Source organism: Ferrovibrio terrae (assembly GCF_007197755.1).
In the GTDB taxonomy this organism is placed as follows: domain Bacteria; phylum Pseudomonadota; class Alphaproteobacteria; order Ferrovibrionales; family Ferrovibrionaceae; genus Ferrovibrio; species Ferrovibrio terrae.
On the sequence record NZ_CP041636.1, the window covers coordinates 2,466,319 to 2,689,191 of the forward strand.

Consider the following 222,873-nt stretch of genomic DNA (forward strand, 5'->3'; position numbering starts at 1 on the left):
TTCGATACGCACCAGCAGAGTGTCGAATTCGGTCCAGCCGCGACGCTTGGCGCGCGGGCCATCATAGAGATCGCTAAACGGAATTTTCAGCGTGACCGTATCGACGCTTTTGATGCGCATCGGAGGATTACTGCTTCTTCAGCTTCTCGAGGTCGTTATTGAACTCGGCGCTGCAGAAGGGGGTGCCGCCCTGGAAATAATCGCCGACGGGATCCTTCGGCAGCTTCTTCTGTGCTTCCAGTGCCTCGGCCGCGAAGTCTTCCGATTTGCCGCCCGGCTTGTAGCCCAGCGACAGCGCATGGCTGTTGTCCCACCAGGCACGCTTGTTGTCCGACATGCCGTAGACGACCTCGTAGACCAGATCGGGCTTTTCCAGGCCGAGGCGAATCAGCTGCACCAGATCGTCGGGCCGCAGCCAGATCGCCAGCCGGCGTTCGTCCAGCGGCTTGTCGCCGAAATTGCCGATGCGGATCGAGAGCACGCCGATATCGTGCTTGTGGGCATAGAGCGAGCCGAGGCCCTCGCCGAACAGCTTGCTGAGGCCATAGCGGGTATCCGGCATCGGCACGGCTTCGATGCCGATCTTGGTCGAGCGCGGATGGAAACCCATCACATGGTTCGAGGAGGCGAAGACGACGCGTTTGACGCCTTTTTTGCGGGCCGCCTCGAACAGGTTGTAACAGCCGATGATGTTGGCGTTCAGGATGGTTTCCCACGGGCCTTCGACCGAGAAGCCGCCGAGATGCACGATGCCGTCGATGCCCTCGCAGGCCTTCTCGATGGCGGCGGCATCGGCCAGGTCGGCCGGGATGAAGGTCTCGTCGCTGCGCAGATCAGCCGGGGCCTTCAGGTCGCTCAGGATCAGATCGGGATAGATCGGCTTGAGCAGCTGGCGCAGACGGGTCCCGACCCCGCCACTGGCACCGGTCAGCAGAACGCGCTTCATGGCATTTCCTCCTTGCGGCCCTTACTGCGGGCCCATCTTGTCGATCAGCGTCTTCAGCATTTTATGCTCTTCTTCGCTGCAGTCGACCAGCGGCGTGCGGACCGGGCCGGCGTCGTAGCCGACCAGACGGACACCCGCCTTGATGATGCTGACGGCATAACCCGGCCGGCGATTGCGAATTGCCGAATAGGGCATGAAGAAATCATCGAGAATTTTCGTCCAGGTTGCAGTGTCGTCGGCCGTAATCGCGCGGTAAAAATCCATCGCCGTCCTGGGGATGAAATTGAATACCGCCGAGGAATAGACCGGCACACCCATCGCCTTGTAGGGCGCGGCGAAGAACTCCGCCGTCGGAAGTCCGCCGAGGTAGCTGAAGCGGTCGCCCATCTTGCGCCGCACCGCCACCATCAGTTCCAGATCGCCGATACCGTCCTTGTAGCCGATCAGGTTCGGGCATTGCTCGGCCAGTCTCGCCAGATGGTCCGGACCCAGGCGGCAGACGCCGCGGTTATAGACGATCACGCCGATCTTGACGCTTTTGCAGATCGCAGCCACATGTCGGCTGATGCCCTCGGAATCGGCCTCGACCAGGTAGTGCGGCAAAACAAGAAGGCCGGCCGCACCGAGACGCTCGGCTTCCTGCGCGTATTGAATCGCCTGGCGTGTGCCGTAACCGGTGCCGGCGATGATCGGCACCTTGTCCTTGCAGGTCTCGACGGCGGTCTTGACCACGTCGCTGTATTCATCCGGTGCCAGTGAGAAAAACTCGCCGGTGCCGCCGCCGGCGAACAGTGCCGTGGCGCCATAGGGCGCCAACCATTCCAGGCGGCGGCGATAACCCTTGGGCTCGAAATTGCCGGCGGTGTCGAAATCGGTCACGGGGAAGGAGAGCAGACCGGTCGAAATCGCGGCCTTAAGAGCATTGGGTTCCATTAATCACCTCTGTCGGAAAGTAAACGGATCAGGCGCTGAGCGGCGGCTCCATGGCCTTGCGCAGCCGCTCGCGGCTGTTGCTCAGATGCAGCCGCATCGCGGAGCGGGCGGCATCGCTGTCCTGACGGGCAATCGCCTGGTAGATATCTTCATGTTCGCCGTTGACGCGGTTGAGATAGGCGGTGCGGTCATCGGCGAAGAAGCGGAAGGTCTGCACCCGGGCGCGCGGGATCATCAGCGCGCCGAGATAGCCGAACAGATGGGTGAAATGCATGTTGCCGGTGGCTTCGGCGATGGTCTGGTGGAAATCCAGATCCGGCGCGACGGCATCCTCGGAGGCCGCAATAGCCGCCGCCATGCGGTCGAGCGCACCGCGCATGGCTTCCAGATGCTCGGGCTTGCGCCGCTGCGCTGCCAATGCTGCGGCCTCGGCCTCCAGGCCGATGCGCAGTTCCAGCACATTGATCACTTCCTTGATCAGGTCGAGGCTGTTTTCGTCGATACGGAAGGGCTGGTTAGCGGCTGCGGCCAGCACAAAGGCGCCGACACCCTGCTGGGTCGCGACCAGGCCGGCGGCGCGCAGGCTGGAGATCGCCTCGCGAACCACGGTGCGGCTGACGCCATACTGCTCGATCAGCTCCTGTTCGCTCGGCAGCTTGTCGCCGGGCTTCAGGGTGCCCTTCACAATCCGCTCGGTCAGCGTCTTGGTCAGCTGCGAGGTCAGGGTTTCGCGTCGGCGCAGTGCCGTCACAGGCAAATCCTCCTAAGTCAGAGGGGAGGAATATCACTCTTCTGCTTGTATGACAACCTACAGGTATCTGATTTTGGGGCAGGTCAGCCGAGGCGGTACAGGGCGCAGAAAAAACCCGTAAACCAATGCTTACATAGAGACTTATCCACAGGTTTAGTAAAATTTGGTTTGGGGCCACGATCGCCGTTGACTTGAAATTATGGAAATGTTGTATGATGACACGACGACTAACCTGCGTCGTGAACGGGCCGGCGTAAAGCTGTCCTGATAGGGAGGAGACTAAAAATGAAGACTCGTAGCATGGCCCGCGCTCTGCTCGGGCTGGCCGTTGTGGCCGGTTTTGCCGGCGCGGCTTCGGCCAAGGAATTCCGCTCCTCGGACGTGCATCCGATGGACTATCCGACCGTGACCGCGGTCGTGCAGATGGGCAAGCTGATCAACGAGCGCACCAACGGCAAGCACAGCGTGAAGGTGTTCGGCCAGAGCGCGCTCGGCTCGGAAAAGGACACGATCGAGCAGACCAAGCTCGGCGCGCTCGACATGGTGCGGGTGAATATCTCCGCGTTCAACAACATCGCCCCGGAAACCGTCGTCCCGGCGCTGCCTTTCGTGTTCAAGTCGACCGAACACATGCGCCGCGTTCTGGATGGCCCGGTTGGCGAGGACATTCTGAAGGCGCTCGAGCCGCAGGGCTTCATCGGCCTGGCATTCTATGACAGCGGCGCGCGCAGTTTCTACACCACCAAGAAGCCGATCAAGACCGTGGCCGACATGAAGGGCATGAAAGTCCGCGTGCAGCAATCCGACATGTGGGTTGCGATGATGCAGGCGCTGGGTGCCAACGCTACACCGCTGCCTTATGCCGAAGTCTATACCGCGCTGAAGACTGGCGTGGTGGATGCGGCCGAAAACAACTGGCCGTCCTACGACAGCTCGCGGCATTACGAGGTGGCAAAGTTCTACAGCCGCACCGAACATTCGCTGGCGCCGGAGCTGCTGGTCTTCTCGAAGCGGGTCTGGGATGGCCTGCCGAAGGACGAGCAGGAGATCATCCGCAAGGCAGCGAAGGAATCGGTACCCTTCATGCGCAAGCAGTGGGATGATCGCGAAACGGCATCGCGCAAGACGGTCGAAGGCGGCGGTGCGCAGGTCATCAGTGATATCGACAAGAAGTCGTTCCAGTCTGCAATGCAGCCGGTTTACGACAAGTTCGCCGGTGATGCGAAACTGAAGGCGCTGGTCAAGCGCATCCAGGACACCAACTAAGTCGTATCAGAACGCTTAAAACAAAGCCGGGAGTATCCATGCTGCGTTGGTTAACCCCCATCAATGCCTGGATATCCCGGCTTTGCATGTATGTGGCGGTGGCGGGCCTGCTGGGCATCGTCACCGTCGTCACCTACCAGGTGTTTGGGCGCTATGTGCTGAACGACACGCCCACCTGGGCGGAAAGCCTGGCGCTTGTCTTCGTGCTCTACGTGACGATGTTCGGCGCTGCCGTCGGCGTGCGCGATGCTGGCCATATCGGCCTGGAATCCATCCTGGTGATGGTGATGCCAGAGCGACACCGCATCTGGTTTGAAATCCTGATCCATGTGCTGGTCGGCATCTTTGGCATGGTCATGGGCTGGAATGCCTGGGTGCTGGCAGAATCGGTCATGCCCTACAAGATCCCCAACCTCGGTCTCTCCGAGGGTCTCAACCATATTCCGCTCGCGATGGCCGGCGTGCTGATCACGCTATTCTCGCTCGAGCACATCCTGGCCCTGATCGCGGGCAAAGAGGTTCGTCCGTCATGGCACTAACCATTCTGGGGCTCAGCTTCTTCGGGTTCCTCGTTCTAGGCGTTCCCGTCGCTTTCGCCATCGGCCTCTCGGCCATCGCGACCATCGTTTATGAGGGCCTGCCGCTGGCCGTGGTGTTCCAGCGCATGTCGGCTGGCATGAACATCTTCTCCTTCCTGGCGATCCCGTTCTTCATCTTCGCCGGCGAACTGATGCTCTACGGCGGTGTCGCCGACCGCATCGTGAAATTCGCCAAGGACCTGGTGGGCCATATCCGCGGCGGACTTGGCATGTCGAATGTCGTGGCCTGCACGCTGTTTGGCGGCGTGTCGGGCTCGCCGGTGGCCGACGTTTCTGCCATGGGCGCCGTGATGATCCCGATGATGAAGAAGGAGGGGTATGACGCCGACTACGCGGTGAACGTCACCACGCATGCCTCGCTGGTCGGCGCGCTGATGCCCACCAGCCACAACATGATCATCTATTCACTGGCCGCCGGCGGAAAAGTATCCATCGCGGCACTGATCGCCGCTGGTCTGATCCCGGCCGCGCTGCTGACGCTCTGCATGCTGGTGGCCGCCTATCTGGTGGCGATCCGCCGCGGCTATCCGGCTGGCACCTTCCCGGGCTGGCATGTGGTGCTGCGTTCGGGTGCCGCAGCCCTGCCGGGGCTGTTCGTGGTGGTCATCATCATCACCGGCATTCTCACCGGCGTGTTTACCGCCACCGAATCCGCGGCGATTGCCGTGGTCTATTCGATCCTGTTGGCGACGCTGCTCTACAAGTCGCTGACCATGCGCCAGCTGATCAAGGCCGCCGCCAAGGCGGTGAAGACCACCGGCATCGTGCTGCTGCTGATCGGCGTGTCGAACACCTTCGGCTATCTGATCAGCCTCTACAGTGTTGCCGAACTGACCGGCAAGGCGCTGGAAAGCATCACCACCAATCCGTGGATGATGTTCTTTCTGGTCAACCTGATCCTGTTCGTGCTTGGCACCTTCCTCGACATGGCCGCGACGATCCTGATCTGCACGCCGATCTTCCTGCCGATCTGCATGCAATACGGCATGGGCCCGGTGCAATTCGGCATGCTGATGCTGATCAACTGCGCACTGGGCCTGAATACCCCGCCGGTTGGCACCACGCAGTTTGTCGGCTGCGCCATTGGCGAGGTCTCGATCGGGCATGTGATGAAAACGATCTGGCCCTTCTATGGCGCGCTGATCGCGGCGCTGTTCCTGGTCACGTATGTGCCGCAGTTCTCGCTGTTCTTGCCGAATCTCCTTCTGGGCCCCACGCATTAACACAAAAGTTTTGTGAAAGGCTTGGCGCGGATGCCCCTTCTGGCTATGGCTTAGCCCAGCCAGAAGGAACACCGCATGCTTGCCGCTTCGCCCGCTGCCAACAACCGCGCCGCTGCTACTGATCGGGATTGGGTCAATGACGCGCTCCGCCGCATTGATGCCGATTTCAACCGTTCGGCCGATACGCATCTCTTCCGTCTGGAGCTGCCGGCCTTTCCCGGCCTGACGCTCTATTTCAAGGATGAGTCGAGCCATCCGACCGGCAGCCTGAAGCATCGCCTGGCGCGATCGCTGTTCCTCTATGGTTTGTGCAACGGCTGGATCGGATCCAAGACCACCATCGTTGAAGCCTCGTCAGGCTCCACCGCCGTCTCGGAAGCCTATTTTGCCCGCCTGCTGGGCCTGCCCTTCGTGGCGGTGATGCCACGGACCACGTCGGCCGAGAAGATCGCGCAGATCGAATTCTATGGCGGCCGCTGCCATCTGGTGGAGCAGGCCAGCCATGTCTATGCCGAGGCCGAGCGACTGGCGCGCGATTGCGGTGGCCATTACATGGACCAGTTCACCTATTCCGAGCGCGCCACCGACTGGCGCGGCAACAACAACATCGCCGAAGCGGTCTTCGAGCAGATGGCGCATGAGGAATTCCCCGAACCGGTCTGGGCCGTGGTCGGCGCCGGCACCGGCGGCACGTCCGCCACCATCGGCCGCTATCTGCGCTACCACCGCATGAAGACCCGGCTCTGTGTGGTCGATGTGGAGAATTCCGTGTTCCACGATTTCTGGCACAAACGGGATCCGTCGCTGGTGCATCCGAAATCCTCGCGGATCGAAGGCATCGGCCGGCCGCGCGTCGAGGCCTCCTTCATGCCCGATGTTGTGGACCGCATGATCCGGGTACCTGACGCGGCCTCGCTGGCAGGCATGCGGTTGCTCTCCAGGCTGCTCGGCCGTCGCGTCGGCGGCTCGACCGGCACCAATTTCGTCGGCGTCCTGACCCTGCTCTGCGAGTTGAAGCAGGCGGGACAGCAGGGCAGCGTTGTCACACTGCTCTGCGACAGCGGCGACCGCTATGCCTGCAGTTACTATGACGATGCCTGGCTGGCCGGGCAGGGCATCGATATCGGCCCGGATCTGGCGCGGCTCACCGGCATCGTCAATGACGGCTGTTGGCAGGGCTGAACGGATCGCGCTAGTCTTCGGCATCTTCCCCAAGAGGTCAAAGATGCCTGAAGCCCCATTGCCTGATTCCGTCGATATGCTGATCACGCCGCGCACGCGTGATCTGGGCGAAGGTTTCACCGTGCGGCGCGTGCTGCCTTATGCCAAGCGTCGTCATGTCGGGCCTTTCGTCTTCTTCGATCATATGGGACCGGTGCAGTTCGAGCCGGGGCAGGGTCTGGATGTGCGGCCGCATCCACATATCGGCCTCGCCACGGTCACCTACCTGTTCGACGGCGAGATCATGCATCGCGACAGCCTCGGCGTGGTGCAGCCGATCCGGCCCGGCGACGTCAACTGGATGGTGGCCGGCAGCGGCATCGCCCATTCCGAACGTACGCGGCCGGAGCTGCGCCAGAGCGGGGCGCCGCTGCATGGCATCCAGTCGTGGTTTGCACTACCCAGGGCGCATGAGGAAACCGAACCGACCTTCCATCATCATCCGGCCAGCAGCCTGCCCGAGATCGAAAAGCCCGGCGTGCATCTGCGCCTGATCGCGGGCAAGGCCTTCGGCGTGGAGTCGCCGGCCCAGACCTTTGCGCCGATGTTCTATCTCGATGCGCAGATGAGCAGTGGTGCGACATTGCCGCTGCCTGAGGGTTATGAAGAACAGGCTGTCTATGTCGCCATCGGCGAAGTCGAACTTGACGGCAATGTGTATGGCGAAGGCACCATGCTGGTGCTCAAGCCCGGTGCGCGCCCGAAAATTGTCGCTCGCGGTGCGGCGCGGCTGATGCTGCTGGGTGGCGCGCCGCTGGATGGCGAACGGAATCTGTGGTGGAACTTCGTGTCGTCCTCGAAAGACCGGATCGAACAGGCCAAGGCTGACTGGCGTGCGGGCAACTGGCCGAAAGTGCCGGGCGAGACCGAATTCATCCCGCTGCCGGAGGGCATGTGAGCATCGCGCGGTCAAGCAAGAAAGAGACGACCTACCGCGCGGCTTTGCGTGGCCTGCAGATCGAACTGGTGCGGCTGCAGCGGCATCTGATCGAGACTGGCGGACGCCTGCTGATCCTGCTGGAAGGGCGTGACGGTGCCGGTAAGGATGGTGCGATCAAGGCAATCCTCGAACATATGAGCCCGCGCGAATCCCGCGCCGTGGCCCTGGGCAAGCCGTCGGATCGCGAAGCGACACAATGGTATTTCCAGCGCTATGTGCCGCATCTGCCGGCCGGCGGTGAATTCGTGCTTTTTAACAGGAGCTGGTATAACCGCGCCGGCGTCGAGCACGTTATGGGTTTCTGCAGCCAGATGGCCTATGAGGACTTCCTCACTGCGGTGCCGGTTTTCGAAGACATGCTGATCCGTGACGGTGTCCACCTGTTCAAATATTATCTCGACATCGACAAAGCTGAACAGAAGCGGCGGCTGGATGCGCGTCGCAAAGACCCCCTGAAGCAGTGGAAGATCAGCCCGATCGACGAGGCGGCGCTGAAACACTGGAAGGATTACAGCAGGGCGCGCGATACCATGTTGTCTCGCACCAGTACGCCGGCTTCGCCCTGGCTGGTGGTGCGGGCCAACGACAAGCGCGTGGCGCGGTTGAATCTGATCCGTGACCTGCTCAGCAGCGTTGAATACAAGAACAAGGGCAAGCCCGGGCTGCTCAAGCCGGATCGCGCGATTGTCTTTCCCTTCGAGACCAAGGCGCTGGCCGACGGTCGGCTGTCCAAATAGCAGTCCCGATATTCCTGAAATATCGGTTGTTCGGACTGGAAGAGGTCGGTCGGGGGCGCTAACTTTTCTCCCGCAAAAGAGGGAGCGCCTGCCATGACCCAGATCAAACACGCCGACCTGCTGCGCCGTCAGGCCTATATCGATGGCACCTGGGTGGGCGCGGATAGCGGCAAGAGCTTCAAGGTCACCAATCCCGCCGACGGCAGCCTGATCGCGGAAGTGCCCGATATGGGCAAGGCGGAGGCGACGCGCGCCATTCAGGCTGCCAATGCGGCCTGGCCGGCCTGGGCCGCGCTGACGGCCAAGCAGCGCGCCGCTATCCTGCGCAAGTGGAACGACCTGATCCTGCAGAACCAGGACGATCTGGCTGCACTGATGACGCTGGAGCAGGGCAAGCCGCTGGCGGAAGCCAAAGGCGAGGTGGTCTATGGCGCCAGCTTCGTCGAATGGTTTGCCGAGGAAGCGCGCCGGATTTATGGCGACACCATTCCGTCCCATGCCGCCGACAAGCGTATCGTGGTGGTCAAGCAGCCGATCGGCGTCGTTGCCGCGATCACGCCATGGAATTTCCCGATTGCCATGATCACCCGCAAGGTGGCGCCTGCGCTGGCGGCCGGCTGCCCGGTGGTGGTCAAGCCGGCCGAAGATACGCCGCTCTGCGCACTGGCGCTGGCCTGGCTGGCCGAGCAGGCCGGTATCCCGAAGGGCGTGTTCAACGTGATCACCTCGTCGCATGGCGCCGAGGTCGGCACCGAACTGACCACCAACCCGATCGTGCGCAAGGTGTCGTTCACCGGCTCGACCGAAGTCGGCAAGATTCTGGCCAGACAGAGCTCCAGCACCCTGAAGAAGCTGTCACTCGAGCTCGGTGGCAATGCGCCCTTCATCGTGTTTGATGATGCGGATATCGACGCTGCTGTGACCGGCGCAATCATTTCCAAGTATCGCAATACCGGCCAGACCTGTGTCTGCACCAACCGCTTCTTCGTGCAGGAGAAGGTTTACGATGCCTTCGCGGCGAAGCTGACGGAAGCCGTGAAGAAGCTGAAGACCGGTCCGGGCTTTGCTGATGGCGTGAATCAGGGGCCGCTGATCAACCAGGATGCGCTGGACAAGGTCGAGCGGCTGGTCGCCGATGCCAAGGCCAAGGGCGCCAAGGTGCTGCTCGGCGGCGAACGGCACGAACTGGGCGGGACCTTTTACCAGCCCAGCGTGATCGGCGACGCCACCACAAAGATGGATTCGGCGCAGGAAGAAATCTTCGGCCCGGTCGCGCTGCTCTATCGGTTCAAGGACGAAGCCGAGGCGATCCGGCTGGCCAACGATACGCCTTATGGGCTGGCGGCCTATTTCTACAGCCGCGATATCGGTCGGGTCTGGCGTGTCGCCGAAAAGCTGGAATACGGCATGGTCGGTATCAACGAGGGCCTGATCTCCACCGCCGAAGCGCCCTTTGGCGGCGTGAAGGAATCCGGCCATGGGCGCGAGGGCTCGAAATACGGCATCGACAGCTTCATCGAGCTGAAATACCTCTGCTTCGGCGGGGTGTGAGGCGAGGGCGTCATTACGCCATACCCTGAAGGTATTGGTCGCACCGACCTGCGATCTCTATAGTCAGGTTGCCAACGGCCCGCAGAGGTCGCGGTTGCCCAGACTGAGATGAGGATCGCATGACGGATCGTTTCGACGTGGTGATTATCGGCGGCGGCATTGCCGGCGCGGGTGCTGGTTACGAGCTGGCGCGGGCCGGCAAGAAGGTCGTGCTGCTCGAGCGTGAGAGCCAGCCGGGCTATCACACCACGGGCCGCTCGGCGGCGCTGTTCTCTGAAACCTATGGCAATGCGCCGATCCGTGCGCTCACCGTGGCCAGCCGTGATTTCCTGATGAACCCGCCAGCCGGCTTCGCATCGGTGCCGATCCTTACGCCGCGTGGTGCGCTGCATATCGGCAGCACGGCGCAGTCGGCCGAGCTCGATGCCAAATTCGCTGATATGCGCAAGCTGGTACCGACCGTGAAGCGCCTCGGTGCGGCCGAAACCCAGGCGCTGATGCCGATCCTGAAACCCGAAGCGGTCAGTGGCGGGGCATTGTCTGAACCCGATGCCATGGATATCGAGGTACATGCCCTGCATAACGGTTTTCTGCGCGGCATGACCGCTGCGGGTGGCCGCATGATCACTGATGCCGAAGTGACCGGCATCACCAGGACCGGTGCCGACTGGCAGGTGAAGAGCAGCAAGGGCGTGTTCGTTGCTCCGGTGGTGATCAATGCCGCTGGCGCCTGGAGCGATGTGGTCGCCGGCATGGCCGGGGTAAAGCCGGTCGGTCTGAAGCCGAAGCGCCGCACAGCCGTCACCTTCGATCCGCCGAACGGTGTAGATATCCACGCTTGGCCGATGGTGATCGATGCCGACGAGCAGTGGTATTTCAAACCCGATGCCGGCCGCATCCTGCTCTCGCCCTGCGACGAGACCGATTCCGATCCGACCGATGCGCAGCCCGACGAGATGGACATCGCCATTGCCGTCGATCGGCTGGAAACCGTGTCGAATCTGCAGGTGCGCCGGTTGGCGGCGAAATGGGCCGGGCTGCGCAGCTTCGTGGACGACCGTACCGTCGTATGTGGCTTTGATGCGGAAAAGCCGGGTTTCTTCTGGCTCTCGGCCCAGGGCGGTTATGGCATCCAGACTTCGGCTGCCATGGCCCGGGTTGCCGGGGCGCTGGCGCAGGGCCACGGTTTGCCGCAGGATGTGGCCGATCTCGGTGTGACCGAGACAGACCTCAGCCCCGCACGCCTCCGGTAAGATGAACGCTCCTTTCGTCCCCGCCGCCAAGCCCAAGCCGCAGACCGGCCATAGTGCCTGCCCGCATGATTGCCCGTCGACCTGCGCGCTCGAAATCGAACTGACGCCCGATGGTCGCATCGGCCGGGTGCGCGGCGCGGAGGAGAACAGCTACACGGCCGGCGTGATCTGCGCCAAGGTGGCGCGCTATGCCGAGCGCGCCAACCACAAGGAACGCGTGCTGCAGCCACTGCTGCGCACCGGCCCGAAAGGCAGCACGCAGTTCAAGCCGATCTCGTGGGAAGAGGCGCTCGACCGCACAGCCGAGGCCTTCGTCGCCGCCGAGAAGAAATACGGCAGCGAGACGGTCTGGCCTTACTACTATGCAGGCACGATGGGTCTGGTGCAGCGTGACGGCATCAACCGCCTGCGTCATGTGAAGAAATATTCCGGCCAGCATTCCACCATCTGCGTCACGCTGGCCCGCGCCGGCTATATCGCCGCCACCGGCAGCCTGCATGGCCCGGATCCGCGCGAGATGGCGAAAAGCGATCTGGTGGTGATCTGGGGCACCAATGCGGTGCACACCCAGGTCAATGTGATGACCCATGTGATCCGCGCCCGCAAGGAACGCGGCGCGAAGATCGTGGTGGTGGACGCCTATCACAATGCCACCGCCGAACAGGCCGATATGGCGCTGATCCTGCGGCCGGGCACCGATGGCGCGCTGGCCTGTGGCGTGATGCATGTCCTGTTCCGCGACGGCTATGCCGATCGCGACTATCTGGCGCGGCATACCGATGCGCCGGCTGAACTGGAAGCGCACCTGCAGGACAAGACTCCGGAATGGGCCGCGGCGATCACCGGGCTGACTGTCGCGCAGATCACCGGTTTCGCCCACCTGCTGGGCCAGACGAAAAAGCATTACATCCGGCTGGGCTACGGCTTCGCGCGCAGCCGCAACGGCGCGGTCAATATGCATGCCGCCACCTGCATTGCGAGCGTCACCGGCTCGTGGCAATACGAAGGCGGTGGTGCCTTCCACAATAACGGCGCGATCTTCCACTGGAACAAGACGCTGATCGATGGGCTGGATGCGGTCGATCCGTCGATCCGCATGCTCGACCAGTCGCAGATCGGCCCGGTGCTGACCGGCGATGCGAAGGCCCTGCGGCACGGCCCGCCGGTGACGGCCTTGCTGATCCAGAACACCAATCCGATGGAAGTGGCGCCGGAATCCGGACTGGTGAAACGCGGCTTCGCGCGCGACGATTTGTTCACCTGCGTCCATGAGCAGTTCATGACGCTGACCGCGAAGATGGCCGATATCGTGCTGCCGGCCACCATGTTCACCGAACATGACGACATCTATCAGGCCGGCGGACAGCAGCATATCCTGCTCGGACCCAAGCTGGTCGAAGCGCCGGGCGAGGCACGCGAAAATCATTATGTGATCCGCGAACTGGCGAAGCGGCTGGGTGCGAAACATCCGGGCTTCGAGATGAGCGCCATCGAAATGGTCGAGCAGACGCTGAAGGCCTCGGGCTGGCCCGATGTGGCGACCTTGCGAGCGCAACGCTGGCACGACTGCCAACCGGATTTCGACACCGCGCATTATGCTGACGGCTTCGCCTGGCCGGACCGCAAATTCCGCTTCAAGCCCGACTGGGCCGGCATGGGGCCGGATCACGAAGGCATGCCGGTGTTGCCCGATCACTGGCTCAGCATCGAGCCGGCGACGGACGAACATCCGTTCCGCATGATCACCTCGCCGGCGCGCAATTTCCTGAATACCAGCTTCACGGAAACCCCTACCTCGGTGAAGCGCGAGGGCCGCCCGACGCTGTTCATTCATCCTGAAGACGCGGCCGCATTGCAGATTGCCGATGGCGAACTGGTGCGCATCGGCAACCGCCGCGGCAACATCCGCATCCACGCCAAACATTATGGCGGCGTGGTGCGCGGCGTGACGGTGGTGGAAAGCATCTGGCCGCATGCCAGCTTCGTGGATGGCATGGGGATCAACGCGCTGACCGGCGCGGATGCGGCGAAGCCCAATGGTGGCGCCGCTTTCCACGACAATGCCATTTGGGTCCGCAAGGCCTGAACACCGATACAATCGGGACAATAAACAGCTTGGCCGCAATTGGCCGCGCTGGCAGCATCGCCCTATGCTGAAAATCCACGGTCACCCGAATTCGATCAATGTGCGCAAAGTTCTCTGGCTCTGTGCCGAACTTGATCTGCCCTATGAGCGCGAGGACTGGGGCGGCTACGGCCAGTTCCGTTCACTGGACGAACCGGCCTTCCGCGCGCTGAACCCGGTGGGCATGATCCCGGTGATCGAGGATGCAGGCACGGTGGTCTGGGAGTCCAACACCATCCTGCGTTACCTCGCCGCGAAAACGGGGCGCCACGACTTGCTGCCAACTGAGCCGGCTGGGCGCGCGCGGATCGAAAGCTGGATGGACTGGCAGGTCTCGGATTTCAACGGCAGCTGGCGCGCCTGTTTCCAGGGTCTGGTGCGGCGCAATCCTGCCTTCAGCCCGGAGGCCATCGCAGCATCGCTGCAGCAGTTCAACGGGATGGTCGGCCTGGTGGAAGCGCAGCTGGCAAAGACCGGAGGCTATATCGCCGATGCGGGGTTCACGCTGGCGGATATCCCCATCGGGTTATCGATTCATCGCTGGTATTCGGTGCCCATGAAGGGCGTGCGACCGGCTTATCCGCAGGTCGCGGCCTATTACGACCGCCTGAATGAGCGGCCCGGCTATCGCGTCCATGGCCGCAATGGCGCCCCTTAAGAATAGGGTGTGCCGTAAAGCGATCAGAAAATCGCCTTGAAGATGCCGAGCCAGACGAGAAGCCCGGTGATGAAGACGATGCCGATGGTCCAGCCGAGAATTTTGAGCATGATGCGGTCTTTCCGTGATCCGGAACAGAACGCGTAAGGACGACGTGGGTTCCCGCGCTCAGGGCTTGCGGGTTTTCAGCAGATCGACCACATCGTCGAAAACATAGGCCCCGGTGGCGATGACGGAAGGGTGGCGATACTTTTCGCTGCCATAGACCAGCGGCGCGCCATCGGCGGTGGTGACCCGACCACCCGCCTCGCGCACCAGCAGGTCGGCCGCCACCACGTCCCAGTCGCTTTTTTCGGTCAGGCTGATGGCGACGTCGAATTTGCCGGCCGCCACCAGCGCCATGCGATAGGCAATCGAGTTGCGATAGGCGAAATCCGCCTTGGCCGTGCGGGCGAGCCAGCCATGCCGCTCGAAGGTACGGCGCGAGGCGAGGAAGCGTGCTTCCATCAGGCTGGCATGGCCCGAGGCCTGGATCGGCTTGCCATTCAGCAATGCGCCGCCGCCAGCAGTAGCCTCGAACAGCTCTTCGCTGGCGGGATTGTAGATCGCCGCGATGACCGGTGCGCCGTCATGCACCAGCGCCACGCAGATGGTGAACTCCGGTTTACCTTCGATGAAGGCGCGGGTACCGTCGATGGGATCGACGATCCAGCGCGTCATGGTCTGGCCTGCCGCGCCGCTTTCCTCGCTCAGCCAGCCATAGTCCGGCCGCGCGCCGCAGAGCTTTTCCTTCAGCAGGGCATCGACCGCGAGATCGGCTTCGGAAACCGGGTCGTTCGGCTTCTTGTTCCAGGATTTGACGCCATCGCGGAAGAACGTCAGCGCGATAGCGCCGGCCTCGCGCGTCGCGGCCAGAGCAAGATCGTGATCCTGACGGAACGAGCCTGCCATCAGCGCGCGCCTTTCATCGGCCTGCGACGGTCATGCCGTCGATCCGCACGGTCGGCGCATCGGTGCCGAAACGGATGGTCAGGTCATTGGCCGGTACCAGATTGGCAAACATCTGCTTCAGGTTGCCGGCAATCGTGATCTCGGCGACCGGCTCGGCAATCTCACCGTTGCGGATCAGGAAACCGGCGGCACCGCGGCTGTAATCGCCGGTCACGCCATTGACGCCCATGCCGATCAGGTGGGTGACATACAGGCCTTCCTTGATGTCGGCCATCAGTTCGGTCGGCGTCTGCTTGCCGGGCTCGAGATGCACATTGGTCGGCGCCGGCGAGGGCGGTGAGGATGTGCCGCGCGAGGCATGGCCAGTGCTCTGCATGCCAAGCTGGCGTGCTGTGGCGCAATCCAGCAGCCAGGTGGTTAGCCGGCCATCCTCGATCAGCGCGCGGGTGGGGGCGGCGACGCCCTCCAGATCGAACCAGCGCGAGCGGAAACCGCGCCGGCGCAGCGGATCGTCAATGATGCTGATGCCCGGCGCGAACACCATTTCGCCCAGCCGGTCCTTCAGGAAGGACGTGCCGCGCGCGACGCCGGCACCGTTGATGGCACCGAGGAAATGACCGATCAGACCTGACGAGACGCGCGGGTCGAACACGATCGGCATGGCGCCGCTGTCGAGTTTGCGCGGATTGAGCCGTTTCACGGCGCGCTCGCCGGCCTTCTTGCCGACGCTTTCCGGCGACGGCATGTCGCTCAGATACGTGCGCGCCTCGTAATCGTAATCGGTTTCCATGCCGGTATCCCTGCCGGCAATCGCGGAGACAGAAACACTGTGCCAGCCGATCCAGCCCGCGCCGTTGAAACCGGCGGTATTGGCATAGGCCGACATGCTGAAAGCGCGGCCGGCGCTGCCACCCTCGGAATTGGTCACGCCCTGCACGGCGGTGGCGGCCGCTTCGGCGACCCTGGCGCGTTCAAGCAATTGCGGCATTTCCAGTTCGACACCGTCGAAGAGATCGAAGTCCTGCGGCTCCTTGGCCAGCTGTGCCGGGTCGGGCAGGCCGCAGAAGGCATCTTCCGGTGCCACACGTGCCATGCTCACGGCGCGGCCGACCAGTTCATCCAGCGTGGATTTGGCGAAGTCGGTGGTCGAGACACAGGCCTGGCGCTTGCCGAGCAGGACACGCAGGCCCAGCTCGCGGCTCTCCGAGCTTTCGACATCCTCGGGCTGACCCAGTCGTACGCCGGCGCTGAGCGAGCGCGATTCATGATACAGCGCGTCGGCATTCTCCGCGCCGGCCTTGCGAGCGGTGGCGATCAGGTCAGCGACCAGGGATTGGGCTTCAGCGGCGCGCTTGGCAGTATCGGACATGGAATAATGGCTCAGTCTGAATATGGGAAACGATCAGGCATCGATCTTATCGTCCATCCTGTAGGACATATAAGCAACGATCGCGACAAAACAACCGACGATCCAGGCGACTGGCTGCAGCGGTCCGTGCCAGTCCTGCCAATCGCCTGACCCAAGGCCGGTGACGCCGGCCAGCTTGGCCACAATCTGGGTTGCCAGATCGAGTGTAATGGCGCCGATTCCGACGCCCAGTGCCGCCGAGAAGGCGAGGTTCCAGGCGCCGCGCAGCAGGCTGGCGGGATGCCACCACGGCAGCAGGTCGCGGTCGGCCGGCTGGGGCTTGCGGAAGAGGGAGAGGGGCTGGCGGAAACGCATGGTCCTAGCAGGCAACAATGTGCCGGAGAGGTCAACTGCCTCTGCCCTTTTTCGTCATGACCGGTTCAATGAATGGTTGGCGTGGGCTCGGGCGCGTCGGCCTCGGCGGTGATGGCGGGTCGGGCCAGGATCCACAGTACCATGCGATCGCGCAGGCCCCGGATCGGTTGCGGCTTCAGCGCCACCATGTCGCGGACCGCCCCGGCATCGCCGCGGGTTTCATCAGTCAGCTTGTCGATGAAAGCCTGGCTCAGGCAGAGCTGAGCGTTCAGCGCGCGGGTCATCTGTTCCAGCCGGTGCGCCACGTTCACGGTTTCACCGATCAGGGCATATTCGATGCGGGTTTCGTCGCCGATATTGCCCAGCGTCAGTGGACCATAGTGGATGCCGACGGCTAGCTGCAGCGGCACCTGGCGCAGCAGCTTGCGCTGCCGATTGAGAAGATCCATCTCGCGCAGCATGGCGCGCGCCGCCAGCAGTGCAGCCGAGGCATCGCGCGGGCCGGGTTTGGGCGTGCCGAACGAGGCCATGATGCCGTCGCCGAGATATTTATCCAGCGTGCCGGCATTGTCGGCCACGGCGCGTGACAGGCGCTGGTGCACTTCGCGCAGGATGCCGATGGTCTGTTCAGGCGTGTGGTCGTCGGCGATCTGGGTGAAACCGACCAGGTCGGCAAACAGCACAGCGGCGTCAAGCTGCTTGACCTGGCCGAGCGCGTCGTCCATGCGCGAGAGTTCCTCGGCGATATGCGGCGAGAAATGGCGCGACAGGTTGCGCCGTGCGCGTTCGCTTTCGACCTGGCGCGCCAGCAGGGTGCGCGACCGCGCCACGGCGATGGCAAGGATCAGGCCGATCAGGCCGATCAGGATCAGGCGAGGCGCGAATTCACCGACCCGTACATTCCAGGGATTGAGGATGTAGTCGATACGCTCCTGCATCGGCACATGCAGGATATTGTCCATCCGGCTGCCGAAAGTGACGTCGGGCTGCATCACGATATACATCGTGCCGATGCTCCAGCAGATGATGGCCGCCAGCGTGGTGTTCAGCACGGTGCGTGCCGACTGGCCGAGCGCCGACAGCACGATGAAGAGTGCGACATAGAGGATGGTGTCGAAACCGAGCCGCATCGGCGGCGGCAGCTGGTTCGGGTCGAAGGGATTCGGCAGCACGATCACCGCGGTGAGCAGCGCCATGTCGATGAACGGGAATACGGCATGCATCCAGGGCCGGTCGAGCTCGGGCTTGCGCAGCAGTAGCTGCAAATAGGCCGAGAAGGCCAGGGCGCCGAGATAGGCATAATAATTTGCCGCCAGCGGCCAGCCCATCTCGATGCTCAGGATGGTGGCGACGATGATGAAGACGGCATAGCGCAGGCCGATGGTCAGCCGCAGCGCCTCATATTCCTCATGCCGGAAAGCTTCAGTCAGGCGCTCATTCTCGGCGGAGGCCTTGTTGCCGCCACCGCAAACCTGATCACACAGGCTTTGCCATAACCCGTTTCGCCGGAGCCCCATGGGCTGCGTGCCTCATCCTGTCCCTGTTGGTCGATTGTCGCCAGACCGGGCCTCCGCCGTCAATCGGCGGCCATGTGACATTGGTCATAGATGGAGGTGGTTGGGCGGGCGGGTCGGTCTATTTCCAGATCGGCTTGCCGCTGCCCGGCAGGCCGAGCCGGGGCCATTTCTCGGTCACGGTGCGGATCACGTCCTCGTCCATGCGGATTTTCTCGCCCCACTCCCTTTTCGTTTCCGGCGGCCATTTGTTGGTGGCATCGAGGCCGATCTTGCTGCCCAGGCCGGATTCCGGCGAGGCGAAATCGAGATAGTCGATCGGCGTGTGTTCGACGAAGGTGATGTCGCGCGCCGGGTCCATGCGGGTCGACATGGCCCAGATCACGTCCTTCCAGTCGCGCGCATTGATGTCGTCGTCCACCACGATGATCCACTTGGTGTACATGAATTGCCGCAGGTAAGACCACACGCCCATCATCACGCGTTTGGCATGGCCGGGATAAGCCTTCTTCATGCTGACCACGGCGACACGATACGAACAGCCTTCCGGCGGCAGCCAGAAGTCGACGATCTCGGGGAACTGTTGGCGGATCAGCGGCACGAACACATCGTTCAGCGCCTCGCCCAGCACGCTGGGCTCATCCGGCGGACGGCCGGTGAAGGTGCTGAGATAAATCGGATTGCGCCGCATGGTGATGGCGCTGACGGTGAAGACCGGGAACTGCTCGACCGAATTGTAGTAGCCGGTATGGTCGCCATAGGGGCCTTCGTCGCGGTAATCCTCCAGCGACACATGGCCTTCCAGCACGATTTCGGCCTCGGCCGGCACCTTGAGTGGAATGGTTTTGCAATCGACCAGTTCGACTTTCTTCCCACGAAGGAGTCCGGCGAACTGGTATTCCGACAATGTGTCCGGCACCGGCGTCACGGCCGCGAGAATGGTACCCGGATCGGCGCCGATCACCACAGCGGCCGGGAAAGGCTCGCGATTGCCGGCCTGCTTCCAGCGCTGATGCTGCTGCGCGCCGCCGCGATGCTTCAGCCAGCGCATCAGGGTCTGCGTCCTGTTCAGCACCTGCATGCGGTAGATGCCGAGATTGAAGCGATCGGTCTTGTCGGCCCTGTTCGGGCCCTGCGTCACCACCAGCGGCCAGGTGATCAGCGGCGATGGTTCGCCCGGCCAGCAGGTCTGGATCGGCAGCCGGCTCAGGTCGATGTCGTCGCCCTGCAGCACGATCTCATGCACCGGCGCGCCGCTGCCCACCGTTTTCGGCGTCATCGCCATCACGGTCTTGACCAGCGGCAGCAGGCCGAGTGCTTCCCTGAAACCGCCGGGCGGTTCGGGCTGGCGCAGGAAGGCCAGCGTCTCGCCGACATCCTTCAGTTCTTCCGGCTTGCGATCCATGCCGAGCGCCACGCGGTCGACCGTGCCGAACAGGTTCACCAGCACCGGAATGTCGCTCGGGCTGCCATCGGCGCGGACCGGCTTCTCGAACAGCACCGCCGGACCGCCTTCGGCGAGCAGGCGGGTCTGGATCTCGGTCATTTCCAGCACGGTGGAGACCGGCTCTTTGACGCGCACCAGCCGGCCGCTCTGCTCCAGCAGGGCCATGAAATCGCGCAATGAGGCGTAAGGCATCAGGTCCGGTCCGGTTTATGCGTGGCGAAATAGAGGCCCGGCAGCACCAGCGCCGCGCCGAGCCAATGGTAGATTGCAAATGCCTCGCCGAGAAGCAGCCAGGCCATCAGGGCGGTGTAAACCGGCGCCAGATACAGCATCAGGCCGGTGCGGTTCGGGCCCAGATGCTTGGTCATGTAGCCAAAGGTGGCATAGGCGCCGACGCCCGGCACCAGGATCAGGGTGGCGACGGCGGCGATGGTGCGCGCATCAAACGCCGGCGGCCCGATCACGGCGAGTTCATAAGCCTGGACCGGCAGCATGACCACGACGCCGGCAAAGGCGATGGCCGACAGCCGGGCGGTGACGCTCAGACTGCTGCGCCAGTGCTTCAGCAGCACGCTGTACAGCGCCCATGAAATCGCGGCGCCGAGAATGATCAGATCGCCCGGTGTGAATGTCAGATGCAGAATGGTGGTCAGGTCACCGCGCAGGATGATGGCCAGCACCCCGGCGAGCGCCAATGCGGTGCCCAGCCCCTGGCGGAAGGAAAAACTTTCGGCAAACAGCAGGCGGCTGAGCAGGATGATCATCACCGGCGAGGTGGCATAGATCAGCCCGATATTGGTGGCTGTGGTCGTGACGGCGCCGTAATAGACCGCCGCGCCGCAGATGCCCATGCCGAGGAAGCCGAGCACCACCAGATGCCGCCATTCCCGACGCAGGGCGGCACGGCTGCGCCACAACTCGCGGCCGCAGAAAGGCAGCAGCACCAGCACCACGCCAAGCCAGCGCAGTTCGGCCAGTGCCACCGGCGGGATCAGGCCGGCCGTGGCCCGTGCCATCACCATGTTGGTGGTGAACATAGCGGGGGTGACGAACAGCAGGATCTGGGCGATGCGCAGGTCGCGTGGCGATGACGAAGCTTGGGAGTCCATGGCGGGGAGATTACGGGGCAGGGAATGCCCTTACCAGAGCTTGACCCGCCCAGCCTCTGCGCCTAAGCCCATGGCATGCGCTGTTTTCCTGACCAGTTTGCCGATCTGCTGACAACCCGGGGTGAAGCCCTGCTGGCGGGCCGCCATACGCAGGCGGGCGCACTGGCCAATCCACGCACTCGGTTCCTGGCGCTGGATGGCCTGGTCGATCCGAAACAGGCGCGCGCGGTTGCCATGCTGCTGGAAAAGTACCTGCTGCCGTATTTGCGCGAGATGGCGCAGCCGATCCCGCCCGAGACGATCTGGGAGCAGACACAGAATTATGCCGAGCAGCTGCCCAAGACGATGCGGCAGCAGACCGCCCACCTCGACAATCCGCGTTCGGCTGCTTTCAAGGTGGCGCAGGAGATCGGGCTGGTCGCATGCCTGCGGTCAGACAGCTATCGCGCCTTTGCCGCAGCCCTCGCCGGGCGGACGCTGAAGAAGAAATACGGCCTGCAGGCGATTGCTTATGGCGCGGGTGACTATGCCGGGCCACATACCGATCATCACCCTGAAGAACCTGCTGCCGCGCGCGGCTATCTGGACATGCATCTCAGCTTTGCGACGACAGCCGTGCGCGACCAGTATCTGGTCTATGCGAAGACCGGCCATTTCACCGAGATGGTGGAAGTGACGCAGAAGCCCGGGCTGGTGACGGCCTACCGGCTGCCGTTCTGGCACTATACGACGCCGCTGCGGGCGAAGCCGAAACAGGACGCGAAAGCCCGCCGCTGGGTGCTGCTCGGTACGTTCCTGTTTGACGACCAGGCTTAATTACGACGCGAGATAGCCGCCCTTGGGGACCGGGCCCAGCGTGCCGCCAGCTTCCTTCACGGCCTTGATATAGGCCGCTTCCGACTTGTAGGGGCCGAATTTCTTGAAGTCATCGGGCGTGCAGGGCGTCAGCGTGCCGTCATTGCCCGGCTTGATTTTGAAATAGCCGCCATCGCGATGGATGATAGGGATGATCTTGCCCTGGCGGGTGAAGACGCGGCGCATGGTGGCCGAATGACTCTTCATCGTGTCGTATTCGTCAGGGTCGAGCTTGAAGATGCGCTCAAACGCCGCGACCATCTCGTCGACGAATTTGCGCTCGACCACCTGCATGTTGGAGATGATCCAGCAGCGGTCCTCGAAATCCCAGTAGTAGGTCAGGCCGATGAAATTGCCCTTCTTGTCCAGATACGGATAGAAGGGGAAGGAGCGGCAGGCGATGGTGCGGTTGTCGCGCTCGCAGAAGGCCGCGCCCTTGCATTCGATGGCGCAGGCATTGGAATTGAGCTCATCGACGATCCGGCGCGAGACCGCGTCGTTCGGCTTGTACTTGAACCAGAGGTCGGTGCGGCCCTTCAGCAGTTCGAACTCCGCCTTGTCCACCACCGGGATGGCATTCTCGGTGGTGCAGCAGACCGGCTGGCCGTTGTTGAGGGGCGCGCATTTGCGGCCACAATCCACGAAAGCCAGATTGGCGTTGTACTGCTTGTACAGGCTGGCGAAGTCTTTGGCGCTGATTCGGGGCTTTTTCATGCGCGCGAAGATACGCGGCGCCCCAGTTTTCGCCAAGCGATAATGGTCTTTGCCATGTCGAAAGCTAGCCCAATAAGAAGGCAGCGAAGAGGATCAGGCCCGTATCGCGATTTGCCCGGAATTTCGTCAGGCAGTCGGCGCTGTCGTCCAGTCGCAGTGTCAGCACCTGCCAGAGGAAATGTGCGGCTGCCAGGCCAAGACCGACCCAATAGGGCCAGCCGAGCCCGGCCAGCCAGCCGACCAGGGCAAGCCCGATCAGGGTGAGGTCGTAAAAGCCGGCAATCCACAGTCGCGCATGGCTGCCAAACAGCCGGGCGGTGGATTTCACCCCGATCAGGGCGTCATCTTCCTTATCCTGCAGGGCATAGATGGTGTCGTAGCCCAGCGTCCAGATGATGCCGGAGACATAGAGAATCAGCGTGATCCAGTCGAGCCGGCCGCTGACGGCGGCATAGCCCAGCACGGCGCCCCAGTTGAAGGCCAGCCCGAGGAAGAACTGCGGCCACCAGGTATAGCGCTTCATGAAGGGATAGATGGCAACCAGCCCCAGCGAGGCGACGCCCAGCCAGATCGCCAGCGCGTTCATCTGGATCAGGATGGCAAAGCCGACCAGTGCCTGCATCACCAGCCAGATCCAGGCCTGCGTCACACTCACCTGGCCCGAGGGGATCGGGCGCAGCCTGGTGCGTTCGACCTGGCCGTCGAAATCGCGATCGACAATGTCGTTGAAGGTGCAGCCGGCACCGCGCATCACCAGGGCGCCGATGCCGAACAGGACGATGAGCCAGACATCCAGTTCGGCTTCCAGCGGGCGAGCCAATGCGATGGCCCACCAGCCGGGCAGCAGCAGCAGCCAGGTGCCGATCGGGCGGTCCAGCCGGGACAGCCGGGCATAGGGTCGCCAGCCGGCCGGCAGCCAGCGTTCGACCCAGTGATTGGCCACTGCGTCGGCGGGAGCCTGATCCGTGACATCATCCCCGGGCTTTGTCATAACGCTTCGTGTAATAGGTCCTCTGTCCCAGCACAACCGGAATGGCCGAGTCTGTCAAAGCCCGCCTCCATGTGACCGACGCGTTGAGCGCGGGCGGCTCCGTCATGTTGCCCGACGATCAGGCGCATTACCTGCGGCATGTGCTGCGTCTGCAGCCTGGCGAGGCCGTGGCACTGTTCAACGGCCGCGATGGCGAATTCCGTGCCGTCATCGCCGAGGCCGGCAAGAAAGGCGTGCGGCTCGATCTCGCGGCGCAACTGCGCCCGCAGCCGGCCTCCACTGCGGATGTCTGGCTCTGCTTCGCACCGATCAAGCAGGGCCGCATCGAGATGATTGTTGAAAAAGCCACCGAGCTTGACGCCGGCCGCCTGTTGCCCGTGATCACGCGGCGCACGCAGATGCAGAAGGTCAATGCCGAGCGGCTGGCGGCGCATGCCCGCGAAGCCGCCGAGCAATGCGAGCGGCTGGACGTGCCCGAGGTGGCGCCGGCAGTCACGCTGGAGAAACTGCTGCAGGACTGGCCGCAGGACCGCCAGCTGTTTCTCTGCGCCGAACGCAGCGACGCGCCATCACTGCTGGCCGCGGCGAAAGGCAGGGGGCCATGCGCCTTGCTGGTCGGCCCCGAAGGCGGTTTCGCGCCGGAGGAACTGGATCGTCTTGCGGCCCTGTCGCAGGTGGTGACGGTATCGCTCGGGCCGCGTATCCTGCGGGCGGAAACGGCGGCGATTGCCGCCTTGGCCATTTTACAATCCGTTCGGCAGAATTAGCGTCATCGAACGGCAGCCTTACGGGGCTGGACAACAGAGCTTGGCTGCCCCATATGCGGAACGGCCGTTCGGCCCGCACCAGCAGTCCAGCGTAAACGATAATAATAAGCACTGAGGTTTTCATGTCCGGTCCCGCCCAGGCCCCAGAGACGCCGATCACGTCCAAGGCGCAGCTTGTCGAGTATCTGGCCGAGGGCAGCAAGCCGGAAGCCGACTGGCGCATTGGCACCGAACACGAGAAATTCGCCTACAACACCTCTGATTTCCGTGCGCTGCCCTATGAGGGCGCGGCGAGCATCAAGGGCCTGCTCACCGGTCTGCAGCGGTTCGGCTGGGAGCCGGTGGTCGAAGGCGGCAATGTCATCGCGCTGACCCTGGACGGCCAGTCGATCACGCTGGAGCCGGGCGGGCAGTTCGAACTTTCGGGCGCACCGCTCGAAACCATTCACCAGACCTGTATCGAGGTTTCGACGCATCTGAAGCAGGTGCGCGAAGTGGGGTCAGAGGCCGGCATTGCCATGATGGGCCTGGGCTTCAATCCGAAATGGCGCCGCGACGACATCCCGGTGATGCCCAAGGGCCGCTACAACATCATGCGTGCCTATATGCCCAAGAAGGGCAATCTCGGCCTCGACATGATGCTGCGTACCTGCACCGTGCAGGTGAATCTGGATTACGGTTCCGAAGCCGACATGGTGAAGAAATTCCGCACCAGCCTGGCGCTGCAGCCGCTGGCCGTGGCGATGTTCGCCAACTCGCCCTTCACCGAGGGCAAGCCGAACGGCTTCCTGAGCTACCGCAGCCAGATCTGGACCGACACCGATCCTGACCGTACCGGCATGCTCGGCTTCGTGTTCGATGACGGCATGAGCTTTGAGCGCTATGTCGACCATGCGCTCGATGTGCCGATGTATTTCAGCTATCGCGACGGCAAGTATATCGACGCCTCGGGCCAGAGCTTCCGTGCCTTCATGGCGGGCAAGCTGCCGGCCCTGCCGGGCGCTCTGCCCACCATGCGCGACTGGGCCGACCACATCACCACGCTGTTCCCCGAAGTGCGCATGAAGCGTTTCCTCGAGATGCGCGGCGCCGATGGCGGCCCGTGGTCGCGGCTCTGTGCCTTGCCGGCGCTCTGGGTCGGCCTGCTGTATGACAAGACCGCGCTGGATGCGGCCTGGGACCTGTGCCGCGACTGGACGCTAGCCGAGCGCGAGCAACTGCGTTTGGATGCGCCGAAATACGGTCTTCATACGCCGCTGCGTGGCCGGCCGCTGAAGCACTATGCCGAGCAGATGGTGCAGATCGCCATGAGCGGCCTGAAGAACCGCTCTCGCCTGTCGCCGGCTGGCGAGGACGAGACACATTTCCTTGAGCCGCTGGTGCGGATCGTGGAAAGCGGCGAGACGCCGGCGGAAGCGCTGCTGAAGCTCTATAACGGTCGTTGGAACAAGTCGGTCGATCCGGCTTTCACCGAACTGGCTTACTGAGCCACATTTTCAGGTGCTCCGGCTGATACAGGCTGCGCGGCAGATCGGCCGCCAGCACGGCGGGCGGCTTTGCAATCGCCTGACGCAGGTCGGCTCGCGCGGTACGCGCCTGCACCCATCGTCCCTGTTCGGCCTGCAGCGCAATCTGCGCCAACTGCCGTGACCATTCCTCCAGCAGCCCGCGGCTGCCGCGCAGGTCGTCGTCTGCGAAACGCTCGTGGATGAAGCCGATCTGGCTGCGGATCATCACCGTCATGCGTTCGGCCAGCGCGGACTCTTCCTCGGCCAGCGGCACACGCAGCGCATCGAGATAGCGCGTCAGATCGGCAAGATCCTGCCGCAGGCTGACTGGTTCGTAGACCGCCGCCGCAGGCTGCAGCTTTTCCTGATAGGCGATCAAGGCATCGAGCAGCAGGGCATCGGGCTCGGCCCCGGCGAATTCGGTCACGATCACGCGGCGGGTGAAGTCGCGTAACGAGGCCGTACGGCGGTCCTGGCCGAAACGGTCCTTGGTTTTCACGCCGCGTAGGGAGGGAATTTCCAGCGGATTGTCGATGCCGTCTTCGCCGCGCAGATTCCAGAAAGCATGGCTGACATCGATGCTCCCCGGCTTGTTAGAAAGCCCGGGGATGAAGAAGGCCGTGGTGGCAAAGCCGTTGGCGTGACAGGCCTGACAGGAAAGTCCGGCCTTGCGCGCGGTGCCGCCCAGCACATCGGGACTGCGGAAGGCGAGCCGGCCGAGGTCTACGTAGAAGCTCTGCTTCTCTCCACCCTCAAGCTGTTCTTCCGGGTGCCGGGTCAGGCTCTCGACCGACAGGCTGCCAGGCGGCAGCCATTCCAGTGCGCCAACAAGCGACTGCGCCTGCGCTGCCAGCGAGGGCAGCACAGCAACCAGCACACCGAACAGAAGCCGGCGCATAAGGAGCGCGATCAGTCGTCGCGGTGGTAGGGCAGGCCGTGATTCATCTCGCGCGACGGCTGCTCGCATTCGCAGTCGCCGACGATCTTGGCCGGCACGCCGGCCGCCGTGCAATGCGCGGGCACCGGGATCAGCACCACGCTGCCGGCACCGATCTTGGCGCCTTCACCGATCTCGATATTGCCGAGGATCTTGGCGCCGGCGCCGATCAGCACGCCGCGGCGGATCTTCGGATGGCGGTCGCCGGTTTCCTTGCCGGTGCCGCCCAGCGTCACGTTCTGCAGCATCGAGACATCGTCGTCGATCACGGCGGTTTCGCCGATCACCACGCCGGTGCCATGGTCGATCAGGATGCCGCGGCCGAACTTCGCTGCCGGATTGATATCGACGGCGAAGACTTCCGAGGTGCGGCTTTGCAGCAGGAAGGCCATGGTCTCGCGGCCTTCGCGCCACAGCCAGTTCGCCACCCGATGCGCCTGCAGCGACTGGAAGCCTTTGAAGAACAGCAAGGGCTTCAGGAAGCTGCGGCAGGCCGGATCGCGCTCGTTCACGGCAACCAGATCGGCGCGCACGGCATGACCGATATCCGGGTCGGCGGCGAAGGCGTCCTCGATCACTTCGCGCAGGCCCAGCGCCGACAGCTCGGTGCTGCCCAGCTTCTGCGCCAGGATGTAGCTCAGCGCGTCTTCCAGTCGCTCGTGATGCAGCACGGCCGAATGCGCCATGCTGCCGAGCAGAGGTTCCTGCTGGGCGGCATGGGCGGCTTCCTCGCGGATGCGCTGCCAGACCGGATCATGCTTCAGCAGGTCGACGCTGCTGTATTTCTTGCCAAGAGTCGCGGGCATGGGACTTCCCCCTCGTAAAGCGATCGGCCGGGGGCTTACGCCGCCTTGGCCGTACCGCCGACAGTCAAACCTTCGATCAGCAACGTCGGCTGGCCGACGCCAACCGGCACGCCCTGGCCGGACTTGCCGCAGGTGCCGATACCGGTGTCGAGCTGCAGGTCATTGCCGACCGCCTTCACCTGCTTCAGCACTTCGGCGCCGGCGCCGATCAGCGTGGCGCCCTTGATCGGCGCGCCGATCTTGCCGTTCTCGACCATGTAGGCTTCGGTACACGAGAACACGAACTTGCCAGAGGTGATATCGACCTGGCCGCCGCCGAAGTTCACGGCATAGATGCCCTTTTTGACACCGCCGAGGATCTCGGCCGGGTCACGGTCGCCAGCCAGCATGTAGGTGTTGGTCATGCGCGGCATCGGGTTATGGGCAAACGACTGGCGCCGGCCGTTGCCGGTCGACTTCACACCCATCAGGCGGGCGTTCATGCGGTCGTACATCAGGCCCTTGAGGACGCCGTCCTCGATCAGCATGGTGTTCTCGGTCGGCGTGCCTTCGTCGTCGATGGTGAGCGAGCCGCGGCGCTTGTCGATGGTGCCATTGTCCACGATGGTGACGCCGGGTGCGGCCACGCGCTGGCCCATCAGGCCGGAGAAGACCGAGGTCTTCTTGCGATTGAAGTCGCCTTCCAGGCCATGGCCGATCGCTTCATGCAGCAGAATGCCGGGCCAGCCCGGGCCGAGCACTACAGGCATTTCGCCGGCCGGCGCGGGTACGGAGTCGAGGTTGACCAGCGCCTGGCGCAGGGCATCGTCCACCTCGGCCTGCCAATGGGCCGGATCGAAGAACTGCTGGTAGCCGACGCGGCCGCCTGCGCCGCGGCTGCCGCTTTCCATACGGTCGCCCTGGCCGGCGACAACAGACACATTCAGGCGCACCAGCGGGCGCACATCCTGCACCAGCTTGCCGTCGGCGCGCAGGATTGCGACAGCCTGCCAGCTGCCGGCCAGTGACGCCGAGACCTGCCTGACGCGCGGATCCCTGGCGCGGGCATAGGCATCGATGGCCTGCAGCAGCTCGACCTTCTGCTCGAATGGAATCTCGTTCAGCGGATTGTCGTCGCCATAGAGGTGGCGGTTGGTGGCTACAGGGCCAAGGCTCATCTCGCCGCTATGACCGGCGCGCACGGCGCGCACGGTGGTGGCGGCGCGACGGATGGCGGCCTCGCTCAGTTCGGAGGCATGGGCATAGCCGGTCTGCTCGCCTGATACGGCGCGCAGACCGAAACCCTGTGTGGTGTCGTAGGCCGCCGCCTTCAGGCGGCCATCGTCGAAGGTCAGGCCCTCGGACTGGCTGTATTCGAGGAACAGCTCGCCATCATCGGCACCCTGCAGGGCATCGCCGACAATGCTGTCCAGCCGGGCGCGGTCGAGGCCGGCACGGGTGAAAAACAGCTCCTGGGCAGCGGATGCACCGGTCATAACGGACCCTCGAAAAACCTGAAAATCAGGAAAAACAGTAAGACAGCCTGTGGTTCAGGACTATATGGCGTTGGAGTTAAAAAAATACAGCCCCTGTAGCGGGCGGCGGCTCAATTAGCGGCGGTGGCGGTCGCCCAGTCTTTTCCGTCGCCGTAAATTAACGGCGGCGGCGATCGCTCTGGCGCAGCAATTCACCCATCTCGTCGGGTGGCACGGGCCGGCTGATCAGATAGCCCTGCAATTCGCTACAGCCCACGCCGCGCAGGAAATCGCGCTGCGCGGCGGTTTCCACACCTTCTGCCACCACAGGCAGGTCGAGACCGTTCGCCATACCGATCATGGCGCGGACCAGGGCGATGTCACGGTCGTTGCCAGGCAGGTCGGCGATGAAGGCGCGGTCGAGCTTGATCTTGCGGATCGGCAGCCGCTGGATGTAGCTCAGCGATGAATAGCCGGTGCCGAAATCGTCGAGCGCGGCATCAATGCCGATCTCGGCGAGATCGCGGATCGCCTGCACGGTGGCTTCCATATTCTGGATCGCGGCCTGTTCGGTGATCTCGATGCCGATGAAGTGCACCAGATCGGTTTCTTCCTCGGCCATTTTGCGGAAATATGCCGGCAGGTCGTCGCGGATGAACTGCTGGCCCGACACGTTCACGAAGACGCGGCGCGGCTCGATTCCGTTGCGGCGCCAGCTGCGGATCTGCTCGGCCACATTGGCGAACACCCAGCGCGTGATCTGCACGATGCTGCCGGTTTCCTCGGCCAGAGGAATGAACTCGGCCGGAGAGATCGCGCCGAGATCGGGATGTTTCCAGCGCAACAGGGCTTCGATGGCGCAGATGGCGCCGGTCGAAGTCTCCACCACGGGCTGGTAGACGACATGGAATTCGTTGTTCTCGATGGCGGCATCGAGGTTCATGGTCAGGCGCAGGCGGCGTTCGGCCGCACGCGTCATTTCCGGGCTGTAGAAGCGGGTTGAATCGCCGCCCGCGGCGCGAACCAGCTTCATCGCCAGTTCCGCCTTGGCCAGCGCGTCGCCGATCTTCTCGCTCGGATCATCGACGATTGCCGCGCCCATGCTGACCTTCAGCGGGACCACGCGACCTTCGGCGGTTACCGGCTTGGTCAGATGCGCATGCACGGTCTGCGCAAGATTGAGCGCATGGTTCAGATCGTTCACGCCGGCCAGCGCCGAGAACTGATCGGCCGCGATACGGCCGATCAGGGCCTCGCGCGGCAGCACCTCACCCAGGCGCTCTGCGATGCTTCTCAGCACCGAATCGCCGATGTGATAGCCAAAGCCTTCGTTAATATCGCGGAAGCCATCCATATCGAGGTTGAACAGCACCCAGAGGCCGCCGTCCAGGCGATGCTGCGCGCCCAGCATGCGTTCGGTCTCCGCAATGAAGCTGGCGCGGTTGAGAATGCCGGTCAGTGGATCGTTGCGGCTGGCGAATTCCGCGCGCAGTTCGACATCGCGGCGATCGGAGATGTCGCGGATCAGGCCGATGAAGGCCGGGCCGTCCTCGCCAGCATACTCGCCAACGCTGATATGGATCGGGAAAATCTCGCCGGATTTCTTCCGGCCCAGCGTGTCGCGGCCGAGCCCCAGAATCTTGGCGCGCTTGGTGGTGAGATAATTCCGCACGTAAGAGTCATGACCGGAGCGGAATGGCTCGGGCATCAGCGTCTTGACGTTCTGGCCGTTCAGTTCGCCGGCGGCATAGCCAAAGATCGTGGCGCAGGTATCGCTGGCGTTGACGATGATGCCCTGGCCATCGATGGTCAGCACGCCTTCGTTCATGGTGGCGAGCAGGGTGCGCAGCGTTTCGCCAAGCTCGGTGCTGTCGGGCTGCCGCGGCGCCGGCTGTTCCATCTTGCGCTGGGGCGCCGCCTGCATCGGTGCCGGTGCAGCCGGCTCAGGTGCAACCGGCGGCGTCCATTCCTGGTCGGCATCCGACAGCAGGCGCCAGTTCGGAAAGGTCATCTGCGCCTGCGTGCCGCTGTCCACGGTGCTGCTGAGCGACAGCGAACCGCCATGCAGTTCCATCAGGCGTTTGCTGATCGACAGGCCAAGGCCGGTGCCGCCGTGCTGGCGCGCCACCTCGGCTTTGGCGAGCTGGAAGGGTTCGAAGATATGCTCAAGTCGCTCGGGCGTGATGCCGATACCGGTATCGATCACGGTCAGCGACGGGGTGCCGTCGGGCAGCTGGCGGAACACCACATCGATCGTGCCGCTGCTGGGCGTGAACTTCACCGCGTTGCCCAGCAGATTGATCAGCACCTGCTTGACCACGCGTTCGTCGGCGCGCAGCTGCGGCAGCGTGTCGGGCGAAAGATTGCGCAGCGTGATGCCGCCCCGTTCGGCCTGCGGCCGCACCATGGTGAGCGCCGACTGAATCACCGTGGACAGGTCGACGGCCTTTTCATCCAGTGCGTAATAACCCGCCTCGATGCGCGACATGTCCAGGATGTCGCCGATCAGCGCGAGCAGATGCGTGCCCGAGCCGTTGATGTCGCGTGCGTAGTCGACGTAGCGCGGCACGCCGACCGAACCGAACATCTGGTCGCGGATGATTTCCGAGAAGCCGATGATGGCATTCAGCGGCGTGCGCAGCTCATGACTCATATTGGCCAGGAACTGGCTCTTGGCCCGGCTGGCTTCCTCGGCCTGACGCAGGGCCGACTCGATGCGGCGCTGCTGGCGGTACTGCTCGGTGATATCGCGACCGGAGCCGCGATAGCCCATGAAGCGGCCATTGGCGTCGGAGACCGGCTTGCCGTTGATCTCGATCCACAATTCGGTGTCGCCCATGATCGAGCAGTAGCGGAAGCCGCGGAACGGCTCGTGGCGGTCGAGCTGGCGGCGATGCTCTTCCCAGAACAGGGTGTCGGATTCGTTGTCGCCCTGGATGGCGACCTCCCAGCGGCAGCGGCCGAGGAACAGATTGCGCAGGGCCGTGGTCTGGCCGCCTGAAGACTCGGAAATCCAGGTGAAGCGGTGGTCCGCGTCGGTTTCCCAGAACCAGTCGGAGGCCAGTTCGGCGAAGTCGCGCAGCTTGTATTCGGCCACCTGCAGGGCGACCTGGTGCATCCGCTCCGGGGTGCTGGCCTCGGCGATCACCATCAGGCCGTTCACCCGGCCGTTATTGTCGTTCAGCGGGGCGACCGTCAGGCCCTGGCAGAGCCAGCCGTTGGCCCAGCGGATCAGGGTATTGCCGATCTGGCGCCGGCCCTCGCGACGGGTCTGGTCCAGCAAATCGCGGACCTTGGCAGCTTCACCCAGCGCAAAGCCTGCCGACAGGCCCTGGCCGGCCAGGGCCTCGGCGTTCATTTCCGTCAAAGCGGCGTAAGCGGTGTTGCAGGACACGTAACGGTAGTCATCGCCGGGGCCATATTCAACCGTGAATGCGGGCCGATCGAGCCAGTCGAGTATGTCCTGCGTCAGTTTCCGCTGGTTCGGATCGAGCATGCCTGGAGCCCCCGGGAGAGGGCAGCTTAGGGGGCTCGCCGGGATGGCGCAAGCGCAAGCCAAATCAATGCTTAAGGGGGGCAGCGAGGGGGGTGCGCAGGCGGAGCGACAAATCGTCGCAGAAAGGCCTCGGACGACGGCCCGCAGACTGGGCGCGCGACATGTGCCGGTGTATGGTCCGGCCTCGAAAGTGTTTAGACTCCCAAGTCATTAACGAGGGTATTGAACGATGGGGTGGACTTCGTTTGCGGCCGTCCGCTGGGCCGCGGGCCGTGTTTCGGCTTTGACCGCGGCTGTGGCCGTCCTGATCTCTGCTGGCGCAGCCCAGGCTGCCGATGCCGGCACGCCCGGCTTGCCGGCGCCCTGGCTGCTGGGCATGCAGCCCGCGGTGAGCCCGGTGGCTGTGGAGATGCACAATTTCCATGATCTGCTGATGTGGGTCATTACCCTGATCACGCTCTTCGTGCTGGCGCTGCTGATCTATGTGATGGTCCGCTTCCGCGCCTCGGCCAACCCGGTGCCGTCCAAGACCTCGCACAACACGCTGGTCGAAGTGCTGTGGACCGTGGTGCCGATCCTGATCCTGATCGTGATCGCGGTGCCTTCGTTCAAGCTGCTCTACTACGCCGACAAGACCGCCAAGCCGGAACTGACCATCAAGGCGATCGGCAAGCAGTGGTACTGGAGCTACGAGTATCCGGATAACGGCAACTTCACCTTCGACGCCACGATCATCCCCGAGAACGAGATCAAGCAGGGCCAGCATCGCCTGCTCGAGACCGACAACGTGGTGGTGGTTCCGGTCAACACCAACATCCGTCTGCTGATCACGGCTGCCGACGTGATCCACGCCTGGGCCATGCCGGCCTTTGGCGTGAAGAAGGATGCGGTGCCGGGTCGTACCAACGAAACCTGGTTCCGCGCCGAACGCGAAGGCACCTATTACGGCCAGTGCTCGGAAATCTGCGGCGCCTACCACGGCTATATGCCGATCAAGGTGCAGGTGGTTTCCAAGGACGCCTATGCAAAGTGGGCCGAGGAAGCCAAGCAGAAATTCGCCACTGTCGACGGTCCGTCGCCGCGTCTCGCCGACGCGCGCGCCGCCCAGTAACCGCAAGATTTAGGACCAGGGGAGCGCAATGGCTTACAATCAGGCCCACGCCCATGACGGCCATCATCATGACGATCACCACACCCCGACCGGCTTCCGCCGCTGGGTGTATTCGACCAATCACAAGGACATCGGTACGCTCTACCTGATCTTCGCCGTGATCGCCGGCCTGATCGGCGGCTTCTTCTCGGTGCTGATGCGCGCCGAACTGATGAACCCGGGCGACGGCATCCTTGCCGGCAACCATCATCTGTTCAATGTGCTGGTCACGGGCCACGGCCTGATCATGATCTTCTTCATGGTCATGCCCGCGATGATCGGCGGCTTCGGCAACTGGTTCGTGCCGCTGATGATCGGCGCGCCGGACATGGCCTTCCCGCGCATGAACAACATTTCCTTCTGGCTGCTGATCCCTGCCTTCGGCTGTCTGCTGATCTCCACCATGGTGGAAGGCCCGGCCGGCGGTCTCGGCATGGGCGGCGGCTGGACGATCTATCCGCCGCTGTCGTCGGATGTCGGTCATCCCGGTCCGGCCGTGGGCTTTGCCATCCTGAGCCTGCACATCGCCGGTGCGTCGTCGATTCTCGGCGCGATCAACTTCATCACCACCATCTTCAACATGCGCGCGCCGGGCATGACCCTGCACAAGATGCCGCTGTTCGTCTGGTCGGTGCTGATCACCGCCTTCCTGCTGCTGCTGTCGCTGCCGGTACTCGCCGGTGGCATCACCATGCTGCTGACCGACCGTTACTTCGGCACTGCCTTCTTCAAGCCTGAAGGCGGCGGCGATCCGATCCTGTTCCAGCATCTGTTCTGGTTCTTCGGCCATCCCGAAGTGTACATCCTGATCCTGCCGGGCTTCGGCATCGTCAGCCAGGTCATCTCGACCTTCTCGAAGAAGCCGGTATTCGGCTATCTCGGCATGGCCTACGCCATGGTCGCCATCGGCGTGGTCGGTTTCGTGGTCTGGGCGCACCACATGTACACCGTGGGTCTGGACGTCGACACCCGAGCCTACTTCACCGCTGCCACCATGGTGATCGCGGTGCCGACAGGCGTGAAGATATTCTCCTGGATCGCCACGATGTGGGGCGGCTCTATCCGCTTTACGGTGCCGATGCTGTTCGCCATCGGCTTCATCTTCCTGTTCACCGTGGGTGGCGTCACTGGCGTCGTGCTGGCCAATGCCGGCGTCGACACCTATCTGCATGACACCTATTACGTGGTGGCGCATTTCCACTACGTGCTCAGCCTCGGCGCCGTGTTCGCCATCTTTGCCGGCTTCTACTATTGGTTCGGCAAGATGTCGGGTTACGAGCTGAGCGAGACGGCTGGCCAGATTCATTTCTGGACCACCTTCATCGGCGTCAACCTGCTGTTCTTCCCGATGCACTTCCTCGGCCTGCAGGGCATGCCGCGCCGCATTCCGGATTATCCGGATGCCTTCGCCGGCTGGAACTACGTCGCTTCGATCGGCGCCTATATCGCCTTTGCCTCGACGCTGTTCTTCGTCGCTTCGGTGATCTGGGCCTTCATCAAGAAGAAGCAGGTAGCGGACAATCCGTGGGGCGAAGGTGCCACCACGCTGGAATGGACGCTGTCCTCGCCGCCGCCGTTCCACCAGTACGAGAAGCTTCCGGTCATCAAGTAAGACCGGAACTCCAGCCCCGGGAGTTCGAGTTTGTCCGACGCCAGTTTCATTGGACAGGTAAACGAGGCCGGCAATGCCGGCCTCGATGCCGCTTACGGCAAGACCGGCGAAGCCCGCCCGGCCGACTATTTCGCGCTGCTCAAGCCGCGCGTGATGTCGCTGGTCGTTTTCACCGGCCTCGTCGGCATGGTTCTGGCGCCTGGCTCACTTCATCCGGTGCTGGCGATCACCGCGCTGCTGTGCATCGCCATCGGGGCCGGCGCCTCGGGCGCGATCAACATGTGGTACGACGCCGATATCGACGCGGTGATGACGCGCACGCAAAGCCGTCCGATCCCGCAGGGCCGCATCAGCCGGGATGAGGCGCTCGGCTTCGGCTGCGTGCTGTCGGTCGGGTCGGTGCTGGTGATGGGGCTCGGCGTCAACTGGGTGGCGGCTGCCATCCTGGCGCTCACCATCGGCTTCTATGTCTTCATCTACACGATGTGGCTGAAGCGTCGCACGCCGCAGAATATCGTCATCGGCGGCGCCGCCGGCGCTTTCCCGCCGATGATCGGCTGGGCCGCCGTCACCGGCGACCTCAGCCTGCTGCCGCTGCTGCTGTTTGCCATCATCTTCATGTGGACGCCGCCGCATTTCTGGGCGTTGGCGCTCTATCGTTCCGACGACTACGCCCGCGCCGGCGTGCCGATGCTGCCGGTCGTGGCGGGTGAACCCGAAACGCGCCGCCAGATTCTGCTCTACAGCCTGCTGCTGGTGCCGATCACGCTCAGCCCCTGGATGCTCGGACTGGCCGGCCCGCTCTATGGTGGCGTGACTGCGCTGCTGGGCGCAATCTTCCTCGGCATCGCTTTCCGTATCTGGCGCAGCACCGATTACAAGTCGGCCAAATACATGTTCGGCTATTCGATCCTCTACCTGTTCCTGCTGTTCGCCCTGCTGCTGGCTGAGCGCGGGCTCGGCTGGGGGGCATGAGCGCGATGCCGCAGCACGACGAGCATAAGCGCCGCCGGGCGCGCAACATCGCTTTGGCGGTGGTGCTGTTTGCGCTGGTGGTGCTGTTCTACTCGATCACCATTGTCCGCATGGGAGGTGCGCATTGACCGCGCCTGACCTGCAGCGCAAGAACCGCCGCATCGCGGCCTACTGCGTCGTGACCGTGGCCTTCATGGCTGCCGGCGCGTTTGCGTCCGCACCGCTGTACGACATGTTCTGCCGTGTCACCGGATTTGCCGGCACGCCGCTGCGCGCTGCGCAGGCGCCCGGGGCCATTCCGGGTGCGGACGAGGCCGGCGAGCAGCTGGTCACCGTACGCCTGAATGCCACCGTGGCGCCGGGCATGCCATGGAAATTCCAGCCGGTGCAGCGCGAGATCAAGGTGCGCCCGGGCGAGGAAACGCTGGCCTTCTACCAGGCCACCAATCCGACCGCCCGCACCATCGTGGGTACTGCCAGCTTCAACGTCACGCCCGAGAAGGCCGGTCAGTATTTCAACAAGATCGCCTGCTTCTGCTTCACCGAGCAGGAGCTTGGCCCCGGCCAGACCGTCGATATGCCCGTGTCGTTCTTCGTCGATCCTGAACTGCTGAAGGATCCGAAGACCCGCGATGTCGTCGACATCACCTTGAGCTACACTTTCTTCCGCAAGGAAGAGCACACCCGAGTCTCGGACCGTGGCGACACCGCCCGGCCGGCCAACTAAGAGTCTGTAAGAAGGGGGTATCCATGGCCAGTAGCGCCCGCAATCACGATTACCATCTCGTCGATCCGAGCCCGTGGCCGTTCATCGGCTCGATGGGCGCCTTCGCGCTTGCCATCGGTGCGGTCTACTCTTTCCACGGCCACAGCTATCTGTGGATCCTGCCGGGCCTGGCGGTGGTGTTGTACACCATGGCTGCCTGGTGGCGCGACGTGATCAGGGAAGCCGAGCATGACGGCCACCACACCCCGGTGGTGCAGTTGCATCTGCGCTACGGCATGGTGATGTTCATCGCTTCCGAAGTGATGTTCTTCGTCGCCTGGTTCTGGGCCTATTTCGGCGCGGCGCTGTACCCGAGCGATGCGATCGGCCATGTCTGGCCGCCGGCAACGATCGAGACCTTCAATCCGTGGGAGTTGCCCTTCGTCAACACCCTGATCCTGCTGCTCTCGGGCACCACGGTGACCTGGGCGCACCATGCGCTGCTGCATGGCGACCGCAAGGGCCTGGTGCAGGGTCTGACCCTGACGGTGATCCTCGGCGTGCTGTTCACGGCCTGCCAGATCTTTGAATACAGCCATGCCGCCTTCGGCTTCACCGATGGCATCTATGCCTCGACCTTCTACATGGCGACCGGCTTCCACGGCTTCCATGTGTTCGTCGGCACGGTGTTCCTGCTGGTCTGCCTGTTCCGCGCGATGAAGGGCCACTTCAAGCCCGATCATCACTTCGGCTTCGAGGCGGCTGCCTGGTACTGGCATTTCGTCGACGTGGTCTGGCTCTTCCTGTTCGCCGCCATTTACTGGTGGGGCGCAGGTCCGGCGCATTAAGGCAAAAGCGATGGCGGCCGCCTTCTATCCGCCGCTGTCGCCAGTTTCGACGGGGCTTCGCTGCAGATGTCCACGCTGCGGCGAGGCCCCGTTGTTTGACGGGCTGCTCTCGGTCAAGCCGCGCTGCCCGTCCTGCGATCTGGATTATGCCAAGATCGATGCCGGCGACGGGCCGGCGGTTTTCGTCATCCTCATCCTTGGTTTCATCGTTGTCGGCCTGGCGCTCTGGGTCGAGCTACGCTTTTCGCCGCCGTTCTGGCTGCATATGGTGTTGTGGACGCCTTTGATCCTTGGCGGGTCGATTGGGCTGTTGCGGCCCTTCAAAGCAACGCTCGTCGCCCTACAATTCCGTCATAAGGCGTCGTCCGACATCGAATTGCTGCGTGAGTAATCCCTTGAAAATTCTCGGCATGCGGCCCGCTCTGGGCCCAACTCTCTTTACGATCCCCGCCCTGATCCTGCTGCTGGTCCTCGGCACCTGGCAGGTGCAGCGGCTGTTGTGGAAACTCGACCTGATCGAAAGCGTCGAGGAGGGGCTGAAGGCGCCGCCGGTTGCCCTGCCGACAGGCGCCGTGGATGCACAGGCCTGGCATTTCCGTCGTGTGATGGTGAAGGGCGAATTCGACCACAGCCGCGAATTCCATCTGCTGGCGCATTCCGAGCGCGGCAATTTCGGTTACCACGTCATCACGCCGCTGAAGCGCAGCGATGCGCCCGGCTCGGTTCTGGTCAGCCGCGGCTGGATTCCGGCTGACGACAAGGACCCGGCCAAGCGGGTGCCGGGACAGGTGGCGGGCGAGGTCACGATCACCGGCGTCGTGCATGCGCCCTGGGGCAAGGGCTGGTTTACGCCCGACAACGACCTGCAGCGGAACCTGTGGTATTACGGCGACGCCGCCGGGATGCTGAAGGTGGCCGGCATCAGCGATGCGCCGGTGCTGTTCGTCGATGCGGATGCGAGCGTGACGGTACCCGGCGGCTGGCCGCGATCGGGCCATACGCGGCTGACCTTCACCAACAATCATCTGGCCTATGCCTTCACCTGGTATAGCGGTGCCGTCGTGCTGGCCGTGATCTATGTGCTGTGGCATCGTCGGCGCGCACGCGAAGGCCAGAAGGCAGGGCTGGACAAGCCATGAAAACCTATAAGGCGCTGGAGAAGCAGTTCCGCCGCATCAGTGCCGTCAACGGCGCACTGGCGGTGCTGGGCTGGGACCAGTCGACCATGATGCCCGAAGGCGGTGCCAGGGCCCGCGCCGAGCAGGTGGCGACACTCAGCGTGCTGCGGCATGACTGGATCACCGACCCGAAGCTGGGCGACCAGCTCAATCTGGCGGCGTCTGACGCGAAGGCGCTGGACGACTGGCAGCGCGCCAATCTGCGCGAGATGCAGCGCCAGTGGCGCCATGCCACGGCCCTGAACCCCAGGCTGGTCGAAGCGCGCACAAAGGCGGCGATGGCCTGCGAGATGGTGTGGCGCAAGGCGCGCCGCGACGACGACTTCAAGAGTTTCGCCAAGGCCTTCAAGCCGGTGCTGGAGCTGACCCGCGAAGTGGCGGCGGCGAAGTCTGCGGCCTTCGGTCTCGGCACCTATGATGCACTGCTCGATGAATACGAGCCGGGCGGCCGCTCGGCCAGCATCGACAAGCTGTTCGCCGATCTGGCCGGCTTCCTGCCCGACTTTATCGATCGCGCCCTGGTGAAGCAGGCCAGGCGCCCGGACCCGTTGCCGCTGCTGGGGCCGTTCCCGACCGAGACGCAGCGTGAGGTCGGGCTGAAATTCATGAAGGTGCTGGGGTTTGATTTCAGTCACGGCCGGCTGGATGTCAGTGCGCATCCCTTCAGTGGCGGCGTGCCGGACGATGTGCGCATCACCACGCGCTATGCGGAAGACGATTTCACCAAGGCGCTGATGGGCATCCTGCATGAAACCGGTCATGCGCTGTACGAATTGGGCCTGCCCAGGGCCTGGCGCGACCAGCCGGTCGGCGAGGCGCGCGGTATGGTGCTGCATGAAAGCCAGAGCCTGCTGATCGAGATGCAGGTCTGCCGTGGCGCGGAATTCCTGACCTATGCCACGCCGCTGCTGCGCAAGGCCTTCAAGGGCAGCGGCGAAGCCTGGTCCGAAGCCAACATGCAGGGCATCTATGCCCGCGTGAAGCCGGACCTGATCCGCGTGGATGCCGATGAAGTGACCTATCCGGCGCATGTGATGCTGCGCTACCGTCTGGAACAGGCAATGCTGAACGATGACCTGCCGATTGCCGAGCTGCCGGCTGCCTGGAATGACGGCATGCAGACCCTGCTGGGCGTGGACGTGCCGGACGACCGCAACGGCTGCATGCAGGACATCCACTGGCCGTCGGGCGCGATCGGCTATTTCCCGACCTATACGCTCGGCGCCATGTCAGCGGCGCAGCTGTTTGCCGCCGCCAAGGCGCAGGATGCCGCCATCCTGCCCGGCATTGCCAAGGGCAATTTCAAGCCGCTGCTGAAATGGCTGCGCGCCAATGTGCATGGCAAGGGCGCACTGCTGACCACCGACGAACTGCTGCGCGAAGCCACCGGGAAACCGCTGGGCACCGCGGCTTTCAAGGCCCACCTCAAGGCCCGCTACCTGAACTGAGATAACGTCCATGCGATACGTCTCCACCCGTGGCCAGGCTCCCGCTCTCGATTTCGAGGGCGTGCTGCTGGCCGGCCTGGCAACCGATGGCGGCCTTTATGTGCCGGAAAGCTGGCCGCAGTTTTCGGCCGCCGACTGGCGTGCCATGCGCGGGCTCAGCTATGCCGAGATAGCCTTCAGGGTCATCAAGCCCTTCATTGGCGGCAGCATTCCTGACGCTGATCTCAAGCAGATGATTGCGGAAGCCTATGGCACCTTCGGCCACAGGGCGGTCGTGCCGCTACGCCAGAGCGGCGACAATGACTGGGTGCTGGAGCTGTTCCACGGCCCCACGCTGGCTTTCAAGGATGTGGCACTGCAGCTGCTTGGCCGGCTGTTCGACTGGGCACTGACCCGTTCGGGCAAACGGGCCACCATCGTCGGCGCCACCTCGGGCGATACCGGTTCGGCGGCCATCGAGGGCTGCCGCGGTCGCGCCAATCTCGACATCTTCATCATGTTCCCGGACGGCCGCGTCTCGGATGTGCAGCGCCGGCAGATGACCACTGTTGCCGACAGCAATGTGCATGCCATCGCGCTGGAAGGCACCTTCGACGATGCCCAGTCCATGGTGAAGGCGCTGTTCAACGACGCAGCCTTCCGCGATTCCGTTGGTTTAACGGCGGTGAATTCGATCAACTGGGCCCGCGTGATGGCGCAGATCGTCTATTACGTGACGGCTTCGCTCAGCCTCGGTGGTCCGGATCGTGCGCCGGCGTTTTGCGTGCCGAGCGGAAACTTCGGCGATATCTTCGCCGGCTACTGCGCCGCCAAAATGGGCCTGCCGATCTCCAAGCTGATCGTGGCGACCAATCGCAACGACATCCTGGCGCGCTTCTTTGCCAGTGGCGACTATCGCAAGAGCGGCGTCGAGCCGACCATCAGTCCGAGCATGGATATCCAGGTGGCGAGCAATTTCGAACGCCTGCTGTTCGACATGCATGGCCGCGACGGCGCGCAGATCCGCAAGCTGATGGGCGAGCTTGACCAGAGCGGCGGTTTCACCGTTTCGCCCAACGCACTGGCCGAGACGAAGCAGCTATTCGCCGCCGGCAAGGCCGACGAGGCCGCGACCAAAGCCATGCTGAAGACGGCCTTCGAGGCCGGCAATGGCCTGCTGGTCGATCCGCATACGGCGGTGGGGCTGGTTGTGTCTGCTGAACAGCGCAAATCAGGTGCCCTGCCGGTGGAAACCCCGCTGATCACGCTGGCGACGGCCGATGCCGCCAAGTTCCCTGATGCGGTGAAAGCCGCAACCGGCCGTCATCCGCCCCTGCCGCCGCGTATGGCCGACCTGTTCGAACGGCCCGAGCGCCAGACTCTCCTGAAGAACGATTATGCCACGGTGCGTAATTTCATTGAAACGCGTAGAGTAAAAGCATGACAGTCAAGATCAGTACACTTTCCAATGGGATGCGGGTGGTCTCCGAGGCCATGCCGCTGGTGAAAACCGTTTCGGTCGGCATCTGGGTCGATGCCGGGGCGCGCGACGAGACGTCGGAGATCAACGGCGTCGCGCATATGCTCGAGCATATGGCCTTCAAGGGCACCGAGCGCCGTTCGGCCCGTGCCATCGCCGAGGAAATCGAAGCGGTCGGCGGCCATCTGAATGCCTTCACCTCGCGTGAGCAGACCGCCTATTACGCGCGTGTGATGGCAGAGGATACCGGCCTTGCGCTCGATATCCTGTCCGACATCCTGCAGCATTCCGTCTTCGATGCCGAAGAGATGGAGCGCGAGCGCGGCGTCATCATCCAGGAGATCGGCCAGTCGGAAGATACGCCCGACGACATCATTTTCGATCATCTCCAGGAAACCGCATTTCCGGCGCAGTCGATGGGACGTTCGATCCTGGGCACGGTCGAGCGCGTCTCCGGGATGCAGCGCAGCGACCTGCAGGGCTTCCTGGATCGCTTCTACCATGGCCCGAGCCTGGTTCTCGTCGCCGCCGGCGCCGTCGATCACGACATGCTGATGGCCGAGGCCGAAAAACTTTTCGGCGGCTTCAACCGCTCGCCGCGTCCGTCGCAGCAGACGGCAAGCTACAGCGGTGGCGAAAAGCGCGAAGTGCGCGACCTTGAACAGGCGCATGTCGCCATCGCGCTCCCCGGGCTCGCCTTCGACGATCCCGATTATTATGCGATGAAGGTCTACGCCACGGTGCTGGGCGGCGGGATGTCGTCGCGGCTGTTCCAGGAAGTGCGCGAAAAGCGTGGCCTGGCTTATTCGGTTTATGCCTATCCGGCCTCCTACCGCGATGGCGGTCTGATGACGATCTATGCCGGCACCGGCGGCGAAAAGCTGCCGGAACTGATGCCGGTGCTGGCAGACGAACTGGGTAAGCTCTGCAGTCGGGTCGATGACGACGAGCTGCAGCGCGCACGCGCCCAGCTCAAGGTCGGCCTGGTCATGTCGCTGGAAAGCTCGGGAGCGCGCATCGAGCAGCTGGGCAGCCAGATGCTGCTGTTCGGCCGGCCGCTGAATATCGACGAAGTGCTGGCCTCGGTCGATCGCGTCGATGCCGCGGCCGTGCGCAAGGTGGCCGAGCGCGTGATGCGCACGGCGCCGCCTGCGGTGGCAGCGTTAGGGCCCGTCGAGCAGCTGGAAAGCTACAACCGCTTCGCCGCACGGTTCGGCTGAGGCGAGAGAGGCGGGGAGGGGGGACATGCTGTTCGGCCGCTTCCTTCCCCCGCTTGCGCCCATCCTGCACGGCGAGAAGCTGTATCTCCGTGCACCCGATATCAGCGATTACGACACCTGGGCGACATTGCGCGCGGTCAGTCGCGACCATCTGCAACCCTGGGAACCGACCTGGGCGGAAGACTCGCTGAGCCGCGAAGGCTATCGCCGCCGGCTGGCCTGGTTCGAGCGGCTGCGCCGGCAGGAGCATGGAGAGGCGTATTTCATCTACCTGCGCCGCAATGATGGGCTGGTCGGCGGCATCACGCTGTCAAATATCCGCCGCGGCGCTGCGCAATGCGGCGAACTGGGTTACTGGATCGGCAAGCCTTTCGCCGGACAGGGCCATATGGGCGAGGCGCTGGCGGTGATGCTGCGGCATTGCTTCGAGCTGCTGAAGCTGCACCGCATCGAGGCAGCCTGTCTGCCGGAAAACCTGCCCAGCCGGCGACTGCTGGATCATGCCGGTTTTCGCAGCGAAGGCCTGCTGCGCGAATATCTGAAGATCAACGGGGTCTGGCGCGACCATCAGCTCTATGCACGGCTGGCCAACGATCCGTTGCCCCTGCCGTCCCCGATACCTGAGCCGGGTCCGATCCGGGCCTGATCAGGCGTGTCCTGCGGTGGTCGACAGTTTGGCGACGTCGATACCGATCTTGCGCACGGCCCGATCCCACAGGCCATCCAGATGGGAATCGAACAGCAGCTCGAAGTCGGCCGGAACGGCCAGCCAGGCGTTTTCCTGGATTTCGGAATCGAGCTGGCCCGCGCCCCAGCCGGCATAACCAAGCGCAAACAGGCTGTGTTGCGGCCCGGTGCCCGTGGCAATCGCACGCAGCACATCCAGTGTCGCGGTCAGGCCGATACCGATGGCCTCGTCGATCTTCACGCTGCCCTGGCGCATGTAGTCGGTGGAATGCAGCACAAAGCCGCGACCGGTTTCGACCGGGCCGCCCAGGCGTACGACAATGTTGTTGTCCGCCGTCGATTCTATGCCGAGCTGGGTCAGCAGATTGGGAAAGGTGAGGCCTGGATAAGGCTTGTTGATCACCAGCCCCATGGCGCCTTCGGCATTGTGCGAGCACATGTAGATCACGGTACGCGCAAAGCGCGGATCCGCCATGCTCGGCATGGCGATCAGCAACTGCCGTTCCAGATAGCCGGAAATCTCGCTCGTGCTGGTCATACCCACACTCCGGTTTCACCCGAATGTTACCCCACCGGATCGACTTGTCTACATTGCCGGCTGGGAACAGGTCTTGCAATTGATGGGCCAGTAGACAGACTCGGGTCATGACCAACGCCGTCCGCAGCCTCGGCTCGCTTGCCGGGATAATTATTGCCGTAATCCTGTCGGTTTGCCCCGGCATGGCTGCGCGGGCGCAACATCTGCAGCTTCCGAATGCTCCTGTCAGGATTGCCCTGATTCAGGGCAGCGGCGATGAGGCCGGACTGCAGATTCAACTGTCGCCGGGATGGAAATTCTACTGGCGCACGCCCGGTGAGGGCGGCGTGCCGGCGCAGTTCGACTGGACGGCATCGCGCAATGTGACGCGCGTCGATGTGGCCTGGCCGGCGCCAAGGCGCATCCTGATCGGCAAGACCGAAATCTATGGCTATGGCGGCGAAGTGGTATTGCCGCTGCGCGTCGAGCGCCTGGATAGTGGCGTTCCGTATGGTCTCGATCTCATGCTGGAATATGGCGTGTGCAAGGATATCTGCATCCTGCGCAATGACCGCCTGCTGCTGCGCAGCCAGGACAGCGCGTCGACCCAGAACCAGCTCCTGATCGCGAAATGGCGCGCCCGCGTGCCGCAGCCGGCAGCACAGGCCGGGGTGCAGCTTGTCTCGCACCGCCTCAAACCCGACCGCCTGATGGTGACGCTGCAAAGCCAGACGCCCCTGCATGAACCGGAGCTGTTCGTGGAGGGGGCACCCGACAGCTGGTTTGGCCGGCCCGTGGTCAATCTGGCCGCGAACGGCCAGGAGGTGCGTTTCGATCTGCCGGCGACCTATTCGCCCGACAAGGCGAACCAGCTCCTGCGGTTGACGCTGGTCGACCGGGCCCTGCAGGCCGAACTGGTGCTGCCGCCCTGATCCCCTGTAATCCCTGTCTGTATTCTGGGGCAGACCCCTTGTTTCACCGCGCCGGGCGGATCATTTTACCCGCGCCGTATCCGCGGCGCTGTACCGGCCAATATTCAAACTGATAACGAGGAAACCATGACCATCAAGGTTGGCGACCGTATCCCCGATGCCACGCTGTACGTGATGTCCGAACAGGGCCCGCAGGCCGTGAAGGCCGCCGAATTCTTCAAGGGCAAGAAGGTTGCGCTGTTTGCCCTGCCGGGTGCTTTCACGCCGACCTGCTCGGCCAAGCACCTGCCGGGCTTCATCGAAAAGTATGACGACCTGAAGAAGAAGGGCGTGGAAACCATCGCCTGCCTCTCGGTCAATGACGCCTTCGTGATGGGCAACTGGGGCAAGGCCCAGAATGTCGGTGACAAGGTGGTGATGCTGGCTGATGGTTCGGGCGAGCTGACCAAGGCGATCGGCATGGAATTCGATCTCACCGCCCGCGGCATGGGCGTGCGCTCGCAGCGTTACTCGATGCTGGTCGATGATGGCGTCGTGAAGCAGCTGAACCTGGAAAAGCCTGGCGCCTTCGAAGTGTCGGACGCGAATACACTGTTCAGCCAGATCTGAACGATCCGCTTAATGCAAAGCCGGTCCGGGTTTACCGGGCCGGCTTTTTCTTTTTCGGCTTGAAATCTTCGCCGGCGATTTCGATGGCGGCATTGCGCGCCAGAACGTCGACGCGCTCATTCTCGACATGGCCGTCATGGCCGCGCACCCAGTGCCAGCTCACCTTGTGCGGCGCGACGGCCTCTTCAAACCGCTGCCACAGATCGACATTCTTCACCGGCTTGCGGTCGGCGGTTTTCCAGCCGCGCGCTTTCCATGAGCGCAGCCAGCCGGTGGCGCCGTCGATCACATAGCGGCTGTCGGAATAGAGTGCGACGGTGCAGGGCTTTTTCAGGGCCTCAAGGGCCATGATCGCCGCTGTCAGCTCCATGCGGTTGTTGGTGGTGTCCAGTTCGCCGCCGGCGAGTTCCTTTTCGGTCTCGCCGCGCCGCAGCAGGGCGGCCCAGCCACCCGGACCCGGATTGCCGAGGCAGGCGCCGTCGGTGAAGATTTCCACGCTCTGCGGATCAGACATTGCTAGCGTTCGATGCCGTAGGCCGAAGCGCCCAGCACCTGGCGGTGGAATTTCAGCTTCTTCCAGTATTCCAGCGGGTCCTTCGGCTTTACCAGCGCGCCGGGCACCTGGTTGAGCCAGTCATAAAGCCGCGTCAGCAGGAATCGCAGCGCCGCGCCGCGCGCGAACAGCGGCAGCGTATGCACCTCGCCATCGGTCAGCGGCCGTACGCTTTCATAGCCGCTCAGCAGCGCCCGCGCCTTGGTGACGTTGAAGGCGCCATCGGCCTCGAAGCACCAGGCATTCAGGTTGATCGCCACTTCGTAGGCGAAATAGTCGTTGCAGGCGAAATAGAAATCGATAAGCCCGCTGAAAGTTTCGCCAATGAAGAAGACATTGTCGGGGAACAGGTCGGCATGGATCACGCCATGCGGCAGCGGCCTGTCGCCGGCGCGGCCGGGCGTTTCCGGCCAGGCGGCTTTCAGCGCGTCGTATTCACGCGCGATGTCATGGGCAAGGCCGGGCATCACGCTGTCGGCCCTGGCTTCGCAATCGGCCACCAGCTTGGCCCAGCCATCCACGCTCAGGGCATTCGGCCGGTGCAGCGGGAAGTCCTTGCCGGCCAGATGCAGCCGCGCCGTGGCGGCGCCGAGTTCCTGGCATTGTTTTGCAGTCGGCTTTTTCGGCCAGACGCCGTTGAGGAAGCTGATAATGGCGCAGGGGCGGCCGGCCACTTCGTTCAGCAGGTTGCCGTCGCGATCATGGATCGGCGTCGGGCAGGCCAGTCCCTTGGCGGCGAGATGGTCCATCAGGCCGAGGAAATAGGGCAGGTCATCGCGCTTCACCCGGCGCTCGTAGAGCGTGAGGATGTAGCTGCCGGTTTCGGTGCCGAGCAGGTAGTTGGAATTCTCCACGCCTTCGGCGATGCCCTTCACCGACAGCGCGCAGCCAAGCTCGTAGCGTTGCAGCAGGGCATTGAGCTGCGTCTCGTCGATTTCGGTGTAGACGGCCATGGCGGGTGCGGTTCAGGCGGCGGAAGCGTCGAGGGCAACAGGCAGTTTGAACTGCACGGATTCAGTGGCGGTGGCGATCTCGCGCACCGTGACGTCGTAGCGTTCGCGAAAAGCGGCGATCACTTCCTCGACCAGCAGTTCGGGTGCGCTGGCGCCAGCCGTGATACCAACGGATTTGACGCCTTCAAGCGCCGTCCAGTCGATCTCGCTGGCGCGCTGCACCAGCAAGGCAATGCGGCACCCCTCGCGCTTGGCGACTTCCACCAGGCGCAGCGAGTTGGACGAATTTGGCGCGCCGATCACCAGCACGGCTTCGCTATGCGCGGCGATCGCTTTTACGGCAACCTGCCGGTTGGTGGTGGCGTAGCAGATGTCTTCCTTTTTCGGACCCTCGATCTGCGGGAAGCGCTGCTTGAGTGCTGCGATGATATGCGCGGTGTCGTCGACCGACAGCGTCGTCTGCGTGATATAGGCGAGTGGCTCGCTGGCGGGCACCTGCAGGCTGGCGACATCGGCCACGGTTTCGATCAGCAGCACGGCGCCGGGCGGCAACTGGCCCATGGTGCCGATCACTTCCGGATGACCGGCATGGCCGATCAGCACGATCAGGCGGTTTTCGCGATGGTGCCGTTCGGCTTCGCGGTGCACCTTGCTGACCAGCGGGCAGGTGGCGTCGAGGTAGGAGAGCTCGCGGGCCTCGGCGTCGGCCGGCACCGATTTGGGCACACCATGTGCCGAGAACACCACATGGGCGCCGGCGGGCACTTCATCGAGCTCGTCGACAAAGACGGCGCCCTTGGCGGCCAGGCTGTCGACCACGAAACGGTTATGGACGATCTCATGCCGGACATAGACCGGCGCACCGAAGCGCTCCAGGGCGCGTTCGACGATCTGGATGGCGCGGTCGACGCCGGCGCAGAAGCCGCGCGGCGCAGCCAGCACCAGGGAGATCGAAGGGCGGTCGGTGGAGGTCATCGGGCGGCGTGTCACTCGGGTCCGGGCATCGAATCCAGGCCTCAATCAGCCATTTCATTTCAACGGCTTGCAGACCTGTCGCTTGTTTCGGGCAGGCCCCTCTTCTATACAGGATGGGCCCGGGAAACTGTGCCGGGCAAGCTAATACACTCGCCTCGCGAAGGAAAGGCCGCCCGGATACGCCGGTGCCGTTCCGCTCGCCCCGCCGCCCTCTACCTGCCGGACCGGTAAGCGTCTCGCCATGACCCTGCATTCCTTCCGTTTCCCGCTCATTGCCCTGACCGCCGTTGTGCTGGCTGGTCTGCTGTCCGCCTGCAGCGGCAGTTATCAAACCCGCGTGCCGCCCTGCCCGCGGGTCGGCATCCTGGGCGATGCGAACAAGGCGACCCAGTATCGCGACGGTCCGGGCCGCGACCTGACCGATGTCACCTTCGAAACCGAGTTGCTCGATTTCAACGGCAGCTGCAAATACGAAGACAAGCAGGCCACGGTGGTGATCAGCTTCGTTCTGCAGGTTGGCGCCGCGCGCGGCCCGGCCGCCAGCCAGGCCGAAGCCCAGGTGCCGTATTTCGTCGCCGTGGTCGACAAGCAGCAGAATATCCTGTCCCGCAACCGGTTCGTCGCCCGCATCCCGTTCAAGGACGGGCAGCGTCGCGTCATCGTCGCCGACGAGTTCGAGCAGGTTCTGCCGTTGCAGGGTCGCCCGACCTTCGATTACGAAATCCTGGTCGGCCTGGAAATTCCGCAGGACCAGCTGAATCGCATCCGCCAGCAACGCGGTTTCTGACGCCTGTCATGGAGCGCATGCGCAACCTGCTGCCGGGACTGACGGTCGCCGCCACAGTGGCACTTGCCGTCGGCTTTATCTCCGAACATTACGGCGGTCCGCCATTCCTGCTCGCGCTGCTGCTCGGCATGGCGTTCAATTTCCTCAGCACCGACGCGCGGGTCCGGCCCGGCATCGATCTGTCGGCGCGCACCGTGCTGCGCATCGGCGTTGCCCTGCTCGGCATCCGCATCACGATGGATCGCATCACCGAACTCGGCCCGATCCCGATCTTGCTGGCGGTCTGTGGCGTGACGGTCGCCATCGGCAGCGGCCTGCTGCTGGCTCGGCTGGCTGGCCGCAGCCGCGAGGAAGGCCTGCTCTCAGGCGGTGCCGTCGGCATCTGCGGCGCGTCGGCAGCAATGGCGATCTCGGCAGCTTTGCCGCGGTCGCCGCAGGCCGAGCGCCTCACACTGCTCACCGTGATCGGCGTGACGGCGTTTTCCACCATCGCCATGATCATCTATCCGGTAATGGCCTCGATGCTGGGGCTGGATGAAACCGCGTCCGGCGTGCTGTTCGGCGCCACGATCCATGACGTGGCGCAGGTGCTGGGCGCGGGCCTCACCGTATCGCCGCATGCCGGCGATGTGGCGACCTTCGTGAAGCTGATCCGCGTGGCCTGCCTTCTGCCGGTGGTGGTCGGCATCGGCCTGATCTATCGCACCCGCGCCGCCGGCACAGGCACGCAGACCCAGCCGCTGCTGCCGCATTTCCTGCTCGGCTTCATCGCGCTCGTCGTGCTCGGCAGCGTGATCCCGCTGCCGGCCGTTGTGGTGAGCAGCGTTTCGGAAATCTCGCGCTGGTGCCTGCTGGTGGCGATCGCAGCGCTTGGCGTGAAGACGTCGTTTGCCGAACTGTTCGCGCTGGGCTGGAAACCGCTGGCGCTGATCCTGGCAGAGACGCTCGTGCTGCTCTGCTTCGTGCTCGCAGGGCTATTCCTGTTCTTCTGAACCGCCGTCCTTAGCCCAGTCCTCGGCCCAGTCATGCAGGGCCATCAGGTTCGGCTGCAGCCGACGCGCCGCCTCTGTCAGGACATAGCCCCGGCCGCCGTCATGCACCACCAGGCGGGCCGCCCGCAGTTCCTTGAGCCTCTGCTGCAGCACCGTGGGCGAAACGCCGTCGCAGGCCGCCTGCAGGGCCCGGAAGGTCAGCGGCCCTTCCTGCAACTCCCACAGCACGCGCAGGCCCCAGCGGCGCCCCAGCAGGTCCAGCAGGGCCATGATTGGGCGGCCAGTGGCCGAACCGCGGACCGGCTGACGGGGCAGGGGGGATTTGGTGGGCATTTCCAGTCCTTGTGCTACTGATTTAATAGCATTATCTTGCTACTGAAATCATAGCACAACAGGAGGACCGACACCATGGCCCGTCTCGCGCCGCTCACCCAGCCCTATCCGCCCGAAGCAGCCGCCGAACTGGCGCAGATGCCGGCCGATATCGCGCTGTTCCGCACCGTGGCGCATAACCCGCGCGTGCTGTCGCGCTGGCGCGGCGGCGGGTTGCTCGACAAGGGCTCGATCACTTTACGCCAGCGCGAAATCCTCATCCTGCGCACCACGGCGATGCTGGGTGCGGAATACGAATGGAGCGTGCATGTGGCGTTCTTCGCGGCGAAAGCCGGCTTCACCGCGGCAGACGTCCGCGCGACCGTGCGGGGAACAGCAGCCGACTGGAAGGATGATGAAGCCATGCTGATCCGGCTTGCCGGCACGCTGGTTCATGCCGCGACCATCGACGATGCGCTCTGGCAGGAGGCCGTGGCCTATTTCTCGCCGGCGCAGATGATCGAAATCATTGCGCTGGTCGGCTTCTATCACATGGTCTCGTTCACCGTGAACGCCACCGGCGTGGCGCTCGAACCCGGCGCGCCGCGCTTTCCTGCAGCTTAGTAGGCCAGAGCGCAGCCATCCTTGCGCGGATCCGAGCCGGCCTGCAGCACGCCATTCGCGCGGTCGATCAGGATGGCCTGACCGCCGCCATGCGGCATCTCGGCCTGCTTGATCTCGTGGCCCAGATTGGCCAGGCCCAGCAGCACATCCTCGCGGATGCCGCGCTCGGCCTCGAACTTGCCGGCGGTATGGAAGCCGCGCGGGCAGTCGATGGCTTCCTGCACATTCATGCCAAAATCGAGGATGTTGGTCAGCACATGGCTCTGGCCGACCGGCTGGAAGCCGCCGCCCATCACGCCGAAGGACAGCCAGGGCTGGCCGTCCTTCAGCGCCATCGCCGGGATGATGGTGTGCAGCGGCCGCTTGCACGGCTCGACGCAATTCAGATGCCCGGGTTCGACCTTGAAGCCGGCGCCGCGATTCTGCAGCAGCACGCCGGTCTTCGGGCTGGTCAGCGCCGTGCCATAGGGCCAGAACAGCGAGTTGATGAAGGAGCAGGCATTGCCCTCTTCGTCCACCACGCTGAGATACACGGTGTCGCGATAGGACTGGCCGCCGACGGGGCCCGGCGGATTCATGGCTTTCTTCAGGTCGATGCGGCCACGCAGCTCGTCGGCGAAGTCCATCGACAACAGCTTCTGCATCGGCACATCGGCAAAGGCAGGGTCGGCCACGTAAAGATCGCGCGCCTGGAAGGCGAGGCGGGTGGCCTCCGCCTCGATATGGAAACGCTCGACGCCGACCGGATCGTATTTGCTTAAGTCGAAGCCGCTCAGGATATTCAGCATCAGCAGCGTGATGATGCCGACACCATTCGGCGGGATTTCGAGGATCTCGACGTCCTTGTAGCGCGTGGCTATAGGATCGACCCAGAAAGCCTCCTGGGTGGCGAAGTCTTCCAGCGTATGCGTGGCGCCCAGACCGCGCAGATAGGTCACGATGTCGTCGGCGACCCAGCCGGTATAGAAGCCATCGCGGCCCTTGGCGGCGATCTCGCGCAGCACCTTGGCATGCTCGGGCTCGCGGAAGGTCTCGCCGAATTGCGGCGGCCGGCCGTCCTTCAGCCACATGCGCGCGGTATTGGCGTCGGCCTTCAGCTTGGCCTCGTTGCGGCGCCAGTCGGTGGACACACGCTCGGTGACCGGGAAGCCCTCCTCGGCAAACTTGATCGCCGGCTGCAGTAATTCGCCGAGCGGCATCTTGCCGAATTTCGCATTCAGCTTGGCCCAGGCATCGACGGCGCCGGGAATGGTGACGGCATGCGGCGAGGTAAGCGGGATTTCATTCAGGCCCTGCTTGATCAGCAGGTCGGCGGTCAGTCCCTTCGGCGCACGGCCCGAGCCGTTCAGACCATAGACCTTGCCGCCTTTTTTCGTATTGGTGCCGGCCGGCGCGTAGAGCACGAAGTTGTCACCGCCGATGCCGGTCGAACCGGGTTCGACCACGCCCTGCACGGCGCAGGCGGCGATGGCCGCATCCGTGGCGTTGCCGCCGCGTTTCAGAATCTCGATGGCGGTGACGGTGGCGAGGCTGTGCGAGGTGGCGGCAGCGCCATGGCGGCCCATGGCCACCGAACGGCCAGGCAGATGCAGGTCACGCATGATGATCAGAACTCCGGAAGTAAACTTGCGAGCGCGAGCCTACACCAGAGTTCTCAGACCGTCACAGGTGTTGGTCAGATTTCATCCCAACCTATATTTCATCCCTGCGTGCGCGCTGCTTTGCGAAAGAATCCGCCGCCTGCGCCTCTTCGCGTTCGCGCTTGCGCAATTGGTACAATTGGTCCCGCCCGGCGTCGTACTGTTTCGGCCAGGTCACGCCGCGCCAGTCGTAATCGGCGGCAGCGTGCAGGGTGAAATACGGATCGGCCAGATGGGGCCGCGCCAGGGCGCAGAGATCGGCGCGGCCCGACGCCACGATGGTATTGACCTGATCGGCAGATGTAATGGCGCCGACGGCAATCGTGGCGATGCCGGCCTCCTGCCGGATGGCATCGGCAAATGGCGTCTGGAACATGCGGCCGTATTGCGGCTTTGCCTCGATGGTTGTCTGGCCGGCCGACACATCGACCAGATCGCAGCCATGCGCCTTCAGCATTTTTGCAATCTGGACCGACTCTTCAAGCGACAGGCCCTCCGGTACCCAGTCGACCGCCGAGAGGCGCACCGAGATCGGGCGTTCCGCCGGCCAGGCAGCGCGTACCGCATCGAAGACTTCGAGCGGAAAGCGCATGCGGTTTTCCAGGCTGCCGCCGTAGTCGTCGATCCGCTGGTTGGTCAGCGGCGAAATGAAGGTCGAGAGCAGATAGCCATGGGCGAAATGCACTTCGATCATGTCGAAGCCGGCCGCGATCGCCAGCCTGGTCGCAGCGACGAAATCGTCGCGCACGGCCTCCATGTCGGCCCGCGTCATGGCGCGCGGCACCTGGCTGTCGGGGTAATAGGGCAGGGCCGAGGGCGCGACGATCTCCCAGTCTTCGCCCTTCGGCAGCGGGCGGTCATAGCCGCCCGACCAGGGCAGCGTGGTGGCGCCCTTGCGGCCGGCATGGCCCAGCTGCACGGCGATCTTCGCCTTGCTGTTGCCATGCACGAAATCGGTGATGCGGCGCCAGGCCTTGGCCTGCTGGTCGTTCCACAGGCCGGTGCAGCCCAGCGTGATGCGGGCCTCGGCGGCCACATCGGTCATTTCGGTGATGATAAGGCCGGCGCCGCCGACGGCGCGGCTGCCCAGATGCACCAGCGTCCAGTCATTCGGCAGGCCTTCCTCGACCGAATACTGGCACATCGGTGAGACCACCACGCGGTTCTCCACCGTCATGTCGCGCAGGCGGAAGGGCGTGAACATTGGCGGCGGCGGCGAATTACCGCCCGGCACAGCCGTGCCGAGCTGCCTGGCTGCTTTCTCGGCGAACCAGCGGTCGATCTGGCCGATGAAGGCGGGATCGCGCAGACGCAGGTTTTCGTAGGTGATGCGCTTGGAGCGCGACAGCAGGCTCAGCGCCAGCTGGATTGGCTCGAATTCGCGGTAGCGGTCGGTATGCTCGAACCATTCCAGCGACACCTGCGCCGCATGCTGCAGGATCGACACCTCGGTCTGCCGGGCCTCTTCAAATGCCTTGAGTGCAGCCGGAATGGACGGATGGCCGGCATTCAGCGCACGGCTGAGCGCGATGGAGTCTTCCATGGCGAGCTTGGTGCCGGAACCGATCGAGAAATGCGCGGTGTGCACGGCGTCGCCGATCAGCACGACATTCTCATGCACCCAGCGTTCGCATTTGATCGTCGGGAAGGTGCGCCAGAGCGACCGGTTGGTGAGCAGCTTGTGGCCCTTCAGCTGCTTCGCGAACAGGGTTTCGCAATAAGCAGTGGTGTCGGCCTCGCTCGCCTTGTCGAGGCCGGCGCGCTGCCAGGTCTCTTCCGTCGTCTCGACGATGAAGGTCGAAAGGCCGTCTTCGAAGCGATAGGCGTGGACCTGGAACAGGCCGTGCTGGTTGGCCTCGAAGATGAATGTGAAGGTGTCCAGTGGCAACGTCGTGCCTAGCCAGACGAATTTGTTGCGGCGCCAGTCCAGGCTCGGCTGGAAGGTCTGCTTCCAGGTATCGCGCACAAGGCTGTTGATGCCGTCGGCGCCGACCAGCAGGTCACAGTCGCGGCGTAAGGCTTCGAAATCCTGCTGCTCGCTGCCGAATTTCAGGATGACGCCTTCGGCAATGCAGCGCTCCTGCAGGATATGCAGCAGCTTCTTGCGGGCCAGGCCGCAGAAACCGTGACCGCCGGAACGGATGGTCTCGCTGCCGGCCACCACGTCGATTTCATGCCAGTAGGCGAAATTCTCGCGGATCGCCTGCGCGGTCGTGGCATCCTCGGCCAGGAACTGGTTCAGGGTTTCGTCGGAAAACACCACGCCGAAACCGAAAGTGTCGTCGGGCTGGTTGCGCTCGCAGATGGTGATCTGGTGGCCGGGATCGGCCTTTTTCATCAGCAGAGCCAGATACAGGCCGGCCGGACCGGCCCCGACGATGGTCATGCGCATTGGATTACCCCTGGATTTCAGGCCGGCCGGTTTCCGACGGAACCGGACACTCTCCGAATGCAATATATTTTATATTTAAAATAATTTCCGGCAAGCGGCTCTTTTGCCGCAGGGTCAGAAGAAGGTCAGCGGGCGCGGGAGGCGGTCAGGCCGAAGGCGGCCAGCGCAATGCCGAAACAGATGCGCGACAGTTCGCCCGGTGATAGCGGCACGAAACCAAGATAGCGGTAGCGGGCGAGCTCGGCGAAGGCGAGCGCCAGCACGCCGAGCAGCAGCCAGCGCGCCGGGGCAGGGCGGTGACGCAGGCCGACCAGAACCGCGAGCATCAGAATGCCGAGCAGGATCAGTGGCAGCGGCAGGTTGCCGAGCGGCAGGCGGTCGGCGGCGACTGCAATTGCCACGGCGATGGCTATACCCGTGTACAGGGTGATGCGTTTGGAACCGGGCGGAATGATCAGGCTGAATATGGCGCCGAGCGCGATGGCGACCAGGCCCAGGCTGAAGGCCAGATAGCGCAGGTCCGATTCCAGCCCTGCCAGGACCGACCAGCCTGTCAGGGCGGTTAATTCAGCCAGCGCGATCGCCGTATGCAGCGCCGCGCCGACGCCCCAGAAGAATGCAGCCGGGATCGGACTGCGGGCCACCAGAACCAGACACAGGATACCGCCAAGCAGATAAACCATTTGGGCGATCAAGGCGATGTCAGGCATGGCCGCACTATGCCGACGCGACCGGGCTGCCGCAAGCCGCCGCCGAGTGGCTGGGAAGGCGGCTGAAAATGCGGAAAAAGCCGTTGCAGATGCCCTGTTTGGCGGGGTTGACGCCTGCCGGGGGTGGGGCTATAACCCCGGCCTCGATTTGGCCGCAAGGCATCTTAGAAACTATCGGAAATTCCAAGCTATGGCTCAGCATAAGTCCGCGGAGAAGCGCGCCCGCCAGACCAAGAAGCGCACGGCCGTCAATCGTGCCCGTCGCAGCAAGGTGCGCACCGCTGTGAAGTCCCTCGAAACCGCAATCGCCTCGGGCGATAAGGCTGCCGCAACGGCCGCTCTGAAGAAGGCGCAGCCCGCCCTCGACAAGAGCGTCAGCACGTCGGTGGTCCAGAAGCGCACTGCCTCGCGCAAGCTGTCGCGTCTGAACGCCCGCGTCAAAGCTATGGCTTGATTTTGTCGGCCGCGTCAGCGGCGGACACGAGCTGTACTGCATAAGAACATCGCCCGTCTGTTTTTGCAGCGGGCGATGTTTTTTTATGCGTCTGCGAAGGACGATTTACGCGGCAGGTATGTTCGCGGACGTTTTATCAGCAAGGGGATTAGTTCGTGCGCTATACGCCCAGCGCGTAAATTCGCAGCGGCAAGTTCCAATTCTGCAACAGCTAAAAATATTTTTCGGGGAGTCTTCATCTGTCCGCTTGCGTGGCCCTGATGATTTCCCTTTAATGCCCCGGCTGCCACTTGTTAAAGAACTTTCGAGACCGCCTCGCGTAGCAGGAAATTTGTTCCGCATTCGGGGATGAGCCTCAGGGCACAGTGTTGAAAATCACTGTTTTGCAACTGACAGCACGCGTGACGAAAACATAGACTTGAAACAACAAAACGTAACGCGAGGTTGGGGATGTTGGCTTCGGTAATGGCGGGGGATAAAGACTATGCTGGCGATATCTCGACGACCGAAGCCTGGAACCAGCTGGCGAACGACCCCAACGCGCTGCTGATCGACGTCCGCACCCAACCTGAATGGAGCTTCGTCGGTTCGCCTGATCTGGGCAAACTCGACAAGCGTCCCTTATTCGTGTCCTGGCAACTATATCCCGAGATGAGTGTGAACGAGCGTTTTGCCGATGAATTGCGCAGCCAGGGTGTGAAGCCGGGCCAGGCGCTGTATTTCCTCTGCCGTTCGGGTGCCCGCTCGCGCGCCGCCGCCAAGGCCATGACGGCCGCCGGCCTCGGCCCCTGCTACAATGTTGCAGGCGGTTTTGAAGGCGATCTGGATGGCGAAAAGCATCGCGGACGATTGGGCGGCTGGAAGGCTGCCGGTCTCGCCTGGCTTCAGAGCTGAGGTCGGTCATGGTCAAGTCGTCTCAGCCGCAGCCGCACTCTGTCTCCATGTCTGACATGTCCGACAATCAGCACCCCGCTGTGCCGGGCGAACCGCTCGATGTGCAGTGGCAGCGGGTTCGTACCCGCCTGCGCGTGTCGTTCGGCGATGCCGCCTTCAATTCCTGGCTGAAGCCGCTGGCGCTGGCCGATGAAGGCCTCGCCAAGGACGGCGATGTGCATCTCGCCGTGCCGACCCGTTTCATGCGCGACTGGGTTGCCAATCATTACAGCGAGCGCCTGCGCGAAATCTGGCGTCTGGAAAATGCCGATGTGCGCCGCGTGATCATTCACGTCCGTCCGACCGCTTCGCTGCAGCCGCAGCAGGCCGGCAAGGCCATGGCGGCGACCGTGCCGGCCATCGAGCCGGGTGCCCCCTCGGGGATGACCGGCCGTCCGGGCTCTGCCTCCTCGGCCGCGCCGAGCCGTCCCGCCCTGCAGGTGCGCGACATGGACGATGTCGAGCGCGAGCTTTCCGCGCCGCTCGATCCGCGCTTCACCTTCGACAGCTTCATCACCGGCAAGTCCAACGAACTGGCCCGTGCCGCCGCGCTCCGCGTGGCCGAAAGCCCGACCGTGACCTACAATCCGCTGTTCCTTTATGGCGGAGTCGGTCTGGGCAAGACCCACCTGATGCATGCGATCGGCTGGCATATCCGCCAGCGCTTCCCCGAGCGCCGCGTGGTCTATCTCTCGGCCGAGAAGTTCATGTACCAGTTCATCCGCGCCTTGCGTTTCAAGGACACGATGGCCTTCAAGGAGCAGTTCCGCTCGGTCGACGTGCTGATGATCGACGACATCCAGTTCATCGCCGGCAAGGAAAGCACCCAGGAAGAGTTCTTCCATACCTTCAACGCGCTGTGCGACCAGAACCGCCAGATCATCGTCTCGGGCGACCGCTCGCCGTCGGACCTGGAAGGCATCGAGGAGCGCATGCGCTCGCGTCTGGGCTGGGGTCTGGTCGCCGACATCCATCCGACCGATTTCGAACTGCGCCTCTCCATCCTGCAGGCCAAGGCCGAGAAGAATGGCCTGACCAATATTCCGCAGGATGTGCTGGAATTCCTCGCCCGCCGCATCACGTCGAATGTGCGTGAGCTGGAAGGCGCACTGAACCGCATCTCGGCCTATGCCAGCCTCGTCGGCAAGCCGGTCACCGTCACCTCGGCGCAGGAAGTGCTGCAGGATCTGCTGCGCGCCAACGACCGCAAGGTGACGATCGAAGAGATCCAGAAGCGCGTGGCCGAGCATTACTCGATCCGCTTCGCCGACATGCACAGCCCGCGTCGCGCGCGCGCCGTGGCGCGTCCGCGCCAGGTGGCGATGTATCTGGCCAAGCAGCTGACTTCGCGCTCCTTGCCGGAAATCGGCCGTAAATTCGGCGGCCGCGACCACACCACGGTGATGCACGCCGTGCGCAAGATCGAGGAGCTGCGCGAGATCGATGCCGCCTTCGCGGAAGACATCGATTTGCTGCGCCGCAAACTGGAAAGCTAATTTTTCAGCAAAATCCAGTAAAATCAAATAGATAGACTTTGCAAGGGCTCGCCGGACAGGCGGGCCCTTCGCACATGCAAAAACGACGCCCGAAGGGGCAAATGCCTCGCGTACAAAAGGGGGCTTTGATATACTTAACAGACTCGGCAGCTCCTGCCGCAAACCAACAAAAACATGACCGGTTTTCCACCATGAAACTGACCATTGAGCGCGCTGTCCTGCTGACTGCCCTGAGCCATGTCCAGAGTGTGGTGGAGCGCCGCAACACGATCCCGATCCTGTCGAACGTGCTGCTGGAAGCCGAGGGCGACAAGCTGGCGCTGACCGCGACCGACCTTGATATCGCGGTGGTCGAGAAGCACCCCGCCAAGGTGTCGAAGCCCGGCGCCACCACGGTGGCCGCGCATACCTTCTACGACATCGTGCGCAAGCTGCCCGAAGGCGCCGAGGTCGAGCTGACCTTCACGGCGGCCGAACAGCGCCTCGACCTGCGCGCCGGCCGCTCCAGCTTCAAGCTGAGCTGCCTGCCGAAGGAAGACTTCCCCGTCATGGCCGCCGGCGAGCTGCCGCACGGCTTCACGCTGCCGGCCGACCAGCTGCGCCGCCTGATCGACAAGACGCGCTTCGCCATCTCCACGGAAGAAACCCGCTACTACCTCAACGGCATCTACGTGCATGCGGCCAGCAGCGCCGGCGTGCCGATGCTGCGCGCGGTCGCCACCGACGGCCATCGCCTGGCCCGCGTGGAATCGCCGCTGCCGGCCGGTGCCGCCGGCATGCCCGGCGTGATCGTGCCGCGCAAGACGGTGAACGAGCTGCGCAAGCTGCTGGAAGGCAGCGCCACCGAAGCCCGCATCGAACTGAGCGAGACCAAGATCCGCTTCGCCATCGGCGATCTGGTGCTGGTGTCGAAGCTGATCGACGGCGCCTTCCCCGAATACGAGCGCGTGATTCCGCGCGACAATGACAAGGTGATGGAAGTCGACAGCAAGGCCTTTGCCGCCGCCGTCGACCGCGTCGCCACCATCTCGACCGAGAAGAGCCGCGCGGTGAAGATGTCGCTGAAGCCGGAAGGCATCGAGCTGTCGGCCACCAGCCCGGACCAGGGCTCGGCCTCTGAACAGCTCACGGCTTCCTACAGCTCGGCGCCGATCGAGGTCGGCTACAATTCGCGCTACCTGCTCGACATTGCCGGGCAGATCGAAGGCGAGAATGCCCGCTTCCTGCTGGCTGACGCGCTGGCGCCCACCGTTGTGCGCGATCCGAGCGACGACGGTGCGCTCTATGTGCTGATGCCGATGCGAGTGTGATTTGGCACGCAGCGCGGTCCGGGTTGCGGAACAGTCGTATGAAGGTGTTACGACAGGCGGCATCGCAGTCCTGTCGCTGAAGCTGCGCGACTTCCGCAATTACCCCGAGCTGCATCTGCGCCTGAATGGCGGCCCGGTGGTGCTGACCGGACCGAATGGCGCCGGCAAGACCAATATCCTCGAGGCGCTGTCTTTCCTCAGCCCCGGCCGCGGTCTGCGCCGCGCCAGGCTTTCGGATGTCAGCCGCAGCGACTGCGGCAGCAACGTCAAATGGGTGGCGCAGGCCGATCTGGCCAGCTGCGTCGGTCCGGTCGCCATCGGCACCGGTCTGGCCGACGGCGGCGATGACGAGGGCGCCGAGCGCCGCGTCGTGCGCATCAACGGCGAGGCGGTGTCGAGCGCCAACGGCCTGGTCGAGTATCTGGACGTGGTCTGGCTGACGCCGCAGATGGACCGCCTGTTTGTCGAAGGCCTGTCCACGCGGCGGCGCTTCATGGATCGCCTGGTCTATGGCCTGGATGGCGGTCATGCCCGCCAGGTGGCGGCCTATGAAAAGGCGATGCGCGAACGCAATCGCCTTTTGAAGAACGGCGGCGCCGATCCGGCCTGGCTGGCGGCGCTGGAAAGCCAGATGGCCGAGCATGGCGTGGCGGTGGCGGCCGCAAGACGTGATGGTCTGGCCCGCATCGAGGCCGGCATGGCGCTGGCAGCCGGCGTGTTTCCCAAGGCGCGGCTCGCGGCGCAGGGCACAGTCGAAGCCTGGCTGGTCGAGATGCCGGCGCTGGCCGTGGAAGAAAGACTGCGCAAGCTGCTGGCCGAACGGCGCGGCATCGACCGCGACGCGGGTGCCGCCACCGAAGGCCCGCATCGCAGCGACATGGCGGTGTGGCATGCCGACAAGGACCAGCCGGCCGCGCAATGCTCGACCGGCGAACAGAAGGCGCTGCTGATCGCGATCACGCTGGCCAATGCGCGGCTGATCCGGGCGCGGCGCGGCATTGCGCCGCTGATGCTGCTGGACGAAGTGTCGGCGCATCTCGATGTCAGGCGCCGCACGGCGCTTTACGAGGAACTGCTCAGCGGCGGCGGGCAGGTCTGGCTGACCGGCACGGACGAGGACCTGTTCGCAGGCCTGACCGGCCATGCGGAATTTTTCACGGTGAGCGACGGCGTTGTGGCGCCGCGGACCGTTTTTAGTTGAGGTAGTGGAAACATGAGCGAACCAGTGAACCCGCAGGGCAACGAAGGCAACGGCGAGAATTACGATTCCTCGTCCATCAAGGTGCTGAAGGGCCTGGATGCGGTGCGCAAGCGCCCGGGCATGTATATCGGCGACACCGATGACGGCACCGGCCTGCACCACATGGTCTACGAAGTGGTCGACAACGCCATCGACGAGGCGCTGGCCGGCTATTGCGACGAAGCCTATGTCGGCCTCAACCCCGATGGCTCGGTGACGGTGCGCGACAACGGCCGCGGCATTCCGGTCGATATCCATCCGGAAGAAGGCGTGTCGGCGGCCGAGGTCATCATGACCCAGCTGCATGCCGGCGGTAAGTTCGACCAGAATTCCTACAAGGTGTCGGGCGGCCTGCACGGCGTCGGCGTCTCGGTGGTGAACGCGCTGTCGGTCACGCTCGACCTGCGCATCTGGCGCGGCGGCAAGGCCTATCACATGCGCTTCCGTCATGGCGAAGCCGAAGCGCCGCTGGCCGTGGTGGGCGAGGCCGAGGGCAAGCGCGGCACGGAAGTCACCTTCCTGCCGTCGTCGGAAACCTTCACGAAGACCGAATTCGATTACGCCACGCTGGAACATCGCCTGCGCGAGCTGGCCTTCCTCAACAACGGCGTGAAGATCGTGCTGGAAGACCTGCGCGGCGTCGAGCCGAAGCGCACCGAGCTGCGCTACGACGGCGGCGTCGAGGCTTTCGTGGCCTATCTCGACCGCAACAAGACACCGCTGCACAAGCCGCCGATCGCCATCCGTGGCGAGCGCGAGGGCATCAGCATCGAAGTGGCGCTGGAATGGAACGACGGCTATCACGAGACGATGCTGTGTTTCACCAACAACATCCCGCAGCGCGATGGCGGCACGCATCTGGCCGGCTTCCGTGGTGCGCTGACCCGCTGCATCAACAACTACGCCACCGAAACCGGCGTGCTGAAGAAGGAAAAGGTGGCGATCACCGGTGAAGACTCGCGCGAAGGCCTGACCTGCGTTCTGTCCGTGAAGGTCCCCGATCCGAAATTCTCGTCGCAGACCAAGGACAAGCTGGTGTCGTCGGAAGTGCGCCCGGCGGTGGAAAGCATGGTCACGGATCTGCTGTCCAACTGGCTGGAAGAGCATCCGCAGGAAGCCCGCCAGATCATCGGCAAGGTGGTGGAAGCCGCCGCCGCGCGTGAAGCGGCCCGCAAGGCGCGCGAACTGACGCGCCGCAAGGGCGCGCTGGACATTTCGTCGCTGCCCGGAAAGCTGGCGGATTGCCAGGAGCGCGATCCGGCCAAATCCGAACTCTTCCTCGTCGAGGGTGACTCGGCGGGCGGCTCGGCGAAACAGGGCCGCAACCGCGCCAACCAGGCCGTGCTGCCGTTGCGCGGCAAGATCCTCAATGTCGAGCGCGCGCGCTTTGACAAGATGCTGTCATCGCAGGAAATCGGCACGCTGATCACGGCGCTGGGCACCGGCATCGGGCATGACGATTTCGATGTGGCCAAACTGCGCTATCACAAGATCATTATCATGACCGACGCCGACGTGGACGGCGCCCATATCCGCACCCTGCTGCTCACCTTCTTCTTCCGCCAGATGAAGCCGCTGATCGATGCGGGGCATCTGTATATCGCGCAGCCGCCGCTCTACAAGATCAAGCGCGGCCAGTCGGAGCGCTACCTGAAGGACGAGGCCGCGCTGGAAGACTTCCTGATCAGCGAAGGCATTGATGGCGCCGTGCTCAACCTGCACGACGGCAACCAGCGCGCCGGCGATGACCTCAAGACGCTGCTGGATCATGCCCGCATGGCCCGCGCGCTGCTGACGGCGATCGGCAAGCGCTATAATCCCTGGGTGGTCGAACATGCCGCCATTCTCGGCATGCTGCAGGCCGATCTGGTGACCGATCCGGCCAAGGCCGAGGCGCTCGCCAGTCGCCTGAACCAGATGACGCCGGACCTGGAGCGCGGCTGGGTGGCCGAAGCCGTGGGCGATGGCACCTTGATGGTGAAGCGCGCGCTGCGCGGCTATACCGAAAGCTATGTGCTGGATGGCCAGCTGTTCCGCTCGGCCGAGGCGCGCAAGCTCAACGACATGGCGCGCGAGCTGCAGGCCACCTATCTGCAGCCGGCCGAACTGCGCCGCAAGGACGAGAAGCATGTGATCCGCGGCCCGCTCGATCTGCTCGAGCGCGTGCAGGCCACCGGCAAGCGCGGCATCACCATGCAGCGCTACAAGGGCCTGGGCGAGATGAATCCGGACCAGCTGTGGGAGACCACGCTGGACACCGAGGCGCGCAGCCTGCTGCAGGTGCGGATCGACCACGCCGAAGACGCCGACAACGTGTTCGAGACCCTGATGGGCGATGTTGTCGAGCCGCGCCGCGAATTCATCCAGGGCAATGCGCTGAATGTGGTGAACCTGGATATTTGAGGTTTTTGTTGTTCGGCGACGGAAAGCTAGCCGGACTGCAAGCAAAGGCACAGTTTTAAAACGGCAAAAATTATGGTCTGAGTTCGGGGTTTTTATTGAGAATCAATGATTGGGGGCTGGCGATCGGTGGGTTGCCAGCCCCCAATCATTTGCGGGTCGTTGGCGCATCCATGTAGCGAGACATGAATCTCGATCTTCCGGCTCAACAGCTCGCAATGGGGCAAACGCTCGCAAAGGAATTTGAATAGCGGAGGCTAGAACGGATATGCGCATTTGAAGCGCAGAAGCTTACTAGGGCAGCCAGGTCGAAAGTGTTCCGATTAACATCCGCAAGCGGATGAATAGCCACGTAGGCGTGCTTCGCTAACGTCGAGTCGACCGAGAAGGCGATGGGCGAATGTGGCAGAATACTCTGAGCGAATCGAAGCAATCGTATCTCTGGATTTGCCAACTCTAATGGCGTGGCTGGTGGCGCTACCACCGACCAATGGGGAAGTCTGAGCTGCTGTTTCGATCTCTTTAGCCCAATGTTTGATCGAGCGGCATTAGCTGAATGACGATAGACGCAGCCATCCCCACACCCGCTTTGCCTGAACCGCGGGATATTCTATTCATCAGCAAGGCGACGCCCGGCGATGATGATTTCGCGTTGTGGCTGGCGCCTCGTCTTGAGGCGGCGGGCTTCAAAGTGTTCGCAGACATTTTGAACCTGACAGGTGGAGACATCTGGCGACGAGTGGTCACCAATACGCTTCAAGCCAAATCGGTAAAAATGCTGCTGTGCTGCAGCGACGACACTTTGGGCCGCCAAGGTGTACTGGAGGAAATAGATATTGCCTGTCAGGTATCAAAGGATATCAAAGATGAGACTTTCATCATTCCGCTTCGGCTGAAGCCCTACAAGAAGATCTTCGGTATCGCAAACCTGAATTATGTGAACTTTGTCCCGAGCTGGGCGGATGGCTTGGATAGCCTTCTTGAGACTTTGAAGCGTCGCGGAATAAGGCCGAACCCCGACAGCATTCAAATCAACCCGAACTGGGAGCTTTATAGGAAGCGGCTTTCGATAAAGCTGTTGCCTGAACCAGAACGCCTCACATCAAATTGGCTTCGGGTTGCTGAGGCGCCGGACGCAATACATTATTTTGAGCCCGTCGGCTCGATCGACCGGGATCTAATGTACGAGCAGTGTGCCCAGTTGTCGTTTCCGAACGAACCATGGGCGCATGGCTTCTTTGCTTTGACCTCCCTTGAAGAAGTCAATCGGTCCTTCAGCGGGCTGGTAACCTTCAAATTGGCCGCCAGCATCGGCCTCGATGAATTTCAAAAGAATGGAAGTGAGTATCTTGGAATTCGCGGTCAGGACGCCTCGAACAAATTGATGTCTATGCTACGGCGGGCATGGATCAAGATGTGCGAGGAGAAAGGGCTGATACGTTACGAGTATTCCGGTAGTACGGGCTTTCACATTGGTGAGCAGCAAGCTGGAATTGGGAAGCAGATTTCTTGGGGGCGGCAGGGCGAACGTCACCGGTCGATGCTTCGCAATGTGGCCCGTGGGCATGTTTGGCAATACGGGGTAACGGCAACGCCCAATTTTTGGCCGTTCCCACATTTCAAACTCAAGTCTCGCGTTCTGTTCGCATCTTACGTCGACGACAAAATGGGGGACGTTCTGGGCGATCCCCAAAAGCAACACAAGCTACGTCGATCTGTTTGCAAAGGATGGCGTAACAAACAGTGGCACGGACGTCTTCGGGCGTTCCTCGAGCTGATGTGTGGTGAATCGTCTTATATCCGTATCCCTGTGGGTCATGAGACCTTCATCAAACTGGACCCTTCGCCAGTTTTGTTTACGTCTCCGGTAAGCACCTACCTCCCAGATGAAGAAGACGGCGATGCGGAGGAGGCCGATGAGACAACACTCGGTCGGCCGGACCCGGAAGAGGAGGAAGACTGATGGAATATCCAGAGAAATCTTTGCGGGTATTGCATCTGGAAGAGCCGGGGTTGGAGTTCGGCTTTAAGCAGGTCACGGCTCACCCAAAGGATGGCCTCCACCTCTATGGCCCTTATAAGCGGCCAAAGCGGACAAGGGAGATACGTCTAGGCGTAATTGGCACCAACAAAGGGCTTGATCATTTTCGCACTTGGGCGAACGCAATACGTGGTGTTGTTAGCGTTCCAGAGCCTGGCCCAAGAGAGAAGAAAGACCGCCTGCACCTCGCAACATTTCCGGGGTTAGAAGAGGCTCTTTCGATTACGTTCAACGATGACGCAACGACATTTCATTCAATCTCAGAAAGTGAACTTGAGCAGGCGACACTTATTATTAACCACCACGAGGCTGTTAGTAAGACGGCGTCCCTTTACGCAAATGTTGCCATTTCGCATCTCGCAAACGACGAGCGCACGGTTGATGTGTGGCTGCTGGTAGTACCCGAAATTGTCTATGAGCGGTGTCGGCCACTGTCGAAGCGGACCGGGCTCACATTGGTGCCCGGAGGCTTCAAAAAGAAGCAGAAGGCGCGCGTCAGCATGCCACTATTTGGTGATTCGCTTGACGAGCCGGGTGAGCATGTTTTCGACGATACGCCAGACTTTCACAGGCATATCAAGGCGAGCTTTCTAGGTATTGCGCCCACCCAGGTATTGCGAGAGACCACACTCGCACCGGAAGCGTTCCTGAACACGAAGGGCTATCCGGTTCGGAAGACACAAGACCGGGCTACCAAGGCTTGGAATGTTGCAACAGGCCTTTATTACAAAACGCAGGCGGATCCACCTTGGCGGCTTGCAAATATCCGGGAGGGTGTTTGCTACATCGGTCTTGTATTTAAGGATTTGCCCAACGACAAGAACAAGCATGCTTGCTGTGCCGCTCAGATGTTTTTGCGTGAAGGGGACGGTGTCGTCTTTCGCGGAGCCAATGGGCCTTGGAAGACCAATGATTATGAACATCATCTCACTCGAAGTGAGGCCTCGAACTTAATAAAGCAGGTTTTGGATGCCTATCGTGAGGAGCATGGAACACCGAAAGAGTTGTTTATTCACGGCCGCACGAAGTTCAATGATGAAGAATGGGCGGCCTTTGAGAATGCGGTGCCAGCAGAGACAAACATTGTTGGTGTTCGTATCACGACGGGCAAGGGTGAGAACAAGTTGTTCCGGGACGGAGACTACCCAGTCCTAAGGGGTACAGCGCTCATTCAGGACGAGAGGAACGCGCTGCTTTGGTCGACGGGATACATTCCCCAGCTTGACACCTACATTGGGCCTGAAACGCCAAATCCACTGTCTATAACTATCTTACGCAGCAAGGCTAATCGCATGCCCAAGATAGAAGATGTTTTGGAAGACATTCTGGGGCTAACGAAGATCAACTACAATTCGTGCAACTTCAATGATGGACTTCCAGTAACGGTGCGCTTCGCCAACATGGTCGGTGATATCTTGACGATGGGTTCCGCCAAGTCCGTGAAGAAGCAGCCGTTTAAGTTCTACGTTTGAAGGCCATCACAGTTAGTTCTCCTAAGGAGCGGCTATGGAGGTAGAGTGTCACAGATACCTCAGCTAAGACCTGTAGGCGAATCCTTGCGGTTGCCGAGTTTTTGTATGCGGAGTCGGCACGATCAGGACGATATCTAATGCAAGGCAACGGCTTTCTCGCCATCTGGAGCGACGTTTCATCCGCGCAGGAAACCGACTACCTGCACTGGCTGACGCGCGAGCACACCGAGGAGCGCCTCGGCGTGCAGGGCTTCATCGCCGTGCGCGTGTTCAAGGCGCTGCTCGATGGCGTCCACCGCTTCCTGATCGTCTACGAGCTTGAGAGCGAGGCCGCGCTGGCCGGCCAGCCCTATCTCGACCGGCTGAATGCGCCCACGCCCTGGTCGCAGCGCATCATGCCGATCCTGGGCAATTTCGCGCGCGGCGGCGGCCGGCGCATCGCCTCGGCGGGCAGCGGACGTGGCGGGATCGTCGCGGCACTCCGTCTCGCGGCGCAGGACCTGCCGGGCGAGGACCTGCTCCACGCGCTGGTCGCCGGCGACCGCATTGTGGCGGCCCATCTGCTGCGCACCGATCAGGCGCGCACCGGCATCAAGACCGGCGAAAAGGGCCTGCGCGCCAATGACGGCTCCTTCGATGGCCTGCTGCTGGTCGAGGGGCTGGACCAGGCGGCTGTGCGCGCCGCGCTGACGGCCGCTGGCCTCGATAGGCACGCGCCGCCGCAGCTTTATGCGCAGGTCTTCGCGCTGGGCTGATCGCCGCCACGCTTGACTTCCGCGGAGAGTTGCCATATTGTTCTCATGTTAAGTTGCTGTTCGGTCACGCATTTTCCGCCTTCACGGACGGAGGACATCAGAGCGGGATATGACGCGCTACGCCCGGATCGGCGCCGACAGGCGGAGATACATGCCGATACGCCCGGAGACGCGGCGATAAGCGCCGATAGGCCGCGATATCCGGAATAAGACGAAATAAGCACCGGATTAGACGCAATAGAGGCGCGCTCAGCCACAGTAGGGCGTGCCGCAGCAGAGCCCGCGTCACACCAGCGTCTTACACCAGCGTCTTACACGGGCGTCTTGTTGGCCACCGCCCAGTAGGCGCCGTCGCGATGCACCATGGTGCGGTAGGCGCGCGGCGCCACGCCGTATCTTTCGCGGAAGCTGCGGCTGAAATGGGTCGAGGAGTTGAAGCCCCAGGCAAAGGCGATCTCGGTGATCGACTGCTGCAGCAGGGCAGGGTTGGCCAGGTCGTGGCGGATGCGGTCGAGCCGGCAGTTCCAGATATGGGTGTTCAGCGTCTCGTCCTCGAGCGCGAACATCTTGTGCAGGTTGCGCTTGGAACAGCCCACGGCGGCGGCGACGCGGTCGAGCGACAGCAGCGGGTCCTGCAGGTTGGCATGGATGAAGGCCTTCACCCGGTCGCGCGTGGTCTCGCGGATGCCGGCGTCGCTTTGCACGCCCATCTGGTCCAGCACGGCGAGCCGCACGAGATTCGCCATGGTGTCGGCGAATTCCTCGCCGCCGCGCGGGCCGGCCAGCACCGGCAGTTCGGCGAAGGCCGACGACAGCAGGTCGTAGACCAGGCGGCCGACGCCATGCTTGCCGGAGAAACGCTGCACCGCCAGCTGTTCCATGTTGAGGCCCAGCCGCGTCAGGCGCTCGCGCGGCAGCAGCAGCGCCAGCTGGTTGATCGGCTCGGGATTGGAAACCGTGTAGGTGCGCGTGGTGTCATACATGCTCCACTCGCCCGGCGTCAGCACCAGCTTGCGGCTGGCCTGCTCGAAGCGGCCGGCGCCCTCGATCTGGGCGACGATCTTCACATAGCCGCGGTCGTCGCGCAGGATCTGGTTCGGGGTGCGCACCACGCGATGCCGGCTGGCGATGATGCGGCAGAGTTTCAGCCCGCCGATGTCGCCCAGTTCCAGCCGGCCGTCGAAATGCCGGTCGCCGAAGGTGTCGGATTGCAGATGGCCGATATGGCGGCCGACAAAGTTGCCCCACAGCGCCAGCCTGTCGGCCGGCGCGACGGCTGAGGTGGATACCACCGCAATCGCGCTCACATCTCCTCCCCGGAGGTATCGTGCCCTTGGTTGGGCATCCAACTAATCTGAGTGTAGCCGCGAAGCCCGGCCAGGTTAAGTGGAAAGCGGGGGTCTTTCGTTCGCTCACGGATAAGTTTCGGTTCCCTCTGAGGCAAGAAGCCGGCCCCGGCTGTGGCTAGGGTCAGCAGACTGCCGGGCGCGCGCGTCCGGTTCAGAGGGAGAGAAACAATGACACGCAGAACCATACTGGCGACCGCCCTGGCCGCCGGCCTTGTCGGCAGCCTGTCGCTGCTGGCCGCGCCGCTGCCGGCTTTCGCGCAGGACAAGATCAAGATCGGCTACGCCATTTCCAAGACCGGGCCCAACGCCGGCGGCGCCAACATCACGCAGATTCCGAACTACCAGCTCTGGTTCAAGGAGCTGAACGACAAGGGCGGCCTGATGATCGGCGGCAAGCGCGTCCCGATCGAAGTCGTCGAATACGACGACCGTTCGAATTCCGAAGAGGCCGTGCGCGCCGTCGAGCGCCTGATCACGCAGGACAAGGTCGATCTGCTGCTGCCGCCCTGGGGCACCGGCCTCAACCTCGCGGTTGGCCCGGTCTTCAACAAGCATGGCTATCCGCAGCTGACCTTCAGCGCCGTGACCGACCAGGCGCCGGCGCTGGTCAAGCGCTGGCCGAACAGCTTCTGGTTCCTCGGCACCAGCGTGCAGTATATCGACGCCCTGGTCGAACTGCTGTCCAAGCAGCAGAAGGCCGGCAAGATCAACGCCAATGTCGCCATGATCAGCGTGGCCGACGGCTTCGGCATTGATCTGTCCAAGGCGGCCCGCGACGGCCTGACCAAGGCCGGCTTCAAGCTGGCGATGGACAAGAGCTATCCGGTCGGCACGCAGGACATGTCGCCGCTGATCAGCGAAGCGCAGCGCTCCGGCGCCGATACCTTCATCGCCTTCAGCTATCCGCCGGATACGGTCGCGATCAACGACCAGGCCAAGGTGGCGAGCTTCGCGCCGAAGGTGATGTTCACCGGCGTCGGCACCGGCTTCCCGCTGTTCCCGCAGCGCTTCGGCGCCAATGCCGAGGGCATCATGTCGCTGGGCGGCTGGGACCCGAACAATGCCGGCACGGCGGAATACCGCAAGAAGCATGTCGCCATGCATAGCCGCGATCCGGATTACTGGGGCAGCCAGCTTGGTTATGTCTCGCTGCAGATGCTGGAACAGGCAGTGGAACGTGTCGGCAAGATCGACCGCGCGGCGATCGTGAAAGAACTCCAGACCGGCACTTTCGATACCGTGCTGGGCAAGTTCAAGCTGGTCGACAATATGCCGCCGAAGGGCACCTACGCCTATATCGGCCAGTGGCAGAACGGCTTCTTCACCGGTGTTGCGCCTGCGGGCGCCAACATGAAGGAGATGGTGATCCCGAAGCCGGCCTGGAAGTAATAGCTGGCAGACGGGCGCGGCGGACCTCCCTGGCCGCCGCGCCCGGATTTTTTTAAGTCTCGAAGGTTTTTGTCGATGTTTCTTGAACCCCTGCTGACGGGTATCACGCTCGGCGGCATGTATGCGCTGGTCGCCATGGGGCTCACGCTCCAGTATGGCGTGGCGCGCATCATGAACCTGTCTTACGGCGAAATCCTGGTCGCCGCTGCTTTCGGCGTCTTCTGGCTGTTCACCGCGGCGGGCCTCAATCCGCTGCTGGGTCTCGCCGTTGTCGTGCCGGCCGCGCTGGTCATCAGCTGGCTGATCTACCGCATTCTCTTGCTGCCGCTGGTGCGCCGCGCCAAGACGCGGGATGCACTGGAAGTCGACAGCATCCTCGCCACCTTCGGCCTGCTGTTCGTCGTGCAGGGCGTGATGCTCGTGATCTTCGGCGGCGCCTATTACAGCTATTCCTTCCTCGCCATTCCGGTGAATGTCTTCGGCGTCACCATCGCGGCCAACCGCCTGCTGGCACTGGCCTTCGCCGCCGTGATCGGCCTGGGGCTGTATCTGGGCCTGACCCGCACGCGCGCCGGCACGGCCCTGCGCGCCGTGGCCGTCGACCCTGTCTCGGCCCAGCTGGTCGCCATCGACGTGCGCTCGGCCGCCGCGATTGCCTTTGCCCTGGGTGGCGGGCTGGTCGCCTCGGGCGGTGTGCTGGTGTCGATGTTCCTGACCTTCAACGCCAATATCGGCGTCGTCTTCACCATGAAGGCGCTGATCGTGGTGATCATGGGCGGTGTCGGCAACATGCTGGGCGCACTGGTTGCCGGGCTCATTCTTGGCCTGACCGAAACCTTCGTCGCCACCTGGATCGACCCTGGCCTGACCTTGGCCGCGACCTACACGATCTTCCTGATCATCCTGCTGGTGCGTCCGCAGGGCCTGTTCGGCAGGAGCGGGCGATGAAGCTGTCACTGCCCGTGAAACTGCTGGGCGCCGCCGCGCTGGTCGCGCTGCTGGCCTGCGTGCCCATGGTGGCCGACAGCTATCGCCTGTCGCTCGCCATAAGCCTGCTGAACTACACGGTGCTGGCGACAGCCTGGGCGCTATTCTCCGGCCCCACGCGCTATGTCTCGCTGGCGACCGTCGCCTTCTTCGGCATCGGCGCCTATACGGTGGCAGTGCTGGGCGAGGTGCTGGCCTGGCCGCTGGTGCTGCTGATCGCGCTTGGCATCGGCACTGTCGTGGCGTTGATCGTCGGTCTGGCAACGCTCAGGCTCAGCGGCGTCTATTTCGTCATCTTCACTTTCGGCCTCGCCGAACTGGTGCGTCAGCTGGTCACCTGGTTCGAGGTCAACATCACCCGCACGCTCGGCCGCTATGTCTTTCTCGACATCACCACCGACCAGATCTACTGGCAGTTGCTCGGGCTGACGGTTCTGGTCTTTGTCGCCGGCATCCTGATCCGGCGCTCCCGGCTTGGCCTGGCCTTGCGCGTGATCGGTGATGACGAGATGGTGGCGCGGCATATCGGCATCAACACGACGGCAGCGAAAGTCGCGCTCTTCGTGCTCAGCGCCAGCTTCATGACCGTCTGTGGCGCCATCATGGCGCCGCGCTGGACCTATATCGATCCGGCCATTGCCTTCAATCCGGTCACGTCGTTTCAGGTACTGATCATGGCGCTGCTCGGCGGCGTGCATCGGCTGTATGGCCCGCTGCTGGGTGTGGTGCCGCTGACCTTGCTGTTCGAATTCCTGCTGGCCAATTTCCCGAACCACTTCAGCATCCTGATCGGCATCGCCTTCATGCTGATTGTCTACGCCATCCCGAACGGCGTCGCCGGCCTGGCGGAGAAGCTGCTGAAACGCCAGAAGAAGGAGAGCGCGCCATGACCGCGACGCCGCTTCTGGAGGTGCATGGCCTGACCCGCCGCTTCGGCGGTCTGGTCGCCGTTGACAATCTGGACCTCTCGGTGCAGGCCGGAGAAATTGTCGGCCTGCTCGGGCCGAACGGCTCGGGCAAGACCACGGCGCTGAACCTGATTTCCGGTGCGCTGAAACCCGACAAGGGCAGCATTGCCCTGCGCGGCGGTGCGATTGCCGGGCTGGCGCCGCACAAGATCGCCCGTCTGGGTGTGGCACGTACCTTCCAGCTCGTGCGTGTGCTGGGCTCGATGACCGTGCATGAGAATGTGCTGGCGGGCTTGGCCTTCGGCACTCGCAACGACTGGGGTTCGCGCGCCGAAGCCAGCGCAGTGGGTCTGCTGGAGCGCGTCGGTCTTGGCGGTCGTGGCGCGGTGATGACCCCGGAACTGACCTATATCGACCAGAAGCGGCTGGAACTGGCGCGCGCGCTGGCGCTGCGGCCGGAACTGCTGCTGCTTGACGAATGGCTCGCCGGCCTCAATCCCACTGAACTGCTGCAGGGCATCGAACTGGTGCGCAGTTTACGCAGCGAAGGCATCGCCGTCCTGATGGTCGAGCATGTGATGGACGCCATCCGTTCGTTGTGCGACCGCTGCGTGGTGATGAATGCCGGCAAGCGCATCGCATTGGGCACGCCTGCCGAGGTGCTGTCCGATCCGGAAGTGGTGCGTGCCTATCTGGGAGACAGCGATGCTTGAGGTCGCCAATCTCTCCGTGTCCTACGGCAAGCATTGCGCAGTCGACAATGTGGCGCTGACTGTCGCGCGCTCCGAAATCGTCGTCATCCTGGGCGCCAATGGCAGTGGCAAGACGTCGCTGCTCAAGACTATCGGCGGCATCCAGCCAGCTACCCATGGCGCAAAGATCGCGCTGAGTGGGACCGACCTCACCAAGCTGCGGGCGCACTCCATCGTTGAAGCCGGCCTGGCTTTGGTGCCGGAAGGGCGCGGCATCTTCGGTGACCTGACCGTGCGCGAGAATCTGATGCTGGGCGCCTATGCCAAACGCGCGCGCGCCGGCGAGGCGGAGAATCTGAAGCGGGTGCTCACCCTGTTCCCGCGTCTGTCCGAACGCATGACGCAGGCGGCCCGTACCATGAGCGGCGGCGAGCAGCAGATGGTCGCCATCGGCCGTGCCCTGATGTCGGCGCCGGATATCCTCCTGCTCGATGAACCATCGCTGGGCCTGTCGCCGCTGATGTGCGGCGAGCTGTTCGGCGCGCTCGGCCGTATCCGGCAGGCCGGCATCGGCGTGCTGCTGGTCGAACAGAATGCCAAGCGGAGTCTGGCTGTCGCAGACCGCGGCTACCTGCTGGAAAACGGCCGCATCGTCGGTCAGGGCACAGCACAATCGCTTCAAAACGATCCCGCCGTGCAGCGCGCCTATCTGGGCGTGGCGCAATCGGCGGTCTGAAAACCAGGAACGGGAGAATGCCATGTTCAACATTGACCTGCTGATCGACGGCAAGGCTGCGCCGGCCGCCAAGGGGCGTACCTTCGAGCGCCGCAACCCGCTGAACGACAGTGTGGCCACCAAGGCCGCCGCCGCCAGCGTGGATGACGCGCGCGCTGCTGCCGATGCCGCTGCCAGGGCTTTCCCGGCCTGGTCGGCGCTGGGGCCGAACGAGCGTCGCGCGCTGCTGAGCAAGGCTGCCGACGCCATGGCGGCAAAGACGCCGGAGTTCATTGCGCGCATGGCCGCCGAAATCGGCGCCACGGCGGGCTGGGGCGGCTTCAACGTGCATCTGGCGGCCGGCATGCTGCGCGAGGCGGCGGCGATGACCACGCAGATCGGCGGCGAGGTGATTCCGTCCGACAAGCCGGGCTGCATCGCCATGGCGGTGCGCCAGCCGGTCGGCGTCATCCTCGGCATCGCGCCGTGGAATGCGCCGGTGATTCTCGCTACCCGCGCGCTGGCCATGCCGCTGGCCTGCGGCAACACCGTGGTGCTGAAGGCGTCTGAGCTTTGCCCGGGCACGCATCGCCTGATCGCCGAATGCCTGCTGGAAGCCGGACTTCCCGCCGGCGTGGTCAATGTCGTCACCAATGCGCCGGAAGATGCCGCCGCGGTGGTGGAGGCGCTGATCGCCCATCCGGCGGTGCGGCGCATCAACTTTACCGGCTCGACCCGCGTGGGCCGCATCATCGCCGAGACGGCGGCGCGACATCTCAAGGCGGTTCTGCTCGAACTGGGCGGCAAGGCGCCGATGCTGGTGCTGGATGATGCAGATCTCGATGAAGCCGTGAAGGCGGCCGCCTTTGGCGCTTTCATGAACCAGGGTCAGATCTGCATGTCGACCGAGCGCCTGGTGGTCGACAGAAAGGTGGCTGACGATTTCGTCGGCAAGTTTGCTGCCAAGGCGAGCACATTGGTTGCGGGCGATCCGCATAAGGGCAACACGCCGCTGGGTGCCGTCGTCAGCAAGGAAGCCGTGCTGAAGGTGCAGGACCTGATCAAGGATGCCACGGGCAAGGGCGCCAAGCTGGTGGCCGGCGGCCGCGCCGAAGGCGCGATCATGGATGCTGCTGTGCTGGATCATGTCACGCCTGATATGAAAATCTATTACGAGGAATCCTTCGGGCCTGTCGTTTGCGTGGTCCGCGCCCAGGATGACGAAGACGCCATCCGCATCGCCAACGACACGGAATATGGCCTGTCGGCGGCGGTGTTCAGCCGCAACATCCCGCGCGCCATGAACGTGGCTCGCCGCATCGACAGCGGCATATGCCATGTGAACGGCCCCACCGTGCATGACGAAGCCCAGATGCCGTTTGGCGGCACCAAGGCCTCCGGGTATGGCCGCTTCGGCGGCAAGGCCGGCATCGATCAGTTCACCGAGCTGCGCTGGATCACCATCGAGACCCAGCCTGGCCGTTTCCCGATCTGAGGCGCGCGGCATGGCTCTGCTGCAAGGGAAAGTCTGTATCGTTACCGGCGGCGCCGGCAGCCTCGGCCTGGCATCAGCGGCGGAGTTCCGTCGCGAGAGTGGCCGCGTCATGCTGGTTGACCGCGACCCGGCGGTGCTGGAGGCTGCGGTTGCGAAAATCGGCGGGCCGGGCGGCGATATCGCGACATGCGCCGCCGATGTCGCCTCCACCGAGGGCACCAAGCGCTACATCGACGAAACGGTATCGCGCTGGGGCAAGATCGACGTGCTGTTCAGCAACGCCGGCATCAGCGGTGTGGTTGCCCCGGTGACGGAGTATCCGGAAGATGTGTTCGACGCCGTGATGGCGGTGAATGTGCGGGCCTCGTTCCTGGCCTGTAAATATGCCTTGCCGCAGATGAATGATGGCGGCAGCATCCTGATCACCGCCAGTGTGGTCGGCGTCACCAGCGATCCGGGCATCTGCGCCTACGCCACCTCGAAACATGCCGTGATCGGCCTGATGCGTACGGTGGCCAAGGAAGCAGCCGGCCGCAATATTCGCTGCAATGTCATCGCGCCGGGGCCGATTGACAACGGGTTCCAGCTCGAGATCGAGAAGGGTATTACCGCCGCCACCGGTCGCGACGGCACCAAGCTGCTCGACAGCATCATTCCGCTCGGCCGCCACGCCAGGGCGGAGGAAATTGCCCGCATGGTTCTGTTCCATGCGTCCGATCTCGGCAGCTTCACCACCGGCAGCGTGCTGATGGCCGATGGCGGCATGCATATCTAGTCAAACCAGCAGCAAGAGAAGGAGGGCGCCCCATGCCCGAACTTGCCACCACCGAATTCTGGAAAGACCTGAAGCCGATTGCCAAGGTGTTCCAGCCCGATGCCTTGCCCGAAGTTTACATCAACAACGCGCCGACCGAGGATGAACGGCTCTATGTGCCCTTCACCGACACGGTGTCGTCGCGCCCGCTGTGGATTTCGCCGTCGCAGAACAAGTGGTGCGACATCCTGATGGCGAAAAGCGCCGGCCTCGTGAACCGGCATTACCACCCGCATGAGGTCTTCGCCTATACCATTTCGGGCAAATGGGGCTACCTCGAGCATGATTGGACCGCCACAGCCGGCGACTTCGTCTACGAGACGCCGGGTGAAGGCCATACGCTCGTGGCCTACGAGCACAAGGACCCGATGAAGGTGTTCTTCACCGTGACCGGCCCGCTGATCTGGCTGGATGAGAATGGTCAGTCCGCCGGCCATTTTGATGTGCATGACTATATCGGCCTGTGCCGTGCCCATTATGAAAAGGTGGGAATCGGCGCGGCTTTTGTGGACACGCTGTTCCGGTAACTGGAGCAGGGCTTGCAGCCGGCAGGGTGGCTGACTAGGCTTGATCCCGGGCTTTAACCCGGAATCAGGCGGTCGATGACACAGGAAAATCAGGTCCTGCTGCCGCGCGAAAGCGCGTGATGGCCCGCCGTGTGCGTCCCGCCATCCTGCTGATCGGCCATGGCGCCATCGCGGCCGAGGTGCGCGCGGCGGCGCTCAGCACTGGTCTGTTCGATGTCGGCGCCGTGCTGGTGCGGCATGAAAAGGTCGGCAGCGTGCAGGCCGAGCTGAACGGCTACACGGTCATCGACAGTCTGGAAGAACTGGATTTCGCGCCGGTGCTGGCTGCTGAATGCGCCAGTCATTCGGCCGTGCGGCAGCATGGTCCGGGGGTGCTGCGGCTGGGCATCGATCTGGTCATTGCCTCGATCGGGGCCTTGAGCGACGAAGCCCTGCACCGCGATCTGGAGGCCGCCGCAACCATCGGCGGTGCCAAGCTGATCCTGCCGGCCGGCGCGGTGCCGGGAATCGATGCGCTGAATGCCGCCATGCTGGGCGGGCTGGAACAGGTCTCCTACACCTCGCGCAAGCCGCCCGCCGCCTGGAAGGGCACGCCGGCCGAGGGTCTGCTCGATCTCGACACTCTGGAGAGTCCGGAAACTTTTTACACCGGCACGGCGCGCGCCGCTGCCCGCGACTATCCGAAAAATGCCAATGTGGCGGCCACCGTGGCAATGGCCGGCCTGGGCTTCGATGCCACGCAAGTTCGCCTGATTGCCGACCCGATGGCGGGCGGAAACATGCATGAGATCGAAGCCGTTGGGACCTTTGGCCGGATGAGCCTCAGCATCGAAGGCAAGCCGCTGAAGAGCAATCCGAAAACCTCGTCGCTGGCGGCCTACAGCACGATCCGCGCCATTCTCAACCGCGTGCGGCTCACAGAAATCTAGGGAAGGCCAGTCGTGAAAGCGGTCTACAGCGAAGCCCATAGCAGCCACGATCCCCAGTTCTTCCTGGTGCGCGGCGTGGTGCGCAAGACCACCGAGCAGCCCGCGCGCGCCACCCGCCTGCTGGATGGTCTGAACAGCGGAAAGCACAGCATTGTGGCCGCGCAGAGCTTTGGTGCCGGGCCGCGCGCCAGGGTGCACAGTCCTGACTATCTGGCTTTCTTGGAACAGGGTTTCGAGGAATGGCGCGCACTCGGCGATTCCAGCAGCGAGATGATCCCGAACATCCACGCGCATCGTGGCGAGGGCGCCAGTTATCCGGCCAGTATTGTCGGTCGGCTCGGCTGGCATACGGCGGATACCGCCTGCCCGATTGGCGCAGGTACGTTTGCTGCCGCCTGCGCTGCTGCCGATGTTGCCACCACGGCGGCGCAGATGGTGCTGGATGGCGAGGATGCGGTTTATGCGCTTTGCCGTCCGCCCGGACATCATGCCTATCGCGACATGGCCGGCGGCTTCTGCTACCTCAACAACAGCGCGATTGCCGCAGCCCATCTGCGGCAGAAGCATGAGCGCGTCGCCATCCTCGATGTCGACGTGCATCACGGCAACGGCACGCAGGGCATCTTCTACGACCGCGCCGATGTGCTGACCGTGTCGCTCCATGCAGATCCGGCCCGCTACTATCCCTTCTTCGTCGGCTATGCGCACGAAACCGGCGCAGGCGCCGGGCAGGGCGCCAATCTGAATATTCCGCTGCCGCTGGGCACCGGCGATGCCGACTACATGCTGGCCCTGGACCAGGCTGTGCGCCGGATCAAGGCCTTTGCGCCGGGTGCGCTGGTGGTGGCGCTGGGGCTGGATGCTTCCGAACATGATCCGCTGCAGGGCCTGAAGATCACCACCGAAGGCTTCCGCCGGATCGGCGCGACCATCGCCCGCATCGGTCTGCCCACCACGTTGGTGCAGGAGGGCGGTTATCTCACAGATATTCTCGGCGCCAATCTCGCGGCCGTACTGGCCGGCTATGAGTCGAGCCGCTAGGATCGGCTGAGTATTCCAGAAGGAGCGACTGCCTCCATGAAGAAGTCCGCTAGGAAAAAGGCGAATGTCACGCCGCTGACCCCGCCAGCCAAGGCTGTCGCTGCCCTGCCACCGCCGCTGATCGCAGGTATGTTCGCCGAGATGGGCGTCCTGCTGCGTCCCGGCCGCGCCAGTGCGATTGCCGCCACGCTGGGCACCGCCTTGGCGAAATTCCGCGAGCAATCCCTGCGCCTGCCGCTCGAGCGCGAACCTGGCCTGTTTCCGGTCATGATCGCCGAGGCGAAGAAGAAGGCGAAGCGGAAATGAAGAAGACTGTTGCCAAGAAGAAAACACCCGCCGCCGATCTGGCGCTGATGGGTCTGGCCGAGGCCGTGCGTGCTGTCGCGCAGGGCAAGGTGACGTCGCAGGCGCTGACCGAAGCCTGCCTGGCGCGTATCGCCGACTGGCAGCCGCGCGTGAATGCCTTCCTGCAGATCGAAGCCGAAGCGGCACTGAAAGCAGCGAAAGCCGTCGATCGCGCCCGCAAGCGCGGCGCGGCGCTGGGGCGTCTGGCTGGTGTGCCGCTGGCGCATAAGGACATGTTCTACCGCGCCGGCAAGCAGAGCAGTTGCGGCTCGGCGATCCGCCGGCACTGGAAGGCAACCGAAACCGCTACCGCTCTGCAGCGGCTGGATGCCGAAGGCGCGCTCGATCTTGGCCGCCTCAACATGGCGGAATTCGCCTTCAACCCGACCGGCCATAACGTGCATTACGGCCATGCGCGCAATCCGTGGAACACGGACCGTATCACGGGCGGTTCGTCCAGCGGGTCGGCCGCTGCGGTGGCGGCGCGCATGGTGTTTGGTGCGCTGGGCTCCGATACCGGCGGCTCGATCCGCCAGCCGTCGCATTACTGCGCACTGGTCGGCATGAAGCCGACCTGGGGTCGCGTCAGCCGCGCCAATGCCATGCCGCTGAGCTATTCGCTGGATACGGTGGGCCCGATGACACGCCGGGTCGAAGACAACGCGCTGCTGATGGAGATTCTCGCCGGCGCCGACCCGCAGGATCCGACCACGAGCCACGAAGCGGTCGGGCAGTATGTGGCGGCCGCGAAATCCGGCTCGGTGCGCGGGCTGAAACTTGCCGTGCCGCGCCGCTATTTCTGGGACAAGCTGAACAAGCCGAGCGCCGAATGTCTTGAGGCGGCGCTGAAGACGCTGTCCAAGCTGGGCGTGAAGATCGTCGAGATCACGCCGCCCGATATGGAGATGATCACGGCCGCCGGGATGGTGATGGTCTCAGCCGAGACCGCGGCGCTGCATGCGCCCTGGATGCGCACGCGACCGCATCTTTATGGCGATCTGGCGCGGATGCGGCTGGAAAACGGCCTGGCGCTCAGCGCCGTCGATTACATCGACTCGCAGCGCTGGCGCGGCGAAGCGATTGCCGCCTTCCTGAAATCGATGGGCGATGCCGATGCGGTCTTTGCTCCGGTGGCAGACCGCCCCGCGTTAGGGATCAAGGAAACCGATGTGGCCGACCGGCCGGAAGCCGGCAAGGTCGTGGCCACGCTCACGCGCCTGAACCGGCCGATCAACTATCTGGGCCTGCCATCGCTGGCGGTGCCGGCTGGCTTCGTGCGCGGCCAACTGCCGGTCGGCTTCCAGCTGATCGGCCGGCCGTTCGCCGAGGCGATGCTGTATCGCTTTGGTGGCTCCTATGAAGCCGCGCAGCCGATCTGGCAGACAGCACCGACCTGACGGTTACGCCTGCTCCTCGAAGGGCAGGCCGACATAATTCTCGGCCAGTGAGGTCATGGCGGCGCGTGAGCTGACCACGTAATCCAGCTCGGCCAGCTGCACTTCGTTTTCAAAGGCGCTGCGTTCATCGAACTTGTGCAGCAGCGAGGTCATCCACCAGGAGAAGCGCTGCGCCTTCCAGATGCGGCGCATGCAGATGTCGGAATAGCCGGCCAGCCGGTCGCTGTCGTTCTTGCGGAAGAAGCTCTCCAGCGCCCGAGAAAGGTAGCGCACATCGGCGACGGCAAGGTTCATGCCCTTGGCGCCGGTCGGCGGCACGATATGCGCGGCATCACCGGCGAGGAACAGTCGGCCATGGCGCATCGGGCCGGCGACGAAACTGCGCATCGGCGTCACACCCTTCTGGAAGATCGGACCTTCCGGCAGGCGGAGGTTGTCTTCGCCTTCCAGGCGCTTGTGCAGCTCTTCCCAGATGCGGTCATCCGGCCAGTTGGCGATATCTTCGTCAGGATCGCACTGCAGATAAAGCCGCGTGATCTCGGGCGAGCGCATGCTGAATAAAGCGAAGCCGCGCGCATGGTTGTTGTAGATCAGCTCTTCCTGCACCGGCTTGGATTTCGCCAGGATGCCGAGCCAGCCGAAGGGATAGACGCGCTCGTAAACCTGCTGGATCGAGGCCGGGATTGCCGGGCGGCAGATGCCGTGGAAGCCGTCGCAGCCGGCGATGAAATCGCAATCCAGCTTGTGCGGCGAACCGTTCTTGTCGCGCCACAGGATGAAGGGCCGTTCGCCGTCCACGTCATGCACGCTGACATCGGCGGCCTCGAACTGGATATTGCCGCCATCCTTCAGGCGCTGCGCGATGATGTCTTTCACCACTTCATGCTGGCCATAGACCATCACGGCCTTGCCGGTCAGGTCGACGAAATCGATATGGTGGTTGCGGCCACGGAAGCGCAACGTTGTGCCATGATGCAGCAGGCCTTCGCGGTTCATGCGTTCGCCAAGGCCGGTCTGGTTCAGCACATCGACCGTGCCCTGTTCCAGCACGCCGGCGCGGATGCGACCCTCGACATAAGGACGGTCGCGCGCTTCCAGTACGACGGACTCGATCCCGGCCAGATGCAGCAGATGCGACAGCAGCAGCCCGGCGGGGCCGGCGCCAATGATACCGACTTGGGTACGCATGAATTTCCTCCCCTGTACAACAGTCCCAGAATGGCCCTTTCTGGCTGGAAGGGAAATGGACGCAGCCGACTTTGTCTTGTACTTTTGCGTTGTGGACTGGCAGCGAGCCGATATTTTGGCGATACTGCGACCGAGAGCCGGAGATTTCGGTCAAATGATTGAAAAAATTCCGAGATTTTTCCTCTATGGCGAGGCCGATCAGGATGCCGGCCTGCACTTTCTGCATGTCGAAACCATTCCCGCCCGCAGCATCTTGCACGATTGGTACATCGCGCCGCATCGCCATTCCAACCTGTTCCAGCTGCTGCTGGCCATCGGCGGCGGCGGCGAATTACGAGCCGACAGTTTGACCCAGGATTTCACGGCGCCGGCACTCGTCACCGTGCCGCCGGGCGTGGTGCATGGCTATCGCTTCCAGCCCGGCACGGAAGGCTGGGTGGTCACGCTGTCGGACAGTTTCGCCAGCGAGATTTTAGGCCCGCGCGATGCCGAGATCGGCCCGGTGATGACCGAGGCGCGGCTGATGTCGCTGGAGTCCGACGAAGCCGCAACACAGGCGCTGCGCGCGCAGTTCGCCACGATTGCCGAGGAGTTTCGCAATCCGACACTCGGCAGCCTGGCGGCGATTGCGGCCCATATCCGCCTGGTCTTCGTGGCGCAGGCACGGCTGCGCCAGGCTGACCGGCAGGCCGCACTGGCGCGCGATGCCGATGCCGTGCTGTTCGCACGCTTCCGCGCGCTGGTCGAAAACCATTACCGCGATCACCGTCCGGTCAGCGTCTATGCGCAGGATCTGGCGGTGACGGAAAAGCGGCTGACGGTCGCCTGCCGCCGCGTGGTCGAGAAGGCGCCGCTGGATGTGATCCATGCCCGCCTGCTGATCGAAGCCAAGCGCAACCTGCTCTACACCTCGATGACGATTGCCGAGGCTGGCTATGCGCTCGGTTTCCGCGATCCGGCCTATTTCACGCGTTTTTTCACCCGCCGGGCCGGGATGGCGCCCAGGCAGTTCAAGGCTGCAGCCGGTCACGAAGCGGTGCAGGCCGGTAATTGACCTTGCGTCATGCCGCGTGGGCAGCCTTGCGCTGCAACAGGTCTGTTATAATCTGGGCAAAACGCGCCGACACGGGCGTACCGGGAGTGAAGCCATGGATCTGAATTTCACCGCTGACGAACTGAAATTCCGCGACGACGTGCGCGGCTTCATCGCCGAGAAATTCGATGCGGAAATGCGGGCCGCGATGGCGCGCACGCGCACCGGCTACATCGCCAAGCATCTTCATATCCGCTGGCAGAAGGCGCTGAACGAGCGCGGCTGGGCGGCGCCGAACTGGCCCAAGGAACATGGCGGTCCGGGCTGGACGCCGACGCAGCGCTACATCTTCGAACAAGAGATGGGCACCGCAGGTGCGCCCATCGTGGTGCCGTTCGGTCCGCGCATGCTGGCGCCGGTGATCATGAAATTCGGCACCGAGGCGCAGAAGCAGAAATACCTGCCCGATATCCTCGCCGCCAATGTCTGGTGGTGCCAGGGCTATTCCGAGCCGGGCTCGGGCTCCGATCTCGCCAGCCTGCAGATGAAGGCCGAGGACAAGGGTGATCACTTCCTCTGCAACGGCAGCAAGATCTGGACCTCTGAAGCCCAGCATGCCGACCTGATTTTCTGTCTGGTGCGCACGGCGCAGACCAAGAAGCCGCAGGAAGGCATCTCCTTCCTGCTGATCGACATGAAATCGCCCGGCGTCACCGTCACGCCGATCGTGACGATCGACGAAGCCTCGCCCGGCATGCAGGAAGTCAACCAGGTGTTCTTCGACGATGTGAAGGTGCCGAAGGAGAATCTGGTCGGCGAGTTGAACCAGGGCTGGACCTGCGCGAAATACCTGCTCGAATTCGAGCGCGGCAATGCCTATTCCGGCCACCTGAAGCGCCATCTCGCGCATCTGAAAAAGATCGCCAGGGCGGAAATGGCCGGGCAGCAGCCGCTGATGCAGGATCCGGATTTCGCTACCAAGCTGGCGGAATGCGAAATGCAGATCATGGGCATGGAGATGCTGGAACTGCGCGTCCTGGGCGGTACCCGCAGCGGCCAGAATCTCGGTGCGGCATCCTCGATGCTGAAGACGCGCGGCACCGAGCTGCAGCAGATGGTCAGCGAGCTGTCGGCCGAAGCCATCGGCTATTACGCGGCGCCATACACCGCGCTGGTGGAAGGCCAGAACGAGCCCGGTGTCGGGCCCGACTATGCCGATGGTGCGGCCGCGCGCTATCTCAACATGCGCAAGGTCACGATCTATGCCGGATCGAACGAGATCCAGCGCAACATCATGTCCAAGCTGATCCTCGGCCTTTAGTCGAACCCGGGCGGCCAGCGGTCCGCCCAGGGCGCCTGCTTCTCGTAGCGCCGGCCGAGCGCCAGCAGCATCGCATCGCGGCCATAGCCGCCGATCAGCTGGAAGCCGATGGGCATGCCGTTGCCATCCAGATCGGCCGGCAGGCCAAGGCCGGGCAGGCCAGCGAGATTGACCCAGCCGGTATAGATGGCATGGGCGCGCGGACCGGCTTCGCGACCGTCGATCATTTCGGGATAGACCTTGTCCTTCGCCCAGGGCTGCGCGGCGGCGGCGGGTGTCAGGATTGCATCCCAGTCGCGGAAGAATTTCGCCATCTGTGCGCGCAGCACGACCGCATGGTTCAGTGCTGCGAGATAGGCAGCGCCGGTAATGCCCTTGCCGGTTTCATACATCGCCTGAAGGGCAGGCGTGATGCGTTCTGGCCCGCCCAGGCGATCCACGATCATCGCAAGACCGGTCGGCATCAGGGTTGCCAGTGCGGCAGTGGCTGCATCGATATCGAAGGGCAGGGCACGGGTTTCCACTACGCAGCCGGCGCGGCGTAACGTCTCTGCCACTGAATCGATGGCGGCGACAATCTCCGGTTCGACCGGGTTCCCGCCAAATCGCGGCAGATAGAGGATGCGTGGCCTTGCCGGATGGCGGTGCGTATCCTCGAGGGTGATGGCGCGGTCGTAGGACAGCGAATGCCGATCGCGCGGATCCGATGCCGACAGCGCACAGAGCGTGGTGGCGACGTCTTCGACGCTGCGGCCGAACAGGCCGACCACTTCGAGATCGTTGTAGATTTCGGGAAAGCCGCCATGGCGCGCGATCCGCCCGGTGCCGGGCTTAAGACCGACCAGGCCGGTATGGCCGGCCGGCCGGCGCGTGGAGCCGCCGCCATCGGTGCCCAGCGCAATGGGGCCAAAGCCGGCTGCCACGGCAGAGACCGCGCCACCGCTGGAGCCGCCCGGAGTGAGATCGGGATTCCACGGATTGCCGGTCGCGCCGAACAGCAGGTTGTGGGTGTAACCCTGCACGGTGAATTCCGGCACGTTGGTCTTGCCCAGCAGCACTGCGCCGGTCTGGCGCAGGCGCGCCACCGGCAGTTCATCGACGGGCGGTTTGTTGGTCTTCAGTAACAGGCTGCCCCAGGTGGCTGGCATGCCGCCCACCACGAGGCTGTCCTTGATCGTGGCGGGAACACCATCCAGCGCGCCATAAGCCGCACCGTTGCGATAACGCGCCGCGCTTTCCTCGGCTGCGCGCATCGCGCCATTGGCATCGACATGCACAACAGCATTCAGTTTCGGGTTCAGTGCGGCGATCCGGTCGAGGATCGCTCGGGTGACATCCACCGGCGACAGCTTGCCGCTGGTATAGGCTCTGTGCAGATCGGTGGCGCTCAGGCGCCAGACGGCTTCGGTCATTACGTGTCCCCTTTGCTTCCTTCATTACGAATTGCTCCGGGGCTCGGCAATGCTGTATCCCGAAATTCCATAAAGATGAGAACATATAATGAAAATTTGCCCATATTTGGTCATTCATGTATACAGTCGAGTCAATAAGCTTGGAGGAAACCCGGGATGGCCAGCAGCCAGCCTTTCATGATGGATCGCGATGCCGCGCCATGGCCATCCAATGCCTGGTACGCGGCCGCCTGGGATCATGAAGTCAAGCGCAGCCTGCTGGCGCGCACGGTCTGCGGCGAGCAACTGGTCTTCTATCGCCAACCCGATGGCCGCGTGGCGGCGCTGCAGGATGCCTGCTGGCACCGGCTGCTGCCGCTGTCGAAGGGCCATTTGCAGGAGGATGGCAGCCTGGTCTGCGGCTATCACGGACTGGTCTACGATGCGCGCGGTCGCTGCACGCATATGCCGTCGCAGGAGACGATCAATCCCTCTGCCTGCGTGCGCAGCTATCCTGTCGTTGAACGTCATCGCTTCGTCTGGATCTGGATGGGCGATCCGGCGCTGGCCGATCCCGCCAGCATTCCCGACCTGCACTGGAACCACGATCCGGCCTGGGCGGGCGACGGCGAGCTGATCGCGGTGAACTGCGACTTCCGCCTGGTGGTCGACAACCTGATGGACCTGACGCACGAGACCTTTGTGCATGGTTCCAGCATCGGCAACCGCGCGGTGGCCGAGGCACCGTTCGAGGTGACGCATGGCGAACGCTTCGCCACGGTCACACGCTGGATGCGCGACATCGAGGCGCCGCCCTTCTGGGCCAGGCAGCTCGGCAAGCCGGGCCGCGTTGACCGTTGGCAGATCATCCGCTTTGAAGCGCCCTGCACCGTCATCATCGACGTGGGCGTCGCGCCCACGGGCAGCGGCGCGCCCGAAGGGGACCGCAGCCACGGCGTCAACGGTTTCGTGCTCAACACGATCACGCCGTCGACCGCAAATACCTGCCTGTATTTCTGGGCCTTCGTGCGCAACTACCGGCTGGAAGAGCAGAGCCTGACCACCGAATTGCGCCAGGGCGTCTCCGGCATCTTCCGCGAAGACGAGATCATCCTGGAAGCGCAGCAGAAGGCGATCGAGGCGCATCCCGGCAAGCTGTTCTACAACCTGAATATCGACGCCGGTTCCATGTGGGCACGACGCAAGCTGGAACGCATGATCGCCACCGAGCGCGGCATTGCAGAGGCTGCGGAATAGATGTCGCAGTCGCTCAAGACGATCCTGTCTCTGCGCGACCTGATCCTCAGTGGCGAGCTGAAGCCGGGCGAGCGCCTCTCGGAACTCGCCATCGTCGACCGGCTTGGCGTGTCGCGCACGCCGGTGCGCACCGCGCTGGTGCGGCTGGAGGAAGAGGGCCTGCTGGAGGCGATGCCGTCCGGCGGTTATGCCGTGCGGCACTTTTCAAAGGCAGACATTTTCGATGCCATCGAAACACGCGGCACGCTGGAAGGCCTGGCGGCGCGGCTGGCCGCCGAACGTGGCCCCAGTCCGGGGCAGATCGGTGAGATCAAGGTCTGCCTTCGCAAACTGGATATACTGGTGCAGAAAGAAACCGGCGCTGACACCTTCCCGGCCTATGTCGAGCTGAACGAACGCTTTCACCAGCTGCTGGTTCAGCTGTCCGGCAGCCGCGTGGTGGCGCGCCAGATCGAGCGTGCTGCGGCGCTGCCATTTGCCTCGCCCAGCGCTTTCGTGGAAGTGCAGGCCGTGCTGCCGGAATCGCGCGCCATCCTGCTGGTGGCACAGGAGCAGCATCGCAGCGTGGTGGAGGCCATCGAACGGCGCGAAGGCGCGCGGGCCGAGGCCCTGATGCGCGAACATTCCCGTGTGGCGCATCGCAACCTGCTGATGGCGCTGGAGCACCAGAATGCGCATGACCTGGTGCCGGGCATGGCGCTGATCAGGCAGGCCTGAGATGCATGACCGCAACGACTGGATGGATGCCGACCTGGTCGCGACCCGTGATCACGGGCCGGATATCCGCCTGTTCGAGATTGCGCCGGCCGATGGTGTCATGGCCTATGAGCCGGGCAGCCACATCAATCTTGCCGTCGATATCGACGGTCAGCCGGACGTACGCTCCTATTCGCTGGTCGGCCTGCCGCGCCGCAACATCTATCGCATTGCTGTCAAACACGTGCAGCCGAGCCGTGGCGGTTCGGCCTGGCTGCACAACCTGCTGCCGGGTGCGCGCCTGCGTATCACCGCGCCGCGCAATCATTTCCCGCTGCAGCATGGCGCCGGCAGTTATCTGCTGATAGCCGGCGGCATCGGGATCACGCCGCTGCTGGGTATGGCACAGGTGCTGAAGCAGCGCGGCGCTGATATGCGGCTGCTGTATGCCGCGCGTCGCCGACGCGATCTGGCGCTGGTCTCCGAGATCGAGGCAACGCTGGGTGAGCATGCTTCCTTCTTTATTTCGGAAGATGGCAATCGCCTCGACCTGCAGGCGGCGCTGGCCGGCTTTCCTGTGGATGGCGATATCTATTTCTGCGGTCCTGCCCGCATGCTGCAGAGCCTGCGCGAGGCGATGACGGCACTGGGCCTGCCGCAAAGCAGTCTGCGATTTGAAACCTTCGGCAGCGGCGGATTGAAGCCTGAGGAATCCTTCTGGGTTCGCATTCCGCGCCTGGGCGTGGAAGTGATGGTGCCGCCGGGTCGGTCTATGCTCGATGCGCTGGATGCCGCCGGGGTCGAGGTGATGTCGGAATGCCGACGCGGCGAATGCGGTCTCTGTACGGTCGATGTCGTGGCCCTGGAGGGTGAGATCGATCACCGCGACGTTTTCCTGAGCGATCACCAGAAGCGCGAAAACAGCCGCATCTGCGCCTGCGTTTCGCGTGCGGTGCAGGGCGGACTGGTGATCGATACGTCATGGCGCGCCGGGCAGTGATTATGGGCGCTGATCAAGGTTCACTCTCAGTCAAGTCGGCGAGTTTTTCCTTGCATCTTGATGCCGTTTCGCCAAAGTCCGGGAAAAGCTGTTGGATCAGTGGACTCATGTGCGAATAACGAACCTGAGACAAGAAAACACAAGAACACAATCGGAGGAAAACAAATGAATCGCAGACATCTTCTCATCGCCGCCACCGCCGGCCTTGGCCTGCTCACCGCGACCGGTGCCTATGCCCAGCAGACCGTCAAGATCGGTCTGATCCTGCCCATGAGCGGGCCGTTCGCCTCGACCGGTCGCCAGATCGAAGGCATGGCGAAGCTCTACATGGCGCAGAACGGCAACATGGTTGCCGGCAAGAAGATCGAACTGATCGTCAAGGACGATACCGGCACTGCCGACGTCACCAAGCGCATCGCGCAAGAGCTGGTGGTGAACGAGAAGGTCAGTGTGCTGGCCGGCTTCGGTCTCACCCCGCTGGCACTCGCCACCGCGCCAATCGCGACGCAGGCCAAGGTGCCGACCATCGTGATGGCGGCCGCCACCTCGATCATCACCGAACAGTCGCCCTATATCGTGCGCACCGGCTTCACCCTGCCGCAGGTCACCGCGCCGTTGGCGGAATGGGCACCGAAGAACGGCATCAAGAAGGTGGTCACGCTGGTGTCGGATTACGGCCCGGGTCATGACGCCGAGAAGGCCTTCAAGGAAACCTTCACCAAGGGCGGTGGCCAGGTGCTGGCTGAACTGCGCGTGCCGATGGCCAATCCGGAATTCGCGCCTTTCCTGCAGCGCGCCCGCGATGCCAAGCCCGATGCGCTGTTCGTCTTCGTGCCGTCGGGCGTCGGCTCGGCCGTGATGAAGCAGTTCGCCGAACGCGAGCTGGCCAAGGACGGCATCCGGCTGATTGTCACCGGTGACGTGCTGGACGACGATATCCTGAACGGCATGGGCGATACGGCGCTCGGCGTGGTGTCATCGCACCATTATTCGGCAGCGCATAACTCGCCGGAGAACAAGGCGCTGGTCGAGGCCTTCAAGAAGTCGAACAACATGCGTCCGAACTTCCACGGCGTCGGCGGCTACGACGGCATGCACCTGATCTACCAGGCGCTGAAAAAGACCAATGGCGATGCCGACGGCACCAAGCTGCTGGAAGCCATGAAGGGCCAGAGCTGGACCAGCCCGCGCGGCCCGGTCTCGATCGATCCGGAAACCCGCGACATCGTGCAGAACGTTTTCATCCGCAAGGTCGAGAAGGTGAATGGCGAGCTGTATAACGTCGAATTCGCCACCATCGAGAAGGTGAAGGATCCGGTGAAGGCGGCCAAGAAATAGACCGCATCCTCCAGTCGTTTCGCGGCCGGCGGCATCACCGCCGGCCGTTTCTCACTCAGAGAGTCCCGTGCTGACCATCCTGTTCGACGGTTTTGCCTATGGCATGATTCTGTTCGTGCTGGCCTGCGGCCTGTCGGTCACGCTCGGCCTGATGAACTTCATCAATCTTGCCCATGGCGCCTTCGCCATGGCCGGCGGCTATCTCACCGTCGTCCTGATGAACCGCTTCGGCGTGTCCTTCTTCCTCTGCATTCCGGCCGGGTTTCTCGTCTCGGCCGCGCTCGGCATCCTGCTGGAACGCACGCTCTATGTCCGGCTTTACGCCAGGAGCCATCTTGACCAGGTGCTGTTCTCGATCGGTCTGGTTTTCATGGCGGTGTCTGGCATCGATTATTTCATGGGTGCACAGCAGCAGCTCATCACCCTGCCGCCGTCGCTGCAGGGCCGCGTCAACCTGTTCGGCATCCAGGTCGGCGTCTATCGCCTGTTCGTGATCGCGATCTGCCTGGTGCTCGCCCTCGCGCTGCAACTGGTGCTGACCCGCACGCGGTTTGGCAGCCAGCTGCGCGCCGCCGTGGATGACGCGCGCGTCGCCCGCGGCCTTGGCATCAATGTCAGCCTGATCTTTACCTTCACCTTTGCGTTTGGGTCTGGCCTGGCTGGTCTGGGCGGTGTGCTGGGCGCGGAAATCCTAGGCATGGACCCCACGTTCCCGCTCAAGTTCATGATCTATTTCCTGGTGGTGATCAGTGTCGGCGGCACCACCACGCTCACCGGACCGCTGCTCGCCTCGATCCTGCTCGGCATCGCCGACGTAGCTGGCAAGTACTATGTGCCCACCGTGGGCAGCTTCATCATCTACACCATCATGGTCGTCGTGCTGATCCTGCGTCCGCAGGGTCTGTTCGGCCGCGCCACGACGCGCTGAGGCCGACGGATGTCCTTGCTCTCGTCTTATTTCAGGCCTGACACCGCCACGGCGACCGGCACATTGCTGGCGCCAGCGCGCTGGAGGCCGCTCGAAATCCTGTTCTGGCTGGTGGCAGCCTCGCTGCTCTGGCTCGCGCCCAGCAAGGTGCTGCTGCTGAACGAGATCGCCATTCTGGCGCTGTTCGTGCTCTCGCTCGATCTCATTCTCGGCTATGCCGGTATTGTTTCTCTTGGTCATGGCGCCTTTCTCGGCCTTGGCGCCTATGTCGCCGGCCTGCTGGGCAAGCATGGCTTCACCGATCCGATTGCCGGTCTGCTGGTCGCGGGCGCTGTTTCGGGTCTGCTCGGCTTTGTCACCAGCTTCCTGCTGCTGCGCGGCTCGGATCTTACCAAGCTGATGGTGACGCTGGGCGTGGCGCTGATCCTGCGCGAACTGGCCAACAAGTTCAGCAACATCACCGGCGGCGCCGACGGCCTGACCGGCGTGGTGATCGGCCCGGTGCTCGGCCTGTTCGAATTCGACATCTTTGGCAAGACCGCCTACGCCTACAGCCTCGCCGTGCTGTTCGTGCTGTTCTATGTCGCGCGGCGTCTGGTCAATTCGCCCTATGGGCTGCTGCTGCGTGCCATCAAGGGCAACTCTTTACGCACCGGCGCGATGGGCGTGCCGACCAACCGGCGTCTGGTGCAGATCTACACGATTGCCGCGATCTATGCCGGCATTGCCGGTGCGCTGCTGGCACAGACTTCGCAGTTCGTCTCGCTCGACGTGCTGGATTTCCACCGTTCGGCCGACGCCCTGCTGATCCTGGTACTGGGCGGCAGCGGCCATCTCTGGGGCGCCGTGATCGGCTCGATCGCCTTCAAGTTCATGTACGACTATCTGGCCGCCATCACGCCGCAATACTGGCAGTTCTGGCTCGGCCTCGTGCTGGTGCTGATCGTGCTGTTCGGCAAGGGCGGCATTCTCGGCTTCGTGCAGGTGGCGCGCGACTGGCTGGCGCATCGCCTGAAGCAGGGCGGCGTGCCATGACCGCTGCCGTTCTGGAAACGCAGAATCTAAGCAAGGCCTTCGGTGGCCTCGTTGCGACCAATGATGTCAGCTTCAAACTGCCGGCCGGCGCGCGCCATGCCCTGATCGGGCCCAATGGCGCCGGCAAGACCACATTGGTCAACCTGCTGACCGGCGTGCTGCAGCCAACCTCAGGCCGCATCCTGCTCAAGGGCGAGGACATCACGAGCCTGCCGTCGCACCAGCGCGTGAAACGCGGCCTGGCGCGTACCTTCCAGATCAACCAGCTGTTCGCCGAGCTGACGCCGCTGCAGCATATCGTGCTGGCGATCTCGGAACGGGAAGGCGCCGCCACCGGCTGGTGGCGCCCGGTCGGCAGCCGCAGCGATATCGTCGATGAGGCCGAAGCCCTGCTGCGGCAGCTCACCCTGACCGATGTGCGCGACCAGCGCACCGAAACCATCGCCTATGGCAAGCAGCGCCTGCTGGAAATCGCCGTCGCGCTGGCGGCCAGACCGGCCGTGCTGCTGCTGGATGAGCCCGCCGCCGGCGTGCCGGAAACCGAGCGCCACCAGATCCTAGATGTGATCGCGGCGCTGCCTGACTCGGTCACACTGCTGCTGATCGAGCATGACATGCAGCTGGTCTTCCGCTTCGCCAAAACCATTTCCGTGCTGGTCAACGGCGGACTTTTCATGGAGGGACCTGCTGCCGAGATCGCGCGCGACGAGCGGGTGAAGAAGGTCTATCTCGGTGAGGAGGTGGTCAATGTCTGACCTTCTGACCGTGACCGATCTGCGCGCCGGCTATGGCGAGGCCATCGTGCTGGACGGCGTCAGCTTCTCGCTCGCCGCCGGCCAGTCGCTGGCGCTGCTGGGCCGCAACGGCGCCGGCAAGACCACGCTGATCAACACGCTGGTCGGCGCCACGCGCTATCGCAGCGGCAGGATCGGCCTGAATGGCGCCGATATTACCGGTTTCCGCTCTGATCGCCGTGCAGTCGCCGGCATCGGCTGGGTGCCGCAGGAGCGCAATATCTTCAAGTCTCTGACGGTCGAGGAAAACCTCACCGCCGTGGCCCGCCCCGGTCCCTGGGACGTGGCCCGCGTCTTCGAGATGTTTCCACGTCTGGCCGAGCGCCGCCGCAACATGGGCAACCAGCTGTCGGGCGGCGAGCAGCAGATGCTGGCGGTCGGCCGTGCGCTGATGCTCAACCCGCGCCTGATGCTGCTGGACGAACCGCTGGAAGGCCTGGCGCCGATCATCGTCGAGGAACTGCTGGCGGCACTCCGTCGCATCACCCGGGATGAAGGGCTGTCGGCCATCATCGTGGAACAGAATGCCCGCAAGCTGCTGCCGATCACCGATCGCGTGGTGGTGCTGGAGCGTGGCCGCATCGTGCACGCCGCCGATAGCGCCAGCCTGGTGGAAGACCCGTCGAAAATCGAAGCCTGGCTCGCCGTATCCGACGACAGCCATTGATCATCAAAGTGAGGGAGTGAAAACCATGCAACGCAAGAAGCCGCCGTTCCGCGCCGACCATGTCGGCAGCCTGCTCCGCCCGCAGGTGCTGAAAGAAGCCCGCGCCCAGAAGAAGGACGGCAAGATCGATGCAGCCCAACTGAAGGCTGTGGAAGACGAGGCGATCAAGCGCGTGATCAAGCAGCAGGAAGATGTCGGCCTGCAGAGCATCACCGACGGCGAATTCCGCCGCTCGTGGTGGCATTTCGACTTCCTCGGCTTCCTCGATGGCGTCGAGTATTACACGCATGCCGAACAGGGCATCCAGTTCTCCGGTGTGCAGACCCGCGCCGAAGGCGTGAAGGTGAAGGGCAAGATCGGCTATTCCGGTCATCCGATGGTCGACCACTTCCGGTTTCTGAAGGCGCATACCAGCCGCACGCCGAAGATGACCATCCCGTCGCCCAGTGTGCTGCATTTCCGCAGCGGCCGGAATGCGATCCCGAAGGACATCTACCCGAACCTGGATGATTTCTTTAACGATCTCGGCCAGGCCTACAAAAAGGCCGTGCAGGATTTCGCCACTGCCGGCTGCCGCTACCTGCAGCTGGACGAGACGAATCTCGCCTATCTCTGCGACCCCGAGCAGCGCGAACTGTCGCGCCAGCGCGGCGATGATCCGGACAGCCTGCCGGAGAAGTATGCGCAGATGATCAACACGGCGATCGCCGACCGGCCGGGTGACATGGTGATCTCCATGCATCTCTGCCGCGGCAATTTCCGCTCCACCTTCATTTCCAAGGGCGGCTACGAGCCGGTCGCCAAGACCTTGCTCGATACCATCAAGGTCGACGGCTACTTCATGGAATACGACAACGAGCGCTCGGGCGGCTTCGAGCCGCTGCGCCATCTGCCCAAGGGCGACAAGACTGTTATCCTTGGTCTGGTGACGTCCAAGACCGGCCAGCTGGAGTCGAAGGACAATATCAAGCGCCGGCTGGAGCAGGCTGCCAAATTCGCCGACCTCGACCAGCTCTGCCTCAGTCCGCAATGCGGCTTTGCCTCAACCGAGGAAGGCAACGTGCTGGCCGACGAGGAGCAGTGGGCCAAGCTGCGCATGATCGTGGAAGTGGCGGAAGAGGTCTGGGGGAAGAACTGACCGGCCGCCTGTCTCCTCAAGTAACAACCGTTCAAGTAACAATCGTCATCCCCGGGCTTGTCCCGGGGATCCATTTCCCTCTCGGCTTGGTCATGACCTGACCGAACCGGCGGATGGACCCTCGGGGCAAGCCCGAGGGTGACGGCTCGAGTTTGAAAATCTCGTCATTGTGACGATGCCGGCCGCCGGTTTCTGGCGTAAACTTCGCATAACCGGAGCCCGCCATGATTCGACCTACCCTGTTCCTCGCCGCTATCCTGCTTGCTGCCCCTGTGCAGGCCCAGCCGGCGCCCGCTGACGTGCTGCCGCTGATCGACGCCCACCTGCATTACAGTCACGACGCCTGGGACTATCTGCCGACCGCTGACGCCATCGCGATCCTGCGCAAGAGCAACCTGCGCAAGGTGCTGGTCTCCAGCTCGAGCGACGACGGCACCCAGAAGCTGTATGAGGCAGCGCCTGATCTCATCGTGCCCGAGCTTCGACCCTATCGCCGGCGCGGCGAGCTGAGCAGCTGGGTGCGCGACGACAGCATCATCACGCATCTGGAGGCCCGGCTGGCGAAATACCGTTATGTCGGGATCGGCGAATTCCATCTCTATGGCGCCGATGCGGATCTGCCTGTGCCCAAACGCATGGTGGCGCTGGCCAAACAGCACAAGCTGTTCCTGCATGCCCATAGCGACGCCGCCGCCGTGCAGCGCCTGTTCGTGCACGACCCCGATGCCATCGTGCTCTGGGCGCATTCCGGCTTCGACCGGCCCGATGCGGTGCGCGACATGCTGAAGCGCTATCCCAATCTCTGGGCCGATCTCGCCTTCCGCAGCGATCATGCCTCCGACGGGAGGGTCGAATCAGAATGGCGCAAGCTGTTCGAGGAATTCCCCGACCGCTTCATGGTCGGCACAGACACCTTCACGCCCGAGCGTTGGCACTATATCGAAGAGCATGCGAAATGGTCGCGCGCCTGGCTCGCCAGCCTGCCGCGTCCGCTCGCCGAAAAGATTGCCTACAGGAATGCCGAGGCGCTATTCGCGCGCACCAGCTACAAGGTGGATCGTTGAGTCTGAGGCTACGCGTCTCTTTCGCGACAGCCGCGATCTTCCTTGCGGCGGCACCTGCCATGGCCTGCACGGATCTGCCGGCCCATGCGCGGCAGGTGCAGGGTTCACATTTCCGCCTCGTCGTGATGCCTGAGCCCGCGCCGGTCCCGCTGAGCGCGCCGTTCGCCCTGGAGATCCGGCTCTGCGATGCCCGGATGGCTGAACTCTCGCGGCTCACGGCCGTCGATGCCTGGATGCCGGCGCATCGTCACGGCATGAACTACAAGGCCACCCTGACCAAACGCGACTGGGGCCATTATCGCGCCGAGGGGCTGCTGCTGCATATGTCGGGCGAGTGGGAATTCGTCTTCGACTTTGCCGGCTCCGACAAGCCCGAACGGCTGACCTTCCGCATCGACGCACAATGAAGGTGCTGGCTGCCGCCGGATTGCTGCTGCTGGCCTCCGCTGCGGCCCAATCTGATTCAGCTTGGGCGGTCGATTTTGATCAGACGCAGACCCGCCGCATTCTCCGCCATGGTCCCTGGCCGCCGGCAGAGGCGACAGATCGCACCAACCGTTTCTCCGGCAACGCAGACGCCATCCGCCTCGGCGCGATGCTGTTCGGCGAGCCGCGGCTGTCAGGCAATGCCGCGATCAGCTGCCAGACCTGCCACCGGCCGGAGCGCGGCTGGAGCGAAGCGAAATCACGCAGCGAGGGCCTGCGGCGGCAGGACCGCAATGCGCCAGGCCTGCTGAATGTCCGGCTGCAACGCTGGTTCGGCTGGGATGGCGCAAATGACAGCCTCTGGGCCGATGGCATCCGCCCGATTGTGAATGCCACAGAGATGGGGGGCTCGGCGGCGAAGACGGCGAAACTGCTAAGTGAGGATGCGCCGCTGGCCTGCCTCGCGCGCCGCGTCGAGCCGGGGTATGCCGCGATGGACGACGAGGCCGCGCTGGTGCTGGCAGCCAAGGCGCTGGCCGCTTTCCAGGAAACGCTGAGCTCGCCGCGCACAGCCTTCGATGATTTCCGTGACGCGCTGGCCGCGAATGACGGGGCAGGGATGGCGCGTTATCCGGCATCGGCACAGCGCGGCCTGGCGCTGTTCACCGGGCGCGGCCAGTGCGGCACCTGCCATACCGGCGCGAATTTCAGCAATGGCGAGTTCCACGACACCGGACTGGTTTTCTTCCTCAATGACCCGGACCGCAAGCCCGGTACGCCACGTCGCGTCGATCCCGGCCGCCATGGCGGCATCGCGCATCTCAAGGCCAATCCCTTCAACCTGCTCGGCCGCTACAACGACGACCCGGGCGGCATGGCCAGCATTCCCGTGCGTCACGTGGCGCAGCAGCATCGTAACTGGGGTGAGTTCAAGGTGCCGAGCTTGCGCAGCCTGCCGGCCACCGCGCCCTACATGCACGATGGCAGCAAGCCGGGCCTGCGCGACGTGATCCTGCATTATTCCGATCTGGATGAAGACCGCCTGCATTCCGACGGCGAGGCGATCCTGAAGCCGCTGCATCTGACAGAGGCCGAGATCGCCGATCTGCAGGCATTTCTGGAATCGCTCAGCGCCTCCGACGATACGGCGACACGCTACGACAGTCTGCGCCGCGAAGCGGCAAGCTGTCGCTAAACCCAGGCTTTAACTAAACTTGGGGCACCCGCATCGGATCGCGTAGCGGCAGGTTGATCGTCGCCACCGTGCCCTTGCCGGGCTGTGATGCCAGATCGAGCGTGCCGCCATGCAGTTCGGCCAGCGATTTCACCAGCGGCAGGCCCAGGCCGGTACCCTGATGCTCGCGGCTCAGCACGCCGCGCACCTGCCCGAATGGCGCCAGCGCCTTGGGAATATCCTGCGGCGCCATGCCCACACCGGTATCATGCACCGCGATCTTCAGGATGCGATCGGTCACCGTGGCGGCGACCCAGGCGCGCCCGCCGCGCGGCGTGAACTTCACTGCGTTGCTCAGCAGGTTCAGCAGCATCTGTCGCAGCATGCGCTCGTCGGCCTGCAGGTCCGGCAGGCTGTCGGGGATGTCGGCGCTTAAGTTTACGCCGGCGCGATCGGCCTGCATCTGCATCATTTCCAGGCTGTCGGCGATCACCAGACCCGGATGCAGCATTTCGATATGCGGTTCCATGCGGCCGGCTTCCACCTTGGCCAGATCCAGCACGTCGTTGATCAGCTGCAGCAGATGTTCGCCCGACTTGCGGATATCGTCGACATATTCCAGCTGCTTGGGCGGCATGGATCCGAAATAGCCGGCCAGCAGCGATTCCGAGAAGCCGATGATGGCATTCAGCGGTGTGCGGAATTCATGGCTCATATTGGCCAGGAAGGCGCTTTTCGAGCGATTGGCCACCTCCGCCATTTCCTTGGCGTGCAACAGCTCGCGCTCGGTTGCCTCGCGTTCAGCGATGTATTTGGTCAGCGCAACGGTACGCTCGTCCACGCGCGCTTCCAGCGTATCGGCCAGGTCGCGCAGCTGATCCTGCACGCGGCGCAATTCGGTGATGTCGGAATAAGACGTCACGAAGCCGATGCCTGGCACCGGTTCGCCGATGATCTCGATGACGCGGCCATTGGGACGGCGGCGTTGCACACGGTGCGACGTCATCTGTCGCGCCAGGCGGATGCGTTCCGCCACCAGCTCCTCGATGTCGCCCGGACCGTATTCGCCCTGCTCGGCATTGTGCCGCATGAAGGCTTCGAATGGCGTGCCGGGCCGGCTCATCTCCGGCGGCAGGTCGTACATCTGCAGGAAGCGTTCGTTGCAGACCAGCAGGTTCAGATCGATATCAAACAGTGAGATGCCATGGCCCAGATTGGCGACAATCACATCCAGCATGCGGTTCTTGTCGCGCAGTTCTGCCGTGCGGTTCTGCACGGCGATCTCAAGTTCTTCGCGCACGCGCACCAGCGCCTGTTCGTTGCGCCGCCGTTCGGTGATGTCGGTATAAACCGCAACCCAGCCACCATCCGGCAGCGGCGCACCGCGCACTTCCAGGATGGTGCCGTCCGGTCGCGCGCGCTCGAAATGATGGGGCTGGAATTTACGCACGAGCGCCAGACGCTCCCGCACAACGGTCTCGATATCGCCGGTGCCGTATTCGCCGCGCTCCGCGTTGTAGCGGAAGAAGGTTTCCACCGGCGTGCCAGGAGTGCCGAAGCTGTGGGGAAAATCCAGCAGGTCGAGGTAGCGGCGATTGCAGGCAATCAGCTGCAGTGCGCCGTCGAAGATGCTGATCCCCTGATCTAGTTGGTCCAGCCCCTGGAGGAGGTGCACATTCTGGTGCATTCCGCCGAGATCCTTGCCTGTTGCCCTCGCCACCAAGCTAAACCTTAAGCAGCCGGAAAAAAATGGCGGAACGGCGCATCAATCCGTGAACAACGCCCCGGCATGAAAAAAGCCGCCTTGCGGCGGCTTGATTCGCGAGTCGATAAACCCGAAGGCGATGATTACATCGAACCTTCGCGCTGAGCGCGCTTGCGGGCCAGCTTGCGGGCGCGACGGATGGCTTCAGCCTTCTCGCGGGCGCGGCGCTCCGAGGGCTTCTCGTAGTGGCCACGCAGCTTCATCTCGCGGAAAATGCCTTCGCGCTGCATCTTCTTCTTGAGCGCCTTCAGCGCCTGATCGACATTGTTGTCACGAACCAGAACCTGCACGTCGGTTCCATCCTTTCAGTCAAAAGAAATCCGTTTGCGGAGCCCTGCTCCGACGAGTGGCGGGTTCTAACACGCTGCCCGGGCTTTGTGAAGCGGCTTTGTGGATATCCGGTCACTATCCGGCTTTATATATAAGTCATTGGGAATAAAGTATATTCAGACGACTTGGCCGCGCCGGCACTCTGGCCTAGGCTGTGGATTATGGCAATTCTCAAGATCGCGAAGATGGGACATCCGGTTCTGGCCCGCCCGGCCGACTCGGTTGCCGATCCCACAGCCCCGGAAATCCGGCAGCTGATCGAGGATATGGTGGATACCATGATCGACGCGCCCGGCCAGGGCCTGGCAGCGCCGCAGGTGCATGTGCCGCTGCGGGTCGCGGTTTTCCTGACCCCGGATGAGGGCGACGGCCAGCGCGAACTGGTCACGCTGGTCAATCCGCGTTGGGAGCCGGTGGGGCAGGAACAGGACATGGCCTGGGAAGGCTGCCTGTCGGTGCCGGGCATGCGCGGGCTGGTGCCGCGCTACACCCGGATCCGCTATGAGGGCACGCTGCCCGATGGCGGCCGGCTGGAACGCGAGGTCGGCGGCTGGCATGCCCGCGTGGTGCAGCATGAACTGGACCATCTGGACGGCATCCTGTATCCGCAGCGTATGACCGATCTGAAGGATCTGGTGTTCGAGAGCGAGTTGCGGCATCGCGCCGCCTTGTCGCCACAGGAGCAAGAAGAATGACCCAAGAGCATTCGGGCGATCATCTCCTGGCCGACAAACGCGCCCTGCTGGACGCACTGCTGCCGCATGTGCCGTTCGACGGCTGGACCGCCAAGGCGCTCAATCTCGCCGCGCGCGATGCCGGCATCGACACCGGCGTGGTGCTGCGCGCCTTTCCCGGCGGTGCTGCCGATGTGCTGGATTTCTGGGTGAGCGAGACCGACGCTGCCATGCTGCGCGTGCTGGAAGGCCGCGACCTGGCCGCCATGAAGGTGCGCGAGCGTGTGAAGCTCGGTGTCATGACCCGGCTGGAACTGGCGGCGCCGCATCGTGAAGCCGTGCGCCGCGCGCTGGCACTGGAAGCCCTGCCGCAGCATGCGCCGCTGGCGCTGCGCCAGTTGTACCGTACCGTCGATGCGATCTGGTATGCCGCCGGCGACACCGCGACCGACTTCAACTTCTACACCAAGCGCATGCTGCTGGCCGGCGTCTATGGCGCCACGCTGCTGCACTGGCTGGACGACAAGTCGGAGAATTTCGCTGGGACGTCGGCATTCCTCGATCGCCGGCTGGCCGATGTGATGCGCATCGAGAAGGCCAAGGGCAAGCTTGCCAAGCTCGTGGACAGGCTACCCAACCCGTTCCGCAATTTGCGGCGCGCGTAATTTCAGATTTTCGAGGAAGGCCTCAGGCGACGACGCTGAGGAACTGACCGACGACGGCCGGCTTCTGCACCGGCGTCGTGCTGCCATTGCGGCCGTAGCTCAGCAGCGGGGCAGTGGCCTCGCCATTGTCCGAGGAGGACGAGCCGTAGCCCGGGCCCGAACCGCCGCCCTGCTGCGAGGACGACTGCTGATACTGCTGCGGCTCACTCTGCTCGACCGGCGTCTCAGCCAGATAACCGGTAAAGCGGCTGACCTGCGCATATTGCTGCACAGCGGCATTGTCGGTGTTGCTGATCAGGGCATTCTTCGCCGGCCGCTGCGGGGAGGTCGTCCTCGCAACGCCGGAAAGGCCAGCACTGATGTTTTCGATCGACATGGTCTAAGTCGTACCGACGATATGGTTAACAAATATTAACCGTATTATAGCGAAGGCTCGCCCGACCGCAAGCCGAGAACGGCGGTGCGGCATTATGACTTAGGGTTGTGGGCGCGCCCAGAGGGGTAAAGCCGGGTGACATGGCCCATTTTGCGCCCCGGGCGGGCTTCCGCCTTGCCGTAAAGGTGCAGTTTGGCGTTCGGCTCGGCCAGAAGGGCCGGCCAGGCCTCGATCTCGTCGCCGATCAGGTTCTCCATCACGGCATCGCAGAGCCGGTCGGCCGAGCCCAGACTCAGGCCGCAGATCGCCCGGATATGCTGCTCGAACTGCGAGGTGACGGCGGCGTCCATGGTCCAGTGGCCCGAATTGTGGACCCGCGGCGCCATCTCGTTGACCAGAATCCTGTCGCCGCAGTCGAACAGTTCGACCGCCAGCGTGCCGACATAGTCCAGCCCCGCGGCCAGGCTGGCGGCGATCTTTTCAGCCTCGGCTGCCAGCGGCGGGTCAATCACCGCCGGTGCATAGGTGCGCCACAGGATGTGGTTGCGGTGAATATTCTCGACCGGCCCCCAGGAGGCGATCCGGCCATCCAGTCCGCGCGCCAGCACGACAGACAACTCGCGCTTGAAACTGACAAAGCCCTCGGCGACGAGATGATCGGATTTCAGCGCCGCGAAAGCAGAGGCTGCGTCTTCACGCGCGGTCACCTTCACCTGGCCCTTGCCGTCATACCCCATGCGGCAGGTCTTGAGCACCAGCGGCAGGCCGAGTGCGTCGATGGCAGCGATGAGATCGGCCATCGAGCCGACTTTGCGCCACGGCGCCGTCGCGATGCCACGATCATTGCAGAACTGCTTTTCGAACAGGCGGTCCTGGCTGATGCGCAGGGCTTCCGTGCCCGGCCGTACCGGCACGAACTTGGCGATCTGCGCCACCGGATCGAAGGGAATGTTCTCGAATTCGTAGGTCACCACCGCGCAGTCGCGTGCGAATTTTTCCATCGCCGCAGAATCGGTATAGTCGGCGCGGGTGAATTTCGCGGCGACTTCGGCGGCCGGCGGATCGGCTTCCGGCGCGAAGATATGGCAGTGATAGCCGAGCCGGCTGGCAGCCATTGCCAGCATGCGGCCGAGCTGGCCGCCACCGAGAATGCCGATCATGCTTCCCGGCGCCAGGCTATTACTGCCTTGGGTGCTCACTTGCGGGTCTTCTTCTCAGAAACCGGTTTCTGCGCGATCGCCTTGGTCTGCTTGGCGCGCCAGGCCTGCAGTCGCTTCGACAGCGCCGGATCGTTCAGCGCGAGAATCGCGGCAGCAAGCAAGCCGGCATTGATCGCGCCGGCCTTGCCGACGGCGAGTGCGCCGACCGGAATCCCCCCCGGCATCTGCTGGATCGAGAGCAGCGAGTCGAGGCCCTTGAGTGCCTTGCTTTCCACCGGCACGCCCAGCACCGGCAGATGGGTCATCGCGGCCGCCATGCCCGGCAGATGCGCGGCGCCGCCGGCGCCGGCGATGATCACCTGGATGCCGCGCTCATGCGCGTCGTGGGCATAATCATACAGCCGCTGTGGCGTGCGATGCGCCGACACGATGCGATGCTCGGCCGGCACCTTCAGTTCGGCCAGCACATCGGCGGCGTGTTCCATCGTGGCCCAGTCGGACTGGCTGCCCATGATAATCCCGACCAGCGGACCTTTACGCGGCGCCATGAGTTACTCCTGCAGCGGAAAGCGGCGGATTATAGGGAGCCGACATGGGCTGTAAAGCCGAACCGTGGGTGTGGGTAAAAGGCTGGAATCGGAGGGTTTCAGCCGCTGTGGAATGCCCGGCCGATCCATGCTTTGTTAACGCTTCCTGCGGCATGAGTAACCCAGAGTGCCGCTTCAGGCGGCAGAGCCTGGAAAGCGAGGCTGCGTGAAGGTAGAGGACCGTCGACCGGTCGGGCTGGGTTCCACGACTCCTATCGGGTCGGGCGGAACGGCGCGTCCTGTTGTCGTGCCCCCCAGCCAGGGCGCCGGCGGCGTTACGGCCACCACGGTCAATCCGGCCGCCACCGCCACCGTGATGGGCATCCCCGAACCTGAACTGACGCCGCGCGTGCGCGACGCCATCGTGCGGCTGATGGGCGAGGTCGACCAGCTGCGCAACGAACTCACCCGCACGCGGCATCGCCTCGCCGAACTCGAACGCCTGGCCGACCGCGACACGCTGACGCCGCTGTATAACCGCCGCGCCTTCGTGCGCGAACTCAGCCGTTCGATGGCGCATGTCGAACGCTACGGACGCCCGTCCTGTCTGATCTATTTCGATCTCAACGGCCTGAAGGACATCAACGACAAGCACGGTCATCCCGCCGGCGATGCCGCGCTGATCCAGGTCGGCCAGATCCTGCTCGACAACACACGTGAATTCGACGTGATCGCCCGGCTGGGCGGCGACGAATATGGCGTGATCCTCAGCGAGACCGACGCCCATATCGGCCGCGAGAAGGCCGAACACCTGGCCGAGGCGATCCGCCGCCGGCCGCTGCACTGGGAAGGCAAGAGCCTGCCGCTGGATGCCGCCTACGGCGTCTATCCGCTCAAGCCCGGCGAAGATCCCGGCTCGGCTTTGGCCGCCGCCGACCAGATGATGTACAGCCACAAACTCTCCCGGCGCACGGCTCGCGGTTAATTCTGGGGCGGAGTGCCGGCAGGTTTGGTCTGAGCCGGTCGTATCGGGTCTAAACTGCGGCTTATTCATCCTTATTCGCTGCTTATTTCCGCTTAATTCCTGAAAACAAAATCTTTCCAATAGGATGGTCTGGAAGTGGGCGATCTGCCGCCGGACTTGCTTTTGGAATGAAGGGAACATATAATGAACATAAATATGGTTTCAAGGTAGTCGAGATGGCCGACGATTTTGCATCCTATGTGCTGGATTGCTTCACCGTCGCCCGGGTCGGCCCGGTGACGCGTGAGCGTCTGTTCGGCGGCAGCGGCCTGCGTATCGATGGCGAGCTGTTTGGCGTGATCCTGCGCGGCACGCTGTATTTCGTCGTCGATGATCAGACCCGGCCGCGCTTTGTCGAAGCCGGGATGGGGCCGTTCACCTACAGCCGTAAAAGCGCGCAGCGGAAGATCGAGCGCTGGTATGAAGTCCCCGAGGACGTGCTGCTCGATCCGGGTGACCTCCGCGACTGGGTGAATCAGGCGCTGGCCGCAGCGCGCCGGACCGCGAAGCCTGCAAAGAAGAAATCCGCCAATACGGCAGCGGTCGTGAAGACGGCAAAACCGCGCAACACGAAAACCGCGCCGAAAACAGCCAGCAGGAAAACAGTAGCCAAGAAAAAAGCCCGGCCGGCGCGATAACACCGCGCAGCCGGGCTCTGGTGCTGCCGCGGGTTGCCCCGCAGCGCGCCGTTCGGTGACTTAGAAACGGGCGACCGGCTGTGCGGCGCGACGCTGTAACCGCTCCTCGCGGATGCGGCGTTCGCGGGCCAGCTTGAACATGATGAAGAGGGGCAGGCCGCTCAGCATCGCGGCGAAGTTGGCGGCCAGGATCCAGTCGATATGGAACCAGGTCACCATGCCGTCAGCGACGATGAAGAACTGCATGACGGCGAGAACGAGGAAGAAGGCCGAACCGGGGAAAGCCATGATGGAGACTCCTGTTTTGCTTTTTTAAGCCTCACGACTCAATGACAGGACCCTAGCCGAGCCGGTCATGCTGCGCCGCCGATAAGGCTGTGACCCCCTGTGATCGGGTTGTGACCTGAAATTCGGGGGGATTCGGCGAATCCCGTCCCAATGCGGAACAAAACCTTTAGGTTGAGAAGCCATCGGGCGCGGTTGTAATATGGCGCGGGCGAACCGCAGGGTTCGGGGGAAGACCGGGGGACGAGCCATGCAGGGGCTCATTCGACTGAAACAGATCATTTTTGCCGTCCTGGTGGCGCTGGCATTGCCGGCAACGTCGTCGCAGGCCACCACGCAGAGGCTGGCGCTGGTGATCGGCAACAACGCCTATACCGATGGCCTCCTGAAGAACCCGATCAATGATGCGCGTACCATGGCGGCCACGTTGCGCGAACTGGGCTTCGAGGTGCGCGTGCTGGAGAATGCCGATCGCACGGCGATGCAGCGTGCGGTCGTCGAGTTCGGCCGCAAGCTGAATCAGGACACGGTCGGCCTGTTCTATTTCGCCGGCCACGGCATGCAGGTGCGCGGCGCCAATTACCTGATCCCGGTCAAGGCCAGCATTGAAAGCGAGGACGAGGTCGAGGTCGAAGGCGTCGATGTCGCCTATGTCATGGCGCGCATGGCGACGGCGAAGAATCAGTTCAACATCGTGATTCTCGATGCCTGTCGCAACAATCCGTTCCAGCGCAGCTTTCGCTCGGTCAGCAACGGGCTGGCCGCTATATCCGCGCCGACCGGCACGCTGATCGCCTATGCCACCGCGCCGGGTTCGGTGGCGAGCGATGGCGATGCGGCGAATGGCATCTATACATCCGAGCTGGTGAAAGCCATCCGCCAGCCCGGCCTGTCGATGGAAGAGGCCTTCAAGCAGGCGCGTGGCGGCGTAATCGCCCGCACCCAGGGCAAGCAGACGCCGTGGGAAAGCTCATCGGTCGTGGGCAATTTCATGTTCAAGGCAACGGCGCCGACGCAGGTGGCGTCGCTCGCCGCGCCCGTGCGCGATTCCGCCGCCGAGATCGCCTTCTGGAATACCGTGAAGGACAGCCAGGACGCGCGCGATTACCAGGCCTATGTCGACAGTTATCCCAATGGCGCCTTCGACAGGCTGGCGCGCACGCGCATTGCGTCGCTCGGCGAGGCTGCGAAGCAGCGGTCGGCCCCAGCTCCGGTTTTGGCGCCTGCCGCCGAAGCAAAGGTGGCAAGACCCGCGGCCGAGCCGAAGAAAGACACAGTGGCGGTTGCCAGCCTGAAATCCGCCCCGCTGCCGTCGAAGCCGAATTCCGCTTTCGTGGATACCGGCGATCTGGAGGCTACGCTGCGGCAGAACTGGCCCGCGGTGGAAGCCGCCCTCAAGGCGCATGTGACGGCGCAGTACAATACCTATCGCATCCTGATCCCCGCGAATAATGCGCTGGTGACCGATGTGCGACTCAATCAGGCCACCCTGGAGCGTGTGATCGATGCGGAGGCAGGACGGATCGGCGTCCTGCTGGACGGCATGCTCCAGAGCAATACCAGCTATGGCAGCAATCAGATCCTCTGGCGCCCATTCAAGGCGCAGTTCACCTATGATGTGAAATTCGGCGATGGCAGGGTTGTCATCGGTCCGTACGCTTATGTGCCGCCCGGGCAGGCGCAGGCACCGGCACCGGCGATGGTCGCCAGCTTGCAGGCGCCGGCTGCCAATCTGAATGCCGGCCCGGCTCTGGCTGGTGATTACGAGGCGCTGCTGCGACAGAACTGGCCGAAGGTTGAGGCGGCACTCAAGACGCATCTGCAGACGGATTTCGCCAAGTATCGCATCATGGTGCCGAGCACCACGCATAACACCGCCATGCCGGCTGACCTGAAGCTGGGGAAGGCGTCGCTGCAATCGGTCGACACCGCCGCGCGCAGGGCCACGATCCTGCTCACCGGACAGCGGCATGACGGCGGCTCGGTCTGGGGCAGCTTCAGCGCGTCTTTCAGCTATGCACTCGATCTCGTCGATGACCGGGTGGTCATTGGCGAGTATCATTTGACCCCCTAAAGCCGGCAAACCCGGGATGATGCCAGAGCGGGGTCACTTCTTCCCGTAGCGCTTCTCGATTGCTGCATAGAGCGCGCGCAGTCCCGTGGCCTCGGCGCCGAGCGGACGGCCAGCGCGGCTGCGCGGGTTCCAGGCGAACATGTCGAGATGCGCGTATGATTTCGTCTTCGACACGAATTCCTTCAGGAACAAAGCCGCGGTGATCGAACCGGCAAACGGTGTGTCGCCTGAATTGCTGATATCGGCGACCTTGCCCTCGATATACTCGCGATAGCCGGCATGCAGCGGCATCCGCCACAGCGGATCGCCCACGTTCAGCCCGGCATCGAGCAGCGCCTGCGCCATCGCATCGTCGGTCGCATACAGCGCCGGAAGATCAGGACCGACGGCGACGCGGGCAGCGCCCGTGAGCGTCGCGGCGTCGATAAGCCAGTCGGGTTTCTCGGTATCGGCCTCGGCCAGCGCATCGCCCAGCACCAGCCGGCCTTCGGCATCGGTATTGCCGATCTCAACGGTGAGCCCCTTGCGGCTGGTCAGCACGTCGCCGGGGCGGAAGGCATTGCCCGACACGCTGTTCTCGACGGCAGCGATCAGCAGGCGCAGGCGCACCGGCAGCTTCATCGCCATGATCGCGGCGGCCAGACCCAGCATCACGGCGGCGCCGCCCATATCTTTTTTCATCAGCAGCATGCCGGCCGAGGGCTTGAGATCGAGGCCGCCGGTATCGAAACACACGCCCTTGCCAACCAGGGTGAGCTTCGGATGTTTCGGGTTGCCCCAGCGCAGATCGATCAGGCGCGGCAGGCGCACGCTGGCCCGGCCGACGGCATGAATCATCGGGTAATTCTGCTCCAGCAGGTCGTCGCCGATGATGGTGCTGAACTCGGCATTGCCGACCAGCGCGACGCCGCGTGCGGCTTCGGCCAGTTCGGCCGGACCCATATCGCCGGCCGGGGTGTTGATCAGGTCGCGCGCCAGAACGATGCCGTCATGCAGCGCTGTCACGCGCTGCTGGCTGGCTTTGGCGGGCCAGACCAGGCGGACGAGCTTCTTGTCGATCTTCTTGTAGCGGTCGAAGCGATAGGCGTTCAGCGCCCAGCCCAGAGCGGCGGCATCGCCGGCTTTGGTATCGGTCAGCTTGTAGTCGCCGGCGGGCAGTGCACCGGCAATGGCGGCGTAAGACCACAGGTCAGGCGTGTCACTGATGCCGGCCAGCACGCGCGCCGGTTTGCCGCTTTTCGCATCCGGCAGCACCAGCACCTGGCCCGGCTTGCCCTTGAAGCCCTGCGCTTCAGCCAGACCGGCAACCAGACCTTTTTCTTTGGCGGCGCGCGCGGTCCAGGCCTTGGCGGTCACGGTTTCGACCGGGATGGCGGCGGTGGATTTGGCAATCAGAGTGGCAGGCACGGACAATCCTCGGCATTGCGATGGTTCAATATCAATATGGGCGGCAGGCGGGCCGTCGTCTATAAGGTGGCAGCGCGTTTTGATAATCCCGGGTCATCTGGCAGGAGCCTTCCGTGAGCGATCTCACTCTCGTCATCGGCAACAAGAATTATTCGAGCTGGAGCCTGCGGCCCTGGCTGGCGCTGAAAGCCGCCGGACGGGCCTTCGACGAGGTGCTGATCGTGCTGCGCCGGCCGGAAACCAAAGCCGAAATCCTGCTGCATTCCGCCGCCGGCAAGCTGCCGGTGCTCAAGCATGGCGACCTGACGATATGGGAGAGCCTGGCGATCTGCGAATATATCGCCGCCACCTGGCCCGAGGCCGGCCTGCTGCCCGAGGATGCACGCGCCTGCGCCGTAGCGCGCAGCGTGATGAGCGAGATGCATGCCGGCTTCGTCGCCTTGCGCCGCGAACTGCCGATGGACATCAACAAGCTCAGTCCCCTGGCACAGAATGGCGTGATGCCCGGCGAGGAGGCGCGTCTGGATATCGCGCGCGTGCAGCAGATCTGGCAGGACTGCCGCGGCCGTTTCGGCAGGAAAGGTGATTTCCTGTTCGGCCGCTTCGGCATCGCCGATGCGATGTATGCCCCGGTGGCGACGCGTCTGCGGAGCTACGGCGTGGCGATGGATCCGGTGAGCGAGGCTTACGTGAACGCGATCTATGCATTCCCGGCGATGCAGGAGTGGTGCGCCGCCGCCGCAAAAGAACAGCCGCTGCCGGAGAATTGACGCCAGTCAGGTGATCAGCTTCATCTCACGGTAGAAGCGTTCGGCGCCGAGATGCAGCGGCACGCTGACGCCGAGCAGTGCGGTGCCGAGTCGGATACGCTGGGACATCGGCGGGCCGGCATTCAGGATCTTGCGGTTCTGCGGATGCCACAGCGCGCGCAGCAATTCGTAGACCAGTTCGGGATCCAGGCTCTCCGGCCCGATCCACTGCATGCCGATACTGAGCGTTTCGGTTTCGGGCACGCCGCGATAGGTGTTGGCCGGAATGATGTCGCGCGTGAAGAAGGGATGCCGGCGCAGCGCACCTTCGATCTGCCGGCCGGTCAATGGCACGATGCGGGCGATCTCGCGATCGGTCAGGTCGCCTACCGTCGGCGCCGGCTGGCCCGAGATCAGGAAAAACGCATCGAGCTGGTCGCGCACCATCAGGTCGGCCGCCTCGCCGGGATCGACTTCCAGCACTTTCAGCTGGTTCAGCCGCAGGCCATGCGCCGCCAGGATGATCTCGGCATTGAAGCGCGTGCCCGAGCCGGTGCGGTCAAGCGAGACGCGCTTGCCGGCCAGGTCGCCCACGCCGTTGATGCCGGCGGTGCCGCGCACCACCAGATGAATGGTTTCGGGATACAGGCTGGCCAGCACCCGCAGGTTGCCCTGCTTGGCGCGACGGAAATAGATGCCCTCGCCCTGATAGGCGCTGGCGACCAGATCGGCCTGCGCGAAGCCGCTTTCGATGCTCTCGTTGCCGATGGCGGCCAGATTGGCCACAGAGCCCTGGCTGGTCAGCGCCACAGCAATGAGCCCGGGCACGCCGCAGGAGCCACCCTTGTCGCAGGGACGGCTGCCGGGCGGATTCGAGATGGCGGAGGCCATGGCGACGCCGACGGGGAAGGCGGTGGTATGCGCCGAGCCGGTGAGGATGCGGAAGAAGCCGCCGCTGTCTTTCGGCCGGACCGTTTCGGCCTGGACCTGCTGGGCCGCAGCGGGACGCGCGAGAAGGGCAACGCCTCCGAGTGAGACGCTGGCGGCGGAGCGAAGCAGGAAGTCGCGCCTGTTCATGGCGTTTTTTATACGCCGCGCGGACGCCGAGAGCTAGTGATCAGCTGTTGACCGTGTCGGCGGCCTGCCTGGGCGAGCCCGGCCGGTCGAATTTCAACTTGGCGACCAGCACGGCCGCGGTCAGCCCCAGCGTGACGACATTGGCGGCGATCAGCCCGGGCGAGCCGATCAGCAGGCCGTAGATCAGCCACAGCGCGATGCCACAGTTCATCAGCAGGAACATGCCCAGTGAAATGTCGCGCGCCGAGCGGCTGCGCCAGATCTTCAATACCTGCGGCACATAGGCCAGCGTGGTGAGCGCGCCGGCGATCAGGCCGATGATTTCGATGGTTTCAGACGTCATGACGCCAGTATAGGCGCTCACACGCGGGTGATGAAGGCGTTCTGCAGCCTGGCGACGGTGGCGCGCATGGCGGCATCGTCATAAGGCCTGGGCGGCAGCTTGCCCCAGACCGGGCCCGGCCAGGCGCCGTCTTCGCGGAAGCGGGCGATCACATGCACATGCAGCTGTGGCACCATGTTGCCGAGCGCGCCGACATTCAGCTTGTGCGGCTCGAACACATGCTGCAGCACGCGCTGTGCCTGCGCGATCTCGTTGATCAGCAGTTTGCGCTGCTTCTCGTTCAGATCGGCGATTTCGGTGACGGCCTCGACGGCGGGAACCAGGATGAGCCATGGGTATTGGCTGTCGTTCATCAGCTGGACCAGGCAGAGCTTCATTCGGCAGACCGCGAAAGTGTCGCGGCGCAACTGGTCGTGCAGGGTGAACATCGACTAAACTTCGCCTTCTTGTTTGTGCGGTGCCGAAGCCGGTCTGGCGCTGATACCTGCGTCCTGAGGATTTGTCCATGACTTTCAATACGTTGCCCGTTCTGCGCGTGAAACCGCGAGAAGAGCGCCGCGCAAGAGGTGGACATCCGTGGGTCTACTCCAATGAGATTGCACTGGATGCGGATGCAAAGGCGATTGCACCCGGCAGCCTTGTGCGACTCGACGATGCCCAGGGCGCCTTGCTGGGAATCGGCACATTCAACCCGCATTCGCTCATTGCCGCGCGGCTTTTGAGCAACGAAGCCGCAACGATCGACGCGGCTTTCCTCAGCCGCCGGTTGCGCGCGGCGCTGCGGTTGCGCGAACGCTGCTTCATCCAGCCCTATTACCGCCTGGTGCATGCCGAAGCCGACGGCCTGCCGGGCCTTGTGATCGACCGCTATGGCGATGTGGTCTGCGTCCAGTGCAATACAGCGGGTGCGGAGCGCCTGCTGCCCGAGCTGCTGTCCGCGCTCACTGACGTGCTGAAGCCGCGCGCCGTGGTGTTGCGCAACGACAGCCCGGTGCGGGCGCTGGAGGGCCTGCAGCCCGAGATTCGCCTTGCCGCCGGCAGCCTGGATGACGGCCCGGCCGTGGTGGAAGAGGGCGGCGTGCGCATCGCGCTCGACCTGCTGGAAGGCCAGAAGACCGGCTGGTATTTCGACCTTGCCGGGGCCCGCGCCCTGATTGCCGCCCAGGCGAAGGGCGAGGACATGCTGGACGTCTACTGCAATTCCGGCGCTTTTGCCCTCACCGCCGCGAAGGCGGGGGCAAAAAGCGTGCGCGGCATCGACCGTTCGGAACTCGCCATCGCCCAGGCGGTGCAGGGCGCGAAGGACAACGACCTCAACCGGATCGCGAAATTCGAGAAGGCCGAGGCCTTCCCGGCGCTGGAGCAGTTGCAGTCCGAGAAGGCGCGCTTCGGCATCGTCGTCACCGACCCGCCGAATTTCGTCAAAAGCCGCAAGGATCTCGGTCCGGGCGCCAAGGCCTATCGCAAACTGGCCAAGCTGGCCGCGCCGCTGGTCAGGCCGGGCGGGCTGTGGTTCGTCGCCTGCTGCGCGCATCTGCTGCCGGGCGAGGTGTTTGCCAAGGAAGTCGCCATCGGGATCAGCCAGGCCGGCCGTTCGGGACGCGTGCTGTATTCCGGCGGCGCCGGTCCTGACCATCCGGTGCATCCGCATCTGCCGGAAAGCGCCTATCTGAAATGGCAGATTTTGCAGCTCGATTAATCCGCCGCAATTTCGCCATGGGCGGGCGGCAGGATTCCGGCTCGGCAGGCTTCCGATAAAAGACCGGCATGTCCCGTGGCGGGCATGTCGCCCCAGCAAGATCGGCTGATACGGGAAGCCTGCCCCGAGGACGGTCATGTCTTCCCCCGAAACGATCCGACGCGTTGTCGCGCTGCTGGCGCTGGCGGTGTTCCTGCCAGGCTGTGCGCAATGGCATTGCGGCTCGCTGCCCAATGCCGAGCAGTGCTATGCCGCCTATGACGAATACGAAACCTGCCAGTATCAGTCGCGCCCGCTGATCCGCCATGTCGGCGAAACCTGGCGCAGCGAATGCCGCACCGAGCGGGTCGCTTGTGCTAAGCGTGACAGGCGCTGCGTCGAGCGGGTGCGCGAGGTCTGCCGCTCGTATCCGGAACCGATCTATGATTACCGCGAGTATAACAATGGCGTGTCGCAATGCATGCGCGGCAAGGGGCTCGCGGCCTATGACATGTATTTCAACAGGCCGGCGTTTTGAGGGCCAAATGGGATCTCGGCTCTTCGCTGCGCTTCGGCCGGGATGACGATTGAAATTTAGCCGTCACCCCGGGCTTGACCCGGGGGCCCATTTTTTCGCGTGGACTTTTTTTTACTGCCTGTTCAGCCGTCTGAACCACGGATCGAGCCGCGCGATGGCGTCATCGATGATGGCGGCGTCCATGCAGAAGGAAAACCGGATGTAGCGGTGGCCGTCGGCGGTGTTGAAATCGACGCCGGGCGCCGCCACCACGCCGGTCTCGTCCAGCATGCGCCTGCAGAAGGCCACGCTGTCATCCGTGAAATCGCCGACATCGATATAGAGATAAAAGGCGCCATCGGGCGGCGCGAAACGCGTGATACCCCAGCGCGGCAACGCCGCCAGCAGCTTGTCGCGGTTGCGGCGATAGGCTTCGACGCGCGGCGTCAGTTCGGCATCGGCGTTCAGGGCTGCGATGCCGGCCAGCTGCGACAGCGTCGGCGCGGAAATCTGCAGCGAGCCATGCAGCGCCTCGATGCGCGACACCAGCCGCTCGGGCAGCACCAGCCAGCCGATGCGCCAGCCGGTCATGCCCCAGTATTTCGAGAAGCCGTTGATGACGATGGCATCGTCGCCGACCGACAACACGGTCTCGGCGGCGCGATCATACGTCACGCCGTGATACAGCTCGTCGACGATCAGCCACAACCCGCGCTGCTGGCAGAGATCGTAGATCGCGCGGAGTTCTTCGGCTGACAGCATCGTGCCGGTCGGATTGGCCGGGCTGGCGATCACCACACCCTTCACCTGCGCCGGCAGCGCGGCGATCATCTCCGGCGTGACGCGATAGCCGGTCGAGGCATTGGTGGTGAGACGATACGGCACCAGGTCGATGGCCTTGAGCGTGCCGCGATAGGCCGGATAGCTCGGTTCGACCACCGCCACCGTGTCGCCGGCCGAAAATGCTGCCAGGAAGGCGAGCATGAGCCCCGAGGAAGTGCCCACCGTGACGGCGACGCGGCTGGATGAAATCTCCAGACCGTGGCGGCGCTGGTAAAACTGCGCGATGCCCTCGCGCAACGCCGGAATGCCGAGTGCTTCGGTATAGCCCAGCGGCTTGCCGCTGCTGAGCGCATCCTGCGCCGCCTTGATCGCGGCCTGCGGCGGCGGCAGGGTCGGCTCGCCGGCCAGCAGACTGACGACTTTGCCGCCGGCCTTCACCTTCGCATTCACCGCCTTGAAGATCTCCCACATCTGGTAGATCTCGACATCGCTGCGCGATGAGGCAGCGAGCGGGACGAAGACTTTGTCGATATGGTCGAGCATGGCCGCAGTATACAGCGTTCGTTTGCTTTTGGGTTTAGTCAGGCGTGTAGCACACCGCTTCGATGCGGTAACCGTCAGGGTCGATCACAAACGCCGCATAATACGTTGGGGTGTATTGCGGGCGCAGGCCGGGCGGGCCGTTATCGGTGCCGCCATTCTGTATGGCGAGCGCGTGAAAGGCATCGACGGCAGCGCGGCTGTCGGCGCGGAAGCAGATATGCAGGCAGGATTTTGGATCGGACGGCACCGGGCTGTCGGTACGGTCGATCCAGAATTGCGGATGCTTAGTGCCGTAGCCGATGCCGTATTCGCCTTCGTAGAGCCGCGTGTGGCCAAGCGGCTTCAGTGCCGCATCGTAGAAGGCGCCTGACCGCGCCATGTCGCGCACGCCGATGGAGAGATGGTCGAACATCTAAACTAACCTCTTTGATGGTTAGCTCGGTTATAGCGCGAAAACGCGCCGTTGGCCAAGGCCACGCCGAGGCTGACGGCGACAATTCCGATCCAGGTGACGGTCTCCGGCCATTCGCCGAGCAGCGGGATTGCCAGCAAGGCCGTGAGAGCGGGCGTCAGCGCCCCGAAGGCGGCGGCCGGCGCCGCACCCAACCGACGCACGGCGAAGCTGTAGGCTGCCATGCTGAGCAGGCCGGAGGCGACCGACTGCACGACCTGCACGCCGATCTCGAAGGCCGGCGCGATCAGCAGCCGGCTGTCGAACCACAGGAAATAGATCGGCGTGTAGACGACAAAAGAGGCGACATAGACCACGGCAGCCGCCTGCCAGGGGCCGATGCCGGTCTTTTTCAGGCCGATGGTGTAGCAGGCCCACATCGCGCCGGCGCAGACGAACATCAGGTCGCCGCGCCAGGTGTCGCTGGTGCCCTGCACCACCTGCCAGCCGCCGACGGCAATCGCGCCCAGCAGCATCAATGCCGTGCCGAGCTTGCGCTGCGTATTGAAGCTTTCGCCCAGTAGCAGCGCGGCAAACAAGGCGGCGAAGAGCGGCATGCTGCCCGGCATCAGCGCGCCGGCATGGGCGGCGGGCGCAAACACCATGCCGCCGCTGCCGATCAACAGGAAGGGCAGGCCGGCGCCGAGGATCATCACCACGATCCAGAACGGCCGGTTGCCAGCGGCCGCGCTGCCATCAGGCGCCGGCATGCGCATGAAGCGCAGCAGGATCGGGATCAGCAGCAGGGCGGGCAGCGCGAGCCGCAGGAAAATCACATCCCACAGCGACAGCGCGCCGGTGACGCCAAAGCGGGTCGCCACCAGTCCGGCCGCCCAGAGCAGAACCGTGGCCAGCGCGGCAGCCGCGCCGAGCCAGCGGCCGGGTTCGGCCAGGGGAAGCGGCACGGCGGGGGCGGAGGTGAGGGGGGCGGACATGAACGGGAACTCCGGGCAATAAGCAGATGAAGGATCGCCGGGAAACGGACGGCATGTCCTTGCTATTTCTGCCTGTTTTGGGATTATTTCAGCAATTTATGACAGTAAGTGACAGCAGCAGAGGCAGAAAGTGCCAAAAGAGAACCTTGACGACTTCGACCGCAAGATCCTGGCCGCCCTGCAGGCCGATGCCCGGCTAAGTAACGTCGACCTAGCCGAAAAGGTAGGCCTGTCGCCATCGCCCTGCCTGCGCCGGGTCAAGCGGCTGGAGGAGGACGGCTATATCCGCGGCTATCGCGCGGTGCTGGATCGCCGCAAGCTCGGCCTCGGCCTCACGGTCTATGTCGATATCAAGGTGGAAAAGCATTCGGCCGAGAATGCCGCCAGCCACCAGCGCATGCTGGAGGCGATTCCCGAAGTGGTGTCGGCGCACATGGTCTCGGGTGAGGCCGATTTCTTCGCCGAGGTGGTGGTACCCGATCTAGCGGCCTACGAGGAATTGCTGACCCAGCGCTTGTTGTCGCTGCCGATGGTGAAGGACATCCGCTCCAATTTCGTGATCCGGGCGATCAAGACCGACGGAGCCTTGCCATTGGCGCATCTGGCGGAGGTCTAGCGGCCGGCCCTTGCCCGGGCCTCGTCTTCAGGTGCTAACCTGCCGTGCCCTCGACTCTTTTTTTGCCCCACCGTATAGTCCGGCGTCTGCCGTAAAGCCGCCATATTACCTGCCTATTCAGACTGCCAGCCGGAAACCGGTACCGGCGGTTATGGCCGGTATGGGGTCGCCGGCGCTGCGTCGTCATCTCTGCCCCGGGGCCCAAGTGTCCAAGTCTCTTGCCATGCGCTATTCGGGACTGTTCGTCCTGCTCATTGTCGGCGTCCTCAATCTGGCCGGCTGGGCCTATATGAACCGTCCGATCGAACCGCGCCCCTGGGGCGAAGTGATCAGCGGTTTCGATTACACGCCGTTCCGCGCCGACCAGGATCCGCGCACCAACAAATTTGCCAGCGAAGCCGAGATCGAACAGGACATGCAAATCCTGGCTGGCCAGGTGCGGCAGATCCGCACCTATTCGACCATCGACGGGCAGGGCGAGATCGCCAAGATCGCCGGCCGCTATGGCCTCGAGGTGATGCAGGGCAGCTGGCTCGACGGCCGCCTCGAGCGCAACGAGGAAGAAATCAAAAACCTGATCGAAATCGCGGCGACAAATAGCAACATCCGCCGCGTGCTGGTCGGCAACGAAACGCTGCTGCGCGCCGACATGCCGATCCAGGATCTGGTCGAGTATATTCGTCGCGTCCGCACCGGCCTTGCCAATCGCGGCAAACATGTCGAAGTCTCGACGCCGGAAACCTGGGACGTCTGGCTGCGCTATCCGCAGCTCGGCCGCGAGGTTGACTTCATCGCTATCCATCTGCTGCCCTACTGGGAAGGCCAGGCGCCGGACAAGGCGGTGGAATACGCGCTCAGCCGCTATCAGCAGGTGAAGGACGCCTTTCCGACCAAAAAGGTGGTGATCACCGAAATCGGCTGGCCGTCGGAAGGTCGCACGCGCCGCGATGCCGTGCCGAGCCCGACGACGCAGGCGGCGTTCATGCGCGCCTTCCTCAACATCGCCAACCAGCGCGGCCTCGATTACTTTCTGCAGGAAGCCTTCGACCAGCCATGGAAGCGCAATATCGAAGGCTCGGTCGGCGCCTATTGGGGCATCTACAATGCCGACCGCACGCCGAAATTTCCGATGACCGGCCCGGTCAGCGACCGGCCGCACTGGCCGCAGCTGGCTGCCGCCTCGATCCTGCTGGCGCTGCCGCTGATGGCCTGGTTCCTGGCGCGCTGGGCCGATCTGCGCTTCTCGGGCCGTTTCTTCTTCATCGCGCTGATCCAGGTTGTCACCAGCGCGCTGGTGATGGTGGTCGATTCAGGATTGCGAACGTATATGAGTCCCGGCATCGCACTGATGTGGGCGATGCTGCTGCCATTGCTGCTCTTGCTGTTCATGGTGGTGCTGGTCGAAGGACTGGAGCTTTCGGAAGTGATCTGGGCGAGCCGACGGCAACGGCACTTCCTGCCGTTCCGCACCGATGTGGAGCGGTCCTGGCCCAAGGTCTCGATTCATATCCCGGCCTATAACGAACCGCCGGAAATGCTGAAGCGCACGCTCGATGCGCTCAACCGCCTTGATTATCCGAATTTCGAAGTGCTGCTGATCGACAACAACACCAAGGACGAGAAGGTCTGGCGGCCGGTCGAGGAATACTGCCGCACGCATCTCGATCCCGAGAAGTTTCGTTTCTTCCATGTCTCGCCGCTGAAAGGCTTCAAGGCCGGCGCGCTGAACTTCGCACTGCGCAACACGGCCAAGGATGTTGAGATCGTCGGCGTGATCGATGCCGATTATCTGGTCGAGCCCGACTGGCTGAAGTCGCTGGTGCCGTATTTCGATCGCGCCGATATCGGCTTCGTGCAGGCACCGCAGGATCACTACGACTGGAAGAACGACACCTTCAAGGAATTCATCAACTGGGAATATGCCGGCTTCTTCCAGATCGGCATGGTGCAGCGGAATGAACGCGACGCCATCATCCAGCACGGCACCATGACCCTTGTGCGCAAGGCCGCCATCGACCACGTCGGCATCTGGGCCGAGTGGTGCATCTGCGAGGATGCCGAGATGGGTCTGCGCCTGCTCGCCGGCGGCTGGCACTCGGTCTACACCGACAAGCGTTATGGCTATGGCCTGACACCCGACAGCTTTGCGGGCTACAAGAGCCAGCGTTTCCGTTGGGCCTATGGCGCGGTGCAGATCATCAAGCGGCACTGGCGCGACATGCTGCCGGGCGACGAGCGCAAACTCGACCCGATGCAGCGCTATCACTTCGTGACCGGCTGGCTGCCGTGGTTCGCCGATGCGCTGGGCCTGATCTTCGCCATCGCCTCGCTGGTCTGGACCGTTGGCGTGCTGATCCTGCCTAAATATTTCGAACTGCCGCTGGCGCTGTTCCTGCTGCCGGTGGTGGCGGTGTTCGGCGCCAAGCTGGCGCAGTTCCTCTGGCTCTACAAGATTCGTGTGGCCTGTTCGCTGCGGCAACGGCTGGGCGCAGGCCTTGCCGGTCTGGCGCTGACCTACACGATTGCCAAGGCGATGCTGTTCGGTCTGTTCACATCGAAACTGCCGTTCATCCGCACGCCCAAGCATGAAGACCAGGCTGCCGTTGTGCAGGCCTTCATCATGGCGCAGGAAGAAACCCTGATCGCGGTGCTGCTGCTGCTCGCCGGCATCGGCATGTGGAATTTCCAGGGTGGCGAAGACCCCGAGGCGCGGCTCTGGGCCATCGTGATGTGGGCGCAGTCCATGCCTTACTGGGCGTCGCTCATCCTCGCCTTCATCAGCACGACGCCGAAATCGCCGAGCAAGACGGCCGCCATTCCGGCACCGACATCCACGCCGACCGATGCTGCCTCGCAGGGCAGCCCGGCGCAGTAACTCCAGGACAGGCTTACAAACATGACTGCGCCGACATCCCGGCCGGCCACGCGCTTCGTGTGGCTGCTGCTGCTGGTCCTTCTTGCCGCTCTCGCCAATATCGTCGCCTGGTGGTGGCCCAACCAGCCGGTGCAGGTGGGGAATGCCCCCTACGCGGCGCAGGAGCATGTGGTCGAGAGCATGTCGTTTGCGCCATTCCGGCGCGGCCAGAGTCCGCTGACCCACGTTTATCCGACCGCCGAACAGGTGGTCGAGGACCTGGAGAGCCTGAAGGGTCTCACGCGGGGTATTCGCACCTACACGTCGCGCGAAGGCCTCGAAGTGGTGCCGCCGGCGGCGCAGAAGCTCGGTATCAACGTGATGCAGGGCGTCTGGCTCGGGCCGGAGCGCGACATCAACGACAAGGAAGTGGCCGCCGCCATTGAGTTGGCCAACAAATATCCCGACGCGATCAAGTCGCTGGTGGTCGGCAACGAGGTGCTGCTGCGCAAGGACCTGACGGTCGATGAGGTGATCGCCTATATCCGCAAGGTCAAGGCCGCCGTGAAGCAGCCGGTCACCTATGCCGATGTGTGGGAGTTCTGGCTGCGCTTCCCCCAGCTGCTGAACGAAGTCGATTTCGTCACGGTGCATTTCCTGCCCTACTGGGAAGATCTGCCGATCGCGGCGTCGCATTCGATGCCGCATATCATGGAGGTCTTCCGCGAGGTGAAGGCCAAGCTGCCGGGCAAGCCGATCACCATCGGCGAGGTCGGCTGGCCGTCGGAAGGCCGCTCTCGCCGCGACGCTGTCCCGTCGCGCACCGAAGCGGCCGGCTTCATCGCCGACTTCATGCAGACCGCCAAAAAGGAGGGCCTGTCCTACAACCTGGTCGAGGCGTTCGACCAGCCATGGAAGGTCAAGATGGAAGGCACCGTCGGCGGCGCCTGGGGTATCCTGAACGAATTGCGCCAGCCGAAATTCGAAGTTGGCGGCAAGGTGTCGAACCTGCCGGAATGGCCATTGTTCGCCGGCCTGGGTGTGCTGCTGGCGCTGATCCTGCTGGTGCTGCATGCGCAGACGATCGTGACGCTGTCGACCGCCGGCATGGCGGCGGCCGTGGGTTTCGCGCAGGTGCAGGCCGCATTGCTGTCGGCCGCGATCGAGCGTGGCCTGGAATACAATTTCTCCGTGGCGCACCAGATCGAGGCCGGGATCGCCATCCTGCTGATTGGCATCTTCGGGCTGCTGCTGTTCCGCCGCCTGCTCGTGCTGCTTGGCGGCAAAAGCGCACTCACGCATTCGCCGCGCTCATTGGGCAGCGCCTTCGGTCTGCTGCGTCCCGGTGCCGGACTGGGGGCCGGTGTGCTGTCGCTGCGCCAGCCGCGGCTGGGCGAGGCGATCTACGGCCTGCTCGGCCTGTGGGTGACCTATCATGCGGTGATGCTGGTGGCGGCGGGCCGCTACCGCGATTTCCCGATCGACTATTTCCTGCTGCCGGTCGCCGGCCTGCTGCTGCTGCGGCTGCTCGCCGGGCTGTTCGGTCGCAACGACAATGCCGGAATGGCGCGCATCGCGTTGGGCAATACCTTTGCCGATCCGCAGGCGGGCACGACGGCGCAGGGCCGTTTCGGCTGGGAGGCGGTGCTGACGTTCCTGCTGCTCTGCCTGCCGGTGCTGGTAGTCAGCCTCGAGACGCTGGACAACCGCGAGGCGCTCTACTGGTGCGCTATCACGGTCGTCTATGCCCTGCCGCTGCTGGGCAATCTGGCCCTGGCCGCGCAGCGGACGACAGCACGGACAGCTGCCGCCGTCTGATCGTCAGGCGGCGCGTTTGGCCAGTGCGGCGCGTCCGCGCTGGAAGACCGCCAGTGCGATGGTGAGCGCGATGCCGACCGATTTCATCAGGTCGAGATGCTCGCTGCCCAGCGTGGTCGAGATCGCATCGAGCAGCGAGGGGAACAGCAGCAGCGTGCCGGCCACGACCAGCGCGGCCTGCACGACGCGGCCGGTCCTGCCGAACAGCCAGCCCTGCGTGGCGCCGGCATAGGCCCAGATGCCGATGGCGGTGGTGGCGGTGACCCACGCGATCTGCGTCCAGTCGCCGCCCTTGGGCACGGTCAGCAACAGGCCGACGCCATTCGGATCGAGCACGAAGACGAACGGCACCAGGAAGGCCGGCATCGTGTATTTCCACGACTGCAGCGTGGTGCGGTACGGATCGGCGCCGGTAATGGCGGCGGCGGCGAAGGGCGACAGCGCGGTCGGCGGCGACACTTCCGACAGCACCGCGTAGTAGAAGATGAACATATGCGCGGCATAATCCGGCACGCCGAGCTTGATCAGGGCCGGGGCCGCGATCACCGCGCAGATGATGTAGGACGCCGTCACCGGCACGGCGAGGCCGACGATCCACACGATCAGCGCGGTATACACCGCCGTCAGCACCAGGCTGCCGCCGGCATAGGCGATGGCGATGGCGCTGAATTTGAGACCGAGACCGGTCAGCGTGACCACGCCGACGATGATGCCGGCCGAGGCGCAGGTGGCCGCGGTGCCCAGCACGCCGATGGAGCCGGCAGCCAGTGCATCGATCAGCTTCTTCGGGGTCAACGCGGTGTCGCGACGGAAATAGCTAACGGCGATGGCGGCGATGGTGGCCCAGAAGACCGACAGCACCGGCGAGAAGCCCATCAGCATCAGGATGACGATCGAGACCAGCGAACTGAAGTGATAGCCGTAACGCTTGGTCAGGTCCCACAGGCTGTCGCGCTTGCCAAGATCGACATTGGCGATGTTGTACTTGCCGGCATCGAACTCGACCATCGCCAGAAGGCAGAAGTAGTAGAGCACGGTGGGAATCGCCGCCATGCGGATGACGTCGAGATACGAAATCTTGAGGAATTCGGCGATCAGAAAGGCTGCGGCGCCCAGCACCGGCGGCGAGATGATCGCGCCAAGACCGCCAGCCGCCAGCAGGCCGCCGGCCGCCGAAGCGACATAGCCCGATTTCTTCAACATCGGCCAGGCGACCGAGCCGATCGTCACCGTGGTGGCGACGCCCGAACCCGACGGACCGCCGAGCAGGAAGGAGGACAGCACGATGGCGCGACCAGAGCTGGTGCTCTTGCCGCCCATGGCGGAGAACGAGAAGTCGATGAAGAATTTGCCGGCACCGGAGAACTGAAGAATGGCACCGAAGATGGTGAACAGGATGATCAGGCTGGACGAAACGTCGACAGCCGAGCCGAAGATGCCTTCCAGCGTCATGTAGAGATGGCCGATCAGGCGCTCGGCGTCGTAGCCGCGATGGGTCCAGGGCGACGGCAGATAGGGGCCGAACATCGCATAGGCGATGAAGATGATGCCGACCACCGGCATGATCGGGCCGGTGGTGCGGCGCGTGGCCTCCAGGATCAGCACGACGAAGACGGCGCCGACCATCATATCGGTCTGGTTCGGCAGGCTGGCGCGGTCGGTCAGGTCGTCGCCGCCCATCACCAGATAGGCCATGGTGGCGATGCCGATCAGGGCGGTGAGCACGTCCCACCAGCGGATGCGGTCGCGGAAGCGCAGGGCGACAGGGTAGAGCAGGAAGATCAGCAGCATGACGAAGCCGACATGGACCGGTCGCAGCGTCTGCGTCGGTACGATGTCGTAGGCGGCATACATGTGGAACAGGGTCATGATCACGGCGAGTGCGGTGATCAGGTGGCCGGCCCAGCCCGAGAGACGATTGGCCGCGCCTTCTTCCTGTTCGATATATTCCTCGACCTTGCGCTGGGTTTCCTTATCGAGCGTGCCCGGCTCAATCATCGCTTCGGTGGCGCTCTTGGTGGTGTCCTGCGTCATGTCGCTACTCCCCTTGCGTTGCCTGTCACGCAACGCCCCTGATATGGGCCCCTGTTATGGAGTGTTCTTTTAACAGTGAGCCCCGCTCCGGCCAATGCCGAAGCGGGGCTCATATTCCGGTAAAATCCGTATAAAACCGGTGGCGGATTATTTTGGGTCGATCTTGATGCCTTTTTCCGCCAGATACTTGATTGCACCCGGATGGAACGGAACCGGCGTGTTCTCGCGCTTCTGGTTTTCCAGCTTCACGTTCTTCGCCTCGGCATGCACCTGGGCCCATTCATCGCGCTTCTCGAAGATGGTCTTGGTGATGTTGTAGGCGGTGGTTTCATCCATCGTGTCGGCGACGAACAGGATGTTCCACACGCTGGACATCGCATTCGGCGCAGTCTGGCCCGGATAGGCGCCGGCCGGAATCTGGCCGGTGGCATAGAGCGGACCATACTTGTCGTTCATCTTCTTCACGACATCCGAATGGTCGATCAGCTTCAGCTTCACGCCCGGGGTCGCACCCAGATCGGTCACCGCCGAGGTCGGCACGCCGCCAACCCAGAAGTAGGCGTCGATCTTGTTGTCCTTCACCGCGTTGGTCGACTCAGCGGCGCCGAGACGTTCACGCTTGATGTCCTTGTCCTTGTCGAGGCCGGCAGCTTCCAGCACGCGAAAGGCCATCACTTCGGTGGCCGAACCCGGCGAACCGGTCGACACGCGCTTGCCCTTCAGGCCAGCCAGCGTGGTGACGCCGCTGGCTTCGGTGGTAACGACATGCATCACATTCGGATACAGCACGCCAAGGGTACGATGATTGATCGCGTTGCCCTTGAACTTGTCTTCGCCGCGGGAAGCATCCAGCGAGGCATCGGCCATGCTGAAACCGATATCGGCGCGCTTGGCACCGACGAGCTTCAGGTTGTCGACCGAACCGCCGGTCACTTCGGCAGTCGCCTGCCAGCCCGGCACATGCTTGGTCAGCAGGTTGGCGAGGCCACCACCCAGCGGGTAGTACACGCCGCCGGTGCCACCGGTGACGATGGAAAGATTCTTGCTCTGCGCCAGCGCATCTGTCGCGCCAACCGCTGCGAATACCAGGCCGGCCAGCGCCGCGCCAATCATCAGGCGTTTCATTCTCGTTTCCTCCTCGCTGTCCGCCCCAGCATTCCTGGTGACGGCCCACTCCTTGTGCGGAGGGGAGACGATAAGGAGTCTGACGACCTAATATCAACCCTCTTTTCCCGTGCCGCAGCGCACAACACCGCGAGAGGCTGTACAACCATTGTATTTCCGCTGCCCAGGGGCTAAGCCCGGGTCTCAGTTGCCCACGAAAAAAGCAAAAAAGCGTCATGTCCTCCTCCGCCTCATCGCCGCATCTGGCCCAGCGCTGGGCCCTGGCTGCCCTGATTCTCGGCGCGCTGGCAATTGCCTTCTCACCGATCTTCGTGCGTCTGTCGGAAGTCGGGCCGACTGCGACCGGTTTCTACCGCACCATGCTCGCCGTGCCGCCGCTGTGGCTGGTCTGGCATCTGCGGCCAGCGCGGAAGGCCACCGCTCCAGGTACATCGCGCATGCCGCCGCTCGGCGTGCTGCTGCTGCCCGGCTTGCTGTTCGCCGGCGATCTGTTCTTCTGGCATCTCGCGATCCAGTACACCTCGGTGGCGAATTCCACGCTGCTGTCGAATTTCGCGCCCGTCATCGTCACCCTCGGCGCCTGGCTCCTGCTGGGCGAGCGCATCACCGGTGCTTTCCTGGTTGCCCTGCTGGTGTCGATCTTCGGCGCGATGATGCTGGTCGGGTCCAGTTTCCAGCTTGGCGGCGACTACGTCTTCGGCGATCTGCTGGCGCTGACCACGGCCTGTTTTTACGGCGCCTATATGATCGCGGTGGCCAAACTGCGCGGCAGTCATGGCAGCCAGGAAATCATGCTGTGGTCCAGTCTGGTCAGCGGTATCGTACTGCTGCCGATGGCCTGGCTGATGGGCGAGACATTCCTGCCTGCCACACTGAACGGCTGGGCCGTGTTGTTCGGTCTGGCCTGGGTCAGCCATGCACTGGGGCAGAGCCTGATCGCCTATGCGCTCGGTCACCTGCCGGCGTCGTTCTCGTCACTGGTGGTGCTGGTGCAGCCGGTGGCGGCGGCCTTCTTCGGCTGGCTCTGGCTGGGCGAGAGCCTGGGGTCACTGCAGATCGCTGGCGGCGTCGTCGTGCTGGGCGGCATCCTGCTGGCGCGGCGCGCTCAGTTGAAGTAGGGGCGCAGCTGAAAACCTAGGCCGCGCGCCGCTTCGCGAACTCGACGAACCAGGCCAGACTGCCCGGGTTGGCCATGGTGCCGGGATTGGACACCTTCTCGACCGGCTGGCCGAGCAGGATTTTCTTCACCGGCACTTCCAGCTTCTTGCCTGACAGCGTGCGCGGCACGTCCGACACCTGGAAGATGTCGTTCGGCACGAAACGCGCCGACACGGCTTTGCGGATCGCCTGGTTGATGCGGTCCTTCAGTGCGGCATCCAGCGTCAGGCCCGGCCGCAGCACGACGAAGAGTGGCATGTAACTTTCGCGGCCGAGATATTCGAGGTCGACGATCAGGCTATCCAGCACTTCAGGCAGTTCTTCCACCGCGCGATAGATTTCGCTGGTGCCCAGCCGCAGGCCATGGCGGTTGATGGTGGCATCCGAGCGGCCATAAATGATGGCGCCGCCGCGCGGCGTGATGCGCAGCCAGTCGCCATGGCGCCAGACGCCGGGATACATGTCGAAATAACTGTCGTGATAGCGCTTGCCGTCCGGGTCGTTCCACAGGAACAGCGGCATGGAGGGCAGCGGCGAGGCGCAGACCAGCTCGCCCACCTCATCGGTCAGCGATTTTCCCTGGTCATCCAGCGACTGGATGTCGGCACCAAGGCAGCGCACCTGCATCTCGCCGGCATAGACCGGCAGCAAGGTGCAGCCGGCGACGAAAGCGCCGGCAAAATCGGTGCCGCCGGAGATCGAGGTCAGCCAGACCGATTTGTCGAGCTTGTCATAGATCCAGGCATAAGAGTCTTCCGACAGCGGCGAGCCGGTCGAACCGATGGTGCGCAGGGCCGAGAGATCGGCCATCTTGCGCGGCTCGATGCCGGCTTTCTGGCAATTGGCATAGAAAGCTGCGCCAGCGCCGAAGAATGTGGTTTTTGTCTCGCCGACAAACTGCCACAGCCGGTTCCAGTCCGGCCAGCTCGGACTGCCGTCGTAGATCGCGATGGTGGAGCCGACCAGCAGCCCGGCCACCTGGGCATTCCACATGATCCAGCCGGTGCTGGAATACCAGTGGAAGACGTCATCGGGGCCAAGGTCGTTGTGCAGCGCCGTCATCAGCATGATCACGATGACCACGCCGCCATGGCCATGCACAATCGGTTTCGGCAGACCCGTGGTTCCGGACGAGTAAACCACCCAGAGCGGATGATCGAAGGGCACCGGCTCGACCTTCAGGTCGGCAGGTTTTGCAATCACATCGGCCCAGCGTGCGATGGAGACACGATCGGGCAGGGCATGGGCCGTTTCGCCCGGCATCAGGATCAGGTTCTGCACCGATGGCAGTTCGGCGACCAGCTGGGCCAGCACATCACCCTTGTCGAGATGCTTGCCGTTGTAATGACTGGAGGGCACGGCAAACAGCGCCACTGGTTCGATCTGGCGAAACCGGTCGAGCACTGCGTTCAGCCCCATATCGGGTGAACAGACCGACCAGATCGCGCCGATGCTGGCCACCGCCAGGAAAGCCACGATGGTTTCCGGCGTATTGGGCGCATAGGCCACCACGCGGTCGCCGCGTTTCACACCCAGCGCACGCAGATGTGCCGCCATGGCGCCGACCTGTTCGCGCAGGCCGCTCCACGCCACCTGTTTCAGCGGCTGGGTCTCGGAGGAATACAGGATGGCCGGCCGGGCCGCGGTCTCATGCCGGAAAACCTGGTCGACGAAATTCAGCTCGGCGCCGGTGAACCACTTCGCACCGGGCATCTCGCGCTTCGCCAGCACCTTGTCATAAGGCTTGTAGGACTTGAGCTCGAAATGATCCCACACCGCGGCCCAGAAGCCTTCGAGGTCGCTGACCGACCAGCGCCACAGGCTGTCGTAGTCCTCGAAATCGCGGCCGCGTTCTTTGCGCAGCCAGGTCATGAAGCGATGCAGCTTGCTGCGCTCGATGCGCTCGGCCGTTGGGGTCCACAGCAGGGCGGGGGCTGCCGTCTCGGTCATGGTCTCTCCCGGAAGTGCTTACGTTTTTGTGATCAGCTTAGCGATCTCGGGCGAGAATGCACCATCTAGCAGGATGAAGGCCATGCGGGCGGGATTGGTTTCTGAGGGGTTTTCCCAGGCATGGTCTGTGCCACGCTGCACCACCACGTCGCCGGCCTTGAGATGCGTGCGCGAGCCGTCGTCCAGCACCAGCACGATCTCGCCATGCACGACGATGCCGTAATCGACCGATTCCGTGCGATGCATCAGCGGATGCGGCGAACCGGGCTTCCAGGTCGAGGCATGGGACGAACCGACCATGGCGAAGGCGGCCTGCGCCATTTCCTTCGTCACCGGCGGCGCGCCGGCGGCGGCAGTCTGCCTGGGGCCGAAATCGACAAAGCGGATGATGCTGCCCTGTTTGGGCGGCTCGATCTCCAGCTGGCGATCCGTGGGATCCTTGCCGTTATCCACGCTCACCGGGCTGCCGGCGGTATTCCACACCTCGAAAAAGGCGACGCCCAACTCCGGCTTTTCGATGGTCGGCGTCATCACCGTGTCGATGGCGACGACGGACTGGCCGGCCGCGTTATGTCCGGTGACGATACGGCGCGGTGCTTTCATTTTTCGCTCCAATGGACCATGGGAAGGCCGGCGACGGGGCTGCGGAACCAGGGGATATTCGTGCCGAAGAGCGTGCCGATATAGGCATTGCGCAGGTCGGGGCCGCCGAAGGTGACGCTGGCGATCCAGGGTGTGACGCTGCTGCGAGTTTCCATCATCTGCTCGGGCGCAGGCCTGCCGGTCTGGTAGCCGGCTTCAAGTGCTGCGATCTTGTCGGGCTTGCCATCATCGAACAGGGTGAGCATCTCGCCGTCCGGTGTCAGTGCTATCAGCCGCTCGGCCATCACCAGCGTGACCCAGAGGTTGCCGTAATCATCGAAGGCGCAGCCATCGGGGAAGCCGGCCGGGCCGAAATCGCGCGGTCCGAAAATCTCGCGACCGGACAGGCTGCCGTCGCCGCCGACGCGAAAGCGCGTGATGCGCCGGCCGCAGGTTTCCACGGCGTAGAGGTATTCTTCCTTGGCATCCAGCCGCACTTCATTGGTGAAATGCAGGCCATCGGCGACGATGCGCAGGCCGCGCTCGTCGGCCAGCGCGATGAAGCCGTCATCCAGGCCAGGGCGGATCGCCTCCATCCAGTTTTTGATGCGGGTGGAAACGGTGAGCCAGATACGGTCTTTGCTGTCGCGCAGCACGAAATTGACCTTGCCGATCGGCTTGCCGTCGATGCTGTCATACAGCACACGGCTGCCGCCTTCGCGGGTCATCACTTCCAGCCGGTCGGTGCCGAAATTGGAGATCAGGATGTCGCCGTTGCGGGCGAAGGCCAGCCCGTTGGGCAGCGTGCCTTCGGTGAAGCGCTTCGCCAGGTCGGTGGTGCCGGCGAAGTGGCTGTCGGCCTGCTGCGCGATCAGGCGCTGGTTGCCGTCGGGCTCGATCCGCATGACGCCGCCACGCGCATCGGCCGACCACAGCGTGCCGTCGCGTTCGGCCAGGATGCATTCCGGCCGCTGCAGGTCCTTGCCGACGAACTGCAGGTCGTCACGGCTGATTTGAAAGCCCTTGAGGGGATTGGGAGTAGCCATCTCACACCAGTGCCAGAGTGAGTTTCGGGAAGATCACCAGCAGGATCAGCGTCAGCAGCATGATGAAGGCAAAGGGCAGTGCGCCCATGAAGATGGTGCGTAGCGTGATCGTTGAATCGTTCAAACTGCTTTTGATGACAAAGACACTTAATCCAAAGGGCGGAGTAAGGAGTCCGATCTCGACGGCGACAATGGTGACGATGCCGAACCAGATCAGGTTCATGTCGAAGCCGCTGGCGATCGGCAGCATCAGCGGCAGCACGATCAGCAGGATCGAACTGGAGTCGATGAAGCAGCCGAGCAGGACGATCAGCAGGATGTAGATGGCGAGGAAGGCGAAGGGGCCGAAGCCTGCCGCACTGATCTCGCCGACCAGGAACTGCGGCACGCCGCTGAGCGCCAGCATGCGCGTGTAAAGACTGGCGCCGATGATCAGGAAGGAGACCGAGACGGTGACGTGGCCGGTCTCGACCAGCACCTGCCAGAATTTTTTGCTGTCCAGCTTGCGCTTCCACAGTGCAATCACCAGCGCGCCGGCGGCGCCGACTGCGCCGGCATCGGTGGCGGTGAAGAAACCGGCATAGATGCCGCCGAGCACGGCAGCGATCAGCAGGAGGATCGGCAACAGCTTGGCGGTCATTTCCTTGCTGCCCATCAGGGTCACTCCGGCGGCATCGCCCTCGGCATGACCGCCGACATAGGACGGCCAGAAGCGCGCCATGACCATGATGCCGACAGAGTAACTGACGGCCAGCAGCAGGCCCGGCACCACGCCGGCCATGAACATCGCGCCGACCGACACCTCAGCCAGGAAGCCGTAGAGGATCATCAGCAGGCTGGGCGGGATCAGCATGCCAAGCACGGAAGATCCCGCCACCACGCCGGTGGCGAAGCCGGGCTTGTAGCCGTAGCGCAGCATTTCCGGCACGGCGACGCGGGTGAAGACGGCGGCAGACGCGATGCTGATGCCGGTGATGGCGGCGAACACGGCATTGGCGGCCACGGTGGCGATACCGAGCCCGCCGCGCAGCCGGCGCAGGCCCTGGTTGGCGACCTCGAAGGCATCCTTGCCGATATCGGCAATCGAGACGAGGAAGCCCATCAGCACGAACAGCGGCACGACGCCAAAGATATGGCTGGCAATCGAATCCGACGCGCCCTGCGCCAGCATGCTGGTGGCGACCCCGATGTCGTCTTTTAGCAGCCAGACGCCGACGAAGGAGGTGAGGCCAAGGGCGACAGCCACATGCAGCCCGCTCCAGACCAGCAGCATCATGCCGGCCAGGGTGAGGAAGCCGATTTCGAGGCCGGTCATTTCTCACCTGCGAAAACGAAGCGGAAATCCTGCCAGGCCATGATCAGATACTGCAGTCCGGTGGCAGCGGCGCCGATCAGGATCAGCAGCCGGATCGGCCAGGTCGGGGCGGTGAAATCGCCAGCGGCGCCGACATATTCGCCGATCTCGATGGCTTCTTCGAACAACGCCAGGCTGCCCCAGAAGATGATGACCAGAAACACCACGCCCAGCAGGTTGAAAATACCCTGCAGGGCGCGGCCGGCGCGTGGCCGGGCAATCAGAAGGTTTTCGATCAGCATGTCGGAGCGGGTCATGCGCCCGCTCATCAGCGCGTGGCCGAGTTGCAGGAAGACGATCCCGACGATGGACAGGGCAAGCAGTTCAGTGGTGCCGCGCACCGGGGTGCTGAACAATTCGCGCCCCAGGATGTCGGAGTTGATCAGAACCATGAGGAGAAAAATCCACACGGTGCCGAGCGCATTCATCGCGCCAAGCAGTCGGGAAAACATCACGGCACCACCAAACTTGTGTTGGGCTTACTCTTTCGACCAGTCGCGCGGGAAGCTGGCGCCCGTCGCCTTCATCTGGGCCACGAACTCGTTCAGCACCACCGTGCCGGGCAGGCCCTTGCTGTCGAGATCCTTGGCCCAGGGCAGCGCCACATTGGGCAGCACCATTGCCCACTGCTTGCGTTCCTCGGCCGAGAGTTCGCGCACCTTGGCGCCGCCTTCCACCATCTTCTGCATCAGCGAGGCCGACGTGGCGGCCAGCAGCTGGGCGAATTTGGCGTCGTATTCCGCGCCGACCTCATTGACGATCTTCTGCGCATCCTTCGGCAGCTTGTCGTAGACGCGCTTGCTCATCACCAGCGCGCCGGCGAACTGCGCACCGTAATTCACCTTGGTGATATGCGGGGCAACTTCGGTCAGCTTGGCCGGGAAGGCACCAGTGACGAAGGTGAGTGCACCCTCGGTCACGCCGGTCTGGATGTCGTTGTAGTAGGTCTGCAGTGTGCCGGCGACGGCAACCGCGCCGGTGCCCTTCACCCAGTTGGCCGAGGGGCCGGGGGCGTTGATCTTCTTGCCGTTCAGGTCTTCCAGCTTGTTGATCGGCCCCTTGGTGAAGAGGTGATAGCTGTCGAGGCCGGTGCCGCCGAGGAAGATCATGTTGTTCTTGGTCCAGGCTTCGGCCATCGCCGGCACCTTGGCCTGCACGCCCTTGATCACTTTCGACATCACGGCGACATCGTCGGTCATGAAGGGGGCAACGTAAGACACGTTCTGCAGCGGGAATTTCGGCGCCTCGAAGATGGTCGAGACGAAGGCGAGCTCGGCCAGACCGTCCTTGATCGCGCCGGACTCGCTGCCCAGCTTCACGGCAGTGCCGCCCCAGGCCTTGGTCCATTCGAATTTGGTCTTGCTGTTGGCCGCCGCCAGCCGCTTGTCGACTTCGGGGATGAAGAATTCGTCGGCCAGCTTCACCCAGGGGAACACCACAGGATGGCCGGCCACGGCCGTCATCTTGACGGTCTGTGCCGTCGCCGGCTGGGCCAGCGCGAGCAGAAGGCCGGCGCTGATGACGCCGGAGATGGTCTTGAGTGCGGTCATGGTTTCCTCCCGAGGAATTATCCGCGTTGTTGTTCTTTTTTGTCAGGCAGTCACGGCGGCGCCGTCTGCCTGGCATTCGCTGCAGCGTCTTCGCCGTAGCAGAATTCGTAAGTGTGGCCGAGATGGTGCTGCAGGCTGGCGCAGGCGGCGTCGGCGTCGCGCGCCAGCACCATGTCCATCAGCTGCTTGTGTTCGCGCATCAGCACACCATGCCCGATCACCATGAAATTCTGCATCATGCCCTGGCGATAGCGTTCGGCCTGGTCGTAAAGCCGGCTCTGTTCATCCAGCAGGCGCGGCGAGCCGCAGGCGGCAATCAGCGCGACATGGAAGCCTTTGTGCAGGTCGCTGAACTCGGTGAAATTCTCCAGCGTCTGGCCTTCCTTGCGGGCGACATAGCGGTCAAGCCGGTGATAGGCCGCGAGAATGGCGCCTTCCCAGGCATCGTCGCCGCGCTCGATGGCGCGTTTCAGTGCGGCGGGCTCCACCACCTGGCGGGCCAGCGTGATATCGGCCAGATCCTCGGCGCTCATGGCGGCGACGCGGAAGCCGCGCTGGCTTTCGGCCGAGACGAAGCCCTGGCTGATCAGCCGGGCGAGGCCTTCGCGCAGCGGGCTGGCGCTCAGGCCGTAGCGGGATTTCAGGTCGTCGATCTGCAGCTTGGTGCCGGGTGGGAGGCGGCCCGCGATGATATCGGCGCGAATATTCCGGTATGCGGATTCCGTCAGGCTGCCGGCTTCGGCGGCCAGATCGCGGATATCGGCTTTGGTCTTTTCGTCTCCCATAGCGTCACTGTGACGACCGGACTCGGAAACTGTCAACGACAAAAAAGAAAAAAATCGACAAAATGATCCGTGATCGTTATTGTTACCCGCAACCGCCCACCAGAGCCGGCCCCTATAGATTTCCTTGGGAGGAACTATGCCCCGTCGCTTTGTCGACCTCTCCATCTTTCTCGAGAATGACGTCCAGTCCGATCCGCCGGGCTTCGGCCCGAAGATCGACTATATCCGCCACAAGGACAGCGCGTCGGACGTGGTGAAGTTCTTCCCCGGCCTGAAGGAAGAAGACCTGCCTGAAGCCGAGGGCTGGGCGGTGGAGAATGTGCAACTCAATACCCATAACGGCACGCATCTGGATGCGCCGTATCACTTCCATTCGACGATGAACCATGGCGAGCGCGCCTGGACCATCGACGAGGTGCCGCTGGAATGGTGCTTCGGTGATGGCGTGAAGCTCGACTTCACCAAGCTGCCCGACGGCTATGTCGTCACCGACAAGGATGTCGAGAACGAGCTGAAGCGCATCGGCTATACGCTGAAAGAGCACGACATCGTCGTGGTCAATACGGCGGCCGGCAAAGCCTATGGCAAGCCGAACTACGTCAGCACCGGTGCCGGCATGGGCTACAAGGCCACCATGTATCTGCTGGAACGTGGCGTGCGCGTCACCGGCACCGATGCCTGGAGCTGGGATGCGCCGTTCGTGCATACCGCCGAGAAGTTCAAGGAGAGTCAGGATGCCTCGCTGATCTGGGAAGGCCACAAGGCCGGCCGCCATATCGGCTACTGCCATCTGGAGAAGCTGCATAACCTGGAAGTGCTGCCGCCGTTCGGTTTCACCATTTCCTGCTTCCCGCACAAGATCCGCGGCGCCTCCGCCGGCTGGACCCGTGCCGTCGCCATCTTCGAGGAATAAGCACAGATGAAATTCTGCACCTATAGCCATGCGGCGCATGGCGAGAAGCGCCCTGGCGTGCTCACTGCTGATGGCGCGGCGATTGTCGATCTCGGCGGCAGCTTTGACAGCACGCTGGCCATCATCAAGGGCGGCGCCGAGGCCAAGGCGAAGGCGAAAAGCCTGCAGGATCGTGCCGAGACACGTGTGGCGCTGGGCGAGGCCAGGTTGCATGCGCCGGTGCTGGTGCCGGAGCAGATCCGCGACAGCATGCTGTTCGAAAAGCATGTGCAGCAGGCGATGGAGCGCATGACGATCATGCGCAAGCCGCTGCTCGGCCCGCTGCTGGTCAAGATGGGCAAGATCAAGGTACCGCCGACCTGGTACCAGATTCCGATCTACTACAAGTCCAACCGTTTTTCGGTGAACGGTCCCGAGGGTGATGTGATCTGGCCGCGCTACAGCCAGGTGATGGATTTCGAGCTGGAATTCGGCTTCTTCCTCGGCAAGACTGGCAAGAACATCAAGCCGTCGGAAGCCCGCAACCACATCTTCGGCTTCACCATCTTCAACGATTTCTCGGCCCGCGACGCGCAGTCGATCGAGATGCAGAGCATGCTCGGCCCCTGCAAGGGCAAGGATTTCGATACCGGCAATTCGATGGGCCCGTTCCTGGTGACGCTGGACGAGATCGGCGATCCCTATGCCCTGCGCATGCAGGCGCGCGTCAACGGCGAAACCTGGTGCGACAGCAATTCGCGCACCATCCACCACAAGTTCGAGGACCTGCTGGCGCGTGTGTCATCCGATGAAACGGTGCATCCGGGCGAGTTCTTCGGCTCGGGCACCGTGGGTGACGGCTGCGGTCTGGAACATGGCCGTTATCTGAAAGATGGCGATGTGGTCGAGCTGGAGGTCGAGAAGATCGGCATCCTGCGCAACCGGGTGGTCAGGCAGAAATAATCAGGCGCCAGACGTAAACGGCACTTCCGGCAGGCCCGGAATCTCGACCGGGATCGCGAAAATGCCGCCGGCCAGCGGTGTTTTCGCCAAGTCCTCGGGCGTATGCCGCTGGCGTGCCGTCGTAATGTAGAGCGTTTTGAAATCCGGCCCGCCGAAGCAGGGCATAGTCGTCGCATTGGCCGGCAGGCGCACATCGCGCAGGCGTTTGCCCTCGGGCGAGACCTGCACCACCCTGCCGGCGCCATAGAGCGCCACCCAGTAATTGCCGGCTGAATCCACCGTGGCGCCATCCGGGCGCTCAGCCGTTTCGCGCAGATCGAGGAACAGCCGGCGGTTCGAGATCGCCGCGGTCTTCACGTCGTAGTCGTAAGCCCAGACGCACATGGTTGGCGTGTCGGCATGATACATGGTCGCGCCATCCGGGCTCCAGGCCAGGCCATTGGAGATCGCGATGGCGCCAACCAAACCCTGCCGCAGCACGCGGCCACCTTCCAGACGATAGAGCGCGGTATCGGGCTGGCGGTCATCGGTCATGCCGCCGACCCAGAAGCGGCCCTGGCGGTCGCAGCGGCCATCGTTGAACCGCGCATCTTCCAGCGGTGAGGTGGCCAGCAGGGTTTCACTTTCGGAGACCGGATCGAACAGCCAGATGCCGTCGCGACGCGCCAGCAGCAGTTCATGGCCACGGGTCGGCGCCAGGCTGCCCAGCGCGCTCGGCATGTTCCAGGTTTCCAGTTTCTGCGTCGCCGGGTCGAAGCGATGCAGGTTCGGCGCGTGGATGTCGGCGAACCAGAGCTTCTGATCACTGGCCGACCAGACTGGCGATTCCGCCAGTGCGAATTTGCCGTCCAGAATGCAGGTCGCGTCCATCAGTTCATTCCTCTGCCATATCGGCAACCATCTCGCCGATGCTGAGTGAAGCCGTGAGGCCGGGGCTTTCGATGCCGAACAGGTTGATCAGGCCCGGCACGCCATTCTGCTCCGGTCCTTGGATGATGAAATCGTCGCCGCCTTTACCTGCTCCGCGACTGAGCTTGGGGCGGATGCCGGAATAGCCGGGCTGGATCGAGCCGTCGGGCAGGCCGGGCCAGTATTGCCGCACGGCAGCGTAGAAGCTGTCGCCGCGCGCCGGATCGACATTGTAATTGATGGCATCGATCCATTCGACATCGGGGCCGAAGCGCATCTGTCCGCCCATGTCGATGGTGACATGCGTGCCCAGTCCGCCCGGCGTCGGGATCGGATAGATCAGCCGCGAGAACGGCACCTTCACGCCGGACAGTACGAAATAGTTGCCCTTGGCGTAGTAGCAGCCGGGAATGCTCTCGGGCCGCACGCCGTGGATCTTCGCGGCGATGCCCTGGGCGGCGAAGCCGGCGGCATTCACCACGATGCGGGCTTTCAGCACCATTGGATCGGCGCCGCCGGTTTCGATGACGATGCCATCATTCACCGCTTCGCCGCGCACCACCGGCGACCCGAGCGCCAGCATGGCGCCGTGATCTTCCGCTTCGCCCTGATAGGCCAGCATCAGGCCATGGCTGTCGATGATGCCGGTGGACGGAGAAAGGAGCGCGGCAACGCAATGCAGCTGCGGTTCCAGCGCCAGTGCCTCATCGCGCGTCAGCCATTGCAGGTCATGCACGCCGTTGGCTTCGGCCTTTTTCTTCAGCATTTCCAGGTCGGCGATCTGGCTGTCGTCGGTGGCAACGATCAGCTTGCCACAGCGGTTGTGGCCGACATGCCGATCAGCGCAGTAGGCATAGAGCGCCTGCTTGCCTTCGACGCAGAGTTTGGCCTTCAGGCTGCCGGCCGGATAATAGATGCCGGCATGGATCACCTCGGAATTGCGCGAGGAGGTCTCGCTGCCGATCAGATCTGCGGCCTCGGCGATCACCACTTCATGGCCGCGCCGGGCCAGTGCCCGGGCTATGCCCAGGCCGACCACGCCAGCCCCGATTACCAGACATTCGACGCTGTCCATCGGCCTTCCAGCTCCTTGCCTCTCCCCGTTATCGGCAGCCGTCCGTGTCGGCGCAACCCCTTGAGCGGCCTGCCGATAATAGCGCCGGGAATTCTGCGGGCGGCGCTTGACTTCCAGCGGCCGGAGCCGTAAACACTCGCCTCGGTTCGGACGGCCCTTGGGTTGCCCGCATCGTTTGCCCAGGTGGCGGAATTGGTAGACGCGCTAGCTTCAGGTGCTAGTGACCGAAAGGTCGTGTAAGTTCGAGTCTTATCCTGGGCACCAATTCCTCGATTGCCGCATCGCTTGAGTACAGCGCCGGCTCGAGTGCAGCACCCGAGAGTGCATCGCAGATGACCATCACTGTCTATCAGAACGACCTGCCGGCCGGCCTCGACCTTGGCCCGGTTGTGGCAGTCGATACCGAGACCATGGGCCTGCGCACGCTGCGCGACCGCCTCTGCGTCGTTCAGCTTTCGTCGGGGGACGGCAACGCCCATCTGGTGCAGTTCCGCTCCGGCACCGGTTACAGCGCGCCGAACCTGAAGCGCCTGCTGGAAAACCCGAAAATCCTCAAGCTGTTTCACTTCGCCCGCTTCGACCTTGCGGCGCTGAAACAGTATCTCGGTGCTGAAACCACGCCGGTTTACTGCACCCGCACGGCCTCCAAGCTGGTGCGCACCTTCACCGACCGCCATGGTCTGAAGGATCTGTGCCGCGACCTGATCGGCGTGGACATCTCCAAGCAGGAGCAGTCCTCTGACTGGGGCGCCCAGGACCTGACCGAGGCGCAGCAGCGCTATGCCGCATCCGACGTGCTGAACCTGCATCAGCTCAAGACGGTGCTGGACAGCATGCTGGCCCGCGAAGGCCGCACCGCACTGGCCGAGGCCTGTTTCGGCTTCCTGCCGGCACGCGCCGCGCTCGACCTTGCCGGCTGGCCGGAAGACGACATTTTCGCCCATTGATCCCCTTTTGATTCCGGGGCTTACCCCGCGAACAGCCAGGCACCGAATTCAGCTGCAAACCGGCCATCAGGTTTGCAATTTGAGGGCCGATTCTCCATACTTGGCACGATTCTTGTTAGTGTCCCCCAAGCGGTGAAAAAGCCCATGACATCCGCACCCTCCGTCGCGCGGGTCAAGCGCGCCGGAAAGAAACGTGCGAAAGCGCAGCCCAAGGCCGGTCCGGCAAAGGTGGTGCAGGTCGCCAGCCGGCGTCCGGCAGCAAGCCCCGATATCGAAGTCGGCCGCCGCGTCCTGATGATGGAAGCCAACGGGCTGGCCGCGCTTGCCGCCAATCTGGACGGCAATTTCAGCAAGGCCGTCGATATTCTGATGGACGTCAGCCGCGAAGGTGGGCATGCGCGTGCCATCATTTCAGGCATGGGCAAGAGCGGCCATGTGGCCCGCAAGATCGCCGCCACGCTGGCATCCACCGGCACGCCGGCCAGCTTCGTGCATCCGGGCGAGGCGAGCCACGGCGACCTTGGCATGATCATGCCGGGCGATGTGGTGATCTGCCTGTCGAATTCCGGCGAGACGCAGGAACTGGCTGACGTGATCGCGCACGCCAAGCGTTTCGCCATCCCGTTGATCGCCATGACCAAGAAGGCCAAATCGGCATTGGGCGATGCGGCCGACGTGGTTCTGCTGGTGCCGCCGGTGGAAGAGGCCTGCCCGATTGCGCAGGCGCCGACCACGTCCACCACCATGATGCTGGCGCTGGGCGATGCCCTGGCCGTGGCGCTGATGGAGCGCAAGGGATTCACCAAGGACCAGTTCCACGTCTTCCATCCCGGCGGCAAGCTGGGCAAGCAGCTGGTCAAGGTGAAGGACCTGATGCATTCCGGCACCGAGATGCCGCTGGTGCCGGTTGGCACGCCGATGCGCGAGGCGCTGGTCACCATGGCAGGCCGCAGCTTTGGCTGCATCGGCATCGTCGGCAAGACCGGTCGTGACAAGGACAAGCTGCTCGGGATCATCACCGATGGCGATCTGCGCCGTCATATCGAGGGCGACCTGCTGAACCAGAAGGTCGAGGCGGTGATGACGAAAAAACCCATCACCATCCGCTCGAACCAGTTGGCGGGCGAGGCGTTGGGCGAAATGAACCGGCGCCGCATTACAGCCTTCTTCGTGATCGATAACAGCCGTCCCGTCGGTATCCTGCACATGCACGACTGCGTGCGCGCAGGCATTACCTGAAGCATGGCGCCATGATGACCGCAGATCTCAGCCAGCAAGGATCGTCCAAGCCCCGTCGCAGCGCGCATTTCAAGCCGCGCGACGCCGGCCACGTCCTGTCTGCGCTGCCGCGTCGGCGCGGCTTTGTGCGGTTCATGAAATTCATCCTGCCGATGATCGCGCTTGGCACCGTGGTGACGGTGATCGCCTGGCCGCAGATGGTGAAGCGCCGCCTGGCGATTCCGCTGACCTTCAGTGACGTGGAAACCGCCAATGCAGCACTGGTGATGAACAACCCGCGCTACCGCGGCACCGATACCAACGGCCAGCCCTATGTAGTGACCGCCGATCGCGCGATCCAGGACCCGAAAGACGACAAGCAGGTCACGCTCGATCGCGTGCAGGCGGACATGACCATGAGCAATGGTGAATGGTGGTCGCTGACATCTGATACCGGTCTTTACAATGGGACATCCCAGATGCTCGACCTGTTCGGTAACATCAACGTCTTTGGCGATCGCGGTACGGAGATGCATGGGCATTCCGCCGAGATCAACCTGCAGACCAAGGTGATTTCCAGCGACGACAAGGTCTGGGGCCATGCCGATTTCGGCACCATCAATGCCAATGGCATGCGAGTTTACGACAGGGGGCGGGTCATCGTGTTTATCAATGGCGTGAAGACGAAAGTCTTACCGCAGAAGCGGGGATGAGCGAAATGGATCGCTTCCTTCGATATCTGCCGAATTGCATGGCCGCGATGATTTTGGCCGGACTGGCTGTCGTTTCGCTTCCCGCAGCTGCGCAGATCGGTCTGGGCGCGCGACAGAACAACAACGAGCCGATCGACATCTCGTCCGATACGCTGGAGGTGCAGCAGGACAAGCAGCTTGCCATCTTCCGCGGCAAGGTCGATGTGATCCAGGGAGATACGCGCCTGCGCTCTGATGAGCTTTTCGTTTATTACCGCGACCGCAATGCGCAGGGCGCTGCTCCCGCGAGCGCCGCCGCCCCGCGTGCGCCGGCCCGCCCCGCGCCGCAGTCCACGGCCGCAGGGCCGGATTCCAATTCGATCACCAAGATCGAGGCCAAGGGCAACGTCTTCGTCTCCACACCGAAGGAGCGGGCACAGGGCGATTTCGGCGTCTACGATGTCGACAAGAAAACCGTGACGATCACCGGCAATGTACTGCTGACCAGCGATGACAGCACGCTGCGCTGCGCGCGGGCGGTGATGTATCAGGACACCGGCCGCAGCACCTGCGATCCGGCTGCAGGCCAGCGCGTGCGCGGCGTGATCATTCCGAACAATAGCAATAACGCCGCACCTGCGCCCAATGCTCCGGCTCAGCAACAGGGAGGGCAGCGCCGATGACGGCTGTCGGCGACAAGCCCGACGACAGGCAGGAGGCGGGCGAGGGCCTGCGCCTGGTTGCGGAAAATCCGTATCCGGGCCTGGCCGCGCATCGCCTGGGCAAGAGTTTCAAGAAGCGCCCGGTGCTGCGCGATGTCTCGCTCTATGTGCAGCGTGGCGAGGCGGTCGGCCTGCTCGGCCCCAACGGTGCCGGCAAGACCACGACCTTTTACATCATGACCGGACTGATCCGGCCCGATCACGGCAACATCACGCTGGACGGCCATAATATCACCGGCCTGCCGATGTATCGCCGCTCGCGGCTCGGCATGGGCTATCTGCCGCAGGAAGCCTCGATTTTCCGCGGCCTGACGGTGGAGCAGAATATCCGTTCCGTGCTGGAGCTGGTGGAGCCGGAAGCCGATCGTCGCGAGGCAATGCTGGACGATCTGCTGGCCGAATTCTCGATCACGCATCTGCGCCGCACGCCGGCGCTGGCGCTGTCGGGCGGCGAGCGCCGCCGCTGCGAAATCGCTCGCGCACTGGCCACGCAGCCGTCCTTCATGCTGCTCGACGAACCGCTGGCCGGCATCGATCCGATTGCGGTGGGCGAAATCCGCCAGCTGGTGTCGCATCTGAAGGATCGCGGCATCGGTGTGCTGATCACCGATCACAACGTTCGCGAAACTCTCGATATCATCGACCGTGCCTACATCCTGCATGACGGCAAGGTGCTGATGGAGGGCAGTCCGAGCGAAATCGTCGCCGACGAGAATGTCCGGCGGGTTTACCTCGGCGAACGGTTCAGCTGGTGACGGGCCCCTAAGCCATGGCCTTGGGTCCGCGTCTTGAGCTGAGGCAGGGTCAGGCGCTCGTTATGACGCCGCAGCTGCAGCAGGCTATCAAGCTGCTGCAGCTCTCCAATCTTGAACTGACCGCCTATGTCGAGCAGGAACTCGAGCGCAATCCCCTGCTCGAGCGTCTGGATGGCGATGGTCCCGGCGAGGACACCCGCGATTCATTCGATACCGCCGACGCTGATGGCCCGGCCGAACGCCTGGATCTGAGTTCCGATGGCATCGCCGACAAGGCGCGCGAGGCGATGGACGTTGATCCTGACGGTGACAATACCTTCAACAACGACAGCGGTTACGATGCCGCCAATGCCGATATAGGCCTGGCCAGCAATTATATCAGCGGCCGGGGCGGCGACAGCCGCTTCGACGAGGACGGCGGCGGGCTGGAGCAGACGCTGTCGGAAAATCCCAGCCTGCGCGAACATGTGCAGGATCAGTGGCTGCTGATGCCGGCCAATGTCGGCGACCGGTTGATCGGCGCGGCGCTGATCGATGCGCTGGACGAGGCCGGCTACATCACTGAGCCGCTGGACGACATCGCTGCCCGCCTTGGGATCGAAGCCGACGAGGTGGAGGCCGTGCTGGTCGATCTGCAGACCATCGAGCCGGCGGGGATTTTTGCCCGCTCGCTGAAGGAATGCCTGGGGATACAACTGCGCGCGCGCGACCGGCTCGACCCCGCCATGCAGGCGCTGCTGGACAATCTGGAGATGCTGGCCAAGCGCGATATTCCGGGTCTGATGCGCATCTGCGGCGTCGACCAGGAAGACATCGCCGACATGGTGCAGGAAATCCGCGCGCTCAATCCCAAGCCAGGCCTGCTGTTCGGCGGCGAGCCGGTGCAGACGCTGGTGCCCGACGTTTACATCCGGCGCGCCAATGATGGCAGCTGGACGGTGGAGCTGAACAGTGACACGTTGCCACGCGTGCTGGTCAACAGCCGCTATTATGCCCGCGTCACCAAACCCGAAAAGACCAACAGCGCCCAGAACAGCCAGCTCAAGCAGACCAAGACCTATATGTCGGATTGCCTGAACTCGGCGAACTGGCTGGTCAAGTCGCTCGACCAGCGGGCGCAGACCATCCTCAAGGTCGCCAGCGAGATCGTGCGGCAGCAGGACGCCTTCCTGCGTCATGGCGTGTCGCATCTCAAGCCGCTCAATCTGCGTGCCGTGGCCGAGGCCATCGAAATGCACGAAAGCACGGTCAGCCGCGTCACCTCGAACAAGACGATGGCGACACCGCGCGGGATTTTCGAGATGAAGTATTTCTTCACCGCCAGCATCGCGGCCACCGATGGCGGTGAGGCCTTCTCGGCAGAGTCGATCCGTCACCGGATCAAAACGCTGATCGATGCCGAGAGCGCCGCCGACGTGCTGTCGGACGACAAGATCGTCGAGATGCTGGCCGGCAAGGGTGTCGATATCGCCCGGCGCACGGTGGCGAAATATCGTGAAGCGATGAACATTCCGTCTTCAGTGGAACGCCGGCGCCTCAAGAAGGCCGGCCTGCTGAAGGCCGGCTGAAACGAGAGAGAGCATGGCCGATATTGCGCCGCTATTTGAAAGCAACCGTGCTTGGGCGATTTCCAAGCTGAATGCAGATCCGGGTTTCTTCGACCGGCTGACGCATCAACAGACTCCGTCCTATCTGTGGATCGGCTGTGCCGACAGCCGCGTGCCGGCCAATGAAATCGTCGGCCTCGATCCGGGCGAATTGTTCGTGCACCGCAATGTTGCCAACCTGGTGCATCCGGCCGACATGAACTGCCTGGCGGTATTGCAGTACGCCATCGAGTATCTGAAGGTGAAGCATGTGATTGTCACCGGGCATTACGGTTGCGGTGGCGTGCGTGCGGCAATGCAGCCGCAGCAACTCGGCCTGATCGACCACTGGCTGCGGCCAATCCGCGATGTCTATGCCAAGCATGAAATCGAGTTGAAGGATGTGGTGGACGAGTACAAGCGCCTGAATCTGCTCTGCGAGATGAATGTCCGCGAACAGGTTGCAAATCTCGCCAAGACCACCATCGTGCAGAACGCTTGGCATCGTGGCCAGGATCTCAGCCTGCATGGCTGGGTATACGGAATATCTAACGGCTTGATCCGCGATCTGGGCGTTACCATATCCGGGGTTGAGCCGGTCGACCGAATCTTCCGTACCGAACCGGCCCAGTCGGCACCTTAACCATTGCCGTATAGGTTAACCGCAGCGAGACGGCTGTGGATAGTTTATGAATCAATGGGTTAACGAATTTTACATTCGGTTGACAGGGAAAAGGCCCTTGTCTATGGTCCGCGCCGCATGACGGGCGAAGGCCGCCGTACTACACTCATGCTCTGACCGATCGAACTCGGATTTCGACACACATGAAAATCCTGACTTCCGGACAGCAGCTCGACCTTGGCGATTCTCTGCGCGCCTATGTCGAGGAGCATCTCACTGCCGCCGTGTCCAAGTACATGGACAATGCCATTGAAGCCAATGTCGTGTTTCGTCTCGACGGCTCGATGTACCATTGCCAGTGTACCGTCCACATCGGCGCGGGGATTTCCATGCAGGCGGCCGCCGAAGGCAACGACATCTACGTCAGCTTCGATCAGGCGCTGGACAAGCTTGCCAAGCAAGTCCGCCGCGACAAGCGCAAGCGACGCAATCATCACCAGCGGCCCACTGAGACCGGAGATGCTGCCTGAGCCTCGTTGAGGCCAGCTCGCATCGATGGTAGACGCCGCGGAGGCACTGTTCCCCATGGAAATCTTTCAGCTCTTGAGCCCGGATGGCGTAATGGCCAACCTCAAGGCCAATAGCAAGAAGCAGTCGCTGCAGGAGCTTTCCGCCCGCGCTGCAAAAATCACCGGCCAGCATGAACGCGCGATCTTCGACACACTGCTCGAGCGCGAGCGTCTTGGCACCACCGGTGTAGGCAATGGCATCGCGATCCCGCATGGCCGTCTGCCTGGCCTGGACAAGTTGTATGGCCTGTTCGCCCGCGTCGAGCGTCCGATCGATTTCGATTCGATCGACGAGATGCCGGTCGATCTCATTTTCCTGCTGTTGGCACCTGAATCGGCCGGTGCGGATCACCTGAAGGCGCTGGCCCGCGTGTCGCGCCTGCTGCGCGACAAGGGCGTGTGCGAAAAGCTGCGCGGTGCTGAAAGCGCCGACGCGATCTACGCCCTGCTCACTGACAGTCCGACCAGCCACGCCGCCTGATCAGAGACCGGGCGGGGCGTGGTTGGTTGTCCTGCTTACTGCACGCTGACGGGAAGCAGATCGTTCTGCACGGCGGCTGCAAAGGCCAGATCGCGTTCTGGTGCAAATCCCAACTGTGTGCCATTGGCGGCGTAGATGCCCCAAGCCAGTCCTTCCGGCGTCTGGACCGGACGAATATAGGCCAGATCAGGCGCGCCGAGATTGGCGAAGGATTCTTCCGTCATCAGCGGTTGGGTCTGAAGCTCATCAGACTTACGGTCTTGATTATTGGGGGTAGCCATTTGCTTTCTCCTTCCGGCCGCCTTTAGCTGCGTCCGGTTCCAGGCTTGCCGCCGACGCCTAAAGTGTCGGCGCGGCCGCCATCAGTCATATTAATAGCAATGTTGCGGACCTGAGGTTCCGGCCGGGGGCGGTGCAAATCGATATGCAGCAGCCCATTGCCAAGCTCGGCTCGCACCACTTCTATGCCATCTGCCAGGACAAAGCTGCGCTGGAACTGCCGAGCTGCGATGCCACGGTGCAGGTAAATACGTTCTTTGTCGTCGGTTTGTTTACCGCGAATGACCAGCTGATTGTCTTCCACGGTAATGGCTAGGTCGGCCGGACTGAAACCGGCAACGGCCAGCGTGATACGCAGCTCGTTCTCACCGGTCTGTTCAATATTATAGGGCGGGTAGCCTTCGGATCCAGCTTTGGTCGCGCGCTCGATCATGCGTTCGACATGGTCGAATCCGAGCAGCAGCGGGCTGGAAAAAATGGAAACGCGGCTCATTCTGCACTCCTTTGAAAGCGAGTAGCGACCCGGACCCTCAAAGGCATCCGGACAATGAAGGATGTGGGGTGTGGCGGGTTGCGGATCAAGTCCTGTCTGGGCAGGATGTTGCCGCGCAAACGGAGGTATATTGTGGCGGAAACCGGGCAAAAAATTGAAACCGTCGGCGTCATCGGCGCGGGCGCGATGGGGCGGGGCATTGCTCAGGTCGGCATGACCGGCGGTATGGCGGTATTGTTGTATGACGCGATGGCTGGCGCCGCCGCGAAGGCGCGCGATGCGATCTTTGCCCAGCTCGACCAGATGGTCAGCAAGGGCCGCCTGGAAGATGATGCCGCAGCCGTCGCCAAGACGCGGCTCACGGTGGTCGATACAATGGATGCCTTCGCGCCGGCCGATCTGGTGGTCGAAGCCATCGTCGAAAACCTGGCCATCAAGCAGGAGGTGTTCCGCAAGCTGGAAGCCATCGTGCGACCCGATTGCCTGCTCGCTTCGAACACCTCGTCGCTGCGCATCGCCAGCATTGCGGCCACCTGCCAACACCGCGCGCGCATTGCCGGCCTGCATTTCTTCAATCCGGTGCCGCTGATGAAGTTGGTCGAGGTGATCCGCGCGCCAGGCACCAGCGATGCGGCCATCGCCGCGCTGGTGGCGGTCGGCGAGCGGATGGGCCGCCTGCCGGTCGTGGTGCAGGATAGCCCGGGCTTCCTGGTCAATCTCGGTGGCCGCGCCTATACGCAGGAAGCCCTGCGCATCGTCTCCGAGGGCGTGGCGACGCCGGCCCAGGTGGATGCCGTGATGCGCGACAACTGGGGCTTCAAGATGGGGCCGTTTGAGTTGATGGACCTGACCGGCATCGACGTGAACTTCCCGGTCAGCCAGATCATTCACGAAGGCTATTTCTACGATCGCCGGCTGGCGACCGCGCCGCTGCATCAGCTGCTGAAGGAAAGTGGCCGGCTGGGGCGCAAGAGTAAGCAGGGCTTCTTCGCGTATGACGATGCAGGCAAAGGTGTGGTGCCTTCGGCCGATGCCACCAGTGCCGCGCCGGCGGCCGAGAAAGTTGTGCTGGCCGATGCCGATGACGAGGCGCTGGGCGAATTGCTGCGCAGTTTCGGTTTCGAGGTCAGCGGCTTCGACGATGGCGACAGCGCGATCCTCTGCGCGCCGCTCGGCATGGATGTTTCGACGTATGCCACCGAGCGCAAACTGGATCACCGCCGGCTGTTCGGCCTCGATATTGCCGGTAAGCTGGACAAGCGGTTGACCCTGATGCGTGCGCCAGGCGCGCGCCGCGACCTGCTGGATGCCGTGGTGGCGCGCCTGCACGGCGCTGGCCGCGCAGTGACCGCGATTACCGACAGCCCCGGCTTCATCGGGCAGCGCATTGCCGCCATGGTGGCCAATCTGGGCTGCGAGATGGCTCAGATCCGCGTCGCCACGCCCGCCGATATCGACAAGGCGATGACACTGGGCCTGAACTATCCGTTCGGTCCGCTGGCGCTGGCCGATGCGATGGGACTGGAGACCGTCCATACGGTGCTGACCCAGCTGCAGGCGATCACCGGGGACGACCGCTATCGCCCCAGCCTGTGGCTTCGCCGCCGGGCGCAGCTTGGTCTTTCTGCCTTGACGGACGACTAAGCCGTCAGCCTGACAAAAGGCACCGGTCTGTCAAACCCCTTCAGTTCGGCGCTTTCGCGGCTTGCCGCGCGATCACGCAGCAGCGGCGCGACGGCGGGGTCGGCGGCGAGCGACTCCGACAGCACGACTTCGCCGCGCCGGCCGCGGCCCTGCAGGCGTGCGGCGAGGTTTACCGTGCTGCCGAAATAATCCAGCCGCTCGTTCAGTGTCACGGCGATGCAGCGGCCGGCATGCATGCCCATCTTCAGTCCGATCGCTGTGTCAGCGCTGCCGGTTTCGCGGCTGTAGTCTGCATTGAAGGCTGCGATGCGGTCATGGATATGCAGGGCAGCCTGTACGGCATGTTCCGGTGTGGCAAACGCCGCCATCACGGCGTCGCCGATGGTCTTGATCAGGGCGCCGTCATGCTCGCGGATGGTTTCCGCCAGTACGCCGAAATGCCGCCGCACCAGGCGGTAGGCTGCCGCATCGCCCAGCCGTTCATACAGCGCGGTCGAACCCTCCAGGTCGGTGAACATCAGCGTGATGCTGTCGATGCCGACATCCTCGCCGGCGCGCAGCACCTGATCGGGCAGCAGGTCGCGGAAGGCCTGCAGCGTCGTAACCTCGTGGGCGGTGAGGGCGTCGCTGCGCCAGGCACGCGATTCGATCACAAAGGTCAGTTCGCGGCTGCTGTGGTTGCGCATCGCGATGGTGCCAGACGTGTCGCCGGTCTCCGCCCGCATGGTGAAAGCGGGTGCTTCCGCATCCTCGGCCAGCAGAGTGGGGAAGGTGTTGCCATCATGGCGGGTGATGCATTCGCCGCCGGGCTCCAGCGTGCGCAGCCGGTATTCGCCGGCCGGCAGCGTTGCGGTGACCTTGCGCTCTTCGCCGGGCGCCAGGATCTGCTGCACGAGGATATGGCGCGAGACATGCGGCCCGCCCATGCAGAACTCGCCTTCGCCTATGCTGCGGATTGCGGTCGCAGGACGGAAGCTGATTTCAATATTGCTGGTGAAGCTGCCGTCATAGGCGATGTTGCAAGAGGGACAGTGCGCCTGTTTTGGCAGGGCCTCCAGCGTATCGGCAGAAGCCTTGGCGCCGCCGCAACGCGGACAGAGCAGGTTCCAGGACAGGCCGAGCATGCCGAGCCGGGCGGCATCAAGACACAGTTCGGCGACGTGGCGGACCGGCGCCTGCCATTCGCGCGCCAGTTTGCGCGGGCGAATGCGGACCAGATCGACTTCCTGCGCCGTCGTGATATGGCGGGCGAGACGGTCGGCGAGATCATGATGATAGGCGCCGGCGGAAATCTGGCGCGTCAGGCCATCCAGCCGTGCCTGCTGCTGTGGTGTCAGGTCAGGAGGCGTGTAATCGAACGGCATTTCCGCCTGGCCGACGGCAAAACGCCCGGCCTGGTGCACCATCTCCTCCAGCCCCTTGCCGACCTTGTTGAGAAGCCCGGTGGCGAAGACCAGGTAGCCGGCGATGCCACGCGGTGCGCCGCTGATCCGGTAGGTGACACGGCTGCCGCCATCGGGGCCGGGTTCAAGCTGCAGTGTAGGGCTCAGGCTTTTCAGCGGGCCGCGCCGGAAAATCCGCGTCTGACGGAATTCACGCTCGGCCACCCATTCGTAGGGCGGATCATCCCATTCGACGGCTACGCCCTTGTAGCTGGCGGCAGCGAGGCGCCTGACCGATCCGTCGGGTTGCGGCTCTTCGGTCACGGTATAGCGCGGGGTGCCAGCCGCCTCGTTGAAACGGGCGGTATCCGACAGATAGGGCCACAGGGCTGCCGGGGAAGCCGGCAAATCCCAGGTCCAGACGCGGTCATGCTGCTTCTGCATGGAACAGAAGCTAGCACGCCGGCGTCATTGGCAAGAGGTCGGTTCGGTGACGCCGATCACATCGGCCGTGTGGCCGGATCCGGCGTGGGTTCGACAATCACGGCATTGGCCGGCAGGGCCTGCGGCTGGCTGTCCGGATAGGTCGCGGTGCTGCCCGGTGCTTCGTAGGGCATGGTGGCCAGCTGCGGTTCGGCCCGGCGCCCGGGCGGGGTCATCGGCATGCGCGGATCGGCCAGAGTGCGCGGCGGCGCCGGCAACTGGCGGCCTTCCAGCGAATAGGGGTCTGGTTCGGCATAGCAGTCGACGCCGCCCAGCGTCTTGAAACAGTACACTTCCGGGCGGTCGGTCGGCTTGTAATTGCTGACGCAGTAGCTGCCCTCGGTGATGATATTTTCGAGATTGCAGGTCATGCCGAGACGCCTCTCGACGCGCGCTTTGAAGATCTCGTAACCGACGGTGGCGATGCCGCTCTGCGCGGCGGGTGTCAGGTCGCCACGCGTGTCCGAACAGGCCGACAACAGGCCTGCGAGCATGAGCGGCAACAGCAAGCTCTGGATTGCGAAACGCATGGGGTTCTCTCCTGCACGCGGCCCGTCCTGAGGCCGCTCTGCCATTCTGGCGGCGCCATTATCGTGCCGGCAGGATTGAATATCCAGTTAAGTGATATGGTTAAAACGCGTTAGCCATATCGCTCAAACCTGCGGAATTGCGAGGCTTGGCCGTTAAAATCGGGGCCAGGATCAGGCGGGTGCCTGCGGCAGGATGATGCGGAAGGTGGTGCCCAGCGGCCCGGTGCGGATCAGTTCCAGGTCGCCGCCGTGGCCGCGGATCAGCTCGCGGGCGATGGCCAGCCCCAGACCGGTGCCGCCGCTGCGCCCGCCGCGGAACGGTTCGAACAGATGCGTGCGTGCCGCATCGCTCAGGCCCCCGCCGCTGTCGGCGACCTCGATCACCACGTCGGTATCGGTGGCGGTGGCCGCCACCCGCAGGTCGCCGCCATCGGGCATGGCCTGCACGGCATTACGCATCAGGTTGTTCATCACGCGATAGAGCTGATCGGGATCGGCATGCAGTGGCAGATGCTCGGGCACGGCATTGTGCCACCGGATAACAGCGCCGTCTGGCAGGCCGAGTGCGGCGGCCACATCGTCGATGAAATTGCGCAGGGCGATCTGGCAGGTTTCCGGTGCGCGTTCTTCCGCCTTGCCGAATTGCAGGGTCTGGGCACAGAGCGAGATCGCCCGATCAATCGAACCGACCAGCCGCGGCGCCACCTGACGCACCGTCGGATCGTCGGACGCTTCCAGGCGGTCAGACACCAGCTGGGCCGCCGCCAGCATATTGCGCAGATCGTGGCTGATCTTGCTGACTGCGATGCCGAGCTGGGCCAGGCGCGTACGCTGGGTCAGGGCATGGCGCAGGTCCTGCTGCATCATCTGCAACTCGCGCTCGGCCAGGCCGAGTTCGTCACGGCGCCGCGTGGGTCGGATGATCTGGCGCGCGTCTTCCGGCGCGGCATGGAAACCGACAATGCTGCCGATCAGGCGACGGATCGGCCGCACCAGCAGCAGCTGCAGGCTGACATAGACCAGGCTGCCGGTGATCATCGAGATCAGCAGCGCCACCCACAGCACGCGCCAGGAAAAGTCGCGCAGTGCCTCGCTCATCGGCGCGGTCGGCAGCACCACTTCGATGCGGGTGTGTGGATCGCGCGGCGACGGGCCGACCACGCGCACATACTCGGTGGGTGGTTTGATCAGCACCATCACGGCATGCATGATCTCTTCCCACCATTGCTGGTTCGCCAGGTCGACCGGTTTGCCGAGCATCGGCAGTTCCTGACGGTCGCTCAGGATCAGCGCATTCGATTCCTTGCGCCGCATGGCAACCAGCTTGCCGCCGACATTGTGCAGCAGCTCGTCTTCCAACTCGGCGCTGACCATGCCGTTCGGCGCCGCCAGCAGCGCAAGGGCGGCCTGGTCGGCGAGTTCGATGCGGGCTTCGAGGTAGCTGATGCGGAAGCGGCTCATCGCCGGCAGGTAGATCAGCACGGCCGACAGCATGGTGAAGCCGACGGTCAGCAGCAGCAGCCGGCCGGACAGGCTGGCCACCGCGGGCGGACGCGGCAGGCGCGACAGATCGGACGAGGGTCCCGGATCGGCGTTCATGGCGTCGAATACTACAGCGTCTCAGTCAAAACGGGCGAGGAACTGCACTACGCGGCGGCCGAATGGGCTGAACAGTTTCGGGCGGTAGAAATCTGTAGCGGCCTGGGCGGCGGTGTTCCCACGCGCCGGGAAGGGGGCAATCATCGCCTGCATCGCACCGATTCCGAATCCCTTTCCGATGGCCAGGGCCCAGGGCTGCAGGACTTCGGCTGCCTGCGGCCCGACAGCTGCCGCGCCGAGGATGCCGCCCAGCGGCGTGGTGACGACTTTCAGCAATCCCTCGCTGCCGCCATCGGCCAGGGCACGTTCGTTCAAAACGAACGGCCGGCGCAGAATGCGGATGCTGCGATGGCTGCGTCGCGCCTCGGTTTCGTTGAGGCCGACGAAAGCCAGTTCGGGATCGCCGGGCACCAGGCTGGCGGCGGCGTTGGTGGCGATGCGCGCCGGCAGCCGGAACAGCAGGTTCTTCAGCGCCACGCCGGCATGATGCAGCACCACCGGCGTGGTGGCCTGCAGGTCGGTGGCCGCGCCGATGGCGAAGACGCGGCGGTTCGTGGTGCGCAGCCGGCGATCGGTGACGATGCCCTGCGCGCCGGTCTCGATGCCGGCGACCATGGGATTGAGCGCGCCGTGGTCGGCCTGCCAGCCGGCGGCGAGGACCAGATGCGACGCGGCGATACGCGTGCTGCTGCCATCGGTGTGGCGCAAGGTCAGCACGATGCCTGGCACTGTATTCTCCACCTGCGCGATCTCGGTCTGCTCATGCAGGGTGACGCCATCGCGGCGCAGCGCGTCGATCGTCAGATCGCTAAGCTCCGGATCATGGCGTGACAGGAAGCGGCCTTGTTCGACCAGCGTGACTTTCACGCCGATGCGGCAGAAGCCCTGCGCCAGGGCCACGCCGGCACCACCGCCGCCAATGATCAGCAGATGCAGCGGGCGTTCGGTCACGTCGAAAGCGGTCTGCGGCGTCAGGCAGGGAATGTCGGCCAAACCCGGAATCGCCGGCAGGGCCGGGCGCGCACCGGTGGCGATGACAAAGCGCTTGGCTGTGACCACGCAGTCGCCGACGGCAAGGCTGTCGGCAGAGGCGAAACGCGCTTCGCCCTGCAACACGGTGATGCCCAGCGCGGACAGTCGTTCGACCGAATCATTGGCTGCCTGCGCGGCCGTGGTGTTTTTCGCGTGGCGCAGCACGGCGGCGAAATCGATGTCGGGTTCTTCGTAGCGGATGCCGAAGCCGGTGGCCTCGCGCCAGTTGACGGCATGACGACCCGCGGCGGACAGCACCTGCAATGGCAGTTCGCCATGCAGGCGGTAACCGCCCATGCGCTCGCGTTCGATCAGCACGGTTTTCATGCCGAACAGCGCGCTGGCAGTCGCCATCGCTATGCCGCCGGCCCCGGCGCCGATCACGGCGATCTCGCAGTCGATCCGCTCGCTCATGCTGCAAGCAAGCCAGCGGCCTCTTCCCAAGTCAAGCAATCGACTCGGGGCGAAAGTGTCGCCGTTCGCCCCGTTTTTGCCGCAAAGTCGCGCGAAAGGAAGCTTTTACGGGCCGTTTGGGCTATAGCTGGGCCAGCGCCCGCACGGACGTCAACCTGCATCTGACATAGATTCGCCATGATATTCCGACCGATCCATTTTCTGCTCTCTCTGGCCCTGCTGCTTTGCCTGCTGGTGATGCCGGCCGTGTCCGCAGGCGCCCAGCAGCCAGCCACCGGCACGTCCTCCCCGGGCGCACTGACGCCGACCGACTGGAATGCCGCCCTGTCGCCGATCACGCGCCAGCTGCGCGATCCCCGCATGGACGACGAGGGCTTTGCGGTGCTGCGCGCCGATCTCGACCGGCTGCGCGTGCATGCCACCACCGAGCGCGACCAGTTCCGCCAGGTGGCGACGGCCACGCAGTCTCAGCTCGATGCGCTCGGGCCCCCACCTGCAGCCGGCCAGCCGCGCGAGGCTGCGGCAGTGACAGAGTCGCGCCGCCAACTCGCTGTGCGGCTGCAATCGGCGCAGGACAGCACCAAGCAGGCCGAACTGGCGCTGACGCGCATCGTCGCGCTGCAGGACGAAGTGGCCGATGAAGCGCGCCGGCAGTTCACGCGGCAGCTGCTATATCGTGGCGCCTCGCCATTCAATCCCGATTTCTGGCGCGGCGGCTTTGACGATATAGGCGCGACTTCAGCCCAGGTGATGGCAATCCCGGCGCAGTGGTGGGCGGCCGACCAGGGCCGTCGTCCGGGACACAGCACGTTGCTGCAGATCGTGATCGTGGTGGCTATTGCGGGTGCCCTGCTGGTGCCTACGCAGCGCTGGCTCCGCCGCAATTACGGCATCCTTCCTGAAAACGAAGACCCGTCACCGGTTCGCCGTACCATTGCCGCCTTCACGGTCCTCATCGGGCGTACGGCCATGCCGCTCGTTGTGCTGTGGGCCGCTTACGGCGTACTGCTTGGGAACGGCTGGCTGGAGGGCCTGGTCGGCAGCATGGTGCTGATGCTGATGCAGGCGGTGTCCACTGCACTGCTGGCCTATGGTCTGGCCCATGCGACGCTGGCGCCGCACCAGCCGGCCTGGGCACTGATCCCGCTGTCCGAGCCGGAACGGGACAAACTTTTGCGCCGTACCGCCGCCGTGGCGGTTGGCATGATCCTGCTGGCTGTGCTGGTGGCGCCGTCGCGCGTGCCGGATTTCAGTTTCGCCGGGCGCAACATGGTAATCGCCGCGGTGGCGTTATTCCTGTTCATTTCCAACCTGGCTTTTTCCGATCCGCGGGTCTGGCGTTCGCTGCCGGACGAGTGGCGACCGCTGCGCCTGCTGTCAGGACTGATCTTCGGTCTCAATCTGGTCGCGCTGGTGGCGATGCTGCTGGGCTATTACGGCGCTGCCGCTTTCCTGTCCTACGGTTTGCTCGGTTCCGCGCTGAGTCTCGGCGCCTATGCACTGGTGCGCATCGCTGTCCGTGACGGCCTCGCCAATCTGGCCGAGAATCCGGACAGCCGCTTCCGCACCTGGCGGCAGTCGCTGGGCCTAAGCGGCCCGATGAGCACCACCAGCCAGCTGCTGCTTGGCCTGCTGGCCGATATCATACTGTTCCTCCTGCTGCTGGCCGGCCTTGCCGTGTCCTGGGGTGTCAGCCGCGCCACGCTGGTCAGCTACATGCTCGAGCTGTTCTACGGCGTCACCATCGGGCCGGTCACAATCTCACTCGGTAACATCCTGACCGCAGTTGTTGTGCTGGTGATTGGCATCGGCATCACGCGACTGCTGAGTGGCGGCCTCAATTCCCGGTTGGAAACGCAGGCCGGCATCGATCCTGGCGTGCGCAATTCGATGGTCACCGGCCTGACATATGTCGGTTACCTGCTCGCCATCGTCGCCGGCGTCGGCGTGGTCGGCCTCGACCTGTCGAACCTCGCGATCATCGCCGGCGCGCTTTCGGTCGGTATCGGTTTCGGCCTGCAGAACATCGTCAACAACTTCGTCTCTGGTCTGATCCTGCTGATCGAACGGCCCGTGAAAGTCGGTGACTGGGTGGTGGTCGGCACCCGCGAAGGCTATGTCCGCCGCATCAACGTGCGCTCGACCGAGATTGAGACTTTCCCGCGCGCCTCGGTGATCATTCCGAATTCCGAGCTGATCTCGCAATCGGTGATGAACTGGACGCACCGCAATCGTCTGGGGCGCATCGATATCCAGATCAACCTGTCCTACAATGCCGACCTTGAGAAGGCGCGCGAGGTGCTGCTGAAATGCCTGACCGAGCATCCAGACATCCTCAGTATGCCGGCACCTCTGGTGGTATTCCGTGAATTCGAGGCCGGCACGCTGCTGTTCGCGTTGCGCGGTCATATCTCCGATGTCGAAAAACGCCACATCATCGAAAGCGATCTGCGCTTCGCGATTCACAAGGCTTTGAAGGAAAGCGGCGTCGGACTGCCTTATGGCGGGCCCAACACGCTGCATCTTGCCGATATCGAAAGGCTGGAAAAAGCTTTGGGCGGCCTGCGTGCTGCGCAGGACCGCCCAAAGTCAGACGGTCAGGCTTAGGTCAGTTCGGGCGCTGCTGCGGACGCGGCAGGTCGAACAGCAGGAATTCCGCACCTTCGGGCGCCTTGATCTCCACCGGCGTGTCGGCAGCGATGGCCACGCCATCGCGGGTCTTCAAAGTCACACCGTCGACATCCACGCTGCCCTCGGCGACCACCAGATAAGCCATGCGATCAGGCTTCTGCTCGTAGGTCACCGACTTGCCCTTTTCGACCAGCGCGCCGAACAGGGTGGCATCCTGATGGATCAGCAGCGTGCCCGTGTTGGCCGAGAGCACCGCCTCTTCGCCAGATGCCAGCGGCACCAGACGGTTGGCGCGATCGCCCTTGGGGAACTGTGCCTGGTCCCAGCGCGGCTTCAGCTTGGCCTGACGCGGCTCGATCCAGATCTGGAACAGATGCGTCATCTCGTCTTCGGCATTGAACTCCGAATGCATGATGCCGGTGCCGGCCGACATCACCTGCACATCGCCGGCTGGGGTGCGGCCCTTGTTGCCCAGGCTGTCTTCGTGGCTGATCGCGCCCTTGGTGACATAGGTGATGATCTCCATGTCGCGATGGCCATGCATCGGGAAGCCAGACTGCGCTGCGATCTCGTCGTCATTCCACACGCGCAGCGGACCGAAGCCGAAGCCCATCGGCGCGGCAACGCCCGAGAAGTTGAAGTGGAAGCGGCTGTTCAGCCAGTCGATGTTCATCCGGCCGAGATTGTCGAAGGGGACAACATGAATCATGGAAGCCTCCATCGGCGACGGCGGATCATGTCAGCCGTCGCCACTAGGTAGAGAGTTAAGCCTTCAGCTTTGCGGCGATGCTCGCCACATGCTTGCCCTGGAAGCGGGCGGTCTTGAGTTCCTTCTCGCTCGGGCTGCGGCTGCCATCCGCACCGGCGATGGTGCCGGCGCCGAGCGGCGAACCGCCCTTCACTTCGCTGACGTCCATCGTCTCCGGGATGGCGTAAGGCAGGCCGACGATCACGAGGCCATGATGCAGCAGGGTGGTGTGGAAGCTGCTCGCCGTGGTTTCATTGCCGCCGCCGGTGCCGGTCGAGACGAAGACGCTGCCGACCTTGCCGACCAGCGCGCCCTTCACCCACAGACCGCCGGTCTGGTCGAGGAAGCTGCGCATCTGGCCGGTCATGTTGCCGAAGCGGGTGCCGGTGCCGAAGATGATGGCGTCATAATCGGCCAGTTCGGCCGGGTCTGCGATTGGCGCCGCCTGATCCCATTTGCCGCCGGCCTTCTTGAAGGCCTCTTCCGGCATGGTCTCGGGTACGCGCTTGATGGTGACCTGGGCGCCGGCTACTTCGCGGGCGCCGGCGGCAACAGCCTCGGCCATCTTTTCCACGTGGCCATACATCGAATGATAAAGAACGAGAACCTTGGTCATGGCTGCCTCCTGGGCGGTCCGGGTTGGTGTTGGTTCGCGTTGGAAGGTATGCCTTTCCTAGATTGAAACAATATCATCTATGGAATATGATTGTTTCCTATGAGAAACAATATGGACCATCTGGCTGACTTGGCCGTGTTTGCCCGCGTGGTGGAGCAGGAGAGCTTCAGCGGGGCGGCCGAGAGCCTCGGCCTGTCGAAATCGGCCGTGTCGAAACAGATTTCCCGGCTGGAGCAGCGGCTCGGTGCCCAGCTGCTGCAGCGGACGACGCGAAAACTCTCGCTGACCGAAACCGGCCGCATCGTGCTGGAACATGCCCAGCGTGTGTTGGTCGAGGCCGAAGCCGCCGAAGCCGCCGTGCAGAATCTGCAGGCGCTGCCGCGCGGCCTGCTGCGGGTGAACCTGCCGATGAGCTTCGGCCTGAACTACGTGGCGCCGCTGTTGCCTGAACTGCTGGCGCTTTGCCCGGAACTGAAGGTCGATCTCACTTTCAACGACCGCACCATCGACCTGCTGGAAGAGGAGGTCGATGTTGCCATCCGCATCGGCGCGAATCTCGCCGACTCCACGCTAACCGCGCGGCGGCTGGCCCCGGTGCGCTCGATCACTTGCGCGGCCGAATCCTACCTGCGCAAGGCCGGCGTGCCGCTGAAACCCGACGATCTGCGCCAGCATGAATGCCTGCTCTACAAATATCTGCCCGAGCCCGGCCTCTGGCGTTACGAAGGCCCAGGCGGACCTTATGCTGTGAAGGTATCGGGCCGGCTGACCACCAACAACGGCGACTCGCTGCGCGACGCCGCGATCGCGGGGCATGGTATCGCCCGGTTACCCAGTTTCATTGTCGGCCCAGATATCGCCCAGAAGCGACTCGTGTCCCTGCTCGAAACCTACGAACCGGCGCCGCTGGGAATCTACGCCGTCTATCCGGCGCAGCGTTACCTGACGCCCAAGGTGCGCGCCTTCATCGACTTCTACGCCGGCCGTTTTGGCCCGGAGCCGCCCTGGGAGTGTGTTCTGGCCGACACAGCCCGGGCACGGAATGCATCCGGAAATATGAAATCGGCGTGAAACCGGGTTTACGCCCCCGGCCGGCTATGCTATCCGACAATCGCGATCCAACAGGACCTTGTGTCATGACCCGCCAGTGGCGCCATCGACGAGCCCGTATGAGCGCACCGCCCTCGCAAATGATGCGAAAGCGGTGCGTTACGGCCGTTCGTGCCCACTGAAGCCAGGTCATCGTCGCCTACTGACTCCGACATTCCTGCTTCCCCGATGAGCACGACCCGGCCAACCGGACGGAAGGCTAAGGCCGAACGTCCGCCTCTGGTGTCCGACATCGTTGCTGGAAGCAAACTCATGTACCCCATTCTGCCCGAGCGGCTCGCTGATGCCGCCCAGATCGACAGCCTGCTGGATCTCGCCTTCGGCTCGGATCGCACACGCAAGACCGTCTACCGGCTGCGCGAGGGCGTCCCGCATATCAAGTCGCTCGCCTTCGTGGTGCGTGACGAGGACGGCGTCGTGCTGGGCTCGATCCGTTACTGGCCGGTGACGATAGGTGAGGCGGCGACGCCGGCGGTGATGCTGGGGCCCGTCGCCGTACATCCGGATTACCAGGGCCAGGGCATTGGCCGGGCGCTGATCCGGCACAGCCTTTATGCCGCCACGCGGCTGAATCATGGCCTGTGCATCCTGGTCGGGGACAAGCCCTATTACGAACCCTTCGGCTTCGTGAATGCGGCTGATCGCGGCCTTGAGATGCCGGGTTGGGTGGAGCGTGAGCGGTTCCAGGCCATGGAGCTTGCGGCCGGTGCGCTGCAGGGTGTCGGCGGCCTGGTGGGCAAGCCCGTGAAAACCGGACGAAAGAAGGCCGCGGCTTAGCGGCTTTCGCGTCGCCACATCAGCAGCATGCCGAGCAGCAGCGCCGTCAGCATTGCCAGCGGGAGCACCAGCGGCGTGAGCGTCAGGCCCGTCACCACATAGTCGTTCTGGCGATACAGCCCGATCCAGTTGCGGCCGGCCTGTTCGCGCACGGCTGAGCGCGTCGGCTTGTCGACCATGCGGATATCGGGCATGCCGTCGCGCAGCCAGCGCACGCTGCCATGGCTGGCATCGGCCAGCGGCTTCAGCACCGCAGGCGTGGCGCGCGGATCGGAGAATTCGCGAGGATTGACCGCGCCCATCGTCGCCACCGTCTCGCGCTCGCCGTCGCGAACACGGTAGATGCCGGGTAACTCGACAGGCAGCCGTCCGCTGGCGATGCCGTTGCCCTGTTCTTCCAGCATCAGCTTCGTTTCACTGCCGTCGGGACGGATCACCGTCACGGCTTCCTTGCGCTCGGTCAGGCTGCGGCGCTCGACTTCCAGCCGGCCGCCCTTGGCTTCGGCGCGCAGTGCCTCTTCCTCGAGATCCGGTTCCTTCATCAGCCAGTGCGCCAGCCGGCGCAGGAGTTCGCCCTGCGGGCCGCCACCTTCATAACCGCGCGACCACAGCCAGATATGGTCGGAATAGAATTGCGCCACACGGCCTTTTTCGATGCGGTCGAGTACGAGCAGCGGCTCGCGGTTCGGGCTTTCCAGCACCGAGTTGCCACGCGTGAGATCCACATTGACGACGCGGAACCAACGGCTCCAGTTCGGCTGGCCGTTCTCGCCCACCGAACCGGGCAGACCGGCCGTGACCGGGTGGCGCTTGCCGATGGCGCTCAGCTGCGGCGTGAAGGGCTCGGTGCGCATCGTGCCGTTCGGCCGGCCGGGCAGCACCTCCGAGACCGGCGTACGGTAGATGCTGAGCGGCGTGGCATAGGCGGGACCGGAGACTTCGAGGAAGGCACCGCCGCGTTGGACATAGCGGGCGATGTTTTCGTAGTAGGCGGTCGGCAGGATGCCGCGTCGCCGATAGCGGTCGAAGATAATCAGGTCAAACTCGTTCAGCTTGATCTCGAACAGTTCGCGGATCGGGAAGGCGATCAGCGACAGTTCGCGGATCGGCGTGCCATCCTGCTTGTCCGGCGGCCGCAGAATGGTGAAATGCACCAGATCGACATTGGGGTCGGCCTTCAGCAGGTTGCGCCAGACGCGCTCGCCGGCATGCACTTCACCGGTGACCAGCAGCACCCGCAGGCGGTCGCGCACGCCGTTCACCGACAGCGCCACGCGATTGTTCAGCGGCGTCAGTTCGCCCGGGATCGGGGGCACCTCGAATTCGAGCAGGCTGCGGTCGGCACGCGACAGCTTGAACGGCACGGTGACATCGCGCCCGATCGGCACCTGCAACACGCGTTCGCCCAGATCCTGCTGGCGGAAACGCAGTTCGGCCATTTCGTCGGGCGCTGCGCCGGTATCGTCGATGCGCAGCGTGACATTCAGTTCCTGGTTGATCATGCCGAAGGTCGGCGCATTGCGCACCACGAGCCGGCGGTCGCGCTCATCCGGCCGGCCGGTGAGCAGCACATGCACCGGCGCGCCGGTCACGTCCTGTGCCGCGGCGATTTCGGCCGGCATGTCGTGCACCTGGCCGTCGGTGACCAGAATGCTGCCGGCCAGGCGATGACGCGGCAGGTCGCTGAGCGCCAGGGTCAGCGCCGAAAACAGCCGCGTGCCCTCGTCGCGGTCGGCGGTTTCGGCGGCGGCCTTGCCGGCTTTCACCACGCGCACTTCCAGATTCTCGGTGGCGCCGAGCTTCTCGCGCAGCAGGGCCTCGGCCTGTTCGGTCTGGCGCTGGCGTTCGGCGATGCCCTGGCTCGGGCTTTCGTCCACCACCACTACGGCGATATCGGGCAAAGTGCTGCGGTCTTCCTTGCGCGCCACCGGATTGGCCAGCGTGGTGATCGCCAGCACGGCCACAGCGGCGCGCAGCAGCGTGCCGCGCGCGCGTCGCCACAGGCCGAGGCAGGTCAGCAGCAGGGCCGCGGCGGCGCAGGCCAGCAGCAGCGGCCAGGGCGCCAGTGGGGCGAAATCGAACGTGAGCGCGCTGTTCATGCCTGGCCCGCTCAATTCCCCAGGCGCTCAAGCAGCGCCGGCACATGGACCTGGTCGGCTTTGTAGTTGCCGGTCATCGTATACACCAGCAGGTTGATGCCGAAGCGATAGGCAAATTCGCGCTGGCGCGGCAGGTTCGGCACTGTGACGGCCAGCGGCCGGCCATTATTGTCGATCGCCCAGGCGGCGGCGAAGTCATGGCTGCCGATCACGATGGAGGTGACGCCATCCTTGTCACCACCAGGATTGCGCTCGACCCAGAGCGTGCCGCCGGAATAGCGGCCGGGGAAGTCCTGCATCAGGTAGAAGGCCTTGGTCAGCACGTGGTCGTCCGGCACCGGCATCAGCGGCGGAATATCCAGACGCGACAGCAGTTGACGCAGCTTTTCGGTATTCGGGCTGGCCGCTGTGCCGCTCAGGCCCATCGCCTGATCGCGCGTGTCAAACAGGATCATGCCACCCGTCTTCATGAACAGGTCCAGCCGGCGCAGCGCAGCGTCGGAAAGCTGAGGCTGTTGCGGCGTGATCGGCCAGTACAGGAAGGGCACCAGCGAAATGTCGTCGGCTTCCAGATTGACGCCGATCGGCTCGGCCGCCTCGATAGAGGTGCGGCGATACAGAACCTCGGTCAGGCCGTAGAGACCGGCGCGGCTCATCTGGTCGATATCGGCCTGGCCGGTGACGACATAGGCCAGCCGCAGGTCAAGTGAGGCTTTCAGGGCGAACTCGTCATTGGCGGTCAGCGTAGTGCGGCGCTGCTGCTGCGCCTCCGTCATGCCCGGCAGCAGCAGAAGGGCAACGGCGAGCATGGCCGCAGCCGGACGGCGACGCAGTGCCAGGAGCAGGCCGCGCAGGCCAAGGCCGATCAGCCAGTCGGCGAGGAACAGCAGCAGAGCCGCGCCCATCAACCAGGGCAGCAGATGCAGTTCGCGATTCTGGCCATCCAGCCGCAGTTCGGCGACGCCGGCCGGCCAGTTCAGCACCGGCAGCAGTTTCGTCTCGGCATTGGCGGTGTTGAGCGATTGGCGGCTATCGAGGCGGCCATACCAGCCGGGCGGATGGCGCGGGCCGGGCTTGGTGGTAGCGATGGCACGCGGTGCAATCGGCTGCACGGCCGGGCCTGGTTCGACGGCGCGGCCGAAACCGTCCAGCACCCCGAGCGGCGGCAACGGCGTGTCGGCGGCTTCGCCGGTGCCGCCGATGCCTTGGGAAAGATCGATCACCTTGCGCAGCATTTCGACATAGAACCCGCTGAGCGCCAGATCGGACCATAGCGTGTTGGCGGTGGTGTGAACCAGAATCAGCCAGCCTTTGCCGCGCTGTGTGGCGGTGGCGAGCGGGGTGCCGTCTTCCAGTCGCAGCCAGGTCTTCTCCCCCAGCTGCGCTTCCGGTTCGGCCAGCACCTGGCGGCTGACGGTCACATCATTGCTGCCGCCGAGGCCGAAGAAGGGACTGGTCTCGGGCGTGGCGCCGAGCCGCTGCGGCTGGGACCAGGAGAGTGCGCCGCCGAGTTGCCGCGAACCCTGCCGCAGCTTCACCGGCAGCAGGTTATCGGTCGCCTCGGCCATGCGTGGGCCGGCAAAGCGCAGCAGCACGCCGCCATTATCGATCCATTGCTCCAGCTGACGTGTTTCGCTCGCCACCACCTGGGCCACGTCGGCCAGCACGATCACGGCGATCTCGCGCTGCAGCAGTTCGGCCACCGGTGCCGAGCGCAGTTCGGCATAAGGGCTCAGCGCGCGATCGAGATAGAACAGGTCGCCCAGCAGGGGTTGCCGCGTTTCCACCGCGCCGCCGGTGACCAGCCCGACCGGGCGGCGACGCCAGCGGTCATCCAGCAGTTGCACGGTGCCGGCGCTTGGCTGTTCCTCGATTTCAAGACGCGACAGCTGATTGCGCAATTCACTCGGCAGGTCGAGCTTCAGCGTCGCGGTTTCCGAACGCGCTGCAAACGTCATGCGCTCGCGCGACAAGACGCGGCCCTGGTCGGTGACGGCACGGAGCGTCGCGCCCTGCTCACCGGTGACATTGGCGCTGCGGCGCAAGGTAACAGTGTCACCCTGCGCGCTGGTGACGGGCGGCAACAGCGCCAGGGTGGCATCGTCTGGCGAGGTGATGACGCTGAGCGGGCCAAGCCGCTGCAGGAACTCGGCCAGCGTATAGGTGCTCGCGCCGGTTTCATCCTCGCGCAGGCCGTCGCTGATCCAGACCACATTGGCGCTTTCGGGCAGACGGGCCTGCAGCAGTGCTTGCACCAGGGCAGCACGGTCGCTGGTCCAGGCCTTGGGCTGCAGGCCGGCCACAATGGGGCGCAGATCGGCCGCTGGCATCAGCAGCGAGGGCTGCATCGCTTCGCCGTTCGCGGGTGCCGCGGTGGTGATCAGCACGGCAGGGCGGCCATCGCGTTCGGCGGCTTCGAGCAGCGTGTCGGCGCGGACCAGCTTTTCGCGCCAGCGCGGCGCACCGGTCCAGCCGTCGTCGATCACCAGCACCAGCGCCTGGCTGTCGCGCTGCGCCACTTGCGGATTGAGGATGGGTTCGGCGAGGGCGAGAATCGCCAGCGCTGCGATCAGCAGGCGCAGCAGCAGCAGCCACCAGGGTGTATGCGCCGGCGTCTCTTCCTTGGGCTGCAGCAGAAGTAGCAGGCGCAGCGGCGGGAAGGTGACCTGTCTGGGCTGCGGCGGCGTGATGCGCAGCAGCCACCACAGCACCGGCAGGCTGATCAGTGCGGCGAGCGCCCAGGGTGTGGCGAAAGCAAGTGCACCAAGCGACAGCATGGCTTAACGGCCGGTTGGCAGGGCGCGTTCGCCCTGCAGGGATTGATACAGCGTCAGCAGGGCGGTTTGCGGTCCCCGATCCGTGCGATGCTTGATGTGGCGCCAGCCGAGCCGGCGGCAGACCTCGGCCAGTTCAGCCTGATGCGCCGCGAATGTCGCGCGCCAGTCGTCGCCCATGGTTTCGGCGCGCGGCACCAGCAGCGGGTATTCGCCTTCCAGACCGAGGAACCGCGTGCGGCCCTTGTAGGGGAAGTCTTCTTCGGCCGGATCGACGAGACGCAGCACGGTGCCCTTCACGCCCATATCGGCGAGCGCGCGCAGGCGTGCGGCGATCTCGGGCACCGGATACAGGAAATCGCCGAGCAGAACGATATGGGCATAGCGCGGCAGCGGCTGGATCGGCGGCAGGCTGGCCTCGGCGGTTTCAAAGCGCGAACGGATCAGACGTTCGGCGATGCGCTCCATGACCATGCGACCCGAGGCCGGGCGCTGCGGATGCCCGAGCAGGGCGACGCGTTCGCCGCCGCGCAGCAGCAGGCTGGCCAGCGCCAGCAGCAACAGGTCGCCACGTTCGTCCTTCTGCTCCATGCCAAGATCGGATTTCCAGCGCATGGAGGGCGAGGGGTCGCGCCACAGCCAGACGCTTTCGGCGGCTTCCCACTCGTTCTCCCGGATGAAGGCGGCCTGGCGTTTGGCGGTCTGACGCCAGTCGATGCGCGTCAGCGAGTCACCCTGGCTGTAGCGGCGGAACTGCCAGAAGGCGTCGCCGGGGCCGACACGGCGGCGGCCATGGACGCCCTGTTCGACGGTCGCAGCGACGCGCTCGGCCGCCACCAGCAGCGGCGGCAGGAATGCGGCGAAGTGTTCGGCGCGCTGGCGCCGTGCGTTAGCTGTAGTTCCGGCCGCGACCGCTACCGCCATCTCGCGTCCCGCTTACCGCAGCGGCGCGGTCAGCTTGGCGATGACGTCGGAGACGGTGACGCCTTCGGCGCGGGCGGCGAAGGTCAACGCCATGCGGTGCCGCAGGATCGGGCCGGCAAGCGCCAGCACATCGTCGATCGAGGGCGCCAGGCGACCCTGCAGCAGTGCGCGGGCGCGTACCGCCAACATCAGAGCCTGGCTGGCGCGCGGACCGGGACCCCAGGCGACCAGATCGGCCAGACCCGGTACGTCACTTTCCTCCGGCCGGCCGGCGCGAACGAGATTGAGGATGGCTTCCACCACGCTCTCGCCGACCGGAATACGGCGGACCAGACGCTGGGCCGCCATCAGGTCGGCAGCGTTCAGCACGGTCGGGATCGATTCTTCCGTCGCGCCGGTGGTGGCGAACAGCATGCGGCGCTCGGCCTCGCGGTCGGGATAGCGCACGTCAATCTGCAGCAGGAAGCGGTCGAGCTGGGCTTCGGGCAGCGGATAGGTGCCCTCCTGCTCCAGCGGATTCTGCGTCGCCAGCACATGGAAAGGTGCCGGCAGGTCGTGACGCTGCCCGGCCACCGAAACCTGGCGCTCCTGCATCGCCTGCAGCAAGGCAGACTGCGTGCGTGGGCTGGCGCGGTTGATTTCGTCGGCCATCAGCAGCTGGCAGAAGACTGGACCCGGGATGAAGCGGAACGAGCGACGCCCGGTTTCGCTTTCTTCCAGCACTTCCGAGCCGACGATGTCGGCCGGCATGAGGTCAGGGGTGAACTGCACGCGGCGGGCGTCGAGGCCCAGAACCTTGGCCAGCGTTTCGACCAGTTTGGTCTTCGCCAGGCCCGGTACGCCGACCAGCAGGGCATGCCCGCCGGCGAGCAGAGTTATCAGGGTTTCCTCGACAACGTCGCCCTGACCGAAGATCACCCGGCCGACCGCATCGCGGGCGGTAACGAGACGGCCGCCGACCCGTTCGATCTCAGGAAGGATATGTTCGGCGGTATCGCTCAAATTGTGCATGGGAATGAGTATATAGTAGAAGCGAAATGAAAGCCCATATGTCTCATATGTCTGCCACCGCCTCAAAAGGCCCAAGTCTCAAGGATGTGATCGCCCGGTTCGGCGGCGAGGAGACTTTGCGCAAAAAACCGCCTGTCCACCTGTGGAACCCGCCATTCTGTGGGCAGATCGACATGCGGATCGCCCGGAACGGGAGCTGGCACTATATGGGGTCGCCAATTTCGCGACCTGCCATGGTCAAGCTCTTTGCCAGTATATTGCGGCGCGAAGCCGACGACAGTTACGTTCTGGTGACGCCGGTGGAGAAATGCGGCATCCGGGTCGACGACGCCCCCTTCGTTGCCGTTGAGGCAACCGTGGCGGGGGAGGGTGCCGCCCGGCTGATCGTTTTCCGCACCAATGTCGACGACGTCGTGCCGCTGGATGCCGAGCATCCGCTGCGGGTCAGCGTTCATCCTGAGACCGGCGAGCCGTCGCCCTATCTGCTGGTGCGCGACCGACTCGAGGCGCTGATCGCGCGGCCAGTCTATTACCAACTGGTTGAGATGGCGGAAGAGCGCAGCGTCGACGGCAAGATCATGCTGGGTGTCGAAAGCGCCGGGCAGTTTTTCGTTCTGGGTGAAATGCCGTGAATGTTGCCGCGCCGCTAATTATCGACAGTACACCGACCGTGGAGCGACTGCGCGCGCATCTGCAGCCGGTGCCGGCTTTCGATGCGATTCCGCGCGAGCATGGACTGGCGCCCAAAGGCGACTTCCAGCTCAACCCCGGCCTCAAGCCCTTTCGCCCCGGTCCGCTGATGCCGGCGGCCGTGCTGGTGCCGGTGGTCGCTTATGAGGCCGGCGAACGCGTGATTCTGACCAAGCGTACGGCGCATCTGTCCAATCATGCCGGGCAGATCAGTTTCCCCGGCGGCCGCGTCGATGCCGAGGATCCTGACGTGATCGCCACGGCCTTGCGCGAAACGGAAGAAGAGATTGGCCTCGACCGCGGCCATATCAGCGTGCTGGGAGCGCTGGATGCCTATGTCACCGGCACTGGCTTCGCCGTCGTGCCGGTCGTTGGCCTGGTGAAGCCCGGCTTCGCGCTGCATCTGGCGCAGCACGAGGTGGCCGAGGTGTTCGAAGTGCCGTTCGACTTCCTGATGGATTCGCGCAATCACCAGCGGCACAAAGGCGTATTCAACGGCGTCGAGCGCCAGTGGTGGGCCATGCCATATCAGGATTATTATATCTGGGGAGCCACGGCCGGGATGCTGCGTAACCTGCACGACCTTTTGCATGGCCAGACGGCTGGAACCGCCCAGCCATGAGTCGCCTGATCGTCCACCTGCTGCCGCTCATGCTGCCGTTCCTGCTTTACGGCCTGTACATCTGGCATGTGAAGCGCAGCGGCAAGGACGGCCCGGAAGCGACGCCATGGTTCTGGCTCGCCGCCATCGGCATGGTCCTGATGATCCTCAGCTTCGTTGTCTATGGCGCCTTCTTCGGGGAGACGCTGGGTGACTATGCGCCGGCGCGATTCGAGGATGGCCGGGTCGTACCCGGCCGCATCGGCCAATAAGCGCGTCCCCCGGCAGATGCTGTAGACTGCCGCCATGGCCTTGCCCGAGACGATTCAGCCCCCGGACTGGATGACCGCCGCCCCGACTCGCAGCCTGCTGGCCGCGCTGGGTGCCGGTGGCGTGCCGGTGCGCTTTGTTGGCGGCTGTGTGCGTGACGCCATCCTCGGCCTGCGGCCCGCGGATATAGACATCGCCACCCCCGAAAAGCCGGATCAGGTGATCAAGCGGCTGGAAAAGGCCAAGCTGAAGGCGGTGCCGACCGGTATCGAGCACGGCACTGTCACTGCCGTGGTGCCGCCCGCCACTTTCCAGGTCACAACGCTGCGCCAGGACGTCACCACCGATGGCCGCCATGCCACGGTCGCCTTCGGCACCGACTGGGCCGAGGACGCCGCGCGGCGCGACTTCACCATCAATGCGCTTTATGCCGATGCCGAAGGTCGGCTTTACGACTTTACCGGCGGCCGTGCCGATCTGGCGGCCGGGGTGGTGCGTTTCATCGGCGACCCGGCGCAGCGCGTGACCGAAGATTATCTGCGGGTACTGCGCTTCTTCCGGTTCCATGCCCGGTTCGGTAAAGGCGCGCCCGATGCGGCCTCGCTGACGGCTTGCGCTGATGCGGTCGACCGGCTCGACCGTTTGTCGGGCGAGCGGATTCGCGATGAACTGCTGAAGATCCTGATCCTGCCCAATGCCGCCGATGCAATGGCGCTGATGCACCAGAGCGGCGTGCTGGCGGCGATCCTGCCGCAGGCGCGGCTGGATGTGCCAGCGCTGTCGCGACTGATTCGGTTGCAGGGGGCAGTGGCGGCAGCTGGCGGGCCCGACCCGGATCTCTGGCCGCGACTTGCTCTGTTGCTGGATGGCAACACGGATGCGGATGCGATCGCCGGCCGTCTGAAGCTTTCGAATGCCCAGCGCCTGCGGCTGGACGGGTTGTTGTCGCTGCCGCCTTTCAAGGCCGGGATGCTGGAGGGCGAATCAGCGTTTCGCGTCGCTCTCTATCGTCTGGGGGCCGAGCGCTGCCGCGACGGGCTGCTGCTGGCGGCTACCCGCCAGGCGATGGACGAGGAGACGGCTGTCGCACGGGCCGTCGCGACGACGAGTTGGCGGCGACCGGTATTCCCGCTGCGTGGTGCCGACATTCTCGCGGCCGGCTTTTCGCCCGGCCCGACGGTGAGTGCGCTGCTCAACGAACTGGAATCCTGGTGGGCGGACGCTGGCTTTGCGCCGGATCGCGAGGCTTGCCTGCAGCGCCTGCGCGAACGGGTACAGATGACCGACAGCGAGTGAGTATCGCTGAATCAAATATTTGAATTTTAAGGATTTTTATTGATAGCCGGCTAGTCCGGCAGGCGGGGACTGTCGTCGGATAAGAGTGACTGCGTACCCCTAAAAGCGCTTGGGCTCCACGTCGGCGCCGTAAACCCGGCGGCCGACGTGGAGCCCAAGACAACTGTACTCTAAAGCTACCGAAGAGACCTTACTTCTTGGCCTTCTTCTTGGCAGCCTTCTTCTTGGCCTTCGGGGCCTTCTTAGCCTTCACAGCCTTCTTCGCCACCTTCTTCTTAGCGGCCTTTTTCTTCGCAGCCATGAGTTTCTCCTCCATGGATTAGAGTGCGGTTTTCACCGCAACGAAGTTTTCAGGAAAATGTTTCCCGAACACGTATATCTGTAGCACAACGCAACAGTATTAACCACTAAATCTTGCGCGCGCTTAAAAAATGGTTAAGCGCGCGCTCCGGCGGTGATGTGAATCGCGCGTGTCGCATGAACGAAAAACATCGCTGACGCAAAACACGCACGATGATTCCGGAAAAATACGACATCAAAAAAACCTGCATGGAATCTGATGTTTTTACACTCACGGCCATTTCACTTCAGGTGGCATCGACATCAGAATCGCTTCGGTGTTGCCACCTGTTTTCAGACCGAATGTGGTGCCGCGATCATAGAGCAAATTGAACTCGACATAGCGTCCGCGACGCACCAGTTGGTGCTCTCTTTCAGCCGCCGACCACGACTCATTGAGGTGTTTGCGGGCGATTTTTGGGTATGATTCGAGGAACGATTCGCCTACCGATTTTGTGAAGTCGAAGTCGCGCTCCCAATCACCGCTATCGAGCTGATCAAAGAAGATGCCGCCGACGCCGCGGGGCTCGTTGCGATGCGGTAGATGGAAATACTCGTCGCACCATGCCTTGAAGCGGGGGTAGTAGGCGGGGTCGGAACGGTCGCAGGCACCCTTGAGGGCGGCATGGAACGCAGCGGTGTCGGTTTCATCGGGCACCATCGGCGTCAGGTCGGCGCCGCCACCGAACCACGCCTTGCTGGTGACCAGGAATCGCGTGTTCATGTGCACTGCGGGCACCTTCGGCGACTGCAGATGCGCCACCAGCGATATCCCGCAGGCCCAGAAACGTCCGTCCGATGCGGCCCCGGGAATCTGCTTGCGGAATTCCTCGCTGAACTCGCCATGTACGGTGGAGACGTTCACGCCCACCTTCTCGAAGACGCGGCCGCGCATCACGCTCATCACGCCGCCGCCGCCGCCGGGCCGGTCCCAGGCGGTGCGGACGAAGCGTCCGGCCGGGCGATCGCTCAGTTGGCCGCTCAGGTCATCCTCGAGCTGTTCGAAGGCGGCGCAGATCCGGTCACGCAGGGATTCGAACCAGACGCGGGCGCGTTGCTGCCGTTCACTGATCTGGGCGTCGGTCATTGTCATACTCCTTATTGCCGATCCGGCATTGTCTCTGGGCGGCGCGGGAATGCATCGCATTGCCGCAGCGCCTCGCCAAGTACAATGGCGGCGGCCGTGGCCACATTGATCGAGCGCAAGTCGGGGCGGATCGGGATCAGTAACCGCGCATCGGCAGCGGCATGGACATAGTCGGGTGCGCCCTTGCTCTCGCGGCCGAACAGAAGAATGTCGTCCGGCGCGAAGCGGAAGTCCGTATAGGGAATGGCCGCTTTGGTGGTCATCAGCACCAGCCGGCCCCCAAGGCGTCCCGCCTGCCGCTCGTTCTGGAAATGCTGCCAGCTGTCATGGCGGTGAATCTCGGCATGCTCCAGGTAATCCATGGCGCTGCGCCGGACCATCTGGATCGAGAAGGGGAAGCCGCAGGGCTCGATCACATGCACCGGGGTTTCAAGGCAGGCGCCCAGGCGCAGAATCGTGCCCAGGTTCGGCGGGATATCGGGTTCAAAAAGGGCGAGCCGCATGGCTGTTCCGGTACGCTTGTGAATCGGGTGTTTGGGCGGGGGCGAGAGGGGGTAGTTTTTTCGCGGTTTCCTAGGGCGATTCCAACCACAAGACCCCTGCGGCAACCTGTCGCATCCGTCGGGCTAAGTGCTGGACTTCGCCAACATATAGTGAGAAATATCCCGACACGTTTCCAAGTCTTATTATCTTCGAGGGATCTATGGCAGGGACAGCGACCCAACCGGCCGGTACGACCGAGCCGACCCGGCGCGACTTTATCGTCGTCGCAGCCGGCGCCTTCGCCGCGGTGGGAGCGGCGGCGGCGGTATGGCCGTTCATTCATCAGATGAACCCGTCGGCCGACGTGCTGGCGCTGTCGAGCACCGAGGTCGATCTCGGTCAGATCGCCGCCGGTCAGAGCGTCACTATCCTGTGGCGCGGCAAGCCGGTTTTCGTGCGTCATCGCACCGAAGCCGAGATCGCCCAGGCCAAGACGGACGACACCGCCGCCCTGCCGGACCCGCAGAAGGACGCCGATCGCGTGAAGAAGCCGGAATGGCTGGTCATGATGGGTGTCTGCACCCACCTCGGCTGCGTGCCGCTTGGCCAGAAGGGCGATTTCGGCGGCTGGTTCTGCCCGTGCCACGGCTCGCACTACGATACGTCGGGACGTATCCGCAAAGGCCCCGCGCCGAGCAATCTGCCGGTGCCGGACTACGCCTTCCTCAACGATACCCGCATCCGTATCGGTTAAGGCTTAAGGACCAGCACCCATGGCTGACAACAATTCCGGCTTTTTTGCCAACCCGCTCGTCAAGTGGATCGAATACCGCCTGCCGGTATTCTCCACGCTCGACCATATGGTCGGCACGCAGTATCCCACGCCGAAGAACCTGAACTACTGGTGGAACTTCGGTTCGCTGGCGGGTCTTTGCCTGGTGATCCAGATCGTCACCGGCATCGTGCTGGTGATGCACTACACGCCGCACACCTCAATGGCCTTCGACAGCGTCGAGCATATCATGCGCGACGTGAACTACGGCTGGCTGCTGCGCTACATGCATGCCAATGGTGCCTCGATGTTCTTCATCGCGGTGTACATCCATATCTTCCGTGGCCTGTATTACGGATCGTACAAGGCGCCGCGCGAACTGCTGTGGTTCCTCGGCCTCATCATCTTCCTGCTGATGATGGCGACCGCGTTCATGGGCTACGTGCTTCCCTGGGGCCAAATGAGCTTCTGGGGCGCCACCGTGATCACGAACCTGTTCTCGGCCATTCCGCTGGTCGGCGAGCCGATCGTGACCTGGCTGTGGGGCGGCTTCTCAGTCGATAACCCGACGCTGAACCGCTTCTTCTCACTGCATTACCTGTTGCCGTTCGTAATCGTCGGCGTGGTGCTGCTGCATATCCTGGCGCTGCATCAGCATGGGTCCAACAACCCGCTGGGCATCGACACCAAGGGCCCGCAGGACCGCATCCCGTTCCACCCGTACTACACGATCAAGGATGCGGTGGGCGTCGGCGCCTTCCTGATCTTCTTCAGCTTCTTCCTGTTCTACGCGCCGAACATGCTGGGCCATCCGGACAACTACATTCCGGCCAACCCGCTGGTGACGCCGGAGCATATCGTGCCGGAATGGTACTTCTTGCCGTTCTACGCGATCCTGCGCTCGGTCCCGGACAAGCTCGGCGGCGTGCTGCTGATGTTTGGCGCCATCCTGATCCTGTTCCTGCTGCCCTGGCTGGATACCAGCAAGGTGCGTTCGGCCAAGTTCCGGCCGATCTACAAGCAGCTGTATGTGATCTTCCTGATTGTTTGCGTCGGCCTGACCTGGGCGGGCGGCAAGCCGGCGGAAGGCTATTACCTGATCATCGCCCGCGTTTGCACGGTGTATTACTTCGCGCATTTCCTGATCCTGCTGCCGGTGGTTGGCTGGTTCGAGAAGCCGCTCAAGCTGCCTGCCTCGATCAGTGAGGCCGTGCTCAAGGGCGATGCCGCGCCTGCTGGCAAGGCGTAAGGGGGATCGGATCATGAAGACGATTAAGATGCGTGCGATCCTCACTGCCCTCGCTCTGGGTCTCGCGGCCCCGGCCGCTATGGCTGCCGGCGCAGAAGTGGCGATCCCGGCACAGAAGTGGAGCTTCAACGGCCCCTTCGGCACCTTTGACCGCGCTGAACTGCAGCGTGGCTATCAGGTGTACAAGGAAGTCTGCGCCGCCTGCCACGCCATGAAGTATGTGGCCTTCCGCAATCTGACCGACGTCGGCTTCTCGGCCGCGGAAGTGAAGGCGCTGGCGGCCACCTTCGAGGTGAATGGCGACCTGAATGACGCCGGCGAGGTGACCAAGCGTCCCGGCCTGCCGCAGGACAAGTTCCCGTCGCCCTTCCCGAACGAGAAGGCGGCGCGAGCGTCCAACGGCGGTGCCTATCCGCTCGACCTGTCGCTCATCGCCAAGGCCCGTGCAGCCGGTCCGGATTACATCCGCGCCCTGCTGGTCGGCTACAAGGATGCGCCGGCCGGTTTCGCGCTGGGCGAAGGCCTGAACTACAACGAATATTTCCCGGGTCATCAGATCGCGATGCCCAAGCCGCTCAACGAAGACCAGGTGACCTATGCCGATGGCACCAAGGCCAGCGTCGAGCAGATGGCGCATGATGTTTCCGCCTTCCTGATGTGGGCAGCCGAGCCCAAGCTGGAAGACCGCAAGCGCATGGGCTTCAAGGTGATGATCTTCCTGATCGTGCTGACCGGCCTGTTCTTCATGGCCAAGAAGCGCATCTGGGCGAAACTCCACTAAGCCGCATACAGCTGCGGATACTGAAAGGCCGCCGGAAACGGCGGCCTTTTTTGTTGCGCCCCGAAGGGCGGTTTGCTTAAGTCGCGCGGCGTTGCGCGCCCATAATCCGAGAGGATCATCTGCTATGGCCAAGGCGAAGAAGGCTGCGAAGAAGAGCGTCAAGAAGGCCGCTCGCAAGCCGGCCAAGCGCAAGCCGGCTGGCAAGCCGACGACCTCTGCGGTCGCTGTCGCCAGGGCGGCGGCCAGGTCGGTTTCCGGTCGTGCCAAGGCCACTGCCGGTATCCCGAAGCCGCATATCGCCAGGGCCGGCGATGCCGTGCGCATCGGTGTGCTGGGCGGCAGCGGCATCTACGGCATGGCCGGGCTGAAGAACACCAAATGGCGCAAGGTTTCCACGCCCTGGGGCGATCCCTCCGACGAGCTGCTGTTCGGCACATTGGACGGCGCCGAGCTGGTTTTTCTGCCGCGTCACGGCCGTGGCCATGTGCATTCACCGTCGGAAGTGAACTACCGCGCCAATATCGATGCGCTGAAGCGCGTCGGCTGCCAGGACGTGATTTCGGTTTCTGCCTGTGGCTCGTTCAAGGAGCAGCTGGCGCCAGGAACCTTCGTGATCGTCGACCAGTTCATCGACCGCACCTTCATGCGGCAGAAGAGCTTCTTCAGCACCGGCATGGTGGCACATGTCTCCTGCGGCCATCCGGTCTGCAGCCGGCTCGGCGATGCGCTGGAAGCCGCCGCCAGGGAAGCCGGCATCATTGCGCAGCGCGGAGGCACATATCTCTGCATGGAAGGGCCGCAATTCTCCACCCAGGCCGAGAGCTTCCTGTACAAGAGCTGGGGCTGCGACGTGATCGGTATGACCAATGCGCCGGAAGCCAAGCTCGCCCGCGAGGCCGAACTTTGCTATGCCTCGGTTGCCATGGTTACGGATTACGACTGCTGGCATCCCGATCATGATCATGTCGATGTGGCGGCCGTGATTCGCGTGCTGCTCGGCAATGCCGAGAAAGGCCAGGCCTTGGTCGCCAAGGCGGTGCCGCATCTGAAGCATCGGCCCGGTCACTGCCCGCAAGGCTGTGACCGGGTGCTCGATACCGCACTGATCACCGCGCCGGAAAAGCGCGACCCGAAGGTGCTGAAGAAACTCGATGCGGTCGCTGGCCGTGTGTTGAAGGCTTAATTCGAAAAGGACCCGCCTGCCATGCAGGGTATCAAGGAAAAGATTCGCGCGATCCCCGACTATCCGAAGCCGGGCATCATGTTCCGCGACATCACCACGCTGCTGCAGGATGCACGCGGCTTCCGCAAGACCGTCGACGAGATGGTGCAGCCGCTGGCCGGCACCCGCATCGACAAAGTGGTGGGCATTGAGGCGCGTGGCTTCATCCTGGGCGGCGCCATCGCGCACCAGCTTTCCATCGGCTTCGTGCCAGTGCGCAAGCGCGGCAAGTTGCCCTGGAAGACGCTGTCGCAGGAATACCAGCTGGAATACGGCACCGATTCGATGGAAATCCACATCGATGCCATCCAGCCGAATGAGAATATCCTGATCGTCGACGACCTGATCGCCACCGGCGGCACGGCCGAGGCTGCGATCAAGCTGATCCGCGCGCATAAGGGCAACGTGGTCGGCTGTTCCTTCATCGTCGACCTGCCCGAACTGGGTGGTCGCAAGAAGCTGGAAGCGCTGGGCGTGCAGGTGCTGTCGCTCTGCGAATTCGACGGGCACTGAGCCGGGAGTAGCGTAGCGTGGCCCATCACATCATCGGCCTGGACCACACCGTTCATGCCGTCACCGACCTTGAGGCAGCCAAGGCCAACTGGCAGCGGTTGGGCTTTACGCTGACGCCGCGGGGGCGCCATATTGGCTGGGCCACCGGCAATTACTGCATCATGTTTTTGCGCAACTACCACGAACTGCTCGGCATCGCCGAGCCCGGTGGGTATACCGCCGGCGTGGAAGACTTGTTGAAGGCCAAGGGCCCGGGCGTGCACAAGGTGGTGCTGGGCATCGACGACGCCAGAGCCGCCGTACAGGAACTGAAGGCCTCGGGCCTGAATCCATCCGAGCCACAGAATCTCAAGCGCGAACTGGAACTGCCCGAAGGCACCGTGCTGCCGGCCTTCAGCCTTGTGCATCTGCCGCCTGAAGCGACCCCCGAGCTGTCGATGTTCCTGTGCCAGCATCTGACGCCGGAACTGCTACGCAAGCCGGAATGGCTGCTGCATCCCAATGGCGCGCAGCAGATCGTCAGCGTGATCGTGGCCGCCGACAATCCGCCGGCGCTGGAACTGCCCTACGAAGCGCTGGTTGGTGCCGGTGCCGCCGTGCGCACGGATCGCATGGTGGCGGTGCGTGCTGCCGAGGAAACAGTACTGTTCGTCACCCCTGACGATCTGGATACCCTGTTTCCGGATATCGAACATCCGACGCTGCCGACGCCCTATGTCGCTGGCCTGCGTTTCCGGGTGCATAACACCGAGGCAGCCGCGGCCTATTTCAAGGCTGCCGGGATCGACCATGCCCGCAGCCTGGATGGCACCGTGCTGGTGCCGGCCTCCGTCGCCAACGGTGTTTTCCTGGAATTCAGCAGCCGCGCATAAGCGGCTATAGCAAAGCCTCGAAGAAGGCCAGCGTGCGGCGCCGTGCAATGACAGCCGCCGTCGCGTTATAGGTCGCGCGCTGGTCGCAGTTGAAGCCGTGATCGGCATCGTAGACATGCGTCGTGATGGACGGATGCAGGGCCTTCATCTCGTCGGCCAGGCTGGTCGGGATCATTTTGTCCAATGCGCCGAAATGCAGCAGGCAGGGGGCCTTCGGGGCTTCCGCTTTCAGCTCGCCCCAGGGGCCGCCGTAATAGCCAACCGAGGCCGCCACACCGGCTAGTGATGTGGCCATCTTCCAGGTGACGCCGCCGCCGAAACAGTAGCCGGTGGTGCCGACCCGACCGGCTTTCGAGGCCAGCGCCAGCGCCACGGCGCAATCCTGCAGCACGCTGTCCCAGACCATCTTGCCACGGATGTCTTTGCCCTTGGCGATATCATCGGGGCTGTAGCCGAGATCGACATTGGGCTGCACGCGGTCGAACAGCGCCGGTGCAACGGCGTAGTAGCCATCGGCAGCGAAGCCATCCGCCACCGACTTGATATGGCCGTTCACGCCGAAGATTTCTTGGATCACCACGACGCCGCCTTTCGGCGCGCCTTTCGGCTCGGTGACATAGGCCGCGAGGCGATGGCCGTCGGCGGCGGTCAGGCTGGTCATGGCACCCATGGCAGGCTCCTTACGGTGAGACAGGATTACGGAAACGCATGATTCCGATGCTGGTGTAGCGCATCACCAGCTCGTCACTCTGATTGAAGGCCTCGATCAGGAAGCGCGCCGAGCCGATGCCCGGTCGGCTGCGCGACGGTGCCTTGTCGAGACAGGTCATGCGGGCGCGGATGGTATCGCCAGGCCGCACCGGTTTGAGCCAGGACAGGTCGTCGAAACCCGGCGAGCCGAGACTGGCCTCCACCTCGATGGCGGAATCGACGATCATGCGCATCACGGTGGCGGCGGTATGCCAGCCCGACGCGATCAGGCCGCCGAAAGCGGTTTTCTTCGCGGCTTCGGGGTCGGTGTGGAACGGCTGCGGGTCGAACTGGGTGGCAAAGGCGATGATGGCCGGCTCAGTGAAGGTGTGGCTACCGATGTCACGTACAGCGCCAGGTTCGATGTCTTCGTAGTATTGCATCGCGCGCTCCTTCAGGCTGGCCGGCGGGCATACATGCCCTTGGCCTGCATGGTCAGCACGGTTTCGCCCTTCTGGTTTTTCATCTCGTAGCGCGAGGTGATCACGCCACGATCCGGCTTTGAGCGCGACGGCTTCACATCCATCACCTCGCCGCGCAGATGCAGGGTGTCGCCGGGAAATACCGGTTTCACCCAGCGCAACTGGTCAACGCCGGGGGAGCCCATGGAGGCATATTTGCCGATCATGTTATCGACCAGCATCCGCATCATCAGTCCCGCCGTGTGCCAGCCGGATGCGCAAAGGCCGCCAAACAGCGACTGCTTGGCGGCCTCTTGGTCGAGATGGAAGGGCTGCGGGTCATAGTCCCGCGCGAAAGCGATGATCTCGTCTTCGTTCACCGTGCGGGGCGGGAATTCCATCACCTGTCCGACAGCGAAATCTTCCAGATATTTCATTCGATCTCTTAGGTATTGAAGCGGAAGTGCATCACATCGCCATCCTGCACGATGTAATCCTTACCTTCCAGCCGCAATTTGCCGGCATCGCGCGCCCCGGCCTCGCCCTTGCCGGCGACGTAGTCGACATAGGCGATGGTCTCAGCGCGAATGAAGCCCTTCTCGAAATCGGTATGGATCACGCCGGCCGATTCCGGTGCCTTGGCATTCTTGCGCACGGTCCAGGCGCGCGCTTCCTTGGGGCCGACGGTGAAGAAGGTCAGCAGCCCAAGCAGGCCATAGCCGGCGCGGATCACGCGGGTCAGGCCGGTTTCCTTGAGGCCGAGATCGGCCAGGAAGGCGGACTTTTCTTCCTCGGTGTCGAGTTGGGCGACTTCGGCCTCGATGGCGGCCGAGATCACCACCATGGCGGCGCCTTCGGCATCGGCCTTGACCTTCACCCTGGCGGAGAAGGCATTGCCTTCGGCAGCGGAGGCTTCTTCGACGTTGCAGACATAGAGCACCGGCTTGGCGGTGATCAGCATCAGTTCGGTATAGAGCTTCTTCTCATCCTCGCTCGGCACCACCGTGCGGGCCGGTTTGCCTTCGCGCAAAGCCACCAGCACCTTTTCCATCACGACCAGCCTGGCTTTCTCTTCCTCGTTGCCCTGCTTGGCGCGCTTGGCGGTCTGCTCGACGCGACGCTCCAGGCTTTCGAGGTCCGACAGCATCAGTTCGGTCTCGACGGTTTCGGCATCGGCGATCGGGTCGACCTTGCCTTCCACATGCGTGATGTCGCCATCCTCGAAGCAGCGCAGCACATGGCAGATCGCATCCACTTCGCGGATATGGGCCAGGAACTGGTTACCCAGGCCTTCACCCTTGGAGGCGCCACGCACCAGGCCGGCGATGTCGACGAAGGTCAGCTGGGTCGGAATGATTTTCTGTGAGCTGGCGATCGCGGCCAGTACGTCCAGCCGCTCATCCGGCACGCCGACCAGGCCGGTATTCGGCTCGATGGTGCAGAAGGGATAATTGGCAGCCTGTGCCGCAGCGGTCTGCGTCAGCGCATTGAACAGGGTCGATTTGCCAACGTTGGGCAGGCCGACAATGCCGCATTTGAAACCCATGTTACGCGTCCTTCACGTCTGTCTTGTTGGTCTTTTCGGGCTTCTCAACCTTTGGCTTCGGCGGCTGCAGGCGCAGCGCCACCTTGGTCATGAAGCCGGTGTCGTCGTTCTTCGCCAGAGAGCCGGCCTCAAGGGCCATGGCCTCCAGCAGCGGGTCGAGCCACACGCGCTCGTCCGCCTGGAAATTCTGCAGCACATAGCCCAGCACCAGATCCTTGCCGGGATGGCCGATGCCGATGCGCAGCCGGCGGTAGTTCGGCCCGATGGCGCCATCGATGGAGCGCAGACCGTTATGGCCGGCATTGCCGCCGCCGGTCTTCATGCGAATCTTGGCGGCAGCCAGATCCAGCTCGTCATGCGCCACCACCACCTGGGCCGGCGGCAGCTTGTAGAAATGCGCCGCTTCGCCGACCGACTTGCCCGAGAGGTTCATGTAGGTCTGCGGCTTGAGCAGCAGTGTCTTGGTGCCGTTCAGCACACCTTCGGAGATTTCACCTTGGAAGCGCTTCTTGAACGGCTGGAAATTGTGGCATTCGGCGATGGCATCGATGGCCATGAAGCCGACATTGTGGCGCTGGCGCCGGTGTTCGCTGCCCGGGTTGCCGAGTCCGACGAGAAGCAGCATGGCGATTCAGCCGGCGGTCAGAGAGAGACGAGGGGCAGGGGAGAAAGGTTGGCGGCGCCAGCGCGCCGCCAACCCATGAACAAGTTACTTCTTGGCAGCCGGCTTGGCGGCCGGCTTGGCCGCGGCAGCCGGAGCAGCCTTGGCACCCGCCGCCGGAGCAGCGCCCGCCGCCGGAGCGGCAGCAGCAGCTTCGGCCTTCGGCGCGGCTTCTTCTTCCTTGGTCGGCGCCGCAATGGTGCCAACCGTGAAGTCGCGGTCCTGAATCACGGCCCGGATGCCTTCCGGCAGCTTGAAGGCCGAGATGTGGATCGAGTGGCCGATATCCATGCCTTCGAGGCTGATCGAGATGCTCTCCGGAATGTTGTCCGGCTGAACGAAGAACTCGACCTCGTGGCGCACGATATTCAGCACGCCGCCCTTCTTCAGGCCCGGCGACTTTTCCTGCTCGAGGAAATGCACGGGAATGAAGATGCGGATCTTCGAGTCCTTGCCGATGCGCTGGAAGTCGACGTGGATCGGCCGGTCGGTGACCGGATGAAGCTGCACGTCACGGGCCAGCACGCGCTCGGTCTTGCTGCCGATGGCAACAGTGAACAGGCGCGAGAAGAAGCTGCCCTTCTGCATTTCCTTCAGCAGTTCGCGGGATTCGACCGAAATCAGTTCCGGGGTCTGCTTTTCGCCATAGATGACCCCCGGCACACGACCTGTCAGTCGCGTTGCACGGGCGGTCCCCTTGCCGGCCCTCGACCTCGCCTCAGCGGCGATGGTGGTTACTTCACGCATGATTGCGCTCCTTGGTTAGATACGGATCCGGCACCGTGCCAGGCCCGTTCCCGACGCCGGCCTCCAGGGGTGCCGCGCGCCGAAACTGTAGAAACTTTTTAGTCGAACAGGCTCGAGACCGAAGCCTCTTCACTGATACGACGCATCGCCTCGCCCACCAGCGGCGCGATCGACACCTGGCGGATATTGCGCGCCAGACGAACTGCTTCGGTCGCCAGGATGGAATCGGTGATGACCAGGCCTTCCAGCTGGCTCGCGGTCACGCGGGCCACCGCGCCACCCGACAGCACGCCATGGGTCACATAGGCGTAAACGGACTTGGCGCCATGCTTCTTCAGCGCATCGGCGGCATTGCACAGCGTGCCGGCGGAATCGACGATGTCGTCGACGAGGATGCAACGGCGGCCTTCGACGTCGCCGATGATGTTCATCACTTCGGAGACGCCGGCCTTTTCACGACGCTTGTCGACGATGGCAAGGTCGGCATCCAGGCGCTTGGCGATGTTGCGCGCACGCACCACGCCGCCGACGTCGGGCGACACGACCATCAGGTCATCGCCCTGCAGCTGCTGCTTGATGTCTGCGGTCAGTACCGGGCCGCCCATCAGATTGTCGGTCGGGATATCGAAGAAACCCTGAATCTGGCCGGCATGCAGGTCGAGCGTCAGCACGCGGTTGGCGCCGGCCGCGGTGATCAGGTTGGCAACCAGCTTGGCCGAGATTGGCGTGCGCGGACCGGGTTTACGGTCCTGACGGGCATAGCCGAAATAGGGCAACACGGCGGTGATGCGGCGGGCCGACGAGCGCTTCAGCGCGTCGATGCAGACCAGCAGTTCCATCAGATGGTCATTCGCCGGATAGGACGTCGACTGGATCACGAACACGTCTTCGCCGCGGACGTTTTCGTGGATTTCCACGAAAACCTCCATGTCGGAGAAGCGGCGCACGCTGGCTTTGGCAAGCGGGACCGACAGATACGCCGCAATGGCTTCCGCCAGCGGACGATTGGAGTTACCCGCCAAAACCTTCATGACAATGCTCTGTGTGAGGCCGGAATCGTGGGGAGAAAATCGCGCGGACTATAGCCGCCGGCCTGCCCCCTGTAAACCGCGAAAAATCTAATAAATTCAGGATTTTGCGGGCGGAACGGTGGGTCGGCTGCGCTGCCGCCGCTCCAGAATCTCGCTCAGGCCCTGCCAGCCGCCCTGGGCGATGATGTGGGCGGTGTTTCCCCAGGTCCCGGCAAGCTGTCCGCGGGGGATGCGGTTGGCCTGCTTTACGTCGCCCAGCGGGTTGCCACTGGCGCCCAGCAGCACCCATTCGATGGTCACTCGCTCCGAATCCGGGGTGTCCTGCCAGACATTGACGCGGCAGCCGATCACATAGTCAGCCCCGGTGGCATCCGGCAGCGGATTGCGGCCGCCCAGGATCAGGATTTCCCGCATCGCCTGGCGCAGGGCGCGGTTACCGTCGCCCGGCGCGCCCTCGCATTCCTTCACCGCCAGCATGACCGGCCTGGCGTCGGTCTGCACGGCCTCGATCACCGCGGCATTCAGTTTCCGGGCGATGGCTTCCGCCATGATCGCGGCGGCCTGCTTCACGGCGGTGGCGTCATTCGCAGCCAGCCGGGCAGGTGCGACACCGAGGCTGAGGCTCTCGCCGGCCTGTAGGCTGCCATCGGGGGCGCGCTCATCCCACGACCAGACCGCATCGCCGCCACGCGGCTCCAGCCTCACTGTCAGCACCGATGTCAGGCGGTTGCGGCCGGTGGCACTGGCCGGCACATCCTTCTCGTTCAGCGCCTTGGCCAGGGTTTCGGCCAGCGCGGCATCCGGCCCTTGCGGCAGACCGCTGACCGGGGGAATGAACAGGCTGGCCTCGCCGATGGGGCGGATCAGCACGTCCGTCGCCTTGGCGCGACTGTCGGCCTGGAACGGCTGCGGCAGCGGCTGACACGCGGCGGTGACAAAACCGGCGGCGAGGATCGCGAGGGAAAGGTGCTTAACCGAGAACACAGCTCACCATCAGACACAGGATTGCAAAAATCAGCAGCATGAACAGATGCGGCATGATGTTGACAGCTCAGGCCGGCAGCGCGATGGCCGAAACCTGCCGGCCGTAATCAGCTTCCTTCTGAAGCGTCATGCGACGATAGCTGAAGAAGCGCTCGGGGTCGCTGCAGGTGTCGAGCCCCAGATTCTCCGCCACCACATCCGCATGCCGCAGACGCTGCATCAGATAAGCCGGCAGATCGAATTGCCAATGGCCCTCTCGTTTACCGGTGGCAAAGAAAACGGCGTTGGCAGTATCGGCGGCCAGAAATTCATCACGGAAAGGCGCGCTGACCTCATACGATGCCTGCCCGATACAGGGGCCGACAGCGGCCCTGATGTGTTCGCGTCGCGCGCCCAGTGCGATCATGGTCTCGATGGTGGCGTCAGACACGCCGGCCAGCGCGCCACGCCAGCCGGCATGGCAGGCGCCGATCACGCCGGCCTCCATGTCGGCGAAAAGCACAGGCGCGCAGTCAGCCGAGAGAATCCCGAGCGCGATGCCGCGCCTGCGGGTGACCAGACCATCGGCTTTGGGCCGCTGCGCGATGTCGTAGTCATCGCCGACCACGACGACGTCGCGGCCATGCACCTGATACAGCGAGACCAGTCCATGCGGGGCGTTCAGACTCGCCGCCACGCGATGGCGGTTCTCCTGCACAGACGCCGCGGTATCCGATGAGCCCGGGCCACAATTCAATGACGCATAAAGCCCGGTCGATACGCCGCCACGGCGCGTGAAAAAGCCATGCGGCAGGCCGGAAAAGCCAGCGGCCGTGACGGGAGCGATGGCTTCGGCCCGATTGGGTGCTGGGGTAAGAACTGTCATGCAAAGCCTGCGGGTTGCGGTGACTCCGGCGCCGTCAGCACCAGTGCCTTGAACAGGGTGCCCATCGTCTCCGGAGCGGTCAACCGCCGTATCGCCTGGTCTACATCGCCGGCCTGCGCGAGATTGTCACGCTTCAGCTTGGCTGCACGCGCCTGGATGCCGAGCTGGTTGAGGAACGCGCCCTGGCCAATCGGGCCATGCACCAGGGCGCCGGCGCGTTTTGCCGCGAGCGCAAAGGAGCCAAAATCGACATGGGCCGTAAGATCGGCAAGGCCCGGGATTTGCAGCGGATCCGCGTAAGTGTGGCGATACACGGCCTGTAGTGTTTCACCAACGCCTGCACTGGCATAGCCGTAATCGATGAACAGCGCCGCGCCGCCCTGGCTTTTCAGCCGCGCGGCGATCTCGACCGCAACGGCGCGCACCGGCGGACTGGATTCCACGATGGAGCCCGGCGGCGAGTCGCGCAGCACCTGCGGCAGCAGTTCATCGAAGGGCAGCGCACGCGGGTCGAGCATGAAGCACAAGTTGCCGCCGGCGCCGTCCAGTCCGACGCAACGTTCATGCCATGCATTGTCGTCACCGCGCTGGAACTGCCGCACCGGCAGTGCGTCGAGGAATTCGTTGGCGATCAGCAGCAGCGGTGCATCCCTGGGGATCGCGGCGACCTGTTCGTGCCAGGCGGCACCTTCATCCGCGAGCGCCGTCTGCTGCAGGCCGCGCAGCCGCGCGGAAGCCTCCACCAGCACCGGCGTCAGCGCACGGCGGAAAGCGGGCAGGGCGCGGGCGGCGCGCAGGGCATCGCGCATCAGCGTGCCGCGGCCGGGGCCGAGTTCGACGAGGTAGCATTTTTCCGGCTCACCCATACGCTGCCAGTAATCGGCAGCCCAGAGGCCGAGCAGTTCGCCGAACATCTGGCTGATCTCGGGCGCGGTGATGAAATCGCCGTGCAGGCCGATGGCTTCCTGGCTGCGGTAGTAGCCGTGTTCGGGATGCAGCAGGCAATCGGCCATGAAGGCTGTCACCGTGATCGGGCCCTCCGCCGCAATGCGGCGGCGCAGGAGGTCGAGCAGCGGTGCGGCCTTTACGCCGCTTTCTGCCGGCGTGCCCACCACACCACTCCGATACCGAACAGCACCATCGGCAGCGACAGCCACTGGCCCATCGTGGTGCCGCCAACCAGATAGCCGATCTGCGCATCCGGCTCGCGGAACAGTTCACCCACGATACGCGCCATGCCGTAGCCAATCAGGAACACGCCCGACAGCGTGCCCGGCGCGCGGTCCATCACACGGCTGTTCCAGCGCACCAGGTTGACCAGCAGGAACAGCAGGATGCCCTCCATGAAGGCCTGGTAGAGCTGACTCGGATGACGCGGCAGCGGGCCGCCGGTGGGGAAGGTCATCGCCCAGGCGACGTCAGGTGCGACGCGGCCCCAGAGCTCGCCGTTGATGAAGTTGGCGATACGGCCGAAGAACAATCCGATCGGTGTGATGCAAGCGATCACATCGGTAAAGGCCAGGAAGGGGATTTTGCTGAGCCGGCAATAGGCCAGCATGGCGAAGATCACGCCCAGCATGCCGCCGTGGAAGGACATGCCGCCCTGCCAGACCGCGAAAATCTCGACCGGGCGGTGCAGGTAGTAGCCGAAATTGTAGAACAGCACATAGCCAAGCCTGCCGCCGAGCACGACACCGAGCGTGGCCCAGAGCAGGAAGCCGTCCACCTGTTCCGGCGTGATGTCGCTGCCGGGCCGCCTGGCGATGCTCATCGCCCAGCGCCAGCCGATCACCAGTCCGGCGATATAGGCCAGTGCATACCAGCGCACGGCAAATGGCCCGATGGCCACCGCGACCGGGTCGATCACCGGAAAGGCGAGGGTGAAAAGCATCATTCTTCCGTGCTGCCTTCGGCGCGAGGACGCAGCGTCGGGAAGGCGATCACCTCACGAATGGTCTGCGAATTGGTCAGCAGCATCACGATGCGGTCGATGCCGATGCCCAAGCCGCCCATCGGCATCATGCCGGCCGACTGGGCTTTCAGGAAATCCTCGTCGATGCGATGCGCTTCGTCGTCGCCGCCATCGCGCTGGCTCTGCTGATCTTCGAAACGGGCGCGCTGTTCCTGCGGATCGGCCAGCTCGGAGAAGGCGTTGGCGATTTCCCAGGTGTTGCAGAAGGTCTCGAACCGCTCGGCAATCGTCGGGTTGGCATGGTTGGCCTTGGCCAGCGGTGAGATCGCCTTGGGCAGGGCGACCACATGGGTCGGCTGGATCAGGTTGGGCTCGACGAAATGCTCGAAGCAGGCCTCCACTACCTTGCCCCAGCTTGCCGTCGGCGCGATATCGACGCCGGCCTTTTTTGCAGCGTCGCGCGCAGCTGCGTCATCCAGGCCTTCCAGCTTCACCTTGCCGTGTTCTTCGATCAGTCCCAGCATGGTGCCGCGACGGAATGGCGGCGTGAAATCGATCTCGTGCTCGCCGAAGGTCACCTTGGTGCTGCCGGTGGCCACGATTGCGGCATTGGCGATGGTGCGTTCGGTAATCGCCATCATGTCCTCGTAATCGGCATAGGCCTGATAGAGTTCCATGGTGGTGAATTCGGGATTGTGGCGCGGCGAGATGCCTTCGTTGCGGAAGCAGCGATTGATCTCGAACACCTTCTCGCTCAGACCGCCGATCACCAGCCGCTTGAGATGCAGCTCGGGCGCGATGCGCATGTAGAGCGGAATATCCAGCGCGTTGTGATGCGTCTCGAACGGTTTGGCGATGGCGCCGCCGGGGATGCTGTGCAGCATCGGCGTCTCGACTTCCAGGAAGCCTTCGCCGTTGAGGAACTGGCGGATCGACTGGATGACGCGGAAGCGCGTGCGCAGGGTCTGGCGGCTTTCCTCGTTGCCGATCAGGTCGTACTCGCGATGGCGATACCGCTGCTCGACGTTCTTCAGGCCATGCCACTTCTCCGGCGGCGGCTCCAGCGCCTTGGCCAGCACCACGATCTCATCGGTATCCACCGTAATCTCGCCGCGCTTGGTGCGGCGCACCTTGCCGCGCACGCCGATGATGTCGCCCAGATCCAGTGCCTTCATGACCGGGGCGAAACGACCCTGCACGTCTTCCTTGCCGGTATAAACCTGCAGCTTCACGGTATCGTCGACCAGGTCGATGAACATGCCGCTGTTGCGGATCGCCATCACGCGGCCGGCTACAGCCACGCTTTCTTCGGTCTTTTCCTCGGCCTGAAGATGCGCGAACTGCTCATGCACCGCGGCATTCTTGTGCGACTTGGGAAATTTCGGCGCGAGATAGGGATCGAGGCCGAGCTGACGCAATTGCTGCAGCTTGGCTTCGCGGTTGGCGCGCTCGCCGCTGGCATCGGCCGCGGCGGGTGAAGGCGAGGTCTGGTTTGTCACGGCAAGTCGCTTGGCAGGACGGTAAATGTTGCGGCGGAACCTAGCACCCGGCCCCCGGCTTTCCAACCGCCCGGCCCTGGCCGACGGCATCCGGCAAACCTTTCTGTGGATCAAACCGAGTCACGGCGGAGTCGGCGGGGAATAGCTGTGGAAAACGCCGGTTGCAGCGCTTGCGGGCAGGGCTGATGCTGGCCATATCGGATAAGGATTTCCCGCTTGGAGTCGCGCCATGCAGACTGACAACCGCCTGCTCGACGATCTCAGCCGCATCGCCACTGGCGCGCTCGGCACCCTGCAGGGTGTGAAGGGCGAAGTGGAGCAGGCATTTCGGCAGCGGCTGGAACGGGCGCTGGCCGACATGGAACTGGTCAGCCGCGAGGAGTTCGAGGCCGTGAAGGCGATGGCCCAGGCGGCGCGCGAAGAGAATATCCGCCTGTCCGAACGCCTCGCCTTGCTTGAATCCAGACAGAACGGCGGAGTCGGCGATCCAGCCTAACCTGAGCACGGATCAGGCGAATTTCATGAATTTTTCCTAAATCTGTTCTTGCACCACAAATGACCCGCGAATACTCTAAATCTATGGTGTGTCCTGTTTCTCAACACCTAAATGTATGGTCAGCCGAGGCTTTGGGGGCTTTCTCGGCCGGGGCCGGTGCTGTCGCCTCATGGGGCCAAATTCCCAGCCAGATGAGCCATTCCCGGGACATTCAGCCGAATATCGGCCGCCGCAAGGGGGAGCGTTAACGTATGCGGACTCTGATCGAAAGCGAGACCTACAGCCGTCTGAATCCGCTCGATCTGGTCGAGCAGATCGTCGGTGAGCATGAATGGCCCTTCGACCGCCAGGGCCAGGACGAACTCACCGTCGGTGTCTCGGGCCGCTATTGCGAACATCAGATGTGGTTTTCCTGGCGCGAAGAACTCGGCGCGCTCAGCTTCACCTGCGCGTTCGACATGAAGGTGCCGGTCAATCGTCGCCGCGACCTGCATTCGCTGCTGGCCTATGTGAACGAGAAGGCGCTGATCGGCCATTTCGATTACTGGACCGAAGAAGGCATGGTGGTGTTCCGCCAGGCGCTGCTGCTGCGCGGCGGCCTGGGCGCGACCACCGAGCAGATCGAAGACCTGATGGAAATCGGCCTGTCGGAATGCGAGCGCTTCTACCCTGCATTCCAGTTCCTGGTCTGGGGCGGGCGTACGCCGGAAGATGCCGTCGCCGCTGCCATGTTCGAGTGCCTCGGCGAGGCCTGATCGGCCGCCGCCCTCCATCCATCTTTTTACGATCCGAGGGCGGGAGAAGCGCAGCGCTTCCCCGCCCTCACTGTTTCTGCCACAACAGCGCATCATTCCTGGGTTTCGGCGCATGTCGGGAGGTGTGTCATGACGGGTATTCTGCTGGTGGGCTGCGGCAAGATGGGCAGCGCGATGCTGGTCGGCTGGCTGCAGCGCGGTGTTGCGGCTGCCGATGTGGTCGTGGTCGAGCCCAATCCGGTGCCTGACCTGCCGGACGGCGTGCGGCAGGTGAATGATGTCGCGGGGATTCCGGCCGATTTCGCGCCCGCGTTGGTGCTGCTGGCAGTGAAGCCGCAGGTGATGGATACGGTTGCGCCGGCCTATGCGCGCTATGCCGCGAAGGATGGCGCATGTTTCCTCTCGGTGGCGGCGGGCAAGACTATCGCCACGCTCAATCGCCTTCTGGGGGGATCTGCCGCCATCGTGCGCAGCATTCCCAACACGCCGGCCGCAGTGGGCGAGGGCATCACGATCGCCTGCGCCAATCCATCCGTGCGCGCGGAGCAGCGCGCCTTGTGCGAAATGCTGCTCTCGGCCATCGGTGAGGTCGGCTGGGTGGAGGAAGAGGGCCTGATCGATGCGGTGACTGCCGTGTCGGGCTCAGGGCCGGCTTACGTTTTCTGGCTGACCGAATGCATGGCGGCAGCGGGCGAAGCCGCTGGCCTGCCGGCCGATCTGGCGGCCCGGCTCGCTCGAGCCACAGTGAGTGGGTCGGGGATCCTGATGAAGCACAGCCCCGAAAGCCCGACCCAGTTGCGCAAGAACGTCACCAGCCCCAACGGTACCACCCAGGCGGCGCTGGACGTGCTGATGGCGCCGGACGGCGTCGAACCGCTGATGAAGAAGGCGATTGCGGCCGCCACGCGGCGTTCTCGGGAACTTGCCGGCTGATTCAGACTTGTTCTTACCGGCCCGGGCTCCCAGATTAGTCCGGTTCCAGCGGAGACAGCCCCATGGCAAAGACGACTGGCAAGGCGACGAGGAAGGCAGCAGCGGCCAAAACCGGCGCTGCGGCCGAACGCGTTGCGGCCGATCCGGTTGCCGTGATGCTCGATCTCGTGGCCGAACAGGGCTGGCGTGCTGTCACGCTGGGCCGCATCGCCCAGGCCAGCGGCCTGCCGCTCAGCGCGCTGTACGGCCAGTATGCCTCCAAGACCGACCTTCTGACCGCCTATGCGCGTCGCATCGATCTGGCCATGCTGGCGGCGCTCGGCGAGCCGGGCCCTGCGCCGGCCGATGCGGCGGCCGTGAAGGACCGGCTGTTCGAGGCCGTGATGGCGCGTTTCGACGCGCTCAACCCGCACAAGGCGGCGATCCGCGTCATGATGCGCGAGCTGCCGGGCGATCCGGTGGCGCTGGCCTGTTTCCTCCATCGTGGCCTGCGCCAGGGCCTCGACTGGATGCTGGCAGCAGCCGAACTGGATGCCGGCGGCCTGTCCGGCGCAGTGCGGCGCAAGCTGCTCGGGGGCATCTATCTCGACACCCTGAGGGTCTGGCTGAAGGACGACGGCGCCGACATGGCCACCACCATGGCGCATCTCGACAAGCGGCTGGAGCAGGGGCTGGGGCTGTTGACGGGCCGGGGGCCACTCTCCCGGCTGCGGGAAAAAGCCACAACCTCCACCTGAGTTTTTTAGGCTAAGTTGTTGTTATTTATTATTGTGCAATGCACAATAATTCATTGACGCTGGAGCCAGTCACCGATACCTTGCCCGGCGTTTCATATACCGACCGACCCCGGGAGCACGCCATGAGCAAGACCACCGAGAATCCGTTCGCGAGTTTCGACCTCAGCAAGATGTTCGCCGACATGAAGCTGCCCGGCCTCGATCCCGCCGCTCTGGCCGCTGCCCAGCAGAAGAATTTTGAGGCGCTGACCGCCGCCAACAAGCGTGCCTATGAAGGCTACCAGGCGCTGGCCAAGCGCCAGGGCGAGATCTTCAAGGAGAATATGGAAGAGCTCGCCGGCATGCTGAAGGGGGCGACTCCCGGCGCTGCTGCCGACCTCAACCCGGCCAAGCAGGCTGAAGTGGTGCGCGTGGCCGCCGAAAAGGCGCTGGCCAATCTGCGTGAATTGTCCGAGATGCTGGCCAAGACCAACACCGAGGCCTTCGATCTGGTCAACAAGCGCCTGCACGAAAATATGGAAGAGATGCGCAAGCATCTTCCGACCGCGAAGTAATCCTGCCGCCGCCTTTGCGGCCGGCACAGGGATTTGCCAGACGACAAACGGGCGGAGTAAAACTCCGCCCGTTTTTATTTGCCCGGTTGCAGATGGGAGACCGCGATGGCCGAGATCACCTACGATGATTTTCAGAAGGTCGATATTCGCGTTGGCACGGTGGTTCGCGCCGAGCCGTATCCTGAGGCGCGCAAGCCCGCGATCAAGGTCTGGGTCGATTTCGGTTCGCCCCTGGGGGTGAAGAAATCTTCGGCGCAGCTCACGAAGCACTACACGCCCGAAGGCCTGATCGGTCGTCAGGTGATTGCGGTGGTAAATTTCCCGCCGCGCCAGATCGGCGCCTTCATGTCGGAGATACTGGTGCTTGGCGTGCCTGATGCCGACCATCAGGTCGTACTGCTCGGGCCCGGCCAGCCGGTGCCGGATGGCGGGCGTCTATACTGACCCTGTCCACCCCGACTCTGTGTGTATTGACCGGACCTTGGCCTGAGTCGACAATCCCGGCTCAGGAACCAGCCCAATGACAAGAAAAATCCGTTTCGCGTTTCTCACCTCTCTCGCAGTCGCCAGCGCGACGTTCGGCGTTGCCGGCCGTCCTGCTGCGGCGCAGGACCACGACTGTGTGGTGCGGCAGTTCATCCTCACCAACCTGGTGAGCAATCTCGAGCCGCAGGGCGCGGTCGAGGGCAACTATCCGGTCGGCACCGAACGCGCCTATGGTTTTGCGCGTCTCGACTGCACGCAGGTACGCGCCGGCGAGACCTTCTGGTTTCACTGGATGCGCAACGATCAGGAAGTCGGGCGTTCCAAGGCGCGTGTCGATGTCAGCCGCAACTGGCGCATCTGGTCGCAGTCGCGCATTTTCCCGGGTGACTGGGTGGTGCAGCTGAAAGATAGCGATGGCCGCCTGCAGGCCGAGCGCCGCTTCACCGTCGCCGAACCGCCGAAGCCTGCGGAAAACTGAAGCCGGTCGTCAGACCGGCAATCTGATCGTCACCATCAGGCCGCCCATCGGCGACTGACCCAGCGCAATCTCGCCGCCATGCGCCAATACCGCGTCGCGCGCGATGGTCAGGCCCAGTCCGACATTGCCGCTGCCATGGCGGGCCTGGTCCAGGCGATAAAAGGGACGAAACACCTTGTGCCGTTCCTTTTCCGGCAGACCAGGTCCGTCATCCTCGATCCGGATTTCCACCCGGTTCGCCATCCGTGTCACGCTCAGCTGCACGCGCCGGCCAAATCGCAGCCCGTTTTCGATCAGGTTTGACAGCGCCCGTTTGAAGCTCAGTCGGCGCAGCGGCAGGGTGAGATTGGATTCGATATCGATCTGCAATTCGCGGCCGCGCCGGCGCACATCGTCTGCCAGTTCAGCGATCAGGTTGCCCAGATCGGTTGGCTCGGCGGGCTGTTCGCTCTGACCGCGTGCAAACGCCAGATAGGCCCCCACCATCTTTTCCATTTCGTCGATGTCGCGCTTCAGTTCATCGACTTCAGGATCGGCCGGCATCATCGACAACTGCAGCTTCATGCGGGTCAGCGGGGTGCGCAGATCGTGGCTGACGCCCGCCAGCATTTCAGTCCGTTCGCGGATATGGCGACGGATACGGTCGCGCATGGCCAGGAAGGCGCGAGAGGCGGCACGAACTTCCTCGGCGCCGGCAGGGCGGAAGTCGGCGATATCACGGCCTTTGCCGAAGGCGTCCGCTGCCTCGGCCAGACGACGGATCGGCTTAATCTGGTTGCGCAGGAACAGCACGGCGATGCCGAGCAGCACGACGGAGGCGGCCGCCATCCACAGCACGAAAGCATAGGTGCTGGTCGAGAAGATGCGATTCTCCGGCGCCGTCACCGTCATCAGTGCATCCGGCAGCTTCACATAGATCACCACGGTGCGGTCGTTGCGCTGGGTGTCGATCATGTAAGGCTGTGAAACACGCTCGCTGAGTGCCTGTGCCAGCATGCGGTCGAGGATCGAATAGCGCCGCGGCGCCGGGATATTGGCGGGGAAATCCCTGTCGGGTTCGAAGGTGATGTCGATTTCCAGAGCCCGGTCCATCTGCCACATCAGGTCGGCCAGCACGGCGGGGTCGCTATTGTTCTCACGCGTCGCGATCACCACGGAGATCTCGCCGGCGAGGCCGAGGCCCAGACGGCGCGTCACGGCATCCCAGTGGCGTTCGTAGAAAATATAGGTCAGCAGCGCCTGCAGCACCACGACCGGAGCAACCAGCAGCACCAGCCAGCGGCCGAACAGGCTGCGCGGCAACAGGCGCTTGAACACGGTCATGCGCTGCTATTCAGTCCAGAGCACATAGCCTTCGCCCCAGACGGTTTGCAGGAAACGCGGATTGCGCGGGTCGGTTTCGATCTTGCGACGCAGTCGGGTGATCTGCACGTCCACGGCTCGACTTTCGCCGGTCGTCGCCGGATCGGCCAATGCGGCGCGTGGCACTGTCTGGCCCGGACTGCGGGCCAGAATGCGCAGCAGTTGTGCTTCGCCGGTGGTGAGAGGAACAAGCTCGTCGCCGCGCGTCAGTTCGCCGCGCACGGCATCGAAGCTGAAATCGCCGAATCGGGTGGCGATTGTCGGCGGTACCGGCGCGGGGCGGGCAGCACGCTTCAGGATCGCATTGATGCGCAGCGTCAGTTCGCGCGGCTCAAACGGTTTCGGCAGGTAGTCGTCGGCGCCGGTTTCCAGGCCCTTGATGCGGTCTTCCGCCTCGCCCCGCGCGGTCAGCAGGATCACCGGTACGGCATTGCCGCGCTTGCGCAGATCCTGCACGAAGTCGAAGCCGTTTTGCCCCGGCATCATCACATCGACGATCAGCAGGTCGAAACTGACGGAGGCAAGCTTGTCGGCGGCGTCGGCAGCATCTTCTGCGCTGGTGACGCGATAATTCTGGCCGGTCAGGTAACGCACCAGCAGGGTACGGATGCGCTCATCGTCGTCGACGACAAGAATATGGGGCTCGCCGAGATCCATGGTGTATCGAACCTCAGCGCCGCTGGATCGCGCGCAGGATCGCCGGGCGTTCCTGTGCATCGATCAGGCCGGACAGAACCTTGCGATAACCGGCCACTGCTTCGGCGCCGGCCTCGCGATAGGCTTCGGCCACCTTGGCCTGCTGCACTGTAGCGATTTGACGTTCCAGATGTTTGCCCTGGTCGGTGAGGAACAGCTGGCGCTGGCGGCGATCGCGCGTGCCCTGCTGCTGGCGCACGAAGCCGCCTTCGATCATCGCCGACAGCACGCGAGACAGGCTCTGCTTGGTGATGCGCAGGATGGCCAGCAGTTCGGCCACGGTGATGCCAGGATTGCCGCCAATGAAGTGCAGCGCCCGGTGATGCGCCCGGCCGAAGCCATAGCGGTCCAGGATTTCGTCCGGGCCGCGGGTAAAGTCACGATAGGCGTAAAACAGCAACTCGATGGCCTGGCGAAGCTCGTCTTCGCGGAGGAAAAGGGGATTGGCCAGCGATTTCAGGTCGGTCATGATCGTCTATATGGACCAAAGGGATAGCGGGCTTCAAGCCAACTAGTACAATATCGGCCATAATTGCCGCGAACAGGCGGGGCGAGTGGCCATCGCGAAAATTATGTCAGTAGTATTGACATAATTCGATCATATTGTTACCCCTGTGCCCGCTCAAAGGTAATAATAATGCTTATCGCTCGTTTCGCCTGAGGAGGAATGCTCCATGTCCCTGCTTCCGTATGATGATCGCGACGGCCTGATCTGGCTCGATGGCAAGCTGGTCCCGTTCCGGGATGCCAAGCTGCATGTCCTGACCCACGGCCTGCATTACGCCTCGGCCGTTTTCGAAGGCGAGCGGGCCTATGGCGGGGAGGTCTTTCACCTGACCGAACACAGCCAGCGCCTGATCGATTCCGGCAAGTTGCTGGATTTCACCATCCCCTATTCGGTCGAGGAGATCGACCGGGCCACCCGCGAGACCGTGGCTGCCAACAAGATGGCGGATTGCTACATCCGTCCGATCGCCTGGCGCGGGTCGGAGATGATGGGCGTTTCGGCGCAGCAGAACAAAATCCATGTCGCCATCGCCGTGTGGGAATGGCCGAGCTACTTCTCACCGGAAGCCAAGATGAAAGGCCTGCGGCTGCAGATCAGCGACTGGCGCCGCCCGGCGCCGAACACGGCCCCGACCAAGGCGAAGGCAGTCGGCCTGTACATGATCTGCACGCTGTCCAAGCACAAGGCCGAGCGTGAAGGCTATCAGGATGCCCTGATGCTCGACTGGCGCGGCCAGATTGCCGAGGCCACTGGCGCCAACATTTTCTTTGCCAAGGACGGCAAGCTGCACACGCCGACGCCGGATTGCTTCCTCGACGGCATCACCCGGCGCGCCGTGATCGCCATGGCCAAGGGGCGCGGCATCGAGGTGATCGAGCGTCCGATGCAGCCCGAGGAAATGGCCGGCTTCGATGAATGCTTCCTGACCGGCACGGCTGCTGAAGTGACGCCGGTGTCCGAGATCGGCCCCTACAAGTTCACGCCGGGCAAGATCTGCCAGGCGCTGCTGGGTGAATTCGATCTGGCGACGCGCGCGAAAAAGGCGGCCTAGAAAAAGACAGCCCGGGCCGTCTGCAGTTTCCGGGCTTCAACGAACGGCCACGCGCTCAGCGCGTGGCCGTTTGCACGACAGGGCAGTAGTAATCGTACTGGAATCCGCAAATCTGCTCATCGCGCTGGATGCGCTCGCCGACCAGGCCACCCAGCAGCATGTCGATAGCGGTGCCGTCGGTGGAGAGCGGCAGCAGCAGGGTTTCAAAGCCGAGCATGCGACCGCTTGGCGCAACCGTGTATTTGCCGGCGGCATAGGCCGGCCCGCGGGTGTCGAGCGGAATGCCGAAGAAGTTCTCCACCACCACGGCATTGGCGCCGAACAGGTTTTCATCGACCTGGCGGTTGGTGGTTTCGCGGCCCATCGAGCCAACGATGCCGGTGCCGACCAGGCGGAACTGGAAGCGCGGATTGCCTGTCTGCACATTGATCAGGGCGACGAAGGGCAGGAAAGGCACCATCTCGTCGGGCTGCAGGTCGGCGCGCGCGGGCAGGCGGCCGAGATAATTCTCCTTGGCCTCCCAATAGCCCAACAGATTGCGCAGCGATTTGCTGCGGATCCGGTCCGGGGCGACCGAGGAGATCACCTCGGTTTGGGGAACATTCGGATCTGACGACGACATGCTGAGATGGTGTACTCGCAAGCGGTGAAATGGCAACGGCTGCTGGTCTGCAATGCGAACACTGACCAGTCCGGTCAGGCTATTCTACGAAGCCAGCCTGCAGCAAGGAAATGCCGCACACAATAGCAGCAGTAAATTGCAATTCAGCAGCGTTGGGGCGCATCAGGCCGCTAGTAGTACCACCGTATGTCAGCGATTCCAGCGGGATGCGGCTTCGTCGTCGCTGGCCTTAGCTTCGACCCAGCGACGTTGGCCGCCGTCTTCTTCCAGTTTCCAGAAGGGGGCTTTGGTCTTCAGCCAGTCGACCAGGAACGCGCTGGCTTCGAACGCGGCCTGGCGGTGGGCCGAGGCTGTGATCACCAGAACGATCCGGTCACCCGGCACGAGCTCGCCATAGCGGTGGACGACAAGGCAGTCATCCAGCGGCCATCGTTGCCGCGCCTCGGCCACGATGGCTTCGAGCTGACGTTGGGTCATGCCCGGATAGTGTTCGAGCGTCATCCGCTGAACGGTGGCGGGATTGGCAAAATCGCGTACCAGGCCGGTGAAGGTGACGACAGCGCCGATCTGCGTCTGGCCGGCGGTCATACGGTCCAGTTCGTGGGCGGTATCGAAGTCCTCGAGCTGTACTCTCACAGTCATGGCACGACTCCGGCGTCAGCCGCCGGTGACCGGCGGGAAAAAGGCGATTTCGTCGCCCGGCCGCACGGCATCGCCCGGCTGGGCGTAATCCTGATTCACGGCGACGCGGACCATGGCGGGATTCGCCAGTGCCGCATCATGCTGTTCGCTGCGGCCGCGCAGCCAGGTCACCAGTTCGGCGACTGTGCGCACCTCGGCGGGCGGCGATACGGTTTCCTCCGGCACGCCGATACGTTCGCGCAGCAGGGCGAAATACAGCACCTTCATCGCTCGCCCTTTGGCATCAATCCGCGCCCTTGGAGGGGGGGCGGTCGTCAGCCGCCATGTGGCGCAGACCAGTCTGCAGGTAATCCCAGCCGGTGTAGAGCGTCAGGACGGCGGCAACCCACAGGCCGATCTCGCCGACGAGGCGGATATGCAGGAAGGCCGGGCCGTAGTCGCCGACAATGAGAATGCCAAGCGCGATCAACTGAACCGTCGTCTTCCACTTGGCCAGCGCCGACACCGGCACCTTCACGCGCAGTTCGGCAAGGAATTCACGCAGGCCAGTCACGGTCACTTCGCGGCACATGATGACGACTGCGGCAAGACAGGTGATACGGTCGATCCGTTCGAAGGCGATCAGCATTATGATCACGGCAGCGACCAGCAGCTTGTCGGCGACCGGATCGAGGAAGCGACCCAGGTCGGACATCTGCCCCCATTTGCGGGCCAGATAGCCGTCGAACCAGTCGGTGATTCCGGCCAGTGCAAACAGCGCCAGCGGCACCCAGGCGCTCCAGGCACCAGGCAGGTAGAAGGCCGCGCAAATGGCTGGAATCGCCAGGATGCGCGATACGGTCAGGATATTCGGCAGGCTGTTCAGCATGTCTGAAAAGCTATCGCATGCCGCCGGGCAGGGCCAGAGCCGGGCCGCGGTCTGCTGCAGTGCGAATGCGGTTCAGCCGCCGTGGAAGTGGTCATAAATCTTTTTTGCGACGGCTTCGCTGATGCCGGGTACGGCTTCCAGATCGGCCAGCCCGGCACGCGACACCGCCTTGGCCGAGCCGAAATGCAGCAGCAGGGCTTTCTTGCGGGCGGCACCGATTCCCGCGATCTCGTCGAGCGGCGAGCGGATTTGGTCCTTGGCGCGCTTGGTGCGGTGCGTGCCGATGGCGAAGCGGTGCGCTTCGTCGCGCAGCCGTTGCAGGAAAAACAACACAGGGTGGCGCGGCTCCAGCATGAACGGCTCGCGACCGGGCAGGAAGAACTGCTCGCGCCCCGCATTACGTTCCGGCCCCTTGGCGATGCCGACCACCGGCACATCCTCGACTCCGAGCTCCTGCATCACCTGAAGCACGGCGGCGAGTTGGCCTTTGCCGCCGTCAATCAGCAGCAGGTCGGGCCAGTCGGCGGCATTTTCGTCCTCGGCATCTTCTTTCAGCAGGCGCTGGAAGCGGCGGGTCAGCACCTCGCGCATCATGCCGTAATCGTCACCCGGCACGAGGTCCTCGCCCTTGATGTTGAACTTGCGATAGGCATTTTTCCGCAGGCCTTCCGGGCCGGCGACGATCATGCCGCCCACGGCATGGCGACCCATGATATGGCTGTTGTCGTAGACCTCGATCCGCTGTGGCGGTGCGTCCAGGCCGAACAGTTCAGCCACGCCCTGTAAAAGCTGCTGCTGCGATGCGGCCTCGGCCAGCCGGCGGCGCAGGGCATCGCGGGCATTGGTGACGGCATAATCGACCAGATCGCGCTTGGTGCCGCGCTGGGGCACATGCAGCTCCACCTTGTGGCCGCTATGGTTGCTCAGGGCTTCCTCGATCAGGTCGGCATTCTCGACCGGGTTACTGAGCAGGATCAGGCGCGGCGCCTCGCGTTGGGCATAGAACTGCCCGATGAAGGCGTCGAGCACCTCGCTGATTTCGACATCGCGGGTGTGGGCCGGGAAGTACGAGCGATTGCCGAAATTCTGTCCGGCGCGGAAGAAGAATATCTGGACGCAGACCAACCCGCCCTCGTCATGCACGGCGATGACATCGGCATTTTCGATGTCACTCAGGTTGATGTCCTGCTTCTGGGTGATGTGTGCCAGCGCGCGGATGCGGTCGCGCAGTTCGGCGGCGGTTTCATAGTCGCGCTGGTCAGCGGCCTGCTGCATGCGGCCCTGCCAGATATCCAGCACCTGACGGTTCTTGCCCGACAGGAAACCGCGCGCGTCGTCCACCACCTTCATATAGTCGGTTTCGCTGATGCGGCCGACGCAGGGAGCTGTGCAACGTTTGATTTGGTACTGAAGGCATGGGCGGCTGCGGCCGGCGAACTCGCTGTCGCTGCAACTGCGCAGCGGAAAGGCACGCGACATCGCGTTCAGTGTCACATGCACGGCGCCGGTCGAGGCAAACGGCCCGAAATAGTCGCCTGGGACGTCGCGGGCGCCGCGATGCTTGGTGATGGCCGGGTAGGGATGGTCGTGTGCCACCAGGATATAGGGAAAGGACTTGTCGTCCTTCAGCAGCACGTTGAAGGGCGGCTGCACCTGCTTGACGAGGTTGGCTTCCAGCAGCAGCGCTTCGGCTTCGGTGTGGGTGGTGGTGACCTCAACCGAGCAGACCTGTCGCACCATGCGCTGGATGCGGATCGTCAGGCCCTGCAACTTTGTGTAGGAGGTGACGCGCTTGCGCAGCGACCGGGCCTTGCCGATGTAGAGGACGTCACCGCGTGCATCGAGCATGCGATACACGCCGGGACCCATCGGTAGTGTTGCAAGATGGCGCTGGATGACCGCCGCGCCGATCTCAGCAGGCAACAGCCCGGGCTGTGGTTCGGCGGTGGGGTCTTCACTCATACGCATCACCTTACTGACAAAAACCTAATGATTGCACGACGTTGACAAAAGCATCCCAAGGCTGTGGATAACTGTGTGGGGAAACATCGGCTGTATCGTCGCGCTGTAGCGGGCCGAAATTCAATACGCTTCTGCGTAGTGCGGCGGGATTTTTGATAATGAACTGACGCATAAAGAGAAAGTCGAGTTATCCACAACAAGCGGCGTCGCGAATCCAGGACTGAGAGCCATTTCGACTCGCCCTGCAGCCCTGTGGACAACCTCGCCGGCAACAGGAAACGCCCCGCAGAGTCAAGCGCTAGTTCGATCGCCCTGAGGGGTGAATCGTCAGCCGCGGCGGCGTTCGATTTCCACGCCCACGCCGGCTGCCTCGGCAATCGCATCCGGCTTTTCCACCCGCACGCGGGTGCGCAGCACGCGGGGATCATCCAGGCACAGGCCGGCCAGCCGTTCAGCCAGGGTTTCGACCAGGCCGACATGGCCCTCGGCCAGCAACGCTTTGGTCCGCTGCACCAGGTTGTCGTAGCAGACCACCTCGGCATAGGAGCGTGGCGGCTGGCCCGGCGTTTCGGCCACCCAGAGATCCATATTGATCAGGACTTTCTGGGCCCTGGTCAGTTCCTCCGGATAGACGCCGATCAGGGCGTCCAGCAGCAGGTCGCGTACGAAGACGCGCCGCGCCGGACGGCTGGCTTCGGTGATCGCGGGGACCGGGATTTCGGCCCATGCGGCGCGGGCGCGATCATGGATTGTCATGTCAGTCCTCCAGCGCGATCCGGGCGACAGGCAGCGGCCCGCCGGGTTGTTGCCAGGGCAGATGCTGGCCGCCATCCAGGGCGATCATCTGGCCCGTCACGGCCGGAGCGTCAAGCAGGAAACCGATGGCTGCGGCAATCTCGCCTGGTTCGGCGCCCCGGTGCAGCGGCGTGCTTTCCCATTGCTTGCGGAACTGGTCCTCGGTCTGGTGCGGGCTAGGCAGGACCGGGCCGGGGCCGATGGCATTGACCCGGATATGGGGTGCCAGCGCCATGGCCAGCGTCTGGGTCAGGGTCCACAGCCCGGCCTTGGACACCGTATAGGAGGCGAAATGCGGGGTCAGGCGCCAGACCCGCATATCGACCATGTTGATAATGTTGCCGGGCGTCCCCTCAGGCAGCTGTGCAGCGAAAGCCTGCGACAGGAAGAACGGCGCCTTCAGGTTGGCATCCAGGTGGCTGTCCCAGCTCTGCTCGGTGGCGGTTTCGACATGGTCGTAGACGAACAGCGAGGCATTGTTGACCAGCAGCGACAGCGCGCCGAGCGCAGCGGATGCTTGTGCCACCAGACCCGAGACGGCCGCATGATCCGACAGGTCGGCCTGCACGACGGCAGCATGGCCGCCGGTCTGCACGATCTCGCGCGCGACAGCGTCGGCCTCGTCGCGTGAGCGGTTGCAATGCACGGCGATACGATAGCCGCGACCGGCCAGATGCAGTGCGATGGCGCGGCCGATGCGGCGGCCGGCGCCGGTGACCAGGGCAGTCGGGGCTTTTGAGGAAACAGCCATCAGCGCTTGCTTCCGCGATAGGCACGGCGCGAACCGGCGCGGCCACCGGTGGAGCGTCCGGCAGGGCGCGGTGCCTTGGCGGCATCTTCAGAGAAGCCGGCTGGCCTGCGGTTCTGGATGGTGATTTCCAGTTCGTTCATTTCCAGCCGCTTGATCTCGTCGCGCAGGCGCGCGGCTTCCTCGAATTCGAGATTGCCGGCCGCTTCCTGCATGCGTTTCTCAAGGTCGTCGAGATGGGCCTTCAGATTGTTGCCGACGAGATGGCCGCCGCTGGCGGCGCCGGCATCGACGGTGAAATGATCCTGCTCGTACACCGACTGCAGGATGTCGCCGATCTGCTTCTTGATGCTTTCGGGCGTGATGCCGTTCTCTTCGTTATAGGTCTGCTGCTTCGCACGGCGGCGCGCGGTCTCGTCGAGCGCGCGCTTCATGCTGTTCGTGATCTTGTCGGCATACAGGATCGCGCGGCCCTCGACGTTGCGTGCGGCGCGGCCAATCGTCTGGATCAGCGAGGTTTCCGAGCGCAGGAAGCCTTCCTTGTCGGCATCCAGGATGGCGACCAGTGCGCATTCCGGAATATCCAGGCCCTCGCGCAGCAGGTTGATGCCGATCAGGATGTCGAACACGCCCAGCCGCAGGTCGCGCAGAATCTCGATACGCTCCAGCGTTTCGATGTCCGAATGCAGGTAACGCACCTTGAGGCCGACTTCGGTCATGTATTCGGTAAGGTCTTCCGACATGCGCTTGGTCAGGGTGGTCACCAGCACGCGGTGGCCTTTTTTCACCATCTCCTTGCATTCGGCCAGCAGATCGTCGACCTGATGCTCGACCGGGCGGATCTCGGTCACCGGATCTATAAGCCCGGTGGGGCGGATCACCTGTTCGGAGAAGACACCGCCGGTGCGTTCCATTTCCCATTTGCCCGGCGTGGCCGAGACGAACACGCTCTGCGGCCGCAGCTGCTCCCATTCCTTGAAACGCAGCGGCCGGTTGTCGATGCAGGATGGCAGGCGGAAGCCGTATTCGGCCAGCGTCGCCTTGCGCCGGAAGTCGCCGCGGAACATGCCACCAATCTGCGGCACGGTGACATGGCTTTCGTCGACAAACAGCAGCGCGTTGTCGGGCAGGTATTCAAACAGTGTCGGCGGCGGCGCGCCTGGTCCGCGGCCGGTGAGATAGCGCGAATAGTTTTCGATGCCGGCGCAGGCGCCGGTCGCCACCATCATCTCGAGGTCGAAACTGGTGCGCTGCTCCAGCCGCTGGGCTTCCACCAGACGGCCCATCTTCATCAGCTGGTCGAGGCGGACACGCAAATCCGCCTTGATCTGCTCGATGGCCTGATTCAGCGTCGGCTTGGGCGTCACATAGTGGCTGTTGGCGTACAGCTTCACGGCCTGGATCGCGTCGGTCTTGTGGCCAGTCAGCGGATCGAATTCAACGATGCTTTCCAGTTCGTCGCCGAACAGCGACAGGCGCCAGGCGCGGTCTTCCATATGCGAGGGGAAGATTTCCACGCCATCACCACGCACACGGAAAGCGCCACGGGCAAAGGCCGTGTCGTTGCGGCGATACTGCAGCTCGACCAGACGGCGCAGCAAGGTATCGCGGTCGATGCGATCGCCGGCCTTGAGATTCAGCGTCATCTCGGAATAGGTCTCGACCGAGCCGATACCGTAGATGCAGGAGACCGAGGCGACGATGATCACGTCATCGCGTTCGAGCAGGGCACGCGTGGCCGAGTGGCGCATGCGGTCGATCTGCTCGTTAACCGAGGAGTCTTTCTCGATGTAGGTGTCGCTGCGCGCCACATAGGCTTCAGGCTGGTAATAGTCGTAATAGGAGACGAAGTATTCCACCGCATTGTTGGGGAAGAACGCCTTCATCTCACCGTACAGCTGCGCGGCCAGCGTCTTGTTCGGCGCCAGGATCAGGGCAGGCCTACCGGAGCGCGCAATGATCTGCGCCATGGTGAAGGTCTTGCCCGAACCGGTGACACCCAGCAGAACCTGGTCGCGTTCGTCGTTCAAAACGCCTTCGGTCAGTTCGGCAATGGCGGTCGGCTGGTCGCCCTTGGGTTCGTAGGGGGCCTGCAAGTCATAGGCAATGCCGCCTTCGCTCTTGTCCGGGCGGGGCGGGCGGTGCGGCACGAAATCGGGGAAATTGGCATCGGCGAACCGATCCGGATCCTCGATCTGGCGCTCCACACTCTGGATCACGGGGCTCTGGCTCATGGCTGCCAATATGGGGCGGGATGGGCCTGCCGCCAAGGCGCCGATGGCCCCGGAATCGGCACGGAATGCGCCCAAAGGACGTTCCGGTGCCCTGCTGCTGCCACAGTCTGGCAAGACCTTCCAGGCCGTTGGGCCCTCCGGTATACAGGGGCCCAGGGAGATCGCATCCATGACCGTTATCGTTACCGGCGGCGCCGGCTTCATCGGCTCCGCCCTGGTCCGCCGGCTCAATGCGCAGAAGCGCCGCGTCGTTACCATCGACAAGCTGACCTATGCCGGCAACCCGGATAATATCGCCGCCCTGCCGCATCCCGAACTGCACAGCTTCGAGCAGGTCGATATCTGCGACCGCGCCGCCATCAAGCGCATTTATGCCGGGGTGAAGCCGCAGGCGGTCTATCACCTGGCCGCCGAAAGCCATGTCGACCGTTCGATCGACAGCCCGGCGCCATTCATCGAGACCAACGTGAATGGCAGTCTCGTGCTGCTGGAGGCGGCGCTGGATCACTGGCGCGGGCTGGATGGAATCGCGAAGGGCCAGTTCCGCCATTTGCAGGTCTCGACCGACGAGGTCTATGGCGAGCTGGGCGACACTGGCTATTTTGATGAGAACAGCTCCTACAAGCCGAACTCGCCCTATGCCGCCAGCAAGGCGGCCTCGGATCATCTGGCGCGCGCCTTTGGCCGCACCTATGGCCTGTCGGTCATGGTCACCAATTGCGGCAACAACTACGGCCCTTACCAGTTTCCGGAAAAGCTGATCCCGCTCACCGTTCTGAACGCGCTGGAGGGCAAGACCCTGCCGATCTATGGTAAGGGCGAGCAGGTGCGCGACTGGATTCATGTCGAGGATCATGCTGCCGCGCTGCAGATGGCAATGGAAAAAGGCCGGTCGGGCGAAACCTACCTGATCGGCTCGCGCGGCGAACAGCGCAACATCGACCTGGTGCACAAGCTCTGCGCCGTGCTCGACGGCCTGGTGCCGCGGCAGGATGGCAAGAGTTATGCGACGCAGATCGCCTTCGTCACCGACCGGCCGGGCCACGATGCGCGCTATGCCATCGATCCTTCCAAGGCCGAGCGTGAACTGGGCTGGAAGCCGGGCCATACGCTGGAAGCCGGCCTGAAGGCAACCATCCAGTGGTACCTCGACAATTCGGCGTGGTGCCGCCGCGCCGGGCAGGCCTATGACCGCGGGCGCATCGGCCTCGGCTAGGGTTTGTCCCGCCGCCGGTTCGCGCCCGTCCGGAGCCAGTTCGAGCCAGTTTCGTCCTGTTTGAGCCAGTTCCGTCCTGTTTCGTCCCGTTTCGTCCTGTTCTGTCCCGTAGAATCCCGCGTAAGTGCTTGGCCTTGTGTACCAAGGCATTGATTTCCCGATCCACGATGTCCAACAGCAGCGCCGTTTGGCCGGCCCGCTCTTTGTTGCATATTTGAGTATGCGAACAAATGTTCTTATATGATGGGAATATTAGCATAATAACTGATAAGAGGAAAGGGTAGCCGCGTGGGCGGCAGCCTGCCGGACCGCGACGCCATGAAACGAAAACGGCCCGCCGAAGCGGGCCGTTTTGCTTTTGGGGGTGCGAACTGCGCTTAGGCCTTGTTGGTCCGGCGCTCCCACCAGGCCTGGATCTCGCCGACGATGCCTTTGCGGAAGGCCATCACGACGACCACGAAGATGAAGCCCTGAATCACCAGCACCCATTCGCCGAAGCCGGCGAGGTAGTTCTGCATGGTGATGATCACGGCAGCACCGACCACCGGGCCGAAAATGGTGCCCATGCCGCCGACCAGCGTCATCAGCACGACCTCGCCCGACATCTGCCAGGTCACGTCGGTCAGCGAGGCGAGCTGGAAGACCAGCGCCTTGGTGGCGCCGGCAAGACCCGCCAGTGCGGCCGACAGCACGAAGGCCAGCAGCTTGTAATGATCGACGCGGTAACCGAGCGAGATGGCGCGTGGCTCGTTCTCGCGGATCGCCTTCAGCACCTGGCCGAAGGGCGAGTTGACGGTGCGCCAGATCAGCAGGAAGGCGCCGGCAAAGATCGCCAGCACGACATAGTAGAAGGTCAGATCGTTCTGGATATTGATCAGGCCGAAGAGCGGCCGGCGCGGGATGGCCTGGATGCCGTCCTCGCCGCCGGTGAACTTCACCTGGAGGCAGTAGAAGAACACCATCTGCGACAGCGCCAGCGTCACCATGGCGAAGTAGATGCCCTGGCGGCGGATGGCCAGCAGGCCGGTGACGAGACCGAGCACGGCGCCGCAGGCGGTGCCGTACAGGATGCCGAGTTCAGGCGAGAAGCCCCAGGCCTTGACCGAATAGCCGCTGACATAGGCCGCCAGGCCAAAGAACATGGCATGGCCGAACGACAGCAGGCCGACATAGCCGATCAGCAGGTTGAAGGCGCAGGCGAACAGCGCGAAGCACAGCACCTTCATCAGGAAGACCGGATAGATCGCGATCGGTGCGACGAGGCCGATGCCGATCATGACCGCAAAGGCGATCAGTTCACGGTGCTTGGTGCTCTCGGACTTTGGCACGACGGAGGCGGTAACGGCAGTGCTCATGGCCTTGTCCTTACTTGGGTGTGCCGAACAGGCCGGCAGGCTTCACCATCAGCACAATGGCCATGACGATGAAGATCACGGTATTGGAGGCTTCCGGGTAGAAGACCTTGGTCAGGCCTTCGATGATGCCGAGCGAGAAGCCGGTGATGATCGCGCCCAGGATCGAGCCCATACCGCCGATCACGACCACGGCGAATACGATGATGATCAGGTTGGAGCCCATCAGAGGGCTGACGTTATAGGCAGGTGCGGCCAGCACGCCGGCCAATCCGGCCAGGCCGACGCCGAAGCCGTAGGTCAGCGTGATCATGCGCGGCACGTTGATGCCGAAAGCCTGCACCAGGTCGGGGCGCTCGGTGGCGGCGCGCAGATAGGAGCCGAGCTTGGTGCGCTCGATCATGAACCAGGTGCCGAAGCAGATCACCAGCGAGGCGATCACAATCCAGGCGCGGTAGTTGGGCAGGAACATGAAGTCGAGCCGTGTGCCGCCCGGCAGCGGGTTGGCGTAGGGCAGGCCCGACGAACCGAACTGCTTGCGGAAGACACCCTCGATCATCAGCGCCAGGCCGAAAGTGAGCAGCAGGCCGTAGAGGTGATCCAGATGATAGAGGCGCTTAAGCAGCAGCTTCTCCATCACAACACCGGTCGCGCCGACAATCAGCGGCGCCAGAACCAGCGCGCCCCAGTAAGGAATGCCGGCCCATTCAAGCAGCATCCAGGCGGCAAAGGCGCCCATCATATACTGGGCACCATGGGTGAAATTGATGACATTGAGCAGGCCGAAGATCACGGCCAAGCCGAGACTCATCATCGCATAAAAGGCACCATTGATCAGGCCGAGCAGAAGCTGCCCGAACAACGCCTGCGGCGGAATGCCGATTAACTCGAACAACATGCGAAGACCCCCGGTAGAAAATCGAAATGGTGCCGGCCGGTCGCCCGGCCGGCACCTGAGTTCAGGAGCTGATTAGCTCTTCTTGACCAGCGAGCAATCGCCGTCGCCCAGCGGGCGGAAGGCTTCGGCAGCCGGAATGGTCTTCTTGACGGTGACGTAATCCCACGGCTTCTTCGACTCACCCGGCTTCTTCACTTCGACCAGGTACATGTCGTGCATGTGGCGGCCGTCCTCGCGGATGGTGCCCTTGCCGAACAGCTTGTCCTCGGTCGGGATGCTCTTCATCTTGGCCACCACGGCTGCGCCGTCGGCATCCGCCTTCATGGCCTCGACAGCCTTCAGGTAATGGATGACCGACGAATAGATGCCGGCCTGCACCATGGTCGGATGCTTGCCGCCATTGGCTGCAGCAAACTCCTTGGCAAACGCGCGGTTGTTGTCGTTCATATCCCAGTACCAGGCGGTGGTGAAGTTCAGGCCCTGGGCAGTCTTCAGGCCCAGCGCATGGACGTCGGTGATGAACATCAGCATGCCCGCAAGCTTCTGGCCGCCTTCGACGATGCCGAATTCAGCCGCCTGCTTGATCGAGTTGATGGTGTCGCCGCCGGCATTGGCGAGACCGACGATCTGCGCCTTCGAGGCCTGCGCCTGCAGCAGGAAGGACGAGAAGTCATTGGTCGACAGCGGATGACGGACGGCGCCCGTAACCGTGCCGCCATTCTTCTTCACCACGTCGCCGGTATCCTTCTCCAGCGCATGGCCGAAGGCATAGTCGGCAGTCAGGAAGTACCAGCTCTTGCCGCCGGTCTGCACGATGGCCTTGCCGGTGCCGTTGGCCAGCGCCCAGGTGTCGTAAGTCCAGTGGATGAAATTGGCGTTGCAGGCCTTGCCGGTCAGGTCGGAACTGGCCGGACCGGAGCCGAGGAACACCTTGTTCTTTTCCTTGGCGATCTGGGTGATGGCGAGCGCGACCGAGGAGGTCGGCACGTCAACGATGACATCGACGCCGTCAACGTCATACCACTGACGGGCGATGTTCGAGCCCACGTCGGGCTTGTTCTGGTGGTCGGCGAAAACGACTTCCACCTTCAGGCCCTTGGCGGCGGCGCCGTAATCCTCGACCGCTTTCTTGGCAGCCCAGGTGCCACCCGGACCGGACACGTCGGCATAGAGGCCGGACTGGTCGTTCATCACGCCGATCTTGATCGTGCCGCCGCTGTATTGCGCATGAGCGCTGCCGGCCGCGAGCAATGCTGCCGTAGTGACAGCCAAAGTATTAAAACGCATCGTTTCCTCCTTGGTTAAACCTGCCTGTTAGACGCCGAGATATGTCTCAAGCTTTTTTGTGTTTTGACTGATCTGGTCGTTGGGGATCATGTCGATCACGTGGCCGTGCTCGACGATGTAGTGGCGATCGGCCACCGTGCTGGCGAAGCGGAAGTTCTGCTCGACCAGCAGAATCGTGAAGCCCTTCTCCTTGAGCAGCCGGATCATCGCGCCGATCTGCTGCACGATCACCGGGGCCAGGCCTTCGGTCGGCTCGTCCAGCAGCAGCAGCGTGGCGCCGGTGCGCAGGATGCGGCCGATCGCCAGCATCTGCTGTTCGCCACCCGACAGTTTGGTGCCCTGGCTTTTCAGGCGTTCCTTCAGGTTCGGGAAGATCTGATAGATCTCCTCCAGGCTCATGCCGCCGGGCTTCACGATCGGCGGCAGCGTCAGGTTCTCGTAGACGTTCAGGCTGGAGAAGATGCCACGCTCTTCCGGGCAGAAGGCGAGGCCCAGCTTGGCGATCCGGTTCGACGGCAACTGGATCAGTTCTTCGTTGCCGAACTTCACCGATCCCTTGCGGTTCGGGATCATGCCCATGACCGCTTTCATCGTCGTGGTCTTGCCGGCGCCGTTGCGGCCGAGCAGGGTGACGACTTCGCCCTTCTTCACCTCGAACTGCATGCCGTGCAGGATATGGCTCTCGCCATACCAGGCGTTCAGCTCCGAAACGGCCAGCTCGGTACCATTATGCATGGCCGGTCCCCATATACGCTTCAATGACTTCGGGATTCTTCGAAACGGCCTCGTAATTGCCCTCGGCGAGAATCTCGCCGCGGCGCAGTACGGTGATCGTGTCGCTCAGTTTGGCGACGACGCTCAGATTATGCTCAACCATCAGCACGGTGCGGTTTTGGGCCACCGTTTTGATCAGCTCTGAAATCTTGTCGATGTCTTCGTGGCCCATGCCGGCCATCGGCTCGTCGAGCAGCATCATTTCCGGCTCGAGCGCCAGCGTCGTGGCAATCTCCAGGGCGCGTTTGCGCCCGTAGGGGAGCTCCACAGCGGTATGCTTGCGGTATTCGATCAGGCCGACCGCCTTCAGCAGCTCTTCCGCCCGGTCATTCAGGGCGTTCAGACTGGTTTCCGGCCGCCAGAAATGGAAGCTGGTCCCCAGCGGGCGCTGCAGCGCCACGCGCACATTCTCCAGCAGAGACAGATGCGGGAAAACCGCCGAAATCTGGAAAGACCGCACCATCCCGCTGCGGGCGATATCCGCCGGCTTCTGGCTGGTGATGTCGCGCCCGTTATAGGTGATCTTGCCGCGGCTGGGTGCCAGGAACTTGGTCAGCAGGTTGAAGCAGGTGGTCTTGCCCGCACCATTGGGACCAATCAGCGCGTGGATCGTGTGGCGACGGACGTTCAGATTCACGTCCTTCACCGCAACAAAGCCGGCGAACTCCTTGGTCAGACCTTCAGTCGTGAGAATATAGTCGTCGGCCATTTTTCCGAACGCTCGTTAATTTTTGCTCCCTGACATCCAGTATTCTGGACGCGGTGCAAATCAAACGGGATTCGGGTGGGCTTGTAAATAGCCCTAGGCCTACAATGTGTTGCGGCTGCTTTAAGTGAAATTGTGCCTATCTTCGGGGCAGTTCCGGCGCAATGGTCTCCGGAGAGGCAGGACTGCCTGCCGTCTGGGTTGCGATTTTGGTCCGGCGGGCGATCTGGTGCTCGCGATAGGACAGGTAGGTGGCGCTGGCAAAGATGACGGTGCCGCCGATCCAGGTCCACATATCGGGTACTTGGCCGAAGAAGAAAAAGCCGATGATCGAGGCCCAGATCAGCTTGGTGAAATCCAGCGGCATCAGCGCGGTGGTGTCGCCGTGACGGAAGGCCTCGGTAAACAGCATGTGACCGGCCGAGCCGCAGGCGCCAAGCAGAAACATGAAGCCGAGTTGCTCCCAGGTCGGCCACTGCCAGACAAACAGCGCGGCGACCAGTGTGATCGGCATCAGAAACACCACCATGTAGGTGGCGATGGTAAGGCTGGAATCGGTGCGGGCGAGAATCTTGATGTCGAGCATCGAGCCGGCCCACAGCACCGTCGAGCCGATTACCAGCATGGGGCCAAGCCCGAGCGGCACCACACCGGGGCGCAGCACCACGAGCGCGCCGAGGAAGCCGATCAACAGTGCGGCAATCCTGCGGGCATGGATCTTCTCATGCAGTATCAGCACGGCGCCGATGGTCATGAACAGTGGCGCGGTATAGGACAGTGCGGTTGCCTCGGCCAGCGGCGTGATCGCCAGCGCGGTGAAGAACATCATCATCGAGACGCTGTTCAGGCCGCCGCGGATCGCATGCAGATGCAGCTTGGTGGTCCTGAAGGCTATGAAGCGGCTGCGGATGATGGCCGGCAGCAGCACGATGAAGCCGAAAAGGTTGCGGAAAAACGCCACCTCGATCGGCGGCACCTCTTGCGAGACCTTGGCGACCAAGGCATGCATGACGCAGAAACAGAGGGCCGAACCCACCATCATCAGCATTGCCTTCGGAGGAGCTGATGAGGAACCGGCAGTGGGGGATTCGGACATTCGGACCAGTGTTTCGCTAAAATCGTAACATTTCAGCTTGCTGAGCACAGGTACATTGCAAAAATTGCAACTCTCTCATGCGCTGCCGATTCAGGAGATTCTGCCTGAGGTTCGCTCGCGCCTGCTGCAGGGCAGCAATCTGGTCGTGCAGGCGCCACCAGGCTCGGGCAAGACCACCCTGCTGCCGCTGTCCCTGCTCGACGAAACCTGGGCTGGCGCGGGGCGCATCATCGTGCTGGAGCCGCGTCGCCTGGCGGCCCGGATGGCGGCCCGGCGCATGGCCGATCTGCTGGGCGAGACGGTCGGCGAAACCATCGGCTATCGCGTGCGTCTCGACACCAGGGTTGGGCCGAAGACCCGCATCGAACTCAATACCGATGGCGTATTCCTGCGCCGGCTGCAGCGCGATCCCGAACTGCGGGGCGTCAGCGCCGTGCTGTTCGACGAATGCCACGAGCGTGGCCTTGATTCCGATGCCAGCCTGGCGCTCTGTCTGGAAGCGCAGGCGGCTTTGCGGCCCGACCTGCGGCTGATTGCCATGTCTGCGACCCTGGATGCGGCACCGTTTGCTGCACTGATGGGCCCGAAAGACAATCCCGCCCCTGTCGTGACCGGCGAAGGCCAGAGCTATCCGGTCGAAACCCGCTGGCGTCCGGTCTCGCCGCAGGCCCGGCTCGATGCCGTGGTGGCGGGGCAGGTGCTGGACGCGCTGCCGGAAACCGAGGGCGACCTGCTGGTGTTCCTGCCGGGCGTGGCCGAAATCCGGCGCGTCGAACACCTGCTGACCGAGGCGCGGCTCACGCCGAACATCAGCATCCTGCCGCTTTATGGCGATCTGCCGGGGCCGCAGCAGGACCAGGCGCTGCAGCCGAGCCCGCCCGGCCGCCGCAAGATCGTGCTGTCCACCTCGATTGCAGAAAGCTCGCTCACCATCGAAGGCGTGCGCGTGGTAGTCGACAGCGGCTACATGCGGCAGCCGCGCTTTTCACCCAGCACCGGCATGGCCAGGCTGGAAACCATTCGCGTCAGCCAGGCATCGGCGGATCAGCGCCGGGGCCGCGCCGGTCGTCTCGGCCCCGGTGTCTGCTATCGCCTGTGGGCCGAGGCCGCGCATGGCGGCCTGCCGAAATTCACTGCGCCTGAAATCGCCGTCACCGATCTGACGTCACTGGCGCTCGATCTGGCGGCCTGGGGCGTGCGCGACGCCAGGGCATTGCCATGGCTGGATGCGCCGCCGGATGCCGCGATGGCCTATGCGCAGGATCTGCTGCGCGGGCTGGAGGCCGTGGACGAGACTGGTGCAATCACGCCGCATGGCAAGGCGATGGCGGAACTGCCGCTGCATCCGCGGCTGGCGCATATGGTGATCCGCGGCCATGCGCAGGGACTGGGCGGTCTCGCCTGCGCGCTGGCGGCGTTGCTCGGAGAACGCGACATCGCCCGCGTGCCCCGCAATGCCCCGCGCGACGCCGATCTGCGCTGGCGTCTGGAAATCGTGGCGGGAGACTCCGAGCGCCACAGCACGCCGCATGGCCTGCAGGTGGACATGAATGCCGTGCGACAGATTCGCCAACTGGCGCGCGACTGGCGGCGGCAGATCGGTGCCGCGCCGCATCAGGGGCCGGTCGACGATGCCGGCTTGCTGGTGGCGCTGGCCTATCCCGACCGTGTCGCGAAAAAGCGCGGGGGCGGCGGCAGTTTCCTGCTCAGCAACGGTCGCGGCGCGAAACTCGATCCGCTCGATGCCCTGAGCCGCGAGGAGTATCTGGCGGTGGCCGAAGTCGATGGCGCGCAGGCCGATGCGCGTGTCTTTCTCGCGGCGCCCATCGATGAAGCCACGATTGAAGCCCAGTTCGCTGCAGCGATTGCCTCGCGCGATGCTGTCGACTGGGACGATCGCAGCGGCGCGGTGCTGGCGCGACGGCAACGCCGCCTGGGTGCGCTGGTGCTGCGCGAGAAGCCGCTGGCCGATCCGCCGGCCGAGGCGATCCGCCAGGCGCTGCTCGACGCCATCGTCAAGCGCGGCCTCGATGTGTTGCCGTGGACATCGGGCCTGCGGCAATGGCAGGCCCGCGTGGCGTTGCTGCGCCAGCACCTGCCGGCAGCGGCGGACTGGCCCGATATGAGTGATGTGGCGCTGGTCGCGCGCCTTGCCGACTGGCTCGGACCGTATCTCGACCGCGTCGCAAAACTGTCGCACTTGTCAGGTATCGATCTGCATGCCGCACTGACGCACCAGCTCGACTATGCGCAGCAGAAGCAGCTCGAGGCCGAGGCACCGGCGCATTGGCAGGTACCGTCCGGCTCCACCATTCCGCTCGACTATGTGCAGGGTGAGGTGCCGGTGCTGCCCGTGCGGCTGCAGGAAATGTTCGGTTATGCCGATACGCCGGCGATTGCCGGGGGACGCGTGAAACTGGTGCTGCATCTGCTCTCGCCGGCGCGCCGGCCGTTGCAGGTGACGAGCGATCTCGCGGGTTTCTGGCAGACCAGTTATCGCGCTGTGCGAGCAGAGATGCGGGGACAATACCCGAAGCACGACTGGCCGGAGAATCCGCTCGCGGCGACGCCGACGGCGCGGGCCAAGCCGCGGATACGCTGATTGAACGATCACAATTCTGATGCTTGTTGTGCATAGCTGCGCTCCGTAGGATCGGGGCATGCAGATTGGCCATCGCCATGAAGTGCGCATCTTGTACGGCGATCCCGCGCACGGGTCGCGCGCATTGTATCGGCAGGCCATGGTCGGTGCGGGTTTCACGAACCTGCGTGAATTCGACACCCTCGAAGGTTTCACCGATCTTGTTGCGGTGGCGCAGTCCGACCTGATCCTGATGGATACCAGCCTGCCGGGTGGAGACGTGGCGCGACTGGTTGCCGACCTGCGTCACGGCAAACTGGGCATCAATCCCTATCTGCCGCTGATTCTCACCACCTGGGAGGCAGAACGCTCTCTGGTGCGGCGGCTGGTCGATTCAGGTGCTGACGACCTGCTGATCAAACCGCTGTCGACCAAGGCGCTGCTCGATCGGCTTGAAGCCGTTGCCCTGAACCGCAAGCCTTTCGTGGTCACCTCCGATTACATCGGGCCGGATCGCCGGCGTATCGAGGCGCGACGCGAAAGCAATGTGCCGTTGTTCGATGTCCCCAACCCGATGCGCGCCAAGCTGACCGGCGAGAGTTTCGATGCCCGTGGACTGCAGCAGGCCGTGATGGCCATGAATGAACAGATCAACCTTCAGCGCCTGCGTGCCTCGGCCTTCCGTATCGCCTTTGTCGCGGCGCAGATCGTGCCGCTCTACAAGGCGCAGACCATGCCGGATGCCCATACGCTGGCCATGCTGCGCGACCTGATCGTATCCACCGAGGATATCCAGCGGCGGATTGCAGACACCGACCTGGCCCATGTCGGTCAGATCTGCGAGAGGCTGCTGTTGCCAGCCCGGCAGATGTATGAGCGCGGCGAGGATTTTGTCTTCACGATCGACTGGCAGAAATCCTTCGATTTGCTCAAGTCGCTGGGTGATGCCGTGCTCGCGCTTTTCCATCCCGACCGGGATACAGCGGCGCTGGCCGGAGAGGTCGCCGTCGCCATCGACCGCTTCCAGGCGCGTCGTATGGCGCAGGAAGCCGGCCAGCTGCCGCAGGTTTAGCCGCTTCAGGTTTTCAGGCGACCGTCAGGGCCTGACTGGCCTTGTAGAGGCCACCGTTGTCATCGGTCCAGGTGAATTCCAGAGTGCCGCTCTGCGTGCATTTCAGGAAGAAGGACAAATACGGATTGGCCGACATGGCCGGCTCCAGCCGGGCCTCGAAGACCTGCTTGCCATTCAGCGCTACACTCATCCGGTTGATGATCATGCGCGGGATGATCTTGCCATCCGTGTCCTTGCGCTGACCGGATTCCATCGGATGCGAGATCAGTGTCTTGATCTCGACCACGTCGCCGCGCTTGATGCCCTGGGGCACTCGGATGCGCGGCTTGATGTCTGTGCTCATGCCTCTCGCTCCGCGCTCAGGTGCTGCAGCCGCCGATGGTGACCTTGACCTCGCGGGTCGCGGTCCAGGCTGAGCCGTCGCTCATTTCGGCAACAACGATCACATTTTGCGATTCCGCCATGCGCATGCGCAACTGCACTTCCGCCTTGCCGTTGTCGGGGCCGAGCATGAAGCTGGCCACGCCGGGCTGGGGATTGCGGTCCGCGATAACGTGAATGGCGCGGACGTAATCGGTCGGGCTCATCGGGCTGTCGACCGTAACGGTGACCGGCACCGTGTTGCCGTTCTCGGCGATTTCGGGCGCATCGATCCGCACCTTGCCAGCCTTGGGTGCAACCTTGATCAGGTCGCCGAGCAGCTTGCGGGCGGCTTCAGGCGTGGCTTCGGCGGCAACGGGCGCGAAGGCGCAGGCCGTGCCGATGGCGGCAAAGGCCTGGCGGCGGTTCAGGCCGCGGGAGCGGCGAGGCAGATGGAGAAGCGAGGTCATGATCGAAGGGATGGTATTTTATCCGCGGGCGGCGATCAATTCCGCCAGTCACTCCACCGGGCATGCCGCGCCGGTTGATGAAACCGGCGCGGCAGCGGGACGGATCAGCCGCCGTTCAGGGCGGGGACGTAGGGCAGGACCTGCAGGCCGCCATCGTAGATCATCTTCATGGCCACATAGGCGATGATGATGAGGCCGACATAGGCGATCCAGTGGAAACGGTCGAGCATGCGGGCAATCGCTTTGGAGGCGAGCGCCATCAGGGCGATCGAGAGCACCAGGCCGAAGCCCAGGATGTAGGGATGCTCGCGCGCTGCACCGGCCACCGCGAGTACGTTGTCGATCGACATCGACAGGTCGGCGACGATGATCTGGATGATCGCCTCGCGCCGCGTCTTGGGGGCTGCCTTCTTGGGCGACATCTCGCTGGCGTCGCCGCCTTCCTTGGCGGCCCTGGCCTGCAGGCGCAGTTCGCGCCACATCTTCCAGGCCACCCAGAGCAGCAGGATGCCGCCGGCCAGCGTCAGGCCGATAATCTGCAGCAGTTGCACGGCCACGCTGGCAAACAGGATGCGCAGGACGGTGGCGGCAAGAATGCCGTAGACGATGATCTTGTTGCGATGCTGTGGCGGCAGGCCGGCCACCGCCATGCCGATCACGATCGCATTGTCACCGGACAGGATGACGTCGATCAGGATGACCTGAGCGAAGGCGCTGAGTTCGGCAGCCGTGATGATGAGGCCGAAGAGGTTGATATCGCCGTCCATTGGAGTGCCTTAGGGAGTTTTTTGGGAACAGATCGGGATGTACCGCTGGACCTGACCGTGAATTGTCCGTGTCGGCCGGACTCCCAGCTTGGCGCAGGCGGTTCGCTTTGTTACCTATGTCAGCCGCAATTTTCCAGTGCCGTCATGACCGACAACGCCGAATTATTCACTCTTGTTCCCGCGCGCAGCCCGCTGCTGGTCAATATCCCGCATGCTGGCCGGCGGCTGAGCCCCGGCTTGGCCGAGCGCCTGACCCCGGCCGGCAGCCTGCTGGCCGATACCGATTGGCATGTCGAGAGGCTATACGCCTTCGCGGCTGATCTGGGGGTCGGCCTGATGGCCGCGACGCACTCACGCTACGTTGTCGATCTGAACCGCGACCCGGACGGCAAGCCGCTTTATCCTGGTGCCGACAATACCGAGCTGTGCCCAACCGACGGTTTCGATGGCGCATCGCTGTATCAGGCCGGCGCCGCGCCAGATGCCGCCGAGGTGGCTCGCCGTGCCGATGCCTACTGGCGACCGTATCATGCCCGGCTCGCGGCTGAACTCGAGGCGATCCGCAGCCGGCACGGCTATGCGATCCTGCTCGACGGCCACAGCATCATCAGTGAAGCGCCGCGGTTCTTTGATGGCAGGCTGCCCGATCTCAACCTCGGCACCAACGAAGGGCGCAGTTGCGATCCCGGCCTTGCGGCTGCAGCCTATGGCGTACTGTGCGATGCACCCGGCTTCACCAGCATCCATAATGGCCGCTTTAAAGGCGGCTATATCACGCGCCACTACGGCCGTCCGGCCGAACGCGTCCATGCCCTGCAGCTTGAGAAGGCGCAATGCTGCTACATGGATGAGCAGAATCTTGAGCACTGGGATCCCGAACGCGCCGCGCCGCTGATAGCCGTGCTGCGCCGTCTGGTCGACAGACTGCTGCACTGGACACCCGCCCGGACGAGCGGCGCATGAGCGACCAGCCTGCCGGCAGGCTGCGGACCATGCGCTATCCGGTGATGCGCTGGCTGGCGCTGACGCTGATCCTCGGCATTCCACTGGCTGCCGTGATCGTCATCGCCTGGGCGAGCGATGCAGTCTCGACGCGCGCGGCCTGGGCGATCACCGTGCCGATCTTCGGCATTATCGCGCTGTTTTCCGCCTGGCATACACTGGCGGCATGGCGTGTACTGCGCAGCACCGACGAAATCGCCGGCGTCGGCCAGCGCATCACCGGCAACGACTGGGATGCGCTCACCATGATCGGCGAACTCGGCGTCACTGTGGAGCGTCTGCGCCAGACACTGTTGGACGAAAAAGGGCAGGTGGCGCTGCAGACCACCACGGCGGACGCGATCCTGAATGCGCTGCCCGATCCGGTTCTGCTGCTCGATGGCCGGCGCACCATCGCGCGCGCCAATTTCGCGGCGCGCAAATTCTTCGGCAACGACATCGTCGGCAACGACCTGACCGTGGCGCTGCGGCATCCGACAGTGCTGGATGCCGCCGACAGCGTGCTGAGCGGCGAAACAGGCATGGCGGCAGCAGACCTGAATCTGCCGGTGCCGGATGGCCGCAGTTTCTCGGTGCGCGTCGTGGCGCTGCCGGCGGCGCGCGAGGATACCGCCGCAGTGCTGGCGTTGCATGATCTCACCTCGCTGCGCAAAGCCGAGAAGATGCGCGCCGATTTTGTCGCCAATGCCAGCCATGAGCTGCGCACGCCACTGGCCTCGCTGGTCGGCTTCATCGAAACGCTGCTTGGTCCGGCCAGGGACGATGAGCCGGCACGTGTCCGCTTCCTCGGCATCATGCGCGATCAGGCCGGTCGCATGTCACGCCTGATTCAGGACCTGCTGTCGCTGTCGCAGATCGAGATGCGCGAGCATGACCAGCCGTCCGAGGTCTTGGCGCTGGCACCGCTGCTGCGCGACGTTGCTGCTGCGCTCGAGCCCCAGGCGAAGGCCAAGAAGATGCAGATCAGGCTTGAACTCAGCGAAACTGTGCCGCCGGTGGCCGGGGCGCGCGACGAACTGATGCAGGTGTTCCAGAACCTGATCGACAATGCGATCAAATACGGCCGTGCTGAAACCCAGGTCGAAGTCAGGCTCGGCGAGCGGGACGGAGGGTGGGTCGAGATCGGTATCCGCGATCATGGCGACGGAATCCCCCGCGAACACCTGCCGCGACTCACCGAGAGATTTTACCGCGTCGACTCGGCGCGCAGCCGCGATCTGGGCGGAACGGGGCTTGGCCTTGCCATTGTTAAGCACATCATCAATCGCCATCGCGGTCGGCTTGTCATCGAATCCGAGATGGGAAAAGGCAGCGAATTCATGGTTCGGATGCCGTCTGTTCCTGAAAAATCCAAGACAAGCGCAGCGCCCGTCTAGCGCTGTCATACACCTGACATATAACTGAAATAACCATGTCACCCGGTCCCCTTAGGAGTCGCGGCCACCGGACGGGATGACTGTTAACCCCCTCTCGTCCGGGACGGATCGCCCAGCAGCATGATGCCGCGGATTGTCCGGCCAACCCGGTGCACATTCGGTGCACCTGAGGAAACCACGATGAGGTATACCGTGACCAACAAGGCTCTTCTTCTCGCCGGCCTCGCCGCTGTGACGGCGTTTGCCCTGGCTGAACCGGCCGCTGCGCAGCAGGCGCGCGACCAGATCCGCGTCGTCGGTTCGTCGACCGTCTACCCCTTCACCACCACGGTGGCTGAACGCTTCTCGCAGACCGGCGGCTTCAAGGCGCCGATCGTGGAAAGCACCGGCACCGGCGGCGGCATGAAGCTGTTCTGCGGCGGTGTTGGCACCCAGCACCCCGATTTCACCAACGCCTCGCGCGCCATGACCAAGGGCGAGTTCGAGCAGTGCGCAGCCAATGGCGTGAAAGAAATCGTCGAGATGAAGGTCGGCTTCGATGGTATCGCCGTCGCCCTGAAAAAGGGTTCGACTCCGGTGAACCTGAAGCGTGAGGAAATCTGGCTGGCCATGGCCGCCCAGGTGCCGCAGGGCGGCAAGCTGGTACCGAATCCCTACAAGACCTGGAAGCAGGTCAATGCCAGTCTGCCGGACTGGAAGATCGAAGTGATGGGTCCGCCCCCGACCTCGGGCACCCGCGACAGCTTCGTTGAACTGGTCATGGACCATGGCTGCAAGGCCTTCCCGGAAATCAAGGCGATCACCGACAAGAAGGCCCAGAGTGCAGCCTGCGGCAAGATTCGCGAAGACGGCGCCTTCATCGAAGCTGGCGAGAACGACAACCTGATCGTGCAGCGTCTGGCTTCCGGCCAGCAGGGCGTGATGGGCGTGTTCGGTTACTCCTTCCTCGAGGAGAACATGGACAAGCTGGTGGGCGCCAAGGTTGACGGCGTGGAGCCCGATGCCGACACCATCTCGAGCGGCAAGTATCCGGTTTCGCGTCCGCTCTTCGTCTATGCCAAGAAGGCCCATATCGGCGTCGTGCCGGGCATGAAGGAGTTCATGGCCGAGTATGTCAGCGATCGCGCCATGGCGTCGGGCGGTTACCTGGAGAAGAAGGGCCTGGTTTCCATGCCGAAGGCGGAAATCGAGAAGGTTCGTTCGCAGGTCACCGGCCTGGCAAACCTGGCGATGTAATCAGTATCCCGGCGGCCAGACACAATCTCTGGCCGCCGGTCTTCCTTCCAGTTTCTGCATTTTTGACACCTATCTTTGTCGGGGAAGTCGATGTCGCTGCCGCTGTTGTTGCTCGTGCTGCTCGGCCTGACCGTCGTCGGCTACTATCTCGGAAAATCCCGCGCCCTGTCCGCTGCCGGCGGGAAAATCCGCAACCTGCATTCGCTGCCGATGTTTTATGGCTGGTATGTGGTGGTGTGGTGCGGCCTGCCTGCGCTGCTCCTGTTCGGCACCTGGATCGCCTTTGAGGACGCGCTGGTACGCAATCTCGTCATCAGCGAACTGCCTGAAAGCATCCGCCGCCTGCCGACCGACCAGCTTGGCCTGGTGATTTCTGATATCCGCAATATGGCTTACGGCAATATTCCGGTGGATAAGGCTGACGCCAATCTCCGCCCGGTGGTGGAACACTACATCTCGCTTCGCCAGTTGGGCACCAGCGCTCTCTGGGTCATCGTTCTGGCACTCGGCATCTCCGGCCTGGTCTACGGCCGCAGCCGCATTACCTCCGATTTCCGCGCCCGCAATCGCGTGGAGCGCGCGGCCAATGTGCTGCTGATCGTCAGTTCGACCATCGCGGTGCTGACCACCGTCGGCATCGTGCTCTCGCTGGTCTTTGAGGCGCTGCGCTTCTTCCACGCCGTCAACCCCCTGGAATTCCTGTTCGGCCTGACCTGGTCGCCGCAGACGGCAATCCGCGCCGACCAGGTCGGCTCGTCGGGCGCCTTCGGCGCGGTACCATTGTTTGTCGGTACCCTGCTGATCGCCGCCATCGCGATGCTGGTTGCGGTGCCGATCGGCCTGATGGCTGCCGTGTATATGGCCGAATATTCCGGTCCCAAAGTACGGGCCTGGACCAAGCCGGCGCTGGAGGTCCTCGCTGGTATTCCCACAGTGGTTTACGGCTTCTTCGCCGCGCTCACCGTTGCGCCGTTCATTCGTACCGCCGGCGAGAGCATCGGCCTCGAGGTTGCTTCGCAGTCGGCTCTGGCCGCTGGCCTTGTCATGGGCATCATGATCATTCCTTTCGTGTCGTCGCTGTCGGATGATGTGATCAACGCGGTGCCGCAAAGCCTGCGCGATGGTTCCTACGGTCTCGGCGCCACGAAATCGGAGACCATCAAGCGCGTGATCCTGCCGGCCGCACTGCCCGGCATCGCAGCTTCGGTGATTCTCGCCTTCAGTCGCGCGCTGGGCGAAACCATGATCGTGGTGATGGCGGCCGGCCTGGCCGCCAATATCACGGCCAATCCGCTGGCCGCAGTCACCACGGTTACGGTGCATATCGCTTCACTGCTGGTCGGCGATCAGGAATTCGACAGCCCCAAGACACTTGCGGCCTTCGCACTTGGCCTGGTGCTGTTCATCGTCACGCTCAGCCTCAACATCGTTGCCCTGCGCATCGTCAAGAAATACCGGGAACAGTATGACTGACATCCTCGCCGATACCATGCCGCGTCAGCAGGCTGCCGCTGCCTTGACGCCGGGCATTCACATGACCGATGCGGCAAACAAACGGCTGAAGGCGCGCTATGCCTCCGAACGCCGCTTCAAGATGATTGGTCTGTCCGCGATCCTGTTTTCCCTGACAGCCCTTGCGATCCTTATGTTCACGATCGCCTCGAATGGCTTCACCGCCTTTCGCCAGACGCACGTCCGGCTCGATCTGCAGCTCAGCGCTGAACAGATTGCTCCGGCCGGCACTACCGATGTGCGCAAGATCATGCAGGGCAACTACGGCGCCATAATCCTGGACGCACTGCAGAAGAAGTTCCCGGATGTGCAGAGCCGTGGCGAGCGTCGCCGCCTGCAGGCCCTGGTCAGCGCCGGTGCCGAATCCCAGATTGGTCGTATGATCGTGGCCGATCCATCGCTGATCGGTCAGACCATTTCGGTCTGGCTGCCGACCTCGTCGGATATCGACATGTTCGTAAAGCGCCAGGTCGATACCACAGCCCCTGAAGAGGAGCGCCGGGTCAAGGATAGCCAGGTGCGCTGGCTTGACAGCCTGAAGGCGTCGGGTGATCTCGACCTGCAGTTCAATCTCCGCTTCTTCACCGGCGCGGATAGCCGAGAGCCGGAATTGGTTGGCGTCTGGGGTGGAGTGGTCGGCTCCTTCTATACCCTGCTGGTTACCTTGCTGGTGGCTTTCCCGCTCGGCATCATGGCGGCGATCTACCTTGAGGAGTTCGCGCCGAAAAACCACTGGACCGAACTGATCGAGGTCAACATCAACAACCTCGCGGCCGTGCCCTCAATCGTCTATGGACTGCTCGGCCTTGCGGTCTTTATCGGCTTCTTCGGGATGCCGCGCTCGGCGCCATTCGTCGGCGGCCTGGTCCTGGCCCTCATGAGTCTCCCGGTGATGATCATTGCATCGCGCGCCGCCCTGCGCGCCGTGCCGCCTTCGATCCGGCAGGCCGCACTCGGCCTCGGCGCCTCACCGCTGCAAGTGGTGCTGCATCATGTGCTGCCGCTGGCCATGCCCGGCATTCTTACGGGTACGATCATTGCCATGGCCCATGCACTGGGCGAAACCGCACCGCTTCTGATGATCGGCATGGTCGCCTTCATCGTCGATATCCCGACAACGCCGGTGGATGCCGCCACGGTGCTGCCGGTGCAGATCTTCATGTGGGCCGACAGTTCCGAGCGCGGCTTTGTCGAGAAAACCTCGGCGGCGATCATCGTGCTGCTGGTTTTCCTGCTGCTGATGAATTTGGCGGCGATCCTGCTGCGCAAGAAATTCGAGCGTCGCTGGTAAGGTCCTGGCATCGCTCGCGCTGTAAATCACCCCTTGGAGCCCATAAGGACTTCTCATGCAGAATGGTACGCATAACGATCTCCGCCAGTCCGAGATCGAGATCAAGATGGTGACGCGCAAGGTCGGCGTCTTCTACGGCGAGAAGCAGGCGCTCCATGACGTCGATCTCGACATTCCGGCCCGTTCGGTCACGGCGCTCATCGGCCCGTCCGGCTGCGGAAAATCGACGTTCCTGCGTTGCCTGAACCGGATGAACGACACGATCCGAGACTGCCGCGTCATCGGCGATATCACGCTCGACAAGCTTAATGTCTACGACAGCAAGGTCGATGTCGTGCAACTGCGCGCCCGCGTCGGCATGGTGTTCCAGAAGGCGAATCCGTTCCCGAAATCGATCTACGAGAATGTCGCCTACGGTCCACGCATCCATGGCCTGGCTGAAAACAACGAGCATCTCGACCATATCGTCGAGACATCGCTGAAGCAGGCCGGTCTGTGGAAGGAAGTTGGCAACCGACTGCAGGAATCCGGCACTGGCCTGTCCGGTGGCCAGCAGCAGCGCCTCTGCATTGCCCGCGCCATTGCCGTGGCACCGGAAGTGATCCTGATGGACGAGCCCTGCTCGGCGCTCGACCCGATCGCCACTGCGCATATCGAAGAACTGATGGACGAACTGCGCGAGCAGTACACCATTGTCATCGTGACGCATTCGATGCAGCAGGCCGCGCGCGTCTCGCAGAAGACCGCTTTCTTCCATCTGGGCAACCTGGTCGAAACCGACGACACCAGGGTGATTTTCACCAATCCCAAGGATGAGCGGACCCAGGGTTACATCACCGGTCGCTTCGGCTGAGCAGAGTGAGGATTTAGAAAATGCCGCAACATATCGTTCAGCGTTACGACGACGAGCTGAAGAAGCTTTCCACCCTGATCGTGCAGATGGGCGGACTGGCGGAATCGCAGCTGGCTGCCGCGGTCGATGCCATCGTCAAGCGTGACAGCAAACTGGCCGAAGAGGTTGTGCAGGGCGACGCCAAGATCGATGCCTTGCGCAACCAGGTCGACGATTTTGCCATTGAGATGCTGGCCCGCCGGCAGCCGATGGCCGCCGATCTGCGCGTAATTGTCGCGGCGCTGCGTATCTCCTCGGAGATTGAGCGTATCGGCGATTATGCCAAGAATGTCGGCAAGCGCGCGGTTGCGCTGAACCAGGCGCCGCTGGTGCGGCCGGTACATGCCATCCCGCGCATGGCTGCCCTGGTGCAGGCCCTGATCAAGGACACGCTGGACGCCTATATCACCGACGACGCCGCCAAGGCTGACGCGGTCTGGGCCCGAGACGAAGAGGTTGATGACCTCTATACCAGCCTGTTTCGCGAATTGCTGACCTACATGATGGAAGATCCGCGCTCCATCACGCCCTGCACGCATCTGCTGTTCATCGCCAAGAACATCGAGCGTATCGGCGATCATGCCACCAACATCGCCGAGCTGATCCACTACACGGTTCTGGGTGAGATGCCCAAGGAAGATCGCCCGAAGGGGGATGATACCGCCTACGCGGTGGTCAATGTGCCGGGAGGCCAGCGATGAATATCGCAATCAAGCCGCGCGTCCTTGTCATCGAGGACGAGGCAGCGCTACTGGCGCTGCTGCGCTACAATCTGGAAAAGGAAAACTACACCGTCGACGAAGCGATGGACGGCGAGCAGGCCCTGCTGAAGGTGGCCGAGCATATGCCGGACCTGATCCTGCTCGACTGGATGCTGCCGCGCCTGTCGGGGCTGGAAGTCTGTCGCCAGCTGCGTCGCGATCCCAATGCCCGTAATGTGCCGATCATCATGCTGACGGCGCGCGGCGAGGAAGCCGACCGCGTGCGCGGCCTGGATGCTGGTGCCGACGACTATATCGCCAAGCCGTTTTCGCCCAGCGAACTGCTGGCGCGCATTCGCGCCGTGTTGCGCCGCATCCGTCCGGCTCTGGCGGAAGAGGTGCTGACCTATGGCGGGCTGGTGATGGATGTCGCCACCCACAAGGTGACGCGTAACAGTCGCGATATTCATCTCGGCCCCACCGAGTTCCGTCTGCTGCGTTATTTCCTGGAGCATCCTGGGCGCGTGCTGTCGCGCGATCAATTGCTGGATGCGGTCTGGGGGCGCGATATCTATGTCGAGCAGCGCACAGTCGACGTGCATATCCGCCGGCTGCGCAAGGCTCTGAACGGCAACGGCGAGACGGACGTCATCCGCACCGTGCGTTCGGCCGGCTATGCGCTGGAACTGACCGCCACGCCGGCAATGAGTGCCTGAGTCGAGCGCTTGAGCTCAACGCTGACCAATAAAAAAAGCCAGCCGTTCACCACGGCTGGCTTTTTCGTTTTTGGAGAAGCCGTGGCTTAGCGGCGGCCGGCGATCTGCTTCTTCATGGCGGCGAACAGGGCATCGATCTTACCGCCATTGTTCTGGATCACCGATTCGAACTGCTGACGCTGTGTGAAGGCCATCGACACGCCTTCCACGATCACGTCGGTGACCCGCGGCTTGCCGTCCTTCTCATGCGTCTTCCATTCGACACGGATCGGCGGGCCGCTCTGGCGATTGATCTGCGATTCAACGATGCTCTCGCTGCCGGCTGCCTTGGCGCCGTCGCGGACTTCCAGCGTTTCGCCGTTATACTGCGACAGCAACTGGGCATAGACCTTGGTGAGGTAGTCCTCGAACAGCGCGTCGTATTCCTTCTTCTGTTCGGGCGTGATGCCGCGGCTGTAGCGGCCAAGGCAGAAGCGGCCGACCGCATCGAGGTCGAGGTGGTTGGTCAGCAGGGTGCGGACCAGTCCTTCGCGTTTTTCCTGGGTCAATGAGCGGTCGCCCAGCGCCTTCAGCGTGTCGGTGCCGACCTCGCGGATGAACTGGTCGGGCGCCGCGGCCTGGGCCGCACGGACGGGGCCGGCAGCGACAAGCGCAAGTCCGGCCAGGGCCGTAAGCAGTAGGCGGCGTGAAACGGTCAGGGGAAGGGGCATGTGGCAACCAGCTAAGCTGTGGAGATTAATAGTCTTTTGCATTCCGAATAAGGCTTTAGCGAGGCGAATTCATAGCCCGGCTGCATTATGAAGGCCATGATTCTTTTTATGACGCGATTTAGTTCTACACAAATACATAAAGATATGTTTATATATAGTCCATGAACATCGAGCCGAGCTTTACCCTGGACGTCCTGATGGCCGCTTTGCGGGCTGCCGCCGAGCCGACGCGGCTGCGCCTGCTGGCGCTCTGCGCCGACAGCCAGCTCACGGTGTCAGAGCTCACCCAGATTCTGGGCCAAAGTCAGCCGCGCGTCTCGCGACATCTGAAACTGCTCTGCGAGGCGGGGCTGCTGGAGCGTGTGCCGGAAGGCACCTGGGCTTTCTATCGCGTGGGCGATCGGCTGGCCGGTGCGCCGCTGGCCCGTGCGCTGGCCACGTTGCTGCCGGCCGAGGACCCCATTCTGGCGCGCGATGCCGAGCGGCTGATCGCCGTGAAGCGCGCCCGCACCGAGGCCGCCGAACGGTATTTCCGCGACAATGCCGCCCAGTGGTCGGCGATCCGCTCGCTGCATATTGATGAAGCCCAGGTTGAGGCCGCCGTGCTGAAGATGCTG

At 63.6% G+C, this 222,873-nt stretch carries 221 protein-coding genes and 1 tRNA gene (2 of these 222 cut by a window edge); 123 read left to right on the forward strand and 99 right to left on the reverse strand.

Annotated features, from left to right (window positions below):
- The 4 genes in view from FNB15_RS12030 to FNB15_RS12045 are tightly spaced (at most 28 nt apart) and all read right to left on the reverse strand, a layout consistent with a single transcriptional unit that may run on beyond the window.
- Positions 1–120: the 5' portion of a mandelate racemase/muconate lactonizing enzyme family protein gene (locus FNB15_RS12030; protein ID WP_144068932.1), read on the reverse strand. 966 nt of this gene lie to the left of the window's left edge; the window shows 120 of its 1,086 coding nt (coding positions 1–120); it begins with the start codon at positions 118–120; the stop codon falls past the left edge of the window.
- Positions 121–127: 7 nt separating this feature from the next.
- Positions 128–946, reverse strand: a complete 819-nt coding sequence (locus tag FNB15_RS12035) for an NAD-dependent epimerase/dehydratase family protein (RefSeq protein WP_144068933.1) — start codon at positions 944–946, stop codon at positions 128–130.
- 21 nt (positions 947–967) lie between these two features.
- On the reverse strand, positions 968–1,879 hold the full coding sequence (kdgD, locus tag FNB15_RS12040) for a 5-dehydro-4-deoxyglucarate dehydratase (RefSeq protein ID WP_144068934.1): 912 nt from the start codon (positions 1,877–1,879) through the stop codon (positions 968–970).
- A gap of 28 nt (positions 1,880–1,907) precedes the next feature.
- Positions 1,908–2,630 (reverse strand): FadR/GntR family transcriptional regulator, encoded by a 723-nt coding sequence (locus FNB15_RS12045; protein WP_246068670.1) that lies wholly within the window; start codon positions 2,628–2,630, stop codon positions 1,908–1,910.
- A gap of 285 nt (positions 2,631–2,915) precedes the next feature.
- On the opposite strand from FNB15_RS12045, the gene FNB15_RS12050 reads away from it, so the two are divergent.
- The 10 genes from FNB15_RS12050 to FNB15_RS12095 all read left to right on the forward strand — a co-directional run bounded on the left by FNB15_RS12050 (position 2,916) and on the right by FNB15_RS12095 (position 14,203).
- Entirely contained in the window at positions 2,916–3,896 is a 981-nt protein-coding gene (locus tag FNB15_RS12050) for a TRAP transporter substrate-binding protein (RefSeq protein WP_144068936.1), read from the forward strand.
- Between the two features lie 38 nt (positions 3,897–3,934).
- The gene (locus tag FNB15_RS12055) at positions 3,935–4,435 is read left to right on the forward strand and encodes a TRAP transporter small permease (RefSeq protein WP_144068937.1); all 501 of its coding nucleotides are present in this window, start codon (positions 3,935–3,937) and stop codon (positions 4,433–4,435) included.
- On the forward strand, positions 4,426–5,718 hold the full coding sequence (locus FNB15_RS12060; protein WP_144068938.1) for a TRAP transporter large permease: 1,293 nt from the start codon (positions 4,426–4,428) through the stop codon (positions 5,716–5,718). Before FNB15_RS12055 ends, FNB15_RS12060 begins: the two co-directional genes overlap by 10 nt.
- 75 nt (positions 5,719–5,793) lie before the next feature.
- A complete protein-coding gene (locus FNB15_RS12065; protein WP_144068939.1) occupies positions 5,794–6,900 on the forward strand; it encodes a PLP-dependent cysteine synthase family protein in 1,107 nt (368 codons plus the stop codon).
- 43 nt (positions 6,901–6,943) lie between these two features.
- Complete coding sequence (locus tag FNB15_RS12070) at positions 6,944–7,837, forward strand: pirin family protein (protein WP_144068940.1); 894 nt, start codon at positions 6,944–6,946, stop codon at positions 7,835–7,837.
- Entirely contained in the window at positions 7,834–8,616 is a 783-nt protein-coding gene (ppk2, locus tag FNB15_RS12075) for a polyphosphate kinase 2 (RefSeq protein ID WP_246068671.1), read from the forward strand. Before FNB15_RS12070 ends, ppk2 begins: the two co-directional genes overlap by 4 nt.
- A 93-nt stretch (positions 8,617–8,709) precedes the next feature.
- Positions 8,710–10,167 (forward strand): NAD-dependent succinate-semialdehyde dehydrogenase, encoded by a 1,458-nt coding sequence (locus FNB15_RS12080; RefSeq protein ID WP_144068942.1) that lies wholly within the window; start codon positions 8,710–8,712, stop codon positions 10,165–10,167.
- A 119-nt stretch (positions 10,168–10,286) separates the two neighbouring features.
- Positions 10,287–11,420 carry an NAD(P)/FAD-dependent oxidoreductase gene (locus FNB15_RS12085; protein ID WP_144068943.1) on the forward strand — a complete coding sequence of 378 codons (1,134 nt, stop codon included), beginning with the start codon at positions 10,287–10,289 and terminating at the stop codon, positions 11,418–11,420.
- A gap of 1 nt (position 11,421) precedes the next feature.
- Complete coding sequence (locus tag FNB15_RS12090; protein ID WP_144068944.1) at positions 11,422–13,506, forward strand: molybdopterin oxidoreductase family protein; 2,085 nt, start codon at positions 11,422–11,424, stop codon at positions 13,504–13,506.
- Between the two features lie 64 nt (positions 13,507–13,570).
- Positions 13,571–14,203 (forward strand): glutathione S-transferase family protein, encoded by a 633-nt coding sequence (locus tag FNB15_RS12095; protein ID WP_144068945.1) that lies wholly within the window; start codon positions 13,571–13,573, stop codon positions 14,201–14,203.
- 23 nt (positions 14,204–14,226) lie between these two features.
- Here FNB15_RS12095 and FNB15_RS21535 read toward each other — a convergent pair whose 3' ends face one another.
- The 7 genes from FNB15_RS21535 to FNB15_RS12125 all read right to left on the reverse strand — a co-directional run bounded on the left by FNB15_RS21535 (position 14,227) and on the right by FNB15_RS12125 (position 20,947).
- Complete coding sequence (locus tag FNB15_RS21535) at positions 14,227–14,313, reverse strand: small membrane protein YohP (RefSeq protein WP_484083224.1); 87 nt, start codon at positions 14,311–14,313, stop codon at positions 14,227–14,229.
- Positions 14,314–14,371: 58 nt separating this feature from the next.
- Positions 14,372–15,154 (reverse strand): 3'(2'),5'-bisphosphate nucleotidase CysQ, encoded by a 783-nt coding sequence (locus FNB15_RS12100; protein ID WP_144068946.1) that lies wholly within the window; start codon positions 15,152–15,154, stop codon positions 14,372–14,374.
- Between the two features lie 13 nt (positions 15,155–15,167).
- Complete coding sequence (locus FNB15_RS12105; protein ID WP_144068947.1) at positions 15,168–16,523, reverse strand: TldD/PmbA family protein; 1,356 nt, start codon at positions 16,521–16,523, stop codon at positions 15,168–15,170.
- Between the two features lie 33 nt (positions 16,524–16,556).
- Positions 16,557–16,877, reverse strand: a complete 321-nt coding sequence (locus tag FNB15_RS12110; RefSeq protein WP_144068948.1) for a hypothetical protein — start codon at positions 16,875–16,877, stop codon at positions 16,557–16,559.
- Between the two features lie 65 nt (positions 16,878–16,942).
- Positions 16,943–18,394 carry an adenylate/guanylate cyclase domain-containing protein gene (locus FNB15_RS12115; protein ID WP_144068949.1) on the reverse strand — a complete coding sequence of 484 codons (1,452 nt, stop codon included), beginning with the start codon at positions 18,392–18,394 and terminating at the stop codon, positions 16,943–16,945.
- Between the two features lie 118 nt (positions 18,395–18,512).
- A complete protein-coding gene (locus tag FNB15_RS12120; protein ID WP_144068950.1) occupies positions 18,513–20,030 on the reverse strand; it encodes a UbiD family decarboxylase in 1,518 nt (505 codons plus the stop codon).
- Positions 20,030–20,947 carry a DMT family transporter gene (locus FNB15_RS12125; RefSeq protein WP_144068951.1) on the reverse strand — a complete coding sequence of 306 codons (918 nt, stop codon included), beginning with the start codon at positions 20,945–20,947 and terminating at the stop codon, positions 20,030–20,032. Before FNB15_RS12125 ends, FNB15_RS12120 begins: the two co-directional genes overlap by 1 nt.
- A gap of 75 nt (positions 20,948–21,022) precedes the next feature.
- Between FNB15_RS12125 and FNB15_RS12130 the strand changes: the two genes are divergently transcribed.
- Positions 21,023–21,763, forward strand: coding sequence for a hypothetical protein (locus tag FNB15_RS12130; RefSeq protein ID WP_144068952.1), 741 nt, complete (start codon positions 21,023–21,025; stop codon positions 21,761–21,763).
- Here the strand turns inward: FNB15_RS12130 and FNB15_RS12135 are convergent, their stop codons facing one another.
- Both FNB15_RS12135 and ubiA read right to left on the reverse strand, forming a co-directional pair.
- Positions 21,764–22,516: a hypothetical protein gene (locus tag FNB15_RS12135; RefSeq protein ID WP_144068953.1), complete on the reverse strand. Its 753-nt coding sequence runs from the start codon at positions 22,514–22,516 to the stop codon at positions 21,764–21,766.
- 64 nt (positions 22,517–22,580) lie between these two features.
- On the reverse strand, positions 22,581–23,507 hold the full coding sequence (ubiA, locus tag FNB15_RS12140; protein WP_144068954.1) for a 4-hydroxybenzoate octaprenyltransferase: 927 nt from the start codon (positions 23,505–23,507) through the stop codon (positions 22,581–22,583).
- 104 nt (positions 23,508–23,611) lie between these two features.
- On the opposite strand from ubiA, the gene FNB15_RS12145 reads away from it, so the two are divergent.
- A complete protein-coding gene (locus FNB15_RS12145; protein ID WP_246068672.1) occupies positions 23,612–24,274 on the forward strand; it encodes a 16S rRNA (uracil(1498)-N(3))-methyltransferase in 663 nt (220 codons plus the stop codon).
- Between the two features lie 122 nt (positions 24,275–24,396).
- Positions 24,397–25,761 carry a glutamate--cysteine ligase gene (locus tag FNB15_RS12150; RefSeq protein WP_144068956.1) on the forward strand — a complete coding sequence of 455 codons (1,365 nt, stop codon included), beginning with the start codon at positions 24,397–24,399 and terminating at the stop codon, positions 25,759–25,761.
- Here FNB15_RS12150 and FNB15_RS12155 read toward each other — a convergent pair.
- From FNB15_RS12155 to FNB15_RS12170, 4 genes are all read right to left on the reverse strand, one after another.
- On the reverse strand, positions 25,742–26,680 hold the full coding sequence (locus FNB15_RS12155) for a hypothetical protein (protein ID WP_144068957.1): 939 nt from the start codon (positions 26,678–26,680) through the stop codon (positions 25,742–25,744). The two genes, FNB15_RS12150 and FNB15_RS12155, sit on opposite strands and share 20 nt — an antisense overlap.
- Positions 26,681–26,691: 11 nt before the next feature.
- The gene (cysE, locus tag FNB15_RS12160) at positions 26,692–27,525 is read right to left on the reverse strand and encodes a serine O-acetyltransferase (protein ID WP_144068958.1); all 834 of its coding nucleotides are present in this window, start codon (positions 27,523–27,525) and stop codon (positions 26,692–26,694) included.
- A gap of 35 nt (positions 27,526–27,560) precedes the next feature.
- On the reverse strand, positions 27,561–29,000 hold the full coding sequence (gene tldD / locus FNB15_RS12165) for a metalloprotease TldD (protein WP_144068959.1): 1,440 nt from the start codon (positions 28,998–29,000) through the stop codon (positions 27,561–27,563).
- A 157-nt stretch (positions 29,001–29,157) separates the two neighbouring features.
- Positions 29,158–32,475 (reverse strand): bifunctional diguanylate cyclase/phosphodiesterase, encoded by a 3,318-nt coding sequence (locus FNB15_RS12170; RefSeq protein ID WP_144068960.1) that lies wholly within the window; start codon positions 32,473–32,475, stop codon positions 29,158–29,160.
- Between the two features lie 283 nt (positions 32,476–32,758).
- Between FNB15_RS12170 and coxB the strand changes: the two genes are divergently transcribed.
- Genes coxB through FNB15_RS12225 form a run of 12 tightly spaced genes read left to right on the forward strand, consistent with a single transcriptional unit; the run spans position 32,759 to position 43,717 of the window.
- Positions 32,759–33,586 carry a cytochrome c oxidase subunit II gene (coxB, locus tag FNB15_RS12175; protein WP_246068673.1) on the forward strand — a complete coding sequence of 276 codons (828 nt, stop codon included), beginning with the start codon at positions 32,759–32,761 and terminating at the stop codon, positions 33,584–33,586.
- 28 nt (positions 33,587–33,614) lie between these two features.
- On the forward strand, positions 33,615–35,237 hold the full coding sequence (gene ctaD / locus FNB15_RS12180) for a cytochrome c oxidase subunit I (RefSeq protein ID WP_144068962.1): 1,623 nt from the start codon (positions 33,615–33,617) through the stop codon (positions 35,235–35,237).
- A 30-nt stretch (positions 35,238–35,267) separates the two neighbouring features.
- Entirely contained in the window at positions 35,268–36,212 is a 945-nt protein-coding gene (locus tag FNB15_RS12185; protein WP_281287771.1) for a heme o synthase, read from the forward strand.
- A complete protein-coding gene (locus FNB15_RS21475; protein ID WP_281287772.1) occupies positions 36,209–36,340 on the forward strand; it encodes a hypothetical protein in 132 nt (43 codons plus the stop codon). The genes FNB15_RS12185 and FNB15_RS21475 overlap by 4 nt, the downstream gene beginning before the upstream one ends.
- On the forward strand, positions 36,337–36,939 hold the full coding sequence (locus tag FNB15_RS12190) for a cytochrome c oxidase assembly protein (RefSeq protein ID WP_221932639.1): 603 nt from the start codon (positions 36,337–36,339) through the stop codon (positions 36,937–36,939). Before FNB15_RS21475 ends, FNB15_RS12190 begins: the two co-directional genes overlap by 4 nt.
- A gap of 23 nt (positions 36,940–36,962) precedes the next feature.
- Positions 36,963–37,766, forward strand: a complete 804-nt coding sequence (locus FNB15_RS12195; protein ID WP_144068963.1) for a cytochrome c oxidase subunit 3 — start codon at positions 36,963–36,965, stop codon at positions 37,764–37,766.
- Between the two features lie 10 nt (positions 37,767–37,776).
- Complete coding sequence (locus FNB15_RS12200) at positions 37,777–38,157, forward strand: DUF983 domain-containing protein (RefSeq protein WP_144068964.1); 381 nt, start codon at positions 37,777–37,779, stop codon at positions 38,155–38,157.
- Positions 38,150–38,905 (forward strand): SURF1 family protein, encoded by a 756-nt coding sequence (locus tag FNB15_RS12205; RefSeq protein ID WP_144068965.1) that lies wholly within the window; start codon positions 38,150–38,152, stop codon positions 38,903–38,905. The genes FNB15_RS12200 and FNB15_RS12205 overlap by 8 nt, the downstream gene beginning before the upstream one ends.
- On the forward strand, positions 38,902–40,392 hold the full coding sequence (locus tag FNB15_RS12210) for a carboxypeptidase M32 (protein ID WP_144068966.1): 1,491 nt from the start codon (positions 38,902–38,904) through the stop codon (positions 40,390–40,392). The genes FNB15_RS12205 and FNB15_RS12210 overlap by 4 nt, the downstream gene beginning before the upstream one ends.
- A 10-nt stretch (positions 40,393–40,402) precedes the next feature.
- A complete protein-coding gene (gene thrC, locus FNB15_RS12215) occupies positions 40,403–41,815 on the forward strand; it encodes a threonine synthase (RefSeq protein WP_144068967.1) in 1,413 nt (470 codons plus the stop codon).
- Positions 41,812–43,071 (forward strand): M16 family metallopeptidase, encoded by a 1,260-nt coding sequence (locus tag FNB15_RS12220; RefSeq protein WP_144068968.1) that lies wholly within the window; start codon positions 41,812–41,814, stop codon positions 43,069–43,071. Before thrC ends, FNB15_RS12220 begins: the two co-directional genes overlap by 4 nt.
- Positions 43,072–43,096: 25 nt before the next feature.
- On the forward strand, positions 43,097–43,717 hold the full coding sequence (locus tag FNB15_RS12225; protein WP_144068969.1) for a GNAT family N-acetyltransferase: 621 nt from the start codon (positions 43,097–43,099) through the stop codon (positions 43,715–43,717).
- On the opposite strand, the gene FNB15_RS12230 is transcribed toward FNB15_RS12225, so the two are convergent.
- Positions 43,718–44,296, reverse strand: coding sequence for a YqgE/AlgH family protein (locus FNB15_RS12230; protein WP_144068970.1), 579 nt, complete (start codon positions 44,294–44,296; stop codon positions 43,718–43,720).
- 107 nt (positions 44,297–44,403) lie between these two features.
- Here FNB15_RS12230 and FNB15_RS12235 point away from each other — a divergent pair, with 107 nt between their 5' ends.
- Entirely contained in the window at positions 44,404–45,207 is an 804-nt protein-coding gene (locus FNB15_RS12235) for a protein-disulfide reductase DsbD domain-containing protein (RefSeq protein ID WP_144068971.1), read from the forward strand.
- 126 nt (positions 45,208–45,333) lie between these two features.
- Positions 45,334–45,816, forward strand: coding sequence for a peroxiredoxin (locus FNB15_RS12240; RefSeq protein WP_144068972.1), 483 nt, complete (start codon positions 45,334–45,336; stop codon positions 45,814–45,816).
- A gap of 31 nt (positions 45,817–45,847) precedes the next feature.
- Here FNB15_RS12240 and rnhA read toward each other — a convergent pair whose 3' ends face one another.
- The 3 genes from rnhA to ispH are packed head-to-tail and all read right to left on the reverse strand — an operon-like array spanning position 45,848 to position 48,297.
- On the reverse strand, positions 45,848–46,330 hold the full coding sequence (gene rnhA, locus FNB15_RS12245) for a ribonuclease HI (protein ID WP_144068973.1): 483 nt from the start codon (positions 46,328–46,330) through the stop codon (positions 45,848–45,850).
- 2 nt (positions 46,331–46,332) lie between these two features.
- Entirely contained in the window at positions 46,333–47,322 is a 990-nt protein-coding gene (locus tag FNB15_RS12250; protein ID WP_144068974.1) for a homoserine kinase, read from the reverse strand.
- Between the two features lie 12 nt (positions 47,323–47,334).
- The gene (gene ispH / locus FNB15_RS12255; protein WP_144068975.1) at positions 47,335–48,297 is read right to left on the reverse strand and encodes a 4-hydroxy-3-methylbut-2-enyl diphosphate reductase; all 963 of its coding nucleotides are present in this window, start codon (positions 48,295–48,297) and stop codon (positions 47,335–47,337) included.
- Between the two features lie 241 nt (positions 48,298–48,538).
- Between ispH and FNB15_RS12260 the strand changes: the two genes are divergently transcribed.
- Both FNB15_RS12260 and FNB15_RS12265 read left to right on the forward strand, forming a co-directional pair.
- On the forward strand, positions 48,539–49,084 hold the full coding sequence (locus FNB15_RS12260) for a hypothetical protein (RefSeq protein WP_144068976.1): 546 nt from the start codon (positions 48,539–48,541) through the stop codon (positions 49,082–49,084).
- Positions 49,085–49,092: 8 nt separating this feature from the next.
- Positions 49,093–50,076 (forward strand): YeiH family protein, encoded by a 984-nt coding sequence (locus FNB15_RS12265; RefSeq protein ID WP_144068977.1) that lies wholly within the window; start codon positions 49,093–49,095, stop codon positions 50,074–50,076.
- On the opposite strand, the gene FNB15_RS12270 is transcribed toward FNB15_RS12265, so the two are convergent.
- Positions 50,059–50,346 carry a winged helix-turn-helix transcriptional regulator gene (locus tag FNB15_RS12270; RefSeq protein ID WP_221932640.1) on the reverse strand — a complete coding sequence of 96 codons (288 nt, stop codon included), beginning with the start codon at positions 50,344–50,346 and terminating at the stop codon, positions 50,059–50,061. The two genes, FNB15_RS12265 and FNB15_RS12270, sit on opposite strands and share 18 nt — an antisense overlap.
- A gap of 138 nt (positions 50,347–50,484) precedes the next feature.
- On the opposite strand from FNB15_RS12270, the gene FNB15_RS12275 reads away from it, so the two are divergent.
- Positions 50,485–51,012: a carboxymuconolactone decarboxylase family protein gene (locus FNB15_RS12275; protein ID WP_144068979.1), complete on the forward strand. Its 528-nt coding sequence runs from the start codon at positions 50,485–50,487 to the stop codon at positions 51,010–51,012.
- Here FNB15_RS12275 and ggt read toward each other — a convergent pair.
- The 3 genes from ggt to FNB15_RS12290 form a co-directional block, all read right to left on the reverse strand.
- Positions 51,009–52,613 carry a gamma-glutamyltransferase gene (gene ggt, locus FNB15_RS12280; RefSeq protein WP_144068980.1) on the reverse strand — a complete coding sequence of 535 codons (1,605 nt, stop codon included), beginning with the start codon at positions 52,611–52,613 and terminating at the stop codon, positions 51,009–51,011. The two genes, FNB15_RS12275 and ggt, sit on opposite strands and share 4 nt — an antisense overlap.
- A gap of 91 nt (positions 52,614–52,704) precedes the next feature.
- Positions 52,705–55,044: a bifunctional salicylyl-CoA 5-hydroxylase/oxidoreductase gene (locus tag FNB15_RS12285; protein WP_144068981.1), complete on the reverse strand. Its 2,340-nt coding sequence runs from the start codon at positions 55,042–55,044 to the stop codon at positions 52,705–52,707.
- A 125-nt stretch (positions 55,045–55,169) separates the two neighbouring features.
- Complete coding sequence (locus FNB15_RS12290) at positions 55,170–55,754, reverse strand: hypothetical protein (protein ID WP_144068982.1); 585 nt, start codon at positions 55,752–55,754, stop codon at positions 55,170–55,172.
- Positions 55,755–55,944: 190 nt separating this feature from the next.
- Between FNB15_RS12290 and rpsT the strand changes: the two genes are divergently transcribed.
- From rpsT to FNB15_RS12335, 9 genes are all read left to right on the forward strand, one after another.
- Positions 55,945–56,208, forward strand: coding sequence for a 30S ribosomal protein S20 (gene rpsT, locus FNB15_RS12295; RefSeq protein ID WP_144068983.1), 264 nt, complete (start codon positions 55,945–55,947; stop codon positions 56,206–56,208).
- A 465-nt stretch (positions 56,209–56,673) separates the two neighbouring features.
- Positions 56,674–57,102: a rhodanese-like domain-containing protein gene (locus tag FNB15_RS12300; protein ID WP_144068984.1), complete on the forward strand. Its 429-nt coding sequence runs from the start codon at positions 56,674–56,676 to the stop codon at positions 57,100–57,102.
- 56 nt (positions 57,103–57,158) lie between these two features.
- Positions 57,159–58,637: a chromosomal replication initiator protein DnaA gene (dnaA, locus tag FNB15_RS12305; protein ID WP_144068985.1), complete on the forward strand. Its 1,479-nt coding sequence runs from the start codon at positions 57,159–57,161 to the stop codon at positions 58,635–58,637.
- A gap of 191 nt (positions 58,638–58,828) precedes the next feature.
- Positions 58,829–59,947, forward strand: a complete 1,119-nt coding sequence (dnaN, locus tag FNB15_RS12310; RefSeq protein WP_144068986.1) for a DNA polymerase III subunit beta — start codon at positions 58,829–58,831, stop codon at positions 59,945–59,947.
- Between the two features lies 1 nt (position 59,948).
- A complete protein-coding gene (recF, locus tag FNB15_RS12315) occupies positions 59,949–61,148 on the forward strand; it encodes a DNA replication/repair protein RecF (protein ID WP_246068674.1) in 1,200 nt (399 codons plus the stop codon).
- A gap of 12 nt (positions 61,149–61,160) precedes the next feature.
- A complete protein-coding gene (gene gyrB, locus FNB15_RS12320; RefSeq protein ID WP_144068987.1) occupies positions 61,161–63,590 on the forward strand; it encodes a DNA topoisomerase (ATP-hydrolyzing) subunit B in 2,430 nt (809 codons plus the stop codon).
- Between the two features lie 553 nt (positions 63,591–64,143).
- Positions 64,144–65,550: a toll/interleukin-1 receptor domain-containing protein gene (locus FNB15_RS12325; protein WP_144068988.1), complete on the forward strand. Its 1,407-nt coding sequence runs from the start codon at positions 64,144–64,146 to the stop codon at positions 65,548–65,550.
- A complete protein-coding gene (locus tag FNB15_RS12330) occupies positions 65,550–67,100 on the forward strand; it encodes an argonaute/piwi family protein (protein WP_144068989.1) in 1,551 nt (516 codons plus the stop codon). The genes FNB15_RS12325 and FNB15_RS12330 overlap by 1 nt, the downstream gene beginning before the upstream one ends.
- A 137-nt stretch (positions 67,101–67,237) precedes the next feature.
- The gene (locus FNB15_RS12335) at positions 67,238–67,855 is read left to right on the forward strand and encodes a DUF4286 family protein (protein ID WP_144068990.1); all 618 of its coding nucleotides are present in this window, start codon (positions 67,238–67,240) and stop codon (positions 67,853–67,855) included.
- Positions 67,856–68,166: 311 nt separating this feature from the next.
- On the opposite strand, the gene FNB15_RS12340 is transcribed toward FNB15_RS12335, so the two are convergent.
- Positions 68,167–69,162, reverse strand: coding sequence for an AraC-like ligand-binding domain-containing protein (locus FNB15_RS12340; RefSeq protein WP_185973535.1), 996 nt, complete (start codon positions 69,160–69,162; stop codon positions 68,167–68,169).
- Positions 69,163–69,372: 210 nt separating this feature from the next.
- Between FNB15_RS12340 and FNB15_RS12345 the strand changes: the two genes are divergently transcribed.
- From FNB15_RS12345 to FNB15_RS12400, 12 genes are all read left to right on the forward strand, one after another.
- Positions 69,373–70,593 carry an amino acid ABC transporter substrate-binding protein gene (locus tag FNB15_RS12345; protein ID WP_144068992.1) on the forward strand — a complete coding sequence of 407 codons (1,221 nt, stop codon included), beginning with the start codon at positions 69,373–69,375 and terminating at the stop codon, positions 70,591–70,593.
- A gap of 75 nt (positions 70,594–70,668) precedes the next feature.
- Positions 70,669–71,541 (forward strand): branched-chain amino acid ABC transporter permease, encoded by an 873-nt coding sequence (locus FNB15_RS12350; protein WP_144068993.1) that lies wholly within the window; start codon positions 70,669–70,671, stop codon positions 71,539–71,541.
- A complete protein-coding gene (locus FNB15_RS12355) occupies positions 71,538–72,470 on the forward strand; it encodes a branched-chain amino acid ABC transporter permease (protein WP_144068994.1) in 933 nt (310 codons plus the stop codon). Before FNB15_RS12350 ends, FNB15_RS12355 begins: the two co-directional genes overlap by 4 nt.
- Positions 72,467–73,201, forward strand: coding sequence for an ABC transporter ATP-binding protein (locus tag FNB15_RS12360; protein ID WP_144068995.1), 735 nt, complete (start codon positions 72,467–72,469; stop codon positions 73,199–73,201). Before FNB15_RS12355 ends, FNB15_RS12360 begins: the two co-directional genes overlap by 4 nt.
- Entirely contained in the window at positions 73,194–73,916 is a 723-nt protein-coding gene (locus FNB15_RS12365) for an ABC transporter ATP-binding protein (protein WP_144068996.1), read from the forward strand. The genes FNB15_RS12360 and FNB15_RS12365 overlap by 8 nt, the downstream gene beginning before the upstream one ends.
- A 22-nt stretch (positions 73,917–73,938) precedes the next feature.
- Entirely contained in the window at positions 73,939–75,390 is a 1,452-nt protein-coding gene (locus FNB15_RS12370; protein ID WP_144068997.1) for an aldehyde dehydrogenase, read from the forward strand.
- 10 nt (positions 75,391–75,400) lie between these two features.
- Entirely contained in the window at positions 75,401–76,165 is a 765-nt protein-coding gene (locus FNB15_RS12375; RefSeq protein WP_144068998.1) for an SDR family NAD(P)-dependent oxidoreductase, read from the forward strand.
- A 32-nt stretch (positions 76,166–76,197) separates the two neighbouring features.
- Entirely contained in the window at positions 76,198–76,731 is a 534-nt protein-coding gene (locus tag FNB15_RS12380; RefSeq protein ID WP_144068999.1) for a 2,4'-dihydroxyacetophenone dioxygenase family protein, read from the forward strand.
- A 119-nt stretch (positions 76,732–76,850) separates the two neighbouring features.
- On the forward strand, positions 76,851–77,660 hold the full coding sequence (locus tag FNB15_RS12385; RefSeq protein ID WP_144069000.1) for an aspartate dehydrogenase: 810 nt from the start codon (positions 76,851–76,853) through the stop codon (positions 77,658–77,660).
- Between the two features lie 12 nt (positions 77,661–77,672).
- Positions 77,673–78,701, forward strand: coding sequence for a histone deacetylase family protein (locus FNB15_RS12390; protein ID WP_144069001.1), 1,029 nt, complete (start codon positions 77,673–77,675; stop codon positions 78,699–78,701).
- Between the two features lie 36 nt (positions 78,702–78,737).
- Positions 78,738–79,007, forward strand: coding sequence for a hypothetical protein (locus FNB15_RS12395; protein ID WP_144069002.1), 270 nt, complete (start codon positions 78,738–78,740; stop codon positions 79,005–79,007).
- Positions 79,004–80,443, forward strand: coding sequence for an amidase (locus tag FNB15_RS12400; protein WP_144069003.1), 1,440 nt, complete (start codon positions 79,004–79,006; stop codon positions 80,441–80,443). Before FNB15_RS12395 ends, FNB15_RS12400 begins: the two co-directional genes overlap by 4 nt.
- 3 nt (positions 80,444–80,446) lie before the next feature.
- Here FNB15_RS12400 and pobA read toward each other — a convergent pair whose 3' ends face one another.
- Positions 80,447–81,631: a 4-hydroxybenzoate 3-monooxygenase gene (gene pobA / locus FNB15_RS12405; protein WP_144069004.1), complete on the reverse strand. Its 1,185-nt coding sequence runs from the start codon at positions 81,629–81,631 to the stop codon at positions 80,447–80,449.
- Between the two features lie 154 nt (positions 81,632–81,785).
- Here pobA and FNB15_RS12410 point away from each other — a divergent pair, with 154 nt between their 5' ends.
- Both FNB15_RS12410 and FNB15_RS12415 read left to right on the forward strand, forming a co-directional pair.
- Positions 81,786–82,685 (forward strand): helix-turn-helix domain-containing protein, encoded by a 900-nt coding sequence (locus tag FNB15_RS12410; RefSeq protein WP_185973536.1) that lies wholly within the window; start codon positions 81,786–81,788, stop codon positions 82,683–82,685.
- Between the two features lie 94 nt (positions 82,686–82,779).
- The gene (locus tag FNB15_RS12415; RefSeq protein ID WP_144069006.1) at positions 82,780–83,985 is read left to right on the forward strand and encodes an acyl-CoA dehydrogenase family protein; all 1,206 of its coding nucleotides are present in this window, start codon (positions 82,780–82,782) and stop codon (positions 83,983–83,985) included.
- On the opposite strand, the gene FNB15_RS12420 is transcribed toward FNB15_RS12415, so the two are convergent.
- Positions 83,982–85,397: an amidase gene (locus tag FNB15_RS12420; RefSeq protein WP_144069007.1), complete on the reverse strand. Its 1,416-nt coding sequence runs from the start codon at positions 85,395–85,397 to the stop codon at positions 83,982–83,984. The genes FNB15_RS12415 and FNB15_RS12420 overlap by 4 nt on opposite strands.
- 156 nt (positions 85,398–85,553) lie before the next feature.
- Here FNB15_RS12420 and FNB15_RS12425 point away from each other — a divergent pair, with 156 nt between their 5' ends.
- From FNB15_RS12425 to FNB15_RS12480, 12 genes are all read left to right on the forward strand, one after another.
- On the forward strand, positions 85,554–86,633 hold the full coding sequence (locus FNB15_RS12425; protein WP_246068675.1) for an aromatic ring-hydroxylating dioxygenase subunit alpha: 1,080 nt from the start codon (positions 85,554–85,556) through the stop codon (positions 86,631–86,633).
- Entirely contained in the window at positions 86,634–87,350 is a 717-nt protein-coding gene (locus FNB15_RS12430; protein WP_144069008.1) for a GntR family transcriptional regulator, read from the forward strand.
- A gap of 1 nt (position 87,351) precedes the next feature.
- Positions 87,352–88,329 (forward strand): PDR/VanB family oxidoreductase, encoded by a 978-nt coding sequence (locus FNB15_RS12435; RefSeq protein ID WP_144069009.1) that lies wholly within the window; start codon positions 87,352–87,354, stop codon positions 88,327–88,329.
- A gap of 165 nt (positions 88,330–88,494) precedes the next feature.
- The gene (locus tag FNB15_RS12440) at positions 88,495–89,667 is read left to right on the forward strand and encodes an ABC transporter substrate-binding protein (protein WP_144069010.1); all 1,173 of its coding nucleotides are present in this window, start codon (positions 88,495–88,497) and stop codon (positions 89,665–89,667) included.
- Between the two features lie 67 nt (positions 89,668–89,734).
- The gene (locus FNB15_RS12445) at positions 89,735–90,595 is read left to right on the forward strand and encodes a branched-chain amino acid ABC transporter permease (protein WP_144069011.1); all 861 of its coding nucleotides are present in this window, start codon (positions 89,735–89,737) and stop codon (positions 90,593–90,595) included.
- Between the two features lie 9 nt (positions 90,596–90,604).
- Positions 90,605–91,630 (forward strand): branched-chain amino acid ABC transporter permease, encoded by a 1,026-nt coding sequence (locus FNB15_RS12450; RefSeq protein ID WP_144069012.1) that lies wholly within the window; start codon positions 90,605–90,607, stop codon positions 91,628–91,630.
- A complete protein-coding gene (locus tag FNB15_RS12455; RefSeq protein WP_144069013.1) occupies positions 91,627–92,385 on the forward strand; it encodes an ABC transporter ATP-binding protein in 759 nt (252 codons plus the stop codon). The genes FNB15_RS12450 and FNB15_RS12455 overlap by 4 nt, the downstream gene beginning before the upstream one ends.
- Positions 92,378–93,091: an ABC transporter ATP-binding protein gene (locus FNB15_RS12460; protein ID WP_144069014.1), complete on the forward strand. Its 714-nt coding sequence runs from the start codon at positions 92,378–92,380 to the stop codon at positions 93,089–93,091. The genes FNB15_RS12455 and FNB15_RS12460 overlap by 8 nt, the downstream gene beginning before the upstream one ends.
- Positions 93,092–93,116: 25 nt before the next feature.
- Complete coding sequence (locus tag FNB15_RS12465; protein ID WP_144069015.1) at positions 93,117–94,229, forward strand: 5-methyltetrahydropteroyltriglutamate--homocysteine S-methyltransferase; 1,113 nt, start codon at positions 93,117–93,119, stop codon at positions 94,227–94,229.
- 224 nt (positions 94,230–94,453) lie between these two features.
- Positions 94,454–95,293, forward strand: a complete 840-nt coding sequence (locus FNB15_RS12470; protein WP_144069016.1) for an amidohydrolase family protein — start codon at positions 94,454–94,456, stop codon at positions 95,291–95,293.
- A gap of 59 nt (positions 95,294–95,352) precedes the next feature.
- The gene (locus FNB15_RS12475) at positions 95,353–95,700 is read left to right on the forward strand and encodes a hypothetical protein (RefSeq protein WP_144069017.1); all 348 of its coding nucleotides are present in this window, start codon (positions 95,353–95,355) and stop codon (positions 95,698–95,700) included.
- Positions 95,697–96,914 (forward strand): cytochrome-c peroxidase, encoded by a 1,218-nt coding sequence (locus FNB15_RS12480; RefSeq protein ID WP_144069018.1) that lies wholly within the window; start codon positions 95,697–95,699, stop codon positions 96,912–96,914. Before FNB15_RS12475 ends, FNB15_RS12480 begins: the two co-directional genes overlap by 4 nt.
- Before the next feature lie 13 nt (positions 96,915–96,927).
- On the opposite strand, the gene FNB15_RS12485 is transcribed toward FNB15_RS12480, so the two are convergent.
- Complete coding sequence (locus tag FNB15_RS12485; RefSeq protein ID WP_185973537.1) at positions 96,928–98,568, reverse strand: sensor histidine kinase; 1,641 nt, start codon at positions 98,566–98,568, stop codon at positions 96,928–96,930.
- Positions 98,569–98,741: 173 nt separating this feature from the next.
- A complete protein-coding gene (gene rpsU, locus FNB15_RS12490; protein ID WP_144069020.1) occupies positions 98,742–98,948 on the reverse strand; it encodes a 30S ribosomal protein S21 in 207 nt (68 codons plus the stop codon).
- Positions 98,949–99,149: 201 nt separating this feature from the next.
- Here rpsU and def point away from each other — a divergent pair, with 201 nt between their 5' ends.
- Together def and FNB15_RS12500 are read left to right on the forward strand one after the other, a co-directional pair.
- Positions 99,150–99,683, forward strand: a complete 534-nt coding sequence (gene def / locus FNB15_RS12495; RefSeq protein ID WP_144069021.1) for a peptide deformylase — start codon at positions 99,150–99,152, stop codon at positions 99,681–99,683.
- The gene (locus tag FNB15_RS12500) at positions 99,680–100,327 is read left to right on the forward strand and encodes a COQ9 family protein (RefSeq protein ID WP_144069022.1); all 648 of its coding nucleotides are present in this window, start codon (positions 99,680–99,682) and stop codon (positions 100,325–100,327) included. The genes def and FNB15_RS12500 overlap by 4 nt, the downstream gene beginning before the upstream one ends.
- Positions 100,328–100,349: 22 nt before the next feature.
- Here the strand turns inward: FNB15_RS12500 and FNB15_RS12505 are convergent, their stop codons facing one another.
- The 3 genes from FNB15_RS12505 to purE form a co-directional block, all read right to left on the reverse strand.
- Positions 100,350–100,703, reverse strand: a complete 354-nt coding sequence (locus FNB15_RS12505) for a hypothetical protein (RefSeq protein ID WP_144069023.1) — start codon at positions 100,701–100,703, stop codon at positions 100,350–100,352.
- 92 nt (positions 100,704–100,795) lie between these two features.
- Positions 100,796–101,863, reverse strand: coding sequence for a 5-(carboxyamino)imidazole ribonucleotide synthase (locus FNB15_RS12510; protein ID WP_144069024.1), 1,068 nt, complete (start codon positions 101,861–101,863; stop codon positions 100,796–100,798).
- Positions 101,864–101,898: 35 nt separating this feature from the next.
- A complete protein-coding gene (gene purE / locus FNB15_RS12515) occupies positions 101,899–102,411 on the reverse strand; it encodes a 5-(carboxyamino)imidazole ribonucleotide mutase (RefSeq protein WP_144069025.1) in 513 nt (170 codons plus the stop codon).
- A gap of 286 nt (positions 102,412–102,697) precedes the next feature.
- On the opposite strand from purE, the gene FNB15_RS12520 reads away from it, so the two are divergent.
- Positions 102,698–103,375 carry a GGDEF domain-containing protein gene (locus FNB15_RS12520; protein WP_221932641.1) on the forward strand — a complete coding sequence of 226 codons (678 nt, stop codon included), beginning with the start codon at positions 102,698–102,700 and terminating at the stop codon, positions 103,373–103,375.
- A 215-nt stretch (positions 103,376–103,590) separates the two neighbouring features.
- On the forward strand, positions 103,591–104,052 hold the full coding sequence (locus FNB15_RS12525) for a TfoX/Sxy family protein (RefSeq protein WP_185973538.1): 462 nt from the start codon (positions 103,591–103,593) through the stop codon (positions 104,050–104,052).
- A gap of 60 nt (positions 104,053–104,112) precedes the next feature.
- On the opposite strand, the gene FNB15_RS12530 is transcribed toward FNB15_RS12525, so the two are convergent.
- Complete coding sequence (locus FNB15_RS12530; protein WP_144069027.1) at positions 104,113–104,340, reverse strand: hypothetical protein; 228 nt, start codon at positions 104,338–104,340, stop codon at positions 104,113–104,115.
- Between the two features lie 247 nt (positions 104,341–104,587).
- Here FNB15_RS12530 and FNB15_RS12535 point away from each other — a divergent pair, with 247 nt between their 5' ends.
- Positions 104,588–106,411, forward strand: coding sequence for a caspase family protein (locus FNB15_RS12535; protein ID WP_185973539.1), 1,824 nt, complete (start codon positions 104,588–104,590; stop codon positions 106,409–106,411).
- Positions 106,412–106,444: 33 nt separating this feature from the next.
- On the opposite strand, the gene FNB15_RS12540 is transcribed toward FNB15_RS12535, so the two are convergent.
- Positions 106,445–107,818, reverse strand: coding sequence for a leucyl aminopeptidase family protein (locus tag FNB15_RS12540; RefSeq protein ID WP_144069029.1), 1,374 nt, complete (start codon positions 107,816–107,818; stop codon positions 106,445–106,447).
- A 113-nt stretch (positions 107,819–107,931) separates the two neighbouring features.
- On the opposite strand from FNB15_RS12540, the gene FNB15_RS12545 reads away from it, so the two are divergent.
- Complete coding sequence (locus FNB15_RS12545; protein ID WP_144069030.1) at positions 107,932–108,588, forward strand: glutathione S-transferase family protein; 657 nt, start codon at positions 107,932–107,934, stop codon at positions 108,586–108,588.
- A 6-nt stretch (positions 108,589–108,594) separates the two neighbouring features.
- On the opposite strand, the gene FNB15_RS12550 is transcribed toward FNB15_RS12545, so the two are convergent.
- The 3 genes from FNB15_RS12550 to FNB15_RS12560 are packed head-to-tail and all read right to left on the reverse strand — an operon-like array spanning position 108,595 to position 110,415.
- Positions 108,595–109,644, reverse strand: a complete 1,050-nt coding sequence (locus FNB15_RS12550; protein WP_144069031.1) for a TAXI family TRAP transporter solute-binding subunit — start codon at positions 109,642–109,644, stop codon at positions 108,595–108,597.
- 40 nt (positions 109,645–109,684) lie between these two features.
- Positions 109,685–110,008: a SemiSWEET family sugar transporter gene (locus FNB15_RS12555; protein WP_246068676.1), complete on the reverse strand. Its 324-nt coding sequence runs from the start codon at positions 110,006–110,008 to the stop codon at positions 109,685–109,687.
- Entirely contained in the window at positions 110,005–110,415 is a 411-nt protein-coding gene (locus tag FNB15_RS12560; protein WP_144069032.1) for an HIT family protein, read from the reverse strand. The genes FNB15_RS12555 and FNB15_RS12560 overlap by 4 nt, the downstream gene beginning before the upstream one ends.
- 77 nt (positions 110,416–110,492) lie before the next feature.
- Between FNB15_RS12560 and FNB15_RS12565 the strand changes: the two genes are divergently transcribed.
- Positions 110,493–111,686, forward strand: coding sequence for a class I SAM-dependent rRNA methyltransferase (locus tag FNB15_RS12565; protein ID WP_144069033.1), 1,194 nt, complete (start codon positions 110,493–110,495; stop codon positions 111,684–111,686).
- Between the two features lie 136 nt (positions 111,687–111,822).
- Positions 111,823–112,203: a hypothetical protein gene (locus tag FNB15_RS12570; RefSeq protein WP_144069034.1), complete on the forward strand. Its 381-nt coding sequence runs from the start codon at positions 111,823–111,825 to the stop codon at positions 112,201–112,203.
- A 111-nt stretch (positions 112,204–112,314) separates the two neighbouring features.
- On the opposite strand, the gene FNB15_RS12575 is transcribed toward FNB15_RS12570, so the two are convergent.
- The 3 genes from FNB15_RS12575 to FNB15_RS12585 are packed head-to-tail and all read right to left on the reverse strand — an operon-like array spanning position 112,315 to position 114,894.
- Positions 112,315–113,508 carry a pyridoxal phosphate-dependent aminotransferase gene (locus FNB15_RS12575; protein ID WP_144069035.1) on the reverse strand — a complete coding sequence of 398 codons (1,194 nt, stop codon included), beginning with the start codon at positions 113,506–113,508 and terminating at the stop codon, positions 112,315–112,317.
- A 34-nt stretch (positions 113,509–113,542) separates the two neighbouring features.
- Entirely contained in the window at positions 113,543–113,920 is a 378-nt protein-coding gene (locus tag FNB15_RS12580; RefSeq protein WP_144069036.1) for a VOC family protein, read from the reverse strand.
- A gap of 5 nt (positions 113,921–113,925) precedes the next feature.
- The gene (locus FNB15_RS12585; RefSeq protein ID WP_144069037.1) at positions 113,926–114,894 is read right to left on the reverse strand and encodes a DMT family transporter; all 969 of its coding nucleotides are present in this window, start codon (positions 114,892–114,894) and stop codon (positions 113,926–113,928) included.
- 130 nt (positions 114,895–115,024) lie between these two features.
- On the opposite strand from FNB15_RS12585, the gene FNB15_RS12590 reads away from it, so the two are divergent.
- The 3 genes from FNB15_RS12590 to FNB15_RS12600 all read left to right on the forward strand — a co-directional run bounded on the left by FNB15_RS12590 (position 115,025) and on the right by FNB15_RS12600 (position 120,182).
- Entirely contained in the window at positions 115,025–115,510 is a 486-nt protein-coding gene (locus tag FNB15_RS12590; protein ID WP_144069038.1) for an Lrp/AsnC family transcriptional regulator, read from the forward strand.
- 205 nt (positions 115,511–115,715) lie between these two features.
- The gene (locus FNB15_RS12595) at positions 115,716–118,385 is read left to right on the forward strand and encodes a glycosyltransferase (RefSeq protein ID WP_246068677.1); all 2,670 of its coding nucleotides are present in this window, start codon (positions 115,716–115,718) and stop codon (positions 118,383–118,385) included.
- A gap of 21 nt (positions 118,386–118,406) precedes the next feature.
- A complete protein-coding gene (locus FNB15_RS12600; protein ID WP_144069039.1) occupies positions 118,407–120,182 on the forward strand; it encodes a glycoside hydrolase family 17 protein in 1,776 nt (591 codons plus the stop codon).
- A 3-nt stretch (positions 120,183–120,185) separates the two neighbouring features.
- Here the strand turns inward: FNB15_RS12600 and FNB15_RS12605 are convergent, their stop codons facing one another.
- Positions 120,186–122,216 (reverse strand): TRAP transporter permease, encoded by a 2,031-nt coding sequence (locus FNB15_RS12605; RefSeq protein ID WP_221932642.1) that lies wholly within the window; start codon positions 122,214–122,216, stop codon positions 120,186–120,188.
- Positions 122,217–122,363: 147 nt separating this feature from the next.
- On the reverse strand, positions 122,364–123,341 hold the full coding sequence (locus FNB15_RS12610; protein ID WP_144069040.1) for a TAXI family TRAP transporter solute-binding subunit: 978 nt from the start codon (positions 123,339–123,341) through the stop codon (positions 122,364–122,366).
- A gap of 215 nt (positions 123,342–123,556) precedes the next feature.
- Between FNB15_RS12610 and FNB15_RS12615 the strand changes: the two genes are divergently transcribed.
- Positions 123,557–124,459 carry a DMT family transporter gene (locus FNB15_RS12615; RefSeq protein WP_144069041.1) on the forward strand — a complete coding sequence of 301 codons (903 nt, stop codon included), beginning with the start codon at positions 123,557–123,559 and terminating at the stop codon, positions 124,457–124,459.
- Between the two features lie 16 nt (positions 124,460–124,475).
- Here the strand turns inward: FNB15_RS12615 and FNB15_RS12620 are convergent, their stop codons facing one another.
- Genes FNB15_RS12620 through FNB15_RS12650 form a run of 7 tightly spaced genes read right to left on the reverse strand, consistent with a single transcriptional unit; the run spans position 124,476 to position 131,766 of the window.
- Positions 124,476–126,449, reverse strand: coding sequence for an acetoacetate--CoA ligase (locus FNB15_RS12620; protein ID WP_144069042.1), 1,974 nt, complete (start codon positions 126,447–126,449; stop codon positions 124,476–124,478).
- 18 nt (positions 126,450–126,467) lie between these two features.
- Complete coding sequence (locus FNB15_RS12625) at positions 126,468–127,052, reverse strand: cupin domain-containing protein (RefSeq protein WP_144069043.1); 585 nt, start codon at positions 127,050–127,052, stop codon at positions 126,468–126,470.
- Positions 127,049–128,077, reverse strand: a complete 1,029-nt coding sequence (locus tag FNB15_RS12630) for an SMP-30/gluconolactonase/LRE family protein (RefSeq protein ID WP_144069044.1) — start codon at positions 128,075–128,077, stop codon at positions 127,049–127,051. Before FNB15_RS12630 ends, FNB15_RS12625 begins: the two co-directional genes overlap by 4 nt.
- Before the next feature lies 1 nt (position 128,078).
- The gene (locus FNB15_RS12635) at positions 128,079–129,392 is read right to left on the reverse strand and encodes a TRAP transporter large permease (RefSeq protein ID WP_144069045.1); all 1,314 of its coding nucleotides are present in this window, start codon (positions 129,390–129,392) and stop codon (positions 128,079–128,081) included.
- The gene (locus FNB15_RS12640) at positions 129,389–129,883 is read right to left on the reverse strand and encodes a TRAP transporter small permease subunit (RefSeq protein ID WP_144069046.1); all 495 of its coding nucleotides are present in this window, start codon (positions 129,881–129,883) and stop codon (positions 129,389–129,391) included. Before FNB15_RS12640 ends, FNB15_RS12635 begins: the two co-directional genes overlap by 4 nt.
- Before the next feature lie 27 nt (positions 129,884–129,910).
- Positions 129,911–130,981, reverse strand: coding sequence for a C4-dicarboxylate TRAP transporter substrate-binding protein (locus FNB15_RS12645; RefSeq protein ID WP_144069047.1), 1,071 nt, complete (start codon positions 130,979–130,981; stop codon positions 129,911–129,913).
- A gap of 50 nt (positions 130,982–131,031) precedes the next feature.
- Positions 131,032–131,766, reverse strand: a complete 735-nt coding sequence (locus FNB15_RS12650) for a GntR family transcriptional regulator (RefSeq protein ID WP_144069048.1) — start codon at positions 131,764–131,766, stop codon at positions 131,032–131,034.
- Between the two features lie 136 nt (positions 131,767–131,902).
- Here FNB15_RS12650 and FNB15_RS12655 point away from each other — a divergent pair, with 136 nt between their 5' ends.
- A complete protein-coding gene (locus FNB15_RS12655; protein ID WP_144069049.1) occupies positions 131,903–132,679 on the forward strand; it encodes a cyclase family protein in 777 nt (258 codons plus the stop codon).
- Positions 132,680–132,685: 6 nt separating this feature from the next.
- Positions 132,686–133,621 (forward strand): fumarylacetoacetate hydrolase family protein, encoded by a 936-nt coding sequence (locus FNB15_RS12660; protein WP_144069050.1) that lies wholly within the window; start codon positions 132,686–132,688, stop codon positions 133,619–133,621.
- Here FNB15_RS12660 and FNB15_RS12665 read toward each other — a convergent pair whose 3' ends face one another.
- Both FNB15_RS12665 and FNB15_RS12670 read right to left on the reverse strand, forming a co-directional pair.
- The gene (locus FNB15_RS12665; protein ID WP_144069051.1) at positions 133,622–134,491 is read right to left on the reverse strand and encodes an SMP-30/gluconolactonase/LRE family protein; all 870 of its coding nucleotides are present in this window, start codon (positions 134,489–134,491) and stop codon (positions 133,622–133,624) included.
- Positions 134,492–134,495: 4 nt separating this feature from the next.
- Complete coding sequence (locus FNB15_RS12670) at positions 134,496–135,605, reverse strand: NAD(P)/FAD-dependent oxidoreductase (protein ID WP_144069052.1); 1,110 nt, start codon at positions 135,603–135,605, stop codon at positions 134,496–134,498.
- 177 nt (positions 135,606–135,782) lie between these two features.
- Between FNB15_RS12670 and FNB15_RS12675 the strand changes: the two genes are divergently transcribed.
- The 10 genes from FNB15_RS12675 (at position 135,783) to ptsN (ending at position 143,197) form a co-directional block, all read left to right on the forward strand.
- Positions 135,783–135,869 (forward strand) — tRNA-Leu (locus FNB15_RS12675).
- A 68-nt stretch (positions 135,870–135,937) separates the two neighbouring features.
- Positions 135,938–136,552 carry a ribonuclease D gene (locus FNB15_RS12680; RefSeq protein ID WP_144069053.1) on the forward strand — a complete coding sequence of 205 codons (615 nt, stop codon included), beginning with the start codon at positions 135,938–135,940 and terminating at the stop codon, positions 136,550–136,552.
- 144 nt (positions 136,553–136,696) lie between these two features.
- Positions 136,697–137,791: a KpsF/GutQ family sugar-phosphate isomerase gene (locus FNB15_RS12685; RefSeq protein ID WP_144069054.1), complete on the forward strand. Its 1,095-nt coding sequence runs from the start codon at positions 136,697–136,699 to the stop codon at positions 137,789–137,791.
- An 11-nt stretch (positions 137,792–137,802) separates the two neighbouring features.
- Complete coding sequence (gene lptC / locus FNB15_RS12690; RefSeq protein WP_144069055.1) at positions 137,803–138,483, forward strand: LPS export ABC transporter periplasmic protein LptC; 681 nt, start codon at positions 137,803–137,805, stop codon at positions 138,481–138,483.
- A gap of 5 nt (positions 138,484–138,488) precedes the next feature.
- The gene (locus tag FNB15_RS12695; protein ID WP_185973540.1) at positions 138,489–139,145 is read left to right on the forward strand and encodes an LptA/OstA family protein; all 657 of its coding nucleotides are present in this window, start codon (positions 138,489–138,491) and stop codon (positions 139,143–139,145) included.
- Complete coding sequence (lptB, locus tag FNB15_RS12700; RefSeq protein ID WP_144069057.1) at positions 139,142–139,939, forward strand: LPS export ABC transporter ATP-binding protein; 798 nt, start codon at positions 139,142–139,144, stop codon at positions 139,937–139,939. The genes FNB15_RS12695 and lptB overlap by 4 nt, the downstream gene beginning before the upstream one ends.
- Before the next feature lie 14 nt (positions 139,940–139,953).
- Positions 139,954–141,507: an RNA polymerase factor sigma-54 gene (gene rpoN / locus FNB15_RS12705; protein WP_144069058.1), complete on the forward strand. Its 1,554-nt coding sequence runs from the start codon at positions 139,954–139,956 to the stop codon at positions 141,505–141,507.
- Between the two features lie 13 nt (positions 141,508–141,520).
- Entirely contained in the window at positions 141,521–142,168 is a 648-nt protein-coding gene (gene can, locus FNB15_RS12710) for a carbonate dehydratase (protein ID WP_144069059.1), read from the forward strand.
- A gap of 182 nt (positions 142,169–142,350) precedes the next feature.
- The gene (gene hpf / locus FNB15_RS12715) at positions 142,351–142,677 is read left to right on the forward strand and encodes a ribosome hibernation-promoting factor, HPF/YfiA family (RefSeq protein WP_144069060.1); all 327 of its coding nucleotides are present in this window, start codon (positions 142,351–142,353) and stop codon (positions 142,675–142,677) included.
- Positions 142,678–142,732: 55 nt separating this feature from the next.
- Positions 142,733–143,197 carry a PTS IIA-like nitrogen regulatory protein PtsN gene (ptsN, locus tag FNB15_RS12720; protein ID WP_144069061.1) on the forward strand — a complete coding sequence of 155 codons (465 nt, stop codon included), beginning with the start codon at positions 142,733–142,735 and terminating at the stop codon, positions 143,195–143,197.
- 35 nt (positions 143,198–143,232) lie between these two features.
- On the opposite strand, the gene FNB15_RS12725 is transcribed toward ptsN, so the two are convergent.
- Positions 143,233–143,478, reverse strand: a complete 246-nt coding sequence (locus tag FNB15_RS12725; RefSeq protein ID WP_144069062.1) for a DUF1150 family protein — start codon at positions 143,476–143,478, stop codon at positions 143,233–143,235.
- A 23-nt stretch (positions 143,479–143,501) separates the two neighbouring features.
- Entirely contained in the window at positions 143,502–143,969 is a 468-nt protein-coding gene (locus tag FNB15_RS12730) for an Hsp20 family protein (RefSeq protein ID WP_144069063.1), read from the reverse strand.
- A gap of 132 nt (positions 143,970–144,101) precedes the next feature.
- Between FNB15_RS12730 and FNB15_RS12735 the strand changes: the two genes are divergently transcribed.
- On the forward strand, positions 144,102–145,613 hold the full coding sequence (locus FNB15_RS12735) for a 3-hydroxyacyl-CoA dehydrogenase (RefSeq protein WP_246068678.1): 1,512 nt from the start codon (positions 144,102–144,104) through the stop codon (positions 145,611–145,613).
- Here the strand turns inward: FNB15_RS12735 and FNB15_RS12740 are convergent.
- The 4 genes from FNB15_RS12740 to FNB15_RS12755 form a co-directional block, all read right to left on the reverse strand.
- Complete coding sequence (locus tag FNB15_RS12740; RefSeq protein ID WP_144069065.1) at positions 145,610–147,439, reverse strand: adenylate/guanylate cyclase domain-containing protein; 1,830 nt, start codon at positions 147,437–147,439, stop codon at positions 145,610–145,612. The genes FNB15_RS12735 and FNB15_RS12740 overlap by 4 nt on opposite strands.
- A gap of 56 nt (positions 147,440–147,495) precedes the next feature.
- Positions 147,496–148,008 carry a hypothetical protein gene (locus tag FNB15_RS12745; protein ID WP_144069066.1) on the reverse strand — a complete coding sequence of 171 codons (513 nt, stop codon included), beginning with the start codon at positions 148,006–148,008 and terminating at the stop codon, positions 147,496–147,498.
- A gap of 171 nt (positions 148,009–148,179) precedes the next feature.
- Positions 148,180–149,607: a sensor histidine kinase gene (locus FNB15_RS12750; protein WP_144069067.1), complete on the reverse strand. Its 1,428-nt coding sequence runs from the start codon at positions 149,605–149,607 to the stop codon at positions 148,180–148,182.
- 21 nt (positions 149,608–149,628) lie between these two features.
- On the reverse strand, positions 149,629–151,053 hold the full coding sequence (locus FNB15_RS12755; RefSeq protein ID WP_144069068.1) for an FAD-dependent oxidoreductase: 1,425 nt from the start codon (positions 151,051–151,053) through the stop codon (positions 149,629–149,631).
- A 177-nt stretch (positions 151,054–151,230) separates the two neighbouring features.
- On the opposite strand from FNB15_RS12755, the gene FNB15_RS12760 reads away from it, so the two are divergent.
- A complete protein-coding gene (locus tag FNB15_RS12760; RefSeq protein ID WP_144069069.1) occupies positions 151,231–153,660 on the forward strand; it encodes a DUF3772 domain-containing protein in 2,430 nt (809 codons plus the stop codon).
- A gap of 1 nt (position 153,661) precedes the next feature.
- On the opposite strand, the gene FNB15_RS12765 is transcribed toward FNB15_RS12760, so the two are convergent.
- Positions 153,662–154,393, reverse strand: a complete 732-nt coding sequence (locus tag FNB15_RS12765; RefSeq protein ID WP_144069070.1) for a pirin family protein — start codon at positions 154,391–154,393, stop codon at positions 153,662–153,664.
- Positions 154,394–154,448: 55 nt separating this feature from the next.
- On the reverse strand, positions 154,449–155,048 hold the full coding sequence (wrbA, locus tag FNB15_RS12770; RefSeq protein WP_144069071.1) for an NAD(P)H:quinone oxidoreductase: 600 nt from the start codon (positions 155,046–155,048) through the stop codon (positions 154,449–154,451).
- A 111-nt stretch (positions 155,049–155,159) separates the two neighbouring features.
- On the opposite strand from wrbA, the gene FNB15_RS12775 reads away from it, so the two are divergent.
- A complete protein-coding gene (locus FNB15_RS12775; RefSeq protein ID WP_144069072.1) occupies positions 155,160–156,119 on the forward strand; it encodes a LysR family transcriptional regulator in 960 nt (319 codons plus the stop codon).
- A 291-nt stretch (positions 156,120–156,410) separates the two neighbouring features.
- On the forward strand, positions 156,411–156,935 hold the full coding sequence (locus FNB15_RS12780) for a GNAT family N-acetyltransferase (protein WP_144069073.1): 525 nt from the start codon (positions 156,411–156,413) through the stop codon (positions 156,933–156,935).
- On the opposite strand, the gene FNB15_RS12785 is transcribed toward FNB15_RS12780, so the two are convergent.
- From FNB15_RS12785 to FNB15_RS12800, 4 genes are read right to left on the reverse strand one after another with little or no spacing between them, the layout of a single operon-like run.
- Positions 156,932–159,034, reverse strand: a complete 2,103-nt coding sequence (locus tag FNB15_RS12785) for a hypothetical protein (RefSeq protein ID WP_144069074.1) — start codon at positions 159,032–159,034, stop codon at positions 156,932–156,934. The two genes, FNB15_RS12780 and FNB15_RS12785, sit on opposite strands and share 4 nt — an antisense overlap.
- Positions 159,035–159,045: 11 nt before the next feature.
- Positions 159,046–161,811, reverse strand: coding sequence for a DUF4159 domain-containing protein (locus tag FNB15_RS12790; RefSeq protein ID WP_144069075.1), 2,766 nt, complete (start codon positions 161,809–161,811; stop codon positions 159,046–159,048).
- A gap of 3 nt (positions 161,812–161,814) precedes the next feature.
- Positions 161,815–162,732, reverse strand: coding sequence for a DUF58 domain-containing protein (locus FNB15_RS12795; protein ID WP_144069076.1), 918 nt, complete (start codon positions 162,730–162,732; stop codon positions 161,815–161,817).
- 12 nt (positions 162,733–162,744) lie between these two features.
- Positions 162,745–163,743, reverse strand: a complete 999-nt coding sequence (locus tag FNB15_RS12800; protein WP_144069077.1) for an AAA family ATPase — start codon at positions 163,741–163,743, stop codon at positions 162,745–162,747.
- A 173-nt stretch (positions 163,744–163,916) separates the two neighbouring features.
- Here FNB15_RS12800 and FNB15_RS12805 point away from each other — a divergent pair, with 173 nt between their 5' ends.
- The 4 genes from FNB15_RS12805 to FNB15_RS12820 are packed head-to-tail and all read left to right on the forward strand — an operon-like array spanning position 163,917 to position 166,600.
- Positions 163,917–164,375, forward strand: coding sequence for a DUF1285 domain-containing protein (locus tag FNB15_RS12805; protein ID WP_221932836.1), 459 nt, complete (start codon positions 163,917–163,919; stop codon positions 164,373–164,375).
- Positions 164,372–165,055 (forward strand): CoA pyrophosphatase, encoded by a 684-nt coding sequence (locus tag FNB15_RS12810; RefSeq protein ID WP_246068680.1) that lies wholly within the window; start codon positions 164,372–164,374, stop codon positions 165,053–165,055. Before FNB15_RS12805 ends, FNB15_RS12810 begins: the two co-directional genes overlap by 4 nt.
- Complete coding sequence (locus FNB15_RS12815; protein ID WP_144069078.1) at positions 165,052–165,306, forward strand: DUF6111 family protein; 255 nt, start codon at positions 165,052–165,054, stop codon at positions 165,304–165,306. The genes FNB15_RS12810 and FNB15_RS12815 overlap by 4 nt, the downstream gene beginning before the upstream one ends.
- Before the next feature lie 34 nt (positions 165,307–165,340).
- The gene (locus FNB15_RS12820; RefSeq protein ID WP_144069079.1) at positions 165,341–166,600 is read left to right on the forward strand and encodes a CCA tRNA nucleotidyltransferase; all 1,260 of its coding nucleotides are present in this window, start codon (positions 165,341–165,343) and stop codon (positions 166,598–166,600) included.
- Between the two features lie 571 nt (positions 166,601–167,171).
- Here FNB15_RS12820 and hemF read toward each other — a convergent pair.
- Both hemF and FNB15_RS12830 read right to left on the reverse strand, forming a co-directional pair.
- Positions 167,172–168,032, reverse strand: coding sequence for an oxygen-dependent coproporphyrinogen oxidase (gene hemF / locus FNB15_RS12825; protein ID WP_144069080.1), 861 nt, complete (start codon positions 168,030–168,032; stop codon positions 167,172–167,174).
- Positions 168,033–168,037: 5 nt separating this feature from the next.
- Positions 168,038–168,529 carry a tRNA (cytidine(34)-2'-O)-methyltransferase gene (locus FNB15_RS12830; RefSeq protein ID WP_144069081.1) on the reverse strand — a complete coding sequence of 164 codons (492 nt, stop codon included), beginning with the start codon at positions 168,527–168,529 and terminating at the stop codon, positions 168,038–168,040.
- Positions 168,530–168,729: 200 nt separating this feature from the next.
- On the opposite strand from FNB15_RS12830, the gene petA reads away from it, so the two are divergent.
- The 6 genes from petA to FNB15_RS12860 all read left to right on the forward strand — a co-directional run bounded on the left by petA (position 168,730) and on the right by FNB15_RS12860 (position 173,918).
- Positions 168,730–169,263, forward strand: a complete 534-nt coding sequence (gene petA, locus FNB15_RS12835; protein ID WP_144069082.1) for a ubiquinol-cytochrome c reductase iron-sulfur subunit — start codon at positions 168,730–168,732, stop codon at positions 169,261–169,263.
- Between the two features lie 19 nt (positions 169,264–169,282).
- A complete protein-coding gene (locus FNB15_RS12840) occupies positions 169,283–170,530 on the forward strand; it encodes a cytochrome b (RefSeq protein WP_144069083.1) in 1,248 nt (415 codons plus the stop codon).
- Between the two features lie 13 nt (positions 170,531–170,543).
- On the forward strand, positions 170,544–171,311 hold the full coding sequence (locus FNB15_RS12845) for a cytochrome c1 (RefSeq protein ID WP_144069084.1): 768 nt from the start codon (positions 170,544–170,546) through the stop codon (positions 171,309–171,311).
- Between the two features lie 355 nt (positions 171,312–171,666).
- Complete coding sequence (locus FNB15_RS12850) at positions 171,667–172,494, forward strand: S-methyl-5'-thioadenosine phosphorylase (protein ID WP_246068864.1); 828 nt, start codon at positions 171,667–171,669, stop codon at positions 172,492–172,494.
- Positions 172,495–172,515: 21 nt separating this feature from the next.
- The gene (locus FNB15_RS12855) at positions 172,516–173,046 is read left to right on the forward strand and encodes an adenine phosphoribosyltransferase (protein ID WP_144069086.1); all 531 of its coding nucleotides are present in this window, start codon (positions 172,516–172,518) and stop codon (positions 173,044–173,046) included.
- Between the two features lie 17 nt (positions 173,047–173,063).
- A complete protein-coding gene (locus FNB15_RS12860) occupies positions 173,064–173,918 on the forward strand; it encodes a VOC family protein (RefSeq protein WP_144069087.1) in 855 nt (284 codons plus the stop codon).
- Positions 173,919–173,922: 4 nt separating this feature from the next.
- Here FNB15_RS12860 and FNB15_RS12865 read toward each other — a convergent pair whose 3' ends face one another.
- From FNB15_RS12865 to lysS, 12 genes are all read right to left on the reverse strand, one after another.
- Complete coding sequence (locus tag FNB15_RS12865; RefSeq protein WP_144069088.1) at positions 173,923–174,588, reverse strand: dienelactone hydrolase family protein; 666 nt, start codon at positions 174,586–174,588, stop codon at positions 173,923–173,925.
- Positions 174,589–174,598: 10 nt separating this feature from the next.
- The gene (locus FNB15_RS12870; protein WP_144069089.1) at positions 174,599–175,051 is read right to left on the reverse strand and encodes a MaoC family dehydratase; all 453 of its coding nucleotides are present in this window, start codon (positions 175,049–175,051) and stop codon (positions 174,599–174,601) included.
- An 11-nt stretch (positions 175,052–175,062) separates the two neighbouring features.
- Entirely contained in the window at positions 175,063–175,506 is a 444-nt protein-coding gene (locus FNB15_RS12875; RefSeq protein ID WP_144069090.1) for a MaoC family dehydratase, read from the reverse strand.
- An 8-nt stretch (positions 175,507–175,514) separates the two neighbouring features.
- Entirely contained in the window at positions 175,515–176,615 is a 1,101-nt protein-coding gene (gene ychF, locus FNB15_RS12880; RefSeq protein WP_144069091.1) for a redox-regulated ATPase YchF, read from the reverse strand.
- A 1-nt stretch (position 176,616) separates the two neighbouring features.
- Positions 176,617–177,240, reverse strand: a complete 624-nt coding sequence (pth, locus tag FNB15_RS12885; RefSeq protein WP_144069092.1) for an aminoacyl-tRNA hydrolase — start codon at positions 177,238–177,240, stop codon at positions 176,617–176,619.
- An 84-nt stretch (positions 177,241–177,324) separates the two neighbouring features.
- Positions 177,325–178,023, reverse strand: coding sequence for a 50S ribosomal protein L25/general stress protein Ctc (locus FNB15_RS12890; protein WP_144069093.1), 699 nt, complete (start codon positions 178,021–178,023; stop codon positions 177,325–177,327).
- A 98-nt stretch (positions 178,024–178,121) separates the two neighbouring features.
- Positions 178,122–179,054 carry a ribose-phosphate pyrophosphokinase gene (locus FNB15_RS12895; RefSeq protein ID WP_144069094.1) on the reverse strand — a complete coding sequence of 311 codons (933 nt, stop codon included), beginning with the start codon at positions 179,052–179,054 and terminating at the stop codon, positions 178,122–178,124.
- Positions 179,055–179,150: 96 nt separating this feature from the next.
- A complete protein-coding gene (locus FNB15_RS12900; protein WP_144069095.1) occupies positions 179,151–180,038 on the reverse strand; it encodes a hypothetical protein in 888 nt (295 codons plus the stop codon).
- Between the two features lie 67 nt (positions 180,039–180,105).
- On the reverse strand, positions 180,106–180,903 hold the full coding sequence (gene pgeF, locus FNB15_RS12905) for a peptidoglycan editing factor PgeF (protein ID WP_144069096.1): 798 nt from the start codon (positions 180,901–180,903) through the stop codon (positions 180,106–180,108).
- Positions 180,900–182,015 (reverse strand): class I SAM-dependent methyltransferase, encoded by a 1,116-nt coding sequence (locus FNB15_RS12910; RefSeq protein WP_246068681.1) that lies wholly within the window; start codon positions 182,013–182,015, stop codon positions 180,900–180,902. The genes pgeF and FNB15_RS12910 overlap by 4 nt, the downstream gene beginning before the upstream one ends.
- A complete protein-coding gene (gene lgt, locus FNB15_RS12915; RefSeq protein WP_144258753.1) occupies positions 181,988–182,794 on the reverse strand; it encodes a prolipoprotein diacylglyceryl transferase in 807 nt (268 codons plus the stop codon). Before lgt ends, FNB15_RS12910 begins: the two co-directional genes overlap by 28 nt.
- Entirely contained in the window at positions 182,794–184,314 is a 1,521-nt protein-coding gene (gene lysS, locus FNB15_RS12920; protein ID WP_221932643.1) for a lysine--tRNA ligase, read from the reverse strand. The genes lgt and lysS overlap by 1 nt, the downstream gene beginning before the upstream one ends.
- A 229-nt stretch (positions 184,315–184,543) precedes the next feature.
- On the opposite strand from lysS, the gene FNB15_RS12925 reads away from it, so the two are divergent.
- The 7 genes from FNB15_RS12925 (at position 184,544) to FNB15_RS12955 (ending at position 188,753) form a co-directional block, all read left to right on the forward strand.
- A complete protein-coding gene (locus tag FNB15_RS12925) occupies positions 184,544–184,810 on the forward strand; it encodes an accessory factor UbiK family protein (RefSeq protein WP_144069098.1) in 267 nt (88 codons plus the stop codon).
- Positions 184,811–185,061: 251 nt separating this feature from the next.
- Positions 185,062–185,565, forward strand: coding sequence for a type III secretion system chaperone family protein (locus tag FNB15_RS12930; RefSeq protein ID WP_144069099.1), 504 nt, complete (start codon positions 185,062–185,064; stop codon positions 185,563–185,565).
- Positions 185,566–185,694: 129 nt separating this feature from the next.
- On the forward strand, positions 185,695–186,498 hold the full coding sequence (proC, locus tag FNB15_RS12935) for a pyrroline-5-carboxylate reductase (RefSeq protein ID WP_144069100.1): 804 nt from the start codon (positions 185,695–185,697) through the stop codon (positions 186,496–186,498).
- A 62-nt stretch (positions 186,499–186,560) separates the two neighbouring features.
- Positions 186,561–187,235: a TetR/AcrR family transcriptional regulator gene (locus FNB15_RS12940; RefSeq protein ID WP_144069101.1), complete on the forward strand. Its 675-nt coding sequence runs from the start codon at positions 186,561–186,563 to the stop codon at positions 187,233–187,235.
- A gap of 122 nt (positions 187,236–187,357) precedes the next feature.
- The gene (locus FNB15_RS12945; RefSeq protein ID WP_144069102.1) at positions 187,358–187,789 is read left to right on the forward strand and encodes a phasin family protein; all 432 of its coding nucleotides are present in this window, start codon (positions 187,358–187,360) and stop codon (positions 187,787–187,789) included.
- A 105-nt stretch (positions 187,790–187,894) separates the two neighbouring features.
- Entirely contained in the window at positions 187,895–188,233 is a 339-nt protein-coding gene (locus FNB15_RS12950; RefSeq protein WP_144069103.1) for a tRNA-binding protein, read from the forward strand.
- A 76-nt stretch (positions 188,234–188,309) separates the two neighbouring features.
- On the forward strand, positions 188,310–188,753 hold the full coding sequence (locus tag FNB15_RS12955; RefSeq protein WP_144069104.1) for a DUF2914 domain-containing protein: 444 nt from the start codon (positions 188,310–188,312) through the stop codon (positions 188,751–188,753).
- 9 nt (positions 188,754–188,762) lie between these two features.
- On the opposite strand, the gene FNB15_RS12960 is transcribed toward FNB15_RS12955, so the two are convergent.
- Genes FNB15_RS12960 through FNB15_RS12970 form a run of 3 tightly spaced genes read right to left on the reverse strand, consistent with a single transcriptional unit; the run spans position 188,763 to position 191,280 of the window.
- Positions 188,763–190,076, reverse strand: coding sequence for an ATP-binding protein (locus FNB15_RS12960; protein WP_144069105.1), 1,314 nt, complete (start codon positions 190,074–190,076; stop codon positions 188,763–188,765).
- 6 nt (positions 190,077–190,082) lie between these two features.
- Positions 190,083–190,772 carry a response regulator gene (locus FNB15_RS12965; RefSeq protein WP_144069106.1) on the reverse strand — a complete coding sequence of 230 codons (690 nt, stop codon included), beginning with the start codon at positions 190,770–190,772 and terminating at the stop codon, positions 190,083–190,085.
- Between the two features lie 13 nt (positions 190,773–190,785).
- Complete coding sequence (locus tag FNB15_RS12970; protein ID WP_144069107.1) at positions 190,786–191,280, reverse strand: MarR family winged helix-turn-helix transcriptional regulator; 495 nt, start codon at positions 191,278–191,280, stop codon at positions 190,786–190,788.
- A gap of 205 nt (positions 191,281–191,485) precedes the next feature.
- Here FNB15_RS12970 and FNB15_RS12975 point away from each other — a divergent pair, with 205 nt between their 5' ends.
- The gene (locus FNB15_RS12975) at positions 191,486–192,370 is read left to right on the forward strand and encodes a branched-chain amino acid aminotransferase (protein WP_144069108.1); all 885 of its coding nucleotides are present in this window, start codon (positions 191,486–191,488) and stop codon (positions 192,368–192,370) included.
- A 55-nt stretch (positions 192,371–192,425) separates the two neighbouring features.
- On the opposite strand, the gene FNB15_RS12980 is transcribed toward FNB15_RS12975, so the two are convergent.
- The 8 genes from FNB15_RS12980 to uvrB all read right to left on the reverse strand — a co-directional run bounded on the left by FNB15_RS12980 (position 192,426) and on the right by uvrB (position 200,241).
- Positions 192,426–192,992, reverse strand: a complete 567-nt coding sequence (locus FNB15_RS12980; RefSeq protein WP_144069109.1) for a PAS domain-containing protein — start codon at positions 192,990–192,992, stop codon at positions 192,426–192,428.
- 189 nt (positions 192,993–193,181) lie between these two features.
- A complete protein-coding gene (locus FNB15_RS12985; RefSeq protein WP_144069110.1) occupies positions 193,182–193,634 on the reverse strand; it encodes a molybdenum cofactor biosynthesis protein MoaE in 453 nt (150 codons plus the stop codon).
- Positions 193,635–193,649: 15 nt separating this feature from the next.
- Positions 193,650–193,901: a molybdopterin converting factor subunit 1 gene (gene moaD, locus FNB15_RS12990; RefSeq protein ID WP_144069111.1), complete on the reverse strand. Its 252-nt coding sequence runs from the start codon at positions 193,899–193,901 to the stop codon at positions 193,650–193,652.
- A 16-nt stretch (positions 193,902–193,917) separates the two neighbouring features.
- Positions 193,918–194,502 carry a CDP-diacylglycerol--glycerol-3-phosphate 3-phosphatidyltransferase gene (pgsA, locus tag FNB15_RS12995; protein WP_144069112.1) on the reverse strand — a complete coding sequence of 195 codons (585 nt, stop codon included), beginning with the start codon at positions 194,500–194,502 and terminating at the stop codon, positions 193,918–193,920.
- Positions 194,503–194,574: 72 nt separating this feature from the next.
- Complete coding sequence (uvrC, locus tag FNB15_RS13000; RefSeq protein ID WP_185973541.1) at positions 194,575–196,464, reverse strand: excinuclease ABC subunit UvrC; 1,890 nt, start codon at positions 196,462–196,464, stop codon at positions 194,575–194,577.
- Between the two features lie 327 nt (positions 196,465–196,791).
- Complete coding sequence (folB, locus tag FNB15_RS13005; RefSeq protein ID WP_144069114.1) at positions 196,792–197,220, reverse strand: dihydroneopterin aldolase; 429 nt, start codon at positions 197,218–197,220, stop codon at positions 196,792–196,794.
- 1 nt (position 197,221) lies between these two features.
- Positions 197,222–198,010, reverse strand: a complete 789-nt coding sequence (locus FNB15_RS13010) for an SDR family oxidoreductase (protein ID WP_144069115.1) — start codon at positions 198,008–198,010, stop codon at positions 197,222–197,224.
- Positions 198,010–200,241, reverse strand: coding sequence for an excinuclease ABC subunit UvrB (gene uvrB, locus FNB15_RS13015; protein WP_221932644.1), 2,232 nt, complete (start codon positions 200,239–200,241; stop codon positions 198,010–198,012). The genes FNB15_RS13010 and uvrB overlap by 1 nt, the downstream gene beginning before the upstream one ends.
- A gap of 169 nt (positions 200,242–200,410) precedes the next feature.
- Here uvrB and rfbB point away from each other — a divergent pair, with 169 nt between their 5' ends.
- Positions 200,411–201,457 (forward strand): dTDP-glucose 4,6-dehydratase, encoded by a 1,047-nt coding sequence (gene rfbB, locus FNB15_RS13020; RefSeq protein WP_144069117.1) that lies wholly within the window; start codon positions 200,411–200,413, stop codon positions 201,455–201,457.
- A 377-nt stretch (positions 201,458–201,834) separates the two neighbouring features.
- Here rfbB and FNB15_RS13025 read toward each other — a convergent pair whose 3' ends face one another.
- The 6 genes from FNB15_RS13025 to FNB15_RS13050 all read right to left on the reverse strand — a co-directional run bounded on the left by FNB15_RS13025 (position 201,835) and on the right by FNB15_RS13050 (position 207,516).
- On the reverse strand, positions 201,835–202,734 hold the full coding sequence (locus FNB15_RS13025; protein WP_342777581.1) for a branched-chain amino acid ABC transporter permease: 900 nt from the start codon (positions 202,732–202,734) through the stop codon (positions 201,835–201,837).
- 88 nt (positions 202,735–202,822) lie between these two features.
- The gene (locus FNB15_RS13030; protein WP_221932645.1) at positions 202,823–203,707 is read right to left on the reverse strand and encodes a branched-chain amino acid ABC transporter permease; all 885 of its coding nucleotides are present in this window, start codon (positions 203,705–203,707) and stop codon (positions 202,823–202,825) included.
- A gap of 72 nt (positions 203,708–203,779) precedes the next feature.
- Complete coding sequence (locus FNB15_RS13035; protein ID WP_144069119.1) at positions 203,780–204,994, reverse strand: ABC transporter substrate-binding protein; 1,215 nt, start codon at positions 204,992–204,994, stop codon at positions 203,780–203,782.
- 27 nt (positions 204,995–205,021) lie between these two features.
- Positions 205,022–205,729: an ABC transporter ATP-binding protein gene (locus FNB15_RS13040; protein WP_144069120.1), complete on the reverse strand. Its 708-nt coding sequence runs from the start codon at positions 205,727–205,729 to the stop codon at positions 205,022–205,024.
- Positions 205,722–206,477 (reverse strand): ABC transporter ATP-binding protein, encoded by a 756-nt coding sequence (locus FNB15_RS13045; protein ID WP_144069121.1) that lies wholly within the window; start codon positions 206,475–206,477, stop codon positions 205,722–205,724. The genes FNB15_RS13040 and FNB15_RS13045 overlap by 8 nt, the downstream gene beginning before the upstream one ends.
- 136 nt (positions 206,478–206,613) lie before the next feature.
- Positions 206,614–207,516: a DMT family transporter gene (locus FNB15_RS13050; RefSeq protein ID WP_185973543.1), complete on the reverse strand. Its 903-nt coding sequence runs from the start codon at positions 207,514–207,516 to the stop codon at positions 206,614–206,616.
- 118 nt (positions 207,517–207,634) lie between these two features.
- Here FNB15_RS13050 and hrpB point away from each other — a divergent pair, with 118 nt between their 5' ends.
- Positions 207,635–210,172, forward strand: coding sequence for an ATP-dependent helicase HrpB (gene hrpB / locus FNB15_RS13055; protein WP_144069123.1), 2,538 nt, complete (start codon positions 207,635–207,637; stop codon positions 210,170–210,172).
- A gap of 58 nt (positions 210,173–210,230) precedes the next feature.
- Positions 210,231–211,223, forward strand: a complete 993-nt coding sequence (locus FNB15_RS13060) for a response regulator (RefSeq protein WP_144069124.1) — start codon at positions 210,231–210,233, stop codon at positions 211,221–211,223.
- Positions 211,224–211,236: 13 nt separating this feature from the next.
- Here FNB15_RS13060 and soxZ read toward each other — a convergent pair whose 3' ends face one another.
- From soxZ to FNB15_RS13075, 3 genes are all read right to left on the reverse strand, one after another.
- Positions 211,237–211,566, reverse strand: a complete 330-nt coding sequence (soxZ, locus tag FNB15_RS13065) for a thiosulfate oxidation carrier complex protein SoxZ (protein ID WP_144069125.1) — start codon at positions 211,564–211,566, stop codon at positions 211,237–211,239.
- 16 nt (positions 211,567–211,582) lie between these two features.
- Positions 211,583–212,053 carry a thiosulfate oxidation carrier protein SoxY gene (gene soxY, locus FNB15_RS13070; protein WP_144069126.1) on the reverse strand — a complete coding sequence of 157 codons (471 nt, stop codon included), beginning with the start codon at positions 212,051–212,053 and terminating at the stop codon, positions 211,583–211,585.
- Positions 212,054–212,157: 104 nt separating this feature from the next.
- Positions 212,158–212,820, reverse strand: a complete 663-nt coding sequence (locus tag FNB15_RS13075; protein ID WP_144069127.1) for a TerC family protein — start codon at positions 212,818–212,820, stop codon at positions 212,158–212,160.
- A 144-nt stretch (positions 212,821–212,964) separates the two neighbouring features.
- Between FNB15_RS13075 and hutG the strand changes: the two genes are divergently transcribed.
- The 8 genes from hutG to phoB all read left to right on the forward strand — a co-directional run bounded on the left by hutG (position 212,965) and on the right by phoB (position 221,546).
- Entirely contained in the window at positions 212,965–213,783 is an 819-nt protein-coding gene (hutG, locus tag FNB15_RS13080; RefSeq protein ID WP_144069128.1) for an N-formylglutamate deformylase, read from the forward strand.
- A complete protein-coding gene (locus tag FNB15_RS13085; protein WP_144069129.1) occupies positions 213,780–215,198 on the forward strand; it encodes an ATP-binding protein in 1,419 nt (472 codons plus the stop codon). Before hutG ends, FNB15_RS13085 begins: the two co-directional genes overlap by 4 nt.
- 180 nt (positions 215,199–215,378) lie before the next feature.
- Positions 215,379–216,434, forward strand: coding sequence for a PstS family phosphate ABC transporter substrate-binding protein (locus FNB15_RS13090; RefSeq protein WP_144069130.1), 1,056 nt, complete (start codon positions 215,379–215,381; stop codon positions 216,432–216,434).
- Between the two features lie 90 nt (positions 216,435–216,524).
- Positions 216,525–217,907 carry a phosphate ABC transporter permease subunit PstC gene (gene pstC, locus FNB15_RS13095; RefSeq protein ID WP_144069131.1) on the forward strand — a complete coding sequence of 461 codons (1,383 nt, stop codon included), beginning with the start codon at positions 216,525–216,527 and terminating at the stop codon, positions 217,905–217,907.
- Positions 217,900–219,237, forward strand: a complete 1,338-nt coding sequence (gene pstA, locus FNB15_RS13100; protein ID WP_144069132.1) for a phosphate ABC transporter permease PstA — start codon at positions 217,900–217,902, stop codon at positions 219,235–219,237. The genes pstC and pstA overlap by 8 nt, the downstream gene beginning before the upstream one ends.
- 106 nt (positions 219,238–219,343) lie before the next feature.
- Complete coding sequence (gene pstB, locus FNB15_RS13105; RefSeq protein WP_425460317.1) at positions 219,344–220,090, forward strand: phosphate ABC transporter ATP-binding protein PstB; 747 nt, start codon at positions 219,344–219,346, stop codon at positions 220,088–220,090.
- Between the two features lie 20 nt (positions 220,091–220,110).
- Positions 220,111–220,830 carry a phosphate signaling complex protein PhoU gene (gene phoU / locus FNB15_RS13110; RefSeq protein WP_144069134.1) on the forward strand — a complete coding sequence of 240 codons (720 nt, stop codon included), beginning with the start codon at positions 220,111–220,113 and terminating at the stop codon, positions 220,828–220,830.
- Positions 220,827–221,546, forward strand: coding sequence for a phosphate regulon transcriptional regulator PhoB (phoB, locus tag FNB15_RS13115; RefSeq protein WP_144069135.1), 720 nt, complete (start codon positions 220,827–220,829; stop codon positions 221,544–221,546). Before phoU ends, phoB begins: the two co-directional genes overlap by 4 nt.
- An 86-nt stretch (positions 221,547–221,632) precedes the next feature.
- Here the strand turns inward: phoB and FNB15_RS13120 are convergent, their stop codons facing one another.
- Entirely contained in the window at positions 221,633–222,256 is a 624-nt protein-coding gene (locus FNB15_RS13120) for an MlaC/ttg2D family ABC transporter substrate-binding protein (protein WP_185973544.1), read from the reverse strand.
- 161 nt (positions 222,257–222,417) lie between these two features.
- On the opposite strand from FNB15_RS13120, the gene FNB15_RS13125 reads away from it, so the two are divergent.
- Positions 222,418–222,873 carry the start of an ArsR/SmtB family transcription factor gene (locus tag FNB15_RS13125; RefSeq protein WP_246068682.1) on the forward strand. 540 nt of this gene lie beyond the right edge of the window, so the window shows 456 of its 996 coding nt (coding positions 1–456); its start codon is at positions 222,418–222,420; its stop codon lies off the right edge, out of view.

Excerpts from the sequence above, each read along its gene's own strand:
- FNB15_RS12170 (WP_144068960.1), bottom strand. The coding sequence starts at position 32,475 with ATGCTCGATCCGAACCAGCGGAAACTGACGCAGGACATACTCGACTGG.
- moaD (WP_144069111.1), bottom strand. The coding sequence starts at position 193,901 with ATGAAGGTGCTGTATTTCGCCCTGCTGCGCGAACGTATCGGCGTGCCG.
- FNB15_RS12325 (WP_144068988.1), top strand. The coding sequence starts at position 64,144 with ATGACGATAGACGCAGCCATCCCCACACCCGCTTTGCCTGAACCGCGG.
- FNB15_RS12950 (WP_144069103.1), top strand. The coding sequence starts at position 187,895 with ATGGCCGAGATCACCTACGATGATTTTCAGAAGGTCGATATTCGCGTT.
- FNB15_RS12975 (WP_144069108.1), top strand. The coding sequence starts at position 191,486 with ATGTCCCTGCTTCCGTATGATGATCGCGACGGCCTGATCTGGCTCGAT.
- FNB15_RS12765 (WP_144069070.1), bottom strand. The coding sequence starts at position 154,393 with ATGATTCATGTTGTCCCCTTCGACAATCTCGGCCGGATGAACATCGAC.
- FNB15_RS12050 (WP_144068936.1), top strand. The coding sequence starts at position 2,916 with ATGAAGACTCGTAGCATGGCCCGCGCTCTGCTCGGGCTGGCCGTTGTG.
- FNB15_RS12345 (WP_144068992.1), top strand. The coding sequence starts at position 69,373 with ATGACACGCAGAACCATACTGGCGACCGCCCTGGCCGCCGGCCTTGTC.
- def (WP_144069021.1), top strand. The coding sequence starts at position 99,150 with ATGGCAATTCTCAAGATCGCGAAGATGGGACATCCGGTTCTGGCCCGC.
- FNB15_RS12750 (WP_144069067.1), bottom strand. The coding sequence starts at position 149,607 with ATGAACGCCGATCCGGGACCCTCGTCCGATCTGTCGCGCCTGCCGCGT.
- FNB15_RS12670 (WP_144069052.1), bottom strand. The coding sequence starts at position 135,605 with ATGGACAGCGTCGAATGTCTGGTAATCGGGGCTGGCGTGGTCGGCCTG.
- FNB15_RS12875 (WP_144069090.1), bottom strand. The coding sequence starts at position 175,506 with ATGAAATATCTGGAAGATTTCGCTGTCGGACAGGTGATGGAATTCCCG.
- FNB15_RS12600 (WP_144069039.1), top strand. The coding sequence starts at position 118,407 with ATGACTGCGCCGACATCCCGGCCGGCCACGCGCTTCGTGTGGCTGCTG.
- FNB15_RS12840 (WP_144069083.1), top strand. The coding sequence starts at position 169,283 with ATGGCTGACAACAATTCCGGCTTTTTTGCCAACCCGCTCGTCAAGTGG.
- FNB15_RS12460 (WP_144069014.1), top strand. The coding sequence starts at position 92,378 with ATGTCTGACCTTCTGACCGTGACCGATCTGCGCGCCGGCTATGGCGAG.
- FNB15_RS12805 (WP_221932836.1), top strand. The coding sequence starts at position 163,917 with ATGCGGATCGCCCGGAACGGGAGCTGGCACTATATGGGGTCGCCAATT.
- FNB15_RS21475 (WP_281287772.1), top strand. The coding sequence starts at position 36,209 with ATGAGCGCGATGCCGCAGCACGACGAGCATAAGCGCCGCCGGGCGCGC.
- FNB15_RS12150 (WP_144068956.1), top strand. The coding sequence starts at position 24,397 with ATGTCCGGTCCCGCCCAGGCCCCAGAGACGCCGATCACGTCCAAGGCG.
- FNB15_RS12970 (WP_144069107.1), bottom strand. The coding sequence starts at position 191,280 with ATGACCGACCTGAAATCGCTGGCCAATCCCCTTTTCCTCCGCGAAGAC.
- tldD (WP_144068959.1), bottom strand. The coding sequence starts at position 29,000 with ATGACCGGTGCATCCGCTGCCCAGGAGCTGTTTTTCACCCGTGCCGGC.
- FNB15_RS13045 (WP_144069121.1), bottom strand. The coding sequence starts at position 206,477 with ATGGCCGACGACTATATTCTCACGACTGAAGGTCTGACCAAGGAGTTC.
- lgt (WP_144258753.1), bottom strand. The coding sequence starts at position 182,794 with ATGCTTTTCACCCTCGCCTTTCCGGTGATCGACCCGGTCGCGGTGGCC.
- pgsA (WP_144069112.1), bottom strand. The coding sequence starts at position 194,502 with ATGCTGAACAGCCTGCCGAATATCCTGACCGTATCGCGCATCCTGGCG.
- FNB15_RS13030 (WP_221932645.1), bottom strand. The coding sequence starts at position 203,707 with ATGTTGTTCGAGTTAATCGGCATTCCGCCGCAGGCGTTGTTCGGGCAG.
- FNB15_RS12605 (WP_221932642.1), bottom strand. The coding sequence starts at position 122,216 with ATGACGCAGGACACCACCAAGAGCGCCACCGAAGCGATGATTGAGCCG.
- hutG (WP_144069128.1), top strand. The coding sequence starts at position 212,965 with ATGACCGACAACGCCGAATTATTCACTCTTGTTCCCGCGCGCAGCCCG.
- FNB15_RS12500 (WP_144069022.1), top strand. The coding sequence starts at position 99,680 with ATGACCCAAGAGCATTCGGGCGATCATCTCCTGGCCGACAAACGCGCC.
- FNB15_RS12480 (WP_144069018.1), top strand. The coding sequence starts at position 95,697 with ATGAAGGTGCTGGCTGCCGCCGGATTGCTGCTGCTGGCCTCCGCTGCG.
- FNB15_RS12695 (WP_185973540.1), top strand. The coding sequence starts at position 138,489 with ATGGATCGCTTCCTTCGATATCTGCCGAATTGCATGGCCGCGATGATT.
- dnaA (WP_144068985.1), top strand. The coding sequence starts at position 57,159 with ATGTCCGACAATCAGCACCCCGCTGTGCCGGGCGAACCGCTCGATGTG.
- FNB15_RS12130 (WP_144068952.1), top strand. The coding sequence starts at position 21,023 with ATGCGCTGTTTTCCTGACCAGTTTGCCGATCTGCTGACAACCCGGGGT.
- pgeF (WP_144069096.1), bottom strand. The coding sequence starts at position 180,903 with ATGACAGTTCTTACCCCAGCACCCAATCGGGCCGAAGCCATCGCTCCC.
- FNB15_RS12740 (WP_144069065.1), bottom strand. The coding sequence starts at position 147,439 with ATGCAGAAGCAGCATGACCGCGTCTGGACCTGGGATTTGCCGGCTTCC.
- FNB15_RS12580 (WP_144069036.1), bottom strand. The coding sequence starts at position 113,920 with ATGTTCGACCATCTCTCCATCGGCGTGCGCGACATGGCGCGGTCAGGC.
- folB (WP_144069114.1), bottom strand. The coding sequence starts at position 197,220 with ATGACAATCCATGATCGCGCCCGCGCCGCATGGGCCGAAATCCCGGTC.
- FNB15_RS12440 (WP_144069010.1), top strand. The coding sequence starts at position 88,495 with ATGAATCGCAGACATCTTCTCATCGCCGCCACCGCCGGCCTTGGCCTG.
- FNB15_RS12570 (WP_144069034.1), top strand. The coding sequence starts at position 111,823 with ATGTCTTCCCCCGAAACGATCCGACGCGTTGTCGCGCTGCTGGCGCTG.
- FNB15_RS12505 (WP_144069023.1), bottom strand. The coding sequence starts at position 100,703 with ATGTCGATCGAAAACATCAGTGCTGGCCTTTCCGGCGTTGCGAGGACG.
- soxY (WP_144069126.1), bottom strand. The coding sequence starts at position 212,053 with ATGACCTCGCTTCTCCATCTGCCTCGCCGCTCCCGCGGCCTGAACCGC.
- FNB15_RS12335 (WP_144068990.1), top strand. The coding sequence starts at position 67,238 with ATGCAAGGCAACGGCTTTCTCGCCATCTGGAGCGACGTTTCATCCGCG.
- FNB15_RS12640 (WP_144069046.1), bottom strand. The coding sequence starts at position 129,883 with ATGTTTTCCCGACTGCTTGGCGCGATGAATGCGCTCGGCACCGTGTGG.
- FNB15_RS12655 (WP_144069049.1), top strand. The coding sequence starts at position 131,903 with ATGCCCCGTCGCTTTGTCGACCTCTCCATCTTTCTCGAGAATGACGTC.
- FNB15_RS12650 (WP_144069048.1), bottom strand. The coding sequence starts at position 131,766 with ATGGGAGACGAAAAGACCAAAGCCGATATCCGCGATCTGGCCGCCGAA.
- FNB15_RS12510 (WP_144069024.1), bottom strand. The coding sequence starts at position 101,863 with ATGATCGGCATTCTCGGTGGCGGCCAGCTCGGCCGCATGCTGGCAATG.
- FNB15_RS12450 (WP_144069012.1), top strand. The coding sequence starts at position 90,605 with ATGTCCTTGCTCTCGTCTTATTTCAGGCCTGACACCGCCACGGCGACC.
- thrC (WP_144068967.1), top strand. The coding sequence starts at position 40,403 with ATGCGATACGTCTCCACCCGTGGCCAGGCTCCCGCTCTCGATTTCGAG.
- FNB15_RS12945 (WP_144069102.1), top strand. The coding sequence starts at position 187,358 with ATGAGCAAGACCACCGAGAATCCGTTCGCGAGTTTCGACCTCAGCAAG.
- pobA (WP_144069004.1), bottom strand. The coding sequence starts at position 81,631 with ATGCGTACCCAAGTCGGTATCATTGGCGCCGGCCCCGCCGGGCTGCTG.
- FNB15_RS13010 (WP_144069115.1), bottom strand. The coding sequence starts at position 198,010 with ATGGCTGTTTCCTCAAAAGCCCCGACTGCCCTGGTCACCGGCGCCGGC.
- ispH (WP_144068975.1), bottom strand. The coding sequence starts at position 48,297 with ATGACCTCCACCGACCGCCCTTCGATCTCCCTGGTGCTGGCTGCGCCG.
- FNB15_RS12790 (WP_144069075.1), bottom strand. The coding sequence starts at position 161,811 with ATGCTGTCGCTTGGTGCACTTGCTTTCGCCACACCCTGGGCGCTCGCC.
- FNB15_RS12265 (WP_144068977.1), top strand. The coding sequence starts at position 49,093 with ATGGAGCGCATGCGCAACCTGCTGCCGGGACTGACGGTCGCCGCCACA.
- FNB15_RS12625 (WP_144069043.1), bottom strand. The coding sequence starts at position 127,052 with ATGAAAGCACCGCGCCGTATCGTCACCGGACATAACGCGGCCGGCCAG.
- FNB15_RS12070 (WP_144068940.1), top strand. The coding sequence starts at position 6,944 with ATGCCTGAAGCCCCATTGCCTGATTCCGTCGATATGCTGATCACGCCG.
- FNB15_RS12745 (WP_144069066.1), bottom strand. The coding sequence starts at position 148,008 with ATGCGTTTCGCAATCCAGAGCTTGCTGTTGCCGCTCATGCTCGCAGGC.
- FNB15_RS12235 (WP_144068971.1), top strand. The coding sequence starts at position 44,404 with ATGACCAACGCCGTCCGCAGCCTCGGCTCGCTTGCCGGGATAATTATT.
- FNB15_RS12430 (WP_144069008.1), top strand. The coding sequence starts at position 86,634 with ATGTCGCAGTCGCTCAAGACGATCCTGTCTCTGCGCGACCTGATCCTC.
- FNB15_RS12435 (WP_144069009.1), top strand. The coding sequence starts at position 87,352 with ATGCATGACCGCAACGACTGGATGGATGCCGACCTGGTCGCGACCCGT.
- FNB15_RS12415 (WP_144069006.1), top strand. The coding sequence starts at position 82,780 with ATGGATCTGAATTTCACCGCTGACGAACTGAAATTCCGCGACGACGTG.
- FNB15_RS12930 (WP_144069099.1), top strand. The coding sequence starts at position 185,062 with ATGCGGACTCTGATCGAAAGCGAGACCTACAGCCGTCTGAATCCGCTC.
- FNB15_RS12755 (WP_144069068.1), bottom strand. The coding sequence starts at position 151,053 with ATGAGCGAGCGGATCGACTGCGAGATCGCCGTGATCGGCGCCGGGGCC.
- FNB15_RS12960 (WP_144069105.1), bottom strand. The coding sequence starts at position 190,076 with ATGACCGTGTTCAAGCGCCTGTTGCCGCGCAGCCTGTTCGGCCGCTGG.
- kdgD (WP_144068934.1), bottom strand. The coding sequence starts at position 1,879 with ATGGAACCCAATGCTCTTAAGGCCGCGATTTCGACCGGTCTGCTCTCC.
- FNB15_RS12525 (WP_185973538.1), top strand. The coding sequence starts at position 103,591 with ATGGCCGACGATTTTGCATCCTATGTGCTGGATTGCTTCACCGTCGCC.
- FNB15_RS12135 (WP_144068953.1), bottom strand. The coding sequence starts at position 22,516 with ATGAAAAAGCCCCGAATCAGCGCCAAAGACTTCGCCAGCCTGTACAAG.
- FNB15_RS12845 (WP_144069084.1), top strand. The coding sequence starts at position 170,544 with ATGAAGACGATTAAGATGCGTGCGATCCTCACTGCCCTCGCTCTGGGT.
- FNB15_RS12645 (WP_144069047.1), bottom strand. The coding sequence starts at position 130,981 with ATGACCGCACTCAAGACCATCTCCGGCGTCATCAGCGCCGGCCTTCTG.
- FNB15_RS12895 (WP_144069094.1), bottom strand. The coding sequence starts at position 179,054 with ATGAAGGTTTTGGCGGGTAACTCCAATCGTCCGCTGGCGGAAGCCATT.
- FNB15_RS12055 (WP_144068937.1), top strand. The coding sequence starts at position 3,935 with ATGCTGCGTTGGTTAACCCCCATCAATGCCTGGATATCCCGGCTTTGC.
- FNB15_RS12955 (WP_144069104.1), top strand. The coding sequence starts at position 188,310 with ATGACAAGAAAAATCCGTTTCGCGTTTCTCACCTCTCTCGCAGTCGCC.
- ggt (WP_144068980.1), bottom strand. The coding sequence starts at position 52,613 with ATGCGTGACCTGCATCTGCCTGGCCGTTCGGTGGCCATGGGCCGCCAT.
- FNB15_RS12080 (WP_144068942.1), top strand. The coding sequence starts at position 8,710 with ATGACCCAGATCAAACACGCCGACCTGCTGCGCCGTCAGGCCTATATC.
- FNB15_RS12565 (WP_144069033.1), top strand. The coding sequence starts at position 110,493 with ATGACTTTCAATACGTTGCCCGTTCTGCGCGTGAAACCGCGAGAAGAG.
- FNB15_RS12530 (WP_144069027.1), bottom strand. The coding sequence starts at position 104,340 with ATGGCTTTCCCCGGTTCGGCCTTCTTCCTCGTTCTCGCCGTCATGCAG.
- FNB15_RS13035 (WP_144069119.1), bottom strand. The coding sequence starts at position 204,994 with ATGCGTTTTAATACTTTGGCTGTCACTACGGCAGCATTGCTCGCGGCC.
- rpoN (WP_144069058.1), top strand. The coding sequence starts at position 139,954 with ATGGCCTTGGGTCCGCGTCTTGAGCTGAGGCAGGGTCAGGCGCTCGTT.
- FNB15_RS12220 (WP_144068968.1), top strand. The coding sequence starts at position 41,812 with ATGACAGTCAAGATCAGTACACTTTCCAATGGGATGCGGGTGGTCTCC.
- FNB15_RS12375 (WP_144068998.1), top strand. The coding sequence starts at position 75,401 with ATGGCTCTGCTGCAAGGGAAAGTCTGTATCGTTACCGGCGGCGCCGGC.
- FNB15_RS13120 (WP_185973544.1), bottom strand. The coding sequence starts at position 222,256 with ATGCCCCTTCCCCTGACCGTTTCACGCCGCCTACTGCTTACGGCCCTG.
- phoU (WP_144069134.1), top strand. The coding sequence starts at position 220,111 with ATGCCGCAACATATCGTTCAGCGTTACGACGACGAGCTGAAGAAGCTT.
- pth (WP_144069092.1), bottom strand. The coding sequence starts at position 177,240 with ATGCTGCTTCTCGTCGGACTCGGCAACCCGGGCAGCGAACACCGGCGC.
- FNB15_RS12620 (WP_144069042.1), bottom strand. The coding sequence starts at position 126,449 with ATGACCGAGACGGCAGCCCCCGCCCTGCTGTGGACCCCAACGGCCGAG.
- FNB15_RS12465 (WP_144069015.1), top strand. The coding sequence starts at position 93,117 with ATGCAACGCAAGAAGCCGCCGTTCCGCGCCGACCATGTCGGCAGCCTG.
- FNB15_RS12400 (WP_144069003.1), top strand. The coding sequence starts at position 79,004 with ATGAAGAAGACTGTTGCCAAGAAGAAAACACCCGCCGCCGATCTGGCG.
- FNB15_RS12285 (WP_144068981.1), bottom strand. The coding sequence starts at position 55,044 with ATGCGCATGACCATCGTCGGGGCCGGTCCGGCCGGCCTGTATCTGGCT.
- FNB15_RS12260 (WP_144068976.1), top strand. The coding sequence starts at position 48,539 with ATGACCCTGCATTCCTTCCGTTTCCCGCTCATTGCCCTGACCGCCGTT.
- FNB15_RS12680 (WP_144069053.1), top strand. The coding sequence starts at position 135,938 with ATGACCATCACTGTCTATCAGAACGACCTGCCGGCCGGCCTCGACCTT.
- FNB15_RS12575 (WP_144069035.1), bottom strand. The coding sequence starts at position 113,508 with ATGCTCGACCATATCGACAAAGTCTTCGTCCCGCTCGCTGCCTCATCG.
- purE (WP_144069025.1), bottom strand. The coding sequence starts at position 102,411 with ATGGCGCCGCGTAAAGGTCCGCTGGTCGGGATTATCATGGGCAGCCAG.
- FNB15_RS12940 (WP_144069101.1), top strand. The coding sequence starts at position 186,561 with ATGGCAAAGACGACTGGCAAGGCGACGAGGAAGGCAGCAGCGGCCAAA.
- FNB15_RS12035 (WP_144068933.1), bottom strand. The coding sequence starts at position 946 with ATGAAGCGCGTTCTGCTGACCGGTGCCAGTGGCGGGGTCGGGACCCGT.
- FNB15_RS12105 (WP_144068947.1), bottom strand. The coding sequence starts at position 16,523 with ATGTCCGATACTGCCAAGCGCGCCGCTGAAGCCCAATCCCTGGTCGCT.
- FNB15_RS12085 (WP_144068943.1), top strand. The coding sequence starts at position 10,287 with ATGACGGATCGTTTCGACGTGGTGATTATCGGCGGCGGCATTGCCGGC.
- FNB15_RS12290 (WP_144068982.1), bottom strand. The coding sequence starts at position 55,754 with ATGCCTGACATCGCCTTGATCGCCCAAATGGTTTATCTGCTTGGCGGT.
- cysE (WP_144068958.1), bottom strand. The coding sequence starts at position 27,525 with ATGCCCGCGACTCTTGGCAAGAAATACAGCAGCGTCGACCTGCTGAAG.
- FNB15_RS12535 (WP_185973539.1), top strand. The coding sequence starts at position 104,588 with ATGCAGGGGCTCATTCGACTGAAACAGATCATTTTTGCCGTCCTGGTG.
- FNB15_RS12455 (WP_144069013.1), top strand. The coding sequence starts at position 91,627 with ATGACCGCTGCCGTTCTGGAAACGCAGAATCTAAGCAAGGCCTTCGGT.
- FNB15_RS12800 (WP_144069077.1), bottom strand. The coding sequence starts at position 163,743 with ATGCACAATTTGAGCGATACCGCCGAACATATCCTTCCTGAGATCGAA.
- rnhA (WP_144068973.1), bottom strand. The coding sequence starts at position 46,330 with ATGTCTGATCCGCAGAGCGTGGAAATCTTCACCGACGGCGCCTGCCTC.
- FNB15_RS12120 (WP_144068950.1), bottom strand. The coding sequence starts at position 20,030 with ATGCCTTACGCCTCATTGCGCGATTTCATGGCCCTGCTGGAGCAGAGC.
- FNB15_RS12420 (WP_144069007.1), bottom strand. The coding sequence starts at position 85,397 with ATGACCGAAGCCGTCTGGCGCCTGAGCGCCACCGATCTGCACAGAGCC.
- FNB15_RS12635 (WP_144069045.1), bottom strand. The coding sequence starts at position 129,392 with ATGACCGGCCTCGAAATCGGCTTCCTCACCCTGGCCGGCATGATGCTG.
- FNB15_RS12300 (WP_144068984.1), top strand. The coding sequence starts at position 56,674 with ATGGCGGGGGATAAAGACTATGCTGGCGATATCTCGACGACCGAAGCC.
- FNB15_RS12475 (WP_144069017.1), top strand. The coding sequence starts at position 95,353 with ATGGCCTGCACGGATCTGCCGGCCCATGCGCGGCAGGTGCAGGGTTCA.
- soxZ (WP_144069125.1), bottom strand. The coding sequence starts at position 211,566 with ATGAGCACAGACATCAAGCCGCGCATCCGAGTGCCCCAGGGCATCAAG.
- FNB15_RS12425 (WP_246068675.1), top strand. The coding sequence starts at position 85,554 with ATGGCCAGCAGCCAGCCTTTCATGATGGATCGCGATGCCGCGCCATGG.
- FNB15_RS12855 (WP_144069086.1), top strand. The coding sequence starts at position 172,516 with ATGCAGGGTATCAAGGAAAAGATTCGCGCGATCCCCGACTATCCGAAG.
- pstC (WP_144069131.1), top strand. The coding sequence starts at position 216,525 with ATGTCGCTGCCGCTGTTGTTGCTCGTGCTGCTCGGCCTGACCGTCGTC.
- dnaN (WP_144068986.1), top strand. The coding sequence starts at position 58,829 with ATGAAACTGACCATTGAGCGCGCTGTCCTGCTGACTGCCCTGAGCCAT.
- proC (WP_144069100.1), top strand. The coding sequence starts at position 185,695 with ATGACGGGTATTCTGCTGGTGGGCTGCGGCAAGATGGGCAGCGCGATG.
- FNB15_RS12090 (WP_144068944.1), top strand. The coding sequence starts at position 11,422 with ATGAACGCTCCTTTCGTCCCCGCCGCCAAGCCCAAGCCGCAGACCGGC.
- FNB15_RS12195 (WP_144068963.1), top strand. The coding sequence starts at position 36,963 with ATGGCCAGTAGCGCCCGCAATCACGATTACCATCTCGTCGATCCGAGC.
- FNB15_RS12665 (WP_144069051.1), bottom strand. The coding sequence starts at position 134,491 with ATGGACGCGACCTGCATTCTGGACGGCAAATTCGCACTGGCGGAATCG.
- FNB15_RS12660 (WP_144069050.1), top strand. The coding sequence starts at position 132,686 with ATGAAATTCTGCACCTATAGCCATGCGGCGCATGGCGAGAAGCGCCCT.
- FNB15_RS12890 (WP_144069093.1), bottom strand. The coding sequence starts at position 178,023 with ATGCGTGAAGTAACCACCATCGCCGCTGAGGCGAGGTCGAGGGCCGGC.
- FNB15_RS12850 (WP_246068864.1), top strand. The coding sequence starts at position 171,667 with ATGGCCGGGCTGAAGAACACCAAATGGCGCAAGGTTTCCACGCCCTGG.
- FNB15_RS12780 (WP_144069073.1), top strand. The coding sequence starts at position 156,411 with ATGTACCCCATTCTGCCCGAGCGGCTCGCTGATGCCGCCCAGATCGAC.
- ubiA (WP_144068954.1), bottom strand. The coding sequence starts at position 23,507 with ATGACAAAGCCCGGGGATGATGTCACGGATCAGGCTCCCGCCGACGCA.
- pstB (WP_425460317.1), top strand. The coding sequence starts at position 219,344 with ATGGTGACGCGCAAGGTCGGCGTCTTCTACGGCGAGAAGCAGGCGCTC.
- FNB15_RS12095 (WP_144068945.1), top strand. The coding sequence starts at position 13,571 with ATGCTGAAAATCCACGGTCACCCGAATTCGATCAATGTGCGCAAAGTT.
- FNB15_RS12210 (WP_144068966.1), top strand. The coding sequence starts at position 38,902 with ATGAAAACCTATAAGGCGCTGGAGAAGCAGTTCCGCCGCATCAGTGCC.
- uvrB (WP_221932644.1), bottom strand. The coding sequence starts at position 200,241 with ATGAGCCAGAGCCCCGTGATCCAGAGTGTGGAGCGCCAGATCGAGGAT.
- FNB15_RS12985 (WP_144069110.1), bottom strand. The coding sequence starts at position 193,634 with ATGACTGTGAGAGTACAGCTCGAGGACTTCGATACCGCCCACGAACTG.
- FNB15_RS12785 (WP_144069074.1), bottom strand. The coding sequence starts at position 159,034 with ATGAACAGCGCGCTCACGTTCGATTTCGCCCCACTGGCGCCCTGGCCG.
- FNB15_RS12615 (WP_144069041.1), top strand. The coding sequence starts at position 123,557 with ATGTCCTCCTCCGCCTCATCGCCGCATCTGGCCCAGCGCTGGGCCCTG.
- FNB15_RS12275 (WP_144068979.1), top strand. The coding sequence starts at position 50,485 with ATGGCCCGTCTCGCGCCGCTCACCCAGCCCTATCCGCCCGAAGCAGCC.
- FNB15_RS12870 (WP_144069089.1), bottom strand. The coding sequence starts at position 175,051 with ATGCAATACTACGAAGACATCGAACCTGGCGCTGTACGTGACATCGGT.
- FNB15_RS12060 (WP_144068938.1), top strand. The coding sequence starts at position 4,426 with ATGGCACTAACCATTCTGGGGCTCAGCTTCTTCGGGTTCCTCGTTCTA.
- rfbB (WP_144069117.1), top strand. The coding sequence starts at position 200,411 with ATGACCGTTATCGTTACCGGCGGCGCCGGCTTCATCGGCTCCGCCCTG.
- FNB15_RS12795 (WP_144069076.1), bottom strand. The coding sequence starts at position 162,732 with ATGGCGGTAGCGGTCGCGGCCGGAACTACAGCTAACGCACGGCGCCAG.
- FNB15_RS12065 (WP_144068939.1), top strand. The coding sequence starts at position 5,794 with ATGCTTGCCGCTTCGCCCGCTGCCAACAACCGCGCCGCTGCTACTGAT.
- FNB15_RS12385 (WP_144069000.1), top strand. The coding sequence starts at position 76,851 with ATGGCCCGCCGTGTGCGTCCCGCCATCCTGCTGATCGGCCATGGCGCC.
- FNB15_RS12330 (WP_144068989.1), top strand. The coding sequence starts at position 65,550 with ATGGAATATCCAGAGAAATCTTTGCGGGTATTGCATCTGGAAGAGCCG.
- FNB15_RS12350 (WP_144068993.1), top strand. The coding sequence starts at position 70,669 with ATGTTTCTTGAACCCCTGCTGACGGGTATCACGCTCGGCGGCATGTAT.
- hpf (WP_144069060.1), top strand. The coding sequence starts at position 142,351 with ATGAAAATCCTGACTTCCGGACAGCAGCTCGACCTTGGCGATTCTCTG.
- FNB15_RS12395 (WP_144069002.1), top strand. The coding sequence starts at position 78,738 with ATGAAGAAGTCCGCTAGGAAAAAGGCGAATGTCACGCCGCTGACCCCG.
- FNB15_RS12225 (WP_144068969.1), top strand. The coding sequence starts at position 43,097 with ATGCTGTTCGGCCGCTTCCTTCCCCCGCTTGCGCCCATCCTGCACGGC.
- ctaD (WP_144068962.1), top strand. The coding sequence starts at position 33,615 with ATGGCTTACAATCAGGCCCACGCCCATGACGGCCATCATCATGACGAT.
- FNB15_RS12725 (WP_144069062.1), bottom strand. The coding sequence starts at position 143,478 with ATGGCTACCCCCAATAATCAAGACCGTAAGTCTGATGAGCTTCAGACC.
- FNB15_RS12470 (WP_144069016.1), top strand. The coding sequence starts at position 94,454 with ATGATTCGACCTACCCTGTTCCTCGCCGCTATCCTGCTTGCTGCCCCT.
- FNB15_RS12760 (WP_144069069.1), top strand. The coding sequence starts at position 151,231 with ATGATATTCCGACCGATCCATTTTCTGCTCTCTCTGGCCCTGCTGCTT.
- FNB15_RS12965 (WP_144069106.1), bottom strand. The coding sequence starts at position 190,772 with ATGGATCTCGGCGAGCCCCATATTCTTGTCGTCGACGACGATGAGCGC.
- FNB15_RS13025 (WP_342777581.1), bottom strand. The coding sequence starts at position 202,734 with ATGATCGGCATCGGCCTCGTCGCACCGATCGCGATCTATCCGGTCTTC.
- FNB15_RS13040 (WP_144069120.1), bottom strand. The coding sequence starts at position 205,729 with ATGCATAATGGTACCGAGCTGGCCGTTTCGGAGCTGAACGCCTGGTAT.
- FNB15_RS12820 (WP_144069079.1), top strand. The coding sequence starts at position 165,341 with ATGGCCTTGCCCGAGACGATTCAGCCCCCGGACTGGATGACCGCCGCC.
- FNB15_RS12980 (WP_144069109.1), bottom strand. The coding sequence starts at position 192,992 with ATGTCGTCGTCAGATCCGAATGTTCCCCAAACCGAGGTGATCTCCTCG.
- FNB15_RS12685 (WP_144069054.1), top strand. The coding sequence starts at position 136,697 with ATGACATCCGCACCCTCCGTCGCGCGGGTCAAGCGCGCCGGAAAGAAA.
- FNB15_RS12240 (WP_144068972.1), top strand. The coding sequence starts at position 45,334 with ATGACCATCAAGGTTGGCGACCGTATCCCCGATGCCACGCTGTACGTG.
- FNB15_RS12730 (WP_144069063.1), bottom strand. The coding sequence starts at position 143,969 with ATGAGCCGCGTTTCCATTTTTTCCAGCCCGCTGCTGCTCGGATTCGAC.
- FNB15_RS12775 (WP_144069072.1), top strand. The coding sequence starts at position 155,160 with ATGGACCATCTGGCTGACTTGGCCGTGTTTGCCCGCGTGGTGGAGCAG.
- FNB15_RS12380 (WP_144068999.1), top strand. The coding sequence starts at position 76,198 with ATGCCCGAACTTGCCACCACCGAATTCTGGAAAGACCTGAAGCCGATT.
- FNB15_RS12125 (WP_144068951.1), bottom strand. The coding sequence starts at position 20,947 with ATGGACTCCCAAGCTTCGTCATCGCCACGCGACCTGCGCATCGCCCAG.
- FNB15_RS12925 (WP_144069098.1), top strand. The coding sequence starts at position 184,544 with ATGCAGACTGACAACCGCCTGCTCGACGATCTCAGCCGCATCGCCACT.
- rpsT (WP_144068983.1), top strand. The coding sequence starts at position 55,945 with ATGGCTCAGCATAAGTCCGCGGAGAAGCGCGCCCGCCAGACCAAGAAG.
- FNB15_RS12360 (WP_144068995.1), top strand. The coding sequence starts at position 72,467 with ATGACCGCGACGCCGCTTCTGGAGGTGCATGGCCTGACCCGCCGCTTC.
- FNB15_RS12585 (WP_144069037.1), bottom strand. The coding sequence starts at position 114,894 with ATGTCCGCCCCCCTCACCTCCGCCCCCGCCGTGCCGCTTCCCCTGGCC.
- FNB15_RS21535 (WP_484083224.1), bottom strand. The coding sequence starts at position 14,313 with ATGCTCAAAATTCTCGGCTGGACCATCGGCATCGTCTTCATCACCGGG.
- FNB15_RS12115 (WP_144068949.1), bottom strand. The coding sequence starts at position 18,394 with ATGGGGCTCCGGCGAAACGGGTTATGGCAAAGCCTGTGTGATCAGGTT.
- hemF (WP_144069080.1), bottom strand. The coding sequence starts at position 168,032 with ATGACAATGACCGACGCCCAGATCAGTGAACGGCAGCAACGCGCCCGC.
- FNB15_RS12230 (WP_144068970.1), bottom strand. The coding sequence starts at position 44,296 with ATGACCAGCACGAGCGAGATTTCCGGCTATCTGGAACGGCAGTTGCTG.
- ptsN (WP_144069061.1), top strand. The coding sequence starts at position 142,733 with ATGGAAATCTTTCAGCTCTTGAGCCCGGATGGCGTAATGGCCAACCTC.
- FNB15_RS12865 (WP_144069088.1), bottom strand. The coding sequence starts at position 174,588 with ATGGGTGCCATGACCAGCCTGACCGCCGCCGACGGCCATCGCCTCGCG.
- FNB15_RS12110 (WP_144068948.1), bottom strand. The coding sequence starts at position 16,877 with ATGCGTTTCCGCCAGCCCCTCTCCCTCTTCCGCAAGCCCCAGCCGGCC.
- FNB15_RS12155 (WP_144068957.1), bottom strand. The coding sequence starts at position 26,680 with ATGCGCCGGCTTCTGTTCGGTGTGCTGGTTGCTGTGCTGCCCTCGCTG.
- FNB15_RS12370 (WP_144068997.1), top strand. The coding sequence starts at position 73,939 with ATGTTCAACATTGACCTGCTGATCGACGGCAAGGCTGCGCCGGCCGCC.
- FNB15_RS12610 (WP_144069040.1), bottom strand. The coding sequence starts at position 123,341 with ATGAAACGCCTGATGATTGGCGCGGCGCTGGCCGGCCTGGTATTCGCA.
- wrbA (WP_144069071.1), bottom strand. The coding sequence starts at position 155,048 with ATGACCAAGGTTCTCGTTCTTTATCATTCGATGTATGGCCACGTGGAA.
- FNB15_RS12145 (WP_246068672.1), top strand. The coding sequence starts at position 23,612 with ATGTTGCCCGACGATCAGGCGCATTACCTGCGGCATGTGCTGCGTCTG.
- can (WP_144069059.1), top strand. The coding sequence starts at position 141,521 with ATGGCCGATATTGCGCCGCTATTTGAAAGCAACCGTGCTTGGGCGATT.
- FNB15_RS13085 (WP_144069129.1), top strand. The coding sequence starts at position 213,780 with ATGAGCGACCAGCCTGCCGGCAGGCTGCGGACCATGCGCTATCCGGTG.
- FNB15_RS13075 (WP_144069127.1), bottom strand. The coding sequence starts at position 212,820 with ATGGACGGCGATATCAACCTCTTCGGCCTCATCATCACGGCTGCCGAA.
- FNB15_RS12630 (WP_144069044.1), bottom strand. The coding sequence starts at position 128,077 with ATGGCTACTCCCAATCCCCTCAAGGGCTTTCAAATCAGCCGTGACGAC.
- FNB15_RS13050 (WP_185973543.1), bottom strand. The coding sequence starts at position 207,516 with ATGATGGTGGGTTCGGCCCTCTGTTTCTGCGTCATGCATGCCTTGGTC.
- lptB (WP_144069057.1), top strand. The coding sequence starts at position 139,142 with ATGACGGCTGTCGGCGACAAGCCCGACGACAGGCAGGAGGCGGGCGAG.
- FNB15_RS13090 (WP_144069130.1), top strand. The coding sequence starts at position 215,379 with ATGAGGTATACCGTGACCAACAAGGCTCTTCTTCTCGCCGGCCTCGCC.
- FNB15_RS12355 (WP_144068994.1), top strand. The coding sequence starts at position 71,538 with ATGAAGCTGTCACTGCCCGTGAAACTGCTGGGCGCCGCCGCGCTGGTC.
- FNB15_RS12200 (WP_144068964.1), top strand. The coding sequence starts at position 37,777 with ATGGCGGCCGCCTTCTATCCGCCGCTGTCGCCAGTTTCGACGGGGCTT.
- phoB (WP_144069135.1), top strand. The coding sequence starts at position 220,827 with ATGAATATCGCAATCAAGCCGCGCGTCCTTGTCATCGAGGACGAGGCA.
- FNB15_RS13060 (WP_144069124.1), top strand. The coding sequence starts at position 210,231 with ATGCAGATTGGCCATCGCCATGAAGTGCGCATCTTGTACGGCGATCCC.
- gyrB (WP_144068987.1), top strand. The coding sequence starts at position 61,161 with ATGAGCGAACCAGTGAACCCGCAGGGCAACGAAGGCAACGGCGAGAAT.
- FNB15_RS12815 (WP_144069078.1), top strand. The coding sequence starts at position 165,052 with ATGAGTCGCCTGATCGTCCACCTGCTGCCGCTCATGCTGCCGTTCCTG.
- FNB15_RS12410 (WP_185973536.1), top strand. The coding sequence starts at position 81,786 with ATGATTGAAAAAATTCCGAGATTTTTCCTCTATGGCGAGGCCGATCAG.
- FNB15_RS12550 (WP_144069031.1), bottom strand. The coding sequence starts at position 109,644 with ATGAACAGGCGCGACTTCCTGCTTCGCTCCGCCGCCAGCGTCTCACTC.
- FNB15_RS12560 (WP_144069032.1), bottom strand. The coding sequence starts at position 110,415 with ATGTTCACCCTGCACGACCAGTTGCGCCGCGACACTTTCGCGGTCTGC.
- ychF (WP_144069091.1), bottom strand. The coding sequence starts at position 176,615 with ATGGGTTTCAAATGCGGCATTGTCGGCCTGCCCAACGTTGGCAAATCG.
- FNB15_RS12100 (WP_144068946.1), bottom strand. The coding sequence starts at position 15,154 with ATGGCAGGCTCGTTCCGTCAGGATCACGATCTTGCTCTGGCCGCGACG.
- FNB15_RS12250 (WP_144068974.1), bottom strand. The coding sequence starts at position 47,322 with ATGGCCGTCTACACCGAAATCGACGAGACGCAGCTCAATGCCCTGCTG.
- FNB15_RS12270 (WP_221932640.1), bottom strand. The coding sequence starts at position 50,346 with ATGGCCCTGCTGGACCTGCTGGGGCGCCGCTGGGGCCTGCGCGTGCTG.
- pstA (WP_144069132.1), top strand. The coding sequence starts at position 217,900 with ATGACTGACATCCTCGCCGATACCATGCCGCGTCAGCAGGCTGCCGCT.
- uvrC (WP_185973541.1), bottom strand. The coding sequence starts at position 196,464 with ATGAGTGAAGACCCCACCGCCGAACCACAGCCCGGGCTGTTGCCTGCT.
- lptC (WP_144069055.1), top strand. The coding sequence starts at position 137,803 with ATGATGACCGCAGATCTCAGCCAGCAAGGATCGTCCAAGCCCCGTCGC.
- FNB15_RS12830 (WP_144069081.1), bottom strand. The coding sequence starts at position 168,529 with ATGCGGCTCGCCCTTTTTGAACCCGATATCCCGCCGAACCTGGGCACG.
- petA (WP_144069082.1), top strand. The coding sequence starts at position 168,730 with ATGGCAGGGACAGCGACCCAACCGGCCGGTACGACCGAGCCGACCCGG.
- FNB15_RS12365 (WP_144068996.1), top strand. The coding sequence starts at position 73,194 with ATGCTTGAGGTCGCCAATCTCTCCGTGTCCTACGGCAAGCATTGCGCA.